207 protein-coding genes, 2 tRNA genes, 1 other RNA gene, 1 pseudogene and 1 riboswitch (1 of these 212 cut by a window edge) are annotated in these 230,686 nt (G+C 56.3%); of the genes and pseudogenes, 98 read left to right on the forward strand and 113 right to left on the reverse strand.

Annotated elements, in window-relative coordinates:
- Window positions 1-207 precede the first annotated feature (207 nt).
- Complete coding sequence (gene nlpA, locus ABLV07_RS08565; RefSeq protein WP_015703853.1) at window positions 208-1,017, forward strand: lipoprotein NlpA; 810 nt, start codon at window positions 208-210, stop codon at window positions 1,015-1,017.
- Here the strand turns inward: nlpA and ABLV07_RS08570 are convergent, their stop codons facing one another.
- Complete coding sequence (locus ABLV07_RS08570; protein WP_015703852.1) at window positions 1,018-1,560, reverse strand: NUDIX hydrolase; 543 nt, start codon at window positions 1,558-1,560, stop codon at window positions 1,018-1,020.
- A gap of 167 nt (window positions 1,561-1,727) precedes the next feature.
- On the opposite strand from ABLV07_RS08570, the gene ABLV07_RS08575 reads away from it, so the two are divergent.
- Both ABLV07_RS08575 and ABLV07_RS08580 read left to right on the forward strand, forming a co-directional pair.
- A complete protein-coding gene (locus ABLV07_RS08575) occupies window positions 1,728-2,507 on the forward strand; it encodes an MBL fold metallo-hydrolase (protein ID WP_015703851.1) in 780 nt (259 codons plus the stop codon).
- A gap of 21 nt (window positions 2,508-2,528) precedes the next feature.
- Entirely contained in the window at window positions 2,529-3,482 is a 954-nt protein-coding gene (locus ABLV07_RS08580) for a helix-turn-helix domain-containing protein (protein WP_125992421.1), read from the forward strand.
- Here ABLV07_RS08580 and ABLV07_RS08585 read toward each other — a convergent pair.
- The 3 genes from ABLV07_RS08585 to ABLV07_RS08595 all read right to left on the reverse strand — a co-directional run bounded on the left by ABLV07_RS08585 (window position 3,479) and on the right by ABLV07_RS08595 (window position 5,996).
- Window positions 3,479-4,528 carry an NAD(P)-dependent alcohol dehydrogenase gene (locus tag ABLV07_RS08585; RefSeq protein ID WP_032709443.1) on the reverse strand — a complete coding sequence of 350 codons (1,050 nt, stop codon included), beginning with the start codon at window positions 4,526-4,528 and terminating at the stop codon, window positions 3,479-3,481. The two genes, ABLV07_RS08580 and ABLV07_RS08585, sit on opposite strands and share 4 nt — an antisense overlap.
- 157 nt (window positions 4,529-4,685) lie before the next feature.
- Window positions 4,686-4,988 (reverse strand): putative quinol monooxygenase, encoded by a 303-nt coding sequence (locus ABLV07_RS08590; RefSeq protein WP_238984208.1) that lies wholly within the window; start codon window positions 4,986-4,988, stop codon window positions 4,686-4,688.
- On the reverse strand, window positions 4,989-5,996 hold the full coding sequence (locus tag ABLV07_RS08595) for a zinc-binding alcohol dehydrogenase family protein (RefSeq protein WP_042893659.1): 1,008 nt from the start codon (window positions 5,994-5,996) through the stop codon (window positions 4,989-4,991).
- 210 nt (window positions 5,997-6,206) lie between these two features.
- Here ABLV07_RS08595 and ABLV07_RS08600 point away from each other — a divergent pair, with 210 nt between their 5' ends.
- From ABLV07_RS08600 to ABLV07_RS08610, 3 genes are all read left to right on the forward strand, one after another.
- Window positions 6,207-6,653 (forward strand): helix-turn-helix domain-containing protein, encoded by a 447-nt coding sequence (locus tag ABLV07_RS08600; RefSeq protein ID WP_015369110.1) that lies wholly within the window; start codon window positions 6,207-6,209, stop codon window positions 6,651-6,653.
- The gene (locus ABLV07_RS08605; protein WP_032706547.1) at window positions 6,653-7,228 is read left to right on the forward strand and encodes a PIN domain-containing protein; all 576 of its coding nucleotides are present in this window, start codon (window positions 6,653-6,655) and stop codon (window positions 7,226-7,228) included. Before ABLV07_RS08600 ends, ABLV07_RS08605 begins: the two co-directional genes overlap by 1 nt.
- 304 nt (window positions 7,229-7,532) lie before the next feature.
- On the forward strand, window positions 7,533-8,729 hold the full coding sequence (locus ABLV07_RS08610; RefSeq protein WP_042893658.1) for a hypothetical protein: 1,197 nt from the start codon (window positions 7,533-7,535) through the stop codon (window positions 8,727-8,729).
- Window positions 8,730-9,013: 284 nt separating this feature from the next.
- Here ABLV07_RS08610 and rhuM read toward each other — a convergent pair whose 3' ends face one another.
- The 4 genes and pseudogenes from rhuM to ABLV07_RS08630 all read right to left on the reverse strand — a co-directional run bounded on the left by rhuM (window position 9,014) and on the right by ABLV07_RS08630 (window position 11,155).
- Window positions 9,014-10,051 carry a RhuM family protein gene (gene rhuM / locus ABLV07_RS08615; protein ID WP_348853492.1) on the reverse strand — a complete coding sequence of 346 codons (1,038 nt, stop codon included), beginning with the start codon at window positions 10,049-10,051 and terminating at the stop codon, window positions 9,014-9,016.
- Window positions 10,052-10,281: 230 nt separating this feature from the next.
- Window positions 10,282-10,570, reverse strand: a pseudogene (locus tag ABLV07_RS08620) (SymE family type I addiction module toxin).
- Between the two features lie 71 nt (window positions 10,571-10,641).
- Window positions 10,642-10,944 (reverse strand): DUF6680 family protein, encoded by a 303-nt coding sequence (locus tag ABLV07_RS08625; protein WP_046883275.1) that lies wholly within the window; start codon window positions 10,942-10,944, stop codon window positions 10,642-10,644.
- Between the two features lie 116 nt (window positions 10,945-11,060).
- Window positions 11,061-11,155, reverse strand: a tRNA-Sec gene (locus ABLV07_RS08630).
- Between the two features lie 291 nt (window positions 11,156-11,446).
- Here ABLV07_RS08630 and ABLV07_RS08635 point away from each other — a divergent pair.
- The 11 genes from ABLV07_RS08635 to ABLV07_RS08685 all read left to right on the forward strand — a co-directional run bounded on the left by ABLV07_RS08635 (window position 11,447) and on the right by ABLV07_RS08685 (window position 23,179).
- Window positions 11,447-12,841 (forward strand): glycoside-pentoside-hexuronide family transporter, encoded by a 1,395-nt coding sequence (locus tag ABLV07_RS08635; RefSeq protein WP_015703825.1) that lies wholly within the window; start codon window positions 11,447-11,449, stop codon window positions 12,839-12,841.
- 12 nt (window positions 12,842-12,853) lie between these two features.
- A complete protein-coding gene (gene yicI, locus ABLV07_RS08640) occupies window positions 12,854-15,172 on the forward strand; it encodes an alpha-xylosidase (protein ID WP_047053566.1) in 2,319 nt (772 codons plus the stop codon).
- 267 nt (window positions 15,173-15,439) lie between these two features.
- Entirely contained in the window at window positions 15,440-17,011 is a 1,572-nt protein-coding gene (locus ABLV07_RS08645; RefSeq protein ID WP_020077667.1) for a transcription antiterminator, read from the forward strand.
- Between the two features lie 10 nt (window positions 17,012-17,021).
- On the forward strand, window positions 17,022-17,492 hold the full coding sequence (locus ABLV07_RS08650; protein WP_015369118.1) for a fructose PTS transporter subunit IIA: 471 nt from the start codon (window positions 17,022-17,024) through the stop codon (window positions 17,490-17,492).
- Window positions 17,493-17,513: 21 nt separating this feature from the next.
- On the forward strand, window positions 17,514-17,828 hold the full coding sequence (locus ABLV07_RS08655) for a PTS fructose transporter subunit IIB (RefSeq protein ID WP_047048201.1): 315 nt from the start codon (window positions 17,514-17,516) through the stop codon (window positions 17,826-17,828).
- A gap of 23 nt (window positions 17,829-17,851) precedes the next feature.
- The gene (locus tag ABLV07_RS08660; RefSeq protein ID WP_015369120.1) at window positions 17,852-18,943 is read left to right on the forward strand and encodes a PTS fructose transporter subunit IIC; all 1,092 of its coding nucleotides are present in this window, start codon (window positions 17,852-17,854) and stop codon (window positions 18,941-18,943) included.
- Window positions 18,944-18,954: 11 nt separating this feature from the next.
- Window positions 18,955-19,806 carry a class II fructose-bisphosphate aldolase gene (locus ABLV07_RS08665; protein WP_015369121.1) on the forward strand — a complete coding sequence of 284 codons (852 nt, stop codon included), beginning with the start codon at window positions 18,955-18,957 and terminating at the stop codon, window positions 19,804-19,806.
- A gap of 80 nt (window positions 19,807-19,886) precedes the next feature.
- Window positions 19,887-20,747, forward strand: coding sequence for a ketose-bisphosphate aldolase (locus tag ABLV07_RS08670; RefSeq protein WP_015369122.1), 861 nt, complete (start codon window positions 19,887-19,889; stop codon window positions 20,745-20,747).
- Window positions 20,748-20,796: 49 nt separating this feature from the next.
- Window positions 20,797-21,714 carry an ROK family protein gene (locus tag ABLV07_RS08675; protein WP_032715328.1) on the forward strand — a complete coding sequence of 306 codons (918 nt, stop codon included), beginning with the start codon at window positions 20,797-20,799 and terminating at the stop codon, window positions 21,712-21,714.
- Window positions 21,711-22,385 carry a D-lyxose/D-mannose family sugar isomerase gene (locus ABLV07_RS08680; RefSeq protein ID WP_032715326.1) on the forward strand — a complete coding sequence of 225 codons (675 nt, stop codon included), beginning with the start codon at window positions 21,711-21,713 and terminating at the stop codon, window positions 22,383-22,385. Before ABLV07_RS08675 ends, ABLV07_RS08680 begins: the two co-directional genes overlap by 4 nt.
- Window positions 22,386-22,456: 71 nt before the next feature.
- The gene (locus tag ABLV07_RS08685) at window positions 22,457-23,179 is read left to right on the forward strand and encodes an SIS domain-containing protein (protein WP_015369125.1); all 723 of its coding nucleotides are present in this window, start codon (window positions 22,457-22,459) and stop codon (window positions 23,177-23,179) included.
- A gap of 488 nt (window positions 23,180-23,667) precedes the next feature.
- Here ABLV07_RS08685 and ABLV07_RS08690 read toward each other — a convergent pair whose 3' ends face one another.
- From ABLV07_RS08690 to ABLV07_RS08705, 4 genes are all read right to left on the reverse strand, one after another.
- A complete protein-coding gene (locus ABLV07_RS08690; RefSeq protein WP_348853493.1) occupies window positions 23,668-25,047 on the reverse strand; it encodes a glycoside hydrolase in 1,380 nt (459 codons plus the stop codon).
- A 13-nt stretch (window positions 25,048-25,060) separates the two neighbouring features.
- Window positions 25,061-26,620 carry a PTS transporter subunit EIIC gene (locus ABLV07_RS08695; protein ID WP_101739404.1) on the reverse strand — a complete coding sequence of 520 codons (1,560 nt, stop codon included), beginning with the start codon at window positions 26,618-26,620 and terminating at the stop codon, window positions 25,061-25,063.
- A 192-nt stretch (window positions 26,621-26,812) separates the two neighbouring features.
- Window positions 26,813-28,522, reverse strand: a complete 1,710-nt coding sequence (locus ABLV07_RS08700; RefSeq protein ID WP_101739403.1) for an AsmA family protein — start codon at window positions 28,520-28,522, stop codon at window positions 26,813-26,815.
- Window positions 28,523-28,683: 161 nt separating this feature from the next.
- Window positions 28,684-30,075: a uracil-xanthine permease family protein gene (locus ABLV07_RS08705; RefSeq protein WP_015369129.1), complete on the reverse strand. Its 1,392-nt coding sequence runs from the start codon at window positions 30,073-30,075 to the stop codon at window positions 28,684-28,686.
- A gap of 287 nt (window positions 30,076-30,362) precedes the next feature.
- Here ABLV07_RS08705 and gltS point away from each other — a divergent pair, with 287 nt between their 5' ends.
- A complete protein-coding gene (gene gltS / locus ABLV07_RS08710) occupies window positions 30,363-31,565 on the forward strand; it encodes a sodium/glutamate symporter (RefSeq protein ID WP_015703819.1) in 1,203 nt (400 codons plus the stop codon).
- Between the two features lie 114 nt (window positions 31,566-31,679).
- Here gltS and glpK read toward each other — a convergent pair whose 3' ends face one another.
- Window positions 31,680-33,191 carry a glycerol kinase GlpK gene (glpK, locus tag ABLV07_RS08715; protein WP_015369131.1) on the reverse strand — a complete coding sequence of 504 codons (1,512 nt, stop codon included), beginning with the start codon at window positions 33,189-33,191 and terminating at the stop codon, window positions 31,680-31,682.
- A gap of 21 nt (window positions 33,192-33,212) precedes the next feature.
- A complete protein-coding gene (locus ABLV07_RS08720; RefSeq protein ID WP_015369132.1) occupies window positions 33,213-34,061 on the reverse strand; it encodes an MIP/aquaporin family protein in 849 nt (282 codons plus the stop codon).
- 438 nt (window positions 34,062-34,499) lie between these two features.
- Here ABLV07_RS08720 and zapB point away from each other — a divergent pair, with 438 nt between their 5' ends.
- The 4 genes from zapB to ABLV07_RS08740 all read left to right on the forward strand — a co-directional run bounded on the left by zapB (window position 34,500) and on the right by ABLV07_RS08740 (window position 38,273).
- Entirely contained in the window at window positions 34,500-34,745 is a 246-nt protein-coding gene (zapB, locus tag ABLV07_RS08725) for a septal ring assembly protein ZapB (RefSeq protein WP_020077673.1), read from the forward strand.
- A 153-nt stretch (window positions 34,746-34,898) separates the two neighbouring features.
- A complete protein-coding gene (locus tag ABLV07_RS08730) occupies window positions 34,899-35,888 on the forward strand; it encodes a sulfate ABC transporter substrate-binding protein (RefSeq protein ID WP_015369134.1) in 990 nt (329 codons plus the stop codon).
- Between the two features lie 251 nt (window positions 35,889-36,139).
- On the forward strand, window positions 36,140-36,904 hold the full coding sequence (locus tag ABLV07_RS08735) for a CDP-diacylglycerol diphosphatase (protein ID WP_348853495.1): 765 nt from the start codon (window positions 36,140-36,142) through the stop codon (window positions 36,902-36,904).
- 64 nt (window positions 36,905-36,968) lie between these two features.
- The gene (locus tag ABLV07_RS08740; RefSeq protein WP_142689353.1) at window positions 36,969-38,273 is read left to right on the forward strand and encodes an SLC13 family permease; all 1,305 of its coding nucleotides are present in this window, start codon (window positions 36,969-36,971) and stop codon (window positions 38,271-38,273) included.
- Between the two features lie 97 nt (window positions 38,274-38,370).
- Here the strand turns inward: ABLV07_RS08740 and tpiA are convergent, their stop codons facing one another.
- Both tpiA and ABLV07_RS08750 read right to left on the reverse strand, forming a co-directional pair.
- Entirely contained in the window at window positions 38,371-39,138 is a 768-nt protein-coding gene (tpiA, locus tag ABLV07_RS08745) for a triose-phosphate isomerase (protein WP_002922909.1), read from the reverse strand.
- 108 nt (window positions 39,139-39,246) lie between these two features.
- Window positions 39,247-39,846, reverse strand: coding sequence for a DUF1454 family protein (locus ABLV07_RS08750; protein ID WP_015369137.1), 600 nt, complete (start codon window positions 39,844-39,846; stop codon window positions 39,247-39,249).
- Window positions 39,847-39,958: 112 nt separating this feature from the next.
- Here ABLV07_RS08750 and ABLV07_RS08755 point away from each other — a divergent pair, with 112 nt between their 5' ends.
- Window positions 39,959-40,387, forward strand: a complete 429-nt coding sequence (locus tag ABLV07_RS08755) for a DUF805 domain-containing protein (RefSeq protein WP_015369138.1) — start codon at window positions 39,959-39,961, stop codon at window positions 40,385-40,387.
- On the opposite strand, the gene fpr is transcribed toward ABLV07_RS08755, so the two are convergent.
- The 7 genes from fpr to gmk all read right to left on the reverse strand — a co-directional run bounded on the left by fpr (window position 40,388) and on the right by gmk (window position 48,257).
- A complete protein-coding gene (gene fpr / locus ABLV07_RS08760) occupies window positions 40,388-41,134 on the reverse strand; it encodes a ferredoxin--NADP(+) reductase (protein ID WP_015369139.1) in 747 nt (248 codons plus the stop codon).
- A 95-nt stretch (window positions 41,135-41,229) separates the two neighbouring features.
- A complete protein-coding gene (gene glpX, locus ABLV07_RS08765) occupies window positions 41,230-42,240 on the reverse strand; it encodes a class II fructose-bisphosphatase (protein ID WP_015369140.1) in 1,011 nt (336 codons plus the stop codon).
- 51 nt (window positions 42,241-42,291) lie between these two features.
- Complete coding sequence (recG, locus tag ABLV07_RS08770) at window positions 42,292-44,373, reverse strand: ATP-dependent DNA helicase RecG (RefSeq protein WP_015369141.1); 2,082 nt, start codon at window positions 44,371-44,373, stop codon at window positions 42,292-42,294.
- 5 nt (window positions 44,374-44,378) lie between these two features.
- Complete coding sequence (gene trmH, locus ABLV07_RS08775; protein WP_015369142.1) at window positions 44,379-45,068, reverse strand: tRNA (guanosine(18)-2'-O)-methyltransferase TrmH; 690 nt, start codon at window positions 45,066-45,068, stop codon at window positions 44,379-44,381.
- 96 nt (window positions 45,069-45,164) lie between these two features.
- Window positions 45,165-47,285, reverse strand: coding sequence for a bifunctional GTP diphosphokinase/guanosine-3',5'-bis pyrophosphate 3'-pyrophosphohydrolase (gene spoT / locus ABLV07_RS08780; RefSeq protein WP_015369143.1), 2,121 nt, complete (start codon window positions 47,283-47,285; stop codon window positions 45,165-45,167).
- Window positions 47,286-47,303: 18 nt separating this feature from the next.
- A complete protein-coding gene (rpoZ, locus tag ABLV07_RS08785; protein WP_000135058.1) occupies window positions 47,304-47,579 on the reverse strand; it encodes a DNA-directed RNA polymerase subunit omega in 276 nt (91 codons plus the stop codon).
- 54 nt (window positions 47,580-47,633) lie between these two features.
- Complete coding sequence (gmk, locus tag ABLV07_RS08790) at window positions 47,634-48,257, reverse strand: guanylate kinase (RefSeq protein WP_015369144.1); 624 nt, start codon at window positions 48,255-48,257, stop codon at window positions 47,634-47,636.
- A 256-nt stretch (window positions 48,258-48,513) separates the two neighbouring features.
- On the opposite strand from gmk, the gene ligB reads away from it, so the two are divergent.
- A complete protein-coding gene (gene ligB / locus ABLV07_RS08795) occupies window positions 48,514-50,193 on the forward strand; it encodes an NAD-dependent DNA ligase LigB (RefSeq protein ID WP_116289485.1) in 1,680 nt (559 codons plus the stop codon).
- Window position 50,194: 1 nt separating this feature from the next.
- Here ligB and ABLV07_RS08800 read toward each other — a convergent pair whose 3' ends face one another.
- The 3 genes from ABLV07_RS08800 to ABLV07_RS08810 form a co-directional block, all read right to left on the reverse strand.
- Entirely contained in the window at window positions 50,195-51,847 is a 1,653-nt protein-coding gene (locus ABLV07_RS08800; RefSeq protein WP_020077680.1) for a phosphoethanolamine transferase, read from the reverse strand.
- Window positions 51,848-51,936: 89 nt separating this feature from the next.
- On the reverse strand, window positions 51,937-52,554 hold the full coding sequence (locus ABLV07_RS08805; RefSeq protein ID WP_015369147.1) for a trimeric intracellular cation channel family protein: 618 nt from the start codon (window positions 52,552-52,554) through the stop codon (window positions 51,937-51,939).
- A gap of 206 nt (window positions 52,555-52,760) precedes the next feature.
- Complete coding sequence (locus ABLV07_RS08810; protein ID WP_042893634.1) at window positions 52,761-53,624, reverse strand: YicC/YloC family endoribonuclease; 864 nt, start codon at window positions 53,622-53,624, stop codon at window positions 52,761-52,763.
- A gap of 170 nt (window positions 53,625-53,794) precedes the next feature.
- Between ABLV07_RS08810 and rph the strand changes: the two genes are divergently transcribed.
- On the forward strand, window positions 53,795-54,511 hold the full coding sequence (rph, locus tag ABLV07_RS08815; RefSeq protein WP_015369149.1) for a ribonuclease PH: 717 nt from the start codon (window positions 53,795-53,797) through the stop codon (window positions 54,509-54,511).
- A 112-nt stretch (window positions 54,512-54,623) separates the two neighbouring features.
- Entirely contained in the window at window positions 54,624-55,265 is a 642-nt protein-coding gene (gene pyrE / locus ABLV07_RS08820; RefSeq protein WP_015703811.1) for an orotate phosphoribosyltransferase, read from the forward strand.
- A 94-nt stretch (window positions 55,266-55,359) separates the two neighbouring features.
- Here the strand turns inward: pyrE and slmA are convergent, their stop codons facing one another.
- From slmA to coaBC, 3 genes are all read right to left on the reverse strand, one after another.
- Window positions 55,360-55,956, reverse strand: coding sequence for a nucleoid occlusion factor SlmA (gene slmA / locus ABLV07_RS08825; RefSeq protein ID WP_015369151.1), 597 nt, complete (start codon window positions 55,954-55,956; stop codon window positions 55,360-55,362).
- Between the two features lie 124 nt (window positions 55,957-56,080).
- Window positions 56,081-56,539, reverse strand: a complete 459-nt coding sequence (gene dut / locus ABLV07_RS08830; protein WP_020077682.1) for a dUTP diphosphatase — start codon at window positions 56,537-56,539, stop codon at window positions 56,081-56,083.
- A complete protein-coding gene (coaBC, locus tag ABLV07_RS08835; protein WP_072035678.1) occupies window positions 56,517-57,728 on the reverse strand; it encodes a bifunctional phosphopantothenoylcysteine decarboxylase/phosphopantothenate--cysteine ligase CoaBC in 1,212 nt (403 codons plus the stop codon). Before coaBC ends, dut begins: the two co-directional genes overlap by 23 nt.
- A 177-nt stretch (window positions 57,729-57,905) precedes the next feature.
- On the opposite strand from coaBC, the gene radC reads away from it, so the two are divergent.
- From radC to mutM, 4 genes are all read left to right on the forward strand, one after another.
- The gene (radC, locus tag ABLV07_RS08840) at window positions 57,906-58,571 is read left to right on the forward strand and encodes a DNA repair protein RadC (protein ID WP_015369154.1); all 666 of its coding nucleotides are present in this window, start codon (window positions 57,906-57,908) and stop codon (window positions 58,569-58,571) included.
- Window positions 58,572-58,788: 217 nt separating this feature from the next.
- The gene (rpmB, locus tag ABLV07_RS08845) at window positions 58,789-59,025 is read left to right on the forward strand and encodes a 50S ribosomal protein L28 (protein ID WP_002436699.1); all 237 of its coding nucleotides are present in this window, start codon (window positions 58,789-58,791) and stop codon (window positions 59,023-59,025) included.
- Between the two features lie 20 nt (window positions 59,026-59,045).
- Window positions 59,046-59,213 carry a 50S ribosomal protein L33 gene (gene rpmG, locus ABLV07_RS08850; protein WP_002922510.1) on the forward strand — a complete coding sequence of 56 codons (168 nt, stop codon included), beginning with the start codon at window positions 59,046-59,048 and terminating at the stop codon, window positions 59,211-59,213.
- Between the two features lie 180 nt (window positions 59,214-59,393).
- Window positions 59,394-60,203, forward strand: a complete 810-nt coding sequence (gene mutM, locus ABLV07_RS08855) for a bifunctional DNA-formamidopyrimidine glycosylase/DNA-(apurinic or apyrimidinic site) lyase (RefSeq protein ID WP_015369156.1) — start codon at window positions 59,394-59,396, stop codon at window positions 60,201-60,203.
- Between the two features lie 78 nt (window positions 60,204-60,281).
- Here mutM and coaD read toward each other — a convergent pair whose 3' ends face one another.
- The 7 genes from coaD to ABLV07_RS08890 all read right to left on the reverse strand — a co-directional run bounded on the left by coaD (window position 60,282) and on the right by ABLV07_RS08890 (window position 68,053).
- The gene (gene coaD, locus ABLV07_RS08860) at window positions 60,282-60,761 is read right to left on the reverse strand and encodes a pantetheine-phosphate adenylyltransferase (RefSeq protein ID WP_015703808.1); all 480 of its coding nucleotides are present in this window, start codon (window positions 60,759-60,761) and stop codon (window positions 60,282-60,284) included.
- A 2-nt stretch (window positions 60,762-60,763) separates the two neighbouring features.
- Entirely contained in the window at window positions 60,764-61,534 is a 771-nt protein-coding gene (locus ABLV07_RS08865; RefSeq protein WP_348853496.1) for a glycosyltransferase family 2 protein, read from the reverse strand.
- Window positions 61,534-62,808, reverse strand: coding sequence for a lipid IV(A) 3-deoxy-D-manno-octulosonic acid transferase (gene waaA, locus ABLV07_RS08870; RefSeq protein ID WP_015369159.1), 1,275 nt, complete (start codon window positions 62,806-62,808; stop codon window positions 61,534-61,536). The genes ABLV07_RS08865 and waaA overlap by 1 nt, the downstream gene beginning before the upstream one ends.
- A gap of 155 nt (window positions 62,809-62,963) precedes the next feature.
- Window positions 62,964-64,574, reverse strand: a complete 1,611-nt coding sequence (locus ABLV07_RS08875; RefSeq protein WP_163374219.1) for a sulfatase-like hydrolase/transferase — start codon at window positions 64,572-64,574, stop codon at window positions 62,964-62,966.
- A 6-nt stretch (window positions 64,575-64,580) separates the two neighbouring features.
- Window positions 64,581-65,552, reverse strand: coding sequence for a hypothetical protein (locus ABLV07_RS08880; RefSeq protein WP_015369161.1), 972 nt, complete (start codon window positions 65,550-65,552; stop codon window positions 64,581-64,583).
- A gap of 9 nt (window positions 65,553-65,561) precedes the next feature.
- Window positions 65,562-66,545 (reverse strand): glycosyltransferase, encoded by a 984-nt coding sequence (locus tag ABLV07_RS08885; protein ID WP_015369162.1) that lies wholly within the window; start codon window positions 66,543-66,545, stop codon window positions 65,562-65,564.
- A 137-nt stretch (window positions 66,546-66,682) separates the two neighbouring features.
- Complete coding sequence (locus ABLV07_RS08890; RefSeq protein WP_015369163.1) at window positions 66,683-68,053, reverse strand: O-antigen ligase family protein; 1,371 nt, start codon at window positions 68,051-68,053, stop codon at window positions 66,683-66,685.
- A 239-nt stretch (window positions 68,054-68,292) separates the two neighbouring features.
- Here ABLV07_RS08890 and ABLV07_RS08895 point away from each other — a divergent pair, with 239 nt between their 5' ends.
- Window positions 68,293-69,396, forward strand: coding sequence for a glycosyltransferase family 4 protein (locus ABLV07_RS08895; RefSeq protein WP_015369164.1), 1,104 nt, complete (start codon window positions 68,293-68,295; stop codon window positions 69,394-69,396).
- Here the strand turns inward: ABLV07_RS08895 and ABLV07_RS08900 are convergent.
- From ABLV07_RS08900 to rfaD, 5 genes are read right to left on the reverse strand one after another with little or no spacing between them, the layout of a single operon-like run.
- Complete coding sequence (locus ABLV07_RS08900; protein ID WP_348853518.1) at window positions 69,375-70,484, reverse strand: glycosyltransferase family 4 protein; 1,110 nt, start codon at window positions 70,482-70,484, stop codon at window positions 69,375-69,377. The two genes, ABLV07_RS08895 and ABLV07_RS08900, sit on opposite strands and share 22 nt — an antisense overlap.
- Window positions 70,484-71,584, reverse strand: a complete 1,101-nt coding sequence (gene rfaQ / locus ABLV07_RS08905; protein ID WP_047043065.1) for a putative lipopolysaccharide heptosyltransferase III — start codon at window positions 71,582-71,584, stop codon at window positions 70,484-70,486. The genes ABLV07_RS08900 and rfaQ overlap by 1 nt, the downstream gene beginning before the upstream one ends.
- Window positions 71,577-72,563, reverse strand: a complete 987-nt coding sequence (gene rfaC, locus ABLV07_RS08910; RefSeq protein WP_047043063.1) for a lipopolysaccharide heptosyltransferase RfaC — start codon at window positions 72,561-72,563, stop codon at window positions 71,577-71,579. The genes rfaQ and rfaC overlap by 8 nt, the downstream gene beginning before the upstream one ends.
- 3 nt (window positions 72,564-72,566) lie before the next feature.
- Window positions 72,567-73,625, reverse strand: a complete 1,059-nt coding sequence (gene rfaF, locus ABLV07_RS08915; protein WP_020077687.1) for an ADP-heptose--LPS heptosyltransferase RfaF — start codon at window positions 73,623-73,625, stop codon at window positions 72,567-72,569.
- Window positions 73,626-73,634: 9 nt separating this feature from the next.
- The gene (rfaD, locus tag ABLV07_RS08920; protein WP_015369169.1) at window positions 73,635-74,567 is read right to left on the reverse strand and encodes an ADP-glyceromanno-heptose 6-epimerase; all 933 of its coding nucleotides are present in this window, start codon (window positions 74,565-74,567) and stop codon (window positions 73,635-73,637) included.
- Window positions 74,568-74,779: 212 nt separating this feature from the next.
- Between rfaD and kbl the strand changes: the two genes are divergently transcribed.
- The 4 genes from kbl to ABLV07_RS08940 all read left to right on the forward strand — a co-directional run bounded on the left by kbl (window position 74,780) and on the right by ABLV07_RS08940 (window position 78,873).
- Complete coding sequence (kbl, locus tag ABLV07_RS08925) at window positions 74,780-75,973, forward strand: glycine C-acetyltransferase (RefSeq protein WP_015703795.1); 1,194 nt, start codon at window positions 74,780-74,782, stop codon at window positions 75,971-75,973.
- Between the two features lie 12 nt (window positions 75,974-75,985).
- Window positions 75,986-77,011, forward strand: a complete 1,026-nt coding sequence (gene tdh / locus ABLV07_RS08930) for an L-threonine 3-dehydrogenase (RefSeq protein WP_015369171.1) — start codon at window positions 75,986-75,988, stop codon at window positions 77,009-77,011.
- A gap of 175 nt (window positions 77,012-77,186) precedes the next feature.
- Complete coding sequence (locus tag ABLV07_RS08935) at window positions 77,187-77,915, forward strand: hypothetical protein (protein ID WP_020077688.1); 729 nt, start codon at window positions 77,187-77,189, stop codon at window positions 77,913-77,915.
- A 166-nt stretch (window positions 77,916-78,081) separates the two neighbouring features.
- Complete coding sequence (locus ABLV07_RS08940; RefSeq protein ID WP_032715316.1) at window positions 78,082-78,873, forward strand: glycosyltransferase family 2 protein; 792 nt, start codon at window positions 78,082-78,084, stop codon at window positions 78,871-78,873.
- A 6-nt stretch (window positions 78,874-78,879) separates the two neighbouring features.
- On the opposite strand, the gene ABLV07_RS08945 is transcribed toward ABLV07_RS08940, so the two are convergent.
- The 3 genes from ABLV07_RS08945 to gpmM are packed head-to-tail and all read right to left on the reverse strand — an operon-like array spanning window position 78,880 to window position 82,656.
- Window positions 78,880-79,827, reverse strand: a complete 948-nt coding sequence (locus tag ABLV07_RS08945) for a divergent polysaccharide deacetylase family protein (protein ID WP_020077690.1) — start codon at window positions 79,825-79,827, stop codon at window positions 78,880-78,882.
- 3 nt (window positions 79,828-79,830) lie between these two features.
- Entirely contained in the window at window positions 79,831-81,102 is a 1,272-nt protein-coding gene (gene envC / locus ABLV07_RS08950; RefSeq protein ID WP_032706535.1) for a murein hydrolase activator EnvC, read from the reverse strand.
- A gap of 9 nt (window positions 81,103-81,111) precedes the next feature.
- A complete protein-coding gene (gpmM, locus tag ABLV07_RS08955; RefSeq protein ID WP_015703792.1) occupies window positions 81,112-82,656 on the reverse strand; it encodes a 2,3-bisphosphoglycerate-independent phosphoglycerate mutase in 1,545 nt (514 codons plus the stop codon).
- 246 nt (window positions 82,657-82,902) lie between these two features.
- On the opposite strand from gpmM, the gene ABLV07_RS08960 reads away from it, so the two are divergent.
- The 5 genes from ABLV07_RS08960 to cysE all read left to right on the forward strand — a co-directional run bounded on the left by ABLV07_RS08960 (window position 82,903) and on the right by cysE (window position 86,138).
- Complete coding sequence (locus tag ABLV07_RS08960) at window positions 82,903-83,334, forward strand: rhodanese-like domain-containing protein (protein ID WP_015369178.1); 432 nt, start codon at window positions 82,903-82,905, stop codon at window positions 83,332-83,334.
- Window positions 83,335-83,438: 104 nt separating this feature from the next.
- Window positions 83,439-83,690: a glutaredoxin 3 gene (grxC, locus tag ABLV07_RS08965; protein ID WP_015369179.1), complete on the forward strand. Its 252-nt coding sequence runs from the start codon at window positions 83,439-83,441 to the stop codon at window positions 83,688-83,690.
- Between the two features lie 59 nt (window positions 83,691-83,749).
- On the forward strand, window positions 83,750-84,217 hold the full coding sequence (gene secB, locus ABLV07_RS08970; RefSeq protein ID WP_015369180.1) for a protein-export chaperone SecB: 468 nt from the start codon (window positions 83,750-83,752) through the stop codon (window positions 84,215-84,217).
- The gene (gpsA, locus tag ABLV07_RS08975; protein WP_015369181.1) at window positions 84,217-85,236 is read left to right on the forward strand and encodes an NAD(P)H-dependent glycerol-3-phosphate dehydrogenase; all 1,020 of its coding nucleotides are present in this window, start codon (window positions 84,217-84,219) and stop codon (window positions 85,234-85,236) included. The genes secB and gpsA overlap by 1 nt, the downstream gene beginning before the upstream one ends.
- Before the next feature lie 80 nt (window positions 85,237-85,316).
- Window positions 85,317-86,138 (forward strand): serine O-acetyltransferase, encoded by an 822-nt coding sequence (gene cysE, locus ABLV07_RS08980; RefSeq protein WP_004106845.1) that lies wholly within the window; start codon window positions 85,317-85,319, stop codon window positions 86,136-86,138.
- A gap of 364 nt (window positions 86,139-86,502) precedes the next feature.
- Here cysE and trmL read toward each other — a convergent pair whose 3' ends face one another.
- From trmL to ABLV07_RS09005, 5 genes are all read right to left on the reverse strand, one after another.
- Window positions 86,503-86,976, reverse strand: coding sequence for a tRNA (uridine(34)/cytosine(34)/5-carboxymethylaminomethyluridine(34)-2'-O)-methyltransferase TrmL (gene trmL / locus ABLV07_RS08985; RefSeq protein WP_015703791.1), 474 nt, complete (start codon window positions 86,974-86,976; stop codon window positions 86,503-86,505).
- A gap of 104 nt (window positions 86,977-87,080) precedes the next feature.
- Window positions 87,081-88,265, reverse strand: coding sequence for an FMN-dependent L-lactate dehydrogenase LldD (gene lldD / locus ABLV07_RS08990; protein WP_015369183.1), 1,185 nt, complete (start codon window positions 88,263-88,265; stop codon window positions 87,081-87,083).
- Window positions 88,265-89,038, reverse strand: a complete 774-nt coding sequence (gene lldR / locus ABLV07_RS08995; protein ID WP_049045999.1) for a transcriptional regulator LldR — start codon at window positions 89,036-89,038, stop codon at window positions 88,265-88,267. Before lldR ends, lldD begins: the two co-directional genes overlap by 1 nt.
- A complete protein-coding gene (gene lldP / locus ABLV07_RS09000; RefSeq protein ID WP_015369185.1) occupies window positions 89,035-90,690 on the reverse strand; it encodes an L-lactate permease in 1,656 nt (551 codons plus the stop codon). The genes lldR and lldP overlap by 4 nt, the downstream gene beginning before the upstream one ends.
- A gap of 300 nt (window positions 90,691-90,990) precedes the next feature.
- The gene (locus ABLV07_RS09005; RefSeq protein WP_015369186.1) at window positions 90,991-91,353 is read right to left on the reverse strand and encodes a YibL family ribosome-associated protein; all 363 of its coding nucleotides are present in this window, start codon (window positions 91,351-91,353) and stop codon (window positions 90,991-90,993) included.
- A gap of 275 nt (window positions 91,354-91,628) precedes the next feature.
- Here ABLV07_RS09005 and ABLV07_RS09010 point away from each other — a divergent pair, with 275 nt between their 5' ends.
- Window positions 91,629-91,853 carry a hypothetical protein gene (locus tag ABLV07_RS09010; RefSeq protein WP_015369187.1) on the forward strand — a complete coding sequence of 75 codons (225 nt, stop codon included), beginning with the start codon at window positions 91,629-91,631 and terminating at the stop codon, window positions 91,851-91,853.
- Here ABLV07_RS09010 and mtlR read toward each other — a convergent pair.
- The 3 genes from mtlR to mtlA form a co-directional block, all read right to left on the reverse strand.
- A complete protein-coding gene (mtlR, locus tag ABLV07_RS09015) occupies window positions 91,842-92,438 on the reverse strand; it encodes a mannitol operon repressor MtlR (protein WP_020077694.1) in 597 nt (198 codons plus the stop codon). The genes ABLV07_RS09010 and mtlR overlap by 12 nt on opposite strands.
- A complete protein-coding gene (mtlD, locus tag ABLV07_RS09020) occupies window positions 92,438-93,586 on the reverse strand; it encodes a mannitol-1-phosphate 5-dehydrogenase (protein WP_015703789.1) in 1,149 nt (382 codons plus the stop codon). Before mtlD ends, mtlR begins: the two co-directional genes overlap by 1 nt.
- A gap of 101 nt (window positions 93,587-93,687) precedes the next feature.
- The gene (gene mtlA, locus ABLV07_RS09025; protein ID WP_015369190.1) at window positions 93,688-95,598 is read right to left on the reverse strand and encodes a PTS mannitol transporter subunit IICBA; all 1,911 of its coding nucleotides are present in this window, start codon (window positions 95,596-95,598) and stop codon (window positions 93,688-93,690) included.
- A gap of 538 nt (window positions 95,599-96,136) precedes the next feature.
- On the opposite strand from mtlA, the gene ABLV07_RS09030 reads away from it, so the two are divergent.
- From ABLV07_RS09030 to ABLV07_RS09060, 7 genes are all read left to right on the forward strand, one after another.
- Window positions 96,137-96,502 carry a DUF3302 domain-containing protein gene (locus tag ABLV07_RS09030; RefSeq protein WP_015703788.1) on the forward strand — a complete coding sequence of 122 codons (366 nt, stop codon included), beginning with the start codon at window positions 96,137-96,139 and terminating at the stop codon, window positions 96,500-96,502.
- 2 nt (window positions 96,503-96,504) lie between these two features.
- The gene (locus ABLV07_RS09035) at window positions 96,505-97,641 is read left to right on the forward strand and encodes an HlyD family secretion protein (RefSeq protein ID WP_015369193.1); all 1,137 of its coding nucleotides are present in this window, start codon (window positions 96,505-96,507) and stop codon (window positions 97,639-97,641) included.
- A gap of 91 nt (window positions 97,642-97,732) precedes the next feature.
- Complete coding sequence (locus tag ABLV07_RS09040) at window positions 97,733-98,341, forward strand: glutathione S-transferase (RefSeq protein ID WP_032715313.1); 609 nt, start codon at window positions 97,733-97,735, stop codon at window positions 98,339-98,341.
- Between the two features lie 105 nt (window positions 98,342-98,446).
- Window positions 98,447-99,835, forward strand: a complete 1,389-nt coding sequence (gene selA, locus ABLV07_RS09045; RefSeq protein WP_032715312.1) for an L-seryl-tRNA(Sec) selenium transferase — start codon at window positions 98,447-98,449, stop codon at window positions 99,833-99,835.
- Entirely contained in the window at window positions 99,832-101,691 is a 1,860-nt protein-coding gene (gene selB, locus ABLV07_RS09050) for a selenocysteine-specific translation elongation factor (protein ID WP_032715311.1), read from the forward strand. Before selA ends, selB begins: the two co-directional genes overlap by 4 nt.
- 169 nt (window positions 101,692-101,860) lie before the next feature.
- On the forward strand, window positions 101,861-103,012 hold the full coding sequence (yiaY, locus tag ABLV07_RS09055) for an L-threonine dehydrogenase (RefSeq protein WP_015369197.1): 1,152 nt from the start codon (window positions 101,861-101,863) through the stop codon (window positions 103,010-103,012).
- 170 nt (window positions 103,013-103,182) lie between these two features.
- The gene (locus tag ABLV07_RS09060) at window positions 103,183-103,671 is read left to right on the forward strand and encodes a 4Fe-4S dicluster domain-containing protein (protein WP_063443084.1); all 489 of its coding nucleotides are present in this window, start codon (window positions 103,183-103,185) and stop codon (window positions 103,669-103,671) included.
- Between the two features lie 37 nt (window positions 103,672-103,708).
- Here ABLV07_RS09060 and avtA read toward each other — a convergent pair whose 3' ends face one another.
- Together avtA and ABLV07_RS09070 are read right to left on the reverse strand one after the other, a co-directional pair.
- A complete protein-coding gene (avtA, locus tag ABLV07_RS09065; protein ID WP_015369199.1) occupies window positions 103,709-104,965 on the reverse strand; it encodes a valine--pyruvate transaminase in 1,257 nt (418 codons plus the stop codon).
- A 172-nt stretch (window positions 104,966-105,137) separates the two neighbouring features.
- Window positions 105,138-107,168, reverse strand: a complete 2,031-nt coding sequence (locus ABLV07_RS09070) for an alpha-amylase (protein ID WP_348853497.1) — start codon at window positions 107,166-107,168, stop codon at window positions 105,138-105,140.
- A 315-nt stretch (window positions 107,169-107,483) separates the two neighbouring features.
- Between ABLV07_RS09070 and ABLV07_RS09075 the strand changes: the two genes are divergently transcribed.
- Window positions 107,484-108,311, forward strand: a complete 828-nt coding sequence (locus ABLV07_RS09075) for a protein bax (protein WP_020077703.1) — start codon at window positions 107,484-107,486, stop codon at window positions 108,309-108,311.
- Between the two features lie 43 nt (window positions 108,312-108,354).
- Here ABLV07_RS09075 and xylR read toward each other — a convergent pair whose 3' ends face one another.
- From xylR to xylF, 4 genes are all read right to left on the reverse strand, one after another.
- Window positions 108,355-109,533, reverse strand: a complete 1,179-nt coding sequence (gene xylR, locus ABLV07_RS09080; RefSeq protein ID WP_047048270.1) for a D-xylose utilization transcriptional activator XylR — start codon at window positions 109,531-109,533, stop codon at window positions 108,355-108,357.
- A gap of 123 nt (window positions 109,534-109,656) precedes the next feature.
- Window positions 109,657-110,838 (reverse strand): xylose ABC transporter permease XylH, encoded by a 1,182-nt coding sequence (gene xylH / locus ABLV07_RS09085; RefSeq protein WP_032715309.1) that lies wholly within the window; start codon window positions 110,836-110,838, stop codon window positions 109,657-109,659.
- Complete coding sequence (locus ABLV07_RS09090) at window positions 110,816-112,357, reverse strand: xylose ABC transporter ATP-binding protein (protein WP_020077705.1); 1,542 nt, start codon at window positions 112,355-112,357, stop codon at window positions 110,816-110,818. Before ABLV07_RS09090 ends, xylH begins: the two co-directional genes overlap by 23 nt.
- A 64-nt stretch (window positions 112,358-112,421) precedes the next feature.
- A complete protein-coding gene (gene xylF, locus ABLV07_RS09095; protein WP_032715308.1) occupies window positions 112,422-113,417 on the reverse strand; it encodes a D-xylose ABC transporter substrate-binding protein in 996 nt (331 codons plus the stop codon).
- A 372-nt stretch (window positions 113,418-113,789) separates the two neighbouring features.
- Between xylF and xylA the strand changes: the two genes are divergently transcribed.
- The 3 genes from xylA to yiaB all read left to right on the forward strand — a co-directional run bounded on the left by xylA (window position 113,790) and on the right by yiaB (window position 117,209).
- On the forward strand, window positions 113,790-115,112 hold the full coding sequence (xylA, locus tag ABLV07_RS09100; RefSeq protein WP_015703780.1) for a xylose isomerase: 1,323 nt from the start codon (window positions 113,790-113,792) through the stop codon (window positions 115,110-115,112).
- A gap of 95 nt (window positions 115,113-115,207) precedes the next feature.
- Window positions 115,208-116,662, forward strand: a complete 1,455-nt coding sequence (xylB, locus tag ABLV07_RS09105; protein ID WP_047048274.1) for a xylulokinase — start codon at window positions 115,208-115,210, stop codon at window positions 116,660-116,662.
- 169 nt (window positions 116,663-116,831) lie between these two features.
- Window positions 116,832-117,209, forward strand: coding sequence for an inner membrane protein YiaB (gene yiaB / locus ABLV07_RS09110; protein ID WP_032709372.1), 378 nt, complete (start codon window positions 116,832-116,834; stop codon window positions 117,207-117,209).
- 105 nt (window positions 117,210-117,314) lie between these two features.
- Here yiaB and ABLV07_RS09115 read toward each other — a convergent pair whose 3' ends face one another.
- Window positions 117,315-118,310 carry an acyltransferase gene (locus ABLV07_RS09115; RefSeq protein WP_020077708.1) on the reverse strand — a complete coding sequence of 332 codons (996 nt, stop codon included), beginning with the start codon at window positions 118,308-118,310 and terminating at the stop codon, window positions 117,315-117,317.
- Between the two features lie 179 nt (window positions 118,311-118,489).
- Here ABLV07_RS09115 and ABLV07_RS09120 point away from each other — a divergent pair, with 179 nt between their 5' ends.
- The 4 genes from ABLV07_RS09120 to ABLV07_RS09135 all read left to right on the forward strand — a co-directional run bounded on the left by ABLV07_RS09120 (window position 118,490) and on the right by ABLV07_RS09135 (window position 123,776).
- Window positions 118,490-118,795, forward strand: coding sequence for a YsaB family lipoprotein (locus ABLV07_RS09120; RefSeq protein WP_015369210.1), 306 nt, complete (start codon window positions 118,490-118,492; stop codon window positions 118,793-118,795).
- 138 nt (window positions 118,796-118,933) lie between these two features.
- Window positions 118,934-119,845, forward strand: coding sequence for a glycine--tRNA ligase subunit alpha (gene glyQ, locus ABLV07_RS09125; RefSeq protein ID WP_015369211.1), 912 nt, complete (start codon window positions 118,934-118,936; stop codon window positions 119,843-119,845).
- 9 nt (window positions 119,846-119,854) lie between these two features.
- Window positions 119,855-121,924: a glycine--tRNA ligase subunit beta gene (gene glyS, locus ABLV07_RS09130; RefSeq protein WP_020077709.1), complete on the forward strand. Its 2,070-nt coding sequence runs from the start codon at window positions 119,855-119,857 to the stop codon at window positions 121,922-121,924.
- A gap of 232 nt (window positions 121,925-122,156) precedes the next feature.
- Window positions 122,157-123,776, forward strand: a complete 1,620-nt coding sequence (locus ABLV07_RS09135; protein WP_046883621.1) for an ABC-F family ATP-binding cassette domain-containing protein — start codon at window positions 122,157-122,159, stop codon at window positions 123,774-123,776.
- Window positions 123,777-123,873: 97 nt separating this feature from the next.
- Here the strand turns inward: ABLV07_RS09135 and cspA are convergent, their stop codons facing one another.
- The 3 genes from cspA to ABLV07_RS09150 form a co-directional block, all read right to left on the reverse strand.
- Complete coding sequence (cspA, locus tag ABLV07_RS09140; protein WP_000014594.1) at window positions 123,874-124,086, reverse strand: RNA chaperone/antiterminator CspA; 213 nt, start codon at window positions 124,084-124,086, stop codon at window positions 123,874-123,876.
- Between the two features lie 264 nt (window positions 124,087-124,350).
- Window positions 124,351-124,641, reverse strand: a complete 291-nt coding sequence (locus tag ABLV07_RS09145; RefSeq protein WP_015369214.1) for an HTH-type transcriptional regulator — start codon at window positions 124,639-124,641, stop codon at window positions 124,351-124,353.
- Between the two features lie 246 nt (window positions 124,642-124,887).
- Window positions 124,888-126,246 (reverse strand): aromatic acid/H+ symport family MFS transporter, encoded by a 1,359-nt coding sequence (locus tag ABLV07_RS09150; protein WP_046883622.1) that lies wholly within the window; start codon window positions 126,244-126,246, stop codon window positions 124,888-124,890.
- A 437-nt stretch (window positions 126,247-126,683) separates the two neighbouring features.
- On the opposite strand from ABLV07_RS09150, the gene ABLV07_RS09155 reads away from it, so the two are divergent.
- The gene (locus ABLV07_RS09155; RefSeq protein ID WP_015369216.1) at window positions 126,684-127,394 is read left to right on the forward strand and encodes a DUF3053 domain-containing protein; all 711 of its coding nucleotides are present in this window, start codon (window positions 126,684-126,686) and stop codon (window positions 127,392-127,394) included.
- 66 nt (window positions 127,395-127,460) lie between these two features.
- On the opposite strand, the gene ghrB is transcribed toward ABLV07_RS09155, so the two are convergent.
- From ghrB to ABLV07_RS09185, 6 genes are all read right to left on the reverse strand, one after another.
- Complete coding sequence (gene ghrB, locus ABLV07_RS09160) at window positions 127,461-128,432, reverse strand: glyoxylate/hydroxypyruvate reductase GhrB (protein WP_020077712.1); 972 nt, start codon at window positions 128,430-128,432, stop codon at window positions 127,461-127,463.
- Window positions 128,433-128,456: 24 nt separating this feature from the next.
- The gene (locus ABLV07_RS09165) at window positions 128,457-129,737 is read right to left on the reverse strand and encodes an MFS transporter (RefSeq protein ID WP_157195140.1); all 1,281 of its coding nucleotides are present in this window, start codon (window positions 129,735-129,737) and stop codon (window positions 128,457-128,459) included.
- 100 nt (window positions 129,738-129,837) lie between these two features.
- Entirely contained in the window at window positions 129,838-130,773 is a 936-nt protein-coding gene (locus ABLV07_RS09170) for a sugar kinase (protein ID WP_032715299.1), read from the reverse strand.
- A gap of 3 nt (window positions 130,774-130,776) precedes the next feature.
- Window positions 130,777-131,526 (reverse strand): hypothetical protein, encoded by a 750-nt coding sequence (locus ABLV07_RS09175; RefSeq protein WP_020077714.1) that lies wholly within the window; start codon window positions 131,524-131,526, stop codon window positions 130,777-130,779.
- A 109-nt stretch (window positions 131,527-131,635) separates the two neighbouring features.
- Complete coding sequence (locus ABLV07_RS09180; RefSeq protein WP_157195141.1) at window positions 131,636-132,652, reverse strand: LacI family DNA-binding transcriptional regulator; 1,017 nt, start codon at window positions 132,650-132,652, stop codon at window positions 131,636-131,638.
- A gap of 102 nt (window positions 132,653-132,754) precedes the next feature.
- Complete coding sequence (locus ABLV07_RS09185) at window positions 132,755-133,417, reverse strand: OmpA family lipoprotein (protein WP_157195142.1); 663 nt, start codon at window positions 133,415-133,417, stop codon at window positions 132,755-132,757.
- A 168-nt stretch (window positions 133,418-133,585) separates the two neighbouring features.
- Here ABLV07_RS09185 and ABLV07_RS09190 point away from each other — a divergent pair, with 168 nt between their 5' ends.
- Window positions 133,586-135,916: a molybdopterin guanine dinucleotide-containing S/N-oxide reductase gene (locus ABLV07_RS09190; RefSeq protein ID WP_157195143.1), complete on the forward strand. Its 2,331-nt coding sequence runs from the start codon at window positions 133,586-133,588 to the stop codon at window positions 135,914-135,916.
- On the opposite strand, the gene ABLV07_RS09195 is transcribed toward ABLV07_RS09190, so the two are convergent.
- Window positions 135,885-136,325, reverse strand: a complete 441-nt coding sequence (locus tag ABLV07_RS09195; protein WP_063445037.1) for an N-acetyltransferase — start codon at window positions 136,323-136,325, stop codon at window positions 135,885-135,887. The genes ABLV07_RS09190 and ABLV07_RS09195 overlap by 32 nt on opposite strands.
- Complete coding sequence (gene tag / locus ABLV07_RS09200; RefSeq protein WP_042893598.1) at window positions 136,322-136,885, reverse strand: DNA-3-methyladenine glycosylase I; 564 nt, start codon at window positions 136,883-136,885, stop codon at window positions 136,322-136,324. The genes ABLV07_RS09195 and tag overlap by 4 nt, the downstream gene beginning before the upstream one ends.
- Window positions 136,886-137,143: 258 nt before the next feature.
- On the opposite strand from tag, the gene ABLV07_RS09205 reads away from it, so the two are divergent.
- The 11 genes from ABLV07_RS09205 (at window position 137,144) to ABLV07_RS09255 (ending at window position 148,262) form a co-directional block, all read left to right on the forward strand.
- The gene (locus ABLV07_RS09205; RefSeq protein WP_162198576.1) at window positions 137,144-137,728 is read left to right on the forward strand and encodes an autotransporter outer membrane beta-barrel domain-containing protein; all 585 of its coding nucleotides are present in this window, start codon (window positions 137,144-137,146) and stop codon (window positions 137,726-137,728) included.
- A gap of 240 nt (window positions 137,729-137,968) precedes the next feature.
- Window positions 137,969-139,174: an MFS transporter gene (locus ABLV07_RS09210; RefSeq protein ID WP_015369227.1), complete on the forward strand. Its 1,206-nt coding sequence runs from the start codon at window positions 137,969-137,971 to the stop codon at window positions 139,172-139,174.
- 222 nt (window positions 139,175-139,396) lie between these two features.
- Entirely contained in the window at window positions 139,397-141,088 is a 1,692-nt protein-coding gene (eptB, locus tag ABLV07_RS09215) for a kdo(2)-lipid A phosphoethanolamine 7''-transferase (RefSeq protein ID WP_157195144.1), read from the forward strand.
- A 91-nt stretch (window positions 141,089-141,179) separates the two neighbouring features.
- Window positions 141,180-141,256 (forward strand) — tRNA-Pro (locus ABLV07_RS09220).
- A 34-nt stretch (window positions 141,257-141,290) separates the two neighbouring features.
- A non-coding RNA gene (locus ABLV07_RS09225) (RtT sRNA) lies at window positions 141,291-141,423 on the forward strand.
- A 755-nt stretch (window positions 141,424-142,178) separates the two neighbouring features.
- Window positions 142,179-143,786, forward strand: a complete 1,608-nt coding sequence (dppA, locus tag ABLV07_RS09230) for a dipeptide ABC transporter periplasmic-binding protein DppA (protein WP_015369230.1) — start codon at window positions 142,179-142,181, stop codon at window positions 143,784-143,786.
- A 133-nt stretch (window positions 143,787-143,919) separates the two neighbouring features.
- Window positions 143,920-144,939, forward strand: a complete 1,020-nt coding sequence (gene dppB / locus ABLV07_RS09235) for a dipeptide ABC transporter permease DppB (protein ID WP_002921786.1) — start codon at window positions 143,920-143,922, stop codon at window positions 144,937-144,939.
- Window positions 144,940-144,948: 9 nt separating this feature from the next.
- Window positions 144,949-145,851 carry a dipeptide ABC transporter permease DppC gene (gene dppC / locus ABLV07_RS09240; RefSeq protein WP_032713101.1) on the forward strand — a complete coding sequence of 301 codons (903 nt, stop codon included), beginning with the start codon at window positions 144,949-144,951 and terminating at the stop codon, window positions 145,849-145,851.
- A 10-nt stretch (window positions 145,852-145,861) separates the two neighbouring features.
- Window positions 145,862-146,845 carry a dipeptide ABC transporter ATP-binding protein gene (gene dppD, locus ABLV07_RS09245; RefSeq protein ID WP_126033642.1) on the forward strand — a complete coding sequence of 328 codons (984 nt, stop codon included), beginning with the start codon at window positions 145,862-145,864 and terminating at the stop codon, window positions 146,843-146,845.
- Window positions 146,842-147,855: a dipeptide ABC transporter ATP-binding subunit DppF gene (gene dppF, locus ABLV07_RS09250; RefSeq protein WP_015369233.1), complete on the forward strand. Its 1,014-nt coding sequence runs from the start codon at window positions 146,842-146,844 to the stop codon at window positions 147,853-147,855. Before dppD ends, dppF begins: the two co-directional genes overlap by 4 nt.
- 299 nt (window positions 147,856-148,154) lie before the next feature.
- Window positions 148,155-148,262, forward strand: coding sequence for a type I toxin-antitoxin system toxin Ldr family protein (locus tag ABLV07_RS09255; RefSeq protein WP_015703763.1), 108 nt, complete (start codon window positions 148,155-148,157; stop codon window positions 148,260-148,262).
- Between the two features lie 82 nt (window positions 148,263-148,344).
- Here the strand turns inward: ABLV07_RS09255 and bcsG are convergent, their stop codons facing one another.
- From bcsG to bcsE, 3 genes are read right to left on the reverse strand one after another with little or no spacing between them, the layout of a single operon-like run.
- On the reverse strand, window positions 148,345-150,024 hold the full coding sequence (gene bcsG / locus ABLV07_RS09260; RefSeq protein ID WP_157195145.1) for a cellulose biosynthesis protein BcsG: 1,680 nt from the start codon (window positions 150,022-150,024) through the stop codon (window positions 148,345-148,347).
- Window positions 150,021-150,218 (reverse strand): cellulose biosynthesis protein BcsF, encoded by a 198-nt coding sequence (gene bcsF, locus ABLV07_RS09265; RefSeq protein ID WP_015369235.1) that lies wholly within the window; start codon window positions 150,216-150,218, stop codon window positions 150,021-150,023. The genes bcsG and bcsF overlap by 4 nt, the downstream gene beginning before the upstream one ends.
- Window positions 150,215-151,771 (reverse strand): cellulose biosynthesis protein BcsE, encoded by a 1,557-nt coding sequence (gene bcsE, locus ABLV07_RS09270; protein WP_015703761.1) that lies wholly within the window; start codon window positions 151,769-151,771, stop codon window positions 150,215-150,217. Before bcsE ends, bcsF begins: the two co-directional genes overlap by 4 nt.
- A gap of 168 nt (window positions 151,772-151,939) precedes the next feature.
- On the opposite strand from bcsE, the gene bcsR reads away from it, so the two are divergent.
- From bcsR to ABLV07_RS09315, 9 genes are all read left to right on the forward strand, one after another.
- Entirely contained in the window at window positions 151,940-152,128 is a 189-nt protein-coding gene (gene bcsR, locus ABLV07_RS09275) for a cellulose biosynthesis protein BcsR (protein ID WP_032713103.1), read from the forward strand.
- 11 nt (window positions 152,129-152,139) lie between these two features.
- Complete coding sequence (bcsQ, locus tag ABLV07_RS09280) at window positions 152,140-152,877, forward strand: cellulose biosynthesis protein BcsQ (protein ID WP_015369238.1); 738 nt, start codon at window positions 152,140-152,142, stop codon at window positions 152,875-152,877.
- Complete coding sequence (bcsA, locus tag ABLV07_RS09285; protein WP_015369239.1) at window positions 152,874-155,492, forward strand: UDP-forming cellulose synthase catalytic subunit; 2,619 nt, start codon at window positions 152,874-152,876, stop codon at window positions 155,490-155,492. The genes bcsQ and bcsA overlap by 4 nt, the downstream gene beginning before the upstream one ends.
- 10 nt (window positions 155,493-155,502) lie before the next feature.
- Window positions 155,503-157,857 carry a cellulose biosynthesis cyclic di-GMP-binding regulatory protein BcsB gene (gene bcsB / locus ABLV07_RS09290; protein WP_348853501.1) on the forward strand — a complete coding sequence of 785 codons (2,355 nt, stop codon included), beginning with the start codon at window positions 155,503-155,505 and terminating at the stop codon, window positions 157,855-157,857.
- Between the two features lie 6 nt (window positions 157,858-157,863).
- Entirely contained in the window at window positions 157,864-158,970 is a 1,107-nt protein-coding gene (bcsZ, locus tag ABLV07_RS09295; RefSeq protein ID WP_015369241.1) for a cellulose synthase complex periplasmic endoglucanase BcsZ, read from the forward strand.
- On the forward strand, window positions 158,952-162,437 hold the full coding sequence (bcsC, locus tag ABLV07_RS09300; protein ID WP_348853502.1) for a cellulose synthase complex outer membrane protein BcsC: 3,486 nt from the start codon (window positions 158,952-158,954) through the stop codon (window positions 162,435-162,437). Before bcsZ ends, bcsC begins: the two co-directional genes overlap by 19 nt.
- Window positions 162,438-162,633: 196 nt before the next feature.
- On the forward strand, window positions 162,634-164,640 hold the full coding sequence (gene hmsP / locus ABLV07_RS09305; protein WP_032713109.1) for a biofilm formation regulator HmsP: 2,007 nt from the start codon (window positions 162,634-162,636) through the stop codon (window positions 164,638-164,640).
- A 155-nt stretch (window positions 164,641-164,795) separates the two neighbouring features.
- Entirely contained in the window at window positions 164,796-166,082 is a 1,287-nt protein-coding gene (locus ABLV07_RS09310) for a dicarboxylate/amino acid:cation symporter (RefSeq protein WP_015369244.1), read from the forward strand.
- 209 nt (window positions 166,083-166,291) lie between these two features.
- Complete coding sequence (locus ABLV07_RS09315) at window positions 166,292-167,791, forward strand: pitrilysin family protein (RefSeq protein ID WP_015703757.1); 1,500 nt, start codon at window positions 166,292-166,294, stop codon at window positions 167,789-167,791.
- Between the two features lie 521 nt (window positions 167,792-168,312).
- On the opposite strand, the gene ABLV07_RS09320 is transcribed toward ABLV07_RS09315, so the two are convergent.
- Window positions 168,313-169,242, reverse strand: coding sequence for a sugar kinase (locus tag ABLV07_RS09320; protein WP_015703756.1), 930 nt, complete (start codon window positions 169,240-169,242; stop codon window positions 168,313-168,315).
- A 194-nt stretch (window positions 169,243-169,436) separates the two neighbouring features.
- Between ABLV07_RS09320 and ABLV07_RS09325 the strand changes: the two genes are divergently transcribed.
- Window positions 169,437-171,488 carry an AsmA family protein gene (locus tag ABLV07_RS09325; protein ID WP_348853503.1) on the forward strand — a complete coding sequence of 684 codons (2,052 nt, stop codon included), beginning with the start codon at window positions 169,437-169,439 and terminating at the stop codon, window positions 171,486-171,488.
- A gap of 49 nt (window positions 171,489-171,537) precedes the next feature.
- Here the strand turns inward: ABLV07_RS09325 and ABLV07_RS09330 are convergent, their stop codons facing one another.
- The 3 genes from ABLV07_RS09330 to ABLV07_RS09340 all read right to left on the reverse strand — a co-directional run bounded on the left by ABLV07_RS09330 (window position 171,538) and on the right by ABLV07_RS09340 (window position 175,170).
- The gene (locus ABLV07_RS09330; RefSeq protein WP_045397190.1) at window positions 171,538-172,860 is read right to left on the reverse strand and encodes an MFS transporter; all 1,323 of its coding nucleotides are present in this window, start codon (window positions 172,858-172,860) and stop codon (window positions 171,538-171,540) included.
- Window positions 172,861-173,131: 271 nt separating this feature from the next.
- Window positions 173,132-174,163 carry an inner membrane protein YhjD gene (yhjD, locus tag ABLV07_RS09335; RefSeq protein ID WP_020077734.1) on the reverse strand — a complete coding sequence of 344 codons (1,032 nt, stop codon included), beginning with the start codon at window positions 174,161-174,163 and terminating at the stop codon, window positions 173,132-173,134.
- 107 nt (window positions 174,164-174,270) lie between these two features.
- Window positions 174,271-175,170, reverse strand: coding sequence for a LysR family transcriptional regulator (locus ABLV07_RS09340; protein ID WP_032713112.1), 900 nt, complete (start codon window positions 175,168-175,170; stop codon window positions 174,271-174,273).
- 118 nt (window positions 175,171-175,288) lie between these two features.
- Here ABLV07_RS09340 and ABLV07_RS09345 point away from each other — a divergent pair, with 118 nt between their 5' ends.
- Complete coding sequence (locus ABLV07_RS09345; RefSeq protein WP_032713113.1) at window positions 175,289-176,047, forward strand: SDR family oxidoreductase; 759 nt, start codon at window positions 175,289-175,291, stop codon at window positions 176,045-176,047.
- Window positions 176,048-176,405: 358 nt separating this feature from the next.
- Entirely contained in the window at window positions 176,406-177,014 is a 609-nt protein-coding gene (locus ABLV07_RS09350) for a response regulator transcription factor (protein WP_032715270.1), read from the forward strand.
- On the opposite strand, the gene ABLV07_RS09355 is transcribed toward ABLV07_RS09350, so the two are convergent.
- The 4 genes from ABLV07_RS09355 to ABLV07_RS09370 all read right to left on the reverse strand — a co-directional run bounded on the left by ABLV07_RS09355 (window position 177,011) and on the right by ABLV07_RS09370 (window position 181,177).
- Window positions 177,011-177,433 (reverse strand): muraminidase, encoded by a 423-nt coding sequence (locus ABLV07_RS09355; RefSeq protein ID WP_032715268.1) that lies wholly within the window; start codon window positions 177,431-177,433, stop codon window positions 177,011-177,013. The two genes, ABLV07_RS09350 and ABLV07_RS09355, sit on opposite strands and share 4 nt — an antisense overlap.
- A gap of 75 nt (window positions 177,434-177,508) precedes the next feature.
- Window positions 177,509-178,036, reverse strand: a complete 528-nt coding sequence (locus ABLV07_RS09360) for a GNAT family protein (protein WP_015703751.1) — start codon at window positions 178,034-178,036, stop codon at window positions 177,509-177,511.
- Window positions 178,037-178,099: 63 nt separating this feature from the next.
- The gene (locus ABLV07_RS09365; RefSeq protein WP_015369256.1) at window positions 178,100-179,758 is read right to left on the reverse strand and encodes an alpha,alpha-trehalase; all 1,659 of its coding nucleotides are present in this window, start codon (window positions 179,756-179,758) and stop codon (window positions 178,100-178,102) included.
- 270 nt (window positions 179,759-180,028) lie between these two features.
- Window positions 180,029-181,177, reverse strand: coding sequence for an iron-containing alcohol dehydrogenase (locus ABLV07_RS09370; protein WP_015369257.1), 1,149 nt, complete (start codon window positions 181,175-181,177; stop codon window positions 180,029-180,031).
- Between the two features lie 99 nt (window positions 181,178-181,276).
- Here ABLV07_RS09370 and ABLV07_RS09375 point away from each other — a divergent pair, with 99 nt between their 5' ends.
- Window positions 181,277-181,900, forward strand: a complete 624-nt coding sequence (locus ABLV07_RS09375; RefSeq protein WP_015703750.1) for a glutathione S-transferase — start codon at window positions 181,277-181,279, stop codon at window positions 181,898-181,900.
- Window positions 181,901-181,908: 8 nt separating this feature from the next.
- Here the strand turns inward: ABLV07_RS09375 and ABLV07_RS09380 are convergent, their stop codons facing one another.
- Window positions 181,909-182,925, reverse strand: a complete 1,017-nt coding sequence (locus ABLV07_RS09380) for a LacI family DNA-binding transcriptional regulator (RefSeq protein ID WP_015369259.1) — start codon at window positions 182,923-182,925, stop codon at window positions 181,909-181,911.
- A 179-nt stretch (window positions 182,926-183,104) separates the two neighbouring features.
- Here ABLV07_RS09380 and hisD point away from each other — a divergent pair, with 179 nt between their 5' ends.
- The 3 genes from hisD (at window position 183,105) to ABLV07_RS09395 (ending at window position 187,212) form a co-directional block, all read left to right on the forward strand.
- Window positions 183,105-184,412 carry a histidinol dehydrogenase gene (gene hisD, locus ABLV07_RS09385; RefSeq protein WP_015369260.1) on the forward strand — a complete coding sequence of 436 codons (1,308 nt, stop codon included), beginning with the start codon at window positions 183,105-183,107 and terminating at the stop codon, window positions 184,410-184,412.
- Between the two features lie 100 nt (window positions 184,413-184,512).
- Window positions 184,513-185,904 carry a GntP family permease gene (locus tag ABLV07_RS09390; protein WP_026612201.1) on the forward strand — a complete coding sequence of 464 codons (1,392 nt, stop codon included), beginning with the start codon at window positions 184,513-184,515 and terminating at the stop codon, window positions 185,902-185,904.
- 210 nt (window positions 185,905-186,114) lie between these two features.
- Window positions 186,115-187,212: a serine hydrolase domain-containing protein gene (locus ABLV07_RS09395; protein WP_192466248.1), complete on the forward strand. Its 1,098-nt coding sequence runs from the start codon at window positions 186,115-186,117 to the stop codon at window positions 187,210-187,212.
- Window positions 187,213-187,241: 29 nt separating this feature from the next.
- Here ABLV07_RS09395 and gorA read toward each other — a convergent pair whose 3' ends face one another.
- Both gorA and ABLV07_RS09405 read right to left on the reverse strand, forming a co-directional pair.
- Entirely contained in the window at window positions 187,242-188,594 is a 1,353-nt protein-coding gene (gene gorA, locus ABLV07_RS09400; RefSeq protein WP_108429473.1) for a glutathione-disulfide reductase, read from the reverse strand.
- A 72-nt stretch (window positions 188,595-188,666) separates the two neighbouring features.
- Window positions 188,667-189,509 carry a 23S rRNA (adenine(2030)-N(6))-methyltransferase RlmJ gene (locus ABLV07_RS09405; RefSeq protein WP_015703746.1) on the reverse strand — a complete coding sequence of 281 codons (843 nt, stop codon included), beginning with the start codon at window positions 189,507-189,509 and terminating at the stop codon, window positions 188,667-188,669.
- A 175-nt stretch (window positions 189,510-189,684) separates the two neighbouring features.
- Here ABLV07_RS09405 and prlC point away from each other — a divergent pair, with 175 nt between their 5' ends.
- Window positions 189,685-191,727: an oligopeptidase A gene (gene prlC, locus ABLV07_RS09410; RefSeq protein WP_348853505.1), complete on the forward strand. Its 2,043-nt coding sequence runs from the start codon at window positions 189,685-189,687 to the stop codon at window positions 191,725-191,727.
- Between the two features lie 7 nt (window positions 191,728-191,734).
- Window positions 191,735-192,487 carry a 16S rRNA (guanine(1516)-N(2))-methyltransferase RsmJ gene (rsmJ, locus tag ABLV07_RS09415; RefSeq protein WP_015369267.1) on the forward strand — a complete coding sequence of 251 codons (753 nt, stop codon included), beginning with the start codon at window positions 191,735-191,737 and terminating at the stop codon, window positions 192,485-192,487.
- A gap of 128 nt (window positions 192,488-192,615) precedes the next feature.
- On the opposite strand, the gene dtpB is transcribed toward rsmJ, so the two are convergent.
- Window positions 192,616-194,088 (reverse strand): dipeptide/tripeptide permease DtpB, encoded by a 1,473-nt coding sequence (gene dtpB, locus ABLV07_RS09420; RefSeq protein ID WP_020077742.1) that lies wholly within the window; start codon window positions 194,086-194,088, stop codon window positions 192,616-192,618.
- A 266-nt stretch (window positions 194,089-194,354) separates the two neighbouring features.
- Window positions 194,355-194,792 carry a universal stress protein UspA gene (uspA, locus tag ABLV07_RS09425; protein ID WP_004145166.1) on the reverse strand — a complete coding sequence of 146 codons (438 nt, stop codon included), beginning with the start codon at window positions 194,790-194,792 and terminating at the stop codon, window positions 194,355-194,357.
- 383 nt (window positions 194,793-195,175) lie between these two features.
- Here uspA and uspB point away from each other — a divergent pair, with 383 nt between their 5' ends.
- Window positions 195,176-195,511 carry a universal stress protein UspB gene (gene uspB, locus ABLV07_RS09430; protein ID WP_015703743.1) on the forward strand — a complete coding sequence of 112 codons (336 nt, stop codon included), beginning with the start codon at window positions 195,176-195,178 and terminating at the stop codon, window positions 195,509-195,511.
- Window positions 195,512-195,576: 65 nt separating this feature from the next.
- Here the strand turns inward: uspB and pitA are convergent, their stop codons facing one another.
- Window positions 195,577-197,073 carry an inorganic phosphate transporter PitA gene (gene pitA, locus ABLV07_RS09435; protein WP_015369272.1) on the reverse strand — a complete coding sequence of 499 codons (1,497 nt, stop codon included), beginning with the start codon at window positions 197,071-197,073 and terminating at the stop codon, window positions 195,577-195,579.
- Between the two features lie 230 nt (window positions 197,074-197,303).
- Between pitA and ABLV07_RS09440 the strand changes: the two genes are divergently transcribed.
- The gene (locus ABLV07_RS09440) at window positions 197,304-198,497 is read left to right on the forward strand and encodes an NAD(P)/FAD-dependent oxidoreductase (protein WP_063421607.1); all 1,194 of its coding nucleotides are present in this window, start codon (window positions 197,304-197,306) and stop codon (window positions 198,495-198,497) included.
- A gap of 40 nt (window positions 198,498-198,537) precedes the next feature.
- On the opposite strand, the gene ABLV07_RS09445 is transcribed toward ABLV07_RS09440, so the two are convergent.
- The 8 genes from ABLV07_RS09445 to ABLV07_RS09480 form a co-directional block, all read right to left on the reverse strand.
- Entirely contained in the window at window positions 198,538-199,551 is a 1,014-nt protein-coding gene (locus ABLV07_RS09445; RefSeq protein ID WP_015369274.1) for a magnesium transporter, read from the reverse strand.
- A gap of 56 nt (window positions 199,552-199,607) precedes the next feature.
- Window positions 199,608-199,789: riboswitch (M-box (ykoK) riboswitch) on the reverse strand.
- A gap of 115 nt (window positions 199,790-199,904) precedes the next feature.
- The gene (nikR, locus tag ABLV07_RS09450) at window positions 199,905-200,318 is read right to left on the reverse strand and encodes a nickel-responsive transcriptional regulator NikR (RefSeq protein ID WP_049052011.1); all 414 of its coding nucleotides are present in this window, start codon (window positions 200,316-200,318) and stop codon (window positions 199,905-199,907) included.
- Window positions 200,306-201,097 (reverse strand): nickel import ATP-binding protein NikE, encoded by a 792-nt coding sequence (gene nikE / locus ABLV07_RS09455; RefSeq protein WP_049052012.1) that lies wholly within the window; start codon window positions 201,095-201,097, stop codon window positions 200,306-200,308. The genes nikR and nikE overlap by 13 nt, the downstream gene beginning before the upstream one ends.
- A complete protein-coding gene (locus ABLV07_RS09460) occupies window positions 201,094-201,858 on the reverse strand; it encodes a nickel import ATP-binding protein NikD (RefSeq protein ID WP_045365077.1) in 765 nt (254 codons plus the stop codon). The genes nikE and ABLV07_RS09460 overlap by 4 nt, the downstream gene beginning before the upstream one ends.
- On the reverse strand, window positions 201,858-202,691 hold the full coding sequence (nikC, locus tag ABLV07_RS09465) for a nickel ABC transporter permease subunit NikC (protein WP_015369278.1): 834 nt from the start codon (window positions 202,689-202,691) through the stop codon (window positions 201,858-201,860). Before nikC ends, ABLV07_RS09460 begins: the two co-directional genes overlap by 1 nt.
- Complete coding sequence (nikB, locus tag ABLV07_RS09470; protein WP_015703735.1) at window positions 202,688-203,632, reverse strand: nickel ABC transporter permease subunit NikB; 945 nt, start codon at window positions 203,630-203,632, stop codon at window positions 202,688-202,690. The genes nikC and nikB overlap by 4 nt, the downstream gene beginning before the upstream one ends.
- The gene (gene nikA / locus ABLV07_RS09475; protein ID WP_046883642.1) at window positions 203,632-205,200 is read right to left on the reverse strand and encodes a nickel ABC transporter substrate-binding protein; all 1,569 of its coding nucleotides are present in this window, start codon (window positions 205,198-205,200) and stop codon (window positions 203,632-203,634) included. The genes nikB and nikA overlap by 1 nt, the downstream gene beginning before the upstream one ends.
- Window positions 205,201-205,317: 117 nt before the next feature.
- Window positions 205,318-206,178, reverse strand: coding sequence for a LysR family transcriptional regulator (locus ABLV07_RS09480; RefSeq protein ID WP_046883643.1), 861 nt, complete (start codon window positions 206,176-206,178; stop codon window positions 205,318-205,320).
- Between the two features lie 97 nt (window positions 206,179-206,275).
- Between ABLV07_RS09480 and ABLV07_RS09485 the strand changes: the two genes are divergently transcribed.
- From ABLV07_RS09485 to arnF, 8 genes are all read left to right on the forward strand, one after another.
- Complete coding sequence (locus tag ABLV07_RS09485) at window positions 206,276-206,782, forward strand: phenolic acid decarboxylase (RefSeq protein ID WP_026612202.1); 507 nt, start codon at window positions 206,276-206,278, stop codon at window positions 206,780-206,782.
- A gap of 392 nt (window positions 206,783-207,174) precedes the next feature.
- Window positions 207,175-208,314, forward strand: a complete 1,140-nt coding sequence (arnB, locus tag ABLV07_RS09490) for a UDP-4-amino-4-deoxy-L-arabinose aminotransferase (protein WP_020077748.1) — start codon at window positions 207,175-207,177, stop codon at window positions 208,312-208,314.
- 1 nt (window position 208,315) lies between these two features.
- Entirely contained in the window at window positions 208,316-209,299 is a 984-nt protein-coding gene (arnC, locus tag ABLV07_RS09495; protein WP_015369284.1) for an undecaprenyl-phosphate 4-deoxy-4-formamido-L-arabinose transferase, read from the forward strand.
- Entirely contained in the window at window positions 209,296-211,281 is a 1,986-nt protein-coding gene (gene arnA / locus ABLV07_RS09500) for a bifunctional UDP-4-amino-4-deoxy-L-arabinose formyltransferase/UDP-glucuronic acid oxidase ArnA (protein WP_015369285.1), read from the forward strand. The genes arnC and arnA overlap by 4 nt, the downstream gene beginning before the upstream one ends.
- Entirely contained in the window at window positions 211,278-212,180 is a 903-nt protein-coding gene (arnD, locus tag ABLV07_RS09505; protein WP_042895061.1) for a 4-deoxy-4-formamido-L-arabinose-phosphoundecaprenol deformylase, read from the forward strand. The genes arnA and arnD overlap by 4 nt, the downstream gene beginning before the upstream one ends.
- Complete coding sequence (arnT, locus tag ABLV07_RS09510; RefSeq protein ID WP_015369287.1) at window positions 212,177-213,832, forward strand: lipid IV(A) 4-amino-4-deoxy-L-arabinosyltransferase; 1,656 nt, start codon at window positions 212,177-212,179, stop codon at window positions 213,830-213,832. Before arnD ends, arnT begins: the two co-directional genes overlap by 4 nt.
- Entirely contained in the window at window positions 213,829-214,167 is a 339-nt protein-coding gene (gene arnE / locus ABLV07_RS09515; RefSeq protein ID WP_015369288.1) for a 4-amino-4-deoxy-L-arabinose-phosphoundecaprenol flippase subunit ArnE, read from the forward strand. Before arnT ends, arnE begins: the two co-directional genes overlap by 4 nt.
- Window positions 214,167-214,550, forward strand: coding sequence for a 4-amino-4-deoxy-L-arabinose-phosphoundecaprenol flippase subunit ArnF (gene arnF, locus ABLV07_RS09520; protein ID WP_015369289.1), 384 nt, complete (start codon window positions 214,167-214,169; stop codon window positions 214,548-214,550). The genes arnE and arnF overlap by 1 nt, the downstream gene beginning before the upstream one ends.
- Here the strand turns inward: arnF and acpT are convergent.
- The 17 genes from acpT to ABLV07_RS09605 are packed head-to-tail and all read right to left on the reverse strand — an operon-like array spanning window position 214,534 to window position 228,608.
- Entirely contained in the window at window positions 214,534-215,121 is a 588-nt protein-coding gene (gene acpT / locus ABLV07_RS09525; RefSeq protein ID WP_020077751.1) for a 4'-phosphopantetheinyl transferase AcpT, read from the reverse strand. The two genes, arnF and acpT, sit on opposite strands and share 17 nt — an antisense overlap.
- Window position 215,122: 1 nt before the next feature.
- The gene (locus ABLV07_RS09530; RefSeq protein WP_015703725.1) at window positions 215,123-216,352 is read right to left on the reverse strand and encodes a beta-ketoacyl-ACP synthase; all 1,230 of its coding nucleotides are present in this window, start codon (window positions 216,350-216,352) and stop codon (window positions 215,123-215,125) included.
- Window positions 216,349-217,080 carry a 3-ketoacyl-ACP reductase FabG2 gene (locus ABLV07_RS09535; protein WP_020077752.1) on the reverse strand — a complete coding sequence of 244 codons (732 nt, stop codon included), beginning with the start codon at window positions 217,078-217,080 and terminating at the stop codon, window positions 216,349-216,351. The genes ABLV07_RS09530 and ABLV07_RS09535 overlap by 4 nt, the downstream gene beginning before the upstream one ends.
- Window positions 217,077-217,553: a 3-hydroxy-fatty acyl-ACP dehydratase gene (locus ABLV07_RS09540; protein WP_348853509.1), complete on the reverse strand. Its 477-nt coding sequence runs from the start codon at window positions 217,551-217,553 to the stop codon at window positions 217,077-217,079. The genes ABLV07_RS09535 and ABLV07_RS09540 overlap by 4 nt, the downstream gene beginning before the upstream one ends.
- A complete protein-coding gene (locus ABLV07_RS09545) occupies window positions 217,550-218,719 on the reverse strand; it encodes a beta-ketoacyl-[acyl-carrier-protein] synthase family protein (RefSeq protein ID WP_348853510.1) in 1,170 nt (389 codons plus the stop codon). Before ABLV07_RS09545 ends, ABLV07_RS09540 begins: the two co-directional genes overlap by 4 nt.
- 1 nt (window position 218,720) lies before the next feature.
- Window positions 218,721-219,305: a DUF3261 domain-containing protein gene (locus ABLV07_RS09550; RefSeq protein WP_015369295.1), complete on the reverse strand. Its 585-nt coding sequence runs from the start codon at window positions 219,303-219,305 to the stop codon at window positions 218,721-218,723.
- Window positions 219,302-221,620, reverse strand: coding sequence for an MMPL family transporter (locus ABLV07_RS09555; protein WP_348853511.1), 2,319 nt, complete (start codon window positions 221,618-221,620; stop codon window positions 219,302-219,304). The genes ABLV07_RS09550 and ABLV07_RS09555 overlap by 4 nt, the downstream gene beginning before the upstream one ends.
- A complete protein-coding gene (locus ABLV07_RS09560) occupies window positions 221,589-222,194 on the reverse strand; it encodes an outer membrane lipoprotein carrier protein LolA (protein ID WP_020077756.1) in 606 nt (201 codons plus the stop codon). Before ABLV07_RS09560 ends, ABLV07_RS09555 begins: the two co-directional genes overlap by 32 nt.
- Window positions 222,191-222,613: a thioesterase family protein gene (locus ABLV07_RS09565; RefSeq protein WP_015369298.1), complete on the reverse strand. Its 423-nt coding sequence runs from the start codon at window positions 222,611-222,613 to the stop codon at window positions 222,191-222,193. Before ABLV07_RS09565 ends, ABLV07_RS09560 begins: the two co-directional genes overlap by 4 nt.
- A 3-nt stretch (window positions 222,614-222,616) precedes the next feature.
- Window positions 222,617-224,308, reverse strand: a complete 1,692-nt coding sequence (locus ABLV07_RS09570) for a glycosyltransferase family 2 protein (RefSeq protein ID WP_063443101.1) — start codon at window positions 224,306-224,308, stop codon at window positions 222,617-222,619.
- Window positions 224,299-224,652, reverse strand: a complete 354-nt coding sequence (locus ABLV07_RS09575; protein ID WP_032713149.1) for a beta-hydroxyacyl-ACP dehydratase — start codon at window positions 224,650-224,652, stop codon at window positions 224,299-224,301. Before ABLV07_RS09575 ends, ABLV07_RS09570 begins: the two co-directional genes overlap by 10 nt.
- Window positions 224,639-225,988, reverse strand: coding sequence for an AMP-binding protein (locus ABLV07_RS09580; protein WP_348853512.1), 1,350 nt, complete (start codon window positions 225,986-225,988; stop codon window positions 224,639-224,641). The genes ABLV07_RS09575 and ABLV07_RS09580 overlap by 14 nt, the downstream gene beginning before the upstream one ends.
- Window positions 225,985-226,566 (reverse strand): hypothetical protein, encoded by a 582-nt coding sequence (locus ABLV07_RS09585; protein WP_020077757.1) that lies wholly within the window; start codon window positions 226,564-226,566, stop codon window positions 225,985-225,987. Before ABLV07_RS09585 ends, ABLV07_RS09580 begins: the two co-directional genes overlap by 4 nt.
- A gap of 6 nt (window positions 226,567-226,572) precedes the next feature.
- Entirely contained in the window at window positions 226,573-226,824 is a 252-nt protein-coding gene (locus ABLV07_RS09590) for an acyl carrier protein (RefSeq protein ID WP_015369303.1), read from the reverse strand.
- 11 nt (window positions 226,825-226,835) lie between these two features.
- A complete protein-coding gene (locus ABLV07_RS09595) occupies window positions 226,836-227,093 on the reverse strand; it encodes a phosphopantetheine-binding protein (protein WP_015369304.1) in 258 nt (85 codons plus the stop codon).
- On the reverse strand, window positions 227,074-227,889 hold the full coding sequence (locus ABLV07_RS09600; RefSeq protein WP_032709335.1) for a lysophospholipid acyltransferase family protein: 816 nt from the start codon (window positions 227,887-227,889) through the stop codon (window positions 227,074-227,076). The genes ABLV07_RS09595 and ABLV07_RS09600 overlap by 20 nt, the downstream gene beginning before the upstream one ends.
- Complete coding sequence (locus ABLV07_RS09605; RefSeq protein WP_348853514.1) at window positions 227,886-228,608, reverse strand: beta-ketoacyl synthase chain length factor; 723 nt, start codon at window positions 228,606-228,608, stop codon at window positions 227,886-227,888. Before ABLV07_RS09605 ends, ABLV07_RS09600 begins: the two co-directional genes overlap by 4 nt.
- A 338-nt stretch (window positions 228,609-228,946) precedes the next feature.
- On the opposite strand from ABLV07_RS09605, the gene ABLV07_RS09610 reads away from it, so the two are divergent.
- Window positions 228,947-230,167, forward strand: coding sequence for an MFS transporter (locus ABLV07_RS09610; protein ID WP_020077759.1), 1,221 nt, complete (start codon window positions 228,947-228,949; stop codon window positions 230,165-230,167).
- A 2-nt stretch (window positions 230,168-230,169) separates the two neighbouring features.
- Here the strand turns inward: ABLV07_RS09610 and ABLV07_RS09615 are convergent, their stop codons facing one another.
- Window positions 230,170-230,686, reverse strand: the 3' portion of a protein-coding gene (locus ABLV07_RS09615) for a DcrB family lipoprotein (RefSeq protein ID WP_015369308.1). It continues 41 nt past the right edge of the window; 517 of the gene's 558 nt are visible here — the last part of the coding sequence; the start codon falls outside the window, past its right edge; it ends in the stop codon at window positions 230,170-230,172.

Below are 230,686 nucleotides of genomic sequence, written 5' to 3' on the forward strand. Positions count from 1 at the left end.
AGGGTCCCGGATGTCGGCTAACGCCTCATCCGGGCTACGATTGGGCATTCGGCCGATAGCCCGGTAAGCGTAAGCGCTACCGGGGAAGGCGCTTAGACGATTTTCATCTTATTGATACCTTTTCGTGTTTAAAAATCGAGCACAAAATCGTTATAGTTTTGCTCGAAAAATAATAATGATTTTCCATGGACTGATGGGGTACTGATGATGAAATTGCGTTTACGCACGGCGGCGGCAGTGATGCTGGCTGGCCTGCTGTTAGCGGGCTGTGACCAGAAGAATGACAATGCCAAACACATAAAAGTCGGCGTGATTAACGGCGCGGAACAGGATGTGGCGGAAGTGGCGAAGAAGGTGGCGAAAGAAAAATATGGCCTCGACGTCGAGCTGGTGGGCTTTAGCGGCTCGCTGCTGCCGAACGATGCCACCAACGCCGGGGAGCTGGATGCCAACGTCTTCCAGCATCGCCCCTATCTGGAACAAGACAACAAAGCGCACGGCTACCACCTGGTGGCCATCGGCAATACTTTTGTCTTTCCCATGGCCGGCTATTCGCGCAAGATTAAATCCGTTGCCGATATTAAAGATGGCGCGACTATTGCCATTCCCAACGACCCGACCAACCTCGGCCGCGCGCTATTGTTATTGCAAAAAGAGCAACTGATTACCCTCAAAGCGGGCACCGGCCTGCTGCCGACGGCGGTGGATATCACCAGCAACCCGCGCAACCTGAAAATTATGGAGCTGGAGGGCGCGCAGCTGCCGCGGGTGCTGGACGATCCGAAGGTCGATGTCGCCATTATCAGCACCACCTACCTGCAGCAAACCGGGTTATCGCCGGTGCGCGATGGCATCTTTATTGAAGACAAAAACTCGCCATACGTGAACATCATTGTGGCGCGTGAAGACAATAAAGACGCCGAAAACGTGAAAGAGTTTATGCAGTCGTACCAGTCGCCGGAAGTGGCGAAGGCGGCAGAAACCATCTTCAACGGCGGCGCGGTACCGGGCTGGTAATCATCTACGCTGCGCCATCAGGTGCAGTAGCGGCACCAGAGACAGCCCGTCCGGCATTTCGCCGCGGGCGATCAGCTGGTTTATCTCCTCGAAGGTAAACCAGCCGGTTTCCATCACTTCATCCTGATCTGCGTCCATGCCAACCCAGCTTAAATCGGTGGCGAGCCAGGTGATAAACAGCTGGTCGCTGCTGCCGTATGACGGGTTGTAGCGGATGATTTCCTCAGCGTGTTGCGCTTGCCAGCCGGTCTCTTCGCGTAGTTCGCGCAGCGCGGCGACGGCGGGCTCTTCCCCTTCATCGACGCCGCCAGAGGGAATGGCCCACACCACCTTATCGATCAGATAGCGGTAGTGGCGAATCAGCAGCACTTTGTCGTCCTGGAGCGCCACAATCCCGACCGCCGGGCGTGGGTAGTGAATGGAATAAAAGTCGCGCCGCTCGCCGGGGGCGACATCAATACCTACCTTGCGCATGCTGAACCACGGCGTCTCGGCGATGACCAGCGGATTATGCATATCGGCGGCGGTTAGTTTCTTTTTCATCCTGCCATTCCTGTAGAAAGTTTAACCTTCAGAACAACATAGCCGGCTGCGATTGGCAACCGTCGCAGGTTGGCCCGATTCCATCGATCATTGCCCAAACGCCCATATTGCGCCAGGCTGGTACTCAGTACGATGTTCGTCAGATTACCCCACAGAGGAACGCTAACATGAACATCACCCATATCCGCAATGCTACACAGATTATTGAATACGCTGGTAAAAAGTTCCTGATCGACCCTATGCTGGCTGACAAAGGCGCCTGGCCGGGATTTCCAGGAACCGCGCGCAGCGAGCTGCGCAATCCGCTGGTGGCGCTGCCGTTTTCCCGTGAAAAAATTATCGACGTCGATGCGGTTATCGTCACCCATACCCATGACGATCATTGGGACGAGGCGGCGATCGCCACGATCCCAAAAACTCTGCCGGTTTTCGTCCAGCATGAGGCCGACGCCGCGCTGCTGCGCAGCCAGGGATTTCAGGATATCCGCCTGCTGTCGGCAAACAGTGAATTTGCCGGCGTAAATCTGCAGAAAACCACTTCCGGGCAACATGGCAGCGACCGTACCTATGCGGTACCGGCGATGGCTGAACGTCTGGGCGAGGCTTGCGGCGTGGTGTTCCGTCATCCGCAGGAAAAGACGCTGTGGCTGGTTGGCGATACCATCTGGCGCGATGAGATTGAAGCCGACATGCTGAAGCTGCGCCCGGATGTGGTGGTGCTGAACGCCGGCTACGCTCACGTTATCGGCTTTGGCCCAATCATCATGGGCAAAGAGGACCTGCTGAAGGCGCATTTCGCCCTGCCGGAAGCGAAAATCATGGCCATCCACCTGGAGGCGGTCAACCATTGTCTGGTGAGCCGCGAAGAGATGCGCCAGTACGTCGCGGATAATCAGATTGCCGGGGTAGTGAGTATTCCGCAGGATGGGGAAACCGTTGTTTATTAACCTGCTCAAGGGGAAGGGATGATGACATTAACCGACGTGGCGATTGTCGCCGTAGAGGGCTTTAGCCCGTTTCATTATTCCGTCCCCTGTATGCTGTTTGGCGATACGGTCTCGGAAACCAAACGTTTTAATCTGCAGATTTGCGCCGAACAGCCGGGATTACTCAGCGCCCGCGACGGCTTCGCGCTATACGCCAGCGGTGATTTTACCGCGATGGAACAGGCGGATATCGTGGTGGTGCCTTACTGGGGCGAGGTCAACCAGCGCCCGCCGCAGGCGTTGATCGCGAGTTTGGTTCGAGCGCGCGATAACGGCGCGGAAATCGTCGGCCTGTGCCTCGGCGCGTTTGTCCTTGGCTACGCCGGGCTGCTCGACGGTAAGCGGGCGGCGACCCACTGGGAGTTCGAGCAGGATTTCCAGCGCCTGTTTCCGCAGGTGCGGCTCGATATCAACGCCCTGTACGTCGATGACCAGAAGGTGATTACCTCGGCGGGGACCGCTGCGGCGCTCGATTGCTGCCTGTATATCATTCGCCAGCGTTTTGGCAGCCTCGCCGCCAACCAGATCGCCCGGCGGATGATCGTGCCGCCGCACCGCGAGGGCGGCCAGGCGCAGTTTATTGCCCAGCCGGTGCCGCGCAACACCCGCGACGCGCGGATTAACTGCCTGCTGGATTATCTGCAGCAGCACATTGCCGAGCCGCATAATCTTGATTCGCTGGCCGAGGTGGTGGCGATGAGCCGCCGTACCCTGACCCGCCAATTCGCCAGGGCGACCGGGATGAGCATTGCCGACTGGTTGACCGCCGAGCGCCTGCGCCGCAGCCAGAGCCTGCTCGAAGCGGGGGATTTGCCGGTCGAGCAGGTGGCGGAAGCAGTGGGCTATCTCTCCGCCGTGACCTGGCGCCAGCAGTTTAAAGCGCGTTTTGGCGTTAGCCCGACGGAGTGGCGGCGGACTTTCCGCCGCGGCGTTTAGCCGGCGAGAGTCGAACTGTCGATCACGAAGCGATATTTCACGTCGCCCTTGACCATTCTTTCCCAGGCTTCGTTGATCTGATCGGCGCGAATCAGCTCAATATCGGCGACGATGCCGTGTTCGGCGCAGAAGTCGAGCATCTCCTGGGTTTCCGGGATACCGCCGATCATCGAGCCGGCAATCGAGCGGCGGCGGAAGATCAGATTGAACACTTCCGGCGATGGATGCGGCGTGGCCGGGGCGCCAACCAACGTCATAGTGCCATCGCGTTTCAGCAACGTGGTGAAGGCATCGAGATTGTGCGGCGCCGCCACGGTGTTGAGGATGAAATCGAAGCTTTTGACGTGGGCCGCCATTTCGTCTTCGTTGCGCGACACCACGACCTCATCCGCGCCCAACGCTCTGGCCGCGTCGCGCTTGGATTCGGAGGTGGTAAAGGCCACCACGTGGGCCCCCATGGCGTGGGCCAACTTGATCCCCATATGTCCCAGACCGCCGATGCCGACGATGCCGACTTTTTTGCCCGGCCCGGCGTGCCAGTGGCGTAGCGGCGAATAGGTCGTGATCCCGGCGCACAACAGCGGCGCGACGGCGGCGAGCTGCGCTTCGGGATGGTTTATCCGCAGTACGTAGCGTTCATTGACCACGATCTGCTGTGAATAACCGCCCAGCGTATGCCCTGGCGCGTCCTGGGTCGGCCCGTTATAGGTCAGCACCATATGGTCACAGTAGTTCTCCAGCCCTTCAGCGCACTCCTCGCACTGTTTACAGCTATCCACCATACAGCCGACGCCCACCAGATCGCCAACGGCGTAACCTGAGACGGCATCGCCGACCGCCGTCACCCGGCCAACGATTTCATGGCCCGGCACGCAGGGATACAGCGTCCCGGCCCATTCCGCTCGCGCCTGATGGAGATCGGAATGGCAAACGCCGCAGTATGCAATGGCGATCTGCACATCCTGTGGGCCGGGTTCGCGGCGGGTGATAGACATCGATTCGAGCGGCTGGCTGGCGGAGTACGTACCTATAGCGTTGATCTGCATAGCATTACCTCTTGTGCAATAGCGTGATAAATCAAGCGGAAGGGAGTGAGCGTTTTTTGCGCGGCAAGGGTAAGCGTAGCCTGGCTAAGGCAGGATGAGAAAAGCGCAGCTCGAAGGGTTAAAAAAGGCGCCTCACCGAGATGAGGCGCTCGTGATATCAAGGCGCGATCGGCGTCAGATAATCCAGCCGCAGCGGCTCGGCGAGCAAGATCTCCATCTGGCCGATAAAGGCCTGGAAGTAGGGCTGAGCGATATGCTCATCCAGCGCCTGCTGGTCGCGCCAGGACTCACGCATGTAGAAGGTATCCGGCGCGTCGCGCAGCTGAAACAGCGCGTAGTCGAGATTACCCTGCTCCTCGCGGGTTGGCAGCAGCAGCGCCTGCAGCGCGTCGCGCAGGGCCTCGGTTTGCCCGGCTTTCGCCTTCAGAACCGCGATAAGCGCAATAGTGTCGTCGCGCATTTAGAAACCCTCCAGCACGATTTTGCCGACCGAGCGCCCGGTTTCCAACTTAGCGTGGGCTTTTTGCAGATTGGCGGCGTTGATAGTGCCGTAGTGTTCGCCAAGGGTAGTGCGCAGCGTGTTATCGTCAATCAACGCGGCGACGCGGGTCAGTAGCTGATGTTGGGCGATCATATCATCCGTCTCAAACATTGAGCGGGTGAACATAAATTCCCAGTGCAGCGAAATGCTTTTCGCTTTCAGCGGCACCACGTCCAGGCTCTCCGGGTCATCAATTAGCGCCAGCTTACCCTGCGGGGCGAGCGCGGCGATCAGTTCGTTAAAATGCTGATCGGTATTGGTCAGGCTGGCGACGTGGGTCACGGCATGAATGCCGATTTTCGCCAGTTCTTCACCGAGCGGCTTGCTGTGGTCAATGACGTGATGCGCCCCGGCCTCGCGTACCCACTTCTGGCTTTCCGGGCGCGATGCGGTACCAATCACCGTCATGTTGGTGAGTTTGCTGGCCAACTGGGTGAGGATAGAGCCAACGCCGCCCGCCGCGCCGACAATCAGCAGCGTATCGCCGGCGTTACCGCCTTCCTGCACGCCAAGGCGGTGGAACAGCAATTCCCAGGCGGTGATAGCGGTCAGAGGCAGCGCGGCGGCGGCGGCATTCTCCAGCGAGCGCGGCTTCAGCGCCACGATGCGTTCATCAACCAGCTGCAGTTCGCTGTTACTGCCGGGACGGCCCAGCGCGCCGGCGTACCACACTTCATCGCCCGGCGTGAATAGCGTCACCGCATCGCCAACGGCTTTCACCACGCCAACCGCATCCCAGCCCAGCACCCGCGGGGTATCGGCATTAAACCCGGCGCGCACTTTGGTGTCGACCGGGTTCACCGAAATGGCTTTGACCTCGACCAGCAGATCGTGGCCCTGCGCCTGCGGATCCGGCAAATCGATATCGCGTAAAAAGGGAATGTTGTTGCCGTCGGCGGCGGCCTGGGTAATAGCAATGGCTTTCATAGGTTCTCCGGTCTACAAAAAGGATTCATGGTGTGAATGCATCGAGGATAGACCGCTCTACCATCGGGAAAAACGGCCCGGCGGCGATAACAGTTATATAAAAAAAGTGAAAATCGGCGAATGCGACATTGGCAAGTTTCGTTTATTTCGAATATTGTGGGTTTCGAATATTGCGATTATAATTTTTACATGGCCATTGGAGACAAGCGCATGACTAAACTGAACCTTCCGGACCCGCTGGAGAGTGAACTTGCCCAGCGCGGGCAGCGTGAGCTGGCGGCATACCTTTCTACTCATCTTGAAACGCAGCGTATTGCGATTGTGGGTGAAGATGACAAAACTCATACCATTGAGTTGCCAACCAGCGCTCTGACTATGCTGATGGAGATCCTTGGGGAATTGGCTTGTGGCAACGCGGTGCAGATTGTTCCTGTTCATGCTGAACTCACCACCCAGGAAGCAGCGAATATCCTCAATGTTTCTCGTCCGCATATGGTTAAACTGCTGGAAGCGAGGAAGCTTCCATTTCATAAAACTGGACGCCATCGCCGGGTTCTGTTTGCCGATCTGATGGAGTATAAAAAACGTAGGGAACAGGAAAGCCTGGACGCGATGCAAGCGCTGGCGGATCAGGCGCAGGACTTAGGGATGTATTAATGCGACATTCACCTTATCCGGTGATTTTAGATGCTTGTGTATTATATCCAGCACGGCTCAGGGATTTATTAATGCACTTAGGGATCGCTGGACTTTATCAACCAAAATGGAGCCGCTTCATTCACGATGAATGGTGCAGGAATCTTCTTATAAATCGGCCTGATATAGCACCTGAAGCGCTGCGTCGTACCGTTGATCTCATGAATGCAGCTTTACCGGATGCTAATGTAACGGGTTTTGCAGGATTAATTAACGGACTAGTTTTACCCGACCCTGACGATCGGCATGTCCTTGCTGCGGCAATCAGAGCGAAGGCTGAAATTATCGTTACGTTAAATCATAAAGACTTTCCAGCAGAATCATTGCTTCCATTTGAAATTGAAACACTTCATCCTGATGTATTCATATCGGACCTGTTTGACCTTAATCATGCTCTGGCGTTGGAGGCGGTGAGAAGGCAGCGGCAGTCTCTCAAGCATCCTCCAATGACCGTCGATGAGTTCCTGGAGATGCTGCTAAAGCAGGGCTTGCCGATGACGGTAAAAGAGTTAGCCAATTACCAGTACGCCATATAGCGATGGTCATCACCCGGAAGTATAATGGTTTCATATTTGAGACCCTTTTCCTTTCCATGTCGCAAATATTAATATCACTCCGGCAGAATAATAATATTGCGTTATGGCTCAAGGTTTATACCTTGACTCCCGACATCCTGCGTGCGATTTTTCTTCTATCAAATAATAAACAGAGTTTCATATTTGGAACAAAAATAAAACCATCGTGCTATTTAATTAAGAGTTTCACCACTGAGACAAAATAATAAGTCGATATTAATCGACGGTCTTTTATCGCTTATAAAAATAAAGTGAGGGATGTGCTATGCGTAAAATACTCCTTTCGCTGCTGCTGGCTGCCGTGACCAGCGGGCTGGCGCTGGCGGACGACGGCAAGCCGTTCCCGCATATCGGCTGGCGCAGCGCGGATAATCTCGCCGGGCTGGATTTCGGCGGCGCGCTGCGGGCAAATTATCGCTATGAAGACTGGAAAGGCAGTAATTATCGCAACCCGCCGCATCTGCGTTTTGATACCTTCCGTATCGACAGCAGCGGCTTCTATGATAATTATTTCTTTGATGCCGGGTTCTGGTTCCAGGATCACCGTAAATACGCCATCGACCGCGCTTACGTAGGGTATCGCTTCGACAATAATAATAATATCCAGCTGGGGATCCCCGGCAAACCATTTGGCCTTGAACCTTATCCGCAATTTGGCTGGTCCTATGGTATTCCGTTTTATTTAGGCTTTGGCGTGAGCGCCGGTAGCGGCGTGAACTATCAATATCATGATAATAACTGGTCGCTGGATGTGGCCTATTTCCCGTGGATGGAGCCGGAGAATTTGCGCTATGCGCCGGACGTTGGCGATTACGATCGGCTGAAAAACACTATCTATCCGACTCAGCATCAGCAGCATAATGAAAAGCGGGACCAGGTGAATGTGCGTATTGCGCGGGATTTTCACGGCGGCGGCTGGAATAACGAGCTGGGCGGCTCACTGGCGTTGGCGCGGTTGCACAACCGCGAGACCGACGACGACGGCACCTTCTGGGCGGCAGGCGTGCACGGCATGTTGCATAACGGGCCGTGGCAGCTGACCTCACAGCTGATTCGCTACCAATACGATCCGAAGAACCCGGCGGGCGTCAGCGACGATACGATTCTGATGGGCGGCAACGGCCTGACGCCGGCCTACCTGATCCCGGCGAAAGCGACGACCGCGTCGCTTAACGTCGCCCGCGATGTCGACGTGAAGTGGGGCGGCGTATCGAAGCTGCGTTTTTACAACGACTACAGCGTGCTGTGGAAAGATAAAAGCGGCTGGAGCGATTCGCAGATGAACACCCTTGGCGTACAGGTCTTTGCGCTGCCGGTAATGTTCTGGGTCGATCTCAGCTGGGCGAAGAATGTTAATCCGTGGGGCGGCGCGCTGAACGCCACCGGCTGGACCAGCACCCAGTCCGAGGGCAGCGGCAAATGGTACTTTCGCACTAACGTTAATATTGGCTATTACTTCTGAGGCGGGAATTTTCCCTGCTCGCGCTGCGCTCAGCAGGGCTACGGTTCTGCGCCGTCTGGTAGCCCGGGTAAGGCGCTAGCCGCCACCCGGGGGCTTGCTCGAGCTATCAGACCGTAGGCCGGATAAGGCGCAGCCGCCATCCGGCGCAAAAGCGGCTCTTTACTCGCGGTTATTGCCCGGCGGCGCTACGCTTGCGCGGGCCTACAGATCACATGCCGGGCGTAGTCCGGATGAGGCGTTAGCTGCCACCCGAGGGGCTAGCTCGCGCTATCAGGCATCCTGAGCTACTTTTTAGGCTCTGTTTTCCACTGTAGCAAACCGGCGATATCCTTTTCACCTTCGGCTTCCTTTAAGCGCCGCTGTTGTTCAGCAAACTGACTATATTCCGCCTGCGCTTTTTCATCGGCCATTTTCTTACTGACTTTACCTGCGCCTTGCAAAACCTCACGGTCGTTAAATTGCAGGAACTGATCCAGCTTATCGTGCCAGTCGCGTAAAAAGACCTGCTGACGACGACGGGCCTGATCCTCGGCAAAATCCAGCCACATGTTAACTACGCGGTTAAGCTCGCTGACTCCATCCTGAGTGAGATAATTTTTTGCTACCGTCACGTCACCCTTATGTACCTCTTCACCTTTATAGCTGGTCAGCCCCATATGCGGCAGACTGGCGTCAGCACGTTGATGAATGAGTTCAGCGGCGGTATGCCCGGTACAGGCAAAATGTAACTTGTTCTGGATAGTTTGAAAAAACTGCGTGGTTTCTTTTAACGACGGTTGATAGTCAGCCGCTAATGCAAAAATCTCTCGCACCCGCAAATAAACGCGGCGTTCGCTGGCGCGAATATCGCGGATACGCTCCAGCATCTCATCGAAATAGTCGGGTACTGCCGATGAACCCACAGGCGGATTCTTCAGCCGCTCATCGTCCATCACAAAACCTTTGATCAGGTATTCCTGGAGCGTCTGGGTCGCCCACTGGCGGAACTGCGTGCCGCGAGAGGAGCGAACGCGATAGCCAACAGCGAGTATGGCTTCAAGGTTGTAATGGTCTATCTCTCTGGAAACCTGGCGTTTTCCTTCCTGGCGAACTATCCGGAATTTCCGGATAGTTGAATTTTGAGCAAGTTCACCTTCAGAGAAGATATTGATTAAATGCTCATTAATAGTCCGAACGTCTTTATCGTACAGTTCAGCCATTGTCGCCTGGGATAACCAGATTGTGTCTGACTCAAAGCGGCATTCAACGCGCACTTTCCCATCACCGCTGGCAAACATAATGAACTCACCTGCTGGGGACGACGTTATATTTTCCTTTGCCATATGGTCTCCGGGTCAACCTGTTCACAACGGTAGAGTATGTCAGAAGCGGGGCATAAATTTCATTAGACGAACGATTAATCTGGCGCGTTTGCGAGCGGTTATCCGGAAAGTGAAGGTATTAAGACGCGGGAATTTTCCCTGCTCGCGCTGCGCTCAGCAGGGCTACGGTTCTGCGCCGTCTGGTAGCCCGGGTAAGGCGCTAGCCGCCACCCGGGGGCTTGCTCGCGCTATCAGGTATGTTGCAGCGTGCCGTTGACGCTTTTCAGCGATTGTTGAATATGCCGTAATTCGGCTGTTAGCTTCTCTTCTTTATCGCTGAGAGGCAGCAATACAATGCAGCCATCCATCCCCTTAACCGTGACCGGCTTCCCGGTATCGAATCCCGCTTCGCGTAGCCACTTGCCGGAAAGGGGAAGACTTGGTGTACTGGTATCCCGGCCATTGGGCCGATAGCCAACCAGCAGCTGACGTTCGGTTCCGCTAACGATGATATCTGGGGGTAGAATGCAACTCAGCCATAATCAACTCCTTGATAGTTGGTGAGGTTAGCTCTCATCAGGTATTGCGAGTACTTGATGGGGTCGATTAATTTAACTCTCCACTCGGCTGGGAACACCAACAATCTCCATTTTTATAACCCCTTCATCAGTGAATATTGATGTCAGACCTTTCCTTACCCGACCATAAAAAGCAATATCGATCATATTAAGTGCTCTGACATGTTCATTTGATAGCCTTGCGTTCTGCGACCTGGTGGCCATCAATTGTTTAAAAATATCTATTTTGAGCGTCTTTCTATCAGTATATCTTTTAATAAATTTCTGAACTTGAACGGCAACAACAGGGCTGATTAAAGTCACTATCACCATTGTGATCGATAGCATTAAACTCATTTTAGAATCCATATTTTTATAAGATATAAAGTTAGAATAAAAAAAGAATTCAATAGGATAGGCTAACTGTAAGATATTGGATACATGCCGAATGGCCGATAGAGGATGAGAAACTTTGGCGGAAGATCACAGGAGTTGAACCTGCCCGGGACCGCTGGCGGCCCCAACTGGATTTGAAGTCCAGCCACCTCACCGGAGATGACGATCTTCCGCGCCTCGATTGCTACATGGAGGCGGGCGCATTATAGCTACTTTCAGGCATTTACCACATACCTAAACGCACTTTTTTACTGTTAAAACTGGACTTTGCAGAACAGTCTGAGACAAATCCGTTCAAAATCCATGGGTTACACTTTTTCACACTCTTTCGGGCTACCGCGATCACAGAAAACAAGAAACGTAATTTGATAACGAGATATCGCAATTCATCTTACTGCGCCAAAGGTTTAAAAAAACCGTAACCGGTACCAATCCGCGGTGCCGCTAAGGGAATAGTGCGCAAATGAAAGATCATATTCTGTCCGTCAAAGAGAAAATTGGCTACGGTATGGGTGACGCCGCCAGCCACATCATTTTTGATAACGTCATGTTATACATGATGTTTTTCTACACCGATATTTTCGGTATCCCCGCCGGCTTTGTCGGCACCATGTTCCTGCTGGCGCGGGCGCTGGATGCGATTTCCGACCCGTGCATGGGCCTGCTTGCCGACCGTACCCGCAGCCGTTGGGGTAAGTTCCGCCCGTGGATCCTCTTCGGCGCTATCCCGTTCGGCCTCGTCTGCGTGCTGGCTTACAGCTCGCCGGATTTAAGCCACAACGGCAAGCTGATCTACGCCGCCATGACCTACACGCTGCTGACCCTGCTCTACACCGTAGTGAATATCCCCTACTGCGCGCTCGGCGGCGTGATCACCGACAACCCGACGCAGCGCATCTCGCTGCAGTCCTGGCGCTTCGTGCTGGCGACGGCGGGGGGCATGCTCTCCACCGTGCTGATGATGCCGCTGGTCAACTTTATCGGCGGCGAAAATAAAGCGCTGGGCTTCCAGGGCGGCATTGCGGTGCTCTCGGTGGTCGCCTTCCTGATGCTGGCCTTCTGTTTTTTCACCACCAAAGAGCGTGTCGAAGCGCCGCCGAGCAGTACCTCGATGCGTGAAGACCTGCGCGATATCTGGCGTAATGACCAGTGGCGGGTGGTCGGCGTGCTCACCATCCTCAATATCCTCGCGGTCTGCGTTCGCGGTGGCGCGATGATGTACTACACCACCTGGATCATGGGCTCGGCGGCGTTGTTCACCGTCTTCCTCACCACCTACTGCGTCGGCAACCTGATTGGCTCGGCGCTGGCGAAGCCGCTGACCGACTGGAAATGTAAAGTCAGCGTCTTCTGGTGGACCAACGCCCTCCTGGCGGTGCTCAGCGTGGCGATGTTCTTCGTACCGATGGACGCCGAAATCACCATGTTCGTCTTTATCTTCATCATTGGCGTACTGCACCAGCTGGTGACGCCAATCCAGTGGGTGATGATGTCCGACACTGTCGACTACGGCGAATGGTGCAACGGCAAACGCCTGACCGGCATCAGCTTCGCCGGCACCCTGTTTGTGCTTAAGTTGGGGCTGGCGCTGGGCGGCGCGCTGATCGGCTGGATGCTGGCCGGCGGCGGCTATGACGCCGCCGCTAAAACCCAGAACAGCGCCACCCTCACCATCATTATCGCCTTGTTCACCCTCGTTCCGGCGGTGTGCTACCTGCTGAGCGCGGTAATCGCCAAACGCTACTACACGCTAAAAACGCCGTTCCTGAAAAAAATGATGGCCGAGCTGGCCGAGGGCGCGCGTCGCAACGAACAAGAGTTCACGGCAGCCCCGATCGAAAAAGAATGGCAAAACTAAGAGGACGTTTTAATGAAAATCAGTGATGGAAACTGGCTCATTCAACCAGGGCTCAACCTGATCCAACCCGTACAGGTTTACGAGGTGGAGCAGCAGGGGAATGAAATGGTGGTCTATGCCGCACCGCGCGATGTCCGCGAACGCGCCTGGCAGCTGGATACGCCATTGTTCACCCTGCGCTTTTTCTCGCCTCAGGAAGGGATAATCGGCGTGCGCATGGAGCACTTCCATGGCGCGCTGGATAACGGCCCGCACTATCCGCTGAACGTGCAGAAAGACGTCCATGTCGAAATAGAAAATACGGCCGAGTTCGCCGAGCTGAAAAGCGGCAGCCTCAGCGTGCGGGTGACTAAAGGTGAATTCTGGGCGCTGGATTTTCTGCGCGACGGCGTGCGTATCACCGGTAGCCAACTGAAAAACAACGGCTACGTGCAGGATAGTAAGACCCAGCGCAACTACATGTTTGAGCGCCTCGACCTCGGCGTCGGCGAAACCGTCTACGGCCTCGGCGAGCGCTTTACCGCGCTGGTGCGCAACGGCCAGACGGTAGAAACCTGGAACGAAGACGGCGGCACCAGCACTGAGCAATCCTACAAAAACATTCCGTTCTACCTGACCAACCGCGGCTACGGCGTGCTGGTGAATCACCCGCAGCGCGTCTCCTTCGAGGTGGGCTCGGAGAAAGTCTCTAAAGTCCAGTTCAGCGTTGAAGGCGAATATCTCGAGTACTTCGTGATCGACGGCCCGACGCCGAAAGCGGTGCTTAACCGCTATACGCAGTTCACCGGCCGCCCGGCGCTGCCGCCGGCATGGTCGTTCGGTCTGTGGCTGACGACCTCGTTCACTACCAACTATGACGAAGCGACGGTAAATAGCTTTATCGACGGCATGGCCGAGCGCCATCTGCCGCTGCACGTCTTCCACTTCGACTGCTTCTGGATGAAGGCCTTCCAGTGGTGCGATTTTGAATGGGATCCGCTAACTTTCCCGGACCCGGAAGGGATGATCAAGCGCCTGAAGGCGAAAGGGCTGAAGGTCTGCGTGTGGATCAACCCGTACATCGGCCAGCGCTCGCCGGTGTTCAAGGAGCTGAAAGAGAAGGGCTATCTGCTTAAGCGCCCGGACGGTTCGCTGTGGCAGTGGGATAAGTGGCAGCCGGGGCTGGCGATTTATGACTTCACCAACCCGGAAGCCTGCCAGTGGTACGCCAGCAAGTTAAAAGGTCTGGTAGCGATGGGGGTCGATTGCTTCAAGACCGACTTCGGCGAGCGTATCCCGACCGACGTGCAGTGGTTTGACGGTTCCGATCCGCAGAAAATGCACAACCACTACGCATTCATCTATAACGAGCTGGTGTGGAAGGTGCTGAAAGAGACCGTCGGCGAGCAGGAGGCGGTGCTGTTCGCCCGTTCCGCCTCGGTGGGCGCGCAGCAGTTCCCGGTGCACTGGGGCGGCGACTGCTACGCCAACTACGAATCGATGGCGGAAAGCCTGCGCGGCGGGCTGTCGATCGGCATGTCCGGCTTCGGTTTCTGGAGCCACGATATCGGCGGTTTCGAAAACACCGCGCCGGCCCACGTTTATAAGCGCTGGTGTGCCTTTGGCCTGCTCTCCAGCCACAGCCGCCTGCACGGCAGCAAATCCTATCGTGTGCCGTGGGCCTACGACGAAGAGTCCTGTGACGTGGTGCGCCACTTCACGCACCTGAAATGCCGCATGATGCCGTATCTCTATCGCCAGGCGGCGCTGGCCAACGAGTTCGGCACTCCGATGTTGCGTGCGATGATGCTCGAATTCCCGGACGATCCGGCCTGCGACTATCTCGACCGTCAGTATATGCTCGGCGATTCGGTCCTGGTGGCGCCGGTGTTCTCCGAAGCGGGCGAGGTGCAGTTTTATCTGCCGGAGGGGCGCTGGACGCACCTGTGGCATAACGATGAATTGCCGGGTAGCCGCTGGCATAAGCAGCGTCACGATGCACTGAGCCTGCCGGTCTACGTTCGTGACAACACCCTGCTGGCGCTGGGCAACAACGACCAGAAACCCGATTATGCCTGGCATGAAGGCACCGCCTTCCAGCTGTTCCAGCTGGGCGATGGCAATGAAACGGTCTGTCAGGTTCCGGCGGCCGACGGTTCCGCGATCTTCACTCTGAAGGCGAAGCGCCAGGGTAACACCATCACCGTGAGCGGCGAAGGCGAAGCCCGCGGCTGGACGCTGTGTCTGCGCAATATCCCGCAGATAGCGGGCGTGGAGGGCGGGACGCAGGCGGGCAGCGAACTGGGCGTGGTGGTGAGCGCCCAGGGCAATGTGCTGACGATTACGCTGTAAATAACAACTCCCGCAGCATATCGCGGGAGTTTTTCTTTCTGCGAATTTGAGATCGTTATCACGTATATTAATGACTGAAATGTGATCTGACTTATAAATATCGGTCCTTTCTCTGTCTTGTCTTATTTCTGTCCGGATATCCGGACACGATTTAGTATTGTTGTTTACTCCCCGCCTCCCTATATTTATCCTCAATGATTTTCATAGAGATCGCGTCGTATAGCGATATCTTATTGGCATTAATCTGCTATGCAATAAGGGTAAATAATGCAAATGGTTACCTCGCGACAGAACAGATTATTAAAATTTCTCTTGCCTAAACGAGAATACGTTACGTTATTAAAAATGGCTGAATACTTAAATGTTTCAGAAAAAACAGTTCAGCGTGACTTACGTTTTCTTGAACAATGGCTCTCTGACTGGAAAATCAGTATTGATAAACGTGCCGGCGCGGGCGTCATGCTATTGGCTGATAACGTCGCCGATCTGTTGCAATTAGACCAGTTGCTCAGTAGCGAAAGCGATGATACAGATGCCATGATGAATAATTCCCGGCGTGTGAAAATTGCTTCTCAGTTATTAAGTGAAACGCCGCGCGAAACATCGATCAGTAAATTGTCTGAACGTTATTTTATTAGCAGCGCCTCAATTGTGAATGATTTAAAAGTGATCGAATCATGGATTAGGCCACTAGGTCTGATGCTCATTCGTAGCCAGAGCGGCACTCATATTGAGGGGAGTGAATCCCATGTTCGCCAGGCTATGGCCTTATTAATTAATGGTGTTATTAACCATAATGAACCAGGAAATATTATTCACTCCCGTCTGGATAGCGGTAGCTATAAAGCCCTGGTGCATTATTTCGGTGAAGAAGATGTCATCTTTGTGCAGTCGCTTCTTCAGGATATGGAACGAAAATTAAGTTGGTCGCTGGGCGAGCCGTATTACGTCAATATCTTCACCCATATCCTGATTATGATGTATCGCATCACCCGCGGCAATGCACTACCGCGCCGGGAGCAGGGACATCCATTATTTGATGAGTCCATCTTTCGTATCGCGCAGAATATGCTGCAAAAAATTGAGGCCCGCATTGCCCATCCTTTACCAGAGGACGAAAGCTGGTTTATTTATCAATACATTATTTCGTCCGGCATGCTGGTGGAAGAGCGTGATGATGTCAGCGTGCTGCGCAATATACGTTCCAGCGATGAGGCCCGGCAAATCACCTCCCGGCTGATCGCCCTGTTTTCCTCGGTGGTTGATATCGATCTGACGCATGACACCGCGTTATATGAAGGGTTGCTCATTCATATCAAGCCGCTGCTCAACCGGCTGAATTATCGTATCTATATCCGTAATCCGCTGCTGGAAGATATCAAGGGCGAATTAACAGAGGTGTGGCCATTAACTCTGCGGGTGGTGAATCAGGTATTTGCCGCCTGGGGCGAGAACGCGGTTTCGGAAGATGAAGTGGGTTATTTAACCGTGCATTTCCAGGCCGCGATGGAGAGGCAGGTGGCCAGAAAGCGGGTACTGCTGGTGTGTTCGACCGGGATTGGTACCTCGCATCTGTTGAAAAGCCGGGTCCTCAGGGCCTTTCCTGACTGGACCATCGTCGGCGTACTGCCTGCGGGTAGTCTACATACGCTACAGCGACAGGATGATATTGAACTGGTCATTTCAACCATTCATCTGCCGGAGATTGCGTTACCGGTAGTCTATGTCACGGCTTTTTTTAACGATGCCGATATTAAGCGGGTAACAGAAAAAGTTATCACCGAGAAATTACACCATGCTGCAACGTCAACTGCCAGCAATGAAATTTTATATCCATGAGGTAAATAATATGGACATCAGCCGGATTTTAAATACTAAGCGTGTATTGCTGGATATGAAGGCCACGACTAAAGCGGAAGTTATTGAAGAATTAACCGACCTGCTGCAGAAAGATGGGGCCATAAGCTGTCGCGAAACGTTTATTCAGGACGTTTGGCAGCGTGAGTCGGAAGGTTCGACCGGATTTGAAAACCACATCGCTATTCCTCATGGAAAATCATCCGCGGTGCTGAATACTACGCTCGCCATTGGCCGTACTCGTCAGGATATTGCCTGGGAAACGCTCGATGGAAGCCAGGTTCGTTGCATTATTTTATTTGCCGTCCGTCTGGAAGATCAAAATACCACCCATATCCGCTTACTCTCCCAGGTCGCTGGAGCGTTGGCCGATGATGACATTATTGCGCAATTGCTCGAAGAAACCAGTCCGCAGAAGATTATTGATCTCTTTAGTCAATATGCTGAATCGGATGTTTACTAACAATAACTAGTGGAGTCTGAGATGAATATTGTCTGTGTTGCCGCCTGTACGGCGGGTATTGCTCATACTTATATCGCACGTGAGAAGTTAATGAAAGGCGCGAAAGCGCTGGGCCACAATGTCAAAGTTGAAACTCAGGGAACAATAGGTACTGAGAATGAACTGACAACCGAAGATATCTCTGCCGCCGATGTCGTTATTCTTGCCGTTGATGTGAAAATTAAAGGCGAAGAGCGTTTTAAAAACAAACGAATTGTCCGCGTGAAAACGGAGGTCGTTATTAAGTCACCGATTCAGTTTATCGAAAAGGTCGAGAAATCCTTAGCTAATGCCTGATCCTTATTCTGGAGGGATCTACCATGAGTGAGAATAAACCACCTGTCTCGCAGGAAATTAAAAAGCATTTGTTAACGGGTATTTCATGGATGATACCGCTGATTGTTGCCGCCGGGATCTGCATTGCCCTCGGTCAGGTTCTGGGCGGTACCAATGTCGCCGAGAAAGTCGGCACCATTCCATGGATGTTGAATCAAATCGGCGGCTGGGGGATGGGGCTCATCGTCCCGCTCATCTGTGCGGCGATTGCCTATTCCATTGCCGACAGACCTGGTTTTGCCCCTGGTCTGATCGTTGGGTTTGTCTGCGGGCAAATCCACACCGGTTTCATCGGCGGGATGCTGGGCGGTTTCCTGGTGGGCTATACGGTGCTGCTGTTAAAGCATTACGTGCGGTTGCCAAAATCGATGCAAGGGCTGATGCCCATAATGGTGTTGCCGGTATTAAGCACCATTATTAGCGGTCTGTTGATGATGACCCTGATAGGCAAGCCGATTGCCTGGCTGCAGGAGGCCTTAATTCATCTGTTGGAGTCGATGCAGGGCGGTTCACGATTCCTGTTGGGGGCCATTCTTGGCGCGATGGCCACCTTTGATTTTGGCGGGCCGGTGAATAAAACCATGTCGTTATTCGCCGATGGCTTGCTGGTGAGCGGGGTCTATGGTCCGGAGGCGGTCAAGTTTGTCGGCTCCATGATCCCGCCGTTCGGTATTACGTTGTCCTTCCTGCTGACCCGCCATAAATATACCCGTGCTGAAAGTGAAGCGTTAAAGGCCGCCTTCCCGATGGGTATTTGCATGATCACCGAAGGGGTGATCCCTATCGCGGCCCGCGATCTGCTGCGGGTGGTGGGATCCTGCGTCGTGGCTTCAGCGGTGGCAGGCGGCTTGATTATGACATGGGGTGTGGAAAGCCCGGTGCCACATGGCGGTATGTTTGTGGTGCCGCTATTCACCCATCCACTGCTGTTTTGTCTGGCGCTGGCGATTGGGACGGTTATTTGCGGCGTGATGTTGTCGCTATGGAAAAAACCGGTCACGGAGCGTGATGAAGAGTTTGATGAACTGAGCGACCAAAAAGTCGCCGATGATGAAATCACCTTTACCCTTGAGTAAACGGAGGCCCTATGTTTGCCGATATGAAGCAGATGGTGGAGAAAGCCTGGCGTGAACAGTATGCCCTGCTGGCGATTAACTGTATGAATCTGGAGAGCGCCCGCGCCGCGGTACGCGTGGCGGAAAAATACCGCGCGCCGATTATTCTCAATCTCTATCAGGGCCATCTGGCGCATTTTCCGCCAGCGACGGCGATGGCGGTGGCCAGGACCCTTGCCGAAGAGGCCAGCGTTCCCGTGACCTTGAGTCTCGATCATGGGAAAGAACCGGTGAAGATCCGCCAGGCTTTTCGCGCTGGATTCAGCGGGTTGATGATTGATGCTTCTGCATTTCCACTTGCGGAAAATATCCGCCAGACCCGAGAGGTCACCACTCTGGCTGCCAGCATCGGGCTGTGTGTTGAAGGGGAATTGGGGCATCTGGCTGATGCTCCGCGCTATGACTCTGCGACGAACGCCGACCTGATGACGCAACCTGAGGACGTCGCCCCGTTTATCGAGCAAACCGGTATCGACTTACTGGCGGTCTCCGTCGGCACGGCCCACGGCATGTATGCGCCTGGGGTCACGCCCGCGCTGGACTTTGACCGTCTGGCGCAGGTGCAGCGAGCCTCTTCGGTGCCCCTGGCCCTGCACGGCGGCAGCGGCACGCCATTTGATCAGCTTGCCTGCTGCCCGGCATTTGGCGTGGCGAAGATTAATGTCGGCGCGGCGGTGTTTGAGGCAGGTAAAGCCGCACTACTCCATACCCTTTGCCATGACAGCTCTATTGAACTGGCCGATGCCATGGCGGTGATGGAACACGCCAGCGCTGAAGCTATCGTCCCTTACTTACAAGCATCCGGCGCGATAAACCGCGCCTGATTCACTTATCAGTCACGCCCTTTATGCCAGCGCATATTCGCCCTGGCAGGGCGAACTACACCCTGAAACTGGAGAAGACCATGTTAGTTTCCATGCAAGAAATACTTAAACCGACTCGTGAACACGGCTTTGCCATCGGTGCATTTAACGTTGCGGACAGCTGCTTTATTCGCGCCGTCGTGGAAGAGGCGGAAGCGACAAATACTCCCGCCATCATTTCAATTCACCCCAGCGAGCACGACTTTGTCGGCGATTCCTTTTTTAGCTACGTGCGGGATATCACCCAGCGTAGCCGGGTGCCGTTTACATTACATCTCGATCATGGCGCCTCGGTGGAGCATGTGCTGCGTGCGATCCAGTGCGGTTTTACCTCGGTGATGATCGATGGGTCGCTGCTGCCCTATGAAGAAAACGTCGCTCTAACGCGGGAAGTGGTCAGGCTGGCGCATGCGGTTGGCGTCTCTGTCGAAGGTGAACTGGGGACCATCGGCCAGACGGGAACGTCGGTAGAGGGCGGAGTGTCGAAAGTGACTTATACCGACCCGGCGCAGGCGCAGGATTTTGTCACTCGTACCGGCGTCGATACCCTGGCGGTGGCGATTGGTACCGCGCACGGCATCTATCCAAAAGGGATGCAACCTGAACTGCAGATGCACATCCTGCGCGATATTGCCGGACGAGTGTCGATCCCGCTGGTACTGCACGGCGGCTCCGCCAATCCGGATGCGGAAATTGCCGAGTCTGTCACGCTCGGAGTCGGGAAAATCAATATCTCCAGCGATATGAAACACGCTTACTTCCTGAAAGTACGTGAAATTTTGAGTAAAGAGAGCTGGTGGGATCCGAATGTGATTTATCCGGAACCGATTAATGCCGCACGTGAAGTTATTCGCCACAAAATGAAGTTGTTTGGTTCCACCGGCAAAGCAAGCTTGTATTGACCCAGTCGGAAGGCGGGTACGCCCGCCTTCCAATCGGCAGGAGGCAAAGATGAATTACCTCGGACTGGATGTCGGTGGGACGAAAATCGCCGCCGTCGTGATGGATGAGCAGGGACGGGAGCAGGGCCGTTACCGCTGCGCAACACGGAAAGAAAACCGTCAGGCATTTATGTCGTGCATCGTGGATTTCGTTGCCGATATTCGCGCGCGGACGGGAACGCCGATGGCTATTGGCATCGCGTTGCCGGGGAGCGTTTCGCCACAGCATGGCGTCATTCGTAACGCCAACATTCAGGTGATTAACGGCTATCGTTTACAGGATGCGCTTGAACAGGCGCTCGGTCAGCCGGTGGTGTTAGCCAACGATGGCAATTGTTTCGCCTTATCAGAAGCATGCGATGGCGCCGGAGAAGGGTTTTCATCGGTTTTCGGCATGACGTTAGGGACCGGCTGCGGAGGTGGTATTGCCCTGGAGCGGCAGCCTTTCGTCGGCGCCTCAGGTATTGCCGCAGAGTGCGGGCATATCGCCTTGCCCGGCTATTCTCCTGAGGAGGATGGGCCGCCGACACGTTGTTATTGCGGCAGATTTAACTGTGTGGAGTCTTTTATTTCCGCAACGGGGCTACGTGAACGCTATCGACTGCTCAGCGGAGAGTGTGTGTCGAGCGAGCAGATTCTCGCCCGCGCGCAGGCGGGAGAATCCGCCGCTTGCCATCAGGTCCACCGCTTTCGTCAACAGCTGGCGCGGACGCTGGCGACTATTGTCAATATCATCGACCCCGGCGTGATTGTGTTGGGCGGCGGTTTATCCAACGCGCCGCAGCTGGTAGCGGATTTACCATCGGCGGTCGCACCGCTCGTCTTCACCGACCATTTTTCTACCCCTATCATTTCTGCGCGGCATGGCGACAGTAGCGGTATGCGCGGCGCCGCCTGGCTTGCCGTGCGAAGCGGAGTTAAACCATGAAACGTTCCCAGATTAACTATGCGATAGATAAAGCGCTGGCGATGGCCGAAACTTTTCGTATCAGCCTGCCGGAATTTGCCCACTTTACGGCGTCAAGCTGGCCACAAAAACGGCATGAAGGTTGGCATGAAGTCCAGGATCTACAGCTTGGATGGGATGTGACGGATTTCGCCAGCGGTTGCTTTCGCGAAACGGGCCTTACGCTGTTGACGTTACGCAACGGTTCTTTATCCGACCCGCGTTATACCAAACCCTACGCGGAAAAAATGTTGCAGATTCAGCAAGATCAGCAAACCCCCTGGCATTTCCATTACCACAAAATGGAGGACATCATTAACCGCGGCGGCGGCGACCTCTGCATGCAACTGGCCTGGGCGACACAGGACGAACAGTTAGACCAACAGCGCCATGTTAGCGTGATGATCGATGGCTGCCAGCGTACGCTGAAACCCGCTGAGACGCTGGTGCTGCATCCGGGGCAGAGCGTCTGTCTACCGGTGGGCCTCTATCATCGCTTCTGGGCCGAAAAAGGGATAGTGATGGGTTGGGAAATTTCAATGGTTAATGACGACCATACGGATAATCGTTTTCTCGAGGCGGGCGGGCGCTTTCCCTTCATTGAGGAAGATGAACCTGCAAGATGGCTGCTGTGCAGTGAATACCGGCAGTGACGTTGAGAGCCATCCCACAGACCGATTTGCTCTCCGGTGGTAGCGTAATCTGCCGCTGAGAGGAGCCCGTAATGGACTTAGAAAATATCTTTCGTGACGTGAAGTTGAGTAAAACCGAAATGACCGTGCTGCGTTTTATTCAAAATGACCCGCAGCTATGTATCCGCGAAGGGATCCGCACCGTCGCGGAGCGCTGCTACAGTAATCCTTCTTCGCTGGTGCGGCTGGCGAAGAAGCTTAAGTTCAGCGGCTGGCTGGAGCTGGTCTATTTCATCAAGTTCAATATCACCATGCCAAAGCTCGATGTCACCAACGATATCGATTATATGAGCATTCAGCCGGCAGAAGCGCTGACGCCGCTGCTGGCAGGCCTTGAGCAGCAGCGTATTTTGATCCACGGCAGCGGCTTTTCGCAGCTGATCGCCCAGTATATTTATAATAAGTTTCTCGTTACCGGCGTGAACGCCAGCCTGGCATTGTGGCCCGATTACGAAATCCTTGAGCAAAAAAACGCTGCCCGCTTTGATTCCATCTGGATCATTTCTAAATCCGGACGCAGCAGTTCGGCGTTAAATTGGGTTAAGGCGCTGGAAGGCAAGGAGATAAACCTGGTTTGCTTTACCGGCGATTATCAAAGCCCGCTGGCGCAGGCCGCGAATACGGCGTTTATTATTCATGACCCGCAGAAGTTCGACGATGATATTTACTGGAGCAACCCGTTTTTTGGCTACTGCATATTGGGCTTTGAGCGGTTGTTAAAAATGTGGTTTACCAGCGTACGTAGCAATAGGTAGCCCCGCTAAGCGTAGCGCCGCCGGGCAATATCCGCGGATAAGGAGCCGCTTTTGCGCCGGGTGGCGGCTTCGCCTTACCCAGCCTACAGTCCGTGCGACCTGCCTTTAATGTCTTCACCACGCTGGCTGAAACTGCCAGTGCTGGTGGCCTCAAAATCGCTGAGACGTTCCCGGAAGGCCGGGGCAGCCCGCATGGATGCGGGCTGAGGGCCGTGATTTGCAGGGACGCTGCCTCGGCCCGACCCGAAGCCTGCCGGGATAAGTCGAAGGTACCACGAAGTGGCGATTTTGGCGGCCAGAGCCCGGGAGTACAGAGGGCGGCGGCGACTGGCCGCCCTCTGTGCGCTCCCTGCGCCACGGAAAACATATTGCAGAAAAATTAACCGGGAGCGCAATATCCTCTGGAGCGAAACGAGATAAACGCTTTTCTCAAGCTAAAAGGTTGCAAACCGATAACAGTATCTACTCAATCGAGCGGGGGCGACTCGTTACCGCCACCCGGCGAACTGTTCATCGTCGAGATAGGCCTCAACCAGCTTCTTCGCCAGCGAATATGAACCGACCAGCGGATGAGCCATTAACGCCCTTACCGCCAGCGATTGGTCCTGCTGCAGAATTGCCACCACCGCCAGCCGCTCATACTCCTTCACGCTGGCAATCATATTTTTCTGCGCCGTCGGCACGTTTATCGGTGTCACCGGCTTAAGACCCTCTTTGCTCAGATCGCAGCTGATTTCAATTACATCGTCGGGGCGTAAAAAATCGAGCGTGCCGTTATTCTGTATCGACACCACGATGCGTTTGGTGGTGGTGCTGTTGACCGCCTCCAGAATATCCAGCGCCACCCCGGCGTAGCCTCCGGTATCCGGCTCTTCGATAAACTGCCGCAGCGTTAGCGGCTCGCGGGTATGGAATTTTTCCTGCTGCGACTCGTTTTGCATATAGCTGTTTTCGCGGCGTAGGTAGTGCTTCATCCAGATGGTAAAGGCCGCCTGCGGCTCCGCTTTAACATCCACGCCGCTGAGCTCCTGACGCATATCGTGGTTGATACGGGCAATCTGCTCGCCGCGGGTCTCCGGTGCCTGTTGAATCGCCCGTAGCGCCACTTCGCGATAGTAGTAGTAATAGAGATATTCGTTGAGCAACTGGTTATCGCACAGTTTGACCAGCTCCGGCGAGAAGTACTGCATCGCCGTTTTGCGGTATAAATCCGGGTTGGCGACCAGCTGCGCGGTAACCTCTTCCCCGCGCACGGTGAAGTGCGTAAACCAGGAAAAGTGGTTTAAGCCGTAGCATTCCACGCTCAGGTCGTGCGCATCGCAGCCGAGGATCTCCGGCAGCTCGCGGATGAGTTCCGACGGCGCATCGCAAATCCCGTACACCCGGCGTTTGAAACCGGATTTGATAATCGCTTCGGTGACCAGCCCGGACGGATTAGTAAAGTTAAACAGGATCGCGTCTTTGTCGGCGTGCTCCTCGATCAGACGGCAGTAGCGCAGGATCGCCGGGATCGAGCGCATCGCCATGGCAAAACCGCCCGCGCCGGTGGTCTCCTGACCCAGCGTGTTATGCTCCAGCGCGATTCGCTCGTCGCGGATGCGGCTCTCATCACCGCCGACGCGCAGCGTGGTAATCACGTAATGGGTACCCTGCAGCGCGGCGACCGGATCGCTGGTGGTAGTAAAATGAATATCCGGTCGAATGGTATTAAATACATAGCGGGCGATTTCACCAAATAGCGATAAATTCTCCGCTGAGCTATCCTGAAATACTACTTCCGTTAAACCAATGCGGTGCGCGTTATAAGCCAGCGACTTTGCCAGAAATGCAGAGCGCACGCCGCCCCCGCCTAATACGGTTAATTTCATACATCACTCCCAATTAATTTTCTGCTAGCCAGCTATCAACCCGGGAACGGACTTGCCCGACTTTGACGCCATAAATAACCTGAACTTCATTACGATTGCGTACTACGCCATTTGCGCCGGTGCTTTTTAATATTTCATCATCAACTAATGTCATATTATGGACAACCACCCGCAGGCGCGTGAAACAGTTATCAACGGAGATAATATTGGCTTTACCACCTAAGCCATTAATAATTTCATCCGTCATCGACTGCGGGCCGCTGACTTTTTTACGGTAGTCCGCCTTACTGTATAACTTAACGTTATCGTCATCCTCGCGGCCCGGCGTTTTCAGATTTAACTTCACTACCAGCGTGCGGAATATCGCGTAATAAGCGATAAATTGGCCAATACCGATCAGCACGTACCCCGGCCAGCGGGTTAACGACACCGGCAGTGGCAGGTTGTAGATCAGAAATTCAATCAGACCGGAGGCGCCCCACGGCCGCACGGTGAAGATGTCGCAAATTGCCTGCGAAGCGGCGGTTAACGTCGCATGGATCACCCACAGCAGCGGCGAGACAAATAAGAAGGTGAATTCAATGGGTTCGGTGATGCCGGTCAGCATCGAGGTGATAATTGCCGGCAGCAGAATCGCCTTCGCCATCGCTTTCTTCTCCGGCTTCGCGGTGTGATAAAACGCCAGCGATGCGCCCGCCAGGCCAAAGATGGTGGTCATCCCCTGTTGCGAGAAACGTAATGCATCGTTCATCACCGGCGTCAGATCGGGATGGCGCATATAGGCGAGGAAAATCGCCTGGGTGCCGGAGACGACCTGGCCATCGACATTCAGCGTGCCGCCGATTTGCGTGAGCTGGAAAGGCGACCACACGAAATGGTGCAAGCCGGTGGGAATAAGGAATTTTTCAAAGAAGCCGTAGACAAACACTCCCGCAACGCCGGCATTCTTCATAAACCCGGTCAGGGCGCTAATGCCGTGGGTCATAAAAGGCCAAATCCAGGTAAAAGCAATGGCATAGCAGATAATGACTGGCGTCATGGCGACCAGCGTCAGCTTCGCCCCGGCGTACATCGATAGCGCGCCGGGCAGCTCAATATTGGAGACTTTATTATGTACCCAGGCAATGGTGCAGCCAAGAATGATTCCGAGGAATACTCCCATATCGACGACCACAAAGCCTAATAGCTGCGTTTGCCCGGTACCGTAATATTCGCCGTTAATTTTTTCCGCCACCGCATGAGTATGTTCCAGCCATGAATGGTTGGCGCCGAGAAACATGATAAAACACATCACCGAGACAAGTGCGACCTCTGTTTTTTTATCTTTTGCCAGGCCGTAACTTATTCCCACGCAAAACAATAATCCGAGGTTACCGAATAATGGCCAGAAGGTATCGCCAAGCAGTTGCCCTAATTGGTGAAGGAAACTGGTTTCGGCAATAAGAGTTGGGTTAGTTAAGACGGAACTGAGAGCCAGAATTAATCCAATGACCGGCAAGAACAATACTGCGCCGATCATGGCCCTGGAGAATTTTTGCATATTCTCCAGAATACGTTGACGTATTACAGACATGGTTGTTCCTTTTATTTTTGTAGGTACAGGGGATCATTATTTTTATCAACTTCCAGTATTTTGGTTATAGCAATTCTGATATTTGAAAGGAACCTGTTGCGGGAAATAGGCACAGATAGCCGCTCATTGCGCACAGGTTTCAGGGAGGGGGATTAGCCCTCTTCCGCCGGGAAGAGGGCAAGAGGAAAATGGCTACGGCGTTACGGGAACCGACGCGGCGGGCGCGTTGCTAACCTCGCCGTTGCGCATCACCTGCGCCGCCTGCTGCTTATCCATATTGGTGGCGCTGAGCTGGCCGTTGACGCTCGGTTTCAGCGGCGCATTGGCCTGCACGCTACCGTTCGCGGTTAGCTGGAAATTGCCGTCGCCGCTAATCGGCAGCGCAGGCCAGCCCCAGGCCTGCAGAATATTCAGCGGCACGCCGCGGCCGTTCAAGCTCAAATTGACCTGGCGTTGCGGCAATTGTGACACCGCGGCGGTCGCCTGCAAAATACCGCGCTCGGTAAAGGCGCTCAGCTCGCTGATGTTGACCGTAGAAGCGTTCGCGTTCAGCTTCAGCGACGGACGGCGCACGTCGATGCGGTTGAAGGTCGCGGCGGCGGCATTGAGGGTGGCGCTGCCATGCCACACGCCCCACTGACCATCTTTCACCAGCTGTAATTCGCCGCCGTAACCGTCCAGCGCGGTGATCTGCCACGGGAAGGCTGGGTCGATATCGATAATCAGATTTCGGCTGGCGCTGAATTTCTTCAGCGTCAGGCTTTGCAGCCAGCCCGGCATCGGCTCCATCCACAGCTGTTTCCAGTTGGACGGCAGCGTATATTCCAACCCGGCGAAGACAGCATCGTCGAGCACCAGCGCATTACCGGCGCGCAGCCAGTTGCCGGAGGTACGCACCATGCCGCCCTCCCAGCGGGAGCTGAACTGGCGTAGCGCAATACCCTGCGGCGAGAATTCGGCATTGACGATGGGATCGAGGAAATTCAGCGAACCGTAGATAAACTCGCTGGCGTTCATCGATAGCGTCCCGTCGTCGCTCTGCCAGCCGTTATGGCTCAAGGTCAGATTGCGTAAGTTGAGGTCGAGGTCGGTCACCGCCCAGCCTGGCCCCTGCAAACGAGCATCGGTCACATCCAGCCGGCCAATCTGCAGCGACGGCACCGAGGTGAGCGGCGCAAGGAACTCATTCAGCGGTTTGGCGCTCTGCAGACGAATTTCATTCAGGCGCAGGTTATCAACCAGCCAGCTACCGTCGGCGCGGCGTTTGGCGTTGCCGGTCAGCGTGCCGCGCGCGATATCGGCGCCAAGGGTGTTCAGGGTCACCTCGCCGTTATCCATTGCCCCCTGGAGCAGGACGTTGCTGGCTTCGACGCCGTTAATATTCATCGAGCCCGCGCTCATCTGAATTTGCGCTTTTCTGCCCAGCACGTCGCCCGCTTCCGGCTGCCATGGCATCACGCCGCCGGTCACCCGCTGGGCGCTCAGGTTCCACTCGCTGTCCGGGCTGTTAAAGGCCATATCGCGTAGCTGCAGGCGGTCAGCGGCAAACGGCATCGAGGCGGAAGCCGGAGAAAGATTCAGCGTGCCGTTGCTGAGAACGATTTCATCAGCGTGCAGCGGGTCGCTGAACTGGCGGGTGCTAAAACCGATATCCACCGTTCTGGCAACCAGCGTCGGCGGCTTGCCGTCGCGGCCAAAGGTGACATTTTGCAACTGCAGATGTAGTGGGGAAGAGAAGTCATGCGCCATCTTATCGAAGGCGATTTTCCAGCCGGTGCTTTCGCTTAACCAACTGCTCGCCTGGCGCGCCCCCCAGCGGGTTTGCAGCGCAAAGTAAGCGGCGACGATAACGACCAGCAGGGCGATCAGCAGCCAGAGAACCAGCTTTCCAAGAAATTTCATGATCTTCCATCCTGATAAGTACACATCACCGTGTTATGCACGATTTATGCGCAATCCTCAAGGCGGGAATAGTGAAATGAGATGAAGTGAGGTGAAGAGATGTTACAGCCGCCGCGCTCCCTGGTCGCCGTGGCGATACCGGGGAGCGCAACTTCAATGTGTTAGTTCTTCTCAGGCGGGAAGATTAAATTCAGAACAATCGCCGTGATACCGCCAGCGGCAATACCGGAAGAGAGCAGGTTTTTCAGCCAGTCCGGCGCGAATTGCAGGATTAGAGGCTGCTGTGATACGCCGAGACCCACCGCCAGAGAGAGGGCGATAATCAGAATGGCGCGGCGATTCAGCGGCTCGCGGGAGACGATGCGCACGCCGGATGCGGCAATGGTACCGAACATCACCAGCGTCGCGCCGCCAAGTACCGGCTCAGGAATATGCTGCACAAAGCCGCTTACCGCCGGGAACAGGCCGAGCACAATCAGCATCAGCGCCACCACAAAGCCCACATAGCGGCTGGCGACGCCGGTCAGTTGGATCACGCCGTTGTTCTGGCCGAAGCAGGAGTTCGGGAAGGTATTGAAAACTGCGGAAACAAATGAGTTCAGGCCGTTCGCCAGTACGCCGCCTTTCAGGCGTTTCATATACAGCGGGCCGGAGACCGGTTGTTCAGAAACGTCGGAGGTGGCGGTGATATCGCCAATCGTTTCCAGCGAGGTGATCATAAAGACCAGCATCAGCGGCAGCAGCAAGCTCCAGTCGATGCCCAGGCCGTAATAGAGCGGCGTAGGGATAGTGATCAGGCTGCTGTTGGTAGGCGCGGTGTTAGCCGGCAGCATATCGAGGAACCACGCTGCCAGGTAACCGGCAGCCATCGCGATTACCAGCGAGGCGATGCGCAGGTACGGGTTGCGCTGGCGGTTGAGGATAATAATCAGCGCCAGCACGATGCCCGCCAGCAGCAGGTTTTTCGGCGCGCCGAAGGTGTGGTCGGCCATCGCCGCATAGCCGCCGCCGATAGAAGTCAGGCCAACCTGAATCAGCGACAGGCCGATAATCATCACCACCACGCCGGAGACCAGCGGCGTAATAATGCGGCGCGCCAGATGCAGAACCCGCGAGAGGACCATTTCGGTGCAGCTCGCCAGCATCAGAGTGCCGAACAGCGCGGCCATCATCGTCGGCACGTCGGCGCCGCCGGTTTTCAGCGCGGTGCCGCCCATAATCAACGGGGCGACGAAGTTGAAGCTGGTGCCCTGGATGGAGAGCAGGCCGGAGCCAACTGGTCCCCAGGCTTTAATCTGGATAATGGATGCCACGCCGGAGGCGAACAGCGACATGCTGATGATGTGTTGCGTATCTTCGGCCGGGAGGCCGAGCGCCTGACAGATAAGCAGCGCCGGGGTGATGACCGCGACAAACATCGCCAGCAGGTGCTGGAATGCGGCAAACAGCGTTTGCGGAAGCGGCGGACGGTCTTCGAGGCGATAGATTAATTCGCTGGCTGGTTTATGCGCAACCGGTTGCGCATTTTCTGACTCTGCGGTCGTAACGGACATCACAAACAATCCCAAGGTGGCAAAGCGGGAATTTTATCGGACTGTAGACCAAAAGCAAACGTTTGCCACGATTTGGCGCAAAAAATATCCTCACTGAATAGATGTAACAAATTAATTAACATTTTGTATGCTTGATCGCATCAACGCTAATACAAAATATCTTTTTCTGTCATTTTTTGCGCACTTCTGCTTAAAATCGCTCTCCGACTCCTCAAGATGAGAAGTAATCGACACCGGGAATACCGTCGCGTGTGAATGAATCATGCGCCCATAAGGAGCTCTTTTTTATGTTGCATCTCGATACCTTATCGACGCTCGTTGCCGCAACCATGGTGTTGCTTTTAGGGCGAAAGCTCGTTCAGAACGTCCCATTCCTCAAAAAATATACCATTCCTGAACCCGTCGCCGGCGGCCTGCTGGTGGCGCTGGCGCTGCTGGTTTTGAAAAAAAGCATGGATATCGAAATCGATTTCGATATGAGCCTGAAGGACCCGCTGATGCTGGCGTTCTTCGCCACTATCGGCCTTAACGCTAACCTTGCCAGCCTGCGGGCGGGCGGCAAAGTGCTTGGCACTTTCCTGATTGTGGTGGTGGGCCTGCTGCTGCTGCAGAACGCGCTCGGTATCGGCATGGCGAAGCTGCTGGGGCTGGATCCGCTGATGGGTCTACTGGCCGGTTCTATCACGCTTTCCGGCGGTCACGGCACCGGGGCGGCGTGGAGTAAATTGTTCGTTGAGCGTTACGGTTTTGCCAATGCCACCGAGGTCGCCATGGCTTGCGCAACCTTCGGCCTGGTGCTCGGCGGCCTGATCGGCGGGCCGGTGGCGCGTTATCTGGTGAAGCACTCTTCCTCGCCGGACGGTACACCGGACGACCAGCTGGCGCCGACGGCGTTTGAGAAGCCGGATATGGGCCGCATGATCACCTCGCTGGTGCTGATTGAAAGTATTGCGTTAATCGCTATCTGCCTGACCGTAGGGAAGGTGGTTGCGCAACTGCTGGCGGGTACCGTGTTTGAATTACCGACCTTCGTCTGCGTGCTGTTTATCGGCGTGATCCTCAGCAACGGCCTGGCGCTGGCTGGGCTGTATCGCGTGTTTGACCGCGCGGTATCGGTACTGGGCAACGTCAGCCTGTCGCTGTTCCTCGCGATGGCGCTGATGAGCCTCAAGCTGTGGGAACTGGCGTCGCTGGCGCTGCCGATGATTATTATTCTGGCGGTACAGGCGGTGGCGATGGCGCTGTATGCGGTGTTTGTGACTTACCGGATGATGGGTAAGAACTATGATGCCGCCGTTCTGGCAGCCGGTCATTGCGGGTTCGGGCTTGGCGCGACGCCGACGGCGATTGCCAATATGCAGGCGATTACCGACCGTTTTGGCCCGTCGCATATGGCTTTCCTGGTGGTGCCGATGGTGGGGGCGTTCTTTATCGACATCGTCAACGCGCTGGTGATTAAGCTGTACCTGCTGTTGCCGATATTTGGCTGATAAAAAACCCGGAGGCGGTGCTGCGCACCTGTCCGGGCTACAAGATCGTGCTGTTTGGGGTTTTGTAGCCCGGCTAAGGCGTTTACGCCGCAAGCCGGGAATACCTCCACAATCTTACGCTTCGTCGTGCTCTTCCCACGCTAACGCGCGTTTCACCGCTTTCTTCCAGCCGCTGTAGCGGAAATTACGCTCGGTGGTTTCAATACCCGGGCGGAACTCACGTTCAATCACCGCTTTCTCCTGCAGCTCGTCGAGATTTTGCCAGAAGCCGACCGCCAGACCTGCCAGATAGGCGGCGCCCAGCGCCGTGACTTCACGCACTTCCGGGCGTTCCACGCGGGTGCCGAGAATATCGGACTGGAACTGCATCAGGAAGTTGTTGGCGACCGCGCCGCCGTCCACGCGCAGGGCGTGCAGACGAATACCGGAGTCGGCCTGCATCGCTTCCAGAACGTCACGCGTCTGATAGGCGATAGATTCCAGCGTGGCGCGGATAATATGGTTGGCGTTCACCCCGCGGGTCAGGCCGAAAATCGCGCCGCGCGCATACGGATCCCAGTAAGGCGCGCCAAGACCGGTAAAGGCCGGCACCACATACACGCCGTTGGTGTCCTTCACCTTAGTGGCGAAGTATTCAGAATCGAAAGCATCGTTGATGAGTTTCATTTCATCACGCAGCCACTGAATCGACGCTCCGGCCATAAACACCGCGCCTTCCAGCGCGTAGTTCACTTCGCCGGTAGGGCCGCAGGCGATGGTGGTCAGCAGGCCGTGGGTTGAGGTCACCGCCTTTTCACCGGTGTTCATTAACATGAAGCAGCCGGTACCGTAGGTATTTTTCGCCATCCCTTCTTTCACACACAGCTGGCCAAACAGCGCCGCCTGCTGGTCGCCGGCGATGCCGGAGATAGGAATACGGGTGCCGCCTTTACCGCCGATGTTGGTCTGGCCGTACACTTCAGAAGACTTACGCACTTCCGGCAGCATGGCGCGCGGAATATCCAGCGCGTCGAGCATTTTGTCGTCCCAGTCCAGTTCATGGATGTTGAACAACATGGTACGTGAGGCGTTGGTGTAGTCGGTGACGTGCACGCGCCCCTGGGTCATTTTCCAGATAAGCCAGGTATCAACGGTACCAAACAGCAGCTCGCCGCGCTTGGCGCGCTCGCGGGCGCCTTCGACATGGTCAAGGATCCACTTCACTTTGGTGCCGGAGAAGTACGGGTCCACCACCAGGCCGGTGGCTTTGCGGATGTACTCTTCCATGCCGTCGCGCTTGAGCTGCTCGCAGATATCCGCGGTGCGGCGGCACTGCCAGACGATGGCGTTGTAAATAGGCTTACCGGTCTCACGCTCCCAAACGATGGCGGTTTCACGCTGGTTGGTGATGCCGATGGCGGCAATTTCGTCGGAGTTGATATCGGCTTTCGCCAACACTTCGACCAGCGTAGAGCTCTGCGAGGCCCAAATCTCCATCGGGTCGTGCTCAACCCAGCCTGGCTTCGGATAAATTTGTTCGAATTCACGCTGTGACACGCTGACGATATTGGCGTCGTGATCCATCACGACGGCGCGGGAGCTGGTAGTGCCCTGGTCGAGCGCAACGATATATTTTTTCTCGGTCATAATTGGTGTCCCGTAGTCAGATTACAGCGAAGCTTTTTGTTGCGACGCGGAAGAAGCGGATTCTTTTTCTTCCTCGACGCAGGTGTCGCAAGGCAGATGGCGGCCAATGAATTTGCGGTAGCTGAATGCGCCCAGCGCCGCGCCGACCACCGGTGCGCACAGCGGCACCAGGAAATAAGGAATATCTTTGCCGCCGGTGAAGGCGACGTTACCCCAGCCTGCCAGCCAGGCGAAGGCTTTCGGTCCGATATCACGCGCCGGATTCATCGCGAATCCGGTCAGCGGACCCATAGAAGCACCGATAACGGCAATCAGCAGACCAATCAGCAGCGGCGCCAGCGGGCCGCGCGGCACGCCGTTGCCGTCGTCGGTCAGCGCTAAAATCACGCCCATCAGGATAGCGGTAATCACCATTTCTACCGCGAAGGCCTGCACAAAATTGATATGCGGGTTAGGGTAGGTCGAGAAGATACCGGCGAGCTCAAGGCTTTCCACGCTGCCGCGTACCATGTTGTGGGTGTGTTCGAAATCGAAGAAAAGATTGTAATAAAGCCCGTAAACTAATGCCGCAGCGCAAAAGGCGCCAGCGAATTGCGAAATAATAAAAGGTACAACTTTGCGCCCATCAAAGCAGGCGAATAACCATAAGGCGATGGTGACCGCCGGATTAAGGTGCGCGCCGGATACGCCCGCGGTCAGGTAGATAGCCATAGCCACCCCCAGACCCCAGATGATGCTGATTTCCCACTGACCGAAGCTGGCTCCTGCGACTTTGAGCGCAGCTACGCACCCAACGCCGAAAAAGATCAACAACCCGGTACCGAGAAACTCTGCGATGCACTGGCCTTTTAATGTTGATGTCTGGCTCATAATCGGATCCTGAAGCGAAGTGATTATTGTAAGTATGTTGGTCGCGGACGACCACGGTGCCTTGTAGGCATAGTGTTAATTTATCGTTAACGAGCATAAACGAGAAATATCGAAATTTAAATTTGTGTCCCTCGTCAAGAAAATGAGCGTTTTCGCGCCATAAACGCGTGTTGCGGCACATTTACCCACCTTTTCCTGCGTATTTTGTTATCTCATTGATTAACAATCGCCAGAGAAGTTCGGGGCAATTGCCGCGAACGCACCAGGTAAAGACTGAAAAGTGTTGCAAACCGCAATCTGCGCGGGTTGTCGCTGGACAGGTGAGGCGGGGATTCATACAATCGACGACAACACCGCTATTGTGCGCTAATTCGTTAAGGCGGGACCGCGTATACGAAACACGAGTTTCTATCAACGCCTTGCAAGATCAGGAGAGGTATGACGATGTCATTAGAAGTGTTTGAGAAATTAGAATCTAAAGTTCAGCAGGCGATTGATACCATCACTCTGTTGCAGATGGAAATCGAAGAGCTGAAAGAAAAGAACACCACGCTGGCGCAGGAAGTGCAGAGCGCGCAGCACGGCCGTGAAGAGCTGGAGCGTGAAAATAGCCAGCTGAGAGAACAACAGCAGGGCTGGCAGGATCGTCTGCAGGCGCTGCTGGGCCGCATGGAAGAAGTCTAATCGCTTCCCGCCCCTTCCCGCCCGGGAAGGGGTTTTCTCTATCCCCCCGCTTTATATCTCCAGGTTATAGCCAATCTTTTTTTATTCTTTAATCATTGATTCGCTTTCTGGCACGCTTAGTTCATCACAACACGACATAAAGAGAGCGGTGCGATGAATAAGTGGGGCGTAGGGTTAACTCTGTTGCTGGCATCCGCCAGCGTGCTGGCAAAAGATTATCAGCTGTTAAACGTATCGTACGATCCGACGCGCGAGCTGTACGAACAGTACAATAAAGCGTTTAGCGCGCACTGGAAGCAGGAAACCGGCGATAACGTGGTGATTCGTCAGTCGCACGGCGGCTCCGGCAAACAGGCGACGTCGGTTATCAACGGGATTGAAGCGGATGTCGTCACCCTGGCGCTGGCCTACGACGTAGACGCCATTGCTGAACGTGGTCGTATCGATAAAAACTGGCTGAAGCGCCTGCCGGATAACTCCGCGCCGTATACCTCAACCATCGTGTTCCTCGTCCGTAAGGGCAACCCAAAACAGATCCATGACTGGAACGACCTGATTAAACCCGGCGTATCGGTCATCACCCCGAACCCGAAAAGCTCCGGCGGCGCCCGCTGGAACTATCTGGCGGCATGGGGCTATGCCCTGCATCAGAATCACGGCGATCAGGCGAAAGCGCAGGAGTTCGTGAAAGCGCTGTATAAAAACGTTGAAGTGCTGGATTCCGGCGCGCGCGGTTCCACCAACACCTTCGTAGAACGCGGGATCGGCGACGTGCTGATTGCCTGGGAGAACGAAGCGCTGCTGGCGACGAAAGAGCTGGGCAAGGACAAGTTTGAAATCGTGACGCCGAGCGAGTCCATTCTGGCCGAGCCGACGGTTTCCGTCGTCGATAAAGTGGTGGATAAGAAAGGCACTCGCCAGGTGGCGGAAGCGTACCTGAAGTATCTCTACTCGCCGGAAGGCCAGGAGATTGCGGCGAAGAACTTCTATCGTCCGCGCGATCCTGATGTGGCGAAGAAATATGCCAACGAGTTCCCGAAACTGAAGCTGTTTACCATCGATCAGGAGTTCGGCGGCTGGACGAAAGCGCAGAAGGAGCACTTCTCCAACGGCGGTACCTTCGACCAGATTAGCCAGCGTTAATCCTCTTGCCCCTGCTGGCGCTACGCTTAGCAGGGCTACAGTTCTGCGCCGTCCGGTAGCCCGGGTAAGGCGTTAGCCGCTACCCGGGAGTCCCTGCTTGCGCTACGCTTAGCAGGGCTACAGTTCTCCGCCGTCCGGTGGCCCGGGTAAGGCGTTAGCCGCTACCCGGGATAACTCCTCGCCGACCATCTGTTTTCATTTAGTCATCAAATTACGTTACTCTTCCGGTTCAGGCTTAACAGGGAACGATAATGAGAAGAGTAAGATACTTTTTGTGGGCGCTGCTGGTGGTTGTTCTGGCGGCGCTGGCTGGCGGCTACTATTGGCTGCATTCCGGTAACCCGAACGCGTTACGTCATATTGTCCTGCAGCAGTGCGTACCCAATCAGCAGCAATATCAAAATCCGTCGCCGTGCGCGGAAGTGAACCTGAAAGGCGGCTACGTGTTGTTTAAAGATCGCAACGGCCTGCTGCAATATCTGCTGATGCCGACCTACCGTATTAACGGTACCGAAAGTCCGCTGCTGTTGGATCCGCTGACGCCGAATTTCTTCTGGCAGGCGTGGCAGGGACGCGAAATTATGAGCCAGCGCCGCGGCGCGCCAATTGATGATAATGCGGTATCGCTGGCGATTAACTCGCGCAGCGGGCGCACGCAAAACCATTTCCATATTCATATCTCCTGTCTGCGTCCCGATGTCCGCGCGCAGTTAGATAATGATGCGGCGACAATTAGCAGCCGCTGGCTCCCTTTGCCGGGCGGTCTGCAGGGCCATGAATATCTGGCGCGTCGGGTAACGGAAGCCGAGCTGGCTCAGCGCAGCCCGTTCCTGATGCTGGCGGAAGAGGTACCGGAAGCGCGCGAACATATGGGGCGTTATGCGTTAGCGATGGCGCGGCAAAGCGACGGCTCGCTGGTGCTGTTGGCGACAGAGCGTAACCTGCTGACTCTCAACCGTGCTTCAGCGGAAGAAATTCAGGATCATAGCTGCGCAATTCTTAACGCAAACCACTAGTTCTGGCGTTTACCTGTCTTTCCTGTCGTCGTATTCTTGCTGAAAAAAACGACAGGAGACAGGCATGTCGCTCTGGCTAACCCACCCGCTGTTCCTCCCTTCGCTGATCGTCGGCATCACCATTGTGCTCTGGGCGACTTCGCTGTTACCGGAATTTATCACCGCGCTGCTGTTCTTCGCGGCGGCGATGATGACCAAAATCGCTCCGCCGGAGGTGATCTTCGGCGGTTTTGCTTCCTCCGCGTTCTGGCTGGTGTTCAGCGGCTTTGTGTTGGGGATCGCCATCCGTAAAACCGGACTGGCGGATAGAGCGGCGCAGGCGCTATCGGCGCGGCTCACCGACTCCTGGCCGCGGATGGTCGGCAGCGTCGTATTACTGAGTTATGCGTTGGCGTTTGTGATGCCATCAAATATGGGGCGCATCGCGCTGTTGATGCCGATCGTGGCGGCGATGGCCCGGCGCGCGGGGATAGCCGACGGCACGCGCGGCTGGTACGGCCTGGCGCTGGCGGTGGGCTTTGGCACCTTCCAGCTATCTGCGACCATTTTGCCTGCTAACGTGCCAAATCTGGTGATGAGCGGGGCGGCGGAAGGCTCTTACGGGATCCATTTGAATTACGTTCCCTATTTACTGCTGCATACGCCAGTGCTTGGCTGGTTGAAAGGGGCGTTGCTGGTGGCGCTGATCTGCTGGCTGTTTCCCGGCAAGCCGCATCCGCCGCGCGAGCTGGCGCCGCTGGCGCCAATGAGCCGTGACGAAAAGCGTCTGGCGTGGCTGCTGGCGGTGGTGTTGACGTTATGGGTGACAGAGAGCTGGCACGGCGTCGGCCCGGCGTGGACCGGCCTGGCGGCAGCGGTGGTCACGCTGCTGCCGCGAGTAGGATTTATCAGCGGTGAGGAGTTCGCCAGCGGGGTGAATATGCGCACCTGCATTTATGTTGCCGGCATTTTGGGACTGGCGATTACCGTGACCCAAACCGGGATTGGCGGCGCGGTGGGTAACGCGTTGCTGCAGGTGATGCCGCTGGATAAAGATAATCCGTTCACCAGCTTCCTGGCGCTGACCGGAATTACCAGCGCGCTGAATTTTATTATGACCGCCAACGGCGTCCCGGCGCTGTATACGACTTTTGCGCAGAGCTTTGCCGACGCGACCGGCTTTCCGTTGCTGAGCGTGATTATGATTCAGGTGCTGGGTTATTCCACGCCGCTGCTGCCATACCAGGCGTCGCCGATTGTGGTGGCGATGGGATTAGGTAAAGTCCCGGCGAGAGCGGGGATGTTGCTATGTCTGGCGCTGGCGGCGGTGAGCTATTTGATTTTGCTGCCGCTGGATTATGCGTGGTATCAGCTATTAGGGAAATTGTAGCGATAATATAAAACCCGGCTCGCGCTGCGCTAAGCCGGGTTTTCATTTGGCGAATTTGTCAGCAACCCCGGCAGCGTTTCACCACCGGGAAAGCGAATTACGCTTTTTTCGCCGCTTCTGCAGCTTTAACGATCACCGCGAAAGCGTCTGCTTTCAGGGAAGCGCCGCCAACCAGCGCGCCGTCGATGTCCGGCTGGGTGAACAGCTCTGCGGCGTTGCCGGCGTTAACGGAACCGCCGTACTGGATGATGACCTGCTCAGCGATTTTAGCGTCAGCTTTAGCAATGTGGTCACGGATGAATTTGTGTACCGCCTGAGCCTGCGCTGGGGTAGCGGATTTACCGGTACCGATAGCCCATACTGGTTCGTACGCGATAACCACGCCTTCAAAAGCGGCTGCGCCCTGAGTTTTCAGCACCGCGTCGATCTGACGTGCGCACACTTCTTCAGTTTTGCCCGCTTCGTTTTCAGCTTCGGTTTCACCGATGCACAGAACCGGCGTCAGACCCTGCTCTTTCAGTACAGCGAATTTCTTCGCGATCAGCTCGTCGGATTCTTTGTGGTAGGTACGGCGTTCGGAGTGGCCGATGATGATGTACTGCGCGCCGATATCTTTCAGCATTTCGGCGGAGGTTTCACCGGTGAATGCGCCGGACAGGTTCACGTCAACGTTCTGCGCGCCCAGGTGGATGTGGCTGCCTTCTGCCGCACGCTTAGCCAGGTCGAGATACATTTCCGGCGGCGCGATTGCCACTGCACAGCCGCTTACGCCGGCCAGTTCAGTACGCAGGTTAGCAACCAGTTCGTTTACCATGTGGCGGCTGCCGTTCAGTTTCCAGTTACCCATCACTAAAGGATGTCGCATTTTAATTCTCCACGCTACTAAGCGAATTAAGGAATATAGCCGCCCCAGAGGGCAGCATGGTCTGTGAAACAGTATAGAGACTCGTCACTGGAAAGGCTTTGCTTTTTGTCATTTATTGTTGTCTTCCAGCGTTTCAGATAGCGCCAGCTTAATCGGTTCAATGGCGAAAGTTAGCCCTTTTTCCCCGTGATCTGCCACTACATAGCGCACCGCGCCTTCGGTTTCGGTGTAGTAGCGTTTGCCTTTGCCGGCGGTCAGCAGTTTTTGCAACTTTTGCTGGCTCTGCAGTGGACTTAGCGTCGGTACAAAAGCGCGAAGAATAGCGCTCATATACTCCTGCGCTTTCGCTTTCGCCGCTTTTTGTTCCGGCCCCTGAATCGGCAGCCAGGTTATCTGCATCGATTTAATCTTTAGCGTGCCGCGCTCCAGCGCGGTAGAGGCATACAGATTCTCGTTAATCTTGGTGGCAGCGCGGGTCAGGTTAGCTTTATCGCGGCTGGAGGCGATAGAACGAAACTCGTTAAGCGGCAGTTTCGGATTATCGGCATTAAATTTTTCGCGGAACTCGCTGATGCTGACATCAAAAATCGGCGCGCTGGGTAAAAGATAGGGGGCGGTGGCGGCGGATTCTGTTTCTGCGGACAACGCCATCGGGCCGACAGATAACGCTGTCAGCCCAATCAAACTTAAGATTGCCCACTTCTTCATGCCTGTCTTTCCTTTTTTTGCCTGCCGACGATTAAAACGGGAACCGTCACGCTTGTCAAAAAGTGACGCCTTCAGGGTAAACTACGCGAATGATGATGATAAGGAATAAAACATGACCCTACAGCAGTGGTTATTCTCAATTAAAGGCCGTATTGGCCGCCGGGATTTCTGGATTTGGATCGTTATCTGGGTGTTGACCATGAGCGCGCTGTTTACCCTCGCGGGCAGCAATTTGCTGAGTTTACAGACCGCGGCGTTTATTCTCGTCTGCCTGCTCTGGCCGACGGCGGCGGTGGTGGTGAAGCGTCTGCACGATCGCGGGAGATCCGGCCTCTGGGCGCTGCTGATGATTCTGGCGTGGATGCTGCTGGCGGGCAACTGGGCGATGTTGCCGCAGGTCTGGCAGTGGGGCGTCGGGCGCTTTGTACCGACGCTGATTATCGTCATGATGTTGATCGATCTGGGCGCGTTCGTCGGCACCCAGGGCGAAAATAAGTTTGGTAAAGAGACGCAGGATGTCCGCTGGAAAGCGGACGCCTGATTACCAGTAGTGCTCTGCTGTCATATGGCCCGGTCGGCGACGCAGATGTTTGGTCATCTGCCGGGTCTCTTTCAGCAACTGCTGGGTATCACGCACCATCTGCGGGTTACCGCACAGCATCACGTGGCTGGTATCGGCGGTCATAGCCAGGCCGACCGCCTCTTCCAGCGCGCCGGTTTCAATCAGAAACGGCACCCGGCCGGTCAGCGAACCTTCCGCTGTCTCGCGGCTGACCACGGTCTGGATACGCAATTTGCCGGCGTAGCGCTGCTCCAGCTCGCGCATTTGCGGTAAATAGCTGAGGTCGGCTGCGTAGCGCGCCGCATGCACCAGCACCAGGTTTTTGAAGCGATCCAGGTCTTTCCCTTCTTCCAGAATCGACAAATAGGGGCCGATCGCCGTACCGGTGGCGAGCATCCACAGCGTGTCGCAGTCCGGCACCTCTTCCAGCACGAAGAAACCGGCGGCTTCGCTAACTATCTGAACGTCGTCCCCGGGTTTCAGCGCGGCCAGTCGCGGGCTGAGTTTACCCTCCGGAACGGTGACCAGGTAGAACTCAAGATCGGGATTGCTGGGGGCGTTGACGTAGGAGTAGGCGCGCTGCACGCGCTCGCCGTCAACATCCAGGCCCAGTTTAGCAAACTGCCCTGCGGTGAACGGCTCAACGGGCGCGTGAATGGTGAGGCTAAACAGTGCATCGGTCCAGTTTTGCACTTTTACAACTTTACCTGTAACCCAGTTTGCCATTGCGTCTCTCCTTTCAATCTCGTCAGTCTATCTTCACCGCGACGGGAGAAGATTTCCAGCCCGAAAAGGCTGGAAAGCTCGATTGATCAAATGTTTTACAGGATGTGTTGCTGGACGTCCGGGTCTTTTCGGTCGAGGTAATGAATCGACTGAATACGGCGGATAGTCCGCGATTTACCGCGGATCAGCAGCGTTTCAGTGGTCGCCATATTGCCCTTGCGGGTAATACCGTCCAGCAGATCGCCTTTGGTAATCCCGGTGGCGGAGAAGATGACGTTATCGCTGCGCGCCATTTCATCAAGACGCAGCACTTTACCCGCTTCGATGCCCATGGTTTTGCAGCGCGCCAGTTCGTTTTCACCGATACGGCGGTTCTCTTCGCTGTCGCCCTTCACGTGGTGACGAGCCAGCAGGCGGCCCTGCATATCGCCGTCCAGCGCGCGGATCACCGCCGCCGAAACCACGCCTTCCGGCGCGCCGCCGATGCCGTACAGCACGTCGACTTCGCTATCCGGCATACAGGTCAGAATAGAAGCCGCCACGTCGCCATCGGGGATCGCGAACACGCGCACGCCCAACTGCTGCAGTTGCGCAATGACCGCGTCGTGGCGGGGTTTTGCCAGCACGGTGACGGTCAGTTCGCCAAGCGGTTTATTCAACGCGCGGGCGATGTTGCGCAGGTTCTCTTCCAGCGGCAGATTGAGATCGATAGCGCCTTTAGCGCCGGGGCCGACAATCAGCTTTTCCATATACATATCCGGCGCGTTGAGGAAGCAGCCTTTATCGCCAACCGCCATCACCGCCAGCGCGTTGGCCTGGCCCATGGCCGTCATGCGGGTACCTTCAATCGGATCGACGGCGATATCTACCGCGTCGCCTTTGCCGGTACCCACTTTTTCGCCGATATAAAGCATCGGCGCTTCATCGATTTCGCCCTCGCCGATGACAATGGTGCCGTCGATATTGACGAGGTTGAGCATAATGCGCATGGCGTTAACCGCTGCGCCGTCGGCGGTATTTTTATCGCCGCGGCCCAGCCATTTATAGCCCGCCAGCGCGGCGGCTTCGGTGACACGCGAAAATTCGATGGCCAGTTCTCGTTTCATAATCCACTCGTTGTGTAGAAAAGTTGCCCGTAGCGCGGCAAGAAGGACGCGCTACGCGTTGGAATAGCGTTCGGTTTCCGGCATCCAGCGCTCAATCAGCGCCTGTGCCTGCAGCGGATAGCGTTCGTGAATATGGCGAGCAATGCGCTGAACATCGGGGATCATGGCCTGATCGCGCAGCAAGTCCGCTACTTTAAATTCGGCGTTGCCGGTCTGGCGGGTGCCGAGAAGCTCGCCGGGGCCGCGGATTTCCAGGTCTTTCTGGGCGATGACGAAACCGTCGTTGCTGTCGCGCAGCACCTGCAGGCGCTTCTGCGCCGTTTTGGAAAGCGGCGATTTATAGAGTAGCACGCAGTGGGAGGCGACGGCGCCGCGCCCAACGCGCCCGCGTAGCTGGTGCAGCTGCGCCAGACCCAGACGCTCCGGGTTTTCAATAATCATCAGGCTTGAGTTAGGGACGTCAACGCCGACTTCAATCACCGTGGTGGCGACCAGCAGGTGCATCTCGCCCTGCTTGAAGGCCTGCATCACTGTCTGCTTTTCCGCTGGTTTCATCCGCCCGTGGACGAGGCCGATATTAAGTTCCGGCAGCGCCAGTTTGAGCTCTTCCCAGGTGGCTTCCGCCGCCTGGGCTTCCAGCAGATCGGACTCTTCAATCAACGTACAGACCCAATAGGCCTGGCGACCTTCCTGGGTGCAGGCGTTACGTACGCGGTCGATAATGTCGCTGCGGCGCGTGTCCGGGATAGCGACGGTCGTTACCGGGGTACGGCCCGGCGGCAGCTCATCGATAACCGAGGTATCGAGATCGGCATAAGCGGTCATCGCCAGGGTGCGCGGAATCGGTGTTGCGGTCATGATCAGCTGATGCGGGTGGAAGCCCTGCTGCTGGCCCTTTTCCCACAGAGCCAGGCGTTGATGAACGCCAAAGCGGTGCTGTTCGTCGATAATCACCAGCGCCAGGCCGTTAAACTGCACCTGCTCCTGAAAAATGGCGTGGGTGCCGACAATCATCTGCACTTCGCCGTTGGCGATGGCTTCCTGCTGCGCCTGGCGCGCTTTGCCTTTCTGTTTGCCAGCCAGCCAGCCAACTTCAATGCCCAGCGGCGCGAACCAGCTGCGGAAATTATTGGCGTGCTGCTCGGCGAGCAGTTCGGTCGGCGCCATCAGCGCCACCTGCTTACCATGGGCGATAGCGCGCAAGGCGGCCAGCGCGGCAACCAGCGTTTTACCGGATCCAACGTCACCCTGCACCAGGCGCATCATCGGCACGTCCAGCGCCATATCGCGTTCGATCTCCGCGGTGACGCGTGCCTGTGCGCCCGTTGGTTTAAAGGGCAGGGAAGCCAGAAGCTGGGTTTTCAGCGTGTCGTTGGCGCTGAGCGGCAGCGCATGGTAGCGCTGGGCGCCGGCGCGAAGCGCCAGCATGCTGAGATTATGCGCCAGCAACTCTTCCAGGATAAGACGCTGCTGTGCCGGATGTTTACCGCTCTCCAGCTCGCTGAGCTGTAGCGACGGAGGCGGGCGGTGCAGCGTACGCAGCGCCTCCGGCAGGCTCATCATCCCCTGCGCCAACTCCGGCGGCAGCAGTTCGCTAATCGCGCAGGTTTCCAGCAGCTCAAGCGCCTGATCGGTGAGTTTGCGCAGCGTCGCCTGCTTAATGCCTTCAGTGGTTGGGTAGACCGGAGTGAGGGTTTCCTGCAGCTCCGGGGTACTCATATCACCCTGTACGCGATATTCCGGGTGGATCATCTCGGCGCCAAACTTACCGCGTTTAGCTTCGCCGTAGGCCAGCACGCGACGACCGGTCGCCAGGCTGTTTTTCATCGCCGCGTTGAAGTTGAAAAAACGCATGGTCAGGATGCCGGAGCCGTCGCTGATCTGACAGGTCATCATCCGGCGGCCGCCGAAGGTGATATTGCTGTTGAGCACTTCACCCTCTACGGTTGCGTAGACGCCCGGCAGCAGTTCGCCGATTTGGTACAGGTGAGTCCGGTCTTCATAGCGTAGCGGCAGGTGAAGTAGCAGGTCCTGAACCGTATGCAGACCGATTTTCGCCAGTTTGCTGCTCTGTGCGGCGCCAACGCCGGTCAGCGAGTTGAGCGGGACGGCATCTAACAGGCGGCCTGACATTGGATTTACCTCGCCGCCTGCATCGTTGCCCACCACGAGGCATCGGCTTCGACTTCACCCTGCTCGTTGACGTGGGGATAAGGCAGCCCTTTTTGTTTGGCGACGCGCGCCAGCACCGGGTAACCGCCTTCAAATAGCAGCCGCTGCTGCTCTTCAGGCGGCAGCATGCTATTGGCGCGTTGGTACATTCCAGCGTTCTGCCGCTGACGCTGCGCTTCGTAAAGGATCAACGCGGAGGCGACGGAGACGTTCAGCGACTGCACCATACCGACCATAGGGATAATGATGTCCTGGTCTGCCAGCGCCAGCGCTTCCTGGGTGATGCCGGTTTTCTCCTGGCCCATCAGGATGCAGGTCGGGCGCGTATAGTCGATTTCGCGAAAATCGATGGCTTTGTCGGAAAGGTGCGTCGCGAGGATTTGCATGCCCCGGCCTTTTAAGTGGCTGACGGCATCGCCGATAGTGCGGTGTGTTTTCACCTGCACCCAACTATTGCTGCCGGCGGCGGCAGAGGCCATGGTGCGCATACGGCTGCCAGGCCAGATGGCGTGTACTTCGTGTACGCCGATGGCGTCTGCGGTGCGGATGACCGCAGAGACGTTATGGGGTTTATGGACCTGCTCCATGCAGACCGTCAGATCAGGCTGACGCCTGGCGAGCATCTCGCAGATACGCGCATAACGCTGTGAATTCATTCTACTTAATCCTTCGAACTGCCTCGGCGTTAGCTGCACTCACTCACCCCAGTCACGTACTTCAGTACCTTCCTGGGGATTCGATTTTTGTAAAAGCTAATTTCGGTTACGAGTGACTTTAATCACGTCCGGCATGACGCGAATTTTGCGCATGATATTCGCCAGATGCACGCGATCGCGCGCGGTCAGGCGGATAAAGGCGCTGTAAACGCGGCCATCTTTTTCTTCCGTATTCAGGCTCTGAATATTGGAAGACGCGGTGTTGATTGCGGCCGTCAGGTTAGCCAGCGCGCCCTGGTGGTTGAACATATCCACCTTAATTTCGGCGATAAATTCCTGCGCAGTTTCTTTATCCCATTCGACCGCCATAAACTTCTCAGGCTCTTTCTGGTAGCCGCGGATGTTACGACAGGATTCATGGTGGATAACCAACCCTTTGCCTGGGCTGACGTGGGCGATGATCGGATCCCCCGGAATCGGACGACAGCACTTGGCGAAAGTAATCAGCACGCCGTCGGCGCCCTTGATCGGCAGATGGCCGTGATTCGACGCGTTGGCCGGTACCGGTGCGGCAGAGGCTTCGCCCTGCTGCAGGTTTTTCGCCACCACCACGCTCATTGCGTTACCGAGACCGATTTCCGCCAGCAGATCGTCAAGCGTGGCAAGCTTCATGCGGTCAAGTTCGCGCTGGATGTTCTCCGGCGGGATTTCTGCCAGCTTGCGGCTGCCGCCTAACGCGTGGTTGAGCAATCGGCGGCCAAGGCTGACGGAATCGTCGCGCTTAAGGTTCTTCAGCAGTTGGCGGATCTTGGCGCGCGCTTTCGAGCTGACGACAAAGTTCAGCCATGCGGCATTCGGGCGTGCGCCCGGCGCGGTAATGATTTCGACAGTCTGGCCGCTGGAGAGCGGTTGCGACAGCGGATAGGGCTGACGGTCGACGCGCGCGCCGACGCAGGCATGGCCGATATCGGTATGCACCGCATAGGCGAAGTCCACCGGCGTGGCGCCGGCAGGCAGTTCGACAATGCGCCCTTCCGGGGTGAAAACGTAAATCTCATCCGGGAACAGATCGGATTTAACGCTCTCGATAAATTCAAACGAGCTACCGGCGCTCTGCTGCAGTTCCAGCAGGCTTTGCATCCAGCGCTGAGCGCGGATTTGCGCGGTCGTGCTGCTTTCGCCGCCGTGCTCTTTATAAGCCCAGTGCGCCGCAACCCCCATTTCCGCCATCTGGTCCATATCTTCGGTACGGATTTGTACCTCGACCGGGACGCCGTGGGGGCCAATCATCGAGGTGTGCAAAGATTGATAGCCGTTCGCTTTTGGAATGGCGATGTAATCTTTGAAACGACCGGGACGCGGCTTGTAGAGGCTGTGCATTTGGCCCAGCACGCGATAGCAGATATCGGGATCGTGAACAATAACGCGGAAGGCGTAAATATCCATGATCGAGTGAAAACGCTGCTCTTTAAGCACCATTTTGCAGTAAATGGAGTACAGATGCTTTTCGCGACCGCTGACGCGGCAGGGGATCCCCGCTTCCTGTAAACGCCCTTCGATTTCAGAGAGGATCTTTTGAATCATCTCTTTACGATTACCGCGCGCTGCTTTAACCACTTCTTTGATGACGCGGTAGCGGTTAGGGTACAGCGCTTCAAAGCCCAGCTCTTCGAGCTCGGTTTTGATGTGATGGATACCTAGACGGTGCGCCAGCGGGCTATAAATTTCCAGCGTTTCGCGGGCGATGCGGCGGCGTTTATCCGGGCGTAGTGAGCCCAGGGTGCGCATATTGTGGGTGCGGTCGGCAAGCTTGATGAGGATGACGCGGATATCCTGCACCATCGCCATGATCATTTTGCGAAAGTTTTCGGCCTGCGCCTCTTTCTTATCGCGGAACTTGAGCTTATCAAGTTTCGACACCCCCTCTACCAGTTCGGCGACGCTTTTACCAAAAAGCTGTTCCATGTCCTGGTAGGTGGCAGGGGTATCTTCAATCACATCATGCAGCAGCGCGGCCATCAGCGTTTCGTAGTCGAGTTTCATCTCGGCCAGAATGCAGGCCACCGCTACCGGGTGCGTGATATAGGGTTCACCGCTTGAACGTGTCTGACCCTCGTGAGCGTCACGTGCAACGAGATACGCCTGCCGAAGGCGCTTGATTTGCTCTTCCGGCAGGTAGTTTTGAATCAGCTGATTCAGGCTTTCAAACAGATACAAGGGCGACCCGCTGTGTGATTAACGACGACCTTCAGCAATCGCGGTAACGGCTTGTAATTCAGCGGCTTCCTGCTCTTGCTGTTCCTGGCGCTCACGTACGTCAAGGATCTGGTTGTTGATCAGACCTTCTTCGATTTCGCGCAGTGCGATAACGGTGGTTTTATCGTTTTCTTCCGGTACCAGCGGATCCTTTCCGCCTACCTGCATCTGACGAGCGCGACGCGCGGCGACCAGTACCAGGTCAAAACGGTTACCAATTTTCTCTACAGCGTCCTGAACAGTTACGCGTGCCATACTTAAAATGCTCCACAGGTGAAGAAATGACTGGGCATGATACTGAATGTGGGTTCAGTCTGCCAATAGTTTGGTGATTAAAGCGCCATGTCGCTGCTTTTGGCGGCTCATGCGCAGACGTTCAGCGCGGATAATGTTTTTCAGATCGCCTAAAGCGGTATCAAAATCATCATTCACAATAAGGTAATCATATTCCGCGTAATGGCTCATTTCTGCAACTGCCTGCGCCATACGTTTTGCGATGACTTCCTCGCTGTCCTGACCGCGGCCGCGCAGGCGGCGGTCAAGCTCGTCTTTTGACGGCGGCAGAATAAAGATACTGCGCGCGCCGGGCATTTTATTACGAATTTGCTGGGCGCCCTGCCAGTCGATATCGAGGAAAACATCGACGCCGGTCGCCAGAACCTGCTCAATAGCTTCACGAGAGGTACCGTAATAGTTGCCAAAAACCTCAGCGTGCTCAAGGAAAGCGTCTTCGCTAATCATCGACCTGAATTTATCATGATCGACAAAGAAATAGTGTTCACCGTGAACTTCACCCGGGCGCGGATTGCGCGTGGTATGCGACACAGAAACCTGGGAGTCGTACAACGGTTGGGTCTTCAATAAAGCCTGAATCAGGCTGGATTTACCCGCGCCGCTAGGGGCGGAAACAATATAAAGCGTGCCTTGAGCCATGAGTGTCTTTTGTATGTGATTGTCGAAAGAGATCCTACATACGAGCCTATTATACACGCCGCCGCTGCGTGACGCAGTCATTGTCACACTTTTTGCCGCTGTTTCTTTCATTTTGCCTGCCGCTTTCCTGATTTCTTAAGCGGTTGCAGCAACCATGCGTAAATTCTGGAAAGCCGCTCGCAGCGTGATGATTTGCCTGTCGCCGCGGCTCCGGTCTTTAGCGCACGATGCCGCAAGGTAGAACAAGGAGGGAAACATGCGCAGATGGCTGATAGCGGCAGCGTTATGGATGGCGGCGGCAAGCCCAATGGCGGCCTGCCCGGCGTGGTCTTTGCAACGCGCGGAGCAGGAGATAGGCCACCTCAGTCGGCAAATTGCCGACTGGAAAGAGGCCTACTGGCAGCAGGGCAGCAGCGGGGTCAGCGACGAGGTCTACGACATGCTCTCGGCCCGGTTGGCGCAGTGGCGGCGCTGCTTTGGTGAGAAGGCGCCGCCTGAAGACGATCTGCCGCCGCCACGCGGCGAAGTCAAGCATCCTATCGCGCATACCGGCGTGCGCAAACTGCCTGATGCCACGAGCGTTGGCCGCTGGATGCGCGATAAAACCGACCTGTGGGTACAACCGAAAGTCGACGGTGTCGCGGTGACGCTGGTTTATCGCGGCGGTAGGTTTATACGGGCGATTAGCCGCGGCGACGGTCTGGCGGGTGAAGACTGGACGGCAAAAGTGCGCCAGATCCCCGGCGTACCGCTGACCACCTCCGGGACGCTGGCGAATAGCGTTCTGCAGGGCGAGATTTTTCAGCGGCGAGAGGGGCATATACAAAAGGGGATGGGCGGTATGAATTCACGGGCGAGAGTGGCCGGGATACTGATGCGCAAAGCACCGTCGGCGGCGTTGAGCACGCTGGGGGTGTTTATCTGGGCCTGGCCTGATGGCCCGGCCCGGATGTCTACCCGTCTGGCGCTGCTTGCTGACGGTGGGTTTCCTGTAGCGCAGCGCTATTCCCATCCGGTTAAAGATTGGCAGCAGGCTGCCGCCTGGCGGGAGCGCTGGTTTACCTCGCCGCTGCCCTTTGTCACCGACGGTATCGTAATCCGTACCCAGAGAGAACCCGCCGGTGACGGTTGGCTTCCCGGACAGGGGTTCTGGGTGGCGGCCTGGAAATATCAGCCAGTTTCACAAGTGGCGGAAGTGAGCACAATCCAGTTTGCCATCGGGCGTAGCGGTAAAATAACTGTTGTGGCGCATCTACAACCGATAAAGCTGGACGACAAGCACGTGCGGCGGGTCAATGTTGGTTCGGTGGCCCGCTGGCGGCAGTTAGATCTCGCCCCAGGCGATCAGATCCTGGTGAGCCTTGCGGGGCAAGGGATCCCGCGGCTGGATGATGTAGTATGGCGTGGCCTGAACAGAACGAAGCCGTTGGTGCCTTATACTCGCTATCACTCTCTTACCTGTTTTGAAAACTCCGATGAATGCCGGGAGCAGTTCATCGCGCGATTGGTTTGGATAAGCTCCGAGCAAGGATTAGGCATTGATAGCCTGGGAGAAGCAGGATGGAGACAGCTTGCTCAGTCGCGCCATTTCCAACATATCTTCTCCTGGCTTGAGTTGACGGTGTCGCAGTTGGAAAACATTCCTGGCTTAACGGCAACCCGCGCAGAGCAACTTTGGCATCGCTTTGCACTAACACGGCGCGCACCCTTTCATCGATGGATAAGCGCGCTTGGTGTGCCGCTTCCGCGCGCTGCCATGCGGGTCTTAAAAGATAATTCATGGCGGCTAATTGAGAAGCGTGATGTCACGAGCTGGCAAACGTTACCCGGCGTTGGGCCAAAGAATGCTCAACGGCTTGTTGAGTTTATTCACCATCCGGTCATCAAGTCGATAGTGCTAAAACTTGGTCAACTGGAGGTGGACGGTTTTTCGTAATCTATAGCGAATTTCTTTTTACTTTACGCCATGGGGTCTTTTGGTCCGGTGCGCTGAATGTATTGCGTAACTGGTCATAATTGAATATATGCCGTCCGCCGTCCATGACCGAAATTTGCGATTCGGGTTGATAGCACTTCTCGAGGAGAGAATCACAATTTTCGATACCGGTGCTGATACCTAACCAACTTAACATCAGGGCGTAGTTGTTGGTGGTTGGCCAGCGTTCGTTTACCCAGCCAATACGTCGTTTCTGGTTGGCCAGGGCGCTTTGGCTATACCAAATGAACTGTGGCACGTCATAAGCCTCTTTACTGGGATTACGGGAACCGTGCATATACAGTGAAGCCAGATCGGGATTTTTTTCCAGACCATGATCGGAAAAATAAATTAGAGAAGAGGCGCTATTTTGTATGCGCTTAACGACTTCGCCGATAAAAGAGTCGGTGAATCGGATGGCGTTATTGTAGCAATCCTCGTATTTATCACCGGTATTGAGAATTGCGGCGGACTGTGGATATCGGTCGCAGGCCATTTCATGGCTACCGTTAATATGTAAAAAAATGACTTTTTTGCCCGGCACTTTTAATGCTTCATCCAGCGCGGGAAGCAGGTCACTATCGTATTGGGTATGTATCCATTGATGCTTTTCGCTGGTTGAGGCGATCGCCACAATATAGTTATTACTTTTTCCTGAGTTGCCCTGCGCACTGATCCACTCGGTATAAAAGCCGGATTGCCGGGAAATATTCACGATATTATCGGCCATCGAGTCGGCGGTAAAGTTATCCGGATCGGCCTTGCTGAGAACCATAGGTACAGCAAGTACCGTGGCGGAGGCAGGTGCGATAGCGTGTTTAAAAATAAGCGCGTTGTGGGTAAATGCGCTGGCAACCGGTGTCGTTTGCTGGGAGAAATCGTAGAGCTGCATGTTACTTCTGCGTGCGGATTCACCAACAATGACAACATAAGTGTCGATGCCCGTATCATGTGCCTGTAGCGCAGGATAGTGAGGCGTTGACTGCGTAATGTGTTCGGCTAGTGAATTATCGCGATCGGCGATGACGAATTCAGAAGCAGTATACAACGGAGTGTTAACCAGAATTCGCGAACTAAGCGGGTAATAAACCTCTAAATCCTGGTTCTTTTTGATGATGCTGGAGATGGAGAAATAGCCCATAAAGAGCGCGAGTAGAATAACGCTGATACCTTTGGTTCGCGTTGATAGCTTCTCGCTGAGCAACTTCACCGCCCACCAGGTAATCACGAAGTAGAAAGCCGCTATTGGCAGAATATAGAGGTACAAACCGGCTATGCTTTTCGCTTCAGAATAATTAGTTGCCAAAATACTCATGGCGAAAACGGTATTGAACTCGCTTTTGTAGATATCCCAGGTACTGAAAGCGATGGCGAAATTAAGCGTCAGGGCGCTGGTTAACAAAAAGAGAATGACTTTCCCGGATGTATAGCGATAAATCCACGACACGCTTAGTAACAAAAGCGCGTTGCAGATGGCGATGCGCAATGCAAATCGGATGGGCTGCGTGAAAAAAACAGGCCAGAGCTGGATGAGGATAGATATCGCCAATAAGGCGATAAAGTGCCCAGAAAATTTTCTGTTGATGGTCAGAGCAAGGCTTTTAGCAAATGACATTAGTGCTTAACATGGGCTTTAGTGAAATAAGGTCGGTATTATAAGTCTTTTCTGATTGTTGGTGGGGGCTATATGTGCCCTCCCGTCAATTAGTGTGACCCATGTCGGTAATAAAAAACCGGTAGACCTAATTTTAAACGTATAGCCAGCAGCCGGGTGGTAAAGCCAAACAGAAGCGTTGTGATAACCACCACGTCATGGTCGCTTATGTAATGCTGTAAGGCGATGTACAGAATGGCCGCGGCAAAGGAGATGCCGGCGTACAGCTCTTTCTGAAACACTAGCGGAATGCGCTTACAGAACATATCGCGCAGCACGCCGCCAAAGACGCCGGTGATCACGGCGGCAATAGACGCGATTATCGGCCCTTCACCCATATCCAGCGCGATTTGCGCGCCGATAATCGAGAACACGATCAGGCCCAGGGCATCCAGCACCAGGAACAGGCGGCGCAGGTGCGGCATCACCGGCGCAGCGATGGTGGTGAGGACGGCGGCAACCGCCACAATAATGACGTATTCCGGATGCTTCACCCAACCGAGCGGATAATGGCCGAGAAGGATATCGCGTACAGAACCCCCGCCGAGTGCGGTAGCGGTGGCGATAATAATCACCCCAAAGGTGTCCATACGGCGACGCCCGGCTGCTAAAGCGCCAGTCATCGCTTCCGCCGTAATACCAATCAGATAAAGAACATGAAGCAGCATAAATCCCCCACAATGATGGGCAAAGGGTAGCGATTTGTGCGGCAGATCACGATTGAGTTTTTCTAAAGCGAGCTCATTTACATGAAAAAATCTAATGCAAAAATTAAGGAGTAGTCCCCTGATATGGGGTTATGTATATTTTTCTTTTTTAAAAGTGATAAGAAAAAATAATGCTGGCCCGTAAGGCGAGCCAGCAGGAGAGGACATTACTCGATATTCTGAATCTGCTCGCGCATCTGCTCGATCAGCACCTTCAGCTCGATCGCTGAATTGGTCACGTCGGCATTGATGGATTTGGAGGCCAGAGTGTTCGACTCGCGGTTGAACTCCTGCATCATGAAGTCGAGGCGGCGACCCACGGCTTCTTTCTTCTTCAGAATGTTGTAGGTCTCTTTAACGTGCGCTTCCAGGCGATCGAGCTCTTCGGCGACGTCGATACGCTGCGCCATCAACACCAGTTCTTGCTCGAGGCGGTTGTTTTCCAGCTGCACTTCGGCGTCTTCAAGCTTGGCGACCAGGCGCTCGCGCTGCCACTGCAGAATTTCCGGCATATGGGCGCGGACTTTGCTGACTTCGGCGCTGACGCCTTCCAGGCGTTGTTCGATTAGCGCTTTCAGTGCTTGGCCTTCGGTTTCGCGAGCAACGATAAAATCATCCAGCGCGCTGTTCAGGGCGTTGAGGATTTCAGCGGCAATCGCATCGAGATCCTGCTCTTGCGCCGCCATCACGCCAGGCCAGCGCAGGATATCAACCGGGTTGATTTCGCCTTCATCGCTCTGCATTTTTACCCAGTTCGCGGCGTTCACCAGCTGCTTCGCCAGGTTCTCATTGAGGATCAATTCACCCTGGGCGCTGGGATCCTGTTCAAAACGCAGGGTGCATTCGATTTTGCCGCGAGTCAGACGAGAGCGGATGCGCTCGCGAACCACGGGTTCCAGGCTCCGGAACTGCTCCGGCAGGCGGAAGTAGGTTTCCAGATAGCGTTGGTTTACCGAGCGCAGTTCCCACGCGGCGCTACCCCAGTCACCCTTGATTTCACGCCGGGCATAGGCGGTCATACTGCGGATCATAGACGTTCCTGTTTTTTAAGGAGAGTGGGGAGGATTATAGCTTTCGAGGCTCTTTCAGGATAGGAATAAGCGCGCATTATCCGCATCGGCAGGCGTGCGTCGTCGCGATGCAACTTGGTCGAATTTGTGTATAATGCGCAGCCACATTCGTTTCAAGCCGGAGAGTAATCATGCGTCCAGCAGGCCGTAGCGCTAATCAGGTGCGTCCAGTAACCCTGACCCGTAACTATACAAAACATGCTGAAGGCTCCGTGCTGGTCGAATTTGGCGACACCAAAGTGCTGTGCACTGCCTCCATCGACGAAGGCGTACCGCGCTTCCTGAAAGGTCAGGGCCAGGGCTGGATCACCGCCGAATATGGCATGCTGCCGCGCTCCACCCATACCCGTAACGCTCGTGAAGCCGCTAAAGGCAAACAGGGCGGCCGCACTATGGAAATTCAGCGTTTGATTGCCCGCGCGCTGCGCGCCGCGGTGGATCTGAAAGCGCTGGGCGAGTTCACCATTACGCTCGATTGCGATGTGCTGCAGGCCGATGGCGGTACCCGTACCGCGTCCATTACCGGCGCCTGCGTTGCGCTGGCCGATGCGCTGAACAAGCTGGTTGCTGCCGGTAAACTCAAAACCAACCCAATGAAGGGAATGGTGGCCGCCGTTTCCGTTGGTATCGTTAATGGTGAAGCCATTTGCGATCTGGAGTACGTGGAAGATTCCGCCGCGGAAACCGATATGAATGTGGTAATGACCGAAGACGGTCGCATCATTGAGGTGCAGGGCACGGCGGAAGGCGAGCCGTTCACCCATGAAGAGCTACTCACTCTCCTGGCGTTAGCGCGAGGGGGAATCGAATCTATTATTGCGACGCAGAAAGCGGCGTTAGAAAATTAATGATTAAGGCGACTGAGAAGTCGCCTTTTTTTTGCGCTTTATCCCTCATTACACCTGCGAAGGATAGGGCGCGTAGTCCGACAATGATGACAGTACTAAAAGGAGCGAATCCATGAAGCCGTATCAGCGCCAGTTTATTGAGTTTGCGCTTAGCAAGCAGGTTCTTAAGTTTGGCGAATTTACGCTGAAATCCGGGCGTAAGAGCCCCTATTTCTTCAACGCCGGCCTGTTTAATACCGGGCGCGATCTGGCTCTGCTGGGCCGTTTCTACGCCGAGGCGCTGGTGGATTCCGGGATCGAGTTCGACCTGCTGTTCGGCCCGGCCTATAAAGGCATCCCTATCGCCACCACCACCGCCGTCGCGCTGGCTGAGCATCATGACCGTGACCTGCCTTACTGCTTCAACCGTAAAGAAGCGAAGACCCACGGTGAAGGCGGCAACCTGGTCGGTAGCCCGCTACAGGGCCGCGTGATGCTGGTGGACGACGTGATTACCGCCGGTACCGCAATTCGTGAATCAATGGAAATTATTCAGGCTAATGGCGCTGAGTTGGCCGGCGTGCTGATCTCGCTTGACCGCCAGGAACGCGGCCGCGGCGAGATCTCCGCGATTCAGGAAGTGGAACGTGATTATGGCTGCAAAGTGATTTCTATCGTCACTCTGAAAGACCTTATCGCCTATCTGGAAGAAAAGCCTGAGATGGCTGAGCATTTGGCATCGGTACGCGCTTACCGCGAAGCCTACGGCGTCTGAAGATGAGCCCGGCAGCCAGCGGCTGCCGGTATAGCCAGAGCACGCTGAGAAGGTGAATGATGAGCCATGCAGCCTTGCGGCTGCATATAGAGCTTTACTGCAGTTGCGCCGCGACCAGCGGCCAGCGGGCATCGAAATCATCCGTTGGGCGGTACTTGAACTCGCTACGCACAAAACGCGACAGCATGCCTTCGCAAAACGCCAGCAGCTGGCTTGCCAGTAGCGTCTCGTCGAGGGTGTAGCCTTCTCCCTCACGCATTTTCTTTTCACGCATCACCTGACGCAATTGAACTTCGATACGTTCAAATAGCTGGTTGATACGACCCTGCAGACGGTCCTGTTCGAACATTAAGGCGTGGCCGGTAAGGATACGCGTCAGCCCAGGATTACGCTCGCCAAACCCAAGAATCAGCAGAACAATCAGGCGCAGACGAGCCGTGGTGTCCTTTTCATCTTTCAAAATCAAATTGATGCGCGTAATCAGACTGTCTTCAATGAACTCGATCAGGCTGTCAAACATGCGGGTTTTACTGGGAAAATGACGGTATAATGCCGCTTCGGAAACACCGACGGAGGCCGCCAGCTTCGCTGTGGTAATACGTTGACTACCATCGCTGGATTCAAGCATCAGCGCCAGAGACTGAAGTATTTCTTCGCGACGATTCCTTTTCGCAGTTTGTTTTTCTGCCATGTTTTAAAATACCCCTGAAAATAAGCACTTGTCAGGCAGGCATCCACAAAGCGACCGCAAACCTTAGTTTGCGGTGATGTTATTGCATTATGCGCTTTGGGATGCGGGTTCCGTATAGCCGGGCTTATTTGCGCCCTGAGTGGCCGAATCCGCCTTCGCCGCGGTCGGTGGCGTCAAATTCTTCCACCAGATTAAACTCCGCCTGTACCACCGGCACAAAGACCATCTGCGCGATGCGCTCGCCCGGCTCGATAGTAAAGCTCTGCTGGCCGCGGTTCCAGACGGACACCATCAGCTGGCCCTGGTAGTCGGAGTCGATAAGTCCGACCAGGTTGCCCAGCACGACGCCATGTTTATGGCCCAGGCCGGAACGCGGCAGAATCACCGCCGCCAGAGACGGATCGGCGATATGAATCGCAAGGCCAGTCGGCAGCAGGGTGGTTGCGCCCGGCGCCAGCTCTACGGCGTCGTCAAGACAGGCACGCAGGTCAAGTCCGGCTGAGCCGGAGGTGGCATAGGTTGGCAACGGAAATTGCTTGCCAACACGCGGGTCCAGAATCTTAACGTCGATTTTTTTCATCATAACGGGTAACGATCTCGTCGAGTAATAATTGGCCCAGGAATTCCTTGCGCTCAAGTGGTAAGCGCTTATCCCCATCCTGCCAGAAAAGGTGTAATGCGTTGTTATCGCTATTAAAACCTTGATTTGGCTGAGAAACATCATTGGCGCAAATCAGGTCGAGATTTTTGCGGGCACGTTTTTGCCGGGCGTATTCTTCCACATTATTTGTTTCGGCGGCAAATCCAACAACGTACGGGCGGCGATTTTTTAGTGCGGCCACCCCGGCGACGATGTCCGGGTTTTTGACCATTTTTATTGTTAATTCATCACCTTGTTTTTTGATTTTCTCGTCGGCGACAATCGCTGCGCGGTAGTCGGCAACGGCGGCGCAGCCGATGAAAATATGTTGCTGTTGCACGCCATTCTGCACCGCCGCTTCCATTTCCAGCGCGGTGCCAACATCGATGCGCTGCACAAACGGCGGCGTCGGCAGCGACACCGGGCCGCTAACCAGCGTGACGTTCGCACCGCGTTGTGCGGCGGCAGCGGCAATCGCGAAGCCCATTTTGCCGGAGCTATGGTTGGTGATGTAGCGCACTGGGTCCAGCGGCTCGCGGGTTGGGCCCGCGGTAATCATGATGTTGAGATGTTGCAAATCTTTGACAGGCGAAAAATGCTGCGCCGCCATCTCCACGATAGTCAGCGGATCGAGCATGCGGCCCGGGCCAACGTCGCCGCAGGCCTGGCTGCCGCTATCGGGGCCCCATACCAACAGGCCGCGGGCGGCAATAGTGGCAAGGTTGTCTTGGGTGGCGGCGGCGCGATACATCTGTTGGTTCATCGCCGGGACGACGGCCACCGGCGAGGGCGTAGCCAGGCAAATCGTGGAGACCAGATCGTTCGCCATCCCGGCGGCAACGCGGGCGATTAAATCGGCGGTTGCCGGGGCAAGGATAACCAGATCGGCCCACTTGCCCAGTTCAATATGGCCCATTGCCGCTTCGGCGGCCGGATCCAGCAGGCTATCGGAGACCGGATAACCGGAAACCGCCTGCAGGCTCAACGGAGTAATAAAGGCCTTGGCGGCTTCGGTCATGGCGACGCGAACATCCGCGCCGCGTTCTCGCAGTCGGCGCACCAGTTCCGGCGTTTTATAGGCGGCGATGCCGCCGCTCACGCCGAGAACGATCTTTTTACCAGCCAGACTCATCATGATTTTGTCCTGTTGAAATACACCAGAATCCGCGCATCTTATCACAATCCCGGTGGCATCGTGCGTATGCCAGACACTCACTTTGCGAGGGGCTACGCAGGCCTTGAAATCACCGGTCGGCAGCGCGGAAAGGCTATGCCAGGATGGGCGAGGAACGGGAAAGGAGACAGGGTAATGGATATACAGGAATCATTGATGCCGCGGGAAAAAATGCTGCGCGACGGTATTGAAACGTTGAGCGACGTTGAGTTGCTGGCGTTGTTTTTGCGTACCGGCACGCGTACCCAGGATGTGCTGACTTTTTCACACAGCTTGTTACAGCGCTTCGGTTCGCTGTACGGTCTGTTATCGGCTGAGATAGAACAATTTGCAGATATCGACGGTATCGGCATTGCGAAATATGCGCAACTTAAAGGTATTGCCGAACTGGCGCGGCGTTATTTTAGCCTGCGGATGAGAGAGGAACCGTCGCTGGTCACGCCGCTGATGACGCGAGAGTTTTTACAAAGCCAGCTCGCCGATGAAGAGCGGGAGATCTTTATGGCGATCTTTTTAGATAATCAGAACCGGGTATTGAAACATAGCCGCCTTTTTTCTGGTACTCTTAGCCACGTAGAGGTGCATCCGCGAGAAATTGTACGCGAAGCAATCAAAGTGAACGCCGCCGCGGTGATCCTTGCCCATAATCATCCTTCCGGTAGTCCTGAACCGAGTAAGTCGGATAAGTTGATGACCGACAGGGTGGTTAAGTGTTGTAGATTCATGGAGATACGCGTGCTTGATCATCTGATTATTGGCCGCGGCGCGTACGTCTCTTTTGCCGAACGTGGCTGGATTTAGCCCCGATCATGCGATCTATCGGGATCTTTGTCTGTTCGGGACTTGAGCACACCGCCGAGTCAGCGTATACTACGCCACCTTTGAGAATCTCGGGTTTGGCATTTGGGCCTGGCAATCGAGAGTTCAATAGAACTATGCGATGACCGGGCTGTAAAGCCTGACGAGGCGCCAATACCCCATACGAAGCTCGAGCTAATTTGATTTTTGGAGAATAGACATGTCCCGAGTCTGCCAAGTTACTGGCAAGCGTCCGGTGACCGGTAACAACCGTTCCCACGCACTGAACGCGACTAAACGCCGTTTCCTGCCGAACCTGCACTCTCACCGTTTCTGGGTTGAGAGCGAGAAGCGTTTTGTCACCCTGCGCGTATCTGCTAAAGGTATGCGTGTAATCGATAAAAAAGGCATCGATACAGTTCTGTCTGAACTGCGTGCCCGTGGCGAAAAGTACTAAGTACTTAGAGGAAATAAATCATGGCTAAAGGTATTCGTGAGAAAATCAAGCTGGTTTCTTCCGCTGGTACTGGTCACTTCTATACCACCACGAAGAACAAGCGTACCAAACCGGAAAAAATGGAACTGAAAAAGTACGATCCGGTTGTACGTCAGCACGTTATCTACAAAGAAGCTAAAATCAAATAATTTTAGTCTCCTTGTACTAAAACCCCGCCCCGGCGGGGTTTTTTGTTTTATGCTTCATCCTTCGAGCTACAGGTGCGTTGGCTGCATGCGTTCAGTCTGGCCGCTTGCTTTATTAAGCCTTCCGGCCTCTCTTCCCGCTGCCTCCCTGTCACCCGAAACTGTGTGGTTAAGAGGAAAAAAATGCCTGAATTACCCGAAGTCGAAACCAGCCGTCGCGGCATTGAGCCGCATCTGGTGGGCGCTAACATCCTGCATGCCGTAGTGCGCAACGGGCGCCTGCGTTGGCCAGTATCCGAAGAGATTTACCGCCTCAGCGACGAACCGGTGCTGAGCGTGCGCCGACGCGCCAAATACCTGCTGCTGGAGCTGCGTCACGGCTGGATCATTATTCATCTTGGCATGTCCGGCAGCCTGCGCATCCTCAGTGAAGAGCAGCCGGCTGAAAAACACGACCACGTCGACCTGGTGCTGAGTAACGGTAAAGTGCTGCGCTATACCGATCCTCGCCGCTTTGGCGCCTGGTTATGGACTAAAGAGCTGGATGGTCATCCGGTGCTGGCGCATCTCGGCCCGGAGCCGCTAAGCGATGAATTCAACGCCGACTATCTCCAGCAGCGTTGCGCGAAGAAGAAAACCGCCATTAAACCCTGGCTGATGGATAACAAGCTGGTGGTGGGCGTGGGGAATATCTACGCCAGCGAATCGCTGTTTTCCGCCGGGATCCATCCCGATCGGCTGGCCTCGTCGCTCTCGCATCAGGAATGCGAGTGGTTAGTGAAGATGATTAAGCTGGTGCTGCTGCGCTCGATTGAGCAGGGTGGAACGACGCTGAAGGATTTCCTGCAAAGCGACGGTAAACCGGGATATTTCGCCCAGGAGCTGCAGGTATATGGCCGCAAAGGCGAGCCGTGCCGGATCTGCGGCACGCCGATTATCGCCAGCAAACACGCTCAGCGCGCGACCTTTTATTGCCGCCAGTGTCAGAAGTAGTGGAGAGGGTTGGGGATTATGCCAGGCCGGGTAAGCTGGCAGCCCCGCTACGCGCAGCGCGAGCGGGGGCAGGAAATGCTACTTCAGCTTATTTAACAGCGCCTGATGTACGTTAGGCGGCAGGAAGTGGGAGACGTCGCCCTGGTGGCGCGCCACTTCCTTAACCAGCGATGAAGAGATAAACGACCACTCTTTGCACGGCATCAGGAACACGCTTTCCAGCGTGGGCATCAAATGGCGGTTCATGTGCGCCAGCTGCATTTCATATTCGAAATCCGCCACTGCCCGCAGGCCGCGAATTAAAATATTCGCCTGCTGCGCGCGGGCGAAATTGGCCATCAAATCGCTAAAGCCAATCACCTCAACGTTGACCAGATGCGCCGTTGCCTGCTCCGCCAGCGCAATGCGTTCATCGAGGCTAAACATCGGTTTTTTGCTCGGGCTGGCGGCGATGGCCAGCAAAACCTTATCAAACATACCCGCCGCACGGGTGACGATATCGATATGGCCGTTGGTGATAGGGTCAAAGGTGCCCGGATAGATCGCTTTTGTGCCCATAATTACACTTTCTCCGAGTAGCCGCGGCTGAGTGCCCACAGCTCGGTGTATTTATTAAACGTGTATTGCGCATTGACTACCGCCAGCAGCCAACCCTGTTTTCCATCCAGCACGCCGCCGCGCAGCAGCAGCGTTTTCACGAAGGCGCCCAGCGTATGGCTGAAAATCCCCGCCATCGAGGTTGTCTTGCCCTTCTGATGGCGCTCAAGCGCCCAGGCTGCGGAATACGCCAGCTGTTTCTGCTGGAAGCCGGAGAAGTCGCGGCAGGTCAGGTGCAGCAGATCGCCGCTGAGCGGCACGACTTCGGCGCCGAGGCTATCCAGAGATTCATGCACCAGATTATCGTTATAGCGGTAACGCGCGCGTTCGTACAGGCGCATCACCCGATCGGGATACCAACCGCTGTGGCGCATAAAACGCCCGAGGAAGTAGTTACGCCGGGCGATACTGTAGATAACGCCGCGCTGCGGCGCGTCCAGTACCTTGAGAATAGCCGCTTTCAGTTCAGGCGTAACGCGCTCGTCGGTATCAATCATCAGCACCCAGTCGTGAGTGGCGTAATCCTGTGCGCGCTGGCGCTGAATGCCATAGCCTCGCCAGTCGGTATTGCTATAGACCCGCGCGCCGAGGCTACGGGCCAGTTCGACGGTATTGTCGGTACTGCCGGAGTCCAGCACCACCACTTCATCCGCCCAGCTTACCGACGCCAGGCAATCGGCGAGCAGGTCGGCGGCGTTTTTGGCGATCATCACGACGGAGAGTCGGGTCGACATTAGTGGCTCCGCTGCGGCAGGTAGGGTTGCAGTAACTGTAGCAGACGCGACAGCGCGCCCTGGTTTTGGTGCAGCACTTCCACCGCGTGGCGGCCGTACCACAGTCGATAATCTTCGTCCGTCAGCAGGGTAGAAACCTCTCTGACCAGCGAGTCGGCGTCCGTGACGGTGATCAGGCCATCATCCTGCTGCAGCTTGGCGCAGATATCTTTAAAGTTGAAGGTATGCGGGCCCATCAGCACCGGAATAGCATGGGCGGCGGGTTCGAGCGGGTTATGCCCGCCACGTTCAACCAGGCTGCCGCCGACGAACGCCAGGTCGGCAATGCCGTAGAGCAGCATCAATTCGCCCATGGTATCGCCAATCACCACCTGGGTGCTGTTCGACGGAATTTCACCGGTGCTGCGCATGGTGAAGCTCATCCCGGCCTTTTGCACCATATCGCGAGCGTCGCCGAAGCGTTCCGGATGGCGCGGCACGAGGATCAGCAGCAGGTCGGGGAAGGTTTCCAGCAGTTTTTTATGTGCCTGCAGGATGATTTGTTCTTCGCCGTCGTGCGTGCTGGTGGCGATCCACACTTTACGGTGCGGCGCCCACTGGCGACGCAGGGTAACGGCGCGGGCCGCCAGTTCCGGGGTTACGGAAATATCGAATTTCAGGCTGCCGGTCACCGCCAGTTGGTTACGTTTGAGGCCAAGCGCGAGGAAGCGGTTGCCGTCCTCTTCATTTTGCGCGGCGATAAGCGTAATACGGCTTAACAGGCGGCGCATGAAGCCGCCGAGTTTGGCATAGCCTTTCGCGGAACGCTCTGATAGGCGTGCGTTAGCGATAACCAGCGGGATTTTACGTTTGTGCAGCGCGGCGACCATGTTCGGCCACAGCTCGGTTTCCATCACGATGACCAGTTTCGGCTGTACGCTGTTGAGGAAACGGTTCATGGCGCAGGGTAGGTCATACGGCAGATAGACGTGATGAACATCTTTACCGAAGGCAGACATCGCGCGCTCTGAGCCGGTTGGCGTCATGGTGGTGACGGTGATCGGCAGTGAAGGATAGCGATGACGTAGCGCGCGTACTAACGGGATCGCCGCCAGCGTTTCACCGACGGAGACGGAGTGCAGCAGAATGCCATCCGGCACTACCTTGTTTTGACAGAAGCCATAACGTTCAGCCCAGCGTTTTCGGTAGGCCGGCGCCTTACGGCTGCGCAGCAGCAGTCGCAGCCACACCAGCGGCTGAATGAGGTAGAGTAGGGTGGTATAAAGCAATTCCAAACTATTTATCCGTTTTAGGTTTTTTGCGGGCAAATTCTAAGCATTTAACCCGCGTAAAGCTATCTCTTTGGCGCTTTCCCAGTCCTTTTGTTGTCTTCCATACCCGATGTTGGCAAAGGTGGGCAATGATTGCCCACCTTCTATACGCCGCAGAATTATTGTTCCGCAGGAGGGAGTGCATTCAAATGATAGGTTACACGCTCAGAAAGACCGCGAATATCGCCGCCAGTAATAAAGTAACTGTCATCTTTCAGATTAGGGTTTTCAATGGTGTACCCTAACATTTTGTTGATCAGCGTTGCCAGTTGATAGTGGTTCAACGGCATCTGAGGCGCAATATTGTGCATTGAATAGGCCGGGTCGTTACTAAAGTAGAGGAACGGAACCTGCGCGATTGGCATTGAAACGATAGAGTGGCCAAATAAGCCGCCATCGCCGACGCGTTCACCGTGATCGGAGGTGACGAAGACCAGGACGGGTAATTTCGACTTGGCCATTACCGTGCGAATCGCCGAGGCCAGTTCACGATCGTAAAGGCGAACCGCGTCATCATACTCGTTTTTCTTCTGGGTGACTTCATCGCCGGCTTCCGGTGTTGAGAAGCGGGCAAATCCCTGCGGAATGTTGCGGTCGTAAGGGATATGTGGCGCCCGGCTGTTAAGAACCATCAGGAACGGCTTCGCCCAGTTAATATCGGCTTTTTCTACTGAGGGGGTAAGAACCACATCAGCGCCGATTTCTGGCGCCGGTCGCACCTGTGTATCTTCCCACAGGTTGAGCGCGTGGATGCCAATCCAGTTACTTAAGCCTTCCAGCCCTTGGGCAGAGATAAATGCCGTTTGATAACCACGCTTCTGCGCATTAACAAAAATGTTCGCTGATTTATTCTTGTAGGCGGCGTAGTTGTCAGGCTCGCGCAGGTTATTGACCAACATCGGAATAGCCACGCGAGTAGAGACGGCATTGGAGACGATTAGCCGTCCGGTTCCCTGATATTGCTCCATAAGCGCTTTCAATTCAGGGGTGGTATCTCGTTCATAACCCAACGCGCTAATGTGGTGCGGGTTCAGGCTTTCACCGATAGCGAGAATAATAGAGTAGCGGCCGACCTGGCTTTGCGGGATCGGCGTGACTTTATACGGCTCGTAGGTTGTTAGTTTCTGGTTATCACCGGAAATCGCCTCTGGTATCAGGCGAATAGCGCTGTAGCTCATGGCCGAAAGGCCGTTACGCAGAAGCGAGTGACGCAGATCCGGGTTGAACTTATACATCTGGCCGTTGATCGCTTTGTAAAACTGGCCGACAAACATCACCAGAATCGCTACCAGACATGGCACGGCCAGCAGCTTAGGCCACTGCGGCGCAAAACGGCGCGTAAAGAACAGGGCAAAAACAACAGCGATAAACATGATAACGAAGTAAATTCCCAACGTGCCGAGGCTGTCGGTAATGCCGCTGGCGATATCTTTGGTTTCGACGAACGCCAGCCATACCTCGCTTGGGCCATAGAACTGGCCATAAAACTGATAGTAAATCGCTTCGCTAATTTGCACGATGAAGGTAATCGCCAACAGCGAGCGGGTGATAAAGAAGCGTATACTTACCGCCGCCAGCAGCGAAATAATCAGATAAAGCGAGAGGTCTCCAGCCTTCGGGCTATAGACGTGGTCCTTTAACAGGATAATGATTTCTGGCAGCGCGAACAGCACGGCAAAAGCGACCGTCAGCAGTAATGTACGTATAAGATTGCGGTGTAAAGTCATCATCGTAACTCAGTACTTTTTGGTCAAAGGACGAATCGCTTTGCCAAAACCAAAGCGGAGGGCGCGGACCGGCATTGAACGTGCATTCAAACCCTTGCGCCAGATATCTTCAAAAAGCGCCATCCAACGGGCGGCAACGGCTTCCCTTGAATAGACCTGAAGCCGTTTCTCCCCTTGTTCGCGCATCTTTTGATAGAGCTCGGGGTCGTTCTTTAACTTCATGATCGCTGCGAAGGCTTCGTCCGGATTCTTAGCTATCAGATAGTCGAGTTCGCTTTCGCGAATTGCCCGGAACGATTGTTCATCGTCGCAAATCATTACCGTTTTGCCCAACCAGTTATTGATAAGCTTGCTGGCCGGTTTGCGCGCTAGCTTATGGTCATGTGATTTACGGAAACTCACACAAATATCGACATCGCGGTAGTCTGTCCAGTTGTTGAACGAGATACGCAAGGCAATACCTTGTTCAGCCAGGCGTTGTTTAAATTCATCGCTTTGATATTCCGCCGGGAAACTATCGACGCGCCCGAAATAGGCCACGGTTTGAATAGTGTTATCCGTGCGCTCGCGCGGCTGAACACCCGGCTGCGGCCAATAAGGGACGAAGATACGATTACTGTGACCGTCAACTTCCGGATTTTGGTCAACGACATAATCCGCGCCGATAACCGGTGGTCGGTCAGCGCGCGCGACGACGGTGACACCTCGCCAGGGCTTGACGCGAGAACCGAAATCATCGTTATGCATCAGATTGATAGCATCGGGGCGGCATTCAGAGCCGAAAGAGCATTCTATCGCGTCGCCATAATAATAATTGAGGGCCAGCGTCGTCTGGAATGTCCAGCCACCGCGTCCTCCGCAATAAAAACGCTCTGGAATGGTGTTGGGATCGACCCGGTTATCGAGCAGCGTCTGGAAGTCAGCATAATTTTTAGCGATAAAATCGCTGCGAGAAACGGCGTGCAATTTAAGCTTATTCATAGGTTCGCTTTATTTGACCAGTTTTTTTAAACGAAAATAACGACGTCCCAGACGCCAGCGGAGGCGTAATCCACGCGCATTTTTCCAGATCATCGACCAGATGCCGCGGTCAAAGAGTTCTTGCGTAATTTCCCTTTTTTTGGCGAGGTCTTCGATATTATTGATGCTATGCAGAATACCTAAACCCTCTTTAGCGATTTGCCAATGACAGCCGGGAACGCGTTTCACCTGTTCCGGGTAGCGCTGATTAATGGCATCCAGCATTGTCAGTATTTTCATATAGTGACGTGAAGAGCGCATCCGCGTATCGTCGGTACCAGGGGTATGGGATACCGAAGCTGAGTGGATCAGATAATCATAAAAGACTTCATCGATGTACTGCACGCGTTTGGCTACCAGCAGTATTTCGGTCGTCCAGGGAATATCCTGATGGCGTAGCCCCGGTTCGAAAGAAAAATTATTTTCTTTAATCAGCGCGTGGCGATAAATATTTAGCCAGGTGACGTGCAAAAACTTGCGCGACTCCAGCGCCATATTTAGCCAATCCGGCCCCTCAAGGACGCCAGTGGACGCAAGACGGTCTGAAGGGAATATTTTTTTGCTGGGACGCCCATCATCATAAATGTAATTACCGTTACAGGTAGCGACGTCAAGGTTGTTCTGGTGGGCGATCTCCAGTAAACGGGAATACATCCCCGGGTAGATTACGTCATCGATATCGGGGAAGGCGACATACTCTCCCCGCGCTACCGCAAGACCGCTATTACGTGCCGCGGACACGCCGCCGTTGGCCTGATCGATGACGTGGAACTGGGCAAACTCACCGGCGTAGTGGTTGATAACAGAAGCAGAGTTGTCCGTTGAACCGTCATTAACGACGATGATTTCAAGGCCGCTAATTTGCTGAGCTTTTATGCTGTCAAAAAATGCGCTCAGGAATTTCTCACCGTTATAAACCGCGACGATAAGGCTCAGGACAGGAATGTCTGACATGCTTACTCCGTGATAAAAGCGGGACGTCTAGTGCTACGCTTGGACACTGTTTGTGTTGCAGAGTTCGGATATGAACTGCGCCAGCGCTCTCTATTATCTATGATGCGATAAAGAAAGCCACTGGCGCGGAGGTATGGTTAGTCGTTTGGCGAATAATTCTCACGCGGTCGCAGCGCGGCGATGCCGATGAGCAAACCAGTCAACATCATATATTGCTCGAGATAATGGTCTTTGAGATTGTGGTCGACCATGGTTCGCGAGAAGAAGCCGATGGTAAACAGCAGCAGGAATAACCCAACCATAGTTTTACCATGGCGGAATTCACGCCAGCCGATATACCAGCAGCCCGCCAGTAAGATAAGCCAGCCGGCAATCCCGACCACGCCGTTCTGCAGGCCAAATTCGATTAGCCCATAATGGCTGTGCGGAATCGTAATATGCATATCCTGAGTATCGCGACGCAGAATATAGCGAAACGCCTCTTTGCGAGGGCCAATTCCTGCCGGGTGCTCGCCAACAAGCTTCCAGCCTTGATGGAAGAAGCTGGCTCGGCAGCCGTTAGAGTGATCGATCTCTTTACCCTGGGCGTTGAGCGGGATAGTGCCGTCAACGCGGTTATAGCAGAAGCTGGTAAATGGCGCGTTCCAGCCAGCGACCGCATCGCTTTCCAGACTCTGCCAGCGCGGATCGGTTTTCCAGGAGGCGTAACCGAGGAAAATCGCGGAGCAGAACAGAGCGACTAACAGGCCTAAAGTAAGTACGACGCGGCTGCGGCGCTGGGCGTTCAGGCTAAGCAGGATAAAGGTCGAGAACAGGCTGCCGACCAGCCCTATTGTGCCCCAGCGCGTATCAACCAGTGCGGTACAGATGAGGTTAGAGATCAACAACAGCGTAACGATCGGGGTATTCAGACACAGGAAACGTTTTTTGATTAACGCTCGGGCCAGTAATTCCGCCAGCAGGAAGCCGGTTATCATATTGACCTGGAAGCTCATACGGGTGCGGTTATAAACAATCCGCGTTTCGCCCCAGTGGATATAGCCATCGCGCCAGTACAGCCAGGCGGAATCCAGGAGATGAATACAAATCACGCCCCAGAAACACAGCACGATCAGCGTGAACAGCCGTGCGCTGGTTAGGGAAGGGAACTGGGTTTGCAGTACCGGCATCAGAATCAGACCGGAACAAAACAGCAGGACCGGGCGCAGCCATTGTCCATCCCAGGTACCGACCATTTCTTTTAGATCCGGGGCGACGAACAGGCCGTTGAACAAGATATAAAGCGTTAGTAGCCAGAGGGTAATCAATACAAACTTTATTTGGTGTGTATCAAGCTTCTGGCGAGCGGTGCGGCTGGTAAAGAATAGGCCGAAACTGCATAAAATAATGGTGTAGATAAAACCATTGCGGTTGAAAAGGAGTTGGTCGTTAGGAATCGGCCAGACAAAACATAATGCCAGGACGTACAAAAACGTCAGTCCTGCAAAAAAATTACGGGTTTTAGTCATAGTTTAGAGGCGGGTTTGACAAACCAGCTTTCCGGCAGCGTGAGTTAACAATATGACAGAAGCTGAAATGCCAGCCACCGTCAATAATCCGTGGATGGGAAAACTAACATACATCGTACTTATGAAGAAGAGGGATAATTGTAAGCGGTCGCGCATTCCTCGTTGCGTTCCTCACAGACCATGCACATCTCCGCTCTCGATGTATATACTATCGCTCCACTGTCAGGAACTGGAAAAGTATGCACATCGTTCACACTGAAGCCGATGGCGGCAAGGGCGGCCAGCCTCTGCGCATCATTAATGAATCGTTAGGTATGGTGGCCCGGGGTCACACCGTGACCATACTGTGCCCGGAATCTGCGCCGTTGCATCAGATGGCGCAGGCGGCAGGATTAACCGTCGTCACGATGCCATTAAAGCGTAAAAATCTGAGTAATCTGATGCGGCTGCGGCGCTGGCTGTTGGAACAGGGTAATAATATTGATGTTATTAACAGCCATAACTCAGCCGATACCTGGCTGGTGGCGTTGGCTAACTTGACTCTGGCAAATCCTATTCCGTTAGTACGTACGCGCCATGCCTCCGGCGTCCCGCGTAATAACTGGACAACGCGTTGGCTGTTTCGCACCGCCTGTGCGCACATCGTTACGACTGGCGAAGCGCTTCGTCATCAAATGACGGCACTGGGCGTACCGCTTGAACAAACCACTTCAGTACCGAGCGGTGTGGATACGCAGCGTTTCTATCCTGATGACAAATATGATGCCCGAGCGTATTGCGAGCTCTCGCAGAACGATTTTTGGCTAGGTGTCGTATCGCATCTGCGCCCTAACAAAGGCCACAGCGTGTTGCTGAAAGCGTTAGCGCAAATAAACGATCCCACGGTGAAGCTGGCGATTGTCGGTGAGGGGCCGCACCGTGAGGCCCTGGAGGAGCAGATTATTCAGCTCAATCTGCTATCTCGTGTGGTGATGGCAGGACATCGCCCTGACCCGCAGCGCTGGTTCCCGGCTTTTGATGTGGCAATTAGTCCTTCTCATGATATGGAAGGCGTGCCGCAGGGGGTCTTACAGTCTCTGGCTTCGCGGATAGCGACGATTGCTACTGATGCTGGTGGTACTGGTGATGCGGTTATCGACCGCCGGACGGGGTTACTTATTGCGCAGAATGATGTTGATGCGCTACGGGAAGCGATCGTTACTCTCTATCAGGACGCATCACTGCGCCGCCAGTTAGCGGAGCAGGGCTATGAGTATCTCACAACCCATTTTACTCGCGAATGTATGTTAGAGGCGATGGAAAGCGTTTTCCGCTCGGCGGCTCAGCGTAAAAGATCGCGATAAAGCGCCTGCAGTTCTTCCGCCATGCGTTCAAGCGTATAGGGGGCGGCGGTGGCGCGTGCGTTGGCCGCAAAATCAACGTTGCGCTCGCGGCCCTTTAACCATTCGCCGATGGCATCCTGATAGCCAATGACGTCGAGCGCATCGCATACCCAGCCGTTGATGCCTTGTTCAATCCACTCCGCTGCGCCACAGCCGAAACTGGTTAGCAGCGGTAGTCCGCAGGCCATAGCCTCGACGCAGACGTTAGGGAATGGATCGTACAACGTAGGTAAGATCAGAGCGTCGGCCGAACCATATACCTGGCGTACATCGGAAACCGGACCGAGAAATTTGACGCGATCGGTAATCTTCAACCGCTTCGCCAGCGCGCTAAAACGATGCGCATGTTTATCGCGCCCGGCGATCAGCAACCAAACGTTAGCATGAGCGGCGACGGCGCGCAGCGCTGTCGCGACGCCTTTCCGCGAAAATCCTGATCCGACATAGGCCAGTACCGGCGCTGACTCGGGGATCCCCAGTGAGCTACGCAGGGACAACGCTTTAACGTCCGGATGAAAATGCGCGGTATCGACACCGTTGTAGATAACGGTTAGCCAATCGTCGGCGAGTTGAAAGCGGCGTGCGATATCATCGCGAACCATTTTTGAATTACAGATAACTTTGCGTAACGCGGGGTGTGTGAACATCTCCCGCTCAGCGCTGAGAATATAGCGATGGTAATGGCTAAAGGACTGCGCCAGACGAGAGAGCGGCGAAAGGATGCGGTTATATTGCTCAAGCCAGGCCGCGTGCACGCCATCGCCAGCGCGGAAGATCGTCGCACCGGGGATGCGCTCATGGCACTGTACGATATCAAAGTCTGCGAAATGAGCGGCAGCGGCCTGAGCGAAGCCGCGTTCACGTACCGTGCGGTTACGGAAAGGAGGATTTACCGTCAACGTTTTCCAGTTTGCCGACTCCTCCCATGAGCGGGCGATCAGCGTGACGTCCAGCGCGGAATCCTGCGCTAACACGTTAAGCGCGCGCGAGACAAAACGCTCTGCGCCGCCGTTAGGGTTCCAGGTTTGGCGAACGATAGCCAGTTTCATCATGGAGATTCCAGTAACAGAGTGTCAATCGCGCTCAGGACTTGCTGCGGAGTAATAGCAGTGATGCAGTCCGAAACCTGACTGTCGCCGCAGCCGGCTTTGCCGCACGGCTGGCAGGTAAACCCGGCGGTAATCACACGATATGGCACGCCCCACGGCGACCACTTGATAGCGCCGGTTGGGCCGAAAATGGCCACCGTCGGCGTTCCGACCGCGCTGGCTAAATGCATCGGCATTGAATCAACGCCGAAGTAGAGACGGGCGTGCTTCATCAAGGCGCCAAGCTCTTTCAGATTTAACTGTCCGCTCAAATCGAAAACCGGCTGGGTGAGAGCGGCGCGTAACTCGTTCATGTAGGCCGTTTCTTCTTTCGACGGCGCGGCAGAAAGAATAACAGGCAATCCGCGAGCGGCCAGGGTGTCAATGGTCCTTGCCAGTTTGTCGATTTGCCAGGCCTTAAACATCCAGCGCGAGGTCGGGTGCACCAGAATATAGGATTTACTGCTAAGGCCGAAGGCGTCGAGTTTTTCAGCGATCGATTTCTCTGCCGCCTCTCCTGGTACAAAGAGCGTATTTTTGTCCGCCGCGTTTTGCGGGTGGATACCGATACGGCGCAACGCATCGAGATTCACCTCAACCATATGACGAGAGTTATCCTGAATCGCCGGATACAGCGTGGTAAATGATTTTACCCAACGACGACGCGCCAGGCCGCTGCGCTTATCGGGTTTGAAACCGACCGACACGCGGGGCTTCAGGCGACGCGCCAGGCGCGCGCCGTGCCAGTGTTCGGTCAGGTTAATCAACACGTCATACTGACGCGCTTTTAGCGTATTGAGCAGTTCGCGATATAAGCGAAACTGCGCGAGCCAGCCTTTTTTTCGCCACTGGCGGCCAATCGTATGCACCTGATTAATATACGGATGACTGGTCAACATCGCCTGAGTATCGTCATACACCAGGGCATCCACTTCGGTGTCTGGCCAGTTTTTTTTCATTACCGTAAAGACTGGCGATGTTAAAAGTACATCGCCATGGTGGCGAAGCTTGATGATCAGCACGCGTTTAGGCGGACGTTGCTCTGAAAAAAAATCAGACATAGGCTTTCTCTGCTACCAGCAATGGCTCTATTTGTGCAAAAACCGCAGCAGCGTCTAAATCGGCAAGCTGCGATGAGTTAACCGGGCGGATAATATGCTGATTTTTACCATATCCGCCAATCAGTCCCGGATCGGTTGGGCCGTAGAGCGTGAAATTGGGTTTATCGAGCGCGGCGGTCAGATGGCTAAGGCCGGTGTCGACGGAAACCGCGCCGCGTGCGCCAGCCAGAATCTGGGCGACCTGCTCAAGACTCATACGCGGCAATACGTCGACGTTCTTGCGCCCTTCCGCCAGCCGTTTTGCCCGCGCCTCTTCATGCGGCGCGCCCCACGGCAGTTTGATCCGTACGGCGCTATCTGCCAGCAGATCGAGAAGCTCTTGCCAGCGCGCTTCCGGCCAGTGTTTATCATCGCGGGTGGTGGCGTGCAGGAAGACCAGATACGGCTCTGCTACCGGTGAGTCGGGGCGAATAAAGTGGCGCGCGATGGCGTAATCACCCTGCGTCTGCGGCCGGGCATAGCCCAGGCTTTTGGCGAACAGTTCGCGCGTACGCTCTACCGCGTGCTGTTGAACGGCGATATGGTGGCGACGGTTATAAAACAGGCTCGCCAGCGGCTCGCGGGCGGACTGCCAGTCCATGCCATGTTTAATGCCGTGCGCCAGACGCGTCACCAGCGCGGCGCTTTTCACCAGCCCCTGGGCATCGATAATAGCATCGTAGTTGACGGCCTTTACGGCCTCGCGAAAGGCTTTTCTTTCCGCTTTGATAGGCGCGGAAAACCAGGCTTTGCGCCAGCGGCGAATCGCCACCGGAATCACCCGCTCGACGGTCTCATGCCATGAAGGGATCTGTGCGAAGCCCTCTTCAACCACCCAATCAAAGCGGATGCCGGGAATGGCCTGCGCAGCATCGGTTAGCGCGGGCAGCGTGTGTAGTACGTCGCCCATGGATGAGGTTTTTACGATCAATACCCGCATCCGTTACGCTTCCTCGTGCTCGGTTTTTTCCGCTAACAGTTCGTTCAGCTCCTGCAGGACGCGTTCTGGAGTGATGTCGATCAGGCTCTGATGATAACCTTCAGCGGCATCCCCTTTGCGCACTTTGTGGTAGCCGCTAATCAGGCGAATAACCCGTGCTTTGTGCGACAGCGGCGGGGTAAAGTCCGGGCTGCTCGGGCCGTACAGCGCCACCAGCGGGCGGTCCAGGGCGGCGGCAACGTGCATCAGCCCAGAATCGTTGCTGACCACGGCCTGACAGGCGGCAATCAGGATCACGGCCTGTTCCAGCTGGGTTTCGCCAGCCAGGTTACGGCACCAGGCCTGCTGCTCGCTGCTGAGCGCGGCGATGATCTCTTTGCCGGCATCGTTATCTTTTGCTGAGCCGAAGAGCGCTATCTGATAACCATCGTCAATGAGCTTTTTCGCCAACGCGGCGTAGTGATAATGCGGCCAGCGTTTTGCAGGGCCGAATTCCGCGCCGGGGCAGAAGCCGATAATTGGCCGATCGTTTGAGAGATTAAAGGCGTTGCAGGCCTGTGATTTTTCGCCGTCGTTGACCTGCAGGTGCGGCCACAGCAGCGGCTGTGGAAGGTCTTTAGCGCAGCGCATGACGCCGTTGTCGTAGGCCAGCGCTACGTAGCGCTCCACCATCAGCGGCCAGGCGTCTTTATCCAGCACGCGGGCGTCGTTGAGCAGGCCGTAGCGCATTTCGCCGCGCCAGCCGGTGCGCAGCGGGATGTTGGCAAAGAAAGGCACCAATGCCGATTTAAACGAATTCGGCAGCACATAAGCGCGATCGTAACGACGATCGCGCAGGCTGTGGCCGAGTTTGCGGCGTTCGCCGATAGCCAGCGCGCCGTGGCCCAGCGGCATGGCAATCGCTTCATTGACTTCCGGCATGCGCGATAACAACGGACGGCACCATGCCGGCGCCATCACGTCGATAATCGCCTGGGGATAGCGCGCCCTGAGCGTACGATAAAGACTTTGCGACATCATCATGTCGCCCACCCAAGACGGGCCTATCACCAATATTTTCATGCTTGTTTCTTACGCGTCGCGGTTGAGCCAGGCCATATATTCCGTTACGCCTTCGGCAACGGTTTTGAACGGTTTGTCATAGCCCGCTTTACGCAGGTTAGTCAGATCGGCCTGGGTGAATGCCTGGTAGCGGCCTTTCAGTTTGTCCGGGAACGGGATGTACTCAATGCTGCCTTTCTTATGGTACGCCAGGGTCGCATCGGCGACGGCCTGGAAGGATTCCGCGCGGCCAGTACCGAGGTTGAAGATACCGGAAACACCATTTTCCCAGAACCACAGGTTCACCGCGGCGACGTCGCCGACATAGACGAAGTCGCGTTTGAATCCATCGCTGCCTTCGAACAGTTTCGGATTTTCGCCATTATTCAACTGGGTATTGAGGTGGAAGGCCACGCTCGCCATGCTGCCTTTGTGGCCTTCGCGCGGCCCGTAGACGTTGAAATAACGGAAGCCGACAATCTGCGAATCTGCTTCCGGCAGGATCTGACGGACGTATTCGTCGAACAGGAATTTTGAGTAGCCGTAGACGTTCAGCGGTTTTTCGAATTCGCGGGATTCGATAAAGTCGCTGGTGCGCCCGCCGTAGGTAGCGGCGGAAGAGGCGTACAGGAACGGGATTTCACGCTCCAGGCAGTAGTGCAGCACCTCTTTGGAGTACTGATAGTTGTTATCCATCACATACTTGCCGTCCCACTCGGTGGTGGAAGAGCAGGCGCCTTCGTGGAATACCGCTTCGACCTCGCCGAACTCTTCGCCAGCCATAATCTGGATCAGAAAATCTTCTTTATCCATGTAGTCAGCGATGTCCAGATCCACCAGGTTTACGAATTTGGTGCCGTCTTTCAGATTGTCTACAACCAGAATATCGGTGATGCCTTTGTCATTCAGGGCTTTAACGATGTTGCTGCCGATAAAGCCTGCGCCGCCGGTTACGATGATCATAACTGTACCTTTGAAGTAGAGGGTCCGGAGACAATCCGGACACGAATACTCATATCATATCACTACATCCGAAAGGCTTCAGCCATTCGCCGAAAAGGTGCTGGCTGCGCGTGATTTATGCTGCAAATAATTCATTCAGGCATGCATCATCTCGTATCAACGTATAGCTTTGGGTAATATGTGCCAAATTTTGCCGAATCTGGAGAGTTGCAATGCGTGGTGATTTCTACAAACAGTTAACCAATGACCTGGATACCGCGCGCGCGGAAGGGTTGTTTAAAGAAGAGCGTATCATTACTTCGGCTCAGCAGGCGGACATCACCGTCGGCGACAGCCACGTCATTAACTTCTGCGCCAACAACTATCTGGGCCTGGCGAACCACCCGGAACTGATCGCCGCGGCGAAATCCGGCATGGACAGCCACGGCTTCGGGATGGCCTCGGTGCGCTTCATCTGCGGTACCCAGGACACGCATAAGCAGCTTGAGAAAAAACTGGCGGATTTCCTCGGTATGGAAGACGCGATTCTCTACTCCTCTTGCTTTGATGCCAACGGCGGCCTGTTTGAAACGCTGCTGGGGCCGGAAGACGCCATTATCTCTGATGCGCTGAACCATGCGTCGATCATCGACGGCGTGCGCCTGTGTAAAGCGAAGCGTTTCCGCTATGCCAACAACGATATGCAGGAGCTGGAAGCGCGTCTGAAAGAAGCGCGCGAAGCTGGCGCTCGCCACGTGCTGATCGCCACCGATGGCGTTTTCTCCATGGACGGGGTGATCGCCAACCTGAAAGGCGTCTGCGACCTGGCGGATAAATATGATGCGCTGGTGATGGTCGATGATTCTCATGCCGTGGGCTTTGTCGGCGAAAATGGCCGCGGTTCCCATGAATATTGCGACGTGATGGGCCGCGTCGACATCATCACCGGTACGTTGGGTAAAGCGCTGGGCGGCGCGTCAGGCGGTTACACCGCCGCGCGCAAAGAAGTCGTTGAGTGGCTGCGCCAGCGTTCCCGTCCTTATCTGTTCTCCAACTCCCTGGCGCCGGCCATCGTCGCCGCTTCCATCAAGGTGCTGGAGATGGTGGAAGCGGGCAGCGAACTGCGCGATCGCCTGTGGGCTAACGCGCGCCTGTTCCGCGAAAAAATGACCGCCGCAGGCTTTACCCTCGCAGGCGCCGACCACGCAATCATCCCGGTGATGCTCGGTGAAGCCACCATCGCGCAGGAATTCGCGCGTGAACTGCAGAAAGAAGGTATTTACGTCACCGGTTTCTTCTATCCGGTGGTTCCAAAAGGCCAGGCGCGTATTCGCACCCAGATGTCGGCGGCGCATACCCCTGAACAAATTGAACGTGCGGTGGAAGCCTTTACCCGCATCGGCAAACAACTGGGCGTCATCGCCTAATAAGGGTGTGAGATGAAAGCGTTATCCAAACTGAAAGCGGAAGAAGGCATCTGGATGACCGACGTACCGGAACCGGAAGTCGGCCATAACGATCTGCTGATTAAAATCCGTAAGACCGCGATTTGCGGTACCGACGTGCACATCTATAACTGGGACGAATGGTCGCAGAAAACCATCCCGGTTCCGATGGTGGTAGGTCATGAATATGTCGGTGAAGTCGTGGGTATCGGTCAGGAAGTTCGCGGCTTTAAGCTTGGCGATCGCGTTTCCGGCGAAGGGCACATCACCTGCGGACACTGCCGTAACTGCCGCGGCGGTCGTACCCATCTGTGCCGCAATACCATCGGCGTGGGGGTAAACCGCCCGGGTTGTTTCGCTGAGTATCTGGTGATCCCGGCCTTTAACGCTTTCAAAATCCCGGATAATATCTCCGACGACCTGGCATCCATCTTCGACCCGTTCGGCAACGCTGTGCATACCGCGCTTTCCTTCGACCTGGTCGGTGAAGATGTTCTGGTTTCCGGCGCTGGCCCGATCGGCGTGATGGCCGCGGCGGTGGCGAAACATGTCGGCGCGCGTAACGTGGTGATTACCGATGTTAACGAATATCGTCTGGAGCTGGCGCGTAAAATGGGCGTCACCCGCGCGGTTAACGTCGCTAAAGAGAATCTTAACGACGTGATGGCCGAGCTGGGGATGACCGAAGGCTTCGACGTGGGTCTGGAGATGTCCGGCGCGCCGCCGGCGTTTCGTACCATGCTCGATACCATGAACCACGGTGGACGTATTGCGATGCTGGGTATTCCTCCGTCGGATATGTCTATCGACTGGACCAAGGTCATCTTCAAGGGGCTGTTTATCAAAGGGATTTACGGCCGCGAAATGTTTGAAACCTGGTATAAGATGGCGGCGCTGATCCAGTCTGGCCTCGATCTTTCGCCGATTATCACCCACCGTTTCGGTATTGATGACTTCCAGAAAGGCTTTGACGCGATGCGCTCCGGCCAGTCTGGCAAAGTGGTACTGAGCTGGGATTAAGCGAATTATCGTCAGGATGACGATAATAAGCATTCTTGCTGCCCATGAATCATGGGCAGCTTATCCTTTTCATATATATCGATAATAAAGTTATTGTTATTACTACGGTCACTATTGAACTGGTGTCGGGTTTATTTATATTCTGCCATATCTTCATATAACAAGGATGAGATATATGGCCCTCTCTATTTTTATTAGCCGTCTTTGGCGATTGAAGAATATTATCTTACCGGTGCTACTGCTTTTTATGAGCTTTGGCATTTTAGCTGAACAAAGGCTTGAGCATGGCGTGCTGCAAGCCTACTGGAAAGCGCAATGGAGTGATAATGCTACCATTAATGTTCCTGCCCTCGGATTTCGCTATTATTGGCTTGATGACCAGGGTAACTTAAAAAAAGTTATCCATATTTATATGAAAGGCACGATGAAAGAACAACTGGCGTTTATTCGCCAGAATTTTAGTGAGATCCCGGAGAATTTTATCAGGTTTCGCGAGTGGTATGTTAACCAGTCGGGCAGTCTGTTGGTTAATAATGTCGCGCAGTATGCCGAATGCAACAGTGAGAACTATAGCGCCTTATTGCTTTCTTTTATTCCCTCGCAAGATAAACCATTATCCAATATGGACGATATGAATGCGCAGATCTCCTGCGGCGGGGACGGACGCTATCCCTGGTTAACGACTTACCATTTACATCATGAATGGAATAAAGATTCTTTTAAAGAGTGGCCAGATGATAATGCGAATAATACATATTCCGTTATGCGTGATGACGTGGTGATTAAAATACGTACTATCAACAAGTTCTGGGTCTATGCCGCCCTTTACGATGACAGCAAAACGGATGGTATGAGTGAAAAACGAGGGTACATCAGGGTAAGTCATCTGAAACCAGATAATTGATAGCCGAAGAAAAGATGAAAGTGGCTAAAATTTATCGCGAGGTAGATTTATTTAGATTTGGATAACATTTCTAAAATAATACGTATCTATCGCACTATTTCTGCATCGATTTTTTACCTATTCGTTTATACAGTTAGTTTACTCTTCGTTTAATCGCATAAACACTATGTTTAAACTCTCAGTATGCTTGCTGACCTGTAATTCGGCCCGCTTATTACGGGAAGTATTGCCGCCGTTGTTGCGGGTGGCAGATGAGTTTATTGTCGTTGATTCCGGCAGTACGGATGAAACGCTACAGATATGTCAGCAGTTTGGCTTAACGGTTCACCATCACCCCTATGCCGCCCACGGCATGCAGATGAACTATGCGACCTCGCTGGCGACTCATGACTGGGTGCTGTGCATGGATAGCGACGAAATCCTCGATGATGAAGTGGTTGCGGCGATTCTGGCGCTTAAGGCGGGAGAGGAGCCGGATCCGAGCTGTGCGTGGCGCTTGCCACGCTACTGGTTCGTGCTTGGCGAACAGGTGCGGACCATCTATCCCATCTCATCGCCGGATTACCCGGTACGTCTGTTCAACCGTCAGCGGGCCAGTTTTAACCAGCGTCCGGTAGACGATCAGGTAGTCGGCCATCTGACCTCGACCAGGCTGCCGGGCTTTGTCCGCCACGATACCTTCTATTCACTGCATGAAGTGTTTAACAAGCTCAACAGCTATACCACCCGGCTGGTGAAGATGCAGAAGGTCAGGCCGTCGCTAAGCCGCGGGATTATCAGCGCCATCGGTGCGTTTTTTAAGTGGTATTTATTCAGCGGCGCCTGGCGTAGCGGCAAGGTGGGGGCCGTAACCGGTTTGTACGCCACCTTGTACAGCTTCATGAAGTATTTTAAAGCCTGGTATGCCTACAATGGTAAGCAGCAGGGAACCGTGACGGAGAAGCGCACGGATCCCTGATGAAGATTAGTTGGTGGGGCTGTCCCAGCCCTGCCATTTCAACTGGTAATACTGGACCAGCGCGCTCTGGCTGATGCTTTCGCTGAGGATGCTAAAGAAGCGGCTGGCGTTCACCGGCTCCAGCGGACGCTTCGGTTTGCAGTACTTCACACCGTGGAACGGGTTACGCGGCTTCTGCTGCTGCGGCGCGTTTGGTTGGACGGGCGTGTTTGGCGTCGAGTTGTCGACCTGCGGTTCGTTCAGCAGATTACTCGGGCGCACCAGCGTGATATCAGGCGGCAGGTTATAGACCATTTGCTGTAGTACCCGCACCGTTGAAGGATGCGGGTGGCCAATGGCGATCGCCGAACCATTACGCCGCGCCAGTGCGATGGCGCGATTGAACTGAGTGCGGATGTCCGCCTCGTTCTGGGTGTCGTCGAGAAACACTTTGCGTTTAATCACCTTCACGCCGGTACCCTGGGCGGCGCGCATGGCCTGGGTGTTGCCGATGGTCACGCTATCGAGAAAATAGAGATTGTAGCGTTCCAGCGCCTGCATCACCTTTTGCATGCCGAACAGGTTTGAGGTCATGGCGCTACCCATGTGGTTATTCAGCCCGACGGCGTAAGGCACTTTCCCGTAAGCCTCACGGATAATACGTTCGATCTCATCGCTGCTCATATCCGGGCGCAGCGTGTCTTTTTCCAGCGGTTGCTTGCTGAGCGGCGCCATCGGCAGATGGATCAGCACTTCATGGCCCAGATTATGCGCTTTAGTGGCCATTTCCCGGGCGTGGGGGGCATTCGGAAGTACGGCGACGGAGATGGTGGGCGGTAGCGCCAGCACCTTATTTTCCGTCTGCGGACGGTAGCCGAAATCATCGATAACGATAGAGAGTTTACCGGCAAAAACCGGCGCAGCCATAGCCAGCGAACCGGCTACAGCAAGTGCAATCATGCGAAATTGAAGCAAAACTTATCTTCCCAACCACGGCTGTGGATTGACCGCCTGACCCTGGCGGCGAATTTCGAAATAGAGCGACGGACGACCCTGACCGCCGCTACTGCCTACCAGCGCGATAGCCTGGCCCGCGCGGACCTGGGTACCGACGCTAACCAGCGCGCTTTGGTTATAGCCGTAAAGACTCATGTCGCCTTTGCCGTGTTCAACGACCACCACCAGGCCGTAGCCCTGTAGCCAGTCGGCGAGGATCACCCGGCCATCGGCAATGGCTTTGACTTCGGTGCCTTCAGACGCAGCGATAACCATCCCTTTCCAACGTAGTTCACCTTGCAGCTGTTCGCCATAACGATGAAGAATTGTTCCGCGTACCGGCCAGAAAGCCTGCCCGCGCGGCGCGCCGAGGCCGCCGGTTCGCGACATCAGCGAACGTTCGCTTTCGGTTGGTTTATAGGTGGTGCCTTTGCGCGAGGCCTCCTGCTGGCGGTCACGTACCGCCTGGGCATCACGAGCCTCGCGGTCGGCGCGGGCTTTGGCTGCCGCTTCCGCCTGGGCGATGCGGCCGCGCAGGCGCGATTCGTTAGCGCGCAGTTCGCTGAGCTGCTGTTGGCCTTTCTGAATGGAGGATTCGAGGCTGGAGAGCGTCTTTTTACGCTCGTTGCGCGCCTGCTCAAGCTTGGCCTGCTGCGCTTTTTGCTCGTAAACCAGCGTTTGCTGCTGGCTTTGTTTTTCTTCCAGCATCGATTTTTGCACCGCGACTTCTTCGCGCGTCTGCTTGAGCTGGGCGATGGTCTCCTGACGGGCCTGGTTAAAGTAACCAAAATAGGCCTGCAGGCGCTGGTTACGCTGCCCCTCTTCACCGCTGAGGATCATCTGCATGCCGGTGTGCGGCCCCTGGCGGAACGCGGCGTCAAGCTGCGCGGCGAGATTCCGTTCCTGGGAGGCGCGCTGGCGCTCCAGCTTAGCGATAGACGCGTTCATGTCGTCAATCTGCTTATTGAGCTGATTGAGAGTATCCTGAGTTTCACGCAGTTTGCGCGCGGCGGCGGAAATGGCCTCTTCCTGCGCTTTTAACTGGGCGAGCAGGGAGGCGCGTTGCTGCTGCTGTTGCTTAATCGCGCGCTGTTTGGCGGCGATATCGGCCTGAATGGATTTCAGCTGGTCGCGGTCATCGGCGTGAGCGGATGCGGCGCACAGCAATACGCCAGCGCTAAGCGCGCTGGCGTAAAGAACGGATCGAACAGCCGTTGCGATCCATGTATTTGAATAAGTCGCCTTTCCCCTCATGGGGAAGGATTATTCCACGATGAACAGCGGCTTGCCAGTCATCTCTTGCGGGATTTCCATTCCCATCAGCGACAGCATGGTTGGCGCGATGTCGGAAAGCTTGCCGCCTTCGGCCACTTTCACCGTTTTGTCGCCAACGTAGATCAGCGGAACCGGCAGGTTAGTATGCGCGGTGTGCGCCTGCCCGGTCGCCGGATCGCGCATCTGTTCGGCGTTGCCGTGGTCGGCGGTGATCAGCAGCTGGCCGCCGACGGATTCAACGGCCGCGGCCACTTGCTCAATGCAGTGATCCAGCGCTTCAACCGCTTTCACGGCGGCTTCCATCACCCCGGTATGGCCTACCATATCGCCGTTCGGGTAGTTGCAGATGATGGTGTCATACTGACCGCCTTTGATGGCCGCAACCAGTTTCTCGGTCAGCTCGGCGGAGCTCATTTCCGGCTGCAGGTCGTAAGTGGCGACCTTCGGCGAGTTAATCAGAATACGGTCTTCGCCTTTGAACGGATTTTCTACCCCGCCGTTAAAGAAGAAGGTCACGTGCGCATATTTCTCGGTTTCGGAGATGCGCAGCTGGGTTTTGTCGTGCTTCGCCATCCACTCGCCGAAAGTGTTCACCAGTGAAGCTGGTGGATAAGCGCAAGCGACTTTGATGTCGGCGGCGTATTCGGTCAGCATCACGAAATCGAGGTTAACCACTTTCTTACGCGCGAAGCCGTCGAAGTCGGCGTTAACGAAGGCGCGGGTGATTTCGCGCGCGCGGTCAGCGCGGAAGTTCATGAAGATCAGCGCGTCGCCGTCTTCCATTGCGGCATCGGCCTGGCCGGCGGCGCGGATAACGGTCGCTTTGACGAACTCGTCGTTTTCGTCACGCGCGTAGGCTGCCTGCAGGCCCGCCACGGCGGTGTCGGCCTGGAATTCGCCTTTGGCCAGCGTCATCAGGTCATAGGCTTGCTCTACGCGATCCCAGCGGTTGTCGCGGTCCATGGCGTAGTAGCGGCCAATGATAGAGGCGATACGGCCTTTGCCAAGCGCGGTGAATTTAGCTTCGAATTTAGCCAGCGTGGCTTCAGCGCTGCGCGGCGGCGTGTCGCGGCCATCGAGGAAAGCGTGCAGATAGATTTTCTCTGCGCCGCGTTCGGCGGCCAGTTCTACCATCGCCATGATGTGGTCTTCGTGGCTGTGAACGCCGCCAGGCGACATCAGGCCCATGATGTGTACCGCTTTACCGGCGGCGACGGCTTTGTCGACCGCGCCGGTCAGCACCGGGTTGGCAAAGAAGGTGCGTTCTTTGATTTCAACGTCCAGACGGGTCAGATCCTGATACACGATACGGCCCGCGCCGAGGTTAACGTGGCCCACTTCGGAGTTACCCATCTGGCGGTCAGGCAGGCCGACTTCCAGACCGGATGCATCAATCAGGGTGTGCGGGCGTTTTGCCCACAGTGCGTCCATTACCGGCGTTTTCGCGCTATAAATGGCGTTATCCTGCTGGTCTTCACGGTAGCCGTAGCCATCCAGAATCACCAGTACCATAGGTTTTTTAGTAACCGACATTGCGACAACCTCATGCTCAAAGACAGAAAATTTGCGTAATTTTACTACAGCTGAATCGATCAAATCACCGTAAAAGATCAAAGAAAGGGAAGGGGTGACGCCACAGTCGATGGCGAAGTCGGTTTTTTTTTCGTGACGGGCCGCAGAAAATACATTACATCGCGCTCACTGGCTGTATTTGCCGCAATGCACAGGTATACTCCTTCCCTGGTTTTTTTATCACTTAGTCGGGAGTTGTAACCCCCCATGCAAGAAATTATGCAATTCATCGGCCGTCACCCGGTCCTGAGCATCGCGTGGATCGCGCTGCTGGGTGCGGTACTGTTCACCACCTTTAAAGGCTTGATGTCAAAAGTTAAAGTCATTACTCGTGGTGAAGCGACGCGTCTTATCAACAAAGAAGAAGCCGTTGTTGTCGACCTGCGTCAGCGTGACGACTTCCGTAAAGGCCATATCGCCGGCGCTATCAACCTGCTGCCTGCCGATATCAAAGCAAATAACGTCGGCGAGTTGGAAAAACACAAAGCACAACCCATTATTGTTGTGGATGGGTCCGGCATGCAGGCGCAAGAACCTGCCAGCCTGCTGAATAAAGCCGGATTCGAAAAAGTCTTTGTACTGAAAGAAGGTATCGCAGGCTGGAGCGGCGAGAACCTTCCGCTGGTACGCGGCAAATAATTTACCCCCGCGTCGTTATGGCGCAGCGGTTTCCCCGATAACCTCTCAGGCGGCGGGGAGCCTCTGCGGCGTAAAATCCCTCGGGGTAAAAACAGGAGTGAGTCATGGCCAATATTGAGATCTATACCAAAGCGACCTGCCCGTTTTGCATCCGCGCTAAAGCGCTGCTGAACAGCAAGGGCGTGACGTTCAACGAACTGCCTATCGATGGCGATGCCGCAAAGCGTGAAGAGATGATCCAGCGCAGCGGCCGGACGACGGTTCCGCAGATTTTTATTGATGCGCAGCACATTGGCGGCTGTGACGACTTGTATGCGCTTGATTCACGTGGTGGACTTGATCCCCTCTTGCGCTAATTTTTACGCTTTCCCCATCCAGGGGCGCGTATTTAAGGACAACACGAAAGGGTTTTACTATGTCAGAACAAAACAGCACCGAAATGACTTTCCAGATTCAGCGCATCTACACCAAAGACGTTTCCTTCGAAGCGCCAAATGCGCCGCAAGTTTTCCAGAAAGATTGGCAGCCGGAAGTTAAACTTGATCTGGATACCGCTTCCAGCCAACTGGCTGAAGGCGTTTATGAAGTGGTGCTGCGTGTCACCGTAACGGCATCGCTGGGCGAAGAAACCGCATTCCTGTGCGAAGTACAGCAGGGCGGCATCTTCTCCATCGACGGCATCGATGGCAACCAAATGGCGCACTGCCTCGGCGCGTACTGCCCGAACATTCTGTTCCCGTACGCTCGCGAGACCGTTACCAGCCTGGTTTCCCGCGGCACCTTCCCGCAACTCAACCTTGCGCCGGTGAACTTTGACGCGCTGTTTATGAACTATCTGCAACAGCAGGCTGGCGAAGGTGCTGAACAACATCAGGATGCCTGATGAACGCGCTTAATGCTGCAATGACTGTGATCGGTGCCGGCTCTTACGGCACCGCTCTTGCCATCACCCTGGCAAGAAATGGCCACGAGGTTGTCCTCTGGGGCCATGACCCGAAACATATCGCGACGCTGCAACACGATCGCTGCAACGCCGCGTTCCTTCCCGATGTGCCCTTCCCGGACACGCTGCGCCTTGAGAGCGATTTAGCGACGGCGCTGGCCGCCAGCCGCGATATCCTCGTGGTGGTGCCGAGCCACGTCTTCGGCCAGGTTCTGCGCCAGATTAAACCGCTGATGCGTTCCGATGCGCGTCTGGTGTGGGCGACGAAAGGTCTGGAGGCCGAAACCGGCCGTCTGCTGCAGGACGTGGCGCGTGAAGCGCTGGGCGATGACATCCCATTAGCGGTCATCTCTGGTCCGACTTTTGCCAAAGAGCTGGCCGCCGGCCTACCGACGGCGATTTCGCTGGCGGCGACGGATCCGCAGTTTGCAGAAGACCTTCAGCGCTTGCTGCACTGCGGTAAAAGCTTCCGCGTCTACATCAACCCGGATTTTATCGGCGTGCAGTTGGGCGGCGCGGTGAAAAACGTTATCGCCATCGGCGCCGGGATGTCTGACGGCATCGGCTTTGGCGCGAATGCGCGTACGGCGTTGATCACCCGTGGGCTGGTGGAAATGTCCCGTCTCGGCGCGGCGCTAGGCGCCGATCCGGAAACCTTCATGGGCATGGCCGGGTTGGGCGACCTGGTACTGACTTGTACCGATAACCAATCGCGAAACCGCCGTTTTGGCATGATGCTCGGACAGGGCATGGACGTGCAAAGCGCGCAGGACAAGATTGGCCAGGTGGTTGAAGGCTATCGCAATACCAAAGAGGTTCGCGTTCTGGCGCAGCGTTTAGGCGTCGAAATGCCAATAACCGAGGAAATTTATCAGGTATTGTATTGCGGAAAAATTGCGCGCGAGGCAGCATTGACCTTATTAGGTCGCGCACGCAAGGACGAACGCAGCGCCAACTAGCCGCAGGGAAAGTCTGTTACCTGTATGACCCGGTCAGCGAAGAACTGACCGGTCATAATTCTTATCGTCTGGAGTATGCAATGCCGTGTGAAGAACTGGATATCGTCTGGAACAATATTAAAGCCGAAGCCCGGGCTTTGGCCGACTGTGAGCCGATGCTCGCCAGTTTTTACCATGCAACGCTACTCAAGCACGAAAATCTGGGCAGCGCCCTGAGCTATATGCTGGCGAATAAGCTGGCCTCGCCGATTATGCCTGCTATCGCTATTCGCGAAGTGGTGGAAGAGGCCTATGCTGCTGACCCGGAGATGATCGCTTCCGCCGCCTGTGATATCCAGGCGGTACGTACCCGTGACCCTGCGGTCGATAAATACTCAACGCCGCTGTTGTACCTGAAAGGCTTCCATGCGCTGCAGGCCTATCGTATCGGCCACTGGCTGTGGAATCAGGGTCGCCGCGCGCTGGCTATTTTCCTGCAGAACCAGGTTTCCGTCTCGTTCCAGGTCGATATTCATCCGGCGGCGAAGATTGGCCGTGGGATCATGCTCGACCACGCCACCGGTATCGTGGTCGGTGAAACGGCGGTGATTGAAGACGACGTATCCATCCTGCAGTCTGTGACCCTCGGCGGTACCGGTAAAACCAGCGGCGACCGTCACCCGAAAATTCGCGAAGGCGTGATGATTGGCGCCGGGGCGAAGATCCTCGGCAATATCGAAGTCGGGCGCGGGGCGAAGATTGGCGCCGGTTCCGTGGTGCTACAACCTGTGCCGCCGCATACCACCGCCGCAGGCGTACCGGCGCGCATCGTCGGCAAGCCGGAGAGCGACAAACCGGCGATGGATATGGATCAGCATTTTAATGGCATCCACCATACCTTCGAGTACGGCGACGGAATTTGATGTATTGCCATTTGCCGCCGCGAAGCTCAGAAATGTAGATATCTGCTATCACTTTGCAACTGTTTCGCTCCTGGATAAACGGTTGTTCTGTGCTGTTTCCGAGCACATTGCGCTCCCGATATTTCTTCTGCGTTATGTCTTTCATGGCGCAGGGAGCGCACAGAGGGCGGCCAGTCGCCGCCGCCCACTGTACTCCCGGGCTCTGGCCGCCAAAATCGCCACTTCGTGGTACCTTCGACTTATCCCGGAAGGCCTCAGCGATTTTGAGGCCACCAACACCGGCAGTTTCAGGCAGTATTGATGCGGTTGTAGCGCGAGTAGCCCGGATAAGGCGCAGCGCGCCGCAATCCGGGAACCGCTCAGGTTAGCGGCGCAACACGGCGCCGGGGTATCCCAACTGACGCCAGGCTTCATACACCACCACCGACACCGCGTTTGACAGGTTCATGCTGCGGCTGTCCGGCATCATCGGAATACGGATTTTTTGCTCCGCCGGCAGGGCATCGAGGATGCTGGCCGGCAGGCCGCGCGTTTCCGGACCAAACATCAAGAAATCACCATCCTGATAGCTTACCGCGCTGTGGGCGGGCGTGCCTTTAGTCGTGAGGGCGAACAACCGTTGCGGCTTCGCGCTGGCGACAAACGCCGCGTAATCCGCGTGGCGCTGTACGGCGGTGAACTCGTGATAATCCAACCCGGCGCGTCTCAGGCGTTTATCGTCCCAGGTAAAGCCCATTGGCTCAATGATATGTAAATTGAAGCCGGTGTTGGCGCACAGGCGGATGATATTGCCGGTGTTCGGCGGGATTTCTGGTTCGAATAACACGATGTTCAGCATACTGCCCCCTTAATTGCGGGGGGCAGAATAACAGATATTTGTTGAACCCTCACCCCGACCCTCACCCTGAGGGAGAGGGGCGGCGTAAGGGAAAACGCAGGGAATTACGCGGCGTTGCCCTGCTTGAGCGCATCAAAGGTCTGCAGCGCTTCGGCATTCTGCACCAGCGAATCGCGGCTGATTTCGCTGATGGATTTCGCCCCGGTCAGCGTCATCGCCACTTTCATCTCTTTCTCGATAAGGTTGAGCAGATTCGCCACCCCCTGCTTGCCGTGGGTCGCCAGCGCGTACAGATACGCGCGGCCCAGCAGCACGCTGTCGGCGCCAAGGGCGATCATCCGCACCACGTCGAGACCGTTGCGGATACCGCTGTCGGCGAGAATAGTGATGTCGCCTTTAACCGCATCGGCAATGGCGGGCAGGGCGCGGGCGGAAGAGAGCACGCCGTCAAGCTGGCGGCCGCCGTGGTTGGAGACGACAATGCCGTCAGCGCCGAAGCGTACCGCATCGCGGGCGTCCTCCGGGTCGAGGATCCCTTTGATCACCATTGGGCCGTCCCAGAAGTCGCGGATCCACTCCAGGTCTTTCCATGAAATCGACGGATCGAAATTATTCGCCAGCCAGCCTATGTAATCCTCAAGCCCGGTCGGTTTGCCGAGGTAGGCGGAGATATTGCCCAGGTCGTGCGGGCGGCCGTTGAGACCGACGTCCCATGCCCACTGCGGATGAGTGACGGCCTGCCAGTAGCGGCGCATGGCGGCGTTTGGGCCGCTCATGCCAGAATGGGCGTCGCGATAGCGCGCGCCGGGGGTCGGCATATCCACGGTAAAGACCAGCGTGGAGCAGCCTGCGGCTTTGGCGCGCTCCAGCGCATTGCGCATAAATCCGCGATCGCGCAGGACATACAGCTGGAACCACATCGGGCGTTTGATGGTCGGGGCGACCTCTTCAATCGGGCAAACGGAAACGGTAGAGAGGGTAAACGGGATGCCTTTGTCGTCCGCCGCGCCCGCTGCCTGCACTTCGCCGCGGCGCGCGTACATGCCGCACAGCCCGACCGGCGCCAGCGCCGTTGGCATCGCCAGCTTTTCGTTGAATAACGTGGTCTCCAGGCTCAGATCCGACATATTGCGCAGAATGCGCTGGCGTAGCGCCACGTCGGAGAGGTCTTCAACGTTGCGGCGCAGGGTATGTTCGGCGTAGGCGCCGCCGTCGATATAGTGGAACAGAAATGGTGGCAGGATACGCTGTGCGGCGGCGCGATAGTCGCTGGCGGCGGAAATAATCATCACGAGTTCTCCCTGGAATTTTCATTGTGGTCACCGGGCAGGCGGGTAATACGCGCCTGGCGGGCCTGGTCTTCATCAAAACGTTTAATGGTGGCGTGGACAAAACCGAGGTGGGCCATCATCGCCTGGCGGGCGCCTTCCGCGTCGCCGGCGAAGATCGCTTCCATTACCGCCTGATGTTGTTCGGTCAGACGCGCGAATACCGGCGGCACCAGATACATGCGCTGGCGGCTCTGCTTCACCGAGGATTGCAGAAGCTCGAAGAAACCGCGCATGGTTTGCAGCAGCACCACATTATGTGAGGCTTCAGCGATCGCCAGGTGGAAGCGAACATCCGCCTGTGAGGCGAGATCCGGGTCATCGCTGAGGGTGGCTTCAAAACAGAGGCGGATTTTTTCTTTTTCGGCGTCGGTGGCCCGCATCGCCGCATGCCAGGCGGTGCTGGCTTCAATAGCGTGGCGCGCTTCGAGAATATCAAAACTGTAGTCGGGGTCGTCGGCGAGCAGCGTTTTCAGCGGCTGGACGATGTTTTGCTCCGACCAGGGCTCATGCTGCCAGCGCACGAAGGTGCCGCCGCCGCGACGGCTAAGCAGCACCCCTTCGTTGACCAGCATCGCCAGCGCTTCACGCAGCGAATTGCGTGAAACACCGAGCTGGGCGGCAAGCTGGCGCTCGGCGGGCAAACGCATGCCCGCCTCCAGCTGTTGTTCTTCTATCAGCGCCCGGACGCGATTTGCGACATCGTCAGCCAGGCGTTTTGGCATCACTTTCACGGAATCATCCAGGTTAAGACATAAGCCTGCAGGGTGGTAATCAGGCCCACCATGCAGGTGAATATCAGGCTGTGCTTGACGGTAAAGCGGAACAGGTCCGACTCTTTACCCACCAGGCCTACCGCGGCGCAGGCAATGGCGATCGACTGGGGCGAAATCATCTTGCCTGTCACCCCACCGGTGGTATTCGCGGCGACCAGCAGAATATCGGAGACGCCGATTTGCTGTGCTGCCGTCGCCTGCAGCGCGGCGAATAGCGCGTTAGACGAAGTATCCGAACCGGTCAGGAAGACCCCCAGCCAGCCGAGGAACGGCGAGAAGAAGGTAAACGCATGGCCGGTATGCGCCAGCGCCAACGCCAGCGTCGATGACAGCCCGGAGTAGTTTGAAATAAAGGCGAACGCCAGCACCATGCCGATGGAGTAAATCGGCAGCGCCAGCTCTTTCAACGTCCCGGCGAAGGTGGTCAGCGCATCCTTTGGCTTCATACGCAGCCAGACGATAGACAGTATAGCGGCGAACAGGATGGCGGTGCCGGTCGCCGACAGCCAGTCGAATTTATACACCGCGGCGTACGGCGTCGCGGCGCTCACCACCGGCGGCATACGGGCGACCATTTTGTCGAGGAACGGTACCGGGATGTTAACCACGAAGTCATACATCGCCCCGCCCGGCGCAAACAGCGCTTTAAACGGCGGCACGCTCCACAGGGTGACGGTGGCGGTGAGGAACAGGAACGGCGACCAGGCGCGAATGACCTGACCGGCCGTGTAATGCGTGCGCGCCAGCGTTTGATCAACCTGCGCGGCGCCCATATCGCCAAAGCGGAAGATACGTACCGGCTGCCAGCGCTTGAGGAACAGCGTCAGGCATACCAGCGACACCAGCGAAGAGATGATGTCCGGCAGTTCCGGGCCGAGGAAGTTAGAGCTGAGGTACTGCGCGATAGCGAACGAGCCGCCTGCGACCATCACCGCAGGCCACGTCTCTTTCACCCCGCGCCAGCCGTCCATAATCGCCATGATCCAGAACAGCACGATAATGGTCAGGAACGGTAGCTGGCGGCCAACCATCTGGCCGATAGCGAAGCTATCGATGCCGGTCACCTGGCCGGCGACCAGAATCGGGATCCCCATGGCGCCGAAGGCCACCGGCGCGGTGTTAACAATCAGGCACAGCCCGGCGGCGTATAGCGGATTGAAGCCGAGCCCGACCAGCAGCGCGGCGGTGATCGCCACCGGCGCGCCGAAACCGGCGGCCCCTTCGAGGAAGGCGCCGAAGGAGAAGCCGACAATCAGCATCTGCAGGCGCTGGTCCGGCGTAATCGAAAGAATCGACGAGCGGATAATGTCGAACTGCCCGGTCTTCACCGAGATTTTATAGACGAAGACCGCGGCGATGATAATCCACGCGATAGGCCACAGGCCGTAGAAGAAGCCGTATACCACCGACGATAAGGCGCGGTCGACCGGCATTTTATAGAACAGCAGGGCGACAAGCAGCGCGATGGCTACGGTCCAGGTGGCGGCGATATAGCCTTTAAGCTTGAGCTTAATCAGGGCGAAAAAGAAAAACAGAATCGGCAGTGAGGCGATAAGGCTCGATAGCCAGATATTACCAGCCGGATCGTAATTTTGTTGCCAGAGGTTCATGCAGGTCTCCATCGGGCCACATCCAATGCATCAGGTTGGGTCTGCGCCCATTGCCGATCACACTGTTTGTAAAATTGGCCCAGCCAAATTGCGATTGTAGGGTTAACGACAATTGATGGTTAACCAAATGTTATGGCATAGCAACGCATTTGTGATGCAAAGTGATGGATATGTGAACCGATTGACGGTTTAAGAAATAATTGGTTGGGCCAATTTGGCGAGGAAGGGGAAATTGGCTGTGAGTTCACGGCCCGGCAGGGCTACCGGGTAATAGACGATGAACTCACAGCGGGCAAAAGATTAAAACTCGCTCTTCGCGAAGCCGGTCATCTCTTTAAGGCCCATTTCGCGGCCCAGCGCGGTCATCGGATGGACGACAACCAGTCCGCGCACGCTTTTCTTCAGCTTGCCCATATCGGCCTGCTCTTTTTTGGTGATGGCGCGACGGTGCGGCATGCTCATCAGTTTCTGCGCTTCTTTGCTCAGCTTCTGCGACTGAACGGAACGCAGGCGTTCGATTTCCGTTTCCAGGGTCGCTTTTTCTTTTTCCAGCTCCGCGTATTTATCGGCGGCTTCGACCAGCGACAGGTCGGCCTGCTGGTGGCGGATGGCGTCGAGACGGTCGCTCAAACGCTTGATTTCATTCTTTTCGACTTCTTTCATGGTAATTTTATCTGTGAATAAAAGGGCTTCGACGTTACATAGTATGGGCCGGGCGGGCCTTTGTTGATAGTTTTTTATCGAAATACTCGTGGCTTCACCGCCGTAAGCATGAGACCTGATACATTATAACTATCTGAATAGTAGCGATATTGTAATTTTAATTAAGCTGTTTATCATTTTTGTGAAGCCTGACGACCATTCAGCACGTTTTCCTCAACTTGCTCCCTTTTTTTCGCCAATCCTTAATAAGATCCCCCTGAACAGAGGAGAGCGTGATGGCGAAAATCGGCGACGGCGTACCACGTATCATCGATAAAACGGTAGATTTCATGGCCTCGAGCCAGGCGTTTATGGAATATCTGAAAAAATGCCCGCGTTTACAGCGGATACCGCGCGATATTCCTGAGGATAAAAAAGCGCTATTTCTGAGTCGTCTGGAGTATTACCGGCAGCTGTACCGGCCGACGTGCGACCAGCAAGAAGCGGAGTCAGAGCGTTGATTTCTGGAAGGCTTTTTTTAAGCTGATTCGGGAAATCAGCTCAGTCAGAGACAACACCATCGTAGAACGTACCATCTGCTGGTAGCGCAGTTTCTGCATTGCCAGCAGTTCCTTATCGCTCTCATCAAACAGCGGCGTTGGCGGAAGCGCGGCGACGCAGTGCAGCTCGCCTAACGGCCCGAGAATTTCATCGTCGGTGAAAGCGTACTCATTGCCGTCATGATTGAGCTCTTCACGCAAGGCCATCAATAGCTCGGCATCTTCGTATTCGGCGCGGCTTATCACCCCAAGGCCGTAGATAAGCTTCAGGCGTACGGAAAGATCGCCCAGCGGCCCACTGCCGTCCAGCAATGGCTCCACTGCGTATTTCACCGCGTAATCGTCTTTGCGGAATACCTGAAGTACCAGAATATTGACTGCCTCCGTCAGGAGTTCGACGGCGGCTATCAGGAAACTTCTTACGGTCTTACCAGCATTTAAACGCTCAAGTACGCGGTTTTCAAATGCCTGTGTTTCTTCCATTATTGCCTGCATATCTGACAGGAGTGGTATTGGGCGCGGCATCGGCCGCGCCAGGTTGTACATCATTTTACCGCGTTGTAGTCGTTAACGGCTTCCGCCACTACAGCGCTTGCCGCATCCAGACCGGAAATCTGCGCCAGCGCGGCCTGTGGCCCTTTTTCGGCAATCAGCGCCGCCAGTTCCTGAGCCTGCGGATCGTCTTCGCTGCGGAAATGCATGGCCGCGGCAATCCCTTTAACCAGGTTCCGGTGCGGCAGGCCGTATTCCAGCGTGCCAAGCAGCGGCTTGATCAAACGATCGCCCGCGCTCAATTTACGCAGCGGCTGTCGGCCGACGCGCTCCACATCATCTTTCAGATACGGGTTCTCAAAGCGACCGAGGATCTTCTGGATATAAGCCGCGTGTTTCTGCGCATCAAAGCTGTAGCGTTTAATCAGCACCGCGCCGCTCTCTTCCATTGCGCCTTTCACGACGGCGCGAATGTGCTCATCGAGAATCGCGTCGCGAATCGTTTGATGGCCCGCCAGTTTCCCGAGGTAGGCGGTTATAGCATGCCCGGTGTTTAAGGTGAATAGCTTACGCTCGACAAATGCCATCAGGTTATCGGTTAATTCCATTCCTGGGATGTTCGGCAGCTCGCCCTTAAACTGGGTTTTATCCACAATCCATTCGCTGAAGGTTTCAACGGTGACTTCCAGCGGATCGTGGGTGGCGGAAGCCGACGGCGGCACGATGCGGTCTACGGCGGAGTCGACGAAACCGATATGCGCTTCAACCCACGCTTTGTCCTCTTCCGCCAGCGCGTTAAACACATGGCCTTTCAGCTGGCTGGTGCCGCGTACCATGTTTTCGCAGGCGATGATATTCAGCGGGCGTTCAATACCCTGCGCTTTACGTTTCACCAGGCCTTTGGCGATGGCAGGGGCGATACGCTCCAGAACGACGGGGCCGACCGCGGTGGTCACCAGGTCGACATCGGCGATCAGATCCACCACCTCATCGCCAATGCTGCTGACGGCATTCACGCCGGAGACGGTATCAACCTGTTCGTTTTCACCCACCACGTGGACCTGATAGCTATGACGGGCATTCAGGGCATCAAGGACCACCTGATTAACATCGGCGAACGTAAGGGAGATACCGGCGTCAGCCAGCAGTTTGCCAATGAAGCCACGTCCGATATTACCTGCGCCAAAATGTAATGCTTTCATAGTATTAACCTTCAATTAATGTTTTTACCTGAGAGGGCTGGGGTGAGGCTTTTCCCTCACCCCAACCCTCTCCCAAAGGGAGAGGGTATGGAGCGTTGTGGTTATTTATTCAGCAACGACAGGACTTCTTCGACGCTGGTGGTTTTCGCCAGCCGCTCAATCACGGTTTCATCATCCAGCGCGTTAGTCAGGCTGGTGATAACGTGAATGTGTTCGTTGTTGCGGGCGGCGATACCGATGACCAGACGCGCGACTTCATCTTCTTCTTCGCCGAAGCGCACGCCTTCCGGATACTGGCAGAAGACGACGCCGGTTTTCAGTACCCGGTCTTTCGCTTCAATGGTACCGTGCGGTACCGCGATAGATTCGCCAAGATAGGTTGAGGTCAGCTTCTCGCGGTCGAGCATCGCCTGCACGTATTCCGGCTCAACGTATCCGCCTTTCACTAGTTGTTCACCGGCGAAGCGAATGGCCTCTTCTTTGGTCGCCGCTTTGCGCCCGAGGAAGATGTTATCCGCACCCAGCTGGAACAGGTTTTTGTCAGTATTATCAAAGCTGTCTTTCAGGCTATCGGTGACTTTCACTTCGTTGTCGATGTGGCGCTGCGCCGCTACCAGACGCTCGGTCAGGCTGGTATACAGGCCGCTGTCGAGGAAGTTGGTCAGCGAAATATGCTGTGCCTGCGGTACCTGGCGCATGGCGCGCTCGGTCAGGTCGCGGTGGGTGATCACCAGGTCGACATCCGGCGGCAGGTTGTTAATCGCGCTGTTGGTGACAGAGATATTGCTCAGTCCGGCATCCTGGACTTTCTTACGCAGTACCCCGGCGCCCATGGCGCTGGAACCCATACCGGCGTCGCAGGCAACGATGATTTTACGCACGTGGCTAAGGTCGTTAGCCACGTCGCCCGCCGCCAGCGGCGTCGCCGCGCCTTTGGACTCGGCTTTCATGTCGTGCATGCGACGGGTTGCGGCTTCGATATCGTCTTCTTCTTTCACTTTGCTGGTTTTCAGCAGAATGGCGGAGACAATAAAGGAGACCGCCATCGCCGCAATAATGGCCGCGATGTTAGCGAAGTAGGCGCCTTTTGGCGTCATCGCCAGTACCGCCAGAATGGAACCCGGGGAAGCCGGGGAGACCAGGCCGCCGTTGAGGATAGTCAGGGTGAAGACACCGGTCATACCGCCGAGGATAACGGCCAGAATCAGACGCGGGTTCATCAGCACGTACGGGAAGTAAATTTCGTGGATACCGCCCAGGAAGTGGATGATTGCCGCACCGCCCGCAGACTGCTTCGCGCTGCCGCGGCCAAAGAACATGTACGCCAGCAGAACGCCCATCCCCGGACCCGGGTTAGCTTCAATCAGGAAGAAGATGGATTTGCCAAGCTCATGGGACTGCTGAATACCCAGCGGCGAGAAGATACCGTGGTTAATCGCGTTATTGAGGAACAGGATTTTCGCCGGTTCAACAAAGATAGACGCCAGCGGCAGCATGTCGTGCGCCACCATGAAGTTAACGCCAGCCGCCAGCAGTTTTGACAGCACTTCAACCGCCGGGCCGATGCCGAGGAACGCCAGAATGGCAAGGATCATCCCGATGATGCCGGCGGAGAAGTTATTCACCAGCATTTCGAAACCGGATTTGATTTTACCGTCTACCCAGGCGTCAAATTTCTTAATGCAGTAGCCACCGAGCGGGCCGGCGATCATTGAGCCGAGGAACATCGGCATATCCGCGCCGACGATAACGCCCATGGTGGTGATAGCGCCGACGACGCCGCCGCGTTCACCGCCAACCAACTTACCGCCGGTATAACCGATCAGTAGCGGCAGCAGGTAGGTGATCATCGGGCCGACCAGCTTCGCCAGCGTCTCGTTCGGCAACCACCCTGTTGGGATAAATAACGCGGTGATAATCCCCCACGCGATAAACGCGCCGATATTCGGCATCACCATATTGCTGAGGAAACGACCAAAGCTTTGCACCTTGATCTTGATATCGGATGACATAAAACACCCCTTCTTCTGTTTTGCTTATCGCGCAGGCTGAACGCCCGAGGTTTGTTGTTAATGTGGCGGCAGAGGTAGCCGGACCCTGATTGATAGTGCGAAATCTGGCACTGAATCGTTAAGCTGTCCAGCGAGCGGCTTTTTATGTGATTTTGATCACATAAATATAGGTGTCTGGTGCTTATATGTAGTGATCATCATCACAAAAATGATGTGTAAAAAAACAACAACAGGCCATGAAAGCTCCTGAATCGCATATTTATGTGATATCCATCACATTATAACTTTGCGATTTTGTTATTTGTTTGTGATGAGCATCACAAAATATTTTGCGCTCAATTCCGCCAGGTGTGATCTGCCGCAGGTTCTGCTTTCCCCAGCGGCCAACGATGTAACTTTGCAACCCGCCTGCGCGAAGAACATTTTTTGCCGCTGATGGCGGAAATGAAAACGGTGAATTATGCTCAAATTGTCAGCCAGCCGCCGCTTCGTCGGCGCTCACAATTCCAATAATCTATTAGCGTGAATCGAGGAAATTATGTTTCTCAATTATTTTGCGCTGGGCGTTCTAATCTTCGTTTTCCTGGTTATTTTTTACGGGATTATTATTTTGCACGATATTCCGTACCTGATTGCGAAGAAACGTAATCATCCGCACTCTGACGCAATTCACGTCGCGGGGTGGGTCAGCCTGTTTACGCTGCACGTAATATGGCCATTTTTATGGATCTGGGCCACCCTCTATCAGCCGGAGCGCGGCTGGGGAATGCAGCATAAGCCGAATGACGCAGGGACTGATGGCGCTGACAGCGAGCTGGCGCAGCTCAATCAGCGTATCGCTGAACTCGAACATAAAATCGCGCATCTGCAGCCGACAGCGCCGCCATCCTCGACGGAGAAATAATCATGGACCTGTTGATCATTTTGACGTACGTGGCCATTGCGTGGTCGGTATTTAAAATATTCCGTATTCCGGTAAATAAATGGACGGTCCCGACCGCGGCCCTGGGCGGCGTATTTATTGTTAGCGCGCTTATTTTATTAATGAACTATAACCACCCTTATACTTTTACTGCGCAGAAAGCGGTTATTTCTATTCCTATTACGCCGCAGGTTACCGGCATTGTTAGCAGCGTGACCGATAAAGCCAACCAGCGGGTGAAAAAGGGCGAGGTACTATTTACTATCGACCCGGCGCGCTACCAGGCGCGTGTCGACAGGCTGCAGGCCGATCTGGTCACCGCTCTGCACAGTATCAATACCCTGAAAGCCCAACTGCAGGAAGCGCAGGCGAACACCGTGCGCGTCTCCGCCGAGCGCGACCGGCTGTATAAAGATTATCAGCGCTATTTGAAAGGCAGCCAGGCGCGGGTCAACCCATTTTCGGAAAGCGATATCGATAATGCGCGGCAAAACTATCTTGCCCAGGATGCGTTGGTGAAAGCCTCGGTTGCCGAGCAGGCGCAGATTCAGAGCCAGCTGGATAGCACGCTGAATGGCGAACAGTCGCAGGTGGTGAGCCTGCGCGCGCAGTTGGCGGAAGCGAAATATAACCTCGATCAGACCACCGTCCGGGCGCCGAGCGATGGTTACATTACCCAGGTGCTGATTCGCCCGGGAACCTACGCCGCGTCGCTGCCGCTGCGCCCGGTGATGGTCTTTATTCCGCAACAGAAACGGCTAATTGTCGCCCAGTTCCGCCAGAACTCGTTGCTCAGGCTGGAGGCCGGCGATGATGCCGAAGCGGTGTTTAACGCCCTGCCAGGTCAGGTATTCCACGGTAAACTGGTCAACGTATTGCCGGTGGTGCCGGGCGGGACTTATCAGGCGCAGGGTTCGCTGCAGTCGCTGAGCGTCACGCCGGGTAGCGATGGCGTGCTGGCGACAATTGAACTGGATCCCGATGCGCAGGTCGATGCGCTGCCCGACGGCATCTACGCCCAGGTGGCGGTCTATTCCGACCATTTCACCCACGTGTCGGTGATGAGAAAAGTGCTGCTGCGCATGACCAGCTGGATGCACTACCTCTATCTCGATCATTAATGCGATCGGCGGCAGGTTGAGACAACGTCGCGCCTGCCATTTGCCTGCGCCTGAACCATACTGATCTTTTCGTTGGCGAAAGGAGCAGGCAATGAAACTGATCGGCAGCTATACCAGTCCTTTTGTACGCAAAATTTCCGTTATCTTGCTGGAAAAGGCGATCCCCTTCGAGTTTGTGAACGAATTCCCCTATAACGACGTCAACGGCGTGGCGCAGTACAACCCGCTGGGAAAAGTCCCGGCGTTGCTGACCGATGACGGCGCGTGCTGGTTTGATTCGCCCATTATTGCGCAATATCTGGAACTGCTAAACGTCGCGCCGGCGATGCTGCCCGCGGAACCTCTGGCGGCGCTGAAGATGCGCCAACTGGAAGCCTTGTCTGACGGCATCATGGAGGCGGCGAGCGCGCTGGTGCGGGAAAAAGCGCGCCCGGCGGCCCAGCAGTCAGAAACCGAACTGCTCCGCCAGCGGGAAAAAATCGCTCGCGGTCTTGATATGTTGGAAGGGTACGCCGCCGACGGTACCTTGCGTCACGGTGAGCTGAATCTGGCGACCATTACCGCCGCCTGCGCCATTGCTTATCTGAATTTTCGTCGCGTGGCGCCCGGCTGGTGCGCGACGCGGCCAAAACTGGTCAAACTGGTCGAGACGTTGTTTCAGCGATCCAGTTTTGCCCGTACCGAACCGCCAGGGAGTTGACCCAGGCAGGTAACAGTTTCCTCGCGCAGGCGTTACAATCGCCACTCATTGTTGACTCCCTCTCCCGTCGGGAGGGGGGAAAATAACTTATCATCAGGTTCACTCATGTCTACCGATACTCGCGCGCTTTATACCCGGCTTCCGGCCATTGACCGCTTACTTCGCGATCCCGCTTTTGCTTTACTGCTCGATCGCCATGGCCATTCGCAAATCGTGGCGCTTCTGCGTCAGATGTTGGATGAGGCGCGGGAGCATATCCGCCAGGCGCAAGCATTGCCAGAGTGGTGCGATGACTGGCCGCAGGAGACCGCCAGTCGGCTGAACCTTAGTCAGCAGAGCGCGCTGCGTCCGGTATTCAACCTGACGGGCACCGTGCTGCACACCAATCTGGGGCGCGCTATCCAGGCGGAAGCCGCGGTACAGGCGGTGGCGCAGGCGATGCGCGCGCCGGTCACGCTGGAATACGATCTCGACGATGCCGGACGCGGTCATCGCGACCGGGCGCTGGCCGATCTGCTGTGCCGCATTACCGGCGCGGAAGATGCCTGTATCGTCAATAACAACGCGGCGGCGGTGTTGCTGATGCTGGCGGCGACGGCCAGCGGGAAAGAAGTGGTGGTCTCGCGCGGCGAACTGGTCGAGATCGGCGGCGCATTTCGCATCCCCGACGTCATGCGCCAGGCCGGTTGTCTGCTGCATGAAGTGGGCACCACTAACCGCACCCACGCCAAAGATTATTGTCAGGCTATCAATGAGCAGACTGCGCTGCTGATGAAAGTGCATACCAGCAACTACAGCATTGAAGGCTTTACCAAAGCGGTCGATGAGGCGGAGCTGGCGGAAGTTGGCCGCGAACATGGCGTGCCGGTGGTGGCCGATCTCGGCAGCGGCTCGCTGGTGGATTTGAGCCAGTACGGTTTGCCGAAAGAACCGATGCCGCAGGAATTGATTGCGGCGGGCGTGAATCTGGTGAGCTTTTCCGGCGATAAGCTGCTCGGCGGACCGCAGGCGGGGATTATCGTCGGCGATCGGGCGCTGATCGCGAAGTTACAGAGTCATCCGCTTAAGCGCGCGCTGCGGGCGGATAAAATGACGCTGGCGGCGCTGGAGGCGACTCTGCGGCTGTATCTGCATCCGGAAGCGCTGGCCGACGAGCTGCCGACGCTGCGCCTGCTAACCCGCCGCGCCGAGGATCTCCGCCAGCAGGGCGAGCGTATTCAGCCTGCGTTAGCGGCGCACTATAGCGATTTTGATGTGCGCGTCGAAGCGTGTTTATCGCAGATCGGCAGCGGGTCGTTGCCGGTCGACCGACTGCCCAGCGCCGCGTTAACCTTTACGCCGTGCGATGGTCGCGGCAGCCAGCTGGAAGCGCTGGCCGCGCGCTGGCGCGCCTTGCCGATACCGACGATCGGCAGAATTTATGATGGCCGCTTATGGCTGGATCTGCGCTGTCTTGAAGATGAACCCCGGTTTATGGAGATGTTATTGAGATGATTATTGCCACCGCCGGACATGTGGACCACGGCAAAACCACGCTGCTGCAGGCGATTACCGGCGTCAACGCCGATCGTCTTCCGGAAGAGAAATCGCGAGGGATGACTATCGATCTCGGCTACGCCTATTGGCCGCAGCCTGATGGCCGGGTGTTAGGTTTTATCGATGTGCCGGGGCATGAAAAGTTTTTGTCCAACATGTTGGCCGGCGTGGGCGGGATCGATCACGCGCTGCTGGTGGTGGCCTGCGATGACGGCGTGATGGCGCAAACCCGCGAGCACCTGGCAATTCTGCAGTTAACGGGAAAACCGACGTTAACCGTTGCTTTGACCAAAACGGACCGCGTGGACGCGGCGCGGGTTGCCGAAGTCCGGGCACAGGTGGAATCCACGCTGAGCGAGCTGGGATTCGACGACGTGGCTTTCTTCGCCACCGCGGCGACGGAAAACCTCGGCATTACCGAACTGCGCAGCCATTTGCTCCAGCTGACCGAGCGCGCGCATCCGCAACAGCAGCGTTTTCGTCTGGCGCTGGATCGCGCCTTTACCGTTAAGGGCGCGGGGCTGGTGGTGACCGGGACGGCGCTATCCGGCGAGGTAAAAATCGGCGATACCCTCTGGCTGACCGGGGCCAATAAACCGATGCGCGTCCGCGGGCTACATGCGCAGAATCAGCCGGTTGAACAGGCGCGGGCCGGGCAGCGTATCGCGTTGAACATCGTCGGCGACGCGCAAAAAGAGGATCTCAGCCGCGGCGACTGGCTGCTCTCGGCGCAGCCCGCAGAACCTTGCGAGCGGGCGATCGTCGAGCTCACCTGTCACGCGCCGCTCAGCCAGTGGCAGTCGCTGCATATCCACCATGCCGCCAGCCATATCACCGGCCGCGTTTCGTTACTGGAAGGCAATCTGGCCGAGCTGGTGCTGGATACGCCGCTGTGGCTGGCGGATAACGATCGCCTGGTGTTGCGCGATATCTCCGCCCGTTTGACGCTGGCCGGCGCGCGGGTGGTGACGCTGAATCCGCCGCGCCGCGGTAAACGCAAGCCGGAGTATCTGCAGTGGCTTTACACGCTAGCGGCAGCGCAGGGCGACGATGCGCAGGCGTTGGATATTCATTTGCAGCGCGATGCGGTGCGTCTTGACGAGTTTGCCTGGGCACGGCAGCTGAGCGCCGACGGCCTGACGGCATTAATTAACCGTCCGGACTACCTGCAGGCCGGGAATAGCCTGCTTAGTGCGCCGCTGGCCGCTCGCTGGCAGAAAAAACTGCTCGACGCGCTGGCCCGTTATCACGACCAGCATCGCGATGAGCCGGGGCCGGGGCGTGAACGTCTGCGGCGGATTGCGCTGCCGATGGAAGATGAAGCGCTGGTGCTGTTATTGATTGAACAGATGCGCAGCAGCGGCGTCATTCAAAGCCATCACGGCTGGCTGCACCTGCCGGAACATAAAGCCGGGTTTACCGATGAGCAGCAGGCCATCTGGCAGCGTGCGGAATCGCTCTTCGCCGATGAGCCATGGTGGGTGCGCGATCTGGCGCGCGATCTGAACGTCGAAGAGTCGTTGATGCGCGCGGTGCTGCGCCAGGCGGCGCAGCAGGGGATGATTACGGCGATCGTGAAAGATCGTTATTATCGCAACGATCGGATTGTTGAATTTGCGCAATTGATCCGCCGCCTGGATCTGCAGCGTGGTTCCACCTGCGCGGCGGATTTTCGCGATACGCTGAATATTGGCCGTAAACTGGCGATTCAAATTCTCGAATATTTCGACCGCATTGGCTTTACCCGCCGTCGGGGCAATGATCATCTACTTCGCGATGCGCTGTTATTCCCTGAAAATAAAAACGGCGAATAATCACGCAAATGAAAAATTAAGCCGGTAATGTTTAACAGTACGTTAAAAATGAAAATATTAACGTACTGTTTTTAATCAAATTTCTTGCCAGAAATGGCGTTCAGGTCATGTTTTTTATTTCGACATCCTCGTACCCTTCCATGATATTCACCTAAATGAAGGAATCATCATGGCTGCATCGACTTTTTATATTCCGCCAGTAAACGTTATTGGCGCTGGTTCTGTTACTGAAGCGATGAATACTATCCAGCAATACGGATATCGTCGGGCATTAATTGTCACCGACGCGATGCTGAATAAATTAGGTATGGCGGGTGAAGTACAAAAGGCGTTACAGGAGCGGGATATTTTCAGCGTGGTGTATGACGGCGTGCACCCGAACCCGACGACTCTGAACGTCGAAAGCGGTCTGGCGCTGCTGAAAGAGAATAACTGCGACTGCGTGATTTCCCTGGGTGGCGGTTCCCCGCACGATTGCGCGAAAGGTATCGCGCTGGTCGCGGCAAATGGCGGCAACATCCGTGACTATGAAGGGGTGGACCGTTCGGCAAAACCGCAATTGCCGATGATCGCTATCAATACCACCGCCGGTACGGCTTCCGAAATGACCCGCTTCTGCATCATTACCGATGTCGATCGCCACATCAAAATGGCGATTGTCGATAAGCACGTGACGCCGGTTCTGTCGGTTAACGACTCCTCGCTGATGATGGGGATGCCGAAATCGCTGACCGCCGCCACCGGTATGGACGCGCTGACTCACGCTATCGAAGCCTATGTTTCTATCGCGGCGACGCCGATCACCGATGCCTGCGCGTTGAAAGCGATGACCATGATTTCGCAGAATTTAACTCACGCAGTGGAAGATGGCGGCAATGAACAGGCGCGTGAAGCGATGGCCTATGCGCAGTTCCTTGCCGGTATGGCCTTCAACAACGCGTCGCTGGGCTACGTCCACGCAATGGCGCACCAGCTGGGCGGCTTCTACGATCTGCCGCACGGCGTCTGCAACGCCGTACTGCTGCCGTTTGTGCAGGAGTACAACTGCAGCGTCGCCGCCGCGCGTCTGCGTGACTGCGCGCAGGCAATGGGCGTGAACGTTGCCGGGCTGAACGATAAGCAGGGCGCGGAAGCCTGCATCGCGGCCATCCGCGAGCTGGCGCGTAAAGTCGGCATCCCGGCCGGTCTGCGCGATCTGAACGTTAAAGAAGAGGATATCCCGCTGCTGGCCAGCAACGCGCTGAAAGATGCCTGCGGTTTAACCAATCCGATTCAGGCGACCCACGAAGAGATTATGGCGATTTTCCGCGCCGCGATGTAATCCTAAAAACTCCCCGGCGGCGATACGCCGCCGGGTGAAGCGCCATTCCCCCCGGTTTTACCCAAATTTGATGTCGCATTTGCCTAAAACGTTGCTGATTCCATTCAGGATCAAAGCGCGTAGCGGGGCTTTTCTGGCACGCTGCGTTTTTATCCCGAATGGAGTTGAGGATGAACCGGTTTATTATCGCCGATGCGCAAAAGTGTATCGGCTGTCGAACCTGCGAGGTGGCCTGCGTGGTATCGCATCAGCAGGATCAAGATTGTTCTACCGTTTCTGCAAGACGCTTTACGCCGCGGATTCGGGTGGTTAAGAGCGATGAGCTATCAACGGCGACGCTGTGCCGTCAGTGCGAGGATGCGCCCTGCGCGAACGTCTGCCCGGAAGGGGCAATACGCCATGAAGGCGACGTCTGGCGAGTCGAGCAACGGCTGTGCATTGGTTGTAAAAGCTGTATGGTGGCGTGCCCTTATGGGGCGATGACGGTGATGTTGACTGACGAAGGCGTGCAGGCGCTGAAGTGCGACCTGTGCGCGCACCGGCAAACGGGGCCGGCGTGCGTAGCGGCCTGCCCGACTCAGGCGCTGCGCTGTATTGAGCCCGCCGAGCTGGAAAGATTAAGCGCCGAGCGCCGCCGTTGGGCGGCGCAGGCAATGTAATCGGATGTTCCCGGTCAGTCATGGCCGGGAAACACCATCAGGCGTCTTGCTCCTGCCAGGCGCGCTCAATCTCTTCGGCAAGAATTTTCACTCCCGCCTCGATTTTCTCCGGGTCCGGCACGTAGTTCATGCGCATGCACTGATGCGTATGCGGCCACGGCTTGTCCAGCCCCGGGAAGAAGTAATCGCCCGGCACCATCAGCACACCGCGTTGTTTCAGGCGCTGATACAGCAGCTCGGTGGAGATCGGCAGATCCTTAAACCACAGCCAGAGGAAAATCGCCCCTTCCGGTTTATGAATCAGGCAGCGTTCTTCCGGTAAATAGCGGCGAATGGTAGCGATAGTTTCCTGAACACGCTGATAATAGAACGGTTTAATCACCGTCTCCGACAGACGCAGCAGGTCTTTACGCTTAATCATTTCGCACATCATTGCCGGGCCAATGCCGCCCGGAGCGAGGCTGATAATGCCGTTCATATTGCTGATGGCGGTAATGATTTTCTCGTTGGCGATGATAATGCCGCAGCGCGTGCCCGGCAGGCCGAGCTTGGATAAGCTCATGCACAGCACGATGTTCGGATTCCACAGCGGGCGCGCTTCGCTAAAAATAATACCCGGGAAAGGCACGCCATAGGCGTTATCAATAACCAGCGGGACGCCGTGCTGATTGGCGAGGGCATCCAGCTTAATAAGCTCTTCGTCGGTAATGACGTTGCCGGTCGGGTTGGTTGGCCGGGAGACGCAGATCATCCCCGTCTCTTCGGTGATCTGCAGATGTTCGAAGTCCACGTGATACTTAAACTGGCCTTCCGGCAGCAGCTCAATGTTGGGACGGGTGGCGACAAACAGATCCTCTTCCAGCCCGGAATCGGCGTAGCCGATATATTCTGGCGTCAGCGGGAACAGCACTTTGCGGGTGGTGCCGTCGGCACGGCGGCCGGCAAACAGGTTAAATAAGTAGAAAAACGCGCTCTGACTGCCATTTGTTAGAGCAATATTCTGTGGTTCGATCTCCCAACCTAATTCTTCACGCAGCATTTGCGCAAGCAGGGTCAGAAGCTCGCTTTTCCCTTGCGGACCATCATAATTGCAAAGCGCATCAAGGGCTTTGCCGTTATCCAGCATATCGGCCAGCAGGCTATTGAAGTATTCATTCATCTCCGGGATTTGCGCGGGGTTGCCGCCGCCCAGCATGATAGCGCCCGGTGTGCGCAGGCCGTCATTGAGGTCTTCCATTAGGCGGGTGATGCCTGAATGACGGGTGAATTTGTCGCCGAAAAGTGAAAATGTCATCGCGGATATTCTGTTGGTCTTCTGGAAAGGGAATTACCATAACGCCAGCGTCAACGCGGTGCAAATCGGCACAGGGGGGAGCGATTTAATTTTTGTTCTGCTAATAGGGTTAATTTTAGTAATTTGTGCTGAAAAGGCTCCCGCCAACGGCAAGGAGCCCGGTAAGCGTCTGCTATTGCTGTCCGGCCCAGACAACCATCACTTTATCAGCGCTGCTTTCACGCACGAAACCATAGCCCTGCTCTAGCGTCAGCGTCTGTTGTTTACCCATACCAATGGCCGGATGGCGGGCGCGGAATTGGGCGATTTTTTGCCAGTGTGCGACGTTACCGGCCGCGTTGCCGGCAACATCCTGCCAGTTCATATCGGAGCGGGTACCCTGCAGCGGGTCGGAGCCCGTGGGGCCGAACGGGCGCGAAGATTCATCGCCATAGAAGAGTTGTACGGCGCCTGGCGCGAGTAATAACAGTTCCGCCGCCCGGCTGCCGCCTTCGCGGAACAGGCGGGTATCGTGCGAGGAGAGATAGCTCAGCACGTTGAAACCCTGCAGCTTGTCCGCCATCTGCTGCCAGGTGGCGTCCATGTCTGCCAGACAGTCCACCGCTTTCGCCGCTTGATCCTGATAATCGAAATTAATCATCGCGTCGAAGCCGTGGCGATAGTAGTCGCTTTGCATTACGCCGTGACCCCAGGCCTCGCCGGTCATCCAGAATGGCGCATCATCCAGCGCTTTCTGCGGATTCGCTTTTTTCCATTCCGCCAGCGCGGCCGTGGCCTGCGTTTTGAGCTGCTGCCAGGCGTCCGGTTCGACGTGTTTCGCGGTATCGACGCGGAAACCGTCAATCCCGTAGTCGCGTACCCATTGGCTAAGCCAATGGGTCAGATAGTCCCGTGGCGTGTAGCCGGCTATCTCTTTGGCGGCGGTATCTGGTTTGTGACGATAGAAATTTGGCAGGCCAGAAGGGATCGTCGATTCGGTTTTCAGGTCCGGCAGGAACGCCAGCGACATGGTGAAATCGTCGAAACCCGGATTGTCGTAGTCGCCGATATCGGTGCGGATCCATTTTTTCCCCCACCATTGTTCCCAGCCTGCTTTATCGCTGAAGTTGATGTAATCATTGAAGCTGTGCCAACTTTGCCCCGACGCCGGTTTCCAGTCGGTCCAGCGCTCGCCAAGCGTTTTTTTCAGTTCATCGCCTTTCAGATACAGCGAGCCGAAGTGAAATTCCTGCATATCGGCGAGCGTGGCGTAACCGGCGTGATTCATGACGATATCAAACAGCACGCGTATACCGCGCCGATGGGCCTCATCAACCAGTTGTCGAAGGTCGGCTTCGTCGCCCATGTTGGCGTCAAGACGGGTCCAGTCCTGGGTGTAGTAACCGTGATAGGCGTAGTGGGGAAAGTCGCCTTTGGTGCCGCCGCCGACCCAGCCGTGAATTTGCTCCAGCGGTGAACTTATCCATAGCGCGTTGACGCCAAGCTGTTGAAGATAATCCAGCTTGCTGGTCAGCCCTTGTAAATCGCCGCCGTGGAAGGTGCCTATCTCCTGCATACCGTCTTTATGGCGCCCGTAGCTGTTGTCGTTGGCCGGATTGCCGTTGACGAAGCGATCGGTCAGGACAAAATAGATCGTGGCGTTGTGCCAGTTAAACGGCGCGCTGGCGACGCTATTCGCTTGTTCAAGCAGCAGGAGCCCATTACTACCAGCGGCGGGCCGCAGCGTGATTTTGCCCGCTTTCACCGTGGCGATATTACCGCTATAAAAATCGCGGACCTGGCTTCCTTCAGCGAACGTTTGGCCGACGTCGAGCGTCAGCGGTTTACCATCCCATTTGGGACACTGGCGCAGCAGCGGCTGCGTACTGGTAGTGTGCTGTTCCGCCAGCGACAGCATCAGCGTTGGCGTACCGGAGCGGGTATCGACTTCCAGCGTATAGCGCCCGTCACGGAACACGCGCCACTGCGGCGGAGTATCCCGGCAGGGTTCCAGCGACAGCATCTGATTGAGTTTTATCGCCCCCGCCGGCTGCCAGCACTGTTGGTCAAAACTTATCCGCAAAGGGCGGGTACCCTTCGTCACCTCATTTTGCGTCGTGAAACGGCCTGCATCCTGTTCAGTGAAGGCGGGGAAGTCAGCGGTTGTCCAGGCGGCAAAGGCCATCCCGGGCAGCAGTAGCGAGGCAAGCGCAGCGAGTTTCATGCTGGAGTCCTGTTAGTGGTTTTTATCACAGTGTGTCTGCGCGCCATAAGGTTGAAATCATCCCGCCGGTAATTTTGCGGGGAGGATGAAAAGGGGTGAGTGATTTAGCTCAAAAAATGAGCTATAAATGAGACGGAGATAGCATTTCTGCGCATTCGCGACGGTGCAGAAACCGATTTCAGGTGACAGCAATTCGGAATTGGACTATTTCTCTTGATGCTCTCTCTGGGTATTTTTGATACTATTCGCGATTCAACTATCGATTTTTTGCGAAAAACAAGGTGTTGGAATGAGTAAATCCGACCAGGAGACCTAATGATATCGATTCCCATGCGACGATATGGGGCTGCGATACTCATGTTACTTACCTGTATATTTTCAGGTAGTGTGTTGGCAACAACGCACACAGCAACAAAGAGTCATAAAGCCTCAGTAGTTAAGAAAGTAAAGAAGCCCAGTAGTATCAAGGTTAGCAGTAAACAAGAGTATTCTCGCAATAGTGTAAAGAGCAGTTCACTTCCTGATTTGCGAAAATACCCTTCCGGGACACCAAGGAAAAAAGCGTTTCTCCGGACGGTTATGCCTTACATTACAAAGCAAAATCAAGCGATCACGGCAGATCGTAACTGGCTTGTCTCTAAGCAATACGACGGCCGTTGGTCGCCGAGCGAGCAGGCGCGTCTGAAAGATATCGCCTCACGTTATAAAGTGAAGTGGTCTGGCAATACTCGCCGTATACCATGGAACTCGCTGCTTGAGCGCGTCGACATTATTCCAAACAGCATGGTGGCGACCATGGCGGCGGCGGAAAGCGGTTGGGGCACCTCGAAGCTGGCGCGCGTGAACAACAACCTGTTTGGTATGAAGTGCGGCGGCGGCAATTGTCGCGGTGCGATGAAAGGCTACTCCCAGTTTGAATCGGTCGAGCAGTCGGTTCAGGCTTACGTGAGAAACCTTAACACGCATCCGGCTTATTCATCCTTCCGTAAGTCTCGCGCACAGCTGCGTAAGACGGACCAGGAAGTGACTGCCAGCGCGATGATCCACAAGTTGAAGGGGTACTCGACGAAAGGGTCGAGCTATAACAACTATCTCTTCGCTATGTATCAGGACAATCAGCGCTTAATTGCCGCTCATATGTAATCATCAATGCCCGGTGCGTAAGCCCGGGCATTTTTCTTTTCTGCTACATCATCACTTCACTGTGCCGATCGCGGTATTCTTTCGGCGTCACGTCGTACTCTTTCTTAAACACTGAATAGAAATACTGCAGCGACGGATAACCGCACATCTGCGAAATTTCGTTTATCGATAGCGTGGTGGAGACCAGCAGGCTGCGCGCTTTTTCCAGCTTTTCGCTGTGGATCACCGTGTGGATGGTCTCGCCGACCTCTTCTTTAAAGCGTTTTTCCAGATTAGAGCGAGAGATGCCGACGGCGTCGAGCACCTGCTCAACCTTGATGCCTTTGCAGGCGTGATTGCGGATATAATGCATCGCCTGAATCACCGCAGGGTCAGTGAGCGAGCGATAATCGGTGGAGCGCCGCTCAATGACGCGCATCGGCGGCACCAGCAGCCGCTGTAGCGGTAGCGCTTCGTTTTCCAGTAATCGATGCAGAAGTTTCGCCGCCTGGTAGCCCATCTGTCGGGTACCCTGCGCCACGGAAGAGAGCGCGACGCGGGAGAGATAGCGGGTCAGTTCTTCGTTATCGATGCCAATGACGCACAGTTTTTCCGGCACCGGAATATGCAGCAGCTCACAGGCCTGCAGAATGTGACGGGCGCGGGCATCGGTCACGGCGATAATACCGGTTTGCGGCGGCAGCGTTTGCAGCCAGTCGGCAAGCCGATTTTGCGCATGCTGCCAGTTTTCCGGCGCGGTCTCCAGCCCCTGATAGACCACGCCACGGTATTTCTCTTTGGCGACTAGCTGGCAGAAGGCGTGTTCGCGCTCCCTCGCCCAGCGCTTGCCGCTGGATGTCGGTAGCCCGTAAAAAGCGAAACGGTTCACGCCTTTTTCTTTCAGATGCAGGAATGCGCTTTCGACCAGCGCGGCATTATCGGTGGCGATATAGTGAACAGGCGGATAGCATTCTGGCTGGTGATAGGAGCCGCCGACGCCGATAATTGGCACTTTGACATCCGCCAGCAGTTTTTCTATCTCCGGGTCGTCGTAATCGGCGATAACGCCATCGCCCAACCACTCTTTGATGTTTTCGATACGTGCGCGAAAATCTTCTTCGATAAAGATATCCCATTCCAGCTGCGATGCCTGCAGATATTCGCCAACGCCTTCAACCACCTGACGGTCATAGGCTTTGTTGGCGTTGAATAACAGCGTAATGCGGTGACGCTTTTCAAACATAGATGATATTCCTGCTCTTACCCCGGTCATACAATACCGGCTAATGCCCGAATTATTTCAAGCGCCTTTTGGCGAAGTTTGGCGGTGGCGCAAGTTATTCGGGCATTTTTCATAGTGATACCGTTATGTTCTCCGCTTGGTAGCCGAATCCATCCAGACCGCCAACAGTAAAATGGCGCCTTTGACGATGTATTGCCAGAAGGTGGCGACGTCCATCATGCTCATGCCATTATCCAGCGCCGACATAATAAACGCCCCCATTACGGCCCCTGCCACGCTGCCGATACCGCCCGCCAGGCTGGTGCCGCCAATCACGCAGGCGGCGATGGCGTCCAGTTCGGCGATATTGCCGGCGGAAGGCGAACCCGCTCCCAGTCGCGAACTGAGGATCAACCCGGCGATGGCGACCATCAGGCCGTTAATAGCGAAGACTGCCAGCTTGGTGCGCTCGACGTTAATCCCGGAGAGGCGGGCCGCTTCCAGATTGCCGCCAATGGCATAGATACGACGGCCAAAAGCGGTGCGGGTCGCCATAAACATGCCCGCCAGCAGCAGGGCGGCGAGTATGAGCACCGGCGTCGGCACGCCGCGATAATCATTGAGCAACCAGATAGCGCCCAGCACGATAACTGCGATGATGGTCTGACGGCCAACGGCGCCGCCAGAACTGGTGGTCGCCAGCCCTAACGCCTGTCGGCGCATCCGCCCGCGCCATTGCCAGATGATAAAGGCCGCCATGCCAATAACGCCGATACCAAAGCCGATGCCGTCCGGTAAATAACTTTGGCCGATTTGCGACATCGCCGGCGTGGTGGGCGAGACGGTGGTACCGTTGGTAATACCGATTAAAATTCCGCGAAACGCCAGCATCCCGGCAAGGGTAACAATGAAAGAGGGCACCTTGCGATAGGCGACCCACCATCCGTTCCACGCGCCGAGCAGCAGCCCCATGACCAACGTAACGAGGATGGTGAGCGGCAGCGGCCAGCCGAGCCAGACGTCGAAAATCGCCGCCGCGCCGCCGAGCAGCCCCATCATCGAGCCGACGGACAGATCGATTTCCGCCGAAATGATCACGAACACCATGCCGACGGCGAGGATGCCGGTGATGGCGGTTTGCCGCAGGAGGTTGGAGATATTACGCGCGCTCAGATAGGCGCCGTCGGTAACCCAGGTAAAGAACAGCATAATGGCGATAATCGCGGCGATCATCACGAAAACCTGGAGATTGAGCCCTTTCAGCGCCGGAAAAGCGGCAGGGGCGGATGGCGTAAGTTTGATTTCAGACGACGTGTTTTTCGACATGGCGTTCGCTCCTCAGTGCGGCTTCCATCACCTGTTCCTGGGTCAGACCTTGGTTATGCAAATCGGCCTTAAGCTTGCCTTCGTGCATCACCAGTACCCTATCGCTCAGCCCGAGCACTTCAGGCAGTTCGGATGAGATCACGATGACGGCGATGCCTTGCTGCACCAGTTGATTGATAAGCTTGTAGATTTCGTATTTCGCACCGATATCGATGCCGCGGGTTGGTTCATCGAGGATTAAAATGCGCGGATTGAGCAGCAGGCAGCGGGCCAGAATCGCCTTTTGTTGATTGCCGCCGCTCAGGCGGCCAATCGCCAGATCCGGCGATGACGTTTTGATTTTCAGCCGCTGAATCGACTGCTGAATGCAGTGCTGCTCTGCGGCGTCGTCGAGGCTGCTTGCCGGACCGGTGAACTGGTTTAATGCCGCGAGAGTGATGTTCTTGCCGACAGCCATCACCGGCACGATGCCGTCTTTTTTGCGGTCTTCCGGCACCATGGCGATGCCATGGGCAATTGCCTGTTGGCAGTTGTTAATCGTCACCGGCTGTCCGTCGATAAAGATGCTTCCCTGCCAGCGCCCCGGCCAGACGCCAAACAGACATTGCACCGCCTCGGTGCGCCCGGCGCCGACTAACCCGGCGATGCCAAGGATTTCGCCGCGGCGGAGGGAAAACGACACGTCGTTGACGCGCTTGATATGACGGTTAACCGGGTGCCAGGCGGTGAGATGCTCGACCCGCAAGATCTCATCGCCATGACTATGTGGTTCATTTGGGTACAGCGCCGTGAGCTCGCGCCCGACCATCATAGTGATGATGTCATCTTCATTCATCCCGCTGGCGTCGCGGGTGCCAATATGCTGACCGTCACGTATTACGCAGATAGTGTCGGAGATGGCTTTAACTTCATTGAGCTTGTGCGAAATATAAATACAGGCGATGCCGTGGTTTTGCAGATCGCGAATAATCGCCAGCAGCGTCGCGGTTTCTTGTTCGGTTAATGATGCCGTGGGTTCATCGAGGATCAGCAAACGTACCTGTTTATTTAGCGCCTTGGCAATCTCGACCAGCTGCTGCTGGCCCAGGCCTAAATCGCCAACGCGGGTATCGGGCGAGATCGATAAATTCACCTGCGCCAATAGCTTCTGGCAGCGCAGGGTCATGGTTTCGTAATCCAGCAGGCCATGGCGTGAGATCTCGGCGCCGAGAAAGATATTTTCCAGCACCGTGAGATGCTTCACCAACGCCAGCTCCTGGTGAATAATGGCGATACCTTTACGCTCGGTATCGCGAATATGATTCGCCTGTAACGTCTCACCAGCGAAAATAATTTCACCTTCGTAGCTGCCGTGCGGATAGATCCCGCACAGCACTTTCATCAGCGTTGATTTCCCCGAACCATTTTCACCGCATAACGACACCACTTCCCCGGCATTCAGCCGCAGGCTGACGTTATCCACGGCCTTAACCGCGCCGAAGGCTTTGGTGATGTTCTTCATTTCGAGTAACCAGGACATAGAGACTCCGCAAAAGCGATATCCGGCAGGACGAAAATGACGCCCCGAGGCGGGGCGTCAGCCATTACAGTTCACTCTTTTTGTGGAAACCGTCTTTAATCACCGTGGCGTCAATATTCTCTTTATTGACTTCAATTGGCGTTAACAGGCGCGAGGGGACATCTTTTAAGCCGTTATTCAACGTGGCGTCAGCCTTGGGTTGCTGGTCATTGCCTAATTCAACGGCGATTTCGGCAGCGCTAGTGGCAAGCGTGGTAATCGGTTTATAAACGGTCATTGTCTGGGTGCCGGAAATAATACGTTTCACGCCAGCCAGATCGGCATCCTGCCCGGAAATGGCGACTTTACCCGCCAGCCCCTGGGCGCTTAGCGCCTGGATAGCGCCACCGGCGGTCGCATCATTGGAAGCCACTACCGCGTCAATTTTGTTGTTATTCGCCGTCAGCGCGTTTTCCATGATTTTTAACGCATTTTCCGGCAGCCAGCCGTCGACCCACTGATCGCCGACGATCTTAATTTTGCCCTCATCGACATAAGGTTTGAGCACCTTCATCTGGCCGGCGCGGAACAGTTTGGCGTTATTATCCACCGGCGAGCCGCCCATCAGGAAATAATTACCCTGCGGCACTTTGTCAACCAGGCTTTGGGCCTGCATTTCACCGACTTTTTCATTGTCGAAAGAAATATAAAAATCGATGTCAGCATTATTAATCATGCGATCGTAGGCGAGGACTTTAATTCCCTCCTGCTTCGCTTCTTTAATAACGTTACTGAGCACCTGGCCGTTGTAAGGAATAATTACTAAAACATCGACGCCGCGATTGATCATATTTTCAATTTGCGACATTTGCGTTTCTTCGTTGCCATTGGCGGATTGCACAAATACTTTGGCACCTAATGATTCCGCTTTATTGACGAAAATATCGCGATCTTTTTGCCAGCGTTCCAGACGAAGGTCGTCGATGGCCATCCCAATCTTAACTTCTTTAGCCATGCCCGCCATGCTGGCGAGAAGGAGCGATGAGGCGCAGAGCGTAAGGCAAAGGTTCTTTATCTTCATAATAACGATACCTTTTCAAAGGGTAGGTAAGGCGTACAGGAATAAACTTCAGGTTGCAGATACGTTGCAGATTCTTAACGGGGAAGCGAGGGCTGGCAATTACCTGTTCTTATTTTCGCATTATGAAATTTAGTTTGTTTTGTAATTTATGACCGCGATCGTATTTTATTCAAGAGTATGCAGGTTATTTCATTTTACATCCATCATAGGATTCCATAAATGATGTGGAGAGGAATTATTTTTGCGAGCTGGCGCACGTTTGTGGATTCTCTCAATGGCGGTGTGAAATAACGTAATTGAGGAAGGCGAAAGTGGAATTCTATATTGACGTATAACTTGTTACTCGCCGCACCCCTGAATATGGAGTTCTCTATGCAGACCTATTTCGATCAACTCGATCGCGTTCGTTATGAAGGCCCTAAATCGACTAACCCACTGGCTTTCCGTCACTACAATCCGGATGAATTAGTACTGGGTAAACGCATGGAAGACCACCTGCGTTTCGCTGCCTGCTACTGGCACACTTTCTGCTGGAATGGCGCGGATATGTTTGGCGTGGGGTCCTTTGATCGTCCATGGCAGCAGCCGGGCGAAGCGCTGGAAATGGCGAAACGTAAAGCCGAAGTGGCATTTGAGTTTTTCCATAAGTTGAATGTGCCGTATTACTGCTTCCATGATGTCGACGTTTCTCCGGAAGGCGCTTCGCTGAAAGAGTACAGCAACAACTTCGCGCAGATGGTGGACGTACTGGCGGAAAAACAGCAGCAGAGCGGCGTTAAACTGCTGTGGGGGACGGCAAACTGCTTTACCAACCCGCGTTATGGCGCAGGGGCGGCGACGAACCCCGATCCGGAAGTCTTTAGTTGGGCGGCGACTCAGGTGGTCACCGCAATGAATGCGACCCACAAGTTGGGCGGTGAAAACTACGTTCTGTGGGGCGGTCGCGAAGGCTACGAAACCCTGCTTAATACCGATCTGCGCCAGGAGCGCGAGCAGATTGGCCGCTTTATGCAACTAGTGGTTGAACACAAACACAAAATTGGTTTCCAGGGCACCCTGCTGATCGAGCCGAAGCCGCAGGAGCCGACCAAGCACCAATATGATTATGATGCCTCCACGGTTTACGGGTTCCTGAAACAGTTTGGTCTGGAAAAAGAGATTAAACTGAATATTGAAGCCAACCACGCCACCCTTGCCGGCCACTCTTTCCACCACGAGATCGCCACGGCTATTGCGCTGGGCCTGTTCGGTTCGGTGGACGCGAACCGCGGCGATGCGCAGCTGGGCTGGGATACCGACCAGTTCCCGAACAGCGTAGAAGAGAACGCCCTGGTGATGTATGAGATCCTCAAGGCGGGTGGCTTCACCACCGGCGGCCTGAACTTTGATGCTAAAGTTCGTCGCCAGAGCACCGACAAATACGATCTGTTCTACGGCCATATCGGCGCGATGGACACTATGGCGCTGTCGCTGAAAGTCGCGGCGCGCATGATTGAAGACGGCGAGCTGGATAAACGCGTGGCGAAACGCTACGCCGGCTGGAACGGTGAATTGGGCCAGCAGATCCTCACAGGCCAGATGACCCTGACCGACATCGCGCACTATGCGACTCAGCATAACCTGGCGCCGCAGCATCACAGCGGGCATCAGGAACTGCTGGAAAACCTGGTAAACCATTATCTGTTCGATAAGTAATGCCGACAAAAGTGCCCGCTAAAACCGGGCACTGGCTGTAAACCATTTGTGCTGCGCCACGCTTTGCCGTGGCGTTCGCGTTAAGGAGACGCTGCATGTATATCGGGATTGATTTAGGGACCTCGGGCGTAAAAGCCATTCTGCTCAATGAACAGGGCGACGTACTGGCGACGCATACCGAAAAACTGACCGTCTCGCGCCCGCATCCGCTCTGGTCCGAACAAGATCCCGAACAGTGGTGGCAGGCGACGAATACCGCGATGCAAGCGCTGGGCGCGCAACACTCCCTGCGCGAGGTAAAAGCTTTAGGCATCGCCGGGCAGATGCATGGCGCCACGCTGCTTGATAAACAGCAGCGGGTCCTGCGTCCGGCGATTTTGTGGAATGACGGCCGCTGCGGCGAAGAGTGCATGCTGCTGGAAGAAAAAGTCGGCACTTCGCGGCAAATCACCGGCAACCTGATGATGCCGGGTTTTACGGCGCCGAAGCTGCTGTGGGTACAGCGTCACGAAGCCGAAATCTTTAAACAGGTCGATAAGGTCCTGTTGCCGAAGGATTACCTGCGGCTGCGCATGAGCGGTGAGTACGCCAGCGATATGTCCGACGCCGCCGGCACGATGTGGATGAACGTCGCGCGTCGTGACTGGAGCGATGAAATGCTCGCCGCCTGCGGGCTCAGCCGCGACAATATGCCGGCCCTCTTTGAAGGCTGCGAGGTGACCGGCCAACTCCGCGCAGAGGTCGCTCAGGCGTGGAATATGCCGCGGGCGCTGGTGGTAGCGGGCGGCGGCGATAACGCGGCAGGCGCTGTCGGCGTTGGCATGGCCGATGCGGGGCAGGCGATGTTATCGCTGGGGACCTCCGGCGTCTATTTCGCCGTCAGCGATGGTTTTCTGAGTAAACCGGAAAGCGCGGTGCATAGTTTCTGCCACGCGCTGCCGGGCCGCTGGCACCTGATGTCGGTGATGCTCAGCGCCGCGTCTTGTCTGGATTGGGCGGCGAAGCTGACCGGCCTTGGCAGCGTACCGGCGCTGATCGCCGCGGCGCAGTCGGCGGATGACAATGCCGACCCGGTGTGGTTCTTGCCTTATCTTTCCGGCGAGCGTACGCCGCACAACAATCCGCAGGCTAAAGGCGTGTTCTTCGGCCTTACCCATCAACATGGTCCCGCCGAGCTGGCGCGGGCGGTGCTTGAGGGGGTGGGTTACGCGCTGGCCGACGGCATGGATGTTGTGCACTCCTGCGGTGTGAAGCCAGACAGCGTCACCCTTATCGGCGGCGGCGCGCGCAGCGCATACTGGCGGCAAATGCTCGCCGATATCAGCGGACAGCAGCTGGATTTCCGCACCGGCGGCGATGTCGGCCCGGCGTTAGGTGCGGCAAGATTGGCGCAGCTGGGCGTACATCACGATGCGGCTTTTTCTGACCTCCTGCCGCAGCTGCCGCTGGAGCAGGCGCATCTGCCGGATGCTCAACGGTTTGCCCGTTATGCGCCGCGTCGTGAAACGTTCCGCCAGATTTATCAGCAGCTTAAGCCGCTGATGTCATAAGTTGTTCTCGCCTCATCTATTGGGGCGAATTCCCTTCCTGAATGATTCGCTTTGCATTGATTTAATTCGCATATTTATTTATTCCGAATTGTTGATTCCAACTTGCTGAAACCGCCGCAACCGGCGATTCCCCGGTCATAATGAGGGTTACCATGGCCAGGGAGGCGCAATGAAATTAAAACGTACGACGGCAAGATTAATCATGCTGCTGGGCTCGCTGGTTTACCTCATCGGCATCTGGCGAACGTGCCCGCTGTTCAGCGGTAAAGGCTATTTTCTTGGCGTGCTGGTGATGGGGATGTTTGCTGTCCTCACCCATCAACGAACGGAGCAGGAAGCGCAGCGAGATGATGATTTTATCTCCCTGTGCCGGCTGGTTCTGTTGCTATCGGCAGGATTGCTGCTGGTCGGTGCCTGGTTTGTTCCGGCGCCGTGGCGCGAAAAAAGTATTTACGTGATGGCATGGTTTGTCTGTATGTACGGTGCGTCAGCAACGTCTTATCCCGCTAAAGTCGCGGATAAAGCGCGCAATAACTCAGTGGAATAAACTGTCAACCGACGGTGAAGAGAGGTCGTCGGCAATGGAAACAAAAGCGACGACCTATTCACCCGCGTTTCATCTGATCTCATGGATTGCGCTGATTGGCGATTTTCAGCTCACCAACCGACGGCGATCAATTCGCTGAACCAGCGTAGACAGCGCCAGGCTACCCAACAGCGCGGCGGCGAAAATCCACACAATATCCAGCAAGGGCCAGCGGCTTAGCTCAAGGCCGCTGGCGCGCAGAGCGTGAATAAACAATGCGTGAAAGCCATAAATGCCTAATGAATGTCTGGAGATTAACGCGATACCCGGGAGCTCACGGCTATTGAGGATGTTTTTGCCCAGGGTGAATAACGAGATTGCACAGATAAACACAGCCGGCCCGCAATACAGATACCAGGTATCGCCAAAATCGCCTCGCCATTGCAGTTCATGCAGCGTGCCGCGTGAAATGACCCACACCGCGGCGGTAAACAGCAGCGCGCACAGCAGGGTCAGTCCTCTTCTGTCGGTGTTCATGGCGCCGATCGCCCGGCCCAGTATCCCGTACAGTACGTAGTAAAAGGTATCGCCGTTGATATAGAGGTTTATCGGTAGCCATTCAATGCCGCCCGCCTTGATGCTTACCATATTGGGGTTGGCGATGAGGCCAATCACCAGCATCAGCGCCAGCAGCATTTTGCCGCTGACCTGCTTCACCTGAATCAGCGGCGAGAGCAGATAAATCACCACAATGGCAAAGAAAAACCACAGGTGATAAAACACCGGCTTCTGCAGTAAATTTTTTAATGACAGCTCAACGTTGATGTGGGTAAACAGGGTGATATAGAGCAGCGCCAGCACGCTATAGAACAGAATACACAGCGCGATGCGCAGATAATGGCGGGGCTGGGCGCTGCGTTCGCCAAAAAACAGATATCCTGAAATCATGAAAAAAAGCGGGACGCTGACCCGTGATGCCGAGTTAAGCAGATTCGCGATATCCCATTCGAACAAGCTGATGCTATGAGGATGGGTAATGTACCAGGTGGTACTGTGAATCATTACTACCATCAGGCATGCTATGCCGCGCAAGTTGGTAATCCAGCTTATTTTTTCCTGCATCTGTACCTCATTGGCCCCTGCGTAAAAAGAGTCTGACTCTCGTCGTTTGTCGTCATCACAATGGAATATTCTGAGTTTTTCGCCACACTCTTGTAGAGCATCAGTGAGATTCGCAAAATGTTTGGCTAGTTTTACATGGTCTGCACGATAACAATTGGCTAACAAGGCGGTTGAGAAAAATGGTGATGAAATATTTCGTATCTGCCCTGGCGGCGCTGCTGCTGGTCGGCTGCAGCCAGACACCTGCTCAACCCGTTCAAAAAGCGCAAAAAGCACGTATTACGCCGCAAACTACGCTGAATATGGAAAAATTATGCAAGGATCAGGCGGCGTTACGTTACAGCACCGACACCCGTCGCGTCGACGTCAATCATTTCGAGCAGTTCCAGGCAAGCTATGAGCTTTCCGGTCTGACTTCGCGGAATGAACGCTTTGTCTGTTCTTTTGATCCAGACGGCCAGTTTTTACATCTTTCTATGCGCTAAATGCGGCTTAAACGCCGCACGATGGCGCCGCTTTGCTCAAATTTCGCTAAACAAAGGCCGTTTCATACTGTATATCTCGCAGCCAGCGGGTATACTGATCCCTTCCTTTAAATCCACACGTATCCAGCACGAAATAATATGCAAAAGTTTGATACCAGGACCTTCCAGGGCCTGATCCTGACCTTACAGGATTACTGGGCTCGTCAGGGCTGCACCATTGTTCAACCACTGGACATGGAAGTCGGCGCCGGCACATCCCACCCAATGACCTGCTTACGCGCGTTGGGGCCAGAGCCGATGGCGACCGCCTACGTACAGCCTTCTCGTCGCCCGACCGATGGCCGCTATGGCGAAAACCCGAACCGCTTACAGCACTATTACCAGTTCCAGGTGGTGATTAAGCCGTCCCCGGACAACATTCAGGAACTGTATCTCGGATCTCTGAAAGAGCTGGGTATGGATCCGACTATCCACGACATCCGCTTCGTTGAAGATAACTGGGAAAACCCGACTCTGGGCGCCTGGGGATTGGGTTGGGAAGTGTGGCTGAACGGTATGGAAGTAACGCAGTTTACGTACTTTCAGCAGGTTGGCGGGCTGGAGTGTAAACCGGTCACCGGCGAAATTACCTACGGCCTGGAGCGTCTGGCGATGTACATCCAGGGCGTGGACAGCGTATACGATCTGGTCTGGAGCGATGGCCCGCTGGGTAAAACCACTTACGGCGACGTTTTCCACCAGAACGAAGTGGAACAATCCACCTATAACTTTGAATATGCGGACGTAGACTTCCTGTTCACCTGCTTCGAGCAGTACGAGAAAGAAGCGCAGCAACTGCTGGCGCTGGAAACTCCGCTGCCGCTGCCAGCCTACGAGCGTATTCTCAAAGCCGCCCATAGCTTTAACCTGCTGGATGCGCGTAAAGCCATCTCCGTCACCGAGCGTCAGCGCTATATTCTGCGTATCCGCACCCTGACTAAAGCAGTGGCAGAAGCTTACTATGCTTCCCGTGAGGCCCTTGGCTTCCCGATGTGCAACAAAGACAAATAAGAGGCGGCCATGTCTGAGAAAACTTTCCTGGTGGAGATCGGCACCGAAGAGCTGCCACCAAAAGCACTGCGCAGCCTGGCTGAATCCTTCGCTGCCAACTTTACTGCGGAACTGGACAACGCTGGCCTCGCGCACGGCGCCGTCGAATGGTTTGCCGCGCCGCGCCGTCTGGCGCTGAAAGTGGCGAATCTGGCAGCCTCGCAGCCGGATCGTGAAGTCGAAAAACGCGGCCCGGCCATTGCCCAGGCGTTTGACGCTGAAGGTAAACCAAGCAAAGCGGCCGAAGGCTGGGCGCGCGGCTGTGGTATTACCGTCGATCAGGCTGAACGTTTGACCACCGATAAAGGCGAATGGCTGTTGTATCGCGCCCACGTTAAGGGGGAAAGCGCGCAAACGCTGCTGCCGAACATGGTTGCGACCTCGCTGGCTAAGCTGCCGATCCCGAAACTGATGCGCTGGGGCGCTTCTGACGTTCACTTTGTGCGTCCGGTTCACACCGTGACCCTGCTGTTGGGCGATCAGGTTATCCCGGCGACCATTCTGGGTATCGCTTCCGACCGTATCATCCGCGGGCACCGTTTTATGGGCGAGCCGGAATTCACCATCGACAATGCCGACCAGTATCCGCAGATTCTGCTGGAGCGCGGTAAAGTGATGGCCGACTACGCCGAGCGTAAAGCCAAAATCAAAGCGGATGCTGAAGCGGCGGCGCGTAAGATTGGCGGTAACGCTGACCTGAGCGAAAGCCTGCTGGAAGAAGTGACCTCGCTGGTTGAATGGCCGGTAGTGCTGACGGCGAAGTTTGAAGAGAAATTCCTCGCGGTGCCATCCGAAGCGCTGGTTTACACCATGAAGGGCGACCAGAAGTACTTCCCGGTCTATGCAAACGACGGCAAACTGCTGCCGAACTTCATCTTCGTGGCGAATATCGAGTCCAAAGATCCACAGCAGATCATCTCCGGTAACGAGAAGGTCGTTCGTCCGCGTCTGGCCGATGCCGAGTTCTTCTTCAATACCGACCGTAAAAAACGTCTGGAAGATAACCTGCCGCGTCTGGAAACCGTGCTGTTCCAACAGCAGCTGGGTACCCTGCGCGATAAGACCGATCGTATTCAGGCGCTGGCGGGCTGGATTGCCGAACAAATTGGCGCTGACGTTAACCATGCGACCCGCGCGGGCCTGCTGTCCAAGTGCGACCTGATGACCAACATGGTTTTCGAGTTCACCGACACGCAGGGCGTGATGGGGATGCACTACGCGCGCCATGACGGCGAAGCGGAAGATGTTGCGGTCGCGCTGAACGAGCAGTATCAGCCGCGTTTTGCCGGCGATGCGCTGCCGTCTAACCCGGTTGCCTGCGCGGTGGCTATTGCCGACAAGATGGACACTCTGGCGGGTATCTTCGGTATCGGTCAGCATCCGAAAGGCGATAAAGACCCGTTTGCGCTGCGCCGCGCCGCGCTGGGCGTACTGCGTATCATCGTTGAGAAGAACCTGAATCTTGATTTGCAAACGCTGACCGAAGAAGCGGTGCGTCTGTATGGTGAGAAGCTGACTAACGCCAACGTCGTTGATGACGTCATCGACTTCATGCTGGGCCGCTTCCGCGCCTGGTATCAGGACGAAGGCTATGGTGTTGATACTATTCAGGCGGTACTGGCGCGTCGTCCGACCCGCCCGGCGGATTTCGATGCGCGCATGAAGGCTGTGTCGCACTTCCGTACGCTGGAAGAGTCCTCCGCCCTGGCGGCGGCAAACAAGCGCGTATCCAACATCCTGGCGAAATCCGACGAGACCCTGAACGATATCGTTCATGCCTCGGTGCTGAAAGAAGCGGCGGAAATTAAGCTGGCCGGTAATCTGGTGGTGCTGCGTGATAAACTCCAGCCTTACTTCGCCGAAGGCCGTTATCAGGATGCGCTGATTGAGCTGGCTGCGCTGCGCGAGCCGGTTGATGAGTTCTTCGAAAATGTGATGGTTAACGCTGAAGACAAAGATGTCCGCATCAACCGTCTGACGCTGCTGTCCAAACTGCGCGAGCTGTTCCTGCAGGTTGCGGATATTTCACTGCTGCAGTAACTATCTCGAGAAAGGTCAAAAGCCTGCCATCCGGCAGGCTTTTTTTTGCCTTATCGCAATGGTGAAAAAATAATCTTGAAATCCAGGCTCGGGCCTGGCTATCCTATGCCCCGACGAATCCCTCGTCTCACTGGAGCGCACACGACAAATGAACAAACACGACTGATGAATTTCACGCCTTACCTCGCAAACGCTGCGGGTAGGGGAGTATTGATTTCATTCAGGAGTGCTTATGGCTCATTGTGCCCACACCCCCTCTTTTGTTTTACATCAGGTCACCTGTCAGTTCGCGACGGGACAGACGCTTTTTGGCCCGCTGAATTTATCGCTGGAACCGTTGCTTTGCGGCCTTGTCGGGCGAAATGGCGTTGGCAAGACACGCCTGTTGCGTCTGCTGGCGGGCCTCGATTCTCCCTCCTGCGGGCATATCGAACGATCGGCCACCGTTGCCTGGGTGGCGCAGCAGCCGACCCTCACGGCCGGGACAACCGTTGCCTCCCTGCTGGGTTATGCGCCAGTATTTGACGCCTTGTCCCGCCTTGAACAGGGGAAAGGGCTGGCAGATGACTTCGAACTGTTAGATGGCCGTTGGGATCTGCCCGATCGCCTGAGTTCAGCCTTTCGCGATGCCGATCTCCCGGCATTCGCCGCCGATCGTCCTGCCTTTTCGCTCAGCGGCGGCGAACGAATGAAGGCGCTACTGTGCGGCGCATTCGTTTCTGGCGCGGACTATCTGCTGTTGGATGAACCCACCAACCATCTCGATCGTCAGGGCCGTGAGTGGCTGTATCAACAGCTGAAACTCTGGCGGGGCGGGGCCTTAATCGCCAGTCATGACCGTGAATTGCTGGCCCTGATGCCGAGGATTATTGAGCTGACGCCGGCGGCGCTGCGCAACTACGGCGGCAATTATGCTGAATACCAGCAGCAACGTGAAGCGGAGCAACAGGCTGCCCGCTCGGCGCTGGAACATGCCGCAATCGAACGGCGGCGCACCCGGGCGCGGATGCAAAAGGAGCATGATGCGGCCCAGCGGCGTTCGGCGCAGACGCTGCGTACCGTCGATACGTTGAATATCGCCTCTTTCGAGCGTGTGAAGTACAAAGGGGCGGCAAAAGAGCGTCCTGGCACGCTGCGCCGTCAGCATCGCGAACAGAACTGTAGTCTGAATGCCGCTGTGCATCAGGCACGGGAGCGGGTAGAAGAAGATGATCCGGTGATGTTCACACTGCCTGGCAGTAAAGTGGCTGCCGGCAAGCAGGTACTGGTGCTGGAATCGCTGCAGTTGGCTCACTCATCCCCCGCGCCGCTCGACTGGCGGGTGGATGGCCCGATGCGCATCGCGCTAAAGGGGCCAAACGGCTGTGGCAAAACAACATTGTTGAAAACCCTGATGGGGCTGGAGCAGGCAACCGCTGGCGACGTCCGGCTGTCGGTGAGTGCGGCGTATCTCGATCAGCATCTGACGCAGCTGGATTTATCATTGTCGGTGATGGCGCACCTTAACCTGGGCGATACCCCACTGGATGAGGGAGTACTGCGTAGCCGTCTGGCGCAGCTCCTGCTGGGAGCTGACAAGGTCAGCCTTCCGCTGGCGGCGTTAAGCGGCGGCGAACGCCTGAAAGCGGCGCTTGCCTGCGTGCTCTGGCGGCGGGAATCAACTCAATTGCTGCTGCTGGATGAGCCAACCAATCACCTCGATCTGGCGTCGACCCAGGCAATTGAAAGCGCGCTGGCGACGTTTCCCGGCGCGATGCTGGTGGTATCGCATGACGAGGCATTTTTACAGGGTCTGAAGCTGACCCATTGTCTGGAGTGGAGGGAAACGGGCTGGCATTTTACCGTCCTCTGAATGACAACAGGCGCCATCTGCTGATGGCGCCTGTTGACGACAGATAAAAAAAATCCCCGCCATAAGGCAGGGATTTATTATTCTTAGCGGCTTGAACTTACAGAGAAGTTACGTTGCCAGCTGCCGGGCCTTTAGCGCCGCTTTCGATGGTGAAGGAAACTTTCTGACCTTCGTCCAGGGATTTGTAGCCATCGTTCTGGATAGCAGAGAAGTGTACGAACACGTCTTTAGAGCCATCGTCAGGAGTGATGAAGCCGAAACCTTTGTCAGCGTTGAACCATTTTACGATACCAGTCATTTTACCGGACATAGTGAATTACCTTTAAAAAAATTAGTGAGCCTTGCGGCGTAGTGGTCTGGACTACAGATTTAAAGCGATAAAGGGAAAGTTCACTACGGGGATATCTAATGGATAACCTTTGAAGGACTGCTCTATTCGACTGCTCTGTGGTCTGTACATCAAACCTGCGAGCATTAACGCATGTTCTCAGTCGGATAGCAAACTTTTTTTCATCAGGATATAAAACGGCCCTGCATCAGGACCGTTACCAAAAGAAGATAGTAAACCAGTTTTTCAATCTATTAGCTGCCTTGAGAGCTGGGGATTGGCCATCATCAGGCGCATCAATTTGAGCTCCGTGGATGAAGGTTTTACCCGTCGCGATTCCCACTCTTCAACCATCGCGACGCTGACGCCCATAGCATTGGCGAAATCATCTGTCTTAAGGCCTGTGCCCTTACGCAGCCGTTCGAATTCATTAAAAACGCTTGGGGTACGGGCGTGCGTAGCCGTTTGCGGCTGGTCTTTAAAAACAATCTGTTCCAGGTTACTCAACAAATCAAATACGGGATCTTTATATTCCATTGAGAGCTCCTATTCTGTCTCACTGCGGAGAGGAAAATACATCGAGCCATTTAAGAATAGTCGCAAAAGCAAGGAAAATAATAACCGAAGTGATTATTTGTCGGCGTGGTTTCGTTAATCACCTGGAAAAGCGGCGTGCGTAAAAGCTAAGGGGATGATTACTAAGAGTGTCAGCAGCTTTGGAAAATTTATGTAAATGATGGTTAGCGGCAAGAAAAAGCCAGCGCAGAGCGCTGGCTGGATTGATTAGGCTTTCTGTAGGTTTTTACCGTCATTTGGCTTAACGGCAGGTTGGCGCTGGCTCAGTTTGTATTTCACTACCAGGGCGATGGCGGATAAAAACGCCGGGATCGCCAGCATCGTGAAGATGGTTTCAAACGACAATTGCGCCTGCATCAGGAAAGCGCCGCTGAAGGCGCCGAGGATCCCGCCGAAGCGGCCGATACCGAGCATCCAGGCAACGCCGGTGGCGCGGCCCAGGGTTGGATAGAACCCGGCAGCCAGCGCCGGCATTGATGATTGCGCGCCGTTCATAATGCTGCCAGCGATAAACACCATTACCCCCATCAACAGCAGATTGCTGGTTGAGAAACCCACCAGGCAAACAAAAACGCCGGTGAGCAGCCAGCCGACGGCAACCACTTTGTTAGGGTTGATCTTATCCATTAGCGCGCCGAGGATCAGCACGCCAATCCCGCCGCCGAGCGGGAACAGGGCGGTGATGATAGAAGCCTGGCTCATCGAGGCGCCGGTCTCGCGGATAAGCAGCGGCAGCCAACTGGTCAGCAGATAGAAAATCAGCAATCCCATAAAATAGGTCAGGCACAGCATCACGGTGCCCACGGCGTAGCGCGGGGAGAAAATCACGCCAATGGCTGACTTTTCCTTCACCTGGCCTGCTTCACGTAGCTCAAATTCAACCGCATCCGGCAACGGCGCGATACGCTTCAGGATGGCGGCGATCCGCTGCGCCGGCTGCCGTTTCACGACCATATAGCGTGCGGATTCCGGTAGCAGGAACATTAACGCCACGGCCAGCAGCAGCGGCATCACGCCGCCAAGCACCAGCACGCTTTGCCAGCCATAATGCGGGATCATCCAGGCCGACAGAAAGCCTCCCAGCGACGACCCCATTGGGAAGCCGACGAACATCAGGTTTACCATCAGCGCGCGGCGGCGTTCCGGAGCATATTCGCTCATTAGCGTCGCGGCATTCGGCATTGCCGCGCCTAAGCCCAATCCGGTGAGGAAGCGCAATAATGTCAGTTGGTTAAGGCTGCTGGCAAACGCGGTTAACAAACTAAAGCCGCCGAACACCAGGATCGACATAATCAGCACTTTCTTGCGGCCAATACGATCGGCGAGCGGCCCGGCCGTCAGCGCGCCGACGGCGAGCCCGACCAGAGCGGCGCTCATTACCGGGCCCAACGCGGATTTCTCAACCCCCCATTCCTGTACCAGGTCTGAGGCGATAAAACCAATAATCGCGGTATCAAATCCGTCCATCGCGACGGTAATAAAACATAAGGCGAGAATCATCCATTGGTACTTCGTGAATGGATGTTCGTTGATAAAAGCCTGAATATCGATGGTTGTTTTCTTCATACGGCATTCCTGGCAGGCTGAGCGGGGGACAGAGGTATTGTTATAGTCTCCCTCGCTGTCATTGATGTTGTTTGTGCGATAATCGAACATAACGCCGTTAATCGCTCATTAATCAAACCATTGAACCTGCCTGTAGACAATGTGCCGCCTTCAGGAAGCGTGCGATTATCGTCCGCTTTGCGTAATTCCTTCGCCGGTAATTTTATTAATTTTAATTAAATCAAAAAGATATTTATTATTTTTTTGGCTTAAGTTATCGCGTTAAATGTGATGAACTTAACAGCGGGCCTGGCTGGCGCCGGGAAGGCGAAAAAGGGTATTTTCCGCGGTAAGATTATCAGGAAAGGGTATCCTGCAAGGCCGTCCTGGACTATCCTTGTCAGCGTCTGGCACGCGTGTGCCTGTTTGCGCTTTTTTTGGCTGAAGGAGTAAAAAAAATGGCGACAGGAAAGTCCTGCTCTCGCTGGTTTGCGGCCGTTGCGGCCATATTAATGGTGGTTAGCCTGAGTGGGTGTTTTGATAAAGAAGGCGATCAGCGCAAAGCGTTCATCGACTTCCTGCAGAATACGGCAATGCGTAGCGGCGAACGTCTGCCTACGCTGACCGCCGATCAGAAAAAACAGTTCGGCCCCTTCGTGTCCGATTATGCGGTGATTTACGCTTATTCACAGCAGGTCAGCCAGGCGATGGATGCGGGTCTGCGCCCGGTGGTTGATAGCGTTAACGCCATTCGCGTGGCGCAGGATTATACCACTCAGCGTGAGCCGCTGCGGCAGGCTAACGGCGCGCTGGGCGTGCTGAGCCAGCAGCTGGAAAACGCTAAAATGCAGGCGGATGCCGCGCATGGCGCGCTGAAGCAGGCTGATGATCTTAAGCCGGTTTATGACCAGGTGTTTAATAAAGTCGTGACGGCGCCGGCGAATGCGCTGCAGCCGCTGATTCCGGCCGCGCAGGTCTTTACTCAGCAGCTGGTCCAGGTGGGTGATTTTGTCGCTCAGCAGGGGACGCAGGTGAGCTTCGTGGCTAACGGTATTCAGTTCCCGACGTCTCAGCAGGCAAGCCAGTACAATGCGCTGATTGCTCCGCTGGCCGCTCAGCATCAGGCCTTTAATCAGGCCTGGACGGCGGCGGTTAACGCCACGCGTTAATCGGTATATCGCTGTTCTCCCGGCTGACGGCGTAAGCGCCGCTGGCCGGGCTTCTGCTTTCCTCGCTTACTTCACCTGCGGGTTCACGCAGTTCTTCTCAACCTTGCCGTTCAATGCGTCAATCAGGTTATCTACCGCGCAGGCCGCCATGTTATAGCGGGTCTCGTGGGTGGCGGAACCAATGTGCGGCAGCGCGACCACGTTCGGCAGCGTCAGCAGCGGCGAATCTTTTGCCAGTGGTTCATGTTCAAAGACGTCAAGACCGGCAGCGTGGATCTCACCGGCCTGCAGCGCCGCAATCAGCGCCTGCTCGTCAACGACCGGACCGCGCCCGGCGTTAATGAAGATGGCGGAAGATTTCATTTTGGCAAACTGCGCTTCGCCGAACAGGTGGTGGGTCTCTTCGCTCAGCGGCAGAATGAGGCAGACGAAATCCGCTTCCTGTAACAGGGTATCGAGATCGCAGTAGCGCGCATTGAAGCGCTCTTCCGCCTGCGGATGTTGCCGGCGAGCGTTATACAGAATCGGCATGCCGAAACCGAAGTGGGCGCGCTGCGCCAGCGCCATGCCAATGCGGCCCATGCCGACGATGCCCAGGGTTTTATGGTGTACATCGCAGCCGAACCAGTCCGGCCCGATGCTCCTGGTCCATTCGCCCGCTTTCACGCGTTCAGCGACCTCAACCACCCGACGCGCGGTGCTCAGCACCAGCGCCATCACCGTATCGGCGACGGTTTCGGTTAGCACGGTCGGCGTATGCATCAGCAAAATCTTGCGCGCGTTCAACGCATCGACATCAAAATTGTCGTAGCCGACAGACACGGTAGAGGTCGCACGCAGCTTCGGCATTTTCTCCAGTAACGCGGCGTCAACCTTTTCACTCGAACCCAGTAAACCTTCCGCCTGGGCGAAGGCCTCCGCGTGCTGTGAAACGGTTTCCGGACGCAGGTTTTTCACCTGGGTGACGGAAAAGTGTTCCTCCAGACGGTGTAACAGATCGTCGGGGAGCGTTTTATAGAGAATGACAGACGGCTTCATGCGAATCTCCGTAGCGTAAGTAGTTCAGGCGTGATGAGCGCCAAGCGGAAGTTTTTGATTATTAGCAGGCTTAACAATTAAAGTAAGCCATACCGAGGCGAAAAGCGCCACACCCATGAAAATGTACGAGGCGGACGGGCTGCCGGTTGCGCCGTTGAGATAGCCGACGAACCACGAACCAAAGAAAGAACCCAGCGCTCCCATACTGTTGATCAGCGCCATCGCGCCGCCGGCGACGTTGCGTGGCAGCATCTCCGGGATAATCGCAAAGAACGGGCCATACGGGGCATACATGGCCGCGCCAGCGATCACCAGCAGGGTATAAGAGACCCAGAAATGGTTGGCGCCGACGGCCCAGGAGCCGATGAACGCCAGCCCGCCAATGAGCAGCAGCGGCCAGACAAACAGCTTACGGTTCTGCATCTTATCGGAAGCCCAGGAGACGGCAATCATCGCAATCGTTGCCGCCAGATAGGGTACTGAAGAGAGCCAGCCTACTTCGACCATCCCCATGTTTTCGCCGCCGCTGCGGATGATTGACGGCAGCCACAGTACGAAACCGTACACGCCGATGCTCCAGGCGAAATATTGCATACACAGCAGCACCACGTTGCGTGAACGGAAGGCTTCGCCATAGTTACGTACCGCTTTGATGCCCTGCTGTTCGCGCTCCAGTTGTTCCTGCAGCGCCGCTTTTTCACTTTCCGCCAGCCAGTTCACCTGCGACGGTTTGTCTTTCACCAGTACCCACCAGCAGAAGGCCCAAATCACAGCAGGGATCCCTTCAATGATAAACATTTCACGCCAGCCAAAGGCCTGGATCAGATAACCCGATACGACCGACATCCACAGTACGGTGACCGGGTTACCGAGGATCAGGAAAGTGTTAGCGCGTGAACGCTCTGATTTGGTGAACCAGTTACTGATGTAAATCAGCATCGCCGGCATGACCGCCGCTTCCACCACGCCAAGGATAAAGCGGATGGCCGCCAGCGCCGGGATGTTATGCACCACGCCGGTTAGCGAGGCGCAGCCGCCCCACAGGATAAGGCAGATAAAGATAAGTTTACGCACGCTGCGGCGTTCAGCGTAAATCGCTCCTGGGATCTGGAAGAAGAAGTATCCAAGAAAGAAAAGGGCGCCAAGCAGCGATGAGATGCCTTTGGTGATGCCAAGGTCTTCGGTAATGCCCGCGGCCGATGCAAAGCTGAAGTTGGCGCGGTCAAGGTACGCCAGGCTATACGTGATAAACACGATAGGCATGATGTACCACCAACGTTTTGCTGCATTTGTTGAACTGTTCATAGGCTTGCCTCTGTCAATGAGGTGACATACGCCCGCCGGAACGGGCGCTGCTGTGCCGCGCTGCATGTAGGGTACAGGACGGCTGTTTTAGGTGAAAAGATTATTCGCCCAGCGCTTCGCGGGTGGGCAGCCCTTCGCTATCGCCCTGTACCTGAATGGCCAGCGAGCCAATTTTGTTACCGCGGTTCACGGCTTGCGTCAGCGTTTTGCCTTCCAGCAGCGCGCTGATTACGCCAACGGCAAAGCCATCACCCGCGCCGACGGTGTCCACCACGTTGTCGACTTTAATGGCTGCGATGGCGCCCTGTTCGCCGTTGGCGGTCTTGAACCATGCGCCGTCGCAGCCGGTTTTAATCACCACCGCCTTAACGCCGCGCGACAGATAGAAATCAGCGATACCTTCCGGCGTCTGCTGACCGGTAAGAATCACGCCCTCTTTTAAGCCTGGCAAAACCCAGTCAGCCTGGAAGGCGAGGCGGTTCAGTTTCTCCACCATCTCGGCTTCGCTTTTCCACAGTACCGGGCGCAGGTTTGGATCAAATGAGAGGGTTTTCCCTTCGGCTTTCATCACCCTGGCCGCATGTTCCAGCAATGCATACGAGCTGTCGGACAGCGCGGCGGCGACGCCGCTTAAGTGCAAATGGCGGGCGCTGGTGAAGTAATCAGCGCGGAAATCTTCCGTCGACAGATGGCTGGCAGCCGATCCTTTACGGAAATATTCCACGATGGGATCGGTTCCATTTTCGACTTTAGATTTCATCTGGAAGCCGGTAGCGTAGCGCTCGTCAACGGCCACGCCGCGCGCGTCGATGCCTTCTTTGGCCAGCGAATTCAGCACGAAGCGGCCAAAGCTATCGTTGCCGACGCGGCTCACCCAGCCCACCTTCAGCCCCAGGCGCGCCAGGCCGGTCGCCACGTTCAGTTCAGCGCCGGCGACGCGTTTGATAAAGCGTTCAACCTCCGCCAGTTCGCCGGTTTCGGTGGCGACAAACATCGCCATGGCTTCGCCAATGGTAATGACATCTAAGTTTTCCATGGCTTAATCCTCGCGTAACAGATCAACGTAATGGCGGGTGACGGCGGTCAGGTCGTCGCCGACCAGCGGGAATTCAATACCGCGCGGCGCGTCGGCGGGCAGGTTATCGAGCAGCGCCAGCCAGCGAGCGTCCGCCTGGTCCGGTGGGACGGCGCGATACTTCTCATGATGAGGCTCCGCCGCCTTCACATGAATATAGCTGACAGCGGGGGCGAGATGGCGCGCGGCTTCTTCCGGCGAATCGCCAACCCACAGCCAGTTTCCCATGTCGAAAGTCAGCGTCACCGGCATCTGATGGACCCGGCAGGCGGCTTTGAAGCGCTGCATTGGCGCCAGTTGGCCGCAATCGGTCTGGTCATTTTCCACCACCAGCGCCATGCCGCTGGCGCTCAGAATGTCGCGCAGCGTCTCCAGCTGTTGGTTATGGATGAAATGACCGAGGGAGAGCTTCAGCCACAGGGCGTTGAGGGTTTGCGCTTCTTCAAGTAACGACGGGAGATGGGGATTGAGCTCGCCGTTGTCGGTGAACAGCGCTTGTGGCGCGGAGTAGCAGGCCAGCAGCCCCTGTTTTTCAATGTCGGCCGCCAGCGTCGGCAACTGCTTCAGTTCCGCAGCGCTGAACAGCTCGCGGCGAATTTCCACGCCATCGGCGCCGGAACCGGCGATAAAGGGTAATACGGCGGACTGCCCGCCAAGCGCTTTAACGTGGTCGTTGCCATAAGCGGCGGTGACGACAATGATTTTTCTGGCCATTGAACAAACTCCTGGCGTGGTGGGGCTTAACTCCCTATTACGCTAGATGGTACCGGTTCCAAAGGAAAGACCAGGATGTTTAATTTATGATCGTCATCACGATGAATCGTTAACGAGACGTTGATCCCCGGACAATAAGCTCGCCGGAGAAGACCCGCTCGCAGATGGGGTCGCTGCCGCCTTCGATACGCCTGACGACCTGTTCGACCGAAGCATAGCCAATCTGCCAGGTTGGCTGTTTGAGGGTGGTAATACCGACGCCCGCCAGCTCCGCCCATTCCAGCTCATCGAAGCCCAGCAGGCCGATATCGCTGCCCCAGATGAGGTCAACGCGCTTCAGTGAACGGGCGACCTGTAACGTCAGGGCGCCATTGGCGGAAATCACCGCTTTGCGCATTCCGCGGTGGCGGGCGTGGAACTGGCGCAGGACGTTATCCATCATGGCGCCGTCGTTGAGCGGCACCTCGGCGTTTTCCGCCACCACGCCAGCATAGCGCTGTAGGGTCGCGCGAAAGGCGTCCAGGCGCTCGCGGCGGGTGTTTACGGAGCCGATTGGCTCGCTTAAAAACAACAGCGCTTCAAAACCCTTTTCCACCAGATGTTCGGTGGCGGTGGTGGCGGCCTGAGTGTTATCCAGCCCCACGACATCACAGGCGAAATCGGGGATTTTACGGTCGATAAGCACCATCGGTAGCGAGGATTGCTGCAGGCGGTTGAGGCCTTCTTCGCGCATGCCGACTGCATTAACCACAATCCCTTCAACCTGATAGCTACGCAGCAGGTCAAGGTAATGCAGCTCCTGATCGACCTCGTTGTTGGTATTACATACCAGCAAGGTGAAGCCTTTTTCGCGGCAGGCGGCTTCAATCCCGCTTAACACGTTCACGGAGTAAGGGTTGGTGATATCGGCGATGATCAGGCCAATCAGGCGGGTACGGCCATGTTTGAGGCCACGGGCCATCAGGCTGGGACGGTAGTTGAGCTCGGCAATCGCTTTTTCAATCCGCGCCAGCAGATCGTCGGAAAGCAGATGCTTTTCGCCGTTGAGATAGCGTGAAATGCTGGTTTTACCGGTCTTCGCGGCTTTCGCCACGTCGCTGATGGTTGCTCGCGCCGTTTTCGCCATGATGGCTTCCTTTGCTGAAAATCTGCCAACACCTTAGCGCGAAAAATAGCGATATCAAGCATTTTGCCCGGCAGGGAGGCTGCCGGGCCGGAAACGAGAAGATTACTGCAGCGGGCTGAGGGTAATTTCCACGCGACGGTTCTGCGCTTTGCCTTCCGCCGTGCTGTTGCTGGCGATCGGGTTCGCCGGGCCCATGCCGGTAGTGCGAATACGGTTGGCCGCTACGCCCTGAGTGATGAGCGCGCTGGCGACGCTGTCGGCACGCTGTTGCGACAGACGCATGTTCAGATCGTTGCTGCCGGTGCTGTCGGTGTAGCCGACGACGTTAACGGCGGTTTTCTCGTACTCTTTCAGCACCATCGCGACGCCGGTCAGGGTGTTGGCGCCTGCAGGTTTCAGGTTGGCGCTGCTGCTGTCAAAGGTGACGTTATTCGGCATGTTGAGCACGATGTTATCGCCATTTCGCGTCACGCTGACGCCGGTTCCCTGCATTTTTTCGCGCAGTTTCGCTTCCTGCACGTCCATGTAGTAACCGATGCCGCCGCCGAGCGCCGCGCCTGCCGCTGCGCCAATCAGCGCGCCTTTGCCGCGGTCATGTTTGGAAGAGGAGAGCACGCCGACGCCTGCGCCTACTAAGGAGCCGATACCCGCGCCGATGCCGGATTTTCCCGCTTCGCGTTCGCCGGTATAAGGGTTGGTAGTACAACCAGAAATAGCCAGTGTGCCGCTAACGATAGCAGCAATCATGAGTACGCGTTTTTTCATCTTATTTCCTTAATCCTTTTTATTCTTTGCCACCGCAAGCGTGACGGTTGATTATGACGTCCGAATACGGAGAAAATTCCCCGTAGGGTATCTCTTTTTGTAAGTAACATTGAACGGTTGACTAACAAACCGTCACAACACCTGCATTCGCTGACCCAGGAGCCTGCTTTGCCAACTTCATCTGCAACTAAAACCATCTTAACCGCGGCCCACTGGGGGCCAATGCTGGTGGAGACGGATGGTGAAAATGTGATTTCGTCCCGCGGCGCGCTGGACACCCCCTTCGCCAACTCGCTGCAAACGGCGGTGCGCGAACAGGTGCATAGTAAAACTCGCGTTCGCTATCCGATGGTGCGAAAAGGCTATCTCGCCTCGCCGCAACAGCCGCAGGGCGTACGCGGCCAGGATGAATTCGTACGGGTAAGCTGGGAGCAGGCACTTGATCTGATTGATGCCCAGCATCGACGGATCCGCGAAAGCTACGGCCCGCAGTCGATTTTCGCCGGTTCCTATGGCTGGCGTTCTAACGGCGTGTTGCATAAGGCGGCAACCCTGCTGCAGCGCTATATGAGTCTTGCCGGGGGCTATACCGGACACCTCGGCGATTATTCAACCGGCGCGGCGCAGGCGATCATGCCTTATGTGGTTGGCGGTAATGAAGTTTATCAACAGCAAACCAGCTGGCCGCTTATCCTGGAGTACAGCGAGGTGGTGGTGCTGTGGAGCGCTAATCCGCTGAATACGCTGAAAATCGCCTGGAACGCCTCGGATGAACAGGGGATCCCCTGGTTTGATCGCCTGCGCCAGAGCGGCAAGCGGCTGATCTGCATCGATCCCATGCGATCGGAAAGCGTTGATTTCTTTGGCGAATCGATGGAATGGATCGCGCCACATATGGGCACTGACGTCGCGTTGATGCTGGGGATCGCCCATACCCTGGTAGAGCATGGCTGGCAGGACGATGAATTCCTCGCCCGCTGTACCAGCGGTTATGACATTTTCGCCCGCTATTTGAGTGGTGAAAGCGATGGCGTCGCCAAAACCGCCGAATGGGCGGCGGCAATTTGCGGCGTAGCGGCGTATAAAATCCGCGAACTGGCGAAACTTTTCCACGAAAACACCACCATTCTGATGTCCGGCTGGGGCATGCAGCGTCAGCAGTTTGGTGAGCAAAAACACTGGATGCTGGTGACGCTGGCGGCGATGCTGGGGCAGATTGGCACGCCCGGCGGCGGTTTTGGTCTTTCTTACCACTTTGCCAACGGCGGCAACCCCACGCGCCGCGCCGCGGTGCTGGCCTCCATGCAGGGCAGCGTAGCGGGCGGCGTAGATGCGGTGGAAAAAATCCCGGTTGCCCGCATCGTTGAGGCCCTGGAAAACCCCGGGGCCAGCTATCAGCACAACGGGATGACGCGGCGCTTTCCCGACATCCGCTTTATCTGGTGGGCGGGCGGCGCCAACTTTACCCATCATCAGGATACCAACCGCCTGATTCAGGCCTGGCAGAAGCCGGAGCTGATTGTGATTTCCGAATGCTTCTGGACCGCCGCCGCGCGCCATGCTGATATCGTCTTACCGGCGACCACTTCGTTTGAGCGTAACGATCTGACCATGACCGGCGACTACAGCAATCAGCATCTGGTGCCGATGAAGCGGGTGGTCGCGCCGCGCGATGAAGCGCGCGACGATTTCGATGTTTTTGCCGATCTGAGCGAACGCTGGGAGGCGGGCGGCCGCGAACGCTTCACCGAAGGAAAAAACGATTTGCAATGGCTGGAGATCTTCTACCAGATTGCCGCCCAGCGTGGGGCGCAGCAGCAAGTGACGCTGCCGCCGTTTGCCGAATTCTGGCAAGCGAACCAGCTAATTGAAATGCCGGAAAATCCGGATAACGCCCGTTTCTCCCGCTTCGCGGCATTTCGCGCAGACCCGCAAGCTAATCCGTTAAAAACCGCGAGCGGAAAAATTGAAATTCACTCGCCGACCATTGCCGGGTTTGGCTATGCCGATTGTCCGCCGCACCCGATGTGGCTCGAACCTGACGAGTGGCACGGCAACGCCGAGGTGGGTCAGCTGCAGGTGCTTTCCGCCCATCCGGCGCACCGCCTGCATAGCCAGTTGAACCAGACTTCGCTGCGTGAACGCTATGCCGTCGCCGGGCGCGAACCGCTGACTATCCATCCGCTGGACGCGCAGGCGCGCAATATCGCCGACGGCGATCTGGTACGGGTGTGGAATTCGCGTGGTCAGGTACTGGCTGGCGCAGTGGTCACGGAAGGCATTCGTCCGGGGGTGATTTGCCTGCATGAAGGCGCGTGGCCGGATATCGACCCCGATGCCGGCATATGCAAAAACGGCGCGGTGAACGTGCTGACGAAAGATATTCCGACCTCACGTCTGGGCAACGGTTGCGCCGGGAATACGGCGCTGGCATGGCTGGAAAAATATGACGGGCCCGCGCTGGCGCTCAGCGCATTTGATCCGCCGGCCAATGCATAATCCAGGTGGGATGCTGGGTGTCGTCCTGCCACGCGCAGTCTTCTATACGGAAACCCTGCGCGTGGTAGAAATTTACCGCCCGCACGTTTTTCTGATAGACCTCCAGGCTTAACCAGTCGTAGTGCTGCTTGACCTCATCAAGCAGCGCGCGGCCGATACCGTGGCGGATCGCTTGCGGGGCGACGAAAAGCGCCCCGACGAAGCGCGAATCCATCACGCTGACAAACCCTTTCAGCGCGTCATTCTCCTGCCACACCCAGGTGGCGGCGGCGGGAAGATAGACATCGCGCACAACTTCCAGGCTTTCCCGCCAGTAGCTTTCAGCAATGAACGGATGCGCGTAAATCGTGCTTTCCAGCCATAACTTGAGTAGCGGGCCGGTCTCCGTGGCATCCCATTTTTGGATCATGCTGGCCTCCCGGGGTAGCAACAGCAGCCGGTCACATGATCGTTGACTAACCCGCAGGCCTGCATAAATGAATAACAGATAGTGGAGCCGACAAATTTAAAGCCGCGCTTTTTTAGCGCCTTAGATAGCGCATCGGAGGCTGGTGTGGTGGTGGGGATTTCGGCGAGCGTCGCCGCATGGGTAATTTGCGGCTGATTATCGACAAACGACCAGACGAAATCGCTGAATGCTTCACCGTTGGCTTCCATGGCGAGAAACGCCCGCGCATTGCCGATGATGGCCTGGATCTTCCCACGATGGCGGATAATGCCCGCATCCTGCAGCAGGCGCTCGACGTCCGCTTCATCCATGGCCGCTACGCGAACCGGGTCGAACTGGTGAAAGGCCTGACGATAGTTTTCACGTTTTTTCAGAACCGTGATCCACGAGAGCCCCGCCTGCTGGCCTTCGAGGCAGATCATTTCAAACAGCTTTTGCGGCGTTCTCTCGGCGACTCCCCATTCGTTATCGTGATACTGGATATAAAGAGGATCCTGGCTTACCCATCCGCAACGTTGCATGTTTCTCTCCCTTTCGTCAGAAAACTTTTTCATCCGCCTTGACGGCTGAAAGATAAAGATAATAGTTAATACAGGGAAACCACTTCCCATCAACTCCTTATACTTCAAGTTGCGTAGAAGTGGGCGGCAGCTCGAATTATTTTGAGTATAAAAACACAGCAACATTGCCGATTCGGCTCTTTTGGAGTCGCATTAATGATAATAAAGAAATGCAATGGCCTCCGGGGTGGGTTGATCCCGGCGTGCATCACTATCTGGGTGTCGTGTGTTTCAGGTGCTTATGCCTGGCAACAGGAATATATCGCTAACGATACAAAAAGTAATACGTCCGAACGCTATACATGGGATAGCGATCACCAACCGCGTTATGAAGATATTCTCGCCGAGCGTATGAGAGCGTCAGAAGCCCCAGCAGGGCTGGCGTTGAATCAGGCCCTGGCGCCGCCTGATTTGAGTCACGGCATGAGCGTCGGATGGAACTATTCACTGGCCAGCGGCGTGACCTCCGGGCCGGTCGCCAGCTTGCGTAGCGATCTCAATCCGCCGCCAGCGACGCGTCGCGCGGGCGAAAGTATTTACGTCAACACGCTCGGCTGGCGTATGGACTATCAGCAGCTGTGGGGCGTGCATCCATGGGCGCAGGTGAGCTATAACCAGTCTATCTCTATCGACAACAATGCGTCGATTAGCCGTGGCAAAGACGGTAGCTGGGGCGACGTTACGCTAGGCGCCGATATGCCGCTGGGTTCGCATCTGGCGGCATGGGCCACGCTTTCGCAGGCAGATAATGTGCCATCGGGTGAAAATACGCTGTATCTGATGGGGGTCAGCGCCAATTTCTAAATGATTTTGTTACGCATTTGAAACGCAGTCGTTATTGTTAAATCTCAGTAACGGCGCGTTTCTGTGAGATAGCGCACACTAACTTGTTGATGAAAATTTAGGGAATGAATGTTTTGCAATGCCATTCATTCCGCCATAAATGCATTTCATTCCTCGTTGATGGCAGTTCATGCCGTTTTCCCCCACCGGATTTGGGGATTTGGGTATTGTGGCGGCAGTTAATCCTTCAGGACATCTGCTATGAACGCTGCAAACACTCAATATACCCGTTGGCTCACGCTGATTGGCACGATCATTACGCAATTCGCACTGGGATCGGTTTATACATGGAGTTTGTTTAATAGTTCTCTGGCCAACAAACTGGACGAGCCAGTAAGCCAGGTGGCATTTTCCTTCGGCCTGTTAAGTCTTGGGCTGGCATTATCCTCTTCCGTTGCCGGTAAATTGCAGGAACGCTTTGGCGTGAAACGCGTCACCATGGCCTCCGGTATCCTGCTTGGCGCCGGCTTTTTCCTCACTGCCCATGCCAACAGCCTGATGATGCTGTGGCTGAGCGCTGGCCTGCTGGTCGGTCTGGCGGACGGCGCGGGCTATTTACTGACGTTATCTAACTGCGTGAAGTGGTTCCCGGAGCGTAAGGGTCTGATTTCCGCCTTCTCGATTGGCGCTTATGGCCTTGGCAGCCTCGGTTTTAAATTTATCGATAGTCACCTGTTGGCGACGGTCGGGCTGGAAAAAACCTTTGTTATCTGGGGCGCTATCGTGCTGGTGATGATTGTCTTTGGCGCGATGCTGATGAAAGATGCGCCTAATCATCCCGCGACGACCACCGCGAACGGCGTTGTCGAAAATGATTTCACCCTCGCTGAATCCATGCGTAAACCACAGTACTGGATGCTGGCGGTGATGTTCCTGACGGCCTGCATGAGCGGCCTGTATGTGATTGGCGTCGCCAAAGATATCGCGCAGGGCATGGTACATCTCGACGTGGCGACGGCGGCGAATGCGGTTACCGTGATTTCTATCGCCAACCTGAGCGGCCGTCTGGTTCTGGGCATCCTGTCTGATAAGATCTCCCGTATCCGCGTGATTACTATCGGTCAGGTGGTCTCTCTGGTCGGTATGGCGGCCCTGCTGTTCGCCCCGCTGAATGCAATGACCTTCTTTGCGGCGATTGCCTGCGTGGCCTTTAACTTCGGCGGCACCATTACCGTCTTCCCGTCGCTGGTGAGCGAATTCTTTGGCCTCAATAATCTGGCGAAAAACTATGGCGTGATTTACCTCGGCTTCGGTATTGGTAGTATCTGCGGTTCGCTGATTGCCTCCGTGTTCGGCGGCTTCTATGTCACCTTCTGCGTCATCTTCGCTCTGCTGATTTTGTCGCTGGCGCTCTCCACCACTATTCGCCAGCCGAAAAGCGAAATTTATCATCAAGCACACGCCTGATAGCGTCGCCCTCCCTAAGCTAATAATGCCTTACCAGCCAGATATTTTGTAAATATCTGGCTGAATCACATTCTCTCCGGATACTTTTGCCATTTGCTGTGGTCTACTTAGCGCGCTTTGTAGAGGTTTCCGATAACCAACCCAGACGCACTTAATTAATCTTCCTGTTTATATCGTTTTAAACAGGGCGGTTTCATCTCTTCGTTTCCCAGGTTTGCTTGCATGAAATACATTAAAACGATGTCGCAGCAGAAGCTAAGTTTTTGGCTTGCGCTGTACATCGGCTGGTTTATGAACGCCGCGGTGTTTTTCCGCCGCTTCGATGGCTACGCTCAAGAGTTTACCGTCTGGAAAGGGTTGTCCGGGTTGGTGGAACTGGTAGCGACGGTTCTGGTTACTTTCTTCCTTCTGCGCCTGCTGTCGTTATTCGGCCGCCGGGTATGGCGCATATTAGCGACGCTGGTGGTGCTGTTTTCCGCGGCGGCAAGCTATTACATGACCTTCCTCAACGTGGTCATTGGCTACGGTATTATCGCTTCGGTGATGACCACCGATATTGACCTGTCGAAAGAGGTCATTGGCTGGCATCTGATCCTGTGGCTGGCCGCGGTTAGCGCTTTACCGCTACTGCTTATCTGGAGCAACCGCTGCCGTAAGACGCTGCTACAGCAGGTGAAAACGCCAGGTCAGCGGGCGAAAAATATCCTGATAGTCGTGCTGGCCGGGCTGATGGTCTGGGGGCCGATTCGCCTGCTGGAAGTGCGCCAGAAGAACGTCGAGCGCAATTCAGAAGTCGATATGCCGAGCTACGGCGGCGTGATTGCCAACTCTTACCTACCTTCTAACTGGCTGTCGGCGCTCGGGCTGTACGCCTGGGCGCAGGTGGATGAGTCGTCCGATAATAAATCGCTGATTAACCCCGCGAAAAAATTCACCTACGTAGCGCCGCAGGATCTTGATGATACTTATGTGGTGTTTATTATCGGCGAGACCACCCGCTGGGATCATATGGGTATTCTCGGCTATAACCGTAATACCACGCCGAAGCTGGCGCAGGAGAAGAATCTTGTCGCCTTCCGCGGTACCTCTTGCGATACCGCCACCAAGCTGTCGTTGCGTTGTATGTTCGTGCGCGAGGGCGGGGCGGATGATAATCCGCAGCGGACGCTGAAAGAGCAGAATGTGTTTGCTGTTCTGCACCAGTTAGGCTTTGCCGGCGACCTGTACGCGATGCAGAGCGAGATGTGGTTCTACAGCAATACGATGGCCAACAATATCGCCTATCGCGAGCAGATCGGCGCCGAGCCGCACAACCGCGGCAAGAACGTGGATGATATGCTGCTGGTCGATGAAATGAAGCGCGGCATGGAGCAAAACCCGAGCGGCAAGCGTCTGATTATTCTCCATACCAAGGGGTCGCATTTTAACTATACCCAGCGATATCCACGCAGCTTTGCGCAGTGGAAACCAGAATGTGTAGGGGTGGACAGCAAATGTTCGAAGGCCGAGTTGATTAACTCCTACGATAACAGCGTCACTTATGTGGATCACTTTATCGTCAGCGTGCTGGACCAACTGCGGGATAAAAAGGCTATCGTGTTCTACGCCGCCGATCACGGCGAGTCGATTAATGAACACGAACATCTGCACGGCACGCCGCGTATGATGGCGCCGCCGGAGCAGTTCCGCGTGCCGATGATGGTCTGGATGTCGGATAAATATCTGGCGAATCCGGATCACGCCGCCTCCTTTGCGCGCCTCAAGCAGCAGGCGGCAATGAAGGTTCCGCACCGTCACGTTGAGCTGTATGACACTATTATGGGTTGTCTTGGTTATACCTCGCCGGATGGTGGGATTAATGAGAACAACAACTGGTGTCGCGTGCCGGTAGCGGCGAAAGCGGCTAAGGAATAGCAGTAGTGGCGAGATTCTCGCCGCTTGATTGATTTTTTGCTAATAAGGCATTGACGGGGGTGCATCCCAGCAGTAAGATGCGCCCCGCATTCGGTGATTGGCGCAGCCTGGTAGCGCACTTCGTTCGGGACGAAGGGGTCGGAGGTTCGAATCCTCTATCACCGACCAAATTCGAAAAGCCTGCTCAATGAGCAGGCTTTTTTGCATCTGCGGCCCGAAGAGGATGAGAACCTCCGGGGGCAGAGGTTCGACTCGAGCGTAGCGAGAGAACGTTGCGTCAGCAACGGCCCGTAGGGCGAGCCACGAAGTGGCGAGTCATCCTCTATCACCGACCAAATTCGAAAAGCCTGCTCAACGAGCAGGCTTTTTTGCATCTGCGGCCCGAAGAGGATGAGAACCTCCGGGGGGGAGGTTCGACTCGAGCGCTCCCTGATTGCGGCGCAAGCGCCTTATCAGGGCTACGTCCGTACAACGCTTGACGAACCCGGTAGCCCGGCTCAGCGCAGCGCAAGCCGGGGCGAAAACCCCGCTATAATCACAAAAATCGCATTTCCCCGCGTATCTCGCCAGCTGTTAGCTGTTTTGTGACATCTTCCATTGCATTTTTTTATCGATGAACAGATCTTTTTTCGCGAAGCTTATGGCTAACTACAGCATTTTCCGCTGTGCGTTTTAACGTTCGCGCTATTAATCGCTCACATAATGGTCACATAGGAAGAAATTTTCACCATTTTTAAGAATTGTTTATCACCAGATGTTGCAAACTATTAAGGGGTTTATTCTGGCTTATGGCCGCTAGCATAAATTTCTCTGCTGAAAATAGCGCCACCAAGTTTTTTTAATCTTTGCCCACCGATTCTCACCCCTGACGCAAAACCCGGTTAGCTGTATTGACGTTTAACCATTCTGTTGACAGATTGTACGGCATGAGGGGCATTTCATGGAGAATCCGTACTGCAACTCAGTCGTTTTAGCGAACGGAATCCCCATCTCTCTCAACGCCTTCGGGCACCACCGACCAGACCGGGTAAAAAATAAATAAAGGTCTGGCGGCTATATGCAAACAACATCACAGTTTTGGAGCAGAATAATGAGTATTTCCTTGAAAAAGTCAGGGATGCTGAAGCTTGGTCTGAGCCTGGTCGCCATGACCGTTGCCGCAAGCGTACAAGCTAAAACCCTGGTTTATTGTTCTGAAGGTTCGCCGGAAGGCTTTAACCCACAGCTCTTCACCTCGGGTACCACCTATGACGCCAGTTCGGTGCCTATTTATAACCGTCTGGTTGAATTCAAAACCGGTACGACTGAAGTTATTCCTGGTCTTGCTGAGAAGTGGGATGTCAGCGAGGACGGTAAAACCTATACCTTCCACCTGCGTAAAGGTGTGAAGTGGCAGGATAATAAAGACTTTAAACCAACGCGCGAGCTGAATGCCGACGACGTGGTGTTCTCCTTCGACCGCCAGAAAAATGACAAAAATCCGTACCATAAAGTCTCTGGCGGCAGCTATGAGTACTTCGAAGGGATGGGTCTGCAGGACCTGATTAGCGAAGTGAAGAAAGTGGACGATAATACCGTCCAGTTCGTGCTGACTCGCCCGGAAGCGCCGTTCCTCGCTGACCTGGCGATGGACTTTGCTTCTATCCTGTCGAAAGAGTATGCCGACAACATGCTGAAAGCCGGCACGCCGGAAAAAGTAGACCTTAACCCAATCGGCACCGGCCCATTCCAGCTGCTGCAGTACCAAAAAGACTCGCGCATTCTGTATAAAGCCTTCCCGGGCTACTGGGGCACCAAGCCGCAGATCGATCGTCTGGTCTTCTCCATCACTCCGGACGCTTCCGTACGCTACGCCAAGCTGCAGAAAAACGAGTGCCAGGTGATGCCGTATCCGAACCCGGCTGACATCGCGCGCATGAAGGAAGATAAAAACATCAACCTGCTGGAACAGCCGGGTCTGAACGTGGGTTATCTCTCCTTCAACACCGAGAAAAAACCGCTGGATAACGTCAAAGTTCGCCAGGCGCTGACCTACGCGGTGAACAAAGAAGCGATCATCAAAGCCGTTTATCAGGGCGCCGGCCAGTCGGCGAAGAACCTGATCCCGCCGACCATGTGGGGCTATAACGATGATGTTAAAGACTACACCTACGATCCTGAGAAGGCGAAGCAGCTGCTGAAAGAAGCGGGCATGGAAAAAGGCTTCACCATCGACCTGTGGGCAATGCCGGTACAGCGTCCGTATAACCCGAACGCGCGCCGTATGGCTGAAATGATCCAGGCCGACTGGGCGAAAGTCGGCGTACAGGCCAAGATAGTCACCTACGAGTGGGGCGAGTATCTGAAACGCGCGAAAGCGGGCGAGCATCAGACCGTGATGATGGGCTGGACCGGCGACAACGGGGATCCGGATAACTTCTTTGCGACCCTGTTCAGCTGCGCTGCGGCGAAAGACGGCTCTAACTACTCTCGCTGGTGCTACAAGCCGTTTGAAGACCTCATTCAACCGGCACGCGCCACCGACGACCACAACAAGCGTATTGAACTGTACAAACAGGCTCAGGTAGTGATGCATGACCAGGCTCCGGCGCTGATCATTGCTCACTCCACCGTTTACGAGCCAGTGCGTAAAGAAGTCAAAGGCTATGTGGTTGATCCGCTTGGCAAACACCACTTCGATAACGTCTCTGTCGAATAATAAGCACGATGCCTGACCCCCTCTCCCCGCGCGGGAGAGGCGGGGGGCGTATTCCCGCTATTCGGGGAGTACTTTTGTGAGCAATACAGACGCCTTGTCACCAGGCCTGGCGTCACTATAGAGAATCCGGGTTATGTTGCAGTTTATTCTCCGACGTTTGGGACTCGTCATCCCGACATTTATCGGTATTACCCTTCTCACCTTTGCTTTCGTTCATATGATCCCCGGTGATCCGGTGATGATTATGGCGGGCGAACGTGGTATTTCCCCTGAACGTCACGCGCAGCTGCTGGCCGAAATGGGCCTTGATAAGCCGCTGTGGCAGCAATATGCCCATTACATTTGGGGCGTACTGCACGGTGATTTAGGGATCTCGCTGAAAAGCCGAATTCCCGTGTGGCAAGAGTTTGTGCCACGCTTCAAGGCCACCCTCGAACTGGGCGTCTGCGCGATGATTTTCGCCGTCGCCGTCGGTATTCCGGTGGGCGTGCTGGCTGCGGTAAAACGCGGCTCCATCTTTGACCACACTGCCGTGGGTCTGGCGCTGACCGGCTACTCGATGCCTATCTTCTGGTGGGGCATGATGCTGATTATGCTGGTTTCGGTGCAGTTGAATTTGACGCCGGTCTCCGGGCGTATCAGCGATACGGTATTCCTTGACGATACCCTGCCGCTGACCGGTTTTATGCTGATTGACACCGCCATCTGGGGCGAGCAGGGCGACTTTATTGATGCCTTAATGCATATGATCCTACCCGCCATCGTGCTGGGTACGATTCCGCTGGCGGTGATCGTGCGTATGACCCGCTCATCGATGCTGGAAGTGCTTGGCGAGGATTACATCCGTACCGCACGCGCTAAGGGGTTGACCCGCATGCGGGTGATTGTCATCCATGCGCTACGCAACGCGATGCTGCCGGTGGTGACGGTGATTGGTCTGCAGGTGGGCACGCTGCTGGCGGGCGCCATTCTGACCGAAACCATTTTTTCGTGGCCAGGTTTAGGCCGCTGGCTTATCGATGCGCTACAGCGCCGCGATTATCCAGTTGTGCAGGGCGGGGTTCTGCTGGTGGCGACGATGATTATTCTCGTCAACCTGCTGGTCGACCTGCTGTATGGCGTGGTGAACCCGCGTATCCGGCATAAGAAGTAAGGGGCCATCATGTCACAAATTACAGAAAATAAAGTTGTCGCCGCACCGGTGCCAATGACCCCGCTGCAGGAGTTCTGGCACTATTTCAAACGCAATAAGGGTGCCGTCGTCGGGTTGGTGTATGTGGCGGTGATGATTATCATTGCGGTATTTGCCAACTTTCTCGCCCCTTATAACCCGGCGGATCAGTTCCGTGATTCGCTGCTGGCGCCGCCGTTCTGGCAGGATGGCGGCAGCCTGGCGCATCTGCTTGGCACCGATGACGTGGGTCGCGATATTCTCTCACGCCTGATGTACGGCGCGCGCCTGTCGCTGCTGGTGGGCTGTCTGGTGGTAGTACTGTCGCTGATCCTCGGCGTGGTGCTGGGGCTGATTGCTGGCTATTTCGGCGGGGTGGTGGACTCCGTCATCATGCGCGTGGTCGATATCATGCTGGCGCTGCCGAGCCTGCTGCTGGCGTTGGTGCTGGTGGCTATCTTCGGGCCGTCAATCGTTAATGCTTCGCTGGCGCTCACCTTCGTTGCCCTACCGCACTATGTGCGTCTGACGCGCGCGGCGGTGCTGGTGGAAGTGCACCGCGATTACGTTACCGCTTCCCGCGTGGCGGGCGCCGGCGCGATGCGCCAGATGTTCGTTAATATTCTCCCTAACTGTCTTGCGCCGCTGATTGTTCAGGCGTCGCTGGGCTTCTCTAACGCCATTCTCGACATGGCAGCGCTGGGGTTCCTCGGTATGGGCGCGCAGCCGCCGACGCCTGAGTGGGGCACCATGCTTTCCGACGTATTGCAGTTCGCGCAAAGCGCATGGTGGGTAGTGACCTTCCCGGGTGTGGCGATCCTGCTGACGGTGCTGGCATTTAACCTGATGGGTGACGGTCTGCGTGACGCGCTCGATCCCAAACTGAAGCAGTAAGAGGTTCGAGATGGCGTTATTAAATGTAGATAAGTTATCGGTGCATTTCGGCGATGAGAATGCGCCGTTCCGCGCCGTAGACCGCATCAGCTATAGCGTGAAGCAGGGCGAAGTGGTCGGCATCGTGGGGGAATCGGGTTCCGGTAAGTCGGTGAGCTCGCTGGCGATTATGGGGCTGATTGATTACCCCGGCCGGGTGATGGCGGACAAACTGGAATTTAACGGCCGCGATTTGCAGCGAATTTCGGAAAAAGAGCGGCGCCAGCTGGTGGGGGCGGAAGTAGCGATGATCTTCCAGGATCCGATGACCAGCCTCAACCCGTGCTTTACCGTCGGCTACCAGATTATGGAAGCGATTAAGGTCCATCAGGGCGGCAATAAGCAAACCCGCCGCCAGCGGGCGATCGACCTGCTGAACCTGGTGGGTATTCCTGACCCGGCGTCGCGGCTGGACGTTTATCCGCACCAGCTTTCCGGCGGGATGAGCCAGCGCGTGATGATCGCGATGGCGATCGCCTGCCGGCCAAAACTGCTGATTGCCGATGAACCGACTACCGCGCTGGATGTGACTATTCAGGCGCAGATTATCGAACTGCTGCTGGAGTTACAGCAGCAAGAGAATATGGCGCTGGTGCTGATTACCCACGATCTGGCGCTGGTGGCGGAAGCCGCGCATAAAATTATCGTCATGTACGCGGGTCAGGTGGTGGAGACCGGTGATGCGAAAGATATCTTCCGCGCGCCGCGTCATCCTTACACCCAGGCGTTGCTGCGGGCCCTGCCGGAGTTTGCCCAGGATAAGGCGCGTCTGGCCTCGCTCCCGGGTGTGGTGCCGGGGAAATACGATCGTCCTAACGGCTGCCTGCTGAACCCGCGCTGCCCCTACGCAACGGATAAATGCCGGAGCGAAGAGCCCGTGCTTGCGGATCTCGACGGCGGCCGTCAGTCTAAATGCCACTACCCACTCGATGATGCCGGGAGGCCTGGATTATGAGTACGCAAAAGGCCGCCACGCAACAACCGTTGTTGCAGGCCATTGATCTGAAAAAACACTATCCGGTGAAGAAGGGGCTGTTCGCTCCGGAACGGCTGGTGAAAGCGCTGGACGGCGTCTCCTTTACTCTTGAGCGCGGTAAAACGCTGGCGGTAGTGGGGGAGTCGGGCTGCGGCAAATCGACGCTGGGCCGTTTACTGACGATGATTGAAATCCCCACTGGCGGCGAGTTGTATTATCAGGGGCAGGACCTGCTCAAGCACGACCCGCAGGCGCAAAAGCTGCGGCGGCAAAAAATCCAGATTGTGTTCCAGAACCCGTATGGTTCGCTGAACCCGCGTAAAAAAGTGGGGCAGATTCTGGAAGAGCCGCTGTTGATTAACAGCAGCCTGAGCAAAGAGCAGCGGCGTGAAAAGGCGCTGGCGATGATGGCGAAGGTGGGCCTGAAAACGGAACATTACGATCGCTATCCGCATATGTTCTCCGGCGGTCAGCGCCAGCGTATCGCCATTGCCCGCGGGCTGATGCTGGATCCGGATGTGGTGATTGCCGATGAGCCGGTCTCCGCGTTGGATGTTTCGGTACGCGCCCAGGTGCTGAACCTGATGATGGATTTGCAGCAGGATTTAGGACTGTCCTACGTATTTATCTCCCACGACCTCTCGGTCGTCGAGCACATCGCTGATGAAGTCATGGTGATGTATCTTGGCCGTTGCGTAGAGAAGGGGACCAAGGATCAGATCTTTAATAACCCGCGTCATCCGTATACTCAGGCGCTGCTGTCGGCGACGCCGCGACTGAACCCGGACGATCGGCGCGAGCGCATCAAGCTGACCGGCGAACTGCCGAGCCCGCTGAATCCGCCGCCGGGCTGCGCCTTTAATGCGCGTTGCCGCCGACGCTTTGGCCCATGCACCCAGCTTCAACCGCAGCTTAAGGATTACGGCGGCCAACTGGTGGCCTGCTTTGCCGTTGATCAGGATGAGAATCCGGAGAAAGCGCGGGCGTGATGGGAGGCGGGTTGTCGCGTGATGATTTCTGCGGGGGAGGGCTGGAATGCGCCTCGCAGATTGCCAAAGGGCGTGGTGAAGGCGATAACATGGAGCAGTAGAATCGACGCCAAGCCGGGTTCGCCCGGTGAGGCGCAATGTTGCGGGGGCTTGAACCCCGGCGGCATAGATAAGTTGCTGGAAAGAGAAAACCCTCGCACGTTGCTGGTGTTAACCAGGCAACTGAACGAGGGCTATCGACAACTCCAGACAAGTTAAAGATAGCCGCGAACGGTTGCCATTGCAATACAGGCGGCTCTATGACGCTCACACAGTTGGGTCTGATCTTATGGGACGATCTGGCGGCGCCGATAATCGCTGGCATTGTGGTCAGTATTATCGTCAGCTGGATGCATAACCAGAAGTGACGGACCGGCGGGCGTGAGTCTGCTGCGTTGGCAATTTGCGCCCGAACAGGCCGCAGGAATCCTCCTGCGGCCTTTTTCGTCTTTACTGCGGATATGGCACCCAACTGCCGCCGTTGAGCTGCACGTAGGGTTTGTCTTGATACTGAATGACAATAGCGTTGGAGTTTTCCGATACCGCCGCGGTCTGCGGCAGGTTAGCGGTGTACTGCTGCCAGTTGACGTTATCTTCGGTAAACATCTTGCCGTCCAGGGCGCGCACCACCAGTTCAGAAACCGCGAGGTAGCTGGAAGGCTGAGTTATTTCCACCGCAGCGCCCTGGTGCGGCGCCTTCATGCCGAAGAATTTCACCGCCGCAGGGACGTTGGTAATCGATGGGCTTGGGATATCGCGCAGCCCGGAAACCTGCATCTTATCCCCCTTCAGCGCGGCGCCGTGTTCCGGCACCACCACCACCATCACTTTACGCCCCGATTTTTCCAGTTCGGTGAAGAAGGCGTCCAGCTCATCAAAGAATTTCTGCGCGCGAGCTTTATAGTCGGCTGTTTTGCTTTGGCCGGGATAATGGTTGCCATCGTGCAGCGGCAGCGTGTTGTAGAAGGTCGCGGTACGCGGCGTGTTGAGCTTCTCGGTAGACTGTAGCCAGCGATCGAGCGTCGCCTGGTCGTCGTAAACAGGCGATCCGTCGAAGCCTTGCAGGATAACCGGCAAACCGCTCTGATCCATCAATGGACTTTGCATGCCGCCGAGTGAGCGAACCTCTTTGAGGAAGTCGCCGAATACGCCGTTATGCCCCAGCATCAGCTGTTGGGTAAAGCCCAGTTTCGCCAGATTTTCGAACAGATAGCACTCGCTGCCCGATGGCTGATACAGGTTGTTATGAGATAGCTGGCCGCAGCTGGCGCGCAGCAGGCGAACCGCTGCCGGGCCGCTGTAGGAGGTCGCGGAGTTGAAGTTTTTGAAGACAATATCGAAATGTTTCCACAGCGGGTGATCCATCAGCCCGGCAGCCTCGATGTCCGACCATGACAGGGAACAGATGTTGATCACCAGCAGATCGAATGGCTGCGCATCCTCAGGAAGCTGAGCGGGGAATGACGTTTTTCTTTTCTGTTCAGCAGCATAGAAAGTTTTCAGCCAGTTGCTGAGGTTAGCCGAGGTTGGCGGTTCGGTCTGCGGCGGGATATCGCCGCTGGCGGCAGCGCTGGTGGATGCCGCGGCTGTTGTGGTTCCACCGGTTGTTGCCGCCGGCGTGGCCGCTGCCGTGGTCGGCTGACCGGCAGGCCATAAGGTGAAGGAGGGCAGCAGCGGGCTGATAACCAGCCAGACCATGATAGCCGAAACAAATACGGTAACGCGTAGCCACTGGCTGATGAATAGCCACAGCACCAGCAGCACAAAGAAGGCGCCGACCATATTCCAGTTAATAAAGCGGGTGATCAGATCCCAGATGTAATCGGCGCTGAAACCGGCAATTTGCGAACCCTGGCTCATGATGCTTTCCGGACCCGGTAACCAGGTATCATGCCAGAACAGGGCAAAGCCGAGCGGAATCGCTATCCAGTGGCGTACCCGGTGCAGTTTTTCTCGGGGGATCGGCACCAGCAGAAAGGCGAGGAACACCAGGTTAAGCATCGGATGGAAGTTCAGGTACCCCGCCCACAGCAGGGCAAACTTCACCAGAAAATAGAAGTTCCAGCCAGACAGGCCGCGCCAGTACTGCCATAGCGGAAGCGGCGTAGCGGTAGTTTTTGCTTTGGTCATTTTTTCAGTTTGCCCTGCCTGGTCGCATTATCCCGGCGCAGCACGCCGGCTGGTTTCACATAACGGGGTTTAAAGAACATCAAACGCAAAGTCGTGCGAATACGGCGCTGATAATGGCGCGTTAGATATCCCAGCGGGAAAAACAGCAGGGCGCACAATACGATCAGCTGAATGATATCGGCGATAGACATCATGACCGCGGTTCTCCGTCGGTGGAGAGCCGCCAGGGTTCCGGGATTCGCCGCCACTGGCGCCCATCGTGCTTAACGTTAAGGGCTTCGTTTTTGCCTATGGTAATTGGCAGCGGGGTGTTCCAGTTGTCCGGGGAGAGGCCCCGCATCAACAGGATTTCCGCTGAAATTTGCTTGTCTTCAAACCAAATCATACGGTTAGAGAAAATGTCTCCGGTCGGTAATGGGAAGATATGGTTTAATGCGGTGTCGAGGTCATTTACCCGGCAAAACGATAAGAACAGCACTAATCGATTATTGCCGATCGTCACGATATCGCCCATGCGGTTGGGTTTACACAGGGTTAATGCCTGTTCGACGCGTAGCCCCGGCGCAGGGCGTAACGCCACCATCACCCCTTTGCTATCCGGTGGCAGCAGCGTGTTGGCCATGATATTGCCGACCGCTTCACAGAAGGCGTCCCACTTTTGATAGCCGCGAAGTTTAAGCGGCCGGCTCCAGGTCAACAGCGTGTTGAAGTCTTCCGGAACGTGGCGAGTAAATTTCTGCTTTTGCACGCTTTCAATGAGCGTCAGGCAGCGTGAAAGCCCGGCGCTGCAGGGGATCACCATGTTGGCGCCGCTGCTTAGCAGCAAGCGTTCATCGGTGGCGCGCAGGCTCGGCGTTTGTTCACGTACCACGATTTTTAGGGCGCTGCCGCGCTGGCGACGCAGGGTATGGATATAGCGGCCGAGCTGCTCTATTTGTTCGTTCTGGGTGATGGAAAATAGCAGGGTGGCCGCTTGCGCGGTACGACCGGCTTCAAAGACGGCATCATTGGTTTCGAACAGCGTCCAGTATTCGGAAAGCGCGGGGGCCCCTTCCAGCACGCGCAAATTACTGAGGACGATTTTTTCGTCGCTGCGCGGCTGTACCACCGCTTCTTCGTTTTGCGCCAGTCGCCAGCCCTCATCATCGTGTAAAATAACCAACTGTTGCTGCGCGCTAATACCTTTCTCACTGCCCCACCATGCGATATCAAATAGATGGCTATCGCCCTGATAACGAATGCTCGCCAGCCCGGAAAGGGCTCGATACTGGCGTAATAACGGGGAAAGTTGTTTGTCGGTATCGTTAGCAGAATTAAGTATCATAAGAGAGCAGTTATGGTATTTGGCCCATCGATTCGATTTTTCTACCCAACGGAGTAATTCTTCTGTTTTTATATTTTGCCAGGAATTTTCTGTACATAGCAGAATAAATAAATAATTGCCAGGTTCCATCGAACAAAGTAGGTCGCGGTGCAACTCCCTCAGGCCTTCCGGGCGATCGGGCATGGTGAATAATGCGATTTTATTAGGGCCGCGATCTTTTTTTAATGACATGACTTCTTTAGGGTTTTTGCCCATCACTACGGCGGCGACTTTGCTGTCCTGCGCCTGGCTTTCCAGCGTTTGATTCATCAGGCTGACGGCGTCGGCATAGCGGTCGACATTAAGCCACCACACCCCGCCAACGGGCATATGGCATACTTCGTCCCATAACGATGAAATACCCAACGTATATACAATATCCACGATGTCCCTCGCGCGCCCTATTTACAATGATTAGTTTACTAGCGAAAGCGTGAGAGTAAACCTAACATTGAAATTAAAGGACATCAGTTTTAGCATGTACACGTAATTTTAGGGATGAGCGGTTTACACTTCCTGGTTTTATAATGTGTTTTTCGAATGGACAGAGAAATGCCGGAAAAAGACCTTGCGGTACCTGGCGATGCGACGCTGGGATATACCTTCCAAAATGATTTCCTGGCATTAAGCCGGGCATTTTCCCTGCCGGATATTGATTACCACGATATTTCCCGACGCGAACAGCTCGCCGCGGCGTTGCAACGCTGGCCGCTGTTGGCCGAATTAGCAGAGAAAAAGTAAGGAAGCCGTCGATGGCGATTCTGGGATTACAAGGCATACGCGGCGGCGTAGGCACCACCTCCATTACCGCCGCACTGGCCTGGGCGCTACAGCTGCTCGGCGAAACGGTGCTGGTGGTCGATGCCAGCCCGGACAATATGCTGCGCTTTTTTTTCAACGTTGATTTCGACCATCACAACGGCTGGGCGCGCTCGTTGATTGACGGTCGCGACTGGCGCGACGCCGGACTGCGCTACACCGCGCATATCGATCTTCTGCCGTTTGGCCGCCTGACCCCCGGCGAACGCGAGCACGTTGATAAACTGAGTCCGACCCTGGAACCCATCGCAGCGCAAATCAAATTGCTCGATCAGCAGGGGAGCCACCGCTGGCTGCTGCTTGATATTCCGGAAGGCTACTCTCCGCTTACCCGCGAACTGCTGAGCGTCTGCGATCGTGCGCTGCAGGTTGTGCACCCCGACGGTAACAGTCATATACGTCTGCATCAGCAGGCGCTGCCTGCCAACGCGGATATTTTGATTAACGACCTGCGCGTCGGCAGCCAGCTGCAGGAAGATCTCTATCAACTGTGGCTGGAAAGCCAGCGGCGTATTTTGCCGGTCACGATTCACCGCGATGAAGCGATGGCGGAGTGTCTGGCGGCGAAACAGCCTCTTGGCGAATACCGCCAGGATTCGCTGGCGGCGGAAGAGGTGCTGACGCTGGCCAACTGGTGCCTGCTGCACTATGCCAGGGAGGGGGCGGCATGATCCGCCTGAGTACGTTGCTGCTGGCGCCGCCGGTGGGCGAGCGCTTGAGTGAACGTTATGATGACTATCGTCAGCATGGCGCGTCGGTGCTTTCGGCTTTTCTCGGTTGCCTGTGGGCGTCGCTGGCGTGGGCATTCATGCCGCTTGAGACGCCGCGCTGGCAAGCTATTCGCGAACACCATGGCGACTATTTTCCGCATATTAATCCGCATCGCCCACGCCCGTTAGATCCGCTGCGCTATTTGCTGCAGTCGCTCTGGCTGCTGGCGACCCGGGTGCCGGAAGCGGATAAAAAAATAAACTGGCGCTCGCTGGCGGCGCTGGAAGGGGTTCACGGGCGCTACGCGCAGTGGCTGGAAAAATTACCGGAGAAGGTCAACACCCGTACCGGCCACCTCGATAAGCAAAAAGAGCTTGAACATCTGCATCCGCAGCTGCGGCGGCTGGTGCTTGGCACCATTACCTTCTTCTCGCTGATTCTGGCGCTGTTGTGTATCACCCAGCCGTTTAACCCGCTGTCGCAGTTTATCTTCCTGCTGTTACTGTGGGGCGTCGCGCTGCTGGTGCGGCGTATTCCGGGGCGTTTCTCCGCCCTGATGTTGATCGTGTTGTCATTGACCGTTTCTTGTCGCTATATCTGGTGGCGCTATACCTCCACGCTGAACTGGAACGATCCGGTCAGCCTGGTGTGCGGGCTGATTTTGCTGTTTGCCGAAACCTACGCCTGGATTGTGCTGGTACTGGGCTATTTCCAGGTGGTGTGGCCGCTGAATCGCCAGCCGGTGCCGCTACCGGAAGATATGAACGAATGGCCGACGGTGGATATCTTCGTCCCGACCTACAACGAAGATCTCAGCGTGGTGAAAAATACCATCTACGCTTCGCAGGGTATCGACTGGCCGAAGGATAAGCTCAATATCTGGATCCTTGATGACGGCGGGCGCGAAGAGTTTCGCCAGTTCGCGAAAGATGTCGGCGTACATTACATCGCGCGTACCAGCCACGAACATGCCAAGGCCGGTAATATCAACAATGCGCTGAAGTATGCGAAAGGCGAGTTCGTCTCTATTTTCGACTGTGACCACGTGCCCACCCGCTCGTTTCTGCAGATGACTATGGGGTGGTTCCTGAAGGATAAAAAGCTGGCGATGATGCAGACGCCGCACCACTTCTTCTCGCCGGATCCGTTCGAACGCAACCTGGGCCGTTTTCGTAAAACGCCAAATGAAGGGACGCTGTTTTACGGCCTGGTGCAGGACGGCAACGACATGTGGGATGCGACCTTTTTCTGCGGCTCCTGCGCGGTAATTCGCCGCGGCCCGCTGGATGAAATCGGCGGTATCGCCGTTGAGACGGTCACCGAGGATGCTCACACTTCACTGCGCCTGCATCGTCGTGGCCACACCTCCGCCTATATGCGCATCCCGCAGGCGGCGGGGCTGGCGACGGAAAGCTTGTCGGCGCATATCGGCCAGCGTATTCGCTGGGCGCGCGGGATGGTGCAGATTTTCCGTCTCGACAACCCCTTATTCGGTAAAGGGTTGAAGCTGGCGCAGCGTATCTGCTACGTCAACGCGATGCTGCACTTTTTGTCCGGTATACCGCGGCTTATCTTCCTCACCGCGCCGCTGGCCTTCCTGCTGCTACACGCCTATATCATCTATGCGCCGGCGCTGATGATCGCCTTGTTCGTGCTGCCGCATATGATTCATGCCAGCCTGACCAACTCGAAGATCCAGGGCAAGTACCGCCACTCCTTCTGGAGTGAAATCTACGAAACGGTGTTGGCCTGGTATATCGCGCCGCCGACCTTCGTCGCGCTGATTAACCCGCATAAAGGCAAGTTTAACGTCACCGCCAAAGGCGGACTGGTGAAGGATGAGTATGTCGATTGGGTTATCTCCCGCCCCTATATTTATCTGGTGTTGCTCAATCTGGTGGGCGTGGCGGTCGGCATCTGGCGCTTTATGTACGGGCCCGAAAACGAAATTTTAACCGTCTGGGTCAGTATCATCTGGGTGTTTTATAACTTAATCATCCTCGGCGGCGCCGTGGCGGTGTCGGTGGAGAGCAAACAGGTGCGGCGTTCGCACCGCGTAGAGATGTCGATGCCGGCGGCGATTGCCCGCCCGGATGGCCACCTGTTCTCCTGTACCGTTCATGACTACTCGGACGGCGGCCTGGGGATAAAAATTCACGGTGAAGCGCGGGTACTGGAAGGGCAACACGTGAATCTGCTGCTCAAACGCGGACAGCAAGAATATGACTTCCCGGTACGCGTCGCGCGGGTGAACGGCGGCGAAGTCGGTCTGCAATTGCTGCCGCTGACAAACCAGCAACATATTGATTTTGTGCAGTGTACGTTTGCCCGCGCTGATACGTGGGCGCTTTGGCAGGATAGCTTCCCGGAAGATAAGCCGATGGAAAGCCTGCTGGATATCCTCAAGCTGGGGTTCCGTGGATATCGTCACCTGGCGGAGTTCTCGCCGCCGTCGGTGAAGGTTATTTTCCGCTCGCTCACCTCGCTGGTGGCCTGGATTGTATCGTTTTTACCGCGCCGTCCCGAACGCGCTGCGGCGGTGCTTTCGGCAGAACCGGCAATGGCTCAACAATGATGATAATGCGATGAAAAGAAAACTTTCCTTGATTTGTGCAGTGGCGGTGGGAATGAGCAGTTGGTACCCCTTCGCAACATTTTCGGCTCCGGCGACGTCGCCGGAGGCCGTGGTTGCCGGAGCTCCAGCGACAGCGGGAGCTGTTCAATCAGCGCCGGTCATTAACGATGGCCAGCCAACGGCGACGGTTATCGATCCTGCCGCACCGGTGGTGGTAGCGGACAACATTCCCTCTCGCGATGTGAAGCTGACTTTTGCGCAAATCGCGCCGCCGCCGGGGAGCATGGTGCTGCGCGGTTCGCATCCTGAGGGCGCCGTAGAGTTCGGTATGCGCAGCGATGAGGTGGTCGCCAAAGCGCTGCTCAATCTTGACTACACGCCGTCGCCATCGCTGCTGCCGGTGCAGTCGCAACTGAAGGTTTATCTCAACGACGAGCTGATGGGCGTACTGCCGGTCACCAAAGAGCAACTGGGTAAAAAAGTGAGCGCCCAGATCCCCGTCGATCCGCTGTATATCACCGATTTTAACCGCGTGCGGCTGGAGTTCGTCGGCCACTATCGCGACGTTTGCGAAAACCCGGCGAGCAGTACGTTGTGGCTTGATATCGGTCGTGAGAGCTCGCTGGATTTAACCTATCAGTCGCTGCAGGTCCGTAACGATCTCTCCCACTTCCCGGTGCCGTTCTACGACTCGCGCGACAACCGTCCGCTGACGTTGCCGATGGTTTTTGCTGCTGCGCCTGACGTCATACAACAGCAGGCGGCGGCGATTGTCGCCTCCTGGTTTGGCAGCAAGGCTGGCTGGCGCGGCCAGCAGTTCCCGGTCCACTTCAATGAGATACCGGAACGTAACGCTATCATCTTCGCGACCAACGATAAGCGTCCGGACTTTCTGCGCGACCATCCGCCGGTGAAAGCGCCGACTATCGAAATGGTCAACCACCCGAGCAACCCGTACGTCAAGCTGCTGGTGATCTTCGGTCGCAACGATCAAGACCTGCTGTTGGCGGCCAAGGGCATTGCCCAGGGGAATATTTTGTTCCGCGGCGATAGTGTCGTCGTGGATGGCGTGAAAGAGTTGAAGGCCCGCCAGCCCTATGACGCGCCGAACTGGGTTCGTACCGACAGGCCGGTGACTTTCGGCGAGCTGAAAACCTATGAACAGCAACTGCAATCAAGCGGCCTGGTGCCAGATTCGATTAACGTGGCGCTGAATCTGCCGCCGGATCTGTATCTGCTGCGCGCTAACGGTATCGATATGGACCTGAAGTATCGCTATACCATGCCGCCGATCAAAGATAGCTCGCGGATGGATATCAGCCTAAACGATCAGTTCCTGCAGTCGTTCAGCCTCAATAGCTCGCAGGATGTGAATAAGCTGATTTTACGCCTGCCGGTGCTGCAGGGGTTACTGGACGGCCAGAACCAGGTGACCATACCCGCGCTGCGCCTGGGCGCGATGAACCAGCTGCGCTTCGATTTCCAGTACATGAACCCGATGCCTGGCGGCAACATCGATAACTGCATTACCTTCCAGCCGGTGCAGAATCACGTGGTCATCGGCGATGACTCCACCATCGATTTTTCGAAGTATTACCACTTCCTGGCGATGCTGGATCTGCGCGTCTTCGCCAACGCCGGTTTCCCGTATACCCGCATGGCCGATCTCTCTCAGACGCTAATCGTGGTGCCGAAAACGCCTGATGCGGGCCAGGTGGAGACGCTACTGCAGGCGGTAGGCGGCATCGGCGCGCAGAGCGGGCTGGCGGCTATCAACTTGCAGATGACCGATGACGGCAACCAGATTAAGGGCAAAGATGCCGACCTGATGCTGATTGGCGCTATTCCGCCATCGCTGAAAGACGATAGCAAAATCAATCTGTTGGTTGAGGCGACCAAAAGCTGGGTGAAAACGCCGATGCGTCACTATGACCTGGCCAGCATCTACCCGGACGATGACGCCCGCACGCCGCATACGCGAACCGACATCACCTCTTCCGGGCCAATGGCGGCGATTATCGGCTTCCAGTCGCCATACAACGACCAGCGCAGCGTGATCGCCCTGATGGCCGATAGCCCACGCGGCAACGAGCTGCTTACAAACGCCTTAAATGACAGCGGCAAACGGGCGGCGATGTTCGGTTCGGTGGCGGTGATTCGCGAATCCGGCGTCAATAGTCTGCGGGTTGGCGATATCTATTATGTCGGCCATCTGCCGTGGTTCGAGCGCATCTGGTTTGCGCTCTCCAGCCATCCGATACTGTTGGCGATTCTGGCGGCCGTCAGCATTGTGCTGCTGGCGTGGGTGCTGTGGCGCATGCTGCGTATTCTCAGCCGTCGCCGTCTTGATCCTGATGATGAGTAATTGCTGATGAACGCATTTCGTGGGGTACTTCTCTCGGTATTGATGCTGGCGGCGGGGCAGGTTAGCGCCGCCTGCCAGTGGCCCGCCTGGGAGCAGTTTAAAAAAGCGTATGTCAGTGCCGAAGGGCGGGTCATCGACCCCAGCGATGCGCGCAAAATCACCACCTCCGAAGGGCAAAGCTACGCGCTGTTCTTCGCTCTCGCGGCCAACGATCGCCAGGGCTTCGATAAGCTGTTCCAGTGGACGCAGAACAACCTGGCGCAGGGCGATCTGCGCGCCCATCTGCCGGGATGGCTATGGGGGAAAAAGAGCGAGGATGAATGGACGGTGCTGGACAGCAATTCAGCTGCGGATTCTGATTTGTGGATTGCCTGGGCGCTGCTGGAAGCCGGACGCCTGTGGAAGGTTGATAACTATACTGAGGTAGGAAAAGCGCTGCTGGCGCGGATTGCCGATGAAGAAGTCGCTGATGTTCCGGGGCTCGGGCCGTCGGTACTGCCGGGGAAAGTTGGTTTCGCGGACGACAAGGGCTGGCGCTTTAATCCAAGTTATCTGCCGCCGCAGCTCGCCACCTACTTTACCCGCTTTGGCGCGCCGTGGCCGAAGATCCGCGACAGCAATCTGCGACTGCTGCTGGAAACGGCGCCAAAAGGCTTCTCGCCGGACTGGGTGCGCTATGAGAAAGGTAGCGGCTGGCAGTTGAAAACCGATAAACCGATTATTGGCAGCTATGACGCTATCCGCGTCTATCTGTGGGTCGGCATGCTCAATAACGCCGATAAACAAAAAGCGCCGCTATTGGCGCGTTTCAAACCGATGGCGGTTCAGACGATCAAACAGGGATTACCGCCGGAAAAAACCAATATCGCCAGCGGGAAAACGACTGGCGAGGGGCCGGTTGGCTTCTCCGCCGCCATGCTGCCGTTTTTACAAGATGACGACGCCCGCGCGCTACAACGCCAACGGGTCGCCGATCATTATCCCGACGCGGACGCCTACTACAGCGCGGTGCTGACGCTGTTCGGCCAGGGGTGGGATCAACATCGTTTTCGTTTCGCCGCGGGTGGCGAATTACAACCTGACTGGAACCAGGCATGCGCAAGTTCTCACTAAGCTTCATCACGCTGTCTGTCGGCCTTGGCCTGTTGCCGCTGGCGCAGGCGGAGAATACCCCTGCGCAGCAGCATCTGCTGGAACAAGTGCGTCTTGGCGAGGCCAGCAGTCGTGAGGACCTGGTGCGTCAGTCACTCTATCGGCTGGAACTGATCGACCCGAATAACCCCGATTATCTTGCCGCGCGGACGCGCTATCTTCTGCGCCAGGGCGACACCGCCGGCGCGCAAAAGCAACTCGATCTGCTGGCAAAGCTGGCTCCGGAATCGTCGGCGCTACAAGCGACGCGTAACGAGATGAAGATCAGTACCGGTAGCGGTCGCCAGGCGTTGCAGCAGGCGCGATTGCTCGGCGTTGCCGGGAAAGTCGATGAAGCCGTCGCCGCCTATGAAAAGCTCTTCGGCGGCGTCCCAACGGATACCGAAGCCGCTATCGAATACTGGACGCTGGTGGCGCGATTGCCCGCTCGCCATAGCGAAGGCGTCAGCCAGCTGAAAAAACTTAATGCCACAACCCCGGATAACGTCACGTTATTGACCTCGCTGGCGAAGCTGATGTTTTCAGATAACAAGCCGCAGGAAGGCTTCGCCTATCTGGAACAGATGGCGCGTTCGGCCTCAGGCCGCGGAATTGCGGCTGATATGTGGCTCGGCGAAATTAAAAGTATGCCGGTCAGCAGAGGCAGCGTTCAGGCACTACAGCGATTCCTGCTCCAGTTCCCCGCCGGTTCCGCTGCCGCTAACGCCCGGGTGTTGCTGGCGCAGCAGCAAACTCAACTGCAAGACCCAGCCTTCCTCGCCAAAAGCGAAGGGCTGGCGGCGGTGAAATCCGGGAATGCGGCGCAGGCGGTGGCCGATCTGCAGCAGGCGGTACGCGCCGATGCCCGCGATAGCGATGCCGTCGGCGCGCTGGGCGCCGCCTACTCACAGCGCGGCGATCGGGCGCGGGCGGTGGCGCAGCTTAATAAAGCGATCGCGATGGATCCGAAAAGCCCGAATCGCGATAAGTGGGACAGTTTGCTGAAGACCAACCGCTATTGGTTGTTGATTAAACAGGGCGATAACGCGCTGAAAGCAGGCCAACTGGCGCAGGCGCAAAATGCGTACGCCCAGGCGCAGCGGGTGGATAACACCGACAGCTACGCGGTTCTGGGGTTAGGCGATGTCGCCGCGGCGCGCAAAGATGACGCCGCCGCCGAACGCTACTATCGCCAGGCGTTACGCATGGATCGCGACAATAATCTCGCCGTACGCGGTCTGGCGAATGTTTATCGTCGTGAATCGCCGGAAAAAGCCAGCGCCTATATTGCCAGCCTCCCCGCCAGCCAGCGGCGCAGTATTGATGATATCGAACGCAGTCTTACCAACGATCGGCTGGAAAAACAGGCCGAAGCGCTGGAAAGCCAGGGCAGTTGGGCGCAGGCCGCGGAGGTGCAGCGGCGGCGTCTGGCTCTGGATCCTGAAAGCGTGTGGATAACCTATCGGTTGGCGAAAGATCTGGTCAGCGCCGGCCAGCGGCCGGAAGCGGACGCGCTGATGCGTAACATGGCCAACCGCAAGCCGGGCGATGCCGAACGGGTTTACGCCTACGGCCTCTATTTGTCCGGTAATAATCAGGATGATATGGCGCTGGCGCAAATTAACGCGCTGCCGCGCGGACAGTGGACCGATAATATTCGTGAACTGGAAGGGCGTCTGCAAAGCGACAAAGTGATGCGCGAGGCCAACCAACTTCACGATAGCGGGCAGGAAGCGCAGGCCATTGCCTTGATTAAACAGCAGCCGGAATCGATCCGCTACGATCTGGCGTTGGCGGATTGGGCGCAGCAGCGCGGCGATAGCGCAGAGGCGATAGCCCAGTACCATCGGGTGCTGAGCCAGCAGGCTGATAATGGCGATGCGCGCCTTGGCCTGGCGGAAGTTTATCTTGCCGAGGGTGATAAAAACGCCGCCCGCGCGCAGGTCGCGCAGTTGAAGGATGCGGATACGGAATCGATTAACATGCAACGGCGGGTAGCGCTGGCCCGCGCCGGATTTGACGATACCGCGGGCGCGCAACAAATATTCGACCGCATCGTGCCGCAGGCGAAAAGCCAGCCGCCGTCGATTGAAAGCGCGCTGGTGCTGCGTGATGCCGCGCGCTTCCAGACGCAAACCGATCAACCACAGCAGGCCCTGGAAAGCTATAAAGATGCGATGGTGGCCTCGGGCGTGACCCGCGTTCGCCCGCAGGATAATGACACCTTTACCCGCCTGACCCGCAACGATAGCCAGGATGACTGGCTGAAGCGCGGGATCCGCAGCGACGCCGCCGATCTTTATCGCCAACAGGATCTTAACGTTACCCTTGAGCACGACTATTGGGGATCGAGCGGTACCGGCGGTTATTCAGACCTCAAAGCGCACACCACCATGCTGCAGGTAGACGCGCCGCTGTATGACGGGCGGATGTTCTTCCGTACCGATGTGGTGAATATGAACGCCGGGACATTTTCCACGAATAGCGATGGCGGTTATTCGCCGAGTTGGGGAACCTGTGGTGAAATTAGCTGCTATGGCGGCAGTAAAAATCAGAGCGATGGCGGCGCCAGCGTAGCGGTTGGCTGGAAGAACGACACCTGGAGCGGCGATATCGGCACCACGCCGATGGGCTTTAACGTGGTGGATGTCGTGGGCGGACTGAGTTACAGCGGCGATGCCGGCCCGGTCGGCTATACCGTCAACGTCCACCGGCGACCCATTTCCAGCTCGCTGCTCTCCTTCGGCGGGCAAAAAGATAATCCTAACGACGGCCATACCGGTACTACCTGGGGCGGCGTCCGCGCTGCCGGCGGCGGCATCAGCCTGAGCTACGATAAAGGCGAGGCTAACGGCATCTGGTCATCGCTGGGTGCCGATCAACTCACCGGCAAAAATGTCGAGGACAACTGGCGCGTACGCTGGATGACCGGTTACTACTATAAAGCGATCAATGAAAATAATCGCCGGGTGACCGTCGGCCTGACCAATATGATCTGGCACTACGACAAAGACCTCAGCGGTTACACGCTGGGCCAGGGCGGTTACTACAGCCCGCAGGAGTATCTCTCCTTCTCGGTGCCGGTCATCTGGCGTCAGCGTACCGAAAACTGGTCGTGGGAACTCGGCGGGTCGGTGTCGTGGTCCCATTCGCGCACGCAAACTCAGGCGCGCTATCCGTTGCTGAATTTGATTCCGTCGCAGTATCGCTACGAAGCCAGCCAGCTAAAAGAAGAGGGCGGCAGCAGCCAGGGCTTCGGTTATACCGCACGGGCGCTGGTGGAACGGCGAGTCACCGGCAACTGGTTTGTCGGCGCGGCTGTGGATATTCAGCAGGCGAAAGATTACACCCCGAGCCACGCGCTGCTGTACGTGCGCTATTCAGCTGCCGGTTGGCAGGGCGACATGGATATGCCGCCGCAGCCGTTGGTGCCTTATGCGGATTGGTAGCAGATTAGCCTGATTTCTACGGCTAATCGCCAATCCACCTCGCTGTTCGCGTATACTCGCCGTACCTCGCCCGCCGCTTTCGGGAAGAACCTGTCTTGCGGGCGAGAGCGAACAATTTGCGTATATAATCAGCCTGAAAACGACCGGTATTGATGGATCTCGCCGGATAGTTGTTCAGTTTCAGTGGAGAACACAGTTGCGCGTCAGCCGCTCACTTACAATTAAACAGATGGCGATGGTCGCGAGCGTGTCCATGGCGTTTGTCCTGGTCTTTTGTTCCATTTTGCTGTTTCACTTTGTGCAACAGAGTCGCTATACCACGGCCACGCAATTAGAAAGTATCGCCCGTTCCGTTCGCGAGCCCCTGTCGGCGGCAATTTTGAAAGCCGACATTCCCGAAGCGGAAGCTATTCTGGGCCGCATTCAGCCTGCTGGCATCGTCAGCCGGGCGGATGTGGTACTACCGAATCAATTTCAGGCGCTGCGGATGCGCTTTATTCCCGAACGACCGGTGCCGGTGATGATCACTCGCCTGTTTGAACTGCCGGTACAGATATCCCTGCCGATTTACTCACTCGAGCGTCCGGCTAACCCGCAGCCGCTGGCCTATCTGGTGTTGCAGGCGGATTCCTATCGCATGTATAAATTCGTCATGAGCGCGCTTGCGACGTTAGTGACTACTTACTTACTTTTGGTGCTTATTTTGACGGTGGCGCTAACCTGGTGCATTAACCGGCTGATTGTTCGCCCGCTGCGCGCCATCGCCCGCGAGCTTAACGATATTCCGCCGCAGGAACGGCTCGGACATCAGCTGAGCCTGCCGCGACTGCACCAGGATGATGAAATCGGCATGCTGGTGCGTTGCTACAATCGCAACCAGCAGTCTTTGCTGCGTCAGCATGATGAGCTATCGTTGCAATCGACCCGTTTCCCGGTGTCTGAGCTCCCCAACAAAGCCTTTTTGATGGCGATGCTGGAGCAGACCACAACCCGTCCGCAACCCTCGGCGCTGCTGGTGGTAGCCTGTGAGACCTTGCAAGATGCCGCAGGCGTCCTGAAAGAGAGCCAGCGCGAGATGCTGCTCCTGACGCTGGTTGAGAAGCTGAAAGCGGTTATCCCACCCAATATGGTGCTGACGCAGGTGAGCGGTTACGATTTCGCTATTTTTGCCCCCGGACTCAGCAAGCCGTGGGAAGCGGTGTCGTTAAGTAAGCAAGTGCTTACTTCCATTAGCGAGCGATTGCCGCTGCACGGTGTCCAGCTGCGGCCCTGCGCCAGTGTCGGTATCGCGATGTTTAATAGCGAACTGAGCGCCGAACAGTTTTATCGTCGGGCGGTTTCCGCCGCGGTGACGGCGCGGCGCAAGGGCAAAAATCAGATCGAGTTCTTTGACCCCGAGCAGATGGAAAAAGCCCAGCGTCGGTTAATGGAAGAGCACGACATCCTCACCGCGCTCGAGAATCAGCAGTTCGCCATCTGGTTTCAACCGCAGGTGGATATTGCCAGCGGTGATATTTGCGGTGCGGAAGTTCTGCTGCGCCAGCGACAGGCCGATGGCGGTTGGTCGCTGCCGTGCGATCTGATTGAGCGTATTGAAAACTGCGGGCTGATGGTGCCGGTAGGCTATTGGGTGATGGAAGAAGCCTGCCGCCAGCTGGCAGCCTGGCAGCAGCAGGGGATCATGCTGCCGTTGTCGGTGAATGTCTCGTTACTGCAGTTGCTGCATCCTGACCGCGGCGTTGAGCTGCAGGCACTCATTGAACGCTATCGTATCGCCCCGGGCACCCTGGTGCTGGAGGTGACGGAAAGCTGCCGTCTCGACGATCCGCAGGCGGTGATTGACCTGCTGCGCCCGCTGCGCGACGCCGGCACGCGTATTGCGCTGGATGATTTCGGCATGGGTTATGCCGGGTTGCGCCAGTTGCAACATATGAAATCGCTGCCGGTTGATATCCTGAAAATCGACAAGGCGTTTATTGATATGTTGCCGGATGATACCAGTATGGTCCCGGCGATAATTCAGCTCGCACGCGGGCTCAAGCTGCGGATCGTTGCTGAGGGCGTTGAAAAAGAAGAACAGCTGACATGGTTGCAAGCGGCTGGCGTGGATGTCGCTCAGGGTTACCTGTTTGGTTGCGCCTTGCCGCTGGAAAGCTTTATGCAGCGCTTCCTGCAGGCCGATAAGGACGATGCAAGTTTGTAACATTTTTATTTGTTTGTGCGAGTCAGCTCAAATATTTTAACAATTCCGTTGCAACTTCGCGCTTACTTATTTCTGAAATGTTTCCAGGGTGTTATTTTTAAGCCACAGACACAGATAACCTTTCATTGTCTGTGGTTATTCCCAAAGGACACCCTATGAAACTCTCTCTCTTCAAAAGCCTCTATGTCCAGGTTTTATCGGCCATAGCTATCGGTATTTTGCTGGGCCATTTCTACCCGGAACTTGGCGCGCAGATGAAACCGTTCGGCGACGCCTTCGTAAAACTGATTAAAATGGTCATTGCTCCGGTTATCTTCTGTACCGTTGTAACAGGGATTGCCGGGATGGAAAGCATGAAGGCCGTCGGTCGTACCGGTGCGGTGGCGCTACTCTACTTTGAAGTGGTGAGTACCATTGCGTTGATTATCGGTCTTATCATCGTCAACGTAGTGCAACCCGGCGCGGGCATGAACGTCGATCCCGCGACGCTGGACGCGCACGCGGTGGCAGTCTACGCCGAGCAGGCTAAAGATCAGGGTGTTGTCGCCTTCTTACTCGATATTATTCCGGGCAGCGTGATTGGCGCTTTCGCCAGCGGTAATATTCTGCAGGTGCTGATGTTTGCCGTCCTGTTTGGCTTTGCGCTGCATCGTTTAGGCAGCAAAGGCCAGCTGATTTTCAACGTCATTGAGAGCTTCTCGCAGGTCATTTTCGGCATCATTAACATGATTATGCGCCTGGCGCCGATCGGCGCTTTCGGGGCCATGGCCTTCACCATCGGTAAATACGGCGTCGGTACCCTGGTACAGCTGGGCCAACTGATCATCTGCTTCTACATCACCTGTATCCTGTTCGTGGTGCTGGTACTGGGTTCTATCGCGCGGGCCACTGGATTTAGCATCTTCAAGTTCATTCGCTATATCCGCGAAGAGCTGCTGATTGTACTGGGGACCTCTTCGTCCGAATCCGCGCTGCCGCGAATGCTGGATAAGATGGAGAAGTTGGGTTGCCGTAAATCAGTGGTGGGGCTGGTGATACCGACCGGCTACTCCTTTAACCTCGATGGCACCTCCATCTACCTGACGATGGCGGCGGTGTTCATCGCCCAGGCCACCAATAGCCATATGGATATCTTCCATCAGATCACCCTGCTGGTGGTACTGCTGCTCTCTTCGAAAGGGGCCGCGGGCGTCACCGGGAGCGGATTTATCGTACTGGCGGCGACCATCTCTGCGGTAGGGCATCTGCCGGTGGCGGGCCTGGCGCTGATTCTCGGTATCGACCGCTTTATGTCCGAAGCGCGCGCGTTGACCAACCTGGTGGGTAACGGCGTGGCGACCGTGGTTGTCGCGAAATGGGTGAAAGAACTCGATGCCAAACAGCTCGATGATGTGTTGAATAACCGCGTTCCCGCGGACAAATCGCAAGAATTATCCTCGTAATTCCTCATGTTATGCCCATGGACTATGGGCTCCTGCGCAAAATTAGGTATCATTCCCCTTCTGGGGGAATGATACCTCATGATTATTTTACGTCTTCATGTGACATTTTCGCCTACGCGTGGTCTAACCGACGTATTTGATTCACCACCTTTTTCGGTAACCCGGCGATGGGTTGCCTATGTAACCAGGAATGTTCATCAGGGGTTCACATGCAGGGCACAAAAATTCGACTCTTAACCGGTGGTTTGCTGATGATAGCGACGGCCGGTTCTGTGCAGGCAGAAGCGCTCCAGCCGGACCCGGCCTGGCAACAGGGGACGTTGGCGAACGGTTTTTCGTGGCAGGTACTTTCCACGCCGCAGCGCCCTAGCGATCGCGTCGAAGTCCGCCTGGCTGTGAATATTGGCTCGCTGAGCGAAAGCACTCAGCAGAGCGGCTTCAGTCATTTCATTCCGCGCCTGGCGCTGACCCAAAGCGGCAGCCTCCCGACGATGCAGGCGCGTTCGCTGTGGCAGCAGAGTATTGACCCGAAGCGTCCTCTGCCGCCGGCGATCGTTTCGTACGATTTCACCTTGTTTAATCTGAGTTTGCCGAACAACCGCAACGACCTGCTTAAAGAGGCGTTGAACTGGCTGGCGGACGCTAACGGTAAGTTGAGTATTACCCAACAAGCCGTCAATCATGCGCTGCAGGGCAGCGATATGGTGGCGACCTGGCCGCTGGATACCCAGGAAGGCTGGTGGCGCTATCGCCTGAAGGGCTCAACGATGCTCGGTCACGATCCGGCGGCGCCGTTGAAGCAACCGATTGATATTAAACAGCTGAAAGAATTTTATCAGAAATGGTACACCCCGGATGCGATGACGTTGATTGTTGTCGGTAACGTCGATAGCCGCAGCGTCGCTGAGCAGATCAACAAAATCTTCGGCGAACTGAAAGGTAAACGCGAGACCCCGGCGGCGGTACCAACGCTATCACCTCTGCCGGCTGTACCGGTGAGTATCATGACCGATGCCGTGCGTCAGGATAAGCTGTCGATCATGTGGGACTCTCCATGGCAGCCAATCCGCGATTCCGCCGCGCTGCAGCGCTACTGGCGCGATGACCTGGCTCGGGAAGCGCTGTTCTGGCACGTGCAGCAGAACCTGAGCAAAAGCAACGTAAAAGACATCGGTCTCGGTTTTGATTGCCGCGTGCTGTACCAGCGCGCTCAGTGCGCGATCAATATCGACTCGCCGGGCGAACGCCTGAACGCCAACCTGAGCGCGGTATCGCGCGAACTGGCGAAGGTACGCGACAATGGTCTGCCGCAGGAAGAGTTCGATGCACTGATTGCGCAAAAGAATCTCGAACTGCAAAAACTGTTCGCCACCTATGCCCGCACGGATACCGATATCCTGATTAGCCAACGTATGCGTTCGCTGCAAAATCAGGTGGTGGATATCGCGCCGGAGCAGTATCAGAAACTGCGCCAGGAGTTCCTGAACTCACTGACGGTCGACATGTTGAACCAATATCTGCGCCAGCAGCTGTCGCAGGATATGGCGCTGGTGTTGCAGCAGCCGAAAGGCGAGCCGGAGTACAACATGAAAGATCTGAAAGCGACATGGGAAAAGCTGATGGCGCCAGCACCCGCTGCGGCGGTGAGCGCGACGCCGGATACGGTTGATGCGCATAACGAGGCGACGGATATTCCCCCAGCGCAGTAGATACTGTTATCGGTTTGCAGCGGTTTTGGTCCGGGAAAAACATGTACTTAGTGTTAATTCCGAGCACATTGCGCTCCCGATATTTCTTCTGCGTTATGTCTCTCATGGCGCAGGGAGCGCACAGAGGGCGGCCAGTCGCCGCCGCCCTCTGTACTCCCGGGCTCTGGCCGCCAAAATCGCCACTTCGTGGTACCTTCGACTTATCCCTGCAGGCTTCGGGTCGGGCCGAGGCAGCGTCCTTGCAAAACACGGCCCTCAGCCCGCATCCATGCGGGCTGCCCCGGCCTTCCGGGAACGTCTCAGCGATTTTGAGGCCGCCAACACCGGCAGTTTCAGCCAGCGAACGGTAGGCCGGGTAAGGCGTTAGCCGCCACCCGGCGCAAAATCAGCTCAGCTTCCGCCGCCTGTGTTGAGGTTTGTGCGGTTTCAAAATCCCCGGTGGCGCTACCGCTTACCGGGGCTACAGCACTGTACGATTTGGTAGCCCTGCTAAGCGCAGCGCAAGCAGGGGGAATAGGGTCTTAGTCCGGCATCGCTTCGCGCGGGATAATCGCCCCGCGATATTGGATAACCGTGCTGGCGGTGAGATGTCCGCGTTTCGCCGCGGATTCCGCGTCGCCGCCGGTCAGGCGCACCGCCAGATAGCCGGCGCTGAACGAATCGCCCGCCGCCGTGGTATCCACTACTTTCTCTTTCGGCAGCTTCACCGCGGGCACCTCCAGCAGCGGCTGGCCGGCGATCGCCACCAGGCAGGAGTCGGCGCCGCGCTTCACCACCACCTCTTCTACGCCAGCGGCGTGGGTGCGGGCGATAACTTCGGCAACCGGTACCGCTCCCCACAGCGCATCTTCATCATCCAGCGTCAGAAAAGCGATATCGGTACATTCCAGCATTTGCTGGTACACCTGGCGAGTCTCTTGCTGGCTGGCCCACAGGCGCGGACGGTAGTTGTTATCGAAAATCACTTTCCCGCCGTTGGCGCGGCATTCGCGCAGCAGGGTGAGCAACTTTTCCCGGCTGGCCGGGCTGAGGATGGCGAGGCTGATGCCGCTCAGATAGAGGTAATCAAAGGTAGCCAGCTCTTCGCAGATGGCGCCTGCGCGCTCGCTTTCGAGCCAGAATTTGGCCGCCGCTTCGTTGCGCCAGTAGTAGAAGGTGCGCTCGCCGGTCTCGTCCGTTTCAATGTAGTAAAGGCCAGGCAGACGGTCAGCCATGCGCTGAATCAGATCGGTTTTTACCTGCTCGCCCTGCCAGGACTCCAGCATCTGCTGGCTGAAGGTGTCGGTGCCCAGCGCGGTCACGTAGTGTACGCTTAGGGCATCCGCGCTGGTCTGGCGCGCGATGTAGACGGATGTGTTTAAGGTATCGCCGCCGAAACCGCGATTCACCGCCGCGTTTTTCTCTGACAGTTCAATCATGCATTCGCCAATCACGGCAATTTTCTTAGACATAGTGCTGACCTGAAATTGAATCGAAATTAACGGTAGTTTGCGCTGGGCACCCGGCAGGGTCAACCATATTAAAACATCGTTCCATTATTTTTTGACCTGACGCGCAAAATGTGACGAAAAGCGCATTTGGCGGATGAATCCGCGCTCTTCAACTATAGTGAGGAGTGACGAGACGCAAAAGGAGCGGAGAGGGGATGACCAGAACCCGTAAAACGATTGCTATTATCTCGGGAACGATTGTGCTGTTAATCGTTCTTTTTTTCATCGTGTTGGCGACCTTTGACTGGAACCGGCTCAAGCCGACGATCAATCAGAAAGTTTCCGCCGAGCTCAATCGGCCATTCGCCATTCGCGGCGACCTGGGCGTAGTGTGGGAGCGACAGCCTGAGGAGCGCGGCTGGCGTAGCTGGATCCCGTGGCCGCATGTGCATGCCGAAGATATCGTGTTGGGTAACCCGCCCGACATTCCGCAAGTGACGATGGTACATCTGCCGCGCGTGGAAGCGACGCTGGCCCCGCTGGCGCTACTGAGCAAAACGGTCTACTTGCCGTGGATTAAGCTCGAACAGCCCGACGTCCGGCTGATAAGGCTGACGGAAAACAGCAATAACTGGACCTTTAAATTAGCTTCTGACCCGGCATCCGAAAAAGCCAACCCGCCATCGGCCTGGTCTTTCCGCCTTGATAATATTCTCTTCGATCGCGGCAACATCGGCATTGACGATAAGGTAACCCGCAGCAATATCGCGATCGTGGTCGATCCGCTTGGCAAAGCGCTGCCGTTTAGCGAAGTCACCGGTGCGGGCAACAAAGCGCAGGCGACAAAAGCCGGCGATTATATCTTTGGCCTGTCGGTGAAGGGGCGCTACAAAGGCCAGCCGCTGAGCGGCAGCGGCAAAATTGGCGGCATGCTGGCGCTACGTAGCGATAGTACCCCGTTCCCGCTACAAGGCGATTTTCACTCTGGTAATACCCGGATAGCGTTTAGCGGCACGGTCAGCGATCCGCTTAATGTCGGCGGGCTCGATCTGCGGCTGAAATTCGCCGGCGACTCGTTGCGCGACCTCTACGACCTGACCGGCGTTCTGCTGCCGGAAACGCCGTCCTTTTCCACCGATGGCCGCCTGCGCGCCGACTTTAAACATAAAAACGGCATGCGTTTTGACTATCGCGATTTTAACGGCCGGATTGGCGACAGCGATATCCACGGTTCGTTGACCTATACCACCGGCAAACCGCGACCGAAGCTCACCGGCGATCTGGAGTCTAAACAGCTGCGGCTGGCGGACCTCGGCCCGCTGATTGGCGTTGATTCCGGCGGCGGGGCGAAGAAATCCTCATCACGTAAAGCGGGCGATGCCGTACAGCCGGCGGGGAAAATCCTGCCGGCCGATCGCTTTGAGACGGATAAATGGCAGGTGATGGACGCCGATGTGCGCTTCAAGGGGCGGCGAATCGAACACGGCGGTACTCTGCCCATCAGCGACCTGGCGACTCATATTATTCTTGAACGCGGCGACCTGCGCCTGCAGCCGGTGCGCTTTGGCCTGGCGAACGGTTCGATTGCCGGCAGCGTGCATCTGCAGGGCGATAAAAAACCGCTACAGGGCGAAGCCAATTTGCAGGCGCGGCGGCTCAAGCTTAAGGCGCTGATGCCGAACGTTGAAATGATGCAGAAAACGCTCGGTGAGATGAGCGGCGATGTACAACTGCGCGGCAGCGGTAATTCGGTGGCGGCGCTGCTCGGCAACAGCAACGGCAACCTTAAGCTGCTGATGAATGATGGTCTGATTAGCCGCAACCTGATGGAAATCCTCGGCTTAAACGTCGGTAACTTTATCATCGGGCAGATTTTTGGCGATGAGGAGGTTCGGGTGAACTGCGCGGCGGCCAATATTGATGTGGTCAACGGCGTGGCGCGACCGCAAATTTTCGCCTTCGATACCGAGAACGCGCTGATTAACATTACCGGCACCGCCAGCTTTGCCTCTGAACAGCTGGATCTGACCGTTGACCCGGAAAGTAAGGGCCTGCGGGTGATTACTCTGCGTTCTCCGCTGTACGTGCGCGGTACCTTTAAATCGCCGGATGCCGGGGTGAAAGCCGGGCCGCTGATTGCCCGCGGCGCGGTGGCGGCAGCGTTAGCGACGCTGGTCACGCCGGCGGCCGCTTTACTGGCGCTGATCTCGCCGGCGGAAGGCGAGGCGAATCAGTGCCGGACGATTTTGTCGCAGATGAAAAAGTAAGGATGAGATGAGCGATGGCCCTGACGGCAACAGCGTCAGGGCCTGCAACTTACAGCGATTGATGGCGGGTTTCGTGGGTCAACAGCAGGGCGATCAGCGTCAGCGCCGCCATCGCCGCCAGGTAGATACCGACAGCCGGCAGGCCGTAATTGCCCTGCAGCCAGGCGGCAATATACGGTGCGACCGACGCGCCGAGGATCGACGACACGTTATAGGAGAAAGAGGCGCCGGTATAACGAACTTCCGTCGGGAACAGCTCCGGCAGCAGTGCGCCCATCGGGCCAAAGGTCAGCCCCATCAGGCTAAGGCCAAGCAGCAGGAAGGCGAATACCAGCAGTGGGTTGCCGGAACCGAGCAGCGGTTTAAAGGCGAACAGCGCGAACAGAATAATCATCGTGGTGATGATAATCATGCTTTTACGACGGCCAAAGGCATCCGCCAGCAGGCCCGCCACCGGCACCATCACACCAAAACCAATGACCGCCATCATCAGCATCCACAGCACTTCGTTACGCGGCAAACCTAAGCCAATCGGCGCGGCAGCGGTACTGAAGGTCATGGAGTAAACGGTCATGATATAGAACAGGGTATAGGTCGCCAGCATGATGAAGGTGCCGAGCACGGTCACGCGCACGTGCTTAGTCAGCAGCGTGCCAAGCGGGATTTTGACCTGTTTTTTCGCCGCCGCCACCTTAGCGAACACCGGGGTTTCATGCAGCGACACGCGAACATACAGACCGATAATGACCAGTACCGCAGAGAAGATGAACGGCACGCGCCAGCCCCATTCCATAAACTGCTGGTCGCTCAACAGCCACGACAGCAACAGGAAGGTGCCGTTGGCGAAGAAGAAGCCGATTGGCGCCCCCAGTTGCGGGAAGGAGCCATATAGCGCGCGTTTGCGCGGCGGAGCGTTTTCCGTCGCCAGCAGCGCCGCGCCGCCCCATTCGCCGCCCAGGCCGAGACCCTGACCAAAGCGCGCCAGCGCCAGCAGCATCGGCGCCAGAATGCCAATGCTTTCATAGCCCGGCAGCAGGCCGATGACTACGGTGGATATCCCCATGGTCAGCAGTGAGGCGACGAGTGTGACCTTCCGGCCTACACGGTCGCCGAAGTGGCCGAATAGCGCTGAGCCAATCGGGCGCGCGACAAAGGCGATGGCGAACGTCGCCAGCGACTGGAGCGTCGCGGCGGCGGCATCACCCTGTGGGAAAAAGATATGGGGGAAGACGATAACCGCGGCGGTGGCGTAAATATAGAAGTCGAAGAACTCAATGGCGGTGCCGATGAGTGAGGCGACGACGACTTTATTACGCGAGTTAACCGGCGTGGCGTCTTGCGCGTTGTCGATAGTAGTGGCTGTGGCTTGCATAGATCTTTCTTATTTTTGAGCGAACGAAAAGCCATATAGCCACAGCAAAAGAGACATTTCAATCTGTAACAAAACTCGCTATTGCGCAAAAAACAGGCAAAAAGCGGATAATTTTCGCCCTGAGAAAATATCTTCTATGAAATGCTTCACATAATTAAAATATTAGAGAATAAAACCAGTTTTAGGTTAAATAAAAGTTACGCACTGGATTTATCTGCTGAAATGATAGGTTGGGCTGAATTTTGCGTCTTTATTCAGCCCGATAATGACTTTAATCGTGGGCTTTGCCCGGCATCCGCTTATCGTCTTTGTACTCCGCGGTCGCAATCCACGCGGCGCAGAAGAGGGTCAGACGGGCGAAGAAGTAGAAGAAGGCCATTAGCCCGAGTACGGAACCAAAGGCGGCGCCGGATGGGGATTTCACCAGCGCCGGCAGCGTCCAGGTCATCACGATTTTAATAATCTCGAAGCCAATCGCCGCAATTAGTGTACCGCGGAACAGCGCTTTGCGGCGTGGACGGTGGCGCGGCAGTCGCCAGAAGATCCAGAAAAACAGTAGATAGTTCGCGAAGATGGAAATCGCCAGACCAATCAGGCGCCATGCGGGTTTCAGCCATTCTATATAATCGAGATACAGCGCGGAGATGATCATCTGCTGTGCGGATCCGGCAACGGAGGTAATCGACAGCGTGATAACCAGCGCGACCAGCAGGCCAATCAGCGAGATCAGATCGCGGAAGTATTTTACCCAGATTTTTTCCTGATCCTGCGGCGTACGTTCCCACACGTCGCGCGACTGGGCGCGAATCGCTTCACGCAGGTTGCCCATCCAGTTAATACCGGAGTAGAGCGCGACCAACAGGCCGACCAGTCCGACGGCGGTACGCTGCTGTACGGCGGTGTTGATGGTGTTTTTAAGCGTTGCCGCCAGCGTCGGGTCGCTGACGTTTTGCAGAATTTTATCGAAGATGTCCTGCAGCAGCGTCGGATGCCAGGCCAGTACGAAACCAGCGGCGGCAAATGAGACCATCAGAATGGGGATCATCGACAAAAATGAGAAGTAGGTGATGGCTGCGCCAAACTGATTGCCAAGCCTGTCATTGAACCGCTCGGCGGCGCGCAGCAGGTGGGCTATTACCGGATTGCGCTGAACTTTGGCCGCCGTTCCGGTGACCGTTTTCAGCGCCTGGTTAGCTTTCTGCCCAACGGCGGAATCGTTGATGGCGGCGAGCGTACTTTTGTTTTTCTCCGGCTGCTGGCCCGTTTCCTGTGGCGGTTGGCGATCGTCGTTTTCCGGCGTCATAAGTGATTTCTTCCTTTCTTTACAGCGATATTCAGCCAAAAGTATACCTTAAACGACGCATCTTGCAGGCGCCCATCGGCCCGACGGGCGTTGACGACCCGCGCCGATTAATCGACATAACCTTTCATCAATCCGCCCAGCCACTCCATAAAGAGATGCACGCGGCGGGAGAGATTGCGCCGATGTGGATAGATAATCGACACCGGCATCGGTTCGGCGCGGTACTGCGGCAGGATCTCAACCAGCTCGCCGGTACGCAGCGGTTCACGTACGGCAATGCGCGGGACCTGAATAATGCCGAGCCCGGCCTGGCAGGCCGCCTGATAGGTTTCGGTGCTATTGACGGTCAACACGCCGCCGGTTTTCACCCAGCGCACGGCGCCGTCGCTGACGACTTCAAAGCCTGACTGCCGCGCGCCGAAGTTGCTGGCGTAGTGGATCAGTGCATGATCCGCCAGATCGTCGAGGCTTTCCGGGTAGCCGAAGCGCGCCAGATAATGCGGACTGGCGCAGTTAATTTGCGTGAGTTTGCCGAGCGGGCGGGCGATGAGTCCCGAGTCTTTGAGCGTACCCACCCGGATCACGCAGTCGAAGCCTTCGCGCACCACATCGACCAGCCGGTCGCTACTGCTCAGTTCGATTGCAATGCCGGGATACTGTTGTAAAAACGCGGGAAGTTTCGGGATGACCAGTTTTTTGGCGACGCTGATCGGCATATCGACACGCAGGCGGCCGCTAATGCTTGACGGATCGCCCTGAAACATACCATCCAGTTCTTCGAGATTACTTAACAGGTCTTTGGCGCGTTCGTAATAGACCATGCCGTCCTGCGTCAACTGCACCCGGCGGGTGGTGCGGTGCAGCAGGCGAGCGCCGAGATGGCTCTCCAGCGCCTGGATCTGTCGCGATACGCTACCTTTGGGCAACCCAAGGGTATCGGCGGCGCGAGAGAAACTCTCTAGTTCCGCGACACGAATAAAGAGTTGCATTGCGTGAATTTTATCCATGCTTACTGCCTATTGTTGTTGATACTGAAACAGTAAAACGTAATTTAGCCCATTTATTGTTACTACGTCTGCTAATAAGCTCTTTATTCACACACACGTAATGATGAAGGGGTTTCTGATGACACAACGTATCGCTTTAGTAACCGGCGGCAGCCGCGGTCTGGGAAAAAACGCGGCGCTGAAGCTGGCGGCGAAGGGAACCGATATTATTCTGACTTACCACAGCAACCAACAGGCGGCGCGGGAAGTGGTGCGCGAAATTGAGCAAACAGGAGCGAAAGCGGCAGCATTGCCGCTGAACGTCGGCGATGCCGCCAGTTTTGCAGGCTTTGTACAACAGCTGACGCAATGTCTGAAGGAGAAGTGGCAGCGCGACAGCTTCGATTATTTATTGAACAATGCCGGCATCGGGTTGACCGCGCCGTTTAGCGAGACCAGCGAAGCGCAGTTTGACGAGTTGATGAACATCCACTTTAAGGGACCGTTCTTCCTTACCCAGCAGCTGCTGCCTTTGCTCAAAGACGGCGGGCGCATTCTGAACGTCTCCAGCGGGCTGGCACGCTTTGCACTCCCTGGCTATTCCGCTTATGCGGCGATGAAAGGCGCCATGGAGGTGTTAACCCGTTATCAGGCGAAGGAGCTCGGCGCTCGCGGAATATCGGTTAATATCATCGCCCCCGGCGCAATTGAAACCGACTTTGGCGGCGGCGCGGTGCGCGATAATGCCCCGCTTAACCAGCATATTGCCGCCCAGACGGCGCTAGGCCGCGTCGGCCTGCCGGATGATATCGGCGATGCTATCGCCGCGTTGCTGAGTGACGAGCTCGGCTGGATGAACGCCCAGCGCGTTGAGGTTTCCGGCGGCATGTTTTTATAATGATCACGCCCTGCGCATAATAGCGTAGGGCGCCTTCATATTGTGCTTTTTATTATTCCGTAACACTCTTTTGCATCATGCGTATCGCTGATTTCCAGCGACTCGATTACACTGGAAGAAATAATATTATTATCCTGTTATCTATCCACTTAATTAAGGAATTCCTCATATCAAATGTAATAAATATTATGAATGAGTAATCGTTCCGCGCTGGCGTGTAACTATTCATCATCATGATGTTTATATCATCTCCTCCATCGGTAAAATGGCTTAGGTCATACGGCGAGTTCTTATTTTTGTCGGCTGATATTACCCTTCACCCACTTTTAAAAGGGGTATTTTCGATGGAGAGCAGTCCATGCAAGTAATCATGTTTGACAGGCAGTCAATATTTATTCATGGAATGAAGGTCGGCTTACAACAACGTATTCCTGAAATTAATATTCATAGCACCTGTCAGGCAGAACAGCTGTGGCAACTGCTCACGGCTCATCCACAAGCGCTCCTCATGCTTGATGGCGATCTGAACAGTGAATTTTGTTGCTGGTTGCTCCAGGAGAAGCAGCAGCGTTTTCCGCATGCCAAAGTATTATTAGTGGTTTCGGATGATAATAAAAGCTGGCTGCAACGGGCGCTGGCGTGGAACGTGCGCGCCATTGCCCAACGTGAGGATAGCGCCGATATGTTTGCCCAGATCATTAATAGCATCATGTTGGGCATGATGTGTCTGCCTGGCACATGGTTAATGACTTCGGCGGATCGCGGGAAACACGCTGTACATTTAAGTCGTCGCCAGCAGGAAATTTTAAAACTGCTGGCGGAAGGCAGCTCTAATAAGGAAATTAGCCGTACGTTAAATATCAGCGCCGGGACCGTGAAAGCGCATCTTGAGTCGTTATATCGGCGGCTGGATGTGAAAAATCGGACCCAGGCGGCGATGGCATTTAATAGCGTTTGTGACAATTAACCGGTCTGACAAAACCACTCGCACTCCTGCAGGCGAAAGGCGTTATCGCGGTCAATTTTCCGCCATATCGTCAGCGCCTGCGTCATGTTGTGGCCGTTAAGATAATGCAAAATAGCGTCCAGCTGCGGCTGGGCGCTGCCATCTAAACTGAATACCAGCGCCAGCAGGGCATCGTACTGCGGCTGAGTCAGTTCCACGACCAACCTGCGCTGTAGTATCTGTTGGCACTGCAGCAGGTCTACCGTCAATAGCATCATCGCCAGTTCAGCGGTGATGGGCGTCTCTTTCTCATCTTCATCAATAGCGTGGCCATAGCCGACCCGCCATTGGCCAAACTGGTCCTGATATGGCAGTAGCGCCAGCCCTTGCGTTTGCTGAATAAATCGCAGTCCCGCCAGGCTTAACGTGGTGATAGTCATGGTCTTTTCCTCTATTGTTGGCGGCAGTGTAGAGGAAAAGCGGGGTCGTCCCCATTCGCCGGATGGCCCAGGGCCTTATTGGTAATCGTGGCGCATCAGGCCAAACAGCCAGTCATTGTGCCAACGGCCATGTAACCAGTAGCTCTCGCGTAGCTCTCCTTCCTGTATAAATCCTGTTTTTAGCAGCAGCTGTCTTGAGGCCTGGTTTCCGGCGGTGACGCTGGCGGTAAGACGACGAATGCCGCCTGTAGAAAATGCGTAATCACATAGCGCACACAGTGATTCATATCCATAGCCTAGCCCCTGCGCCTGTGGGGCGAAGAGAAAGCCCACTTCGGCGATATCATCATCGTGATGGCAATAGCCGGTCAGGCCGAGGGGCGTATGGCTTTGCCGATCGCGAACCACCAGGCATAGCCAGTGCGAGGACTTAGGCGACCAGAGCGGCAGGCGTGCATCAAACGCGGCGCGGATATCGGCGATGGGCCGGTTATCCGCAACATAGAGCATCACCTGCGGATCCTGTTGCAGGCTGAGAAAAAAAGACCAGTCGTCAAGCTGCAGCGGCGAGCAGCGCAGCCGCGGCGTAAGCAGTTCGGGCATGTTGTCGGCTCTGGCAAAGGGAAAATAAAACCTTAGCAGCACAGCCTGCCGACGGAAAGTGCCTTACGAAGACCTCGGCTCGCCGTACAGGCTGATAAGCCGCCGCACCACGCCGTTGGTCCAGCCGAAGCCATCCTGCAGCGGATATTCCCCGCCGCCGCCCTCATGTGGTACGCCGCTGGCGATATGATATTTCTCAATCAGCTTGTGGTGTTTGAGATAAAATTGATTCACCGTCTGCAGCCAGCTCTGGGCGATTTCATCGCCAAGCGGGTCGTGGCCGTACATTTTGAATCCCTGTACCGCCATCCACTGCAGCGGCGCCCAGCCGTTGGGTTTATCCCACTGTTCGCCGCTTTCATATTCCGTCGCCATGATGCCGCCAGGGGTGAGCAGACGCGCGCGTACGGCATCCGCCAGCCGTTCGGCCTGGGCGTGGGTCGCCATCCCGACATACAGCGTGACGATGCTGGCGGCGGAGAACAAGGCCAACTGCTCACGGCGCCAATCGTAATCGCGAAAACAGCCGCACTCTTCATCCCACAGGTAGCGGGTAACCGCCTCCCGGCGCGCGTTAGCTTTACGGCGAAATTCGGCTTCAGCCTCGCGATCGCCCTTCAGGCCGGAAAGATTGGCGATGGTATTTTCCAGCTTAAACAGAAAAGCATTGAGGTCGATGGGAATAAACTGGGTGGTGCGGATACTCGCCAGCCTGGTGATATCGCGCAGCCAGCGGCTGGAGTAGTCCCAGCCGGAAGCCGCGCCGGCGCGCAGGTCACGATAGACCTCGTTTGGCGGCCGGCCGGAATGCTTCGCCGTTTCGACATCTTCTCGCCAGGATTCATCGCGCGGCGTATCACGGTCGTCCCAGTAGCGGTTAAGCAGTGAACCATCAGGCATACGCACCACGTGACGGTAGGCCTGGTTAGGGATCAGCGATTCCGCGCCGTCCATCCAGAAGGCGTGCTCTAATTTGAGATGATCGAGATAGCGGCGCGCGCCGCGAACGCCATCTTCCTCAAACAGCTCCACCATCAGGGCGAATACCGGCGGCTGGGAGCGGCTGAGATAATAGGTGCGGTTGCCGTTGGGAATGTGGCCGTAGGTTTCAATCATCCAGGCGAAGTTGTCGGCCATACATTTGAGCAAATCTTCACGGCCACTTTCCGCCAGACCCAGCATGGTGAAGTAGGAATCCCAGTAGTAGGTCTCGCTAAAACGCCCGCCGGGGACGATGTACGACTGCGGTAGCGCCAGCAGCGATGACCACGGAATATGATCCTGCGGTTCACGGGTGAGCACCGGCCACAGCTTATCAATATGCTCTTTTAGCGTCAGTTTCGGGTCAGAGGTGTAATCATCGGCATGGCTATCCGGTAGCCAGAAGTTGTCTTCCACAAACTGACGCAAATCGAACTCCGGCGTACGCTTAACCCGCCGGTAGTGCATCAGGATATCCAGCGGATCGTGTTTTGGCGCGCAGTCGGGAAAGGTTTTGCTATCAAGAAAAATGCGCGACTTTTGTACGTTAGTAAACAACTCGAGATAGCGGTCGGCGGGGGTCAGGGCGTCAGACGCCGGTAGCCCTTCGATGATCTCCGGCTCCGGTTCGGCGTCGAACATTTCATCCAGTTTTAACTCATACGGATCGGCTTCGTAGCACGGATCGTTTTCGATCCTCAACTCGTCGTCATCAACGTTGCGTAGTTTCTGGCTGAACATAGCGATACAGGCCTCCGGATAGCGTGAGTTTAGGGGCCGGGCATGCCCGGGCTCTCTAATAAGCGTAGACACTCGCTTCGGTCTGCGGAAGATAAACTGTGCGTCAGGTCACGCTTTTCAGTGCATAAAAATGGCAGGTAAGACGAGCAGGTCTTTGAAATTAAAGGGTGAATATTTACCGTTGTCGTGGATGCGCGAAAACGAAATTCGGAGCATTCATTATGCAACAAAATTTGAACCGCCCCGGGTAAACGCAGGCGGTTGGCTCGTTTACTCCCAGGCGGCTTCCAGCATCTCCAGCAGTTGCTCTGACTCAAGCGTGACCGGATTGGCTTTCATCGACGATGAACTACTGGCCGCCAGCGCAGCGGGTTCCAGCGCTTCACGCGGCACGCCGAGGTCGCGTAAATTGCCGAGCCCTGAGCGCTGGCTCCATTCGCGCAGGCTTTGCCAGGCGTCATCCGGCGAGACGCCGAGTCCGGCAGCGATCCACTGGCGCACGTCGAGGAAACGCTGGCGCAGCGCCGGATTGGTTACCTGCGACTCATTGAGTTCCAGCCCAAAAGGCAGCAGGCAGCCGCAGAGCGCGCCGTGGGAGGCATCGCTTAGCCCGCCAAGCGGCCCCGCAAGACCGTGAACCACACCCAGCCCGGCATTGGCGAGCGCCAGCCCGCCGCACAGGCTGACCCATGCCAGCTCGTCGCGGCTGTCGGCACACTCTTTTTCCATCAGCGTTTTTAACGCGGCGATGCCGCGGGGAATCGCCTCCCGGCACAGGGCATCGGTGAAGGGCGTCGCCCGGGTGCACAGCCAGGGTTCGATAACCTGAGTTAAGGCATCAAGGCCGGAGCCGAGGGTGACGGCGCGGGGGGCGTTATCCGTTAACGCCGGATCGACAATCGCCAGTTGCGGCAGCATGCGATCGTCGCGCAGGCTGACTTTGCGCTGCTGCTGGGGGACGTTGATGACCGCGTTTTTAGTAACCTCCGCGCCGGTGCCGGACGTTGTGGGAATAGCGACAAACGGTAGCGGGCTGGCTTCCAGTATTCTCCCCGTTCCGACGACTTCCAGATAGTCGATGGCAGGCCCGCTTGCCGGGACCAGCGCGGCAATGGCTTTACCGGCATCAATGACCGCGCCGCCGCCGAGGCTGACCACCGCGCCGACGCCGCGCTCGCGCGCCAGCCGTACGCCGCGTTCAATATCGTCCAGCGTGGGTTCATTGGCGATAGCAACAGTGCTGACCTGAAGATGCAATGCGGTCAGTTCGTTCAGTAAAAATTGGGCGCGATTTTTGGTCGCGCCGTGAACCAGCAGCACCGGGGCATCATATTGTGCCAGCCACGGCGCAGCGCTGCGGGCCTGCCCGCGGCCAAAGCGGATATTGCCGGGCGTTAAAATGTTGAAGGGAGTGACCATGTGTAAGGGTACCTGTAGTGGATAATTATTCTGCAATCCACTATACACATTATCCGGCAAGCTTCATGTCTGCCATATTACGAAAAAGGGTTGCTGACGATGATAAGAATCTTGGGTAAACGCTCGTCTATTAACGTGCGTAAAGTCCTCTGGACCTGCGAAGAGGCGGGTATCGAGTATCAGCAGGAAGATTATGGCAGCGGCTATAGCCCGCTTGATACGCCGGAATTTTTGGCGCTGAATCCAAATGCGTTAGTGCCGGTGCTGGTGGATGACGATTTTGTCCTTTGGGAGTCGAACAGCATCTGCCGCTATCTGGCGCGTAAGGTCGGACGTGACGATTTGCTGCCCTCTGAGTTACGTGCCGCGGCGCAGGTAGAACACTGGATGGACTGGCAGGCGACGGAGTTTAACAGCGCGTGGCGCTACGCGTTCACGGGGCTGGTGCGTAAAGATCCGCGTTTTCAGGATCCGGCGGCAATTAAAGAGAGTATTGCCGCGTGGACGCGCTGCGTACAGATTGTCGACAATCAGCTACAGCGCACCGGCGCGTGGCTGACCGGCGAGACGTTTACGCTGGCGGATATCGTGCTGGGGCTTTCGGTTCATCGCTGGAAAATGACGCCGTTCGCCCATCCGGAGATGGCAAACGTCGAACGCTGGTATATGGCCCTTAACCAGCGCCCGGCATTTATGCGCCACGGCAATAACGGCGTAGCGTAGCGGCTGATTTAGCGTCGCGGGCGGGTACTGCCCCTGACGATAAGCTTCCCTTGCAGGACATGCTGAACGGCGCTGGTTTCAGCCGCGCCTAGCTGCGTTTTCAGCACGGCGATGGCGGTATCCACCATTTCCGATAGCGGCTGGACCCAGGTGGTTAAATTTATCAGCGGCCAGCTGGCCATGGCGATATCATCGAACCCGACGATGGAGATATCTTCGCCCGCCTTCATGCCCATTTCGCCGACAACCACATTGAGGGCGGCGATGGCCATCATATCGTTGGCGCAAAATAGCGCGTCCGGCGGCGTTGGTAGCGCCATCAGCCTGCGGGTGGCGTTCATCGCTTCTTCTATCGACCACATTCCGCTATCGCGCAGCATCGGGCGGGCGCCGCGGGCCTCCAGACGCTGTCGAAAGCCTGTCTCACGGTCGCGGCTGGTAGAGGAGGTATCTCTACCGGCAACAAATGCCAGCTGCTGATGGCCGAGATCCAGCAGGAAATCGGCAATCGCGGCGCCGCCAGCCAGATTATCGCTGGTGACGCTGGAAACCGACCGGCTGTCGTTTTTGCGGTTGAGCAGCAGCACCGGCAGGCCGAGCTGCTGGCATTCATGAGCAAAGTGTGAAGAAAGGCTGCTGGACACCAGCACTAGCGCTTCAACACGATGACGCAGAATCTCTTCCATGATGGGGGTAGTGTCATCATCGCGGTACATCGAAAACAACAGTACCCGGTATCCCATCAGGTTCAACGCCTGTGACAGTTCATCCAGAACCGCGGCGTAGAAGGGATTCACCAACCCCGGAACGACAACACCAATAAGCGTTGAGCGGCGGGTGATCAGCGACTGGGCGATAAAGCTCGGACGATAGCCCAGCTCGGCGGCGATCTTACGCACCTTTTCTTTGGTGGCTGGCGAAATTTTCGCTCCTTCGGTAAAGGCGCGGGATACCGCAGATTGCGAGACGCCAGCCGCTTTCGCGACATCGTAACTGGTGACTGCTCGTTTGTTTTGACCTGCCATTCCGTTGCCTCTCCTGACCCATGCCCCGTCATTATGCGTGAATCTTCCCCCCTGTCACTAATTTTGCGATCTCCGTTGCATTCGAATGCATTGCTACTTCACATAACATTTCATTCACGCCAGGATGCAAGTGAATTCGAATGCATTAGCATTTCATTAACATCATAGTGAGGCAAGTTATGGCTATCTGGCTCAAGCGCGGTGCGGAATCTGAAGCAGTGAAATCTCACGACCGTACGGTTCGTGAAGCAGTAGAGAAAATCCTGGCGGATATTGAAGCGCGCGGTGACGCAGCGGTGCGCGAGCTGTCGATTAAGTTCGATAAGCTCGATCGCGCAAACTTCCGCCTGTCGCAGCAGGAAATCGATGACTGCTATGCTCAGCTGTCGGATCGCGATATTGCTGATATCCGCTTTGCGCAGGAGCAGGTGCGTAACTTCGCTCAGCACCAGCGCGACAGCCTGAAAGATATCGAGGTTGAAACGCTGCCGGGCGTCATTCTGGGACACAAAAATATTCCGGTCAGCGCGGCGGGCTGCTACGTGCCGGGCGGGAAATACCCGCTGCTGGCGTCGGCGCATATGTCGATTATCACCGCGAAAGTCGCAGGTGTGCCGCGCATTGTCACCTGTGCGCCGCCGTTTAACGGTAAACCGGCGCCGGCGATTGTGGTGGCGCAGCATATGGCGGGGGCCGACGAAATCTACTGCCTGGGGGGTATTCAGGCCGTGGCGGCGATGGCCGTCGGTACCGAGAGCATCGCACCGGTGGATATGCTGGTGGGGCCGGGCAACGCCTTTGTCGCTGAAGCCAAACGTCAGCTGTTTGGCCGCGTCGGTATCGATCTGTTCGCCGGGCCGACGGAGACCCTGGTCATTGCCGATGAAAGCGTGGATGGTGAAATCTGCGCCACCGACCTGTTAGGTCAGGCTGAGCATGGTCCTGATTCTCCGGCGATTTTGTTGACGACCTCGGAAACGCTGGCGCGCGAAACGCTGGCGGAAATCGATCGTCTGCTGGCGGTGCTGCCCACCGCGGAAATCGCGCGCCAGTCGTGGGCGAAGTTTGGCGAAATCATTGTGGCTGAAGACCGGGAAGAAATGCTGAAAATCGCCAATGAGCTGGCGTTCGAACATGTGCAGGTAATGACCCGCGACCCGGACTGGTTCCTCGAAAATATGCAGAACTTTGGCGCATTGTTCCTGGGACCTCGTACTAACGTGGCCTACGGCGATAAAGTCATCGGCACCAACCATACCCTGCCGACGCGTAAAGCCGCGCGTTATACCGGGGGGCTGTGGGTTGGGAAGTTCATCAAAACCTGCACCTATCAAAAGGTTCTTACCGATAGCGCCTCCGCGCAGATCGGCGAGTACTGTTCGCGTCTGTGCGCCCTCGAAGGTTTCTCCGGCCATGGTGAACAGGCCAACGTCCGCGTGCGCCGCTACGGCAATAAAGACGTTCCTTACGCTGGGATTCCTGAATAACCCGTAAGGTCTGAAACGGGAAGCGGGATACGCTCCCCAACTTAACATCGGCCGCCCGATAACAAGGAAATAAGCGGCGGCCATGCTGACGGATAACCCTATGGACGTATTGATTGCCTTACTGGCGTTAGGATTGCTGATGCTCGCCGCCTATCGCGGCTATAGCGTGATCCTTTTTGCCCCTTTGGTTGCGCTCGGCGCCGTATTACTCACCCAGCCAGCCGCCGTTGCCCCGGTATTCAGCGATATTTTCATGGATAAGCTGGTCGGGTTCGTAAAACTCTATTTCCCGGTATTTTTACTGGGCGCGGTCTTCGGGAAATTAATTGAGTTTTCCGGATTCTCCCGGTCAATCGTGAGTGCTGTTACCCGGCTGATGGGGCAAAACAAGGCGATGCCGGTGATTATTCTGGTCTGCGCGTTGTTAACCTATGGCGGGGTTTCGCTATTCGTGGTGGTATTTGCGGTCTATCCCTTCGCCGCTGAGATGTTCCGCCAGAGCCAAATTCCGAAACGGCTAATGCCTGCGACTATCGCGCTGGGCGCCTTCACTTTTACGATGGATGCGCTACCGGGTTCGCCACAGATTCAGAATATTATTCCGACTACCTTTTACGGTACGACCTCCTGGGCAGCGCCCTGGCTTGGGGTACTGGGTTCCGCATTTGTGGCTATTGGCGGCTGGTTATATCTGGAGGCGATGCGGCGTAAAGCGCAGCGCAGAGGAGAAGGTTATGGAAGCGAGTTGGTAAATGAACCTGAAACCCCGGCAGACCTTAACTTGCCGCACCCGGTGATCGCGCTGCTGCCGTTGATTATCGTCGGCGTCGCCAACCTGCTGTTTACCTGGCTTATCCCTCAGGCGTACGGTAGCCATTTCCTGATTGACCTGCCGGGACTGAAAGCGCCGATGGAAAGCGACGTGAAGAAGATGGTGGCGATTTGGGCGGTGATGGCGGCGTTATTGTGCGGAATTATCACTATCTTCTTGTTTGCCGGGCGTAGCCTGAAGGGTAAGCTGGCCGACGGTAGCAAAGTCGCCGTTGGCGGCGCGATGCTGGCGGCGTTGAATACTGCATCAGAGTATGGTTTTGGCGGGGTGATTGCCGCGCTGCCGGGCTTTGTTCAGGTGGCCGATGCGCTAAAAGCGATCCCAAACCCTTTACTCAATCAGGCGATTACGATCAATATTTTGTCCGGGATCACCGGTTCATCCTCCGGTGGAATGAGTATTGCCCTGGCGGCGATGGCGGATCGCTTTGTGGAGTCGGCCCATGCTGCGGGGATCCCGCTGGAAGTGATGCACCGTGTGGCGTCGATGGCGGCGGGCGGCATGGATACATTGCCGCACAATGGGGCGATCATCACTTTGCTGGCGGTGACCGGACTGACGCATCGCCAGGCCTATAAACCGATTCTCGGCATCACGTTGTTTAAAATCCTCGGTGCCTTTTTCATTATCGGCGTTTACTACGCCACCGGACTGGTATAAAGCCCGGGCCGTCGGCTATCTGTGCCGACGGCCTTATTTATTTTTCAGCGTATTCGCTTTGCGCCGGCGGAGTAATGCCGCTACGATCCGCGTCTATTTTTTATCTCATCCCAAAAACGCGCGGCAGGTAGGTGGAGTTTGAACAGGCGGTTAGGCCTTGTGCTATTGGCATTACTGTTGGTTTCAGGCTGCGCCGGCACGCTGTCGCAAATGAGCCCTCCCAGCAATGAAACCAGCCTGGTGGGGCATAACGGGCAGCGGCTTTCCGTCGATACTTTCGTCAGCCAATACATGCGCGAGAAGCAGGTCAGCGGCGTGGTGGTGGCGATTATTCATCACAACGGCCCGGCGGAGTTTCACTGCTTCGGCGTGACGGATGATAAGCAGCGCTACCCGATAACTCCGCAAACGCTTTTTGCCCTCGGTTCGTTAAGTAAAGGTGTTACCGCTGAAGTGGTGACGATGCTGGTCAACGAGGGGCGTTTACACTGGAGCGATACGCTGCAAACCCTGCTGCCGCCGGGGACCGTCCTCAGCGACGATGCCCGCAAGATAACCTTACTGCAGCTGGTCACTCATACCTCCGGGCTGCCGCGTCAGCCGATGAACATGCTGTCGCTTGAGCATCTGTTGGCCTATCTCAACAACGGTGAAAACTTTTATCATGAACTCGATGCCGACGGGGTGCTGAGCTATCTGAGCAACTTCAATGCGCCGCTGGAGCGCGAGCCGAGTTACTCCAACCTGGGTTTTGCGATACTTGGGTATCTTCTCAAATACCAAACCGGCGAATCGATTGAGACGCTGGCGTCACGGATGATCTTCCGGCCATTGGCTATGGGGAATACCAGCTTCCTGCCGCAAACGCTGCATGAATATCCGTGGCGGGCGCTGGGACACGCAGGCGATCAGCCGAAGTTTAAACCGCGCGGCGCGCTGACGCCGGACTGGCAGTTCACGAATAACATGGTTGGCGCGGCGAGTCTGTACAGCGACGCCGGCGATCTGATTAACTATGCCCGCGCTCACTTCGCCCCCACGGGGCAGGCGGCACTGGATCGGGCGTTTAAAGACGTTAGCGTTGATTATTATCCGCGGCGGGTCGAAGCGGCGAACATTGCCTGGGTGACCGACACATTTGGTCGGCAGCGATTAACTTATCAGGTGGGATACATCGGCGGCTATTCAAGCTATATCGGCTTCGATAAAGCGAATCAGAATGCGGTGGTGGTGCTGCAAAACAGCTTTAACTGGAGTAACTACATCGGCCATCAGATCCTACGTAATCTGGTGACGGAGTCAAAATGAAGCCCCGTCTTGAGACGGGGCTGTGCGGATTAACGCATGGTGACGAACTCTTCCGCTGCGGTCGGGTGAATGGCGACGGTATTGTCGAAGTCTTTTTTGGTGGCGCCCATTTTCAGCGCTACCGCAAAGCCCTGCAGCATTTCATCCATTCCGAAGCCGATACCGTGAATACCGACAATCTTCTCTTCCGGGCCGACGCAGACCAGCTTCATGCGGCACGGCTGGCGGTGAGAGGTCACGGCGGTATACATTGCGGTGAAGGACGATTTGTACACTTTCACGGCGTCATCGCCGTACTGCTCGCGCGCCTGCGGCTCGGTTAAGCCGACGGTGCCGATTGGCGGGTGGCTGAAGACCACGGTCGGGATATTGCTGTAGTCGAGGTGCTCTTCCGGCTTGTTGTTAAACAGGCGTTCGGACAGACGACGGCCTGCGGCCACGGCGACCGGCGTCAGCTCGACGGCGCCGGTATTATCGCCCACCGCGTAGATGCCCGGCACGTTGGTGTTCTGGAACTTATCAACGATGATGTAGCCTTTATCGTTGGTTTTAACGCCCGTTGCCGCCAGGTTGAAGTTATCGGTCGCCGGTTCGCGGCCAATCGCCCAAATCAGGCAATCTACGGTCTGGCTGCGGCCATCTTCCAGCTCCAGAGTCAGGCTGCCGTCGGCATTCTTGACTACCGCCTTCGGAATTGCGTTCGTGTGCAGCTGTGGGCCTTCGGCGTTCATCACTTCCACCAGAGTCTCAACGATCAGCGGATCGAAGCTGCGCAGCGGCGCGTGTTTACGCACGAACAGGTGGGTTTCCGCGCCGAGGCCGTTAATCACGCCAGCCAGTTCAACGGCAATATAGCCCGCGCCGACTACCGCCACGCGCTGCGGCAGCGCCGGCAGTTCGAAGAAACCGTCGGAATCAATACCGTATTCCACACCCGGAATGTTCGGGTGGCTCGGGCGGCCGCCGGTGGCGATCAGGATATGATCGGCGGTAATGGTCTCGCCGTTGACTTCCACGGTATGGGCATCGACAAAGCGCGCGAAACCTTTGATAACATCAACGTTATTCTTACCCAGCACGTTGTCGTAAGAGGTATGAATACGGTCGATATAGGCGCTGCGGCTGGCAACCAGCTTATCCCAGTCGAAATGGTTGATGGTGGTATCGAAACCGTAATCCGGGCCATACAGGTGGATTGCTTCGCGGATCTGCGCCGCATGCCACATCACTTTTTTCGGCACGCAGCCGACGTTAACGCAGGTGCCGCCCAGCTCTTTGGCTTCAATCAGCGCGCACTTCTGGCCGTACATCGCCGCACGGTTAATCGAGGCGATACCGCCGCTGCCGCCGCCGATGGCGAGGTAATCATAATGTTTGCTCATGCCCATATGTCCTTAATCGTTAATTGCCGCGATTGTAGCGCGAGGCTTAAAAGGTTCCACCGATGGTTGCGATTACTCCGGTACGATCCAACTCACGGTCGCGTGACCGGTACCGGCTGGAACCAGTTTGCTGTGCAGCCACGGCAGCACGTTATTCATCTGCTGTTCCAGCTTCCACGGCGGGTTGATGACGATCATCCCGGAGGCGGTCATGCCGCGCTGGTCGCTGTCCGGACGCACCGCCAGCTCGATTTGCAGAATTTTGCGGATACCTGTGGCTTCTAAATCTTTGATCATGCGTTTGATTTGCGCGCGCAGCACCACCGGATACCACAGCGCGTAGGTGCCGGTGGCGAAGCGTTTATAACCTTCGTTGATCCCGGTGACCACCGCCTGATAATCGGTTTTAATTTCGTACGGCGGGTCGATAAGAATCAGACCGCGGCGGGAAACCGGCGGCAGCTTGGCCTTCAACTGCTGATAGCCATCGGCTTTATCGACGCGCGCGCGGCTGTCTTTCTGGAACTCGGCGCGCAGCAGCGGGAAATCGCTCGGGTGCAGTTCGGTCATCTGCAGGCTGTCCTGCTCGCGCAGCAGCTGGCGGGCGATAAGCGGCGAACCAGGGTAGTAACGCAGTTGGCCGCTGCGGTTGAAGTGTTCGACGACCGAAATATACGGCTCCAGTTCGGTCGGTAGATCGTCCTGCTGCCAGATACGGGCGATGCCTTCAAGATACTCGCCGGTACGTTCGGCGTGCTCGCCGCTCAGCTGATAGCGGCCCGCGCCGGCGTGGGTGTCCAGGTAGAGAAACGGTTTTTCTTTCTCTTTCAGCGATTCAATGATCAAACTCTGAACGGTGTGTTTAAGGACGTCGGCGTGGTTGCCTGCGTGAAAGCTGTGGCGATAACTGAGCATGGATGCAGAGATTCCGGAAATAAACAAGTTAACCGACAGTTTACCGCAGTTCGCCCAGGATTGCCGCTGTCGCACCGCCTGTCATTGAAATTCCCGCAACTATCCCCCATTCTAGATCTCATGCAAAAGCGCCGGAACGCGCGCTTCATTCACCCTCTTCAACAGGACAGCGCATATGACCAATCCATTACTGACGCCTTTTTCATTGCCGCCATTTTCTGCAATTAAACCGGAGCACGTGGTCCCTGCGGTCACCAAAGCGCTGGATGATTGCCGGGCCGCGGTGGAAAGCGCGGTGGCGCACGGCGCGCCGTATAGCTGGGAAAATCTTTGCCAGCCGCTGGCGGAAGTGGACGATGTGCTGGGACGCATCTTCTCGCCAATCAGCCATTTGAATTCGGTAAAAAACAGCCCGGAGCTGCGTGAAGCCTACGAACAGACGCTGCCGCTGCTCTCCGAGTACAGCACCTGGGTCGGCCAGCATGAAGGCCTGTATAAAGCCTACTGCGACCTGCGCGACGGCGATAACTACGCCACGTTGAACACCGCGCAGAAAAAGGCGGTCGATAACGCGCTGCGCGATTTTGAATTATCCGGGATTGGCCTGCCGGCAGAAGCGCAGAAACGCTACGGTGAAATCGCCGCGCGCCTCTCTGAGCTTGGCAATCTGTACAGCAACAACGTGCTTGATGCCACCATGGGCTGGAACAAGCTGGTGACCGACGTCGCCGATCTCGCAGGCATGCCGGAAAGCGCGCTGGCCGCCGCTCAGGCCCAGGCGCAGGCGAAAGAGCAGGAAGGATATCTGCTGACGCTGGATATTCCGAGCTATCTGCCGGTGATGACCTACTGCGACAATCAGGCGCTGCGCGAAGAGATGTATCGCGCCTATTCCACCCGCGCCTCCGATCAGGGCCCGAACGCCGGGAAATGGGATAACAGCCCGGTGATGGCGGAGATCCTCGCGCTGCGTCACGAGCTGGCGCAACTACTGGGCTTTGACAGCTACGCCTTTAAATCTCTGGCCACCAAAATGGCTGAAAATCCGCAGCAGGTCCTCGATTTCCTGACCGACCTGGCAAAACGCGCGCGTCCGCAGGGCGAAAAAGAGCTGGCTCAGCTGCGTGCTTTCGCCAAAGCCGAGTTTGGCGTCGATGAACTGCAGCCGTGGGATATCGCTTACTACAGCGAAAAACAGAAACAGCATCTCTACAGCATTAGCGATGAGCAACTGCGCCCGTATTTCCCGGAAAACAAAGCCGTTAACGGCCTGTTTGAAGTGGTTAAGCGTATTTATGGCATTACCGCCAAAGAGCGTACCGATGTCGATGTGTGGCATCCGGAAGTGCGTTTCTTCGAGCTGTATGACGAAAATAATGAGCTGCGCGGCAGCTTCTATCTTGACCTGTATGCCCGCGAACATAAACGCGGCGGGGCGTGGATGGACGACTGCGTCGGCCAGATGCGTAAGCTGGATGGTTCCCTGCAAAAACCGGTCGCTTATCTGACCTGTAACTTCAACCGCCCGGTAAACGGCAAACCGGCGCTGTTCACGCACGATGAAGTGATTACCCTGTTCCACGAGTTTGGCCATGGTCTGCACCACATGCTGACCCGCATTGATACTGCTGGCGTTTCCGGCATCAGCGGGGTGCCGTGGGATGCGGTCGAGCTGCCGAGCCAGTTTATGGAAAACTGGTGCTGGGAGCCGGAAGCGCTGGCGTTTATCTCCGGGCATTACGAAACCGGTGAACCGCTGCCGCAGGAACTGCTGGAGAAAATGCTGGCGGCGAAAAACTACCAGGCAGCGATGTTTATTCTCCGCCAGCTGGAGTTCGGTCTGTTCGATTTCCGTCTACACGCGGAATACTCGCCGGAGCAGGGGGCGAAAATCCTCGAGACTCTGGCCGAGATTAAAAAGCAGGTCGCCGTGGTGCCGGGCCCAACCTGGGGCCGCTTCCCGCATGCGTTCAGCCACATCTTTGCGGGTGGTTACGCGGCGGGCTACTACAGCTACCTGTGGGCCGATGTGTTGGCGGCGGATGCCTTCTCGCGCTTCGAAGAAGAGGGAATTTTCAACCGTGAAACCGGTCAATCATTCCTCGACAATATCCTGAGCCGCGGCGGTTCCGAAGAGCCGATGGAGCTGTTCAAACGCTTCCGCGGGCGCGAGCCGCAGCTGGACGCGATGCTTGAGCATTACGGGATCAAAGGCTGATTGCTACGTGAAGATCTGCTTAATTGATGAAACAGGCGCCGGTGACGGCGCCTTATCTGTTTTGGCCGCCCGTTGGGGGCTGGAGCATGATGCAGAGAATCCGATGGCGCTGGTGCTGACGGACGAGCATCTGGAGCTGCGTAAGCGCGATGAGCCAAAACTTGGCGGCATCTTTGTCGATTTCGTCGGCGGCGCGATGGCTCATCGCCGCAAGTTTGGCGGCGGCCGCGGTGAAGCGGTAGCCAAAGCGGTGGGTATTAAAGGCGATTATCTGCCGGATGTGGTTGACGCCACCGCCGGCCTGGGGCGCGATGCCTTCGTGCTGGCGTCGGTCGGCTGCCGCGTGCGGATGCTTGAGCGTAACCCGGTGGTCGCCGCGCTGCTCGACGATGGTTTGAAACGTGGCTATGCCGATGCGGAGATCGGCGGCTGGCTGCAGGAGCGCTTACAGTTGATTCATGCCTCCAGCCTCAATGCGTTGACCGATATCACCCCGCGCCCGCAGGTGGTGTATCTGGATCCGATGTTTCCCCATAAGCAGAAAAGCGCGCTGGTCAAAAAAGAGATGCGGGTATTTCAGTCGCTGGTGGGGCCGGATTTAGACGCCGATGGTCTGTTGGCACCGGCTCGACAGCTGGCGACCAAACGAGTGGTGGTCAAGCGCCCGGATTATGCGCCGCCGCTGGCGGATGTCGCCACGCCTAACGCGGTGGTGACCAAAGGACATCGGTTTGATATTTACGCCGGTACGCCGGCGTAATTTTTCGCCGTTGTGATATCACCCGGATAGCGGCGCAAAGCGCCTTATCCGGGCTACCAAATTGTAGCGCGAGCCGGGAACCGCAATATTTAAACAAACGGCGCCAGCGGATCGGCCATCTCAAACGGTTACTCGGCGCTGGCCGGGGTATTAATCATCCGGTTCAGCCACGGCACCATAAAGGCCATCACCACCGTCACCGCCAGGGTCACGAGGCCAATTTTACTAAACACGTTGGTGTAGATCGGCAGCGTCTGCAGCGGGTCGGTTATATTTTCCGGTACCGCGGTGAAGGTCGCGACATAGCCGCCCATCAGGAACGCGGCGGCCTGAGTCAGGAACCACATCCCCAGAATAAAGCCCATCAGCCGCTGCGGAACCAGCGCGGCAACCATCGCCAGGCCCAGGGCGCTAATCAGCAGTTCGCCGAGACTCTGGAACAGATAAACCAGCACGATAAACCACGGCGAGGTGAGCCCCTGCGGGTCGGCAAACCACATCCCGGCCGCCGCGGCGGTCAGAAAGCCCAGCGCGCAGAGGAACATGCCGAGAGTGAATTTCATCGGCATGGTCAGGTCTTTACCTTTGTTGCCAAGACGGGTGTAGATAGCCGCCAGTACCGGGCTGGCGACCACCACCCAGAACGGGTTCAATGCCTGGAAACTCACCGGGTTAATCGCGATGCCGAGAATGTCGTGATGCACGTTATTGATAGCGAAGAAGTTGAGCGAGGTTGGCATCTGGGCGTACAGGATATAAAACACCACCGCTTCGAGCATCAGGATGAAGGCGACGAACATCTTGTTGCGGCCGGTTTTATCGAGGCGAAAGGCTTCGCGGAAGAAGAAAATCGTCACCACGATGGACAGCACAATCAGCACCAGGTTGGCGATTTTAACGTTATGCATCAGCCAGGCGCAGAGGAAAATCATCACCACGGTGCCGACCAGCACATACAGCAGATTACGGAAACTCAGCGGCTGATGATCCGGGGTTGAACCGATATCTTTCACCATTCCGCGGCAGGCGAAGTAGACCAGCAGCGCGACGATAAGCCCGGCGCCGCACAGGTTGTAGGTTACCGCGTAGCCGAACTTATCGGCAATCACCGGCGCCAGCGACAGCGACAGCAGCGAACCGATGTTAATCGACATATAAAACAGGGTGAAGGCGCCGTCGAGACGGGCGTCTTTAGGCGGATAGCATTTTGATAGCAGGCTCGCGGGATTGGCTTTAAACAGCCCGTTGCCGACGGCGATAGTGCCAAGCGCGATAAAGATAAGGTCGGGTTTAAGCAGCGACAGACCGGTCATAAAATAGCCGATTGCCAACACGATGGCGCCAAGCACCAGCGTACGTTTGGTTCCCAGCAGATGGTCACCGACATAGCCGCCGATGGAAATGAGGCCGTAGACCAGCGCCGCAAAGGCGCCAAAGGTGATAAATGCCTGTTCCTGAGAGAAACCAAGCTGTTTAACAAAGAACACCGCCAGGATGCCCTGGACGCCGTAATAGCCAAAACGCTCCCATAACTCTACAAAAAAAATCATGAAGAACGGACGGGGTTGCTGTAGCAAACCCGTAGGTGCAGTTGTTTTCATATTCCTTCGCCTTTTAGTGCTATCCCAAAAAGTATGAACGCGTCTGCCAAAACGCGCCGAAAAAGTCTGATGGCCCATAATGATTCGGCCATTGGCTGAATGTATAGATTATTATATAGATATTAATTCTAATAAATGGTTGATCACACTAACCGATATTAATTATCTGGATTGATGTCCTGATGGGGTCAATGGGATTCAGGCGGGATGTAGCATAAAAACAAAAACGCCCGCAGGCGCGGGCGTTGGCTGGCGAGGAAAAGCGATTATTCGTCTTCTTCGTCGCGCAGCGGTACGATCAGCATATCAACGTGAACGGTGTTGATCAGCTGACGCGCGGAGGACATCAGCTTGCTCCAGAAGTCCTGATGGTGACCGCAGACCACCAGGTCCATATCATATTTTTTAATCGCATCGACCAGCACCTGGCCCAGATCGCCGCTGCCGCTCAGGGTTTCGGTAATCGGGTAGCCCGCGTTAGTGGAAAGCTCGGTCAGCGCGTGGTGCGTCTCTTCAGAGATGCGTTTCTGCATGTCGCCCAGATTAACATCGATAAGACCGGTGTAGAGGTCGGAGTAATTCACATCCACGTGAATCAGGGAAACTTTCGCATTGTAGGGACGCGCCATAGAAACCGCTTTCTCTACCAGCACTTTGCTTTCCGGTGATAGGTCTACTGCAATAAGAATGTGTTTGTAAGCCATAGTGTTACTCCTTCCATAAGTTGTCGATGACCGTTGGACCAGACAGCCTGTGCTGTCGATTCGCCCGCGTCCTGCAAGCTAGATTCGCGGGGGGTAAGCCTTTAAGGACTTAATTGTAGAAGATAATTTCTACAATATAGCGCCCCTCGCACTCCGTCAATGCACCTGGTTCACCGTTAGTTAAACAAATTATTCCGTCTTACGTATTGATAACGATTAACCTTGTGGTAAAAAAATTAACTGATCTCCTACACTATTTAATGAGCCGGTCGGATAAATAAACGTGACCGGAATCGCACTCTTTTACTGTACGGTGGGTTGGATGATATTGGGGAGCGGTAGTCCCGGAGGGATCTCCGTGGATGGGTCGCCGGGGAGGAAGTATGATCAGCACTGTTGCGCTGTTTTGGGCCCTGTGTATCGTTTGTGTGGTGAATATGGCACGTTACTTCTCATCGTTGCGTGCATTATTGGTTGTGCTACGTGGTTGCGATCCCTTGCTCTATCAATATGTTGATGGCGGAGGTTTTTTCACCTCGCATGGGCAGCCCAGTAAACAAATGCGGCTGGTTTGGTATATCTATGCCCAACGATATCGCGATCATCATGATGACGAGTTTATTCGTCGCTGTGAGCGTGTTCGCCGGCAGTTCATCCTGACCAGCGCGCTGTGTGGTCTGGTGCTGGTGAGTATGATTGCACTGCTTATCTGGCATTGAGCTGCCTGAATTGAGTGCAAAAAAAATGGGCCAGTTTCCTGACCCATTTTTCGCATGGCTATTGCTTAGATAAGCTTCAGAGCCAGCCAGTACAGCACGCCTGACAGCAAAATGGCTGCCGGCAGGGTGAGTACCCATGCCATCAGGATGCTGGTGACGGTTTTCTTCTGCAGACCACCGCCATCAACGAGCATCGTCCCCGCAACCGAGGAAGAGAGCACGTGGGTGGTGGAAACCGGCATGCCGGTGTAGCTGGCAAGGCCGATAGAAACCGCGGCGGTCATCTGGGCGGACATACCTTGCGCGTAGGTCATACCCTTCTTACCAATCTTCTCGCCGATAGTGGTCGCCACGCGGCGCCAGCCGATCATGGTGCCAATACCCAGCGCCAGCGCGACCGCCATAATGATCCAGATTGGCGCGTACTCGATGGTGCTCAGCATATCGGTTTTCAGTTTCTTCAGCAGGCGCTGGTCGTCAGTGCTCACATCCGGCAGTTTGGCCACTTTGTCGGTGGTGTCGGAGATGCAGAGCATAATGCGACGCAGCTGGCCGCGCTGATCCACTGACAGTGTATCGTAGCTTTCCGTACCGGTGAGCATTGTCTTCACGCGGTCAAGCGCGTTGATGGTGTTCGCCGGATGGCAGTGAAACTCGCCGTTGGCCGCGGTATTGGTTTCCGGTGACGGAACCAGTTGATCAACGCCGGTGGCTTTCTTCAGCAGCTCAGGGCGCTGTTGGAAGAAGGTTTCCACGTTGTTGACTGCATCGCGGGTACGAGTGATTTCGTAACCAGACGCGTTCATGTTGACCACGAAGCCCGCCGGCGCGACGCCAATCAGTACCAGCATGACCAGACCAATGCCTTTCTGCCCATCGTTGGCGCCGTGCGAGAACGACACGCCGATAGCGGACAGGATCAGCGCAATACGGGTCCAGAACGGCGGTTTTTTCTTACCGTCTTTCTTTTCGCGTTCCGCTGGGGTCAGGTGTATACGAGCGCGTTTTTTGGTACCGCTCCAGTAACGACGCAGAATGAAAATCAGGCCGCCCGCTACCACCAGGCCAACAATCGGCGAGACGATAAGCGAGGCAAAAATGCCGATGACTTTCGGGATATTCAGCGCATCCACCACTGAAGTACCGGTCATCAGCGCATTGGTTAAACCAATACCGATGATGGCGCCAATCAGGGTGTGAGAACTGGAGGCCGGTAGGCCGAAATACCAGGTTCCGAGGTTCCAGATGATTGCCGCCAGCAGCATAGAGAACACCATGGCGAGGCCATGTGCGGAACCCATGTTAAGCAGCAGGTCCGTTGGCAGCATATGCACGATGGCATAGGCTACGCTGAGACCGCCCAGCAGAACGCCGAAAAAGTTGAAGAGTGCCGCCATCGCAACAGCAAGCTGCGACCGCATTGCGCGAGTGTAAATCACCGTTGCAACTGCGTTTGCGGTATCATGAAAACCGTTAATCGCTTCGTAAAACAGTACAAAAGCTAAAGCAAGCAATAATAATAGTCCGGTATGTAAATCCAGACCGGCAAATAAATGTAGCATAGGACGTTACGCCATTTTGAGGACATGAACGCGGCGCATTATCAGTGACTTTAGCGGCGCGGGCAAAGTGAAATATAGACTTTTTTTGATTTTCTTCCTGTTTGGTTTCTACCCGGTTGGGAGTAATCCTATATCTTTCAAAGACGTAACTGAATGTTGTTTTTTTCGTGCTGGTGTGACCAGAGTGAAATATTTACAATTCCCGACAATTGGGGAATGAGGAAAGTTGAGTGGAAAGGTTTGATGCCATTGTGATCGGCGCCGGTGCGGCGGGAATGTTTTGTGCGGCGCAGGCGGGGCAGTTGGGCTGCCGGGTGCTGCTGCTCGATAATGGCAAAAAGCCGGGGCGCAAAATCCTGATGTCCGGCGGCGGCCGCTGCAACTTTACTAACATGTATGTCGAACCCGCGGCATATCTCAGCCAAAACCCGCATTTTTGCAAATCTGCGCTGGCGCGCTATACCCAGTGGGACTTTATCGAGCTGGTTGGCAAATATGGTATTGCCTGGCATGAGAAGACCTTAGGTCAGCTGTTTTGCGATGATTCCGCGGAGCAAATCGTCAATCTGCTGCTGTCGGAATGTGAAAAAGGCGGCGTACAGATCCGTCTGCGCAGCGAAATTCTCATCGTCGAACGCGATGAACAAGGCTACCGGCTACAGGTGAACGGCGAAATGCTGACGGCGAAGAAGCTGGTGATCGCTTCCGGCGGCCTGTCGATGCCGGGGCTGGGAGCATCGCCGTTTGGTTACAAGGTGGCCGAACAGTTTGGTCTGAAGGTGCTGCCGACCCGCGCGGGTCTGGTGCCGTTTACCCTGCATAAACCGCTGCTTGAGCAGCTGCAGGTGCTTTCCGGCGTTTCGGTGCCCTCTACGATTACCGCCGAGAACGGTACGCTGTTTCGCGAAAACCTGCTATTTACCCATCGTGGCCTTTCCGGCCCGGCGGTGCTGCAGATTTCCAGCTACTGGCAGCCCGGCGAGTTTGTCACCGTCAACCTGCTGCCGGACTGTGATCTTGAGGCGTTCTTCAACGAGCAGCGGGGCGATCATCCCAACCAAAGCCTGAAAAACACCCTCGCGATGCAGCTGCCGAAGCGGCTGGTCGAATGTTTACAGCAGCTTGGGCAGATACCTGATGTGACACTGAAGCAACTGAACGTTCGCGATCAGCAGGCGCTGGTGGAGACGCTAACCGCGTGGCGCGTGCAGCCGAACGGAACTGAAGGTTATCGTACCGCGGAAGTGACCCTCGGCGGCGTGGATACCAATGAGCTTTCGTCACGCACCATGGAGGCGCGCAAAGCGCCGGGGCTTTACTTTATCGGTGAAGTGATGGACGTCACCGGCTGGCTTGGCGGCTATAACTTCCAGTGGGCGTGGTCAAGCGCCTGGGCCTGCGCGCAGGCGCTGGCGGAAGCTTAATCAGAGAGCCCGGGGCACCCTGGCGCCCGGGCTGTTTCGATCAGTTCAACCCAAGAAAATACTGGGCGATTTTGAAATAGATAATCAGCCCGGTGCCATCTATCAGCGTGGCGATAAACGGCGCGGAAACCACCGCCGGGTCGATACCGATCCGCTTAAGCAGCATCGGAATAACCGAAGACACCACCGCGCTCCACAAAGTAATGCAGACCAGAGTCAGGCTGACGATCAGCGTGATTTCCATGCCAATCCCCATCATCCAGGCGCGCAGGCAGCCCGCCAGACCCAGGGTCAGGGCAATCAGAAACGAGGTCGACACCTCTTTGCGGATAACCCGTCCCATGTCACGTAAACGGACTTCACCCAGCGCCATCGAACGCACCAGCGTTGAGGTGATCTGAGTTCCGCTGTTGCCGCCGGTGCCGATCAGTAACGGGATGAAGAAGGCCAGTGCGATGGCCGATTCCAGCGCCTCTTCAAAATGCTGCAGCACGCTGCTGGTGTAGGCTTCGGCAACAAATAACAGTAGCAGCCAGACCGAGCGTTTCTTCCACAGCGTCCACGGACTGATTTCCAGATACGGTTTTTCCAGCGGTAGCGTCGCCCCCTGCAGCTGGGCGTCTTCGGTGACGTCATCCTCCAGCAGATGGGCAATTTCTTTTTCCATCAGGCAGCCGACCAGCTCGCCTTTATCGACAACCGGCACCAGATCGAGGCCGCGCTCGGTGAGTTCGGCAATCACCTGAGGGCGCTCATCGTCGGGTTTGACGCGAAACAGACAGCTGTCCATCAGGTAGCGAATAGACTGGCCTACCTCTGCCTCCTGCAAAAGTTTTTTGACTGATAAGCTGCCGCGCAGCTTGTTACCGGCGACGACAAATACCTGGCCGGGAATATCGTCGCTGGCGAGCTGCGAGATAAAGTGTTCACGCGCCTCATGGACGCTGAAATGTTCCTGCAGCGTAATAAAGTCGGTACGCATGTACTGGGCGATCGCATCGCCGTCGAAGCCAGAGGTCGCCTGATGCGCGGCGCAGAGTTGAATGGAAGACATGATTAAAATCCCTATAAAAAATCACTCATAGGGGCGAACAAGACAGGGTTAGCGCAGGCAGATCCCTACGTCCTGGTTTTAGCACTGCATAACGTATCTGAACGGTTAATACCGCCAGAAGTTACCTTGGCAACACCTTGATTCGATGGAAGCCTGTATTTCCCTGAGTGGTCTCTCTCGATACCAACAGGGCGGTAACTTGTATTTATGCAGGAGCCTCGCCATAACGAGATCGTTAAATGAGGCGCCATTATTGGCGAACAGGGATAATTAACAAAGCGTATAGTTTATGTGGTTTATCAACTGTTGATAAACCACATAAATCATTCTCAATTTTTTATGGATTTAGCAGCTTAATTTTCAAGGTTTTTATCATCCCCTAAACACCGCAAATGCCCATGCCGCACGCCGCGCTGGGCAATCACCTCGTCGGCAAAATGCTGTACTTCGTCCATGTTGCCTTTCAGCACCGCGATCTCCAGACAGTCATCATGATTGATGTGGACATGTAACGTGGCGACCGAGAGATCGTGATGCTGATGCGAAGAGGCGACCAGCCGGCTCGCCAGTTCGCGTTTTTCATGCTCATACACGTACGACAGGACCGCATAGCCGTGCTGCGCCGGCTGCTGTAGCGGATTATGGTGGAGCGCGTCACGCAGAATATCGCGCACCGCTTCCGAGCGGTTGTGGTACCCGCGGTGGGCGCTGTGCGCGTCGAGCGCGGCCAGCAGATCATCATCCAGAGTCAGGGTTACGCGCTGCATAGCATGGCCTCGTTAAGCAGAGTGCGGGGAAAGGGCGGGAGTACCGCGCGCTGTAGCGCCTGTCCGGCAGCGGATGTAAGGCGCAGCGGCAAACTCACTGCGGCCGTTTCGACGATGCGTCCGCTATCCATCACCAGTACCCGTTGGCAAAAACGCTCCACCAGCCGCAGGTCGTGGGTAATAAACAGGCAGGCGGTGGCGAACTGCGCCTGCAGGCGTTTGAGCAGGGCGATAATATCCGCCTGAAGCATCAGATCGAGATTCGATACCGCTTCGTCGAGAATTAATAGCTGCGGCCCGACCACCAGCGCCCGCGCCAGGCACACGCGCTGCAGCTGTCCGCCGCTGAGCTGCGCCGGACGCTTGTCGAGCAGTGCCGGGGCGAGGTCAACCGCCAGCAGCATCTCCTCCACCCGCTGCATACGCTCTTCCCGCGATAAACTAAACAGGTGCCGCAGCGGTTCGCTGATAATCTCGCGCACCGTTTTGCGCGGATTCACTGCGCTAATGGCATCCTGAAACACCAGCTGAATATCGCGGCGAAAGGCGCCGATCGCCTCCCCCTTCAGGGAGGTCAGCGATGCGCCGCGCCAGGCGACCTCGCCATACCGCGGCGTTTCGAGACCGACCAGCATCCGCGCCAGGGTACTTTTGCCGCAGCCGCTGCGCCCGAGCAGCGCCACAGTTTCACCGAGGGCGATGTCGAACTGGATATCGCGCAATACCGCACCGTGGTGGGGATAATCGTGGCTCACTGCGTTCACGCTGAGTAAATTCATGGTGTTTTCTCCAGGCCATATAGCGCCAGATGGGCGGCCAGCAGGCGCTGGCTGAGCGGGTGCTGTGGGGCGCTAAATAGCGTGTTAACGTCGCAGCGTTCAACAAGACGGCCGTTTTCCATCACCGCCACGTCATGCGCCAGCCGGGCGACAACGCTCATATCATGGGTCACCAGCAGCAGCCCCTGCCCGCGGTTGGCGACGATATCCGCCAGCAGGTCGAGAATGCGCGCCTGGGCGACGGCATCAAGGTCGGTGGTCGGTTCGTCGGCGATGATAAACGGCGCGCGGCTGAGCAGGGCCAGGGCCACCATCATCCTTTGCAGCATGCCCCCGCTCATCTCGAAGGGATAGCGCTTGAGTAGCGAGAGCGGATTTTCCAGCCCCACCTCTTCCATCGCCGCCAGCAGCGCGACGTTATTGGCCTCGTGGCCCGCTGCCCGGCAGGTTTCCCGCGCGTGCGCCGCCATGGTGTGCAGCGGATTAAAGGCGCTGCGCGGGTTTTGCATAATGGTGGCGATGGTCGCGCCGCGCAGCTGTTCACCGTATACCGGGATACCGTCGAGCAGCACCCTGCCCGCGGTTTGTCTGACGCCGGGCGGTAAAATGCCGAGCGTGGCGGCGCAGGTCAGCGATTTACCGCTGCCGCTACTGCCGAGCAGCGCCAGTACCTGACCGCGACGCAGGGTTAGGGAAACGTCGCTGACCAGCGGACGGTCGGCGACGAGCGAAAGTTGTTCCAGTTGGATCTTTTGCGGCATCAGTGGTTATGCTCCGCGATCAGCTGAGGATCGAGACGATCGCGCAGCGCGTCGCCCACCAGATTAAAAGCCATCACGCTGATAAACAGCGCCAGTCCGGGCCAGACCATTTGCAGCGGCTGCGTCCAGATGTACTGGCGGGCGTCGTTGATCATCACCCCCCATTCCGCCGTCGGCGCGCTGACGCCGAGGCCGAGGAATGACATCCCGGCTACGTGGAGCATCATATGACCTATATCCAGCGAGGCGAGCACCAGCAGCGAAGGGATCACCGCGCCGGCCAGATGGTCACGAAACAATGGCCAATGTCCCGCGCCGCTCAGGCGCGCGGCGAGAATAAACTCGCGCTGGCGCAGAGAGACCACCAGATTGCGTACCATCCTTGCGTACCAGGCCCAGTGCGACAGCGCAATGGCGATAATCACGTTGCTAAGACCGGTACCGAGTACACCGACCATAAAGAATGACAGTATTGAAGTCGGGAAGGTCATAAACAGCTCGGCCAGGCGCATCAGGCCGCGATCGACACGTCCGCCCACCATCCCGGCGGCGCCGCCCACCGTAAGGCCGATCAGCAGCACCAGCAGCAGGCAGGCCATCACCGCACCCAGCGAGACGCGGGTGGCGGCGAGAAGGCGCGAGAAAATATCCCGCCCGAGATGATCGGTGCCGAGCCAGTGGGCGTCGCCCGGAGAGAGCAGACGTTGATGGAGATCGATGGCCGCCGGGTCATAGGGCAGCCACCAGCCGCTGCTCATGGCGATTGCCGCCAGCAGCGCAATAGTGAGTAGCGCCAGTTTTACCGGCCAGCGGAAGGTCGCGAACAGCGTCATACGGCGGCCTCCTCATGGCGGCGCAGGCGCGGATCGAGCGCGGCGTTAAGCAGGTCGACCGCCAGATTGGCCAGCACGAACACCGCCACCATCATCAGGGTAAAGCACTGGATCACTGGGTAGTCGCGATTGAATATCGCGGAAACCGCATAGCGACCGACGCCGGGCCAGGCGAAGATATTTTCGATGATCATCGTCCCGCCGATCAGCTCGCCGATGTGCATACCCAGCGCCGTCACTACCGGCAACGTCGCGTTACGCAGCACGTGTCGCCGCTCCACCTGACCCTCGCTCAGCCCGCGCAGACGCGCCCAGACCACGTGGCGCTGGCTGGACACTTCCAGCATGCTGGCGCGCAGCAGACGGGCATTGATCGCCAGCGACATCAGGGCGATGGAAAACGCCGGTAGTAGCAGATGTCGCCAGCCGCCGTAGCCCATCGCCGGTAGCCAGCGCAGATGGACGGAAAAGAGCATTACCAGCAAAAATGCCAGCCAGAAGTTGGGCATTGAGACGCCGAGGAAGGCAATCAATCGTACGGCGAAATCAGGTAAGCGGTCGCGATGCCGCGCCGCCCAGATCCCCAGCGGTAGCGAGGTCAGCAGAATAATCACCAGCGCCGCGCCGGTGAGCTGCAGCGTCGCGGGCAGAAAATGCAGCAGGTCGTCCAGCACCGGGCGCTGGCTGGCGTAGGAGACGCCAAAATCGAGATGCAGCGCGCGCCACAGCCAGTGTAGATACTGCAGCGCCAGCGGCTGATTGAGCCCGAGCTGCTCGCGGGTAGCGGCAATCATTTCGCTGGTGGGCGGCACGTTGGAGAGACGCAGATAGTCCAGCGCCGGGTCGCCGGCGCCAAGACGTAATAACAGGAAGATGATCGCCGAGGCGGCAAGCAGCATCAACGGCAGCGGGAGCAGGCGGCGAAGAAGATATTTCAACATCATGGTGTCACCGGCGTAATGAGTTCTAACGGCAGATCGGTGGTCACCGGCGCGAAGGGCACTTCGCCCAGCGTTTTGCGGGCGACGGACATCAGCGAGACGTAGCTTATCGGCAGATAGACCGCTTCGTTGTGCAGGCGGGTGAGGATATCGCGATACAGTTCGCGACGGCGGCCCTCGTCGGTGGTAGTCAGGACCTCGCCGATCTCTTTATCAATCTCTGCTTTATCCGGCAGTCCGCGCTGCGCCTGATAGTCGGCGTGCGAAGCGACGCGCATTGAGCTCATAAACGCGTGCGGGTCGAACGGCGCGCCCCAGGTATGGTTGAAGATCATCGTGAAGCGGCCATCGTGCTGGCGGGCATAGATACTGCTCTCCTCTTCGCCGACCAGCCCGACATCGATACCTACCTGGCGCAGATCGGCCTGGATGATTTCCGCCATCGATTTGGCCAGCGCATCGGTGCCGATAAACGCCAGTTCAAGATGCAACGGGTGCCCGTCTTTTTCACGAATATCCTTGCCGGGCGTTAGCGTCCAGCCGGCGTTTTCCAGCAGCGTACGGGCCTTATCCGGATTGAAGCGGCGCGGCGGCAGGTCATCCAGCGCGTAAGGTACCGAGGGCGCGAAAAGCGTGTCGGCAACCTGTTGGGTGCCGTACAGCACGCCGTCAATGAGCGCCTGTTTATTGACGGCATAGTTAAGCGCCTCGCGTACCGCCAGTTCATTCGTGGGCGCTTGCAGCGTATTGAGCGCCAGCATTACGGTTTGCGTCGGGGCGGAAAGACGCGTGCGATACTCGTCCTGCTGGCGAAAACGGGCGAACGTATCCAGCGGCAGTAGCCCTTCATCACCGTACAGCAGATCAACTTCACCGGTTTCAAAGGCGACCGCCCGGCTGGTGGCGTCGGGGATCACTTTCACGGTGACTTTCTCAAGCGCCGGTTTTTTGCCCCAGTAGCGCGGGTTGCGTACCAGCACATCCTGCTGATTCAGCTGCGAACTGGACAGCATCCACGGACCGGTGCCGATGGGCGCCTTGATGCCTCGCTGCGTACTACCGTCAACAAACTGCGAGGGGGCGATAAAACGAAACGGGCGGGGAAGGGCGAGTTCCTGCAGGAACGGGTAGTAGGCGCTTTTCAGGGTGATTTGTAGTTCGTTATCGCTGAGCGCTTGAACGTCGGTTATCTGATTGGTCAACTCCAGCCAGGCGTGCCGCTGGCGGTTGGCCAGCACCGCCTGGAAATTGGCCACTGCGGCCTGGGCGTTAAACGGTTCGCCGTTGGAGAAGTAGACATCATCGCGCAGGGTGAAACGCCAGATTTTACCATCGGCTGAGTGGATCCAGCGGGTAGCCAGCCAGGGTGTAACCCGGCCATCGGCCTGATATTTGACTAACGGCTCATACACCATACTTTGGGCGAACATTTGGTTCGGCGTATACAGATGTGGACTGAGAGGACCGACGTTAACCGGCCAGGCGATGGCGATTTCATGCATGGCGGCGGGCGCGAGCAGAGGAATGCAGGCGCAGAGCGCCAGCAAGGTGGTGCGGAAAATAGACAAGGTTTACATCCAGAAGGAACGAAAAGTATGACGATTTTAATAATTTGTCATACTTAAGGAGTAACCTGGATCAATATGATGGGAGAAAACCATAACAAAACCATATGTAGCGTAAGATTACGATTGTCTGAACAAATCCAGCAGGGTGGTGACCTGTTCATCGAGCGGCGCCAGGTCCCGCTTCACTATCAAATGCAGCGGCGTGGCGCGGCGAGCGCCATGGCTCAGCGGCAGCGCTTTCAGCACGCCCTGTTCCAGGTGTGCGCGGATCCGTTCCTCCGGCAGCCAGCCGAATCCCACCTGATACAGCACCGCATCTATAGCGGCATCAATGGTAGAAAAGGTCCAGGCATCGCGGGTGGATGAGGCGTCGCCGCTACGGTCGGCAATGCGGATCAGCGGCCAGGGGGCCAGCGCGTTGTCGTCCAGCGGTTCTTCCAATTGCGACAGCGGATGGTCGCGATGGGCGACCGCAATAAAATCGATATTCATCAGCCATTCGCCGCGTCCGGTAATATCCTGGCGACGGGTTAAGACCATCACATCGGCCTCGCTGCGGGCGGCGCTTGCCTCATCGACGTTTTCCAGCACTTCGGTCAGCCGAACCTGAGTTTGCGGGTAGCGTTGCTGAAACTGACGCAGAATGGCGAAGAGCCGCTGGCGGGGAAAAATGCTGTCGACGACCAGATCCAGGCGGGTGCGCGCGCCGTTGCGCAGCGTCGCGGCGTGGGTCTCAACCCACGAAAAGGCCTTCAGTAGCGGTTTCACCTGATTAAGCAGCAGTTCGCCAGCGGGCGTCAGCACCGCTCGGCGTCCAGACGGCGCCAGCAGCGCCACCCCTAAACGTTCCTGCAGCAGCGCCAGGTTATAGCTCACCGAAGACTGGCTGCGGTTGGTCTCTTCCGCGGCTTTGGCAAAGCTGCCCAGCTCAATCACCTTTTCCAATAGCGCCCATTGTTCCAGCGTGGTCTTGTGCATAATTCATCTAAAAATTAGATTATTTTCATCCAAACATAGCGTTATTCATTCAATTTTTAAAGCCGTATTCTTACCTCAACGAAACAGAGGAGAATAAATAATGAGCACTTTTGACAAACATGACCTCAGCGGCTTTATCGGTAAACATCTGGTTTATACCTACGACAACGGCTGGAACTACGAAATTTACGTTAAAAATGGCACCACTCTGGACTATCGTATTCACAGCGGTATCGTTGCTAATCGTTGGGTGAAAGACCAGCATGCGTACATCGTGCGGGTAGGCGAAAGCATTTATAAAATTTCCTGGACTGAACCAACCGGTACCGACGTCAGCCTGATCGTCAACCTGGGCGACAAACTGTTCCACGGCACCATTTTCTTCCCCCGCTGGATCATGAATAACCCGGAAAAAACCGTCTGCTTCCAGAACGATCATATTCCGTTAATGAACGCCTACCGTGACGCCGGCCCGGCCTACCCGACCGAAGTGATTGATGAATTCGCGACTATCACCTTTGTTCGCGATTGCGGCGCGGATAATAACGATGTAATTAATTGCCCGGCTAATGAATTACCCGCAGATTTTCCTGCAAATTTGTAATACAGCAGAAATAATTCTGTGATCTAACGCTAATTTTTCCGCTAGATTAAAACGTAAATAAATATTTATTGCGGGCTGGTTGACGATTCGTTTACTTTCACCCGTTAAGCCCCAGTTTTCTCTATGAAACTGGGGCTTTTTGCTGCTAATTCCTGCCATAAGAAAATACTATCTATCTGATTATCAATGAGATATTACTATTCTCGCGAAAAATATTAATTTCTTAATATTATCCTAAGCAACAGCGACTAGATTTATAACCGTCGAAATACCCTGGAATGAAATGTGGCGGTGAACCGACTTCATTTTCATTTTGTTTAAGTCCGCTGGCGCAGGATATTTCTTTCTACCGGCCCCCTTTTTTAGTGGGCTATTAATAGAACAGGAAAAAGATGAGCGAATTTCTGCCGTTTTCGCGCCCGTCGATGGGCGACGCAGAGCTGGCTGCGCTGCGTGAAGTTTTGCAATCAGGATGGATCACTACTGGTCCTAAAAACCAGGCGCTGGAAGAGGCGTTTTGCCAACTGACCGGCAACCGCCACGCCATCGCCGTCAGCTCCGCTACCGGCGGTATGCACGTCACGCTAATGGCGATGGGCATTGGCCCTGGCGACGAAGTGATCACCCCTTCGCAAACCTGGGTGTCGACGCTGAATATGATCTGTCTGCTGGGCGCTACGCCGGTGATGATCGATGTCGATCACGATAATCTGATGATTACCCCTGAGGCGGTGGAAGCGGCGATCACCTCGCGGACGAAAGCGATTATTCCCGTCCACTACGCGGGCGCGCCTGCGGATATCGATGCGATCCGCGCCGTTGGCGAGCGCCACGGTATACCGGTAATCGAAGATGCCGCGCATGCCGCGGGAACGCACTATAAAGGCCGCCACGTCGGCTGGCGCGGCACCGCGATTTTCTCGTTCCACGCGATCAAAAATATGACCTGCGCCGAAGGGGGGCTTATCGTCACCGATGATGACGAGCTGGCTTCCCGCATCCGCAGCCTCAAATTCCACGGCCTGGGCGTAGACGCCTACGACCGTCAGACCCACGGCCGCGCGCCGCAGGCGGAAGTGATTACTCCCGGCTTCAAATATAATCTGGCCGATATCAACGCCGCGCTGGCGCTGGTGCAGCTGGATAAGCTGGCGCAGGCGAATCAACGTCGCGCTGAAATCGCCCAACGCTACCTGCGCGAGCTGGCGGATACCCCCTTTAAGCCGCTGACCATTCCGGCATGGGATCATCAGCACGCCTGGCACCTGTTTATTATCCGCGTTGATGAAGTGGCCTGCGGCATCAGCCGCGATGCCCTGATGGAAAAACTCAAAGCCATGGGTATAGGCACCGGTCTGCACTTCCGCGCGGCCCATACGCAAAAGTATTACCGCGAGCGTTTTCCTGAAGTTTCGTTACCGAATACCGAATGGAACAGCGCGCGCATTTGTTCCATCCCGCTGTTCCCGGATATGACCGACGACGATGTCACCCGCGTCATTACCGCGCTGCATCAGTTGTCAGGACGTTGATATGCTTACTTATCCTCCCGTAAAAAAAGTCTCGGTGGTTATCCCGGTTTATAACGAACAGGATAGTCTGCCGGAACTGCTGCGTCGTACCGACGCCGCCTGTGCGACGCTAGGGCGCCAATATGAAATTCTGCTGATCGACGACGGCAGCAGCGACGATTCCGCGCGCATGCTGACCGAGGCCGCCGAAGCCGAAGGCAGCCACGTGGTGGCGGTGCTGTTGAACCGCAACTACGGCCAGCACTCGGCGATTATGGCCGGTTTCAGCCATGTCACCGGCGATCTGATCATCACCCTCGATGCCGACTTGCAAAACCCGCCGGAAGAGATCCCGCGGCTGGTGGCAAAAGCCGATGAAGGCTATGACGTGGTCGGTACCGTGCGCCAGAACCGTCAGGACAGCATCTTCCGTAAATCTGCCTCGAAGATGATTAACCGCCTGATTCAGCGAACCACCGGTAAAGCCATGGGCGATTACGGCTGCATGTTGCGTGCCTATCGCCGCCATATCATCGACGCCATGCTCAACTGCCATGAGCGCAGCACCTTTATCCCGATTCTGGCGAATACCTTCGCCCGCCGGGCGGTCGAGATCCCGGTGATGCACGCCGAGCGCGAATTCGGCGACTCCAAATATAGCTTCATGCGTCTGATTAACCTGATGTATGACCTGGTGACCTGTCTGACCACCACCCCGCTGCGTTTACTGAGTATTTTCGGCAGCGTGATAGCCCTGTTGGGCTTTGCCTTCGGTCTGCTGCTGGTGGTGCTGCGTCTGGCCTTCGGTCCGCAATGGGCGGCGGAAGGGGTGTTCATGCTCTTCGCCGTGCTGTTTATGTTCATCGGCGCCCAGTTTGTCGGTATGGGCCTGCTCGGGGAGTATATCGGCCGCATCTATAACGATGTTCGCGCCCGTCCCCGTTACTTTATTCAACGTGTTGTTCGCCAGCCGGAAACGGCGTCTCAAGAGGAAGATCGTTCATGAAAGCAGTAGTCTTCGCTTATCACGATATGGGTTGCGCAGGTATTCAGTCACTGCTGGATGCCGGGTATGACATCGCCGCTATTTTCACCCATCCGGATAACCCTGGCGAAAACCAATTCTTTGGTTCCGTAGCCCGTATTGCCGCCGAGCAAGGTATCCCGGTATGGGCGCCGGAAGATGTTAACCATCCGCTGTGGATTGAACGTATTCGCGAGATGAAGCCGGATGTGCTGTTCTCGTTCTACTACCGCAACCTGCTGTGCGATGAGATCCTGAATATCGCGCCGAAGGGGGCTTTCAACCTGCATGGTTCTCTGCTGCCGAAATACCGCGGTCGCGCGCCGCTGAATTGGGTACTGGTCAACGGCGAAAGCGAAACCGGCGTGACCCTGCACCGGATGGTTAACCGCGCCGACGCGGGCGATATCGTCGCTCAACAAGCTGTGGCTATCGGCCCGGATGACGCGGCGCTGGCGCTGCACCGTAAGCTGTGCGCCGCCGCCTCCGATCTGCTTGGCCAGGCGCTGCCGGCTATTCGTGAGGGTAAGACTGAGGAGCGGGCGCAGGACCACAGCCAGGCGACCTACGTTGGCCGTCGTACCCCGGAAGACGGGCGTCTCGATTGGGATAAACCGGCGCAGACTCTGCACAACCTGGTGCGCGCGGTATCCGATCCGTGGCCGGGCGCCTTCGCCTATGCCGGCGCGAACAAATTTATCGTCTGGAAATCCCGCGTGCGCGCCGATCTGCCGGCGGCGAAGCCCGGCACCGTTATCTCCGTCGCGCCGCTAGTGGTTGCCTGTCAGCAGGGGGCGCTGGAAATCGTCACCGGCCAGACCGAACGTGGCGTTTACATGCAGGGCGCCCAGCTGGCGCAGGCGCTGGGGCTGGTGACCAGCGCGGTGCTGAGCAGCAAACCGGTGGTGGCGGTGAAGCGCCGTACCCGCGTGCTGATCCTCGGCGTTAACGGCTTTATCGGTAACCACCTGACCGAGCGCCTGTTGCAGGACGACAACTATGAGATTTACGGCCTGGATATCGGCTCCGACGCCATCAGCCGTTTCCTTGACTGCCCGCGTTTCCACTTCGTTGAAGGCGATATCAGCATTCACTCCGAGTGGATCGAATACCACATTAAGAAATGCGATGTGGTACTGCCGCTGGTCGCGATCGCGACGCCTATCGAATACACCCGTAACCCGCTGCGCGTGTTCGAACTGGATTTCGAAGAGAACCTGAAGATCATCCGTGACTGCGTGAAATACAATAAGCGCATTATCTTCCCGTCGACCTCGGAAGTGTACGGCATGTGCACCGACAAAAACTTCGACGAAGATAATTCCAATCTGGTGGTCGGGCCGATCAACAAACAGCGTTGGATCTACTCGGTTTCTAAACAGCTGCTGGACCGCGTGATCTGGGCCTATGGCGATAAGAACGGCCTCAAGTTCACCCTGTTCCGTCCGTTCAACTGGATGGGGCCGCGTCTGGATAACCTTAATGCCGCACGTATCGGTAGCTCCCGCGCCATCACTCAGCTGATCCTCAACCTGGTGGAAGGTTCGCCGATTAAGCTTATCGAAGGCGGCAAACAGAAGCGCTGCTTCACCGATATCAGCGACGGTATCGAAGCGTTGTTCCGCATCATTGAGAACAAAGATGGTCGCTGCGATGGTCAGATCATCAACATCGGTAACCCGGAAAACGAAGCTAGCATCAAAGAGCTGGCGGAAATGCTGCTCGCCTGCTTCGAGCGCCATCCGCTGCGCGATCGCTTCCCGCCGTTCGCCGGCTTCCGCGAAGTGGAAAGCAGCGATTACTACGGTAAAGGCTACCAGGACGTTGAGCATCGTAAACCGAGCATTCGCAACGCGAAACGCTGCCTGAACTGGGAACCGACCGTCGAGATGGAAGAGACCGTTGAACACACTCTGGACTTCTTCCTGCGCACCGTTGAGCTCACGGACGATAAAAACTCATGAAACAAGTCGGCTTACGCATAGATGTCGATACCTTTCGCGGGACGCGTGATGGCGTACCGCGGCTGCTGGCCCTGCTGGGCAAGCACGGGATTCAGGCAAGCTTCTTTTTCAGCGTCGGGCCGGACAATATGGGGCGCCATTTATGGCGCCTGGTAAAACCGAAGTTTCTGTGGAAAATGCTGCGCTCCAACGCGGCCTCGCTGTATGGCTGGGATATTCTGCTGGCCGGCACCGCGTGGCCGGGGCGCAGGATTGGCGCGGGTAACGAAGAGGTTATTCGCGCCGCCGCGCACATCCATGAAGTGGGCCTGCACGCCTGGGACCACTACAGCTGGCAAGCGTGGAGCGGCGTCTGGCCGCAGGAACGTCTGACGCTGGAAATTGAACGCGGTCTGCTCGAACTGGAACGCATTATCGGCCGCCCGGTGACCTGCTCCGCCGTCGCCGGCTGGCGTGCCGACCAGCGGGTGGTAAAAGCGAAAGAATCCTTCGATTTCCTCTACAACAGCGATTGTCGCGGCACGCGGCCATTCCTGCCGCAGATTGGCGGCGGGGCCTCCGGCACCGTACAAATTCCGGTGACGCTTCCCACCTGGGATGAAGTGGTCGGTAGCGCCGTCGATACCGCTGGCTTCAACCGCTATCTGCTGGACTGCATTCATCGTGACAAGGGAACGCCGGTCTATACCATCCACGCCGAAGTGGAAGGCATTGCCTACGCCGATCAGTTCGATGCGCTGCTGACCATGGCGGAGGAAGAAGAAATACAATTTTGCCCACTGAGCCAGCTGCTGCCCGCTGACTTTAGCGAGCTGCCGTCAGGCAAAGTGGTCCGTGGTGAGCTGGCTGGCCGGGAAGGTTGGCTTGGACGTGAACAATTACTGGGCTCGGGTGTATGAAAAGCATTCGTTATGGCATCTCTCTGGTTGTACTCTTTGCGCTGTATTACTTATTGCCGTTAAATTTCCGTTTGCTGTGGCAGCCTGATGAAACCCGCTATGCCGAGATCAGTCGTGAAATGCTGGCCTCCGGCGACTGGGTGGTGCCGCATCTGCTGGGCCTGCGTTACTTTGAAAAGCCGATTGCCGGTTACTGGATTAACAGTATTGGTCAGTGGCTATTTGGTCATAATAACTTTGGCGTGCGTTTCGGTTCGGTCTTCGCCATTACCGTCAGCGCGTTGCTGGTGGCGTGGCTGGCGTGGCGTATTTTCCGCGATAAACGCGTGGCGATCCTGTCGCCGGTTATCTTCCTGACCGCGATGCTGGTATACGGTATCGGAACCTATGCGGTGCTGGATCCGATGATCACCATGTGGCTGGCGCTGGCGATGTGCAGCTTCTGGGGAGCCTCCCAGGCGCAGAGCCGCAGCGGGAAGATGTTGGGTTATGTCCTGCTGGGAGTCGCCTGCGGTATGGGGGTGATGACCAAGGGCTTCCTGGCGCTGGCGGTACCGGTGGTTGGCGTGCTGCCGTGGGTGATGGCGCGTAAACGCTGGCGCGAAGTGCTGACCTACGGCTGGCTGGCGGTGGCGGTCTGTACGTTGGTGGTGCTGCCGTGGGGATTGGCTATTGCCAATCGCGAACCCGATTTCTGGCGCTATTTCTTCTGGGTCGAGCATATTCAGCGTTTCGCTGAGAAAGACGCGCAGCATAAAGCGCCGTTCTGGTACTACATTCCGTTCCTGATTGCCGGCAGCCTGCCGTGGTTGGCGCTGTTACCGGGCGCGCTGAAGCGCGGCTGGAGCGAGCGCGATGATGCCCGCGGCGCGCTGTATCTGCTAGGCTGGATAGCGATGCCGTTCCTGTTCTTCAGCATCGCCAAGGGAAAACTGCCGACCTACATTCTGCCGTGCTTTATGCCGCTGTCGATTTTGATGGCCCGCTACGCGCTGGATGCCGCGAAGGCGGGGGCGAAAGCGCTGCGCATCAACGGCATGATCAACCTCGGTTTTGGTCTGATCGGCCTGGTCGCCGTGCTGGTGGTCTCGCCGTGGGGCGTCATGCATAAGCCGGTGTGGACGAAGATCGAGCTGTATAAATGTCTGCTGGCGGCGATTGCCTTTGCCGTATGGGCGCTGATGGGCTGGCTGGCGATAAAAGACAACGGTCGTCGCTGGACGCTGGCCGCCATCTGTCCGCTGGGAGTGGCGCTGCTGGTGGGCTTCGCTATCCCGGATCGGGTTATCGACAGCAAACAGCCGCAGTTTCTGGTGGATATTGTTAGCGAATCGCTGGCGCCAAGCCGCTATGTACTGACCAACAGCGTCGGTATCGGAGCGGGGCTGGCGTGGGAGCTCAAGCGTGACGACATCATCCTGTATGAAAGGCAGGGGGAGCTAAAATATGGCCTCGGCTGGCCGGATGCGCAGAGCAAATTCGTGTCGACTCAAGCTTTTGCTGATTGGCTGGCGGCGCACCGCCAGCAGGGACCGATCTCACTGGTGCTGCTGATGGATAAAGGTGAAACGATGAACGAACTGGCGTTACCGAAACCTGATAACTCCTACGAGCTGGGGCGCGTGGTGTTTATTCAGTATCTGCCGCAATGAGTGTCTGGTTCTGTCTGATACTCGCCAGTCTGCTTAGCTGCGCCGGTCAGCTGTGCCAGAAGCAGGCGACCCGGCCGTCCCGTAGCGGGCGGCGCGGGCGGCATATTTTGCTGTGGCTGGGCTTAGCCCTGTTGGCGCTCGGCGGCGGTATGCTGCTGTGGCTGGGGGTGCTGCAGGCGATCCCGGTCGGTATCGCTTATCCGATGCTGAGCCTCAACTTTGTCTGGGTAACGCTGGCGGCATGGGGTATCTGGCGCGAGCCGGTGGCGCGCCGCCACTGGCTTGGCGTCGGGCTGATCGTCGTCGGCATCGCCGTTCTGGGGAGTAGCGTCTGATGGGGTTAATCTGGGCGTTATTGAGCGTCGGGCTGGTCAGCGGCGCGCAGCTGTTACTGCGCAGCGCGATGGTTGAGCTGCCGCCATTGACCGATATCCTGGCTTTCCTCAATCATCTACTGCATATGCGCACCGGTACCTTCAGCCTGGGTTTTGGCCTGGTTGGCTATCTGCTGTCGATGGTCTGCTGGTATTTCGCGCTACACCGCTTGCCGTTGGCCAAAGCTTACGCGCTGCTCAGCCTGAGCTACATTCTGGTGTGGGCCGCCGCCATCTGGCTGCCCGGCTGGCACGAGCCGTTTTACTGGCAATCGCTGCTGGGCGTGCTGATTATTATCGCCGGCGTGCTGACTATCTTCTGGCCGGTCAAGCCGCGCCGTTGAAACATTGAATGTGCGCCGCCGTCAGCGAGAACGGTGTTGGCGTACAGACCGCAATACTTAACCCTTGATACTGAATCTGGCTTAATGACAGCGCGCCGCGAAAGGCGCTGTCAACAGAGGCCATCTGCCAGGCGCTGCCGCCGCGTTGCTTTACCAGCGCTTCTTTGCGCGTCCAGATTCGCCAAAAGGCGGCTAGCTGCCCCTCCGGCGGTTCGCGCTCCAGTTCCTGATGCTCGCCCTCGCTAAACAGGGCGTTGGCCAACCGCTGCCAGCCGTTGCGCGGGCGAATGACTTCGATATCGCAGCCAACCTCGCCTTCATCGCTCAGCAGCAGGGCAATTTGGTCGCCGCTGTGGCTAAGGTTAAACCACAGCCCGCAGCCGGGCGGGAAGGCCGGTTTGCCCTGCTCGCCATACGCAATATCCACCAGCGGGGCCACCGCATGCGCCAGCAGCGCGCGCCCGGCAAGCCAGCTTGCCCGCCGCGGGCCATCAGGGGCCTGGGCCGCTAACCCAGTCGGTAACGGCAGGGCGCTAAGCGTTGAGATTTGGCCAAGGATAAGCTGATACATTTCAGGACCAGCGCTGAATAATCATTGAGGTGTTAATACCGCCGAAGGCGAAGTTGTTACTCTGCAGGAATTCACAATCAATCTGGCGCGCTTCGCCCATGATGTAATCCAGTTCTCCGCAATTGGCGTCCGGATTATGCAAATTCAGCGTTGGCGCGAACCAGCCCTCGCGCATCATCTGCAGACTCATCCACGCTTCCAGCGCCCCGCAGGCGCCAAGGGTATGGCCGAAATAGCTTTTCAGCGAGGAGATCGGCACGCTATCGCCGTAAATCGCCGCCGTCGCCTGGCTTTCGGCGATATCGCCGCGGTCGGTCGCGGTGCCGTGGGCCGAAATGTAGCCGATATCCCGGGCGCTCAGGCCCGCTATTTTTAATGATTGTTCCATGCAGATCTGCATGGTTTCACGCTGCGGTTGAGTGATATGCGCAGCATCGCAGTTGGTGGCGAAGCCGATGATTTCGCCGTAAATGGTCGCCCCGCGTGCTTTGGCGTGCTCCAGTTCTTCCAGAATGAGAGTACCGGCCCCTTCGCCAATCACCAGCCCATCGCGCAGCACATCAAAGGGGGAGGGGGTAATGTCGGGCTGCTCATTGCGCTGGCTGGTGGCAAACAGAGTATCGAATACCGCGGCCTCCGACGGGCAAAGCTCTTCCGCGCCGCCGGCGACCATCACCGTTTGATAGCCGTGGCGAATCGCTTCCCAGGCGTAACCAATCGCCTGGCTTCCGGAGGTACAGGCGCTGGACGTCGGGATCACGCGGCCGCGCAGGCCAAAAAACAGGCCCGTATTGACGGCGGTGGTATGCGGCATCATCTGCACGTAGGTGGTAGCAGTAATATTATTGGTGTGCTTTTCCGTCAACATGGTGGCGAATTCGCTCATCGGGGCGGTACTGCCGGTTGATGAACCGTAGGCGATGCCGGTTTCGCCGTTACTCAGTATGGCATCGTCGATTAGCCCGGCCTGCTCCAGCGCCAGTTCAGTGGCGCGGGTGGAGAGCAACGATACGCGCCCCATCGCGCGAATGCGCTTGCGGGTATAGTGGTCGGGCAGGGTGAAATCATCGATCGGCGCGCCCAGCAGCGTATGCAGCCCGTCGTAAATACGCCACTCCGGCATGGCGCGTACGGCGTTTTTATATCTCTTCAGCCCCGCCGAGACATCCTGCCATTTTTCGCCAAATGCGGTGACGCCACCCATCCCGGTAATGACCACACGGCGTGTCATAACATCCCTCCATTGATGGAAATGACCTGCCGGGTGACATAACCCGCCACATCCGACATTAAATAACTCGCCAGCCCCGCCACTTCTTCCGCCTGTCCCATGCGTTTCATTGGGATCATCGACATTGCCTCTTTCAACGCGGCCTCTTCCATTTCGATCATCCCGGTGTCGATAAGCCCGGGGGCGATGCAGTTCACGGTGATTTTGCGCTTCGCCAGTTCAATCGCCAGCGCTTTGGTGGCGCCGATGATCCCCGCCTTGGCGGCGCTATAGTTGACCTGACCGCGGTTGCCCATCACGCCGGATACGGACGAGAGCGTGATGATACGCCCGCCCTGGCGTGCGCTAATCATCGGCATGATGCACGGATGAATGACGTTGTAGAAGCTGTCGAGGTTGGTGTGGATCACCGCGTCCCAGTCGTCTTCGCCGAGCGCCGGGAAGGCGCCGTCGCGGGCGATGCCGGCGTTGCTGACAATGCCGTACCACGCGCCGTGTTCGGCCATATCTTGCTCAAGGACTTCGCGGCACTGCGTGCGATTGGCGACGTCAAAGCTCAGCAGACGCCCCGCGCCGCCGGCGGCGGTAATCGCCTCCAGCGTCTGCTGCGCGCCTGACGTGTCGCGATGATAGTGGACGCCTACCATAAAACCGTCCGCCGCCAGCTGGCAGGCAATGGCGCGACCGATACCTTTGCTGGCGCCGGTAACCAAAACTGAACGACTCATTCTGACGCTCCTTGTTGAAATAGGGTGTTAAGTTCTGTTGGCGTTGGCTGGAAGGTATTAACCCTTCCGCTGGCCAGCAGGTCATCGTCCGCCATCACGGCGCCTTCGAAGCTAGCGAAACGCTCGTCCTGCATGAGCAGTTTAACGGTAATGGACAGTGCTTTGCCGCGCGGCAGGGAGCCGGCCGCGCAGACTAATTCGCGCGCGCCAAGCACCATACCTAATGAGATGGATGCTTGCCCTTTTTGCAGGCGGTTCCAGCCGGACCAGACGCCGACGGTTTGCGCCATTAATTCAAGGGCGAACCAACCGGGGAGATTGCCCTCGGCATCGAGAAATGGCGCCACGACGCTATGGGGCGAGACCGTGACCCGGCAGGTCGCGGTTTCGTCGGTCACATTGACGACTTCTTCCAGCAGCAGCATCGGCGCATCGTGCGGTAGATAGTCGCCAGGCGATAAATAGTGGTTCATTGAATGCTCCCGAGCAGGATGCTGGCGTTGTTACCGCCAAAAGCAAAAGAATTCGACAGGATAATCGGTCGCGGCAGCGGCAGGGGATGTTCGATGATCCCGCATGGCGGTAGTGTTTCATCGCGCGGCGACTGGCTGAAATCCTGCGCTGGCAGCGGCAGGTTTCGCTGCAGAATCAGCATGCCGATGGCGGCTTCGGTGATCCCCGCGGCGCCCAGCGTGTGTCCGGTCAGGTGTTTCGTTGAACTACAGGGTACCCGAACGCCAAATAGCGCGTTGATGACGTGAGACTCTATTCTATCGTTAAGCGGCGTGGCGGTGCCGTGCAGGTTGATATAACCCACTTGTTCAGGGGCGATGCCCGCATCCCCCAGCGCCTGCTGGATGGCGCGGATCGCCCCCTCTCCTTCAGGATGCGGGGCGGAAATATGCCAGGCGTCGCTGGACTCGCCGATACCCAGTAGCGCGACTGGCTGCGGTTCGCGGGTCAACAGCATCAGCGCCGCCCCTTCGCCGATAGTGATGCCGTTACGGTCGCGGGCAAACGGCTGGCACTGCGTCGTGGAGAGCGATTCCAGACTGTGAAAGCCGTTGATCGGCATTCGGCTGAGGGTGTCCGCGCCGCCGACGATCGCCACATCCGCCAGACCAGCTTCAATTAGTCGGTGTCCGCTGATAATCGCTCTGGCGCTGGAGGAGCAGGCGGTTGACAGCGTAAATGCCGGGCCATCCAGCGCCAGCCAGTGGCTGAGAAAACGCGATGGGTCGCCCAGCTCCTGTTGCGGATATTGCCAGGCCGCGCTTTCCTTGCCGCCAAGCGTCAGGGTGACATGCGCGTCACCCTCATCCAGCCCCGAGGTGCTGGTGCCGAGCACCACGGCCACGCGCTCTCGTCCGTATCGGGCGATGGCGCGATCCACCTGCGGCTGAATTTGCGCCAGCGCCGCCAGCAGCAGCTGATTATTGCGCGAACGATGGGCGCTAAAGGTATCGGGAATGGCGGGCAATTCGCCGTCCACACCCGCGAAAACCGCCTGCGGATGCCCCTGTAGCCACCCCTCGCGCGGACGCATGCCGGGCGCGATACCGCGAGCCAAATTGGCGGCGATTTCATCGTTATCGCGGCCCAGCGCGTTAATCATGCCGACGGCGGAAATGTAGATCATCTCAGTCACCCAGGTATTGAATGGTGATGTGGTATTTAAAGACGTGCTGTTCGATGCTGATCGGCACGCGCTGGCCTTTGCGGTTGATATAGGTGATTTCGGTGACCAGCTTCCCGCGCGCGTTACGTAGTTCGCGTTTGTCGCCGCGCTCGGTCAACGTCCACCCTTTTGGCAACTGCGGCAGCCATGCGCTAACCGACCAGTGGCTGAGCATCACATCGGCCAGCACCTGGCTGGCTGGCGGCAGTTGCGGAACCACCATCGACTGTTCAGCGCGCAGCCCTCTTTCATCATAGGTCACCAGGAACAGGCGGATACCGACGGACGACAGACCCGCCAGCGTGAGCTTTTTATCATCGGCATTGAGCATGACCAGCAGCGACTGGGTTTGGCCGTTGAAGCTGCCGGTGAGCAACTGCTGCGAGCTGATGTCCGGCGAGATACCAGGCGGCGGCAACGTGACGCGGGTACCCGGTTCCAGCCACGCCTGCGGGCGGCCTTGCGGCTCCGGCTGCGAACGGCTGCAGCCGGCCAGCAATAAGGCGGCGAGTAGCGCGAAGGCGCGCCAGAATGATGGTCTTCTCATCGTCTTTTTTTCTCTTTTTTGGTCGGCATCGCTAACGGCGAAAGCAGGAAGGCGGCGAAAATGCCGCTTACCAAAACAATACCAAAACTGCTAATGGCCTGCGTGGCGCTAAATACCAGCATGCCGAGCGTCAATAAGGTGGTCATCATCGCCAGGGTGACCGCCAGCAGCGATGTCAGCGGCGTACCGCGCGGGTTGCTGAAAAACAGCGTGTAGTTAATGCCGATGCCCAGTACCAGCACCAGCGCCAGCAAGGAGAACAGGTTAACCGCGTGGCCGCTAAATGCCAGCATCGCCAGCCCGCATCCCAGCGACAATACCGACGGCACCAGGCTAACCAGCCCTTTGCGCCAGCCAAGGCGGAGCATAGCGCCGCAGGCAATCACCGCCAGCGCAACGCCCAGCAGGCCGGTTAGAATGTGGCGGTAGAGCGCGAACAGCTGGTCGAAATCGCTTTTACGATCGACCCACGCAACGCCAGCCTGTTTTGTACTAAGCGTTTTTAGCGCCGCGCTGTCTTTCACGCCGCTCACCGGGACCAGTACGCCGCTTTCGCCATCCGGCAGCGTCAGCCACAGCAGTCGCCAGCCTTCGCTGGCCGGGCTGGCAAGCCAGACGTCGACGGTCACTGGCATCGGGTTGAGATCGGGATTGATCGTTGCCAGTCCGGCGTGGTTCAGCACGTTACTGACGGTGGGCGCGGCGCGTTGCAGCAGGGCAAGATCCTGCTGCTGGCGGGCGAGTGAATTCAGCGGAATAGCGCGATATCCGCCGAGCAGGCCGTCGCTTTGCGCCTGCGTCAGCGCGGGCATAAATGCCTCCAGGCGCTGCAGCGTCTGCTGGGCCGTTTTGCCGTAAACCACAAACCACTTTTGATCGACGCTTTGCCCGGTGAGCGCGGTGATGGCTTTTTCCTGGGCCAGGATATCCTGCGGCAACGCCTGGAGCTGCGAAATATCATCATCCACCCGCAGCGTCGCGAGACCCGCCAGCGAGAACAGGGCCAGCGCGACGGGGAGGCCGATGGACAGCTTTTTATGGCGTCGCCAGGCGGCAAGCCAGCGTAACAACAATGCCATCGCCGGAACCGGGCGCACGGGAAGTCCACGGCACAACCATGGATGCCAGAAAATTACCGTCAGACACGAGGCGCTCAGGCCGACCGCCGCGAAGAGCGCCATCTGGCGAATCGCCGGAAAGGGGGCCAGCATCATAATCAGATAAGCCGCCACGGTAGTAAGTAGCGCCAGCAGCAACGCATGACGCACTTTGGCGAGGCTTTGCCACGGGGTTGATTCCGCGCCATGCACCATCCGTTCGGTCAGATAATAGAGCGTATAGTCGGCGGAGATGCCGATGATGCTCATGCTCATCACCAGGGTCATCAGATGCAGTTCGCCAAATAGCAGCAGCGTGACGACGGTGCCGGCCAGCGCGCCGATGGCGATGGAAATCAGGCACAGCAGCAGCGGGCGCAGCGAACGAAACGTCACGACGATCAGCAGGATCACGCCGAACAGCGTCGCCGCGCCGAGTGTAGAAATATCGTGCTTCGCCTGCTGACTGGCGTAATCGCTATAGAACACGGTGCCGCGCGACAGCAGCTGCGCCTGCGGATGCTGCGTTTTCCACTGCTTCTCCAGCTCTCCGAGCGTAGTGACCAGCCGGTGCGTCTTCTGCATATCGAATGAGGAACCCGCCAGTTCGCCATGCAACAGATACCAGAGGTTGCCCTGGGCATCTTTGGTCACCAGCCAGCCATCCTGCAGTTGCATCCGCTGGCCGCCTTTCGCCATCGCCAGCTGCGAGCCGCGCATCAGCATCAGCGGATCGTTTTGCAGTTCTTTGCCGCTGACGCCGGAAAATGCCGAATAGAGCTGTGAGAGGATCCATTGCGCCTGCGCTTCGCCGCCGTTTTGCAGGCGCGCGCGGGTAGCGGGGTCAATTAAACCGTTACGATGCTGCCAGAAAAAGGTCCCCCAAGCCTGCTGATTATCGGCATTCATTGGGCCTTTTACCTCGGCCAGCGCTTTCGAGGTTTGCAGCAGACGCAGCCAGTCGCCGGCCACCTGCGGATCGGCCTGTTTACCGGGGCTGACCAGCCAGACCAACTGGCGGTCAAGGCGCTGCATAAAACCGTCGTTCAGGCTGGGCGGGATTGCGCCAAGCGTCTGCTTCGGCAGCATCGCCAGTACGCTGCTGTTGAGCCGGGCCTGCGGCAGCAGTGCCAGCAGCGCGCCCGCCAGGAGCAGGCAGGCGACGGCCCATAACAACGCGGGGCGTTTACTGGGCGGCAAAGCGTTGGCGTTCGTCATCGGTCAGTTGCGCAGGCGTCAATTGGTGTTGGGAAAGGGTGATCTCGGTGCGATCGCCTTGCTTGTCGTTGAGCTGAATATGTTCCAGATAGTCTTTCCCGGCCAAATCGATGCGGGCAAAAATCTTATCCAGCGGCGTAGTTATGGGCGTCAGGCGCAGCGTCCACTGGCCTTCGCCTTTATCGGCAAATTCCACGCGGAAGTTATCTTCCAGAACTTTTCGATCCGCCTGGAACAGCGCGCGCAGCAAATGGTTGAACTGGAACATTTGCGGATTGTTTTCGGCAGTAATGGTTTGCGGCGGCTGGCCGTTGATCGCCTGCACCATCCGTTTGTCATCCAGCAACAGCTGCATGGGGAACGGCGAGGTTTGATCCCACAGCAACCCCTTATCGCGGGCGATCAACATCTGCCCCTGGGATCGTAGCGGCTGCGGCAGATCCTTAATCGTGCGAACTTGATCGAAATGGGCGCGTACCACCGGCTGTTCGCTAAATTGTTTTTGCAGGTCATCAAGCGTGAGGGCGCTGACCAGCGGGCTGATAAACAGCCCTAACAGCAGCAGTAATCTCATGGCGTAACCCCCATGCGTTCAAACAGGATATCCGGGCTGACGAAACACATCTCGCGGCTGTTTTCATCCACCGCAACCTGGATGGTGTAGCCGGTGGTGGTGCGCTTGCCGCTATCGACATCAAAAATTTCGTAGCCAATGCGTAGGCGGTTCTCAAACTCTTCTATCCGCGCGCGCACGCGAATGCGCTGCTCGAAGGTGATAACGTCGCGGTATTTTACGCGGGTATCGACCACCGGCCACAAATAGCCTGAGGCTTTCATCTGCCGGTAGCCGTAGTTGAACTGGTTAAGCAGCGCCTCACGGGCAATTTCGAAGTAGCGGAAATAGTTGCCATGCCACACGACGCCCATCATATCGATGTCATGAAACGGAATAGTCAGCTCTACTTCAGCAGTAAAACGGGGATCGTTAAGCACCCTTTACTCCTTGTCTTTGGGATCCGGCAAACGCCAGAAATCGAAAAAGTTAAACCAGTCGAGCGGCGACTGCAGCGCGTAGTGTTCCAGCCGTTCGGCGTAGCGGTCGATGATGTGTTGCAATGCCTGTTGGCGATCGGCGCGCGGTAATAGCAGCGGGTCGGCGAACGGCTCGCAGTAAATGCGCAGTTTGCCCTGCTGGCGGAGAGCGAAAAGCAAATTAACCGGGCAGCGCAAAATGGCGGCGAGGATAAATGGCCCCTGCGGGAAGGGGGCGGCTTGCCCCATAAAACGGCTCCAGCAGACACGCCATTCGCCGCCACGCTGCGGGTTAACCGCAATACGGTCGCCGACAATCGCGATCCACTCGCCGCGATCCAGCTTTTCTTGCAACAGGATGGCGGTATCCGGGCCGATATCGTTCACCGGCATCAGGTTGAGCCCGGCCTGAGGGGCCATTTCCGTCATAATCTGTTTAAAACGTTGCGCATTTTCGCTGAATACCAGAGCGTTGATGGTTTTGCCGCCCTGTAGTTGCGCCAGCGCGCGGCAGGCTTCGACATCGCCGAGATGCGAAACCAACAGCAGCTTCCCCCGCGGATCGCTGATATTTAGCGTCTCCTCGGCGCCTGCGGTAAAAACCACGTCGCGGCCGAACTGCAATTCGCCGCGCCAGCTGGCGATTTTATCCAGCATCGCCTCGCCGAAGCGCTGGAAGTGCCGATAGCTGGTTAGCGTTGGCGGTATCGGCATCTGGCGCGCGGCGAGCTGTTCGCGCACGCGGGTTATCCATTGTTGCGAAGCACGGCGGGCCGTCGCGGCCGTCAGCCAGTACACGCCGACCACCGGATAAAGCAGCAGCGAGAACGCCTTGCGCCCCAGCAGCCGCCACACCAGTAGCATCAGGCGCATTCCCCATAATCCTTTTACCTCCTGCTGACGCGCCCAGTGCGGCGAGGCGCGGCGAAACAACAGCGAGGGGATCCGCGGCAGCATGCCGAGGAACAGACGCGTGTGCATCAGCGAGATGCGGCAGTTATCTTTGATGGCATCAAAATGCGACAAACCGTCCGGCGGGTAGGTCACGCGGGTTGGCACAAAATAGCTGGTATTTCCCTGCCAGTAGAGGCGCACCATCACTTCGGTATCAAAATCCATTCGCTGGCCGAGTGACACGCGCTGCGCCAGCTGTAGCGTTGGCGTCACCGGGTAGACGCGAAAACCGCACATGCTGTCTTTCAACTGCAGCGACAGCGTTTCAATCCATACCCAGACGTGGGTTATCCAGCGCCCGTAGAGGCGGGAACGCGGGATGGAGTCGTCGTAAATCGGTTGGCCGGAAATCAGCGCTTCGGGATGGGCCTGCGCCAGCGCCAACAGTTGCGGAATATCTTCGATGGCGTGCTGACCATCGGCATCGACCTGCACCGCGTGGCTGAACCCGGCTTGCGCTGCGGCCTGTAGTCCACGGATCACCGCTGCGCCTTTGCCCGCGTTGTGTGGTAAGCGGATTAAGGTCAGATTGGCGGTTTCCGCCGCCAGCCGCTCCAACTGCTGCCGCGTACTGCTATCGCTGCCGTCGTCCACCACGATGCAAGGCAGGCCAAAGGGCTGCAGGCGCGCCAGCACCCGGGGCATCATGGCGCCGTGGTTATAGCAGGGGATCAGCACGCAGGGAGAGAAAGCTAGCGGCATAAGCGAATTTTCCCGCTGCTGGCGGTGTGCCGGGTTTCACCGTCGTGGCGCTGATAGCTAAAGGTCAGGGTCTGGCGCGCCTCCTGCCATGTCAGGGTGAGCGTGACGATCGCGCCCGGCAGCAGCGGCGACTGAAATTTCACGTTCTGAATGTCATGAAAGCGCCAGCCGGGCACGAGCAGGCGGGTGGCGTAATGCATCGCCCAATCGATCTGTGCGACGCCGGGTAGCAGCGGCTGCACGGCAAAATGGCCGCGAAACCAGAATAGCGCCGGGTCGAGAGAGAGCACGATTTCAACCCGATCGGCTTGCGGCTGACGGCGCTCAATTTCATGGGGCTTCATGAAAGAACTCCTGTAATTGCGCGTAGACACGCTTATTCATGCTATTAACGGGGATCTCGTCAACCACCCTCCAGTAGCGAGGGATGGCCACAGGTTCCAGCGAGGCGCGCAGCGCTTTCCGCCATTGTAATTCCTGGCTTTTCCCCCAGCGGCGACGGGCGTCATGATCGAGCACTAACAACGCGCCAACGCTCTGGCGGCTGCCGCGGGTAATCGACAGGACGGCGGCCTCAAGAATGCCATCCAGTTGCAGTAACCGGTATTCCACTTCGCTTAGCGAAATGCGCTTCTCTTCAATTTTCACTACCCGGTCGCGACGACCTGCCAGCTGGAATTGACCGCTTTCATTGAAATGCAAAATATCATCGATAACCAGGCCGTTATCGTCGGCGATAAGCGGCGAAAATAGACGAATTGTGTTGCCCTGCGGCTGAAAGCGGATGCCGGGGAACGGCTGCCACGGCGCATTATCTTGCAGGCGCTGGCGGCAGGCGATAACCCCGCTTTCCGTGCTGCCGTAGATTTCATCCGGCCAGGTATTGAACCAGTTAGCGGTGTGCACGGCATCCTGCCAGGGCAACTTGCCGCCGGCGGACAAAATCATCGCGACCGGCGGCGGGGTAAGCCGATAGTCGAGACGTTTGAGAAAAGCCGGGCTACTGATAAATAAATAATGATGGTCATGGCTTAATGCCGCCAACTGCTCGGCGTACTCAATCATCGCCGCGTGCAGCGGCAACCCCAGCGCCATTGGCAGGAACAGACGGAACGTCAGGCCGTACAAGTGCTGCGGCGCGACCGATGCCACTACCCGACTGCCTGTCAGGCGCCCGGCATAGTGCGCGGCTATCAGCGCCGCCTCGCGGTCGAGACTCTTAACGGGCTTACTAATTCGCTTTGGTTCACCGGTAGAACCGGAGGTAAAAAGCTCAATGCAGGCGTTATCGCCGATCGCCGGGAATGCGTATTCGTGGGATGCGGTCGCCATGGCGGACTGGATAACCCGCAGCGGCCCGCGCCATGGCAGCGTTTTATCGCTCAGGATGCCGTCGAAAAGCGCTCGCTGTTCGTGTAATAGCGCCGCTCGGCTATGGCCAGGAAGCACTGGCGTTTTCCCCGCATGCAGCGTGGCCAACAGCGCGACCAAAAACAGGTAGCTGTTGTCAAAACAGAGCGCCCAACGCTTGCCTGGCTGTTGTTGCAGGTTGTTAAGCAGGTGAGCGACATCATAGCGCAGATGCGCCAGCGTCCAGCTGTGCGCTTCCTGCCACGCAATCAGCGTTTGCGGCGGACGCGGGGCGCTGAGCCACTGGGCCAGCGTGAGGGGCTGCATCATGGTTTATCTCGTTTAATCACCCGCTGGCGCACCAGCCACTCTCCGGCCATCAACATGCCCATCAGCAGATAGGAAATCATGCCGTTCCACGCCGTCCATAGCGACATATCGCCGTATAACGCGGTAACCAGCGCTATACCGCCGTTGCCGATGAAAAAGGCGCACCAGATTTGGGTGACCCGGCGGGTGTAGCGCACGGCTCGCTCAGGAAGAACCGGGTCCCGCAACCGCGCCAGGCGCTCGACTACAGGCATACTTGACCACAGCGAACCGCCAAACACCGCCAGCATTACGCCGCTCACCACCACCGGGTAAAATAGCAGTAGCTGATGGGTCTTTAGCAGGTAGCTGGCAATGCACAGCGTCATGCCGGCTACCGCAACGATCTGAGTGACCACGCTCAACGGCCCTGACTGTCGCCGGGTCTGGCGAAAGCGTAAAAACAGCAGTAGCGCCATTAGCGGCAACAGCCATGGCAGGCTGTTATGCGCGAGGCCAAACCAGATCAAAAATGGCCAGGCCAGCAGTAATAACCCCGTCATAATTGAAACGACCGGCAGCGAGCGGATGCCCGACACGGTGAATTACGCTTCTTTCAGCAGGCGATCCGCCGCATCGACCACGTCCTGCACGGTGCGTACGGTTTTAAAGTCTTCTGGCTTGATTTTCTTGCCGATTTTCTTTTGTAGATGGACGATCATGTCGATGGCGTCGATGCTGTCCAGTTCGAGGTCTTCGTACAGGCGGGCCTCAGGTTTAATATCCTGCGGATCGATTTCAAACACCTTCACCAGCAGCGCGGAGACTTCTTCGTAAATAGCTTTTTGTTCGGTCATAACGGTTCTCCTCAGGCACGCTGCGCTTGAATAAAGGATGCCAGCGTGGCGACGGAAAAGAAGTGCTGGCGCATCTCTTCGCTTTCTGCCGACAGCACCACGCCGTACTGTTTTTTCACCGCCAGACCCAGCTCCAGCGCATCGATGGAGTCCAGACCCAGACCATCGCCAAACAGCGCGGCATCGGTGTCGATATCATCAGCGGACAACTCGTCCAGGTTCAATGTACTGATAATTAGATTTTTAATTTCAAGATAGAGCGCTTCCATCATTAATTCCTGTTTCAGGCGCAACGCCTGATTCTAATTTAAGCAAAATATGCCGGTTTAACTGCCGTGCGGCCAGCGCCGGTTCTTGTGTGTTGGCATCGTAAAATTGGTCTATTCGTAGCCGTTCTCCGACTTCAACGGTAAATAACGGTTTCGTTCGCGGCGGGTCGTACCATTTGCTCTGTTTGCCCAGCATATGCTCGGTACAGCGGATAACGACAACGCGTAAATCGCTGCCGCAGCGCACGGCGATATTGGCCGCGCCGCGCTGCAGCTGCATTTTTTCTCCCGGCACCGTTCGGGTTCCTTCCGGGAAAATCAAAATAGTATCGCCCTGCTGTAAGCGTTGCCGACTGGCCGGAAGCAGGGTATCGGCGCGATCGTTAATCAAATAATCCGCCGCGCGGATCACGCCGCTGACAAATGGGTTTTTCAGCAACGCGCTTTTCACCAGACAGTCGGTTTCCGGCATCACCGAGGCCAGCATCACGTAGTCGATGAGGCTGGGATGATTAGCGACCACCAGGCAACCGCGCTCCTGACGTAAAATCTCGCGCCCTTTAATCTGGTAGTCCAGTACGCCGACGGCTTTCACGACGTTAAGAAAAACGCGAAAGCTGGCGGAAATGCTGCGCCGCGCGAGACGACGACGGCGGGTGTTATCGCGCACCACGATCAGCAGCAGATTGAACCAGATCAGCGAGAGCAGCAGCCCACCGACGCCAAACAGCGCGAAACAAAAACCGGTCATCGCCGCGCGCCACAGGCGATTTAACCGTTGGAAAAGCGGCGTCATGCGCGGCTCCAGCGCCACTGCACGCGCTCGCCGGGCAGGGTGAACGTATGGGAATTCTGCAGATAGTGCCGTAAAAACAGCAGGCTTTGCGGTAGGGGGCTTTCAGGAACGGCATCATGGCGCTCGGCCTGGCACTGCCATTCGCCGCCGGACTCAATAACCCAGGCCGTCGCATAGGGCCAGGTCGGCATAGCCGTCGGCAGCTGCGAATGGTAAAACTCCGGCAGAAAACCATCAAAATCAACCATCAACACGCGTTGATAACCTGCCTGCAGAAGCCCCATGACTTCATATAATCCCTGCTGGAAAGTGTCGCGCCCGGCAGAAAGCGATGACGACGCAATGGGCTTTTTGGCCGCAATCGTCAGATTACCGACGGCGGAATTATGTACCGATAGGGCGAAATCGGTAGGCGATACCGCTTGCTCCATCGCCAGGGCGTGGAGGATCCGATAGTTGCGCTCTAGCTCGCCGTGACGGCTGGTATAGAGAACGGCGTCGATCTCATGGCGGCGCAGCATCGCCAGCCCGCACTCAACCGCCAGCTTGCTGCCGGAGCTAAGTCGGCGAGCGGTCATCATTGGCAGTTCGTTGAGTTTGGCCGCCGGGGCCGCCGGATCGATGGTGTGCGAATACCGTGACCATTGCTGCCACTGTTCGGCTTCGCAAAGCCCAGGCGCTCTCGCCTGCCAGTCGATTATGTTCAGGGTAAAATTCATCTACGCGCGTCCGCGGTAAGCCTGTAGTTCTATGATCGCGACGTTTATAGAACCCGAAACCCGGCGATAACCATCACGAAGCCGTTAATTGGGGGCTTTGCAACCGAAAATCAGCCTCGCCAGCTAAGGGTGACGCCAAGCATATCCGCAGCGCAAAACTTTGCGATGAGATAATGCTGTATTTTCGGTATTTTCACCGCTTAGTGCAATTTATTGCGTTAATCTCCCCATAAAGGATGATAATTCCGCTGAATAGATGGCGCCAATAGCGGGAACTGCAATTACCGACCGGACATGGTAAATAGTAGATATCTGTTGCCAATATCTGGTGGAACCTGATGCCCGAACCCGTCGCCGAACCGGCGCTCAATGGACTGCGCCTTAATCTGCGGATTGTCTCCGTCGTTATTTTCAACTTTGCCAGCTATCTCACTATCGGCCTGCCGTTGGCGGTTCTGCCGGGCTACGTTCACGATGTGATGGGTTTTAGCGCCTTCTGGGCCGGGCTGGTGATTAGTCTGCAGTATTTCGCCACGCTGCTGAGCCGACCGCACGCCGGGCGCTACGCCGATCTGCTCGGGCCGAAAAAGATTGTCGTTTTCGGCCTGTGCGGCTGTTTCCTGAGTGGTTTGAGCTACCTGCTGGCAGCCTGGAGCAGCAGCTGGCCGCTGCTGAGTCTGCTGCTGTTATGCCTTGGACGAGCGATCCTCGGCATTGGCCAGAGCTTTGCCGGCACGGGGTCGACGCTATGGGGCGTAGGCGTTGTCGGCTCGCTGCATATCGGGCGGGTGATTTCGTGGAACGGCATTGTGACCTACGGCGCGATGGCGATGGGCGCGCCGCTGGGCGTGCTGTGCTATTCATATATTGGCCTCAGCGGCCTGGCGATGGTCATTATGGCGGTTGCTCTGGTGGCTATCATTTGCGCGCTACCGCGAACGGCGGTGAAGGCAACGAAAGGGAAAGCGATGTCATTTCGCGCGGTGCTGGGCCGGGTTTGGCCTTACGGCATGGCGCTGGCGTTGGCTTCTGCCGGCTTTGGGGTTATCGCGACCTTTATTACCCTGTTTTATGACGCGAAAGGCTGGGACGGCGCGGCCTTTGCGTTAACGCTGTTCAGCTGCGCGTTTGTCGGCACGCGGCTGCTTTTCCCCAACGGTATTAACCGCCTTGGCGGCCTGAACGTGGCGATGCTCTGTTTTAGCGTGGAGGTTATTGGCCTGCTGCTGGTGGGCTTTGCACAGACGCCGCTGATGGCGAAAGTCGGGACTTTCCTCACCGGCGCGGGGTTCTCGCTAGTCTTCCCGGCGCTGGGCGTGGTGGCGGTAAAAGCCGTACCGCAGCATAATCAGGGCTCGGCGCTGGCGACCTATACTGTATTTATGGATTTGTCGTTGGGGATAACCGGGCCGCTGGCCGGGCTTTTGATGGCGTGGACCGGGATACCGACGATTTATCTGGCGGCTGCAGGGTTGGTGATGGCCGCGCTACTGTTGGGCTGGCGGTTAAAAAAACGGCCCCCGGTGGTTGAACCGGAGGCCGCTGCATCAGGGCAATAAAATTAGTTAATGACCAGCGTGTTGACGATGCTTTCCGCTTCGGTCTGCGCCTGCTGCTGGTTGTCCGCTGGCAGAGTGACCTGCAGGGTCAGCAATTTGTCATCGATCTTACCGAGCAGTACGGAAGACCACGCGGTCTGACCTTTGGCGGAGATGATGCTGTCCAGTTGCTGTAAGGTGTGGCCTTTAATCTCAATCGATTTGTTAGACACAACCTGCAGCTGCGGGTCGCGGCTGCGCTGCTGATCTTCCAGACGTTTGGACAGCACCGCCAAATCTTCATTAGTGTTGTCGCCGACAATCACAATCACCGCTTTCTGGCCGGTGGCGTCAGAATAGACATGCATATTGTTGGCCTGGGTACCGAGCTTACCGCTCTGGTCGGCCATGCCCGCGGGCAGAGTGAAGCTCAGTTTACCATCCAGCAGGCTAATCGCCTGGCCGCTGGTATTGCTCTCTGCTGCCGCCCCGACGGTCGGCGCTTTTGAATCGCTGTTATCACAGGCCGCAAGCCCCATA

This window comes from Klebsiella sp. CN_Kp097 (assembly GCF_040064495.1).
Lineage (GTDB): Bacteria > Pseudomonadota > Gammaproteobacteria > Enterobacterales > Enterobacteriaceae > Klebsiella > Klebsiella aerogenes.

Coding starts and splice junctions, on each gene's coding strand:
- ABLV07_RS08670 (WP_015369122.1), top strand. CDS start 19,887: ATGTTAGTTTCCATGCAAGAAATACTTAAACCGACTCGTGAACACGGC.
- trmH (WP_015369142.1), bottom strand. CDS start 45,068: ATGAATTCACAGCGTTATGCGCGTATCTGCGAGATGCTCGCCAGGCGT.
- ABLV07_RS09310 (WP_015369244.1), top strand. CDS start 164,796: ATGAAACTCTCTCTCTTCAAAAGCCTCTATGTCCAGGTTTTATCGGCC.
- rpmG (WP_002922510.1), top strand. CDS start 59,046: ATGGCTAAAGGTATTCGTGAGAAAATCAAGCTGGTTTCTTCCGCTGGT.
- lldD (WP_015369183.1), bottom strand. CDS start 88,265: ATGATTATTTCCGCCGCCAGCGACTATCGCGCCGCCGCACAGCGTATC.
- gorA (WP_108429473.1), bottom strand. CDS start 188,594: ATGAGCAAACATTATGATTACCTCGCCATCGGCGGCGGCAGCGGCGGT.
- ligB (WP_116289485.1), top strand. CDS start 48,514: ATGCGCAGATGGCTGATAGCGGCAGCGTTATGGATGGCGGCGGCAAGC.
- gltS (WP_015703819.1), top strand. CDS start 30,363: ATGTTGCATCTCGATACCTTATCGACGCTCGTTGCCGCAACCATGGTG.
- tag (WP_042893598.1), bottom strand. CDS start 136,885: ATGCAACGTTGCGGATGGGTAAGCCAGGATCCTCTTTATATCCAGTAT.
- ABLV07_RS09010 (WP_015369187.1), top strand. CDS start 91,629: ATGGCGAAAATCGGCGACGGCGTACCACGTATCATCGATAAAACGGTA.
- ABLV07_RS08690 (WP_348853493.1), bottom strand. CDS start 25,047: ATGAAATTAACCGTATTAGGCGGGGGCGGCGTGCGCTCTGCATTTCTG.
- ABLV07_RS09580 (WP_348853512.1), bottom strand. CDS start 225,988: ATGATGCAGCCCCTCACGCTGGCCCAGTGGCTCAGCGCCCCGCGTCCG.
- nikB (WP_015703735.1), bottom strand. CDS start 203,632: ATGTTGAAATATCTTCTTCGCCGCCTGCTCCCGCTGCCGTTGATGCTG.
- ABLV07_RS09390 (WP_026612201.1), top strand. CDS start 184,513: ATGGACGTATTGATTGCCTTACTGGCGTTAGGATTGCTGATGCTCGCC.
- ABLV07_RS09060 (WP_063443084.1), top strand. CDS start 103,183: ATGAACCGGTTTATTATCGCCGATGCGCAAAAGTGTATCGGCTGTCGA.
- acpT (WP_020077751.1), bottom strand. CDS start 215,121: ATGTATCAGCTTATCCTTGGCCAAATCTCAACGCTTAGCGCCCTGCCG.
- ABLV07_RS09610 (WP_020077759.1), top strand. CDS start 228,947: ATGCCCGAACCCGTCGCCGAACCGGCGCTCAATGGACTGCGCCTTAAT.
- ABLV07_RS08645 (WP_020077667.1), top strand. CDS start 15,440: ATGCAAATGGTTACCTCGCGACAGAACAGATTATTAAAATTTCTCTTG.
- rhuM (WP_348853492.1), bottom strand. CDS start 10,051: ATGGCAAAGGAAAATATAACGTCGTCCCCAGCAGGTGAGTTCATTATG.
- yiaY (WP_015369197.1), top strand. CDS start 101,861: ATGGCTGCATCGACTTTTTATATTCCGCCAGTAAACGTTATTGGCGCT.
- bcsG (WP_157195145.1), bottom strand. CDS start 150,024: ATGACCAAAGCAAAAACTACCGCTACGCCGCTTCCGCTATGGCAGTAC.
- yiaB (WP_032709372.1), top strand. CDS start 116,832: ATGAAATTAAAACGTACGACGGCAAGATTAATCATGCTGCTGGGCTCG.
- ABLV07_RS08635 (WP_015703825.1), top strand. CDS start 11,447: ATGAAAGATCATATTCTGTCCGTCAAAGAGAAAATTGGCTACGGTATG.
- ABLV07_RS09165 (WP_157195140.1), bottom strand. CDS start 129,737: ATGAACAGTTCAACAAATGCAGCAAAACGTTGGTGGTACATCATGCCT.
- ABLV07_RS09005 (WP_015369186.1), bottom strand. CDS start 91,353: ATGAAAGAAGTCGAAAAGAATGAAATCAAGCGTTTGAGCGACCGTCTC.
- ABLV07_RS09180 (WP_157195141.1), bottom strand. CDS start 132,652: ATGGCGAAAACGGCGCGAGCAACCATCAGCGACGTGGCGAAAGCCGCG.
- bcsQ (WP_015369238.1), top strand. CDS start 152,140: ATGGCGATTCTGGGATTACAAGGCATACGCGGCGGCGTAGGCACCACC.
- ABLV07_RS09175 (WP_020077714.1), bottom strand. CDS start 131,526: ATGGCCAGAAAAATCATTGTCGTCACCGCCGCTTATGGCAACGACCAC.
- ABLV07_RS08730 (WP_015369134.1), top strand. CDS start 34,899: ATGAATAAGTGGGGCGTAGGGTTAACTCTGTTGCTGGCATCCGCCAGC.
- gpsA (WP_015369181.1), top strand. CDS start 84,217: ATGAACGCGCTTAATGCTGCAATGACTGTGATCGGTGCCGGCTCTTAC.
- ABLV07_RS08800 (WP_020077680.1), bottom strand. CDS start 51,847: ATGTCATTTGCTAAAAGCCTTGCTCTGACCATCAACAGAAAATTTTCT.
- mtlR (WP_020077694.1), bottom strand. CDS start 92,438: ATGTACAACCTGGCGCGGCCGATGCCGCGCCCAATACCACTCCTGTCA.
- ghrB (WP_020077712.1), bottom strand. CDS start 128,432: ATGAAGCCGTCTGTCATTCTCTATAAAACGCTCCCCGACGATCTGTTA.
- zapB (WP_020077673.1), top strand. CDS start 34,500: ATGACGATGTCATTAGAAGTGTTTGAGAAATTAGAATCTAAAGTTCAG.
- arnT (WP_015369287.1), top strand. CDS start 212,177: ATGAAAAGCATTCGTTATGGCATCTCTCTGGTTGTACTCTTTGCGCTG.
- radC (WP_015369154.1), top strand. CDS start 57,906: ATGGATATACAGGAATCATTGATGCCGCGGGAAAAAATGCTGCGCGAC.
- dppA (WP_015369230.1), top strand. CDS start 142,179: ATGAGTATTTCCTTGAAAAAGTCAGGGATGCTGAAGCTTGGTCTGAGC.
- bcsB (WP_348853501.1), top strand. CDS start 155,503: ATGAAAAGAAAACTTTCCTTGATTTGTGCAGTGGCGGTGGGAATGAGC.
- pitA (WP_015369272.1), bottom strand. CDS start 197,073: ATGCTACATTTATTTGCCGGTCTGGATTTACATACCGGACTATTATTA.
- xylH (WP_032715309.1), bottom strand. CDS start 110,838: ATGTCGAAAAACACGTCGTCTGAAATCAAACTTACGCCATCCGCCCCT.
- ABLV07_RS08695 (WP_101739404.1), bottom strand. CDS start 26,620: ATGTCTGTAATACGTCAACGTATTCTGGAGAATATGCAAAAATTCTCC.
- nlpA (WP_015703853.1), top strand. CDS start 208: ATGAAATTGCGTTTACGCACGGCGGCGGCAGTGATGCTGGCTGGCCTG.
- ABLV07_RS08750 (WP_015369137.1), bottom strand. CDS start 39,846: ATGAAGAAGTGGGCAATCTTAAGTTTGATTGGGCTGACAGCGTTATCT.
- ABLV07_RS09350 (WP_032715270.1), top strand. CDS start 176,406: ATGCAAGTAATCATGTTTGACAGGCAGTCAATATTTATTCATGGAATG.
- hisD (WP_015369260.1), top strand. CDS start 183,105: ATGGCTATCTGGCTCAAGCGCGGTGCGGAATCTGAAGCAGTGAAATCT.
- grxC (WP_015369179.1), top strand. CDS start 83,439: ATGGCCAATATTGAGATCTATACCAAAGCGACCTGCCCGTTTTGCATC.
- xylR (WP_047048270.1), bottom strand. CDS start 109,533: ATGTTTGAAAAGCGTCACCGCATTACGCTGTTATTCAACGCCAACAAA.
- glyQ (WP_015369211.1), top strand. CDS start 118,934: ATGCAAAAGTTTGATACCAGGACCTTCCAGGGCCTGATCCTGACCTTA.
- dppB (WP_002921786.1), top strand. CDS start 143,920: ATGTTGCAGTTTATTCTCCGACGTTTGGGACTCGTCATCCCGACATTT.
- lldP (WP_015369185.1), bottom strand. CDS start 90,690: ATGAACCTCTGGCAACAAAATTACGATCCGGCTGGTAATATCTGGCTA.
- ABLV07_RS08900 (WP_348853518.1), bottom strand. CDS start 70,484: ATGAAACTGGCTATCGTTCGCCAAACCTGGAACCCTAACGGCGGCGCA.
- ABLV07_RS09545 (WP_348853510.1), bottom strand. CDS start 218,719: ATGATCTACATTTCCGCCGTCGGCATGATTAACGCGCTGGGCCGCGAT.
- ABLV07_RS09120 (WP_015369210.1), top strand. CDS start 118,490: ATGGTGATGAAATATTTCGTATCTGCCCTGGCGGCGCTGCTGCTGGTC.
- ABLV07_RS09570 (WP_063443101.1), bottom strand. CDS start 224,308: ATGCCGCTAGCTTTCTCTCCCTGCGTGCTGATCCCCTGCTATAACCAC.
- ABLV07_RS08590 (WP_238984208.1), bottom strand. CDS start 4,988: ATGCGCGACGACACTATTGCGCTTATCGCGGTTCTGAAGGCGAAAGCC.
- ABLV07_RS08940 (WP_032715316.1), top strand. CDS start 78,082: ATGTTTAAACTCTCAGTATGCTTGCTGACCTGTAATTCGGCCCGCTTA.
- trmL (WP_015703791.1), bottom strand. CDS start 86,976: ATGCTGAACATCGTGTTATTCGAACCAGAAATCCCGCCGAACACCGGC.
- ABLV07_RS08805 (WP_015369147.1), bottom strand. CDS start 52,554: ATGCTGCTTCATGTTCTTTATCTGATTGGTATTACGGCGGAAGCGATG.
- ABLV07_RS09480 (WP_046883643.1), bottom strand. CDS start 206,178: ATGCACAAGACCACGCTGGAACAATGGGCGCTATTGGAAAAGGTGATT.
- mtlD (WP_015703789.1), bottom strand. CDS start 93,586: ATGAAAGCATTACATTTTGGCGCAGGTAATATCGGACGTGGCTTCATT.
- rph (WP_015369149.1), top strand. CDS start 53,795: ATGCGTCCAGCAGGCCGTAGCGCTAATCAGGTGCGTCCAGTAACCCTG.
- ABLV07_RS08740 (WP_142689353.1), top strand. CDS start 36,969: ATGTCGCTCTGGCTAACCCACCCGCTGTTCCTCCCTTCGCTGATCGTC.
- dppC (WP_032713101.1), top strand. CDS start 144,949: ATGTCACAAATTACAGAAAATAAAGTTGTCGCCGCACCGGTGCCAATG.
- ABLV07_RS09030 (WP_015703788.1), top strand. CDS start 96,137: ATGTTTCTCAATTATTTTGCGCTGGGCGTTCTAATCTTCGTTTTCCTG.
- rfaQ (WP_047043065.1), bottom strand. CDS start 71,584: ATGTCTGATTTTTTTTCAGAGCAACGTCCGCCTAAACGCGTGCTGATC.
- ABLV07_RS09040 (WP_032715313.1), top strand. CDS start 97,733: ATGAAACTGATCGGCAGCTATACCAGTCCTTTTGTACGCAAAATTTCC.
- ABLV07_RS09355 (WP_032715268.1), bottom strand. CDS start 177,433: ATGACTATCACCACGTTAAGCCTGGCGGGACTGCGATTTATTCAGCAA.
- avtA (WP_015369199.1), bottom strand. CDS start 104,965: ATGACATTTTCACTTTTCGGCGACAAATTCACCCGTCATTCAGGCATC.
- cysE (WP_004106845.1), top strand. CDS start 85,317: ATGCCGTGTGAAGAACTGGATATCGTCTGGAACAATATTAAAGCCGAA.
- arnD (WP_042895061.1), top strand. CDS start 211,278: ATGAAACAAGTCGGCTTACGCATAGATGTCGATACCTTTCGCGGGACG.
- ABLV07_RS09395 (WP_192466248.1), top strand. CDS start 186,115: ATGAGCCCTCCCAGCAATGAAACCAGCCTGGTGGGGCATAACGGGCAG.
- arnB (WP_020077748.1), top strand. CDS start 207,175: ATGAGCGAATTTCTGCCGTTTTCGCGCCCGTCGATGGGCGACGCAGAG.
- glyS (WP_020077709.1), top strand. CDS start 119,855: ATGTCTGAGAAAACTTTCCTGGTGGAGATCGGCACCGAAGAGCTGCCA.
- ABLV07_RS09445 (WP_015369274.1), bottom strand. CDS start 199,551: ATGTCTTCCATTCAACTCTGCGCCGCGCATCAGGCGACCTCTGGCTTC.
- ABLV07_RS08625 (WP_046883275.1), bottom strand. CDS start 10,944: ATGAGTTTAATGCTATCGATCACAATGGTGATAGTGACTTTAATCAGC.
- ABLV07_RS09380 (WP_015369259.1), bottom strand. CDS start 182,925: ATGGCAGGTCAAAACAAACGAGCAGTCACCAGTTACGATGTCGCGAAA.
- ABLV07_RS09595 (WP_015369304.1), bottom strand. CDS start 227,093: ATGGAAGCGCTCTATCTTGAAATTAAAAATCTAATTATCAGTACATTG.
- arnC (WP_015369284.1), top strand. CDS start 208,316: ATGCTTACTTATCCTCCCGTAAAAAAAGTCTCGGTGGTTATCCCGGTT.
- ABLV07_RS08595 (WP_042893659.1), bottom strand. CDS start 5,996: ATGAAAGCCATTGCTATTACCCAGGCCGCCGCCGACGGCAACAACATT.
- glpX (WP_015369140.1), bottom strand. CDS start 42,240: ATGAAACGAGAACTGGCCATCGAATTTTCGCGTGTCACCGAAGCCGCC.
- ABLV07_RS08755 (WP_015369138.1), top strand. CDS start 39,959: ATGACCCTACAGCAGTGGTTATTCTCAATTAAAGGCCGTATTGGCCGC.
- rfaF (WP_020077687.1), bottom strand. CDS start 73,625: ATGAAAATATTGGTGATAGGCCCGTCTTGGGTGGGCGACATGATGATG.
- tpiA (WP_002922909.1), bottom strand. CDS start 39,138: ATGCGACATCCTTTAGTGATGGGTAACTGGAAACTGAACGGCAGCCGC.
- ABLV07_RS08705 (WP_015369129.1), bottom strand. CDS start 30,075: ATGTCCGTTACGACCGCAGAGTCAGAAAATGCGCAACCGGTTGCGCAT.
- ABLV07_RS09340 (WP_032713112.1), bottom strand. CDS start 175,170: ATGGATAAAATTCACGCAATGCAACTCTTTATTCGTGTCGCGGAACTA.
- ABLV07_RS09070 (WP_348853497.1), bottom strand. CDS start 107,168: ATGAAACTCGCTGCGCTTGCCTCGCTACTGCTGCCCGGGATGGCCTTT.
- dppD (WP_126033642.1), top strand. CDS start 145,862: ATGGCGTTATTAAATGTAGATAAGTTATCGGTGCATTTCGGCGATGAG.
- ABLV07_RS08660 (WP_015369120.1), top strand. CDS start 17,852: ATGAGTGAGAATAAACCACCTGTCTCGCAGGAAATTAAAAAGCATTTG.
- glpK (WP_015369131.1), bottom strand. CDS start 33,191: ATGACCGAGAAAAAATATATCGTTGCGCTCGACCAGGGCACTACCAGC.
- ABLV07_RS08880 (WP_015369161.1), bottom strand. CDS start 65,552: ATGAATAAGCTTAAATTGCACGCCGTTTCTCGCAGCGATTTTATCGCT.
- ABLV07_RS09210 (WP_015369227.1), top strand. CDS start 137,969: ATGAACGCTGCAAACACTCAATATACCCGTTGGCTCACGCTGATTGGC.
- ABLV07_RS08875 (WP_163374219.1), bottom strand. CDS start 64,574: ATGATGACTTTACACCGCAATCTTATACGTACATTACTGCTGACGGTC.
- ABLV07_RS09330 (WP_045397190.1), bottom strand. CDS start 172,860: ATGCAAGCCACAGCCACTACTATCGACAACGCGCAAGACGCCACGCCG.
- eptB (WP_157195144.1), top strand. CDS start 139,397: ATGAAATACATTAAAACGATGTCGCAGCAGAAGCTAAGTTTTTGGCTT.
- ABLV07_RS09605 (WP_348853514.1), bottom strand. CDS start 228,608: ATGAATTTTACCCTGAACATAATCGACTGGCAGGCGAGAGCGCCTGGG.
- ABLV07_RS09550 (WP_015369295.1), bottom strand. CDS start 219,305: ATGAGAAGACCATCATTCTGGCGCGCCTTCGCGCTACTCGCCGCCTTA.
- cspA (WP_000014594.1), bottom strand. CDS start 124,086: ATGTCCGGTAAAATGACTGGTATCGTAAAATGGTTCAACGCTGACAAA.
- ABLV07_RS08895 (WP_015369164.1), top strand. CDS start 68,293: ATGCACATCGTTCACACTGAAGCCGATGGCGGCAAGGGCGGCCAGCCT.
- ABLV07_RS09115 (WP_020077708.1), bottom strand. CDS start 118,310: ATGCAGGAAAAAATAAGCTGGATTACCAACTTGCGCGGCATAGCATGC.
- ABLV07_RS09325 (WP_348853503.1), top strand. CDS start 169,437: ATGACCAGAACCCGTAAAACGATTGCTATTATCTCGGGAACGATTGTG.
- rfaD (WP_015369169.1), bottom strand. CDS start 74,567: ATGATCATCGTAACCGGCGGCGCAGGCTTTATCGGCAGCAACATCGTT.
- ABLV07_RS08600 (WP_015369110.1), top strand. CDS start 6,207: ATGACTAAACTGAACCTTCCGGACCCGCTGGAGAGTGAACTTGCCCAG.
- ABLV07_RS09590 (WP_015369303.1), bottom strand. CDS start 226,824: ATGACCGAACAAAAAGCTATTTACGAAGAAGTCTCCGCGCTGCTGGTG.
- ABLV07_RS09375 (WP_015703750.1), top strand. CDS start 181,277: ATGATAAGAATCTTGGGTAAACGCTCGTCTATTAACGTGCGTAAAGTC.
- ABLV07_RS09405 (WP_015703746.1), bottom strand. CDS start 189,509: ATGCTCAGTTATCGCCACAGCTTTCACGCAGGCAACCACGCCGACGTC.
- ABLV07_RS09530 (WP_015703725.1), bottom strand. CDS start 216,352: ATGACACGCCGTGTGGTCATTACCGGGATGGGTGGCGTCACCGCATTT.
- ABLV07_RS09460 (WP_045365077.1), bottom strand. CDS start 201,858: ATGCCGCAAAAGATCCAACTGGAACAACTTTCGCTCGTCGCCGACCGT.
- ABLV07_RS08575 (WP_015703851.1), top strand. CDS start 1,728: ATGAACATCACCCATATCCGCAATGCTACACAGATTATTGAATACGCT.
- bcsA (WP_015369239.1), top strand. CDS start 152,874: ATGATCCGCCTGAGTACGTTGCTGCTGGCGCCGCCGGTGGGCGAGCGC.
- ABLV07_RS09145 (WP_015369214.1), bottom strand. CDS start 124,641: ATGGAATATAAAGATCCCGTATTTGATTTGTTGAGTAACCTGGAACAG.
- ABLV07_RS08865 (WP_348853496.1), bottom strand. CDS start 61,534: ATGTCGACCCGACTCTCCGTCGTGATGATCGCCAAAAACGCCGCCGAC.
- bcsF (WP_015369235.1), bottom strand. CDS start 150,218: ATGATGTCTATCGCCGATATCATTCAGCTGATCGTATTGTGCGCCCTG.
- ABLV07_RS09365 (WP_015369256.1), bottom strand. CDS start 179,758: ATGTTCAGCCAGAAACTACGCAACGTTGATGACGACGAGTTGAGGATC.
- ABLV07_RS09575 (WP_032713149.1), bottom strand. CDS start 224,652: ATGAAGCCCCATGAAATTGAGCGCCGTCAGCCGCAAGCCGATCGGGTT.
- bcsC (WP_348853502.1), top strand. CDS start 158,952: ATGCGCAAGTTCTCACTAAGCTTCATCACGCTGTCTGTCGGCCTTGGC.
- tdh (WP_015369171.1), top strand. CDS start 75,986: ATGAAAGCGTTATCCAAACTGAAAGCGGAAGAAGGCATCTGGATGACC.
- ABLV07_RS08675 (WP_032715328.1), top strand. CDS start 20,797: ATGAATTACCTCGGACTGGATGTCGGTGGGACGAAAATCGCCGCCGTC.
- yicI (WP_047053566.1), top strand. CDS start 12,854: ATGAAAATCAGTGATGGAAACTGGCTCATTCAACCAGGGCTCAACCTG.
- selA (WP_032715312.1), top strand. CDS start 98,447: ATGTCTACCGATACTCGCGCGCTTTATACCCGGCTTCCGGCCATTGAC.
- coaBC (WP_072035678.1), bottom strand. CDS start 57,728: ATGAGTCTGGCTGGTAAAAAGATCGTTCTCGGCGTGAGCGGCGGCATC.
- ABLV07_RS08735 (WP_348853495.1), top strand. CDS start 36,140: ATGAGAAGAGTAAGATACTTTTTGTGGGCGCTGCTGGTGGTTGTTCTG.
- uspA (WP_004145166.1), bottom strand. CDS start 194,792: ATGGCTTACAAACACATTCTTATTGCAGTAGACCTATCACCGGAAAGC.
- rfaC (WP_047043063.1), bottom strand. CDS start 72,563: ATGCGGGTATTGATCGTAAAAACCTCATCCATGGGCGACGTACTACAC.
- mutM (WP_015369156.1), top strand. CDS start 59,394: ATGCCTGAATTACCCGAAGTCGAAACCAGCCGTCGCGGCATTGAGCCG.
- secB (WP_015369180.1), top strand. CDS start 83,750: ATGTCAGAACAAAACAGCACCGAAATGACTTTCCAGATTCAGCGCATC.
- ABLV07_RS08665 (WP_015369121.1), top strand. CDS start 18,955: ATGTTTGCCGATATGAAGCAGATGGTGGAGAAAGCCTGGCGTGAACAG.
- ABLV07_RS09185 (WP_157195142.1), bottom strand. CDS start 133,417: ATGAAAAAACGCGTACTCATGATTGCTGCTATCGTTAGCGGCACACTG.
- ABLV07_RS09320 (WP_015703756.1), bottom strand. CDS start 169,242: ATGTCTAAGAAAATTGCCGTGATTGGCGAATGCATGATTGAACTGTCA.
- ABLV07_RS09255 (WP_015703763.1), top strand. CDS start 148,155: ATGACGCTCACACAGTTGGGTCTGATCTTATGGGACGATCTGGCGGCG.
- ABLV07_RS08605 (WP_032706547.1), top strand. CDS start 6,653: ATGCGACATTCACCTTATCCGGTGATTTTAGATGCTTGTGTATTATAT.
- ABLV07_RS09035 (WP_015369193.1), top strand. CDS start 96,505: ATGGACCTGTTGATCATTTTGACGTACGTGGCCATTGCGTGGTCGGTA.
- ABLV07_RS09555 (WP_348853511.1), bottom strand. CDS start 221,620: ATGACGAACGCCAACGCTTTGCCGCCCAGTAAACGCCCCGCGTTGTTA.
- arnE (WP_015369288.1), top strand. CDS start 213,829: ATGAGTGTCTGGTTCTGTCTGATACTCGCCAGTCTGCTTAGCTGCGCC.
- coaD (WP_015703808.1), bottom strand. CDS start 60,761: ATGGGCACAAAAGCGATCTATCCGGGCACCTTTGACCCTATCACCAAC.
- slmA (WP_015369151.1), bottom strand. CDS start 55,956: ATGGCAGAAAAACAAACTGCGAAAAGGAATCGTCGCGAAGAAATACTT.
- ABLV07_RS09195 (WP_063445037.1), bottom strand. CDS start 136,325: ATGATCCAAAAATGGGATGCCACGGAGACCGGCCCGCTACTCAAGTTA.
- envC (WP_032706535.1), bottom strand. CDS start 81,102: ATGAGGGGAAAGGCGACTTATTCAAATACATGGATCGCAACGGCTGTT.
- ABLV07_RS08655 (WP_047048201.1), top strand. CDS start 17,514: ATGAATATTGTCTGTGTTGCCGCCTGTACGGCGGGTATTGCTCATACT.
- prlC (WP_348853505.1), top strand. CDS start 189,685: ATGACCAATCCATTACTGACGCCTTTTTCATTGCCGCCATTTTCTGCA.
- ABLV07_RS09360 (WP_015703751.1), bottom strand. CDS start 178,036: ATGCCCGAACTGCTTACGCCGCGGCTGCGCTGCTCGCCGCTGCAGCTT.
- ABLV07_RS08885 (WP_015369162.1), bottom strand. CDS start 66,545: ATGTCAGACATTCCTGTCCTGAGCCTTATCGTCGCGGTTTATAACGGT.
- xylA (WP_015703780.1), top strand. CDS start 113,790: ATGCAGACCTATTTCGATCAACTCGATCGCGTTCGTTATGAAGGCCCT.
- fpr (WP_015369139.1), bottom strand. CDS start 41,134: ATGGCAAACTGGGTTACAGGTAAAGTTGTAAAAGTGCAAAACTGGACC.
- dtpB (WP_020077742.1), bottom strand. CDS start 194,088: ATGAAAACAACTGCACCTACGGGTTTGCTACAGCAACCCCGTCCGTTC.
- uspB (WP_015703743.1), top strand. CDS start 195,176: ATGATCAGCACTGTTGCGCTGTTTTGGGCCCTGTGTATCGTTTGTGTG.
- rpmB (WP_002436699.1), top strand. CDS start 58,789: ATGTCCCGAGTCTGCCAAGTTACTGGCAAGCGTCCGGTGACCGGTAAC.
- arnF (WP_015369289.1), top strand. CDS start 214,167: ATGGGGTTAATCTGGGCGTTATTGAGCGTCGGGCTGGTCAGCGGCGCG.
- kbl (WP_015703795.1), top strand. CDS start 74,780: ATGCGTGGTGATTTCTACAAACAGTTAACCAATGACCTGGATACCGCG.
- ABLV07_RS09170 (WP_032715299.1), bottom strand. CDS start 130,773: ATGGAAAACTTAGATGTCATTACCATTGGCGAAGCCATGGCGATGTTT.
- arnA (WP_015369285.1), top strand. CDS start 209,296: ATGAAAGCAGTAGTCTTCGCTTATCACGATATGGGTTGCGCAGGTATT.
- bcsR (WP_032713103.1), top strand. CDS start 151,940: ATGCCGGAAAAAGACCTTGCGGTACCTGGCGATGCGACGCTGGGATAT.
- ABLV07_RS09370 (WP_015369257.1), bottom strand. CDS start 181,177: ATGGTCACTCCCTTCAACATTTTAACGCCCGGCAATATCCGCTTTGGC.
- ABLV07_RS09600 (WP_032709335.1), bottom strand. CDS start 227,889: ATGACGCCGCTTTTCCAACGGTTAAATCGCCTGTGGCGCGCGGCGATG.
- mtlA (WP_015369190.1), bottom strand. CDS start 95,598: ATGTCATCCGATATCAAGATCAAGGTGCAAAGCTTTGGTCGTTTCCTC.
- ABLV07_RS08680 (WP_032715326.1), top strand. CDS start 21,711: ATGAAACGTTCCCAGATTAACTATGCGATAGATAAAGCGCTGGCGATG.
- ABLV07_RS09155 (WP_015369216.1), top strand. CDS start 126,684: ATGGCGACAGGAAAGTCCTGCTCTCGCTGGTTTGCGGCCGTTGCGGCC.
- ABLV07_RS09560 (WP_020077756.1), bottom strand. CDS start 222,194: ATGAGATTACTGCTGCTGTTAGGGCTGTTTATCAGCCCGCTGGTCAGC.
- yhjD (WP_020077734.1), bottom strand. CDS start 174,163: ATGACGCCGGAAAACGACGATCGCCAACCGCCACAGGAAACGGGCCAG.
- xylB (WP_047048274.1), top strand. CDS start 115,208: ATGTATATCGGGATTGATTTAGGGACCTCGGGCGTAAAAGCCATTCTG.
- xylF (WP_032715308.1), bottom strand. CDS start 113,417: ATGAAGATAAAGAACCTTTGCCTTACGCTCTGCGCCTCATCGCTCCTT.
- ABLV07_RS09345 (WP_032713113.1), top strand. CDS start 175,289: ATGACACAACGTATCGCTTTAGTAACCGGCGGCAGCCGCGGTCTGGGA.
- ABLV07_RS08810 (WP_042893634.1), bottom strand. CDS start 53,624: ATGATCCGCAGTATGACCGCCTATGCCCGGCGTGAAATCAAGGGTGAC.
- ABLV07_RS08890 (WP_015369163.1), bottom strand. CDS start 68,053: ATGACTAAAACCCGTAATTTTTTTGCAGGACTGACGTTTTTGTACGTC.
- ABLV07_RS08935 (WP_020077688.1), top strand. CDS start 77,187: ATGGCCCTCTCTATTTTTATTAGCCGTCTTTGGCGATTGAAGAATATT.
- ABLV07_RS08570 (WP_015703852.1), bottom strand. CDS start 1,560: ATGAAAAAGAAACTAACCGCCGCCGATATGCATAATCCGCTGGTCATC.
- selB (WP_032715311.1), top strand. CDS start 99,832: ATGATTATTGCCACCGCCGGACATGTGGACCACGGCAAAACCACGCTG.
- ABLV07_RS09075 (WP_020077703.1), top strand. CDS start 107,484: ATGATATCGATTCCCATGCGACGATATGGGGCTGCGATACTCATGTTA.
- rpoZ (WP_000135058.1), bottom strand. CDS start 47,579: ATGGCACGCGTAACTGTTCAGGACGCTGTAGAGAAAATTGGTAACCGT.
- ABLV07_RS08685 (WP_015369125.1), top strand. CDS start 22,457: ATGGACTTAGAAAATATCTTTCGTGACGTGAAGTTGAGTAAAACCGAA.
- nikR (WP_049052011.1), bottom strand. CDS start 200,318: ATGCAGCGCGTAACCCTGACTCTGGATGATGATCTGCTGGCCGCGCTC.
- ABLV07_RS09540 (WP_348853509.1), bottom strand. CDS start 217,553: ATGAACCACTATTTATCGCCTGGCGACTATCTACCGCACGATGCGCCG.
- ABLV07_RS08650 (WP_015369118.1), top strand. CDS start 17,022: ATGGACATCAGCCGGATTTTAAATACTAAGCGTGTATTGCTGGATATG.
- gpmM (WP_015703792.1), bottom strand. CDS start 82,656: ATGTCGGTTACTAAAAAACCTATGGTACTGGTGATTCTGGATGGCTAC.
- ABLV07_RS09150 (WP_046883622.1), bottom strand. CDS start 126,246: ATGAAGAAAACAACCATCGATATTCAGGCTTTTATCAACGAACATCCA.
- ABLV07_RS09135 (WP_046883621.1), top strand. CDS start 122,157: ATGGCTCATTGTGCCCACACCCCCTCTTTTGTTTTACATCAGGTCACC.
- ABLV07_RS08700 (WP_101739403.1), bottom strand. CDS start 28,522: ATGAAATTTCTTGGAAAGCTGGTTCTCTGGCTGCTGATCGCCCTGCTG.
- ABLV07_RS09090 (WP_020077705.1), bottom strand. CDS start 112,357: ATGTCCTGGTTACTCGAAATGAAGAACATCACCAAAGCCTTCGGCGCG.
- nikE (WP_049052012.1), bottom strand. CDS start 201,097: ATGAATTTACTCAGCGTGAACGCAGTGAGCCACGATTATCCCCACCAC.
- ABLV07_RS08720 (WP_015369132.1), bottom strand. CDS start 34,061: ATGAGCCAGACATCAACATTAAAAGGCCAGTGCATCGCAGAGTTTCTC.
- ABLV07_RS09315 (WP_015703757.1), top strand. CDS start 166,292: ATGCAGGGCACAAAAATTCGACTCTTAACCGGTGGTTTGCTGATGATA.
- bcsZ (WP_015369241.1), top strand. CDS start 157,864: ATGAACGCATTTCGTGGGGTACTTCTCTCGGTATTGATGCTGGCGGCG.
- ABLV07_RS09535 (WP_020077752.1), bottom strand. CDS start 217,080: ATGAGTCGTTCAGTTTTGGTTACCGGCGCCAGCAAAGGTATCGGTCGC.
- ABLV07_RS08610 (WP_042893658.1), top strand. CDS start 7,533: ATGCGTAAAATACTCCTTTCGCTGCTGCTGGCTGCCGTGACCAGCGGG.
- gmk (WP_015369144.1), bottom strand. CDS start 48,257: ATGGCTCAAGGCACGCTTTATATTGTTTCCGCCCCTAGCGGCGCGGGT.
- dppF (WP_015369233.1), top strand. CDS start 146,842: ATGAGTACGCAAAAGGCCGCCACGCAACAACCGTTGTTGCAGGCCATT.
- ABLV07_RS08960 (WP_015369178.1), top strand. CDS start 82,903: ATGCAAGAAATTATGCAATTCATCGGCCGTCACCCGGTCCTGAGCATC.
- dut (WP_020077682.1), bottom strand. CDS start 56,539: ATGATGAAAAAAATCGACGTTAAGATTCTGGACCCGCGTGTTGGCAAG.
- ABLV07_RS08580 (WP_125992421.1), top strand. CDS start 2,529: ATGACATTAACCGACGTGGCGATTGTCGCCGTAGAGGGCTTTAGCCCG.
- recG (WP_015369141.1), bottom strand. CDS start 44,373: ATGTCAGGCCGCCTGTTAGATGCCGTCCCGCTCAACTCGCTGACCGGC.
- pyrE (WP_015703811.1), top strand. CDS start 54,624: ATGAAGCCGTATCAGCGCCAGTTTATTGAGTTTGCGCTTAGCAAGCAG.
- nikC (WP_015369278.1), bottom strand. CDS start 202,691: ATGACGCTGTTCGCGACCTTCCGCTGGCCGGTAAAACTGGCGCTACTC.
- ABLV07_RS08585 (WP_032709443.1), bottom strand. CDS start 4,528: ATGCAGATCAACGCTATAGGTACGTACTCCGCCAGCCAGCCGCTCGAA.